We start from the raw sequence: 223,932 nt of genomic DNA on the forward strand, positions 1-223,932 counted from the left end.
ACATCTGGTCATTTACAATCATTCACTATTATTGGCGTTACAAATCCCACCGTAAAACAGGCGTTAGCTCAACGAGCGGAAAGTACGGCAATTTTGGAATGCGGATATTTATTTATCTTCTGCGTTGATTTTTATCGTATTATGGCAACCATTGATGATAATAAAAAAGAAAAAATGAGAGAAAATGTTAGTTTTACTTACTTCTTTCAAACCGGCATTACGAGTACCGCGATTGCTGTGCAAAATGCGAATTTAGCAGCTGAGTCTATTGGGCTAGGGACTGTAATTCTAGGAGGAGTTGGTGCGGTTCCAGAGCTGGATGAGTGGCTGGACCTACCGGGAAACGTAATCCCCTTAGTTGGATTAGCTGTTGGTGTTCCAGATGAAATGCCGGAACAAAAACCACGTTTACCTCAGTCCGCCATATTCTTTGAGAATAAATACAATCGCGATCTAAAGGATATGGTGGAAAAATACGATAAATGTATAGAAGAGTATTATGCACATCGTACGAGTAATCAACGGATAACGAATTGGTCGCAGAGAAATATGAATATGCTAACTCAGGATATACCGTTTGAGTTTTATAGCGAATATGTTAAGCGCAAAGGATTTGCTTTAAAGTAGACTGTTATTCCCGCGTCCCCGGTCTCAGGATAAGGCCTCGACGCTCCTTGTCCGCTCTCCGGTGCTCTTCGGGATGGGTCAGTTCGGTGCCGTGCTTTCCCTCTTTGCAGCGAGCTTCTGGCGCATGGGTCTACCGCCTTGCCGGCACCACCACAGGGGCCGTACAAGACCAGGTTTCATTTCCTTCAAACTCGGCATGAGTTTATCAATAAATTTGGAAGTGGGGAATAGCGGGGGCGGACAAAAGGACGAGAGTGAGGCAATGCCACTGCGAACAACTTGGAATAGTACTGTTCTACCCAACATCCAATAGCTTCTCGTTGTTCCCATTCCAGGTATTCTGCTTTCCATAAGTTACGGCAGGCGGCCTCTTTGGGGAGGTAACATTGAGCACTCTGCTTCGTACAACGAATACGATGGTGTGGTTTCTGATGTTGGCGTTCCGGTTCCAGAGTTGAAGTATCCGGGATTGATTGTCCATGGCATTAGCGTCGATTGGTATGCAGGAGATCATATGGTGATTGATGCAGATGGATTGCTTCGCGTTACTCCAAACGCCTATCCAAGCGAGATATCTCTAACGATATACAAAAATTTGGATCAGACTATTTATTTAAACGGACAATCGTTAACTGGCCCAGACAGCAAGATCATAAGCATCGATGGACATGAGGCGAAGATACTGACCTTTGAGTACAGAGACGCAAATTCAGGCGTTCAAAATGCATATTACTTAAGTTGGGTACAGGGGCCATGGACTTGTGTTCTTAGCGCGGTTGGAGATGATATTTTTCAGTCGGATGTAACTAAAATTGCACATGCAATCATGGATACAGACCATGCACGACTTTCAAACTAAGCAGTACACACCTGCATCAGTTGCCACTAACATACGCCCAAATTCAGCGTTAAGTCCATCCCTGCTTCCGGTGGTAAACGGGTATGTAACATCGCATCAGGGATGTTCTGTCCGGATTTTTTTGCAAGTTAGTCTATATCATTAAAGAAGGGATCGGTATCTCTTAAGCCCCGAAATTGGATTGGACAATCTCCCCGCATGCCACTCCCAGTACTCCCTTCATAGTTAGGCATTGATGTCTTTTTATCCATTGGTATCAGGGAAGGTCCCAACGAATGCGACACTGACGTACAATTCGGGAAGATGCGAATGACGGCGCTCTCGGCGCCGAATCTCCGCGTTGAGCCGCTCGACGCTGTTGGCTGTTCATGAGCCGCGCGTGATAGCGTCCGGGCCACAAGCACGGTCGCCGCGTCTTCAACCCCCTCTTCTAGAAGACTTATTGATTTTAGTGTCTTTGCGGAGTAATCCGTGTGACGGTTCGTTCAACAGCCATTGATGGGGGATCGTAGACGTGTAAATTGGTAAGATGGATTGAAGGAGCCGTATGCCTTAATTAGGCACGCACGGACCTGTGAGGGGGGCAATTTCGAAGACTGAGGGAAAGAAAGAGTCTTGTCTCTACTCGACCATTTTCGAAGACTTATATAAAGGATTTGCAGGGAGCCGAGTTGCTGCATCCAGCTCATATGCGAAGTCCCAGTTAAGTCCCGGTTCTTAGGCGTGGAATCTGTGCGGGAATCTCACTGTGACCGAATAGCCGTGCGACCAGCATCGGTTTCAGGTTGAGGTTTTAGGTCCCTGCTTGGGAAGGAGTCAGCCATTGAAGCGCTTTCTTTGGGCAGCTTACGGTATGTATTTCCTGGGCGGAATGACGACTGTGTTTTTTGGTGCCATCATGCCGGAATTGCTTTCCCACTACCACACCACGTACACGTCGGGCGGGTTCTTGGTACTGCTGCAATCCATCGGATTTATCATCGGCGTTCCAATCACCGCGGGCTACATGAAACGATGCCATTATCGATTTATCCTGTCTGGATCGGCGTTGGCGGTCGCGGTGGCGCAGATGGGCATTCTCTGCTTGCCTCACTTTTATTGGGTGGAACTGCTCGTGGTCTTGAATGGCATTGGCACCTCGGCGCTGGAGACGGCTGTGGCTTCCTACGTGATGGAACTGTTCGCTGGAAGACGCGCGATATTCATGAGTCGCTTGGAAGTGGCGTTTGGAGTTGGGGCACTCACTATGCCGGCCGTTGCCAGCGCACTGGTGGCTATGCACGGGTGGAGGTTGACCGCTTTGCTGGTGGGCGGATTTGCCGTTGTGCTTGCCGTGGTTTGGGCCTCCACCTCAGTTTTCTTGCAACCAGCAACCGTGGCGGTGGAGGGGCAAATGGACGCCCACACGGCCGCACCTCCGATCTTCAAGGGGAGGGCTGCCAAGTTGTCTGTCCTCATGTTGTTTCTGCTCATGGTCTTTGTCTACGTGGGGGTCGAGGGCAGTCTGAACAGTTTTCTGCCGAGCATCTTCACGGTGTATCTCAAGACTCGTCCGTATTTCGCGTCCCTCAGTTCCTCGGCGTTTTGGATGGCCATGGTGTCCGGGCGGATGGCCATTGGTTGGATAGTCCGCCGTGTCAGCTACGAACGTTATTTGTTCGGAAGCCTTGTTCTCGGACTTGTGTTTATTTTCCTCTTGACGCAGTCCAGAGCCCTATGGGTGTCTTACCTCACGGTTTGCGGGCTGGGTTTGTCGATGTCCGCCGTGTATTCCATCACGATGGTGTATGCGAACCACACGTTTCCAGGAATGGAGCGCATGGTTACGAGTGCAGTCACGGCCTTCGCGGGAGTGGGTGGAGCGGTGTTCCCGGCTGTGATTGGATACGCCATGGATCACTTCCTGCCCAGTCAAGTCTTATGGATGATGTTGGGCTTTGTCGCGGTACTGTTGATTCTATTCCTTACTATATATGGATGTCTGCGCGTGATGCGTCAACGCACTGCGGTGAAAGGGAGCAAGCACCCGGATTCGACGTGATCCCGTTCTGCATGCGGCCGGGTGCCCAGCTTCGCGCCCTCACTTCGCATCTTGCAGTGTATGCCTGATGTTGGGGCGCGGCCTGCGCCCGACCATCCACTCGATGCCGAGCATCACCACGATGAGGATGATGAGCAACACGAAGGCAGGTGCGTAGCTGTGCGCCGCATCGTGGATGGACCCGATAACGATGGGGCCCAGGGCACCGATGACGTATCCCACAGACTGCACCATCGCCGACCATGAGCTGGCCTCCGATGCGGTCTCGGTGGCATCGATGGGCAAGAGCAGGGTGAGCGTGAACAGGCCGCCTGCGCCGACGCCTAGGAAGAGGGCGGCGACAATGGGGTTCACCGGCGTGAAGACGAACAAGAGCAGGCCCACCAGTTCGGAGAGGCTGCACAGCATCAACCACGGACGGCGGTCTGGATGGCGGCGCGTCAGCATTGAGATGATAGAGGACATGGGAATTTGCACCAAGGTGAACACGGTGCTCACAACGCCTGCAAACGCCGCGTTGTAGCCCATGGTCTGTACAACGGGCGGAAGCCACGCCGTGAAGACGAAAAACAAAAATCCCATCAGGCCAAACAGCGCAGTGATGAGCCAAGCATGGCCGGACGTCCATGGCAACGGTGCATTCTGGACGGCCGATTCGTGATGGTGCGTGGCACTCGGATGGAGGACGGCCGCGAACCAAAAGGGGATGGCCACGATGGCGAAGATGGCCCAAAAGGACAGTGCGAGTTGCCATGAGCCGAACTCGGATTGGATAGGAACGGTCAGGCCAGAAGCGGCGGCCGCTCCAATGACCAATGCGGCCGAATAGAGTCCAATCATGCTCGACATGTGGCGCGGGAAATGGTGCCTTACAAACCCGGCGAGCAAGGGCCCCACCGCTGAAATTCCAAGGCCAATCAAGACTGTGGTCAGCAACAAGTATCCGGTCGAGTGCGTGAACCACCGCAACAGGGTCGCGATGGCAAGGAGAACCATGGAGGCCGCAATCACTCGCTCCATGCCAAAGCGGCTGGCGTAGCGTACGATGATCGGAGAAAAAATGCCCATGCAAAAGACGGGTATTGAGGTCAACAGGCTGGCCACCACAGAGTTCATGTGCAGTTGATGGCTCAACGTATCGAGGATGGGAGAGACGGAAGTGATGCCAGGCCGCAGATTTAACGAAGCCATGAATAAGGCTGCAACCAAGACACTCGTGCGTGTTTTCATTGCTCAGAGCCTCCTGGAACGGGGAGCCCGTTCTTGTTCTCGGTGTCACGGCGTACCTGTGAAGCATCTTTAACAATGCGATGAAATCAATCGTAGAGCATGAACTGCACTCCGGGTGTTCTTTCCTGTGCATAGAAGGTGCAGGGCCGGCGTCAAGCCTCCCTCTTCTAAATTGTATACGATACGCTTGGGTATGGCCTGTCCACCCAATCTGCTGCCTCCGACCGGTGGGTCCCGTCTTCATGGATGTCCGTATCCTGTCGTGGGGCGGGTGCTATTGGCGGCGCTTACACGGTGTGCTACGATGGCCGTGACGGGTTGCATGAGGCTTGGCGCCGCCATGGGCTTGAGCGTTGCTTGCCCCGAGGAGGCGTTGGTTCTGGCCCAACCGGTTCGGATTGGCATGGGTGCCGGACAACATCGGAAAGGCACCCGCCCAGGATGACGGAGAGTGCGCTCGGTATCCCGCCACTTCGTGGAGTGGGCAAGCCGGCCGCGAGGTGGTAATCGATTGGTCGCTGTGAAGCCTACATGAATGGTGAGGGGGTAAGCTGGTGCAGAAGGGATTGACTCGTGCCGGAGTGGGTGCGGTTGGCTCTTTGGAAGCGTTTATTGAGCTTGCGGCGGCGTACGGTTTTACCAGCGTGGACGCTGCAGGCGAAGAATTGGTTGGCTTGGTGGAGCGCCATGGTCAGGAAGGCGCCCTGGCCCTGCTTCGGGAGCACGGGGTCAGCATCGGCAGCATGGGTCTGGTCGTGGAGTGGCGTCGGACGGAGGCTGAGTTTCGCGCCGGCCTGTCGCTTTTGGCGCAGCACGCGGCGGTGGCCAGTGCGCTCGGGTGCACGCGCAGCTGCACGTACATCCTACCATCGACCGACGAGAATCCCGCTCACTTCCTGGCGATTGCCACCCGCCGGTTGCGCGCCTGCGCTGAGATCCTGGGGGCCTTCGGCATGCGTCTGGGATTGGAATTTGTCGGCCCGCACCACCTGCGTGAGGCCGGGCGCCATCCGTTCATCTGGGATTTGCACAGCACGCTGGATTGGATTACGGCTATAGGCAAGGACAACGTCGGGCTGTTGTTGGACGCGTTTCACTGGTACACGACGGGCGCGACGGTGGACGATATCCGCGCCTTGCACAGCCGGCAAATCGTGCACGTGCACATCAACGACGCGAAGGATGTTCCCGTCTCCGAGGTTCGGGACAATGATCGGCTGTTCCCCGGGGAAGGAGTCATCAATCTGGTCGGCTTTCTGCGGGCCCTGGCCGACATCGGCTACGACGGTCCGGTTGCGCAAGAAGTCTTGACGCCCGCACCCCTTACGGAAGACAGCCGCGTCTTAGCCGCACGGTCGCAGGCGGCCTTTGCCCGTCTCTTTTCAGCGGCCGGCGTTTGATGCGTTTCAACCCGTTCCGGGCCGTCCGCAGGCGGACGGGATAGGTGTCCGGCGCCGGTGCTCAATTCATCGCGTTAGGCTTCATCTTTCTGGATGATCCCTCTCCGCAGCAGAGAACTCGCCCGCATGCCAGACCTCTTTATGTTACATGATATAACACAAATGGTTGCGCAAACAGAGGGTTCACGCGTAAATTCAACATGTGGCCAGGATTTCTATGTAAGGTCCAGTAACTTCAGAGGGAATTTGGTCATAAAAAATAACATATAAACGCGGTCCATCGACTGGAGTCCAGGGGGTGCTTCGGTGGAGAGCAAGTTCGAATACCTAACGTTGTCTCGTTCGGATCTCACCAGGTGGCCGACTGTGTTAAGCGAAGTCCGCGAATTGGTCGAACAGGGATACATCAAAGTCGTGGATATCCGCCGTCATCAAGACCACTTGCTGATTGTGTTTCGTCGCTTGACAGTAGACCTTCCTCACGTCCCCAGCCGTCCGTCCACAAAATCCCGGCCCTAAAAGTCGATGCTGGAAGATGCCTGCGGCAAATCGCGCTTATCCCGCCCCTTGACTGGGGGTGTAGCGGTCGATGGCGGGGTAGCAGGCCGGCCGCGTCGAGAGTCAGCGGCGGGTGCGTCGGCGGCGGGCGGGCTGAGCCCGCCGATGCGCGCTTCGCCGCCGCTTGTGCGCGGTTGGGCGCGCAGGCGGCGCGACGGTTGCCTCTGTTCCCAACACGGAGGCCAACAACCGCTGCAGGTGTTCCACCTCTTGCCGGATGTCTCCGTCCGTCGCGGACAGGATGCGCTGTCGCAAGCGCGGATAAAGCCGGTTGATGGCTTGGCGCAGCAGGGTCCGCTCCAGTCCGCCCGCGTGATCCATGGCCCGCGCCAACAGCTGGTCGATGGCGACCAGGGCGCGTTCTTGCACCGTCACACCCCGCACCTCAGCTTCCATCATGCCTTGACCCCCTTGCTGTCGCCCTACAGTATGTCGAAAGTCGCCGGGCGGCCAGGGCTTTTCGCCGGGCGCCTGCGGGCGTGCTACAATCAGGTCATGATACGGCCAAGCACAACTTCACCCGACGCTCGGTCTGGACTCTTGGGCGTCTATCCTGCAAAATGGGAGAAAAATCCGGCCGGCGTGTGGGTGCGTCAACCGTTTCCGGGTGTCCATCACACCGTGATCGATCCGTTCGTGCTCCTGGACGAGTTTGTGCTGACGCAAGCCGGGTTCGCCTGGCATCCGCACCTGGGATTCGAGAAGGTGACGTATCTGCTGGAAGGGGCTCTCGTGCAGCGGGACTCGCTGGGCCGGGAGGTCCAGCTGACGGCCGGCGGGGCGCACCACCTGTTGGCCGGCTGTGGGGTGGAGCACGCGGAGGAACGGGTGCCTGGACGGATTGCCCATGGCGTGCAGGTGTGGGTCAACCTGCCCCGGGATGACAAAGAGGCTCCGGCGGCGTCCCGTGCGGTCGCAGCCGTGCCCAGCCGGACGGTGGCGGGGGCCTGCGTGCGCAGCCTGGTGGGTCCGGGCGGCGCCTTCCGGTTTCACGCGCGGGTGGCGGTGTACGATGTGTGCTGCCCTGGAGCCGGGGTGTTCCGCTGGCCGAACGAGGTGTCACCGGACGGGGTGGTCGTCCTGTACCCCCTGTTCGGCCGCGGCTGCACCCCGGCCGGTGCCGCCCTGGCTTCTGGCGCCGCGTACGTGTTGTCCCCGGGCATCCTGCCCATCGGCATCACGCACCCTGGCTCGTGGCGGTTTCTGCTGCTTGTGGGTTGTCCGCTCGGACAACCCGTTTCGTTGTGGGGCGGCTACGTCGATTGACACAATAGGGAACCATAAGGAGGAAGACAAATGGGCTTTGTTGCTGTAGGGGCTATTTTCGGATTGCTTTCGGTCGCTTTGGGCGCGTTCGCCACGCATGTCCTGCAGGGCCAGTTATCGTCCGACATGCTGGACGTGTTTCATACGGGCACTGAGTACCAGATGTATCACGCGCTCGCGCTGCTGGCCGTCGGCATTCTCGCGTACTTGAACATTGGCGGCAGGATGGTGCGTGCCGCGGGGTGGCTGTTTGCCATCGGCATTGTGCTGTTTTCCGGCAGCTTGTACGTTTTGGCCACCAGCGGCGTCACCGTCTTGGGCGTGGTGACGCCGATCGGCGGTGTGTGTTTGCTGCTCGGCTGGGTGTTCCTCATTGCCGCCGCAGTCAAGGCAGTCAGGCGTTGAGGCACCGCCGCTTGGCCAACCGTTGACGCGGCCCCTAGGCACAAGGGTTCGATCCGTTCGAGCGGATCGAACCGTTTTTGTGTGCGGCGACGCGCCTACGCACCGACGATTTGGTCGATGGCGACCAATTCTTGCGGGTCGAACACCAGGTTGTCCAGCGCCTTGACGTTCTCCTCAATCTGGCTGACGCGGCTGGCGCCAATCAGAGCGGAGGTGACGCGGCCCTCGCGCAACACCCAGGCCAGAGCCATCTGCGCCAAGGTCTGACCGCGGCGCGACGCGATGTCGTTCAGGCGCCGGATTTTGTCCAGTGTCTCCTCGGTGATTTGCTCCGACTTGAGGAAGCCGGTCGGTTTCGCGGCCCGCGAATCTTCAGGAATGCCCTTGAGGTAGCGGCTGCTCAAGAGCCCCTGGGCCATCGGCGAAAACGCGATGCTGCCCACACCCTCCCGCTCCAGCACCGCCTGCAGGCCATGTTCAATCCAGCGGTTGAGCATGGAATAGGACGGCTGATGGATCAACAGCGGGGTGCCCAAGCTGCGCAGGATGGAGATGGCTTGTTCCGTCTGCTCCGGGCTGTAGTTGGAAATTCCGACGTACAGCGCCTTGCCCTGGCGGACCACCAGGTCCAGCGCCGCCATCGTTTCTTCCAGCGGTGTCTCCGGGTCCGGGCGGTGGGAGTAAAAAATGTCCACATAATCAAGCCCCATCCGTTTCAGGCTCTGGTCCAGGCTGGCCACCAGGTACTTTTTCGATCCCCACTCCCCATACGGCCCGGGCCACATATAGTAGCCCGCCTTGGTCGAGATGACGAGTTCGTCTCGGTACGGGGCGAGGTCCTGCTTGAGCAGGCGGCCAAACGTCTCTTCGGCCGATCCGGCCGGAGGCCCGTAGTTGTTGGCCAGGTCAAAGTGCGTGATGCCCAGATCGAATGCACGCCTGACCATGGCGCGGGCGTTTTCGAACGAATCGACGCCGCCAAAGTTATGCCACAGGCCCAGCGAGATGGCGGGCAGTTTCAGTCCGGAGCGGCCGCACCGGTTGTATATCATGTTCTCGTAGCGGCTTGCGTCGGGCAAATAGGTCACGGACGAGGCCTCCTTGGCGGGTGCGCTGCGCCCCGCTCATGATATCGTTTGCACTTCCATTATACCGATTTATCCTGCATGAAACCTTCTTGGCGCCGGACATACTGGGATTGATTCCTGTGAGCGCCAGGATGTGGAGGGCCGCAGGCGAAACGGACGACGCCGGGTGCGTGGCCGGCGGTCGCCGGGGAGGGTGCAGGATATGACAACGAAAACCGTGCCGGGCCAGCCAGCGCAGATTGGGTCAGGCCGCGCCGGGCCGCGGGAGACGGAGCGCAGCCTGGCGTCCGTCAGTCCGTTTGAGTTGAACCGTGAGCTGATACGCCTGGCCGCAGACCACCAAAAGGAGAGCACGCGCGTGCTGCTGGATGCAGGCCGCGGCAATCCCAACTGGATTCACGCCGGCGCGCGCGACGCCTTCTTTCTGCTCGGCCAATTCGCCCTCGAGGAGTCGCGGCGGGTCTGGCGACAGGGAAACCTGGCGGGCAAGCCCAGGCAGCCGGGCATCCGCGTGCGGATGGACGAGTTTTTGCACATCCACCGCGGTCTGCCCGGGGCCGACTTGCTGGCCCGCGTGATCCGGTATGGGTGCGATGTCCTCAAACTGGACCCGGACGGCTACGTCCACGAATTGGTGGACGGAATTATCGGTGACAATTACCCAACGCCGGACCGTATGCTGGTGCACGTGGAACGGGTGGTGCATGCGTATCTGACGCGTGAATTGTGCGCAGGGCGCGACGTGGGCCGTTTTCACCTGTTCGCGGTGGAGGGTGCGACGGCAGCCATGTGCTACATTTTCGATTCCCTTTTGGCCAATCACCTGCTCGAGCCGGGGGCACGTGTGGCGGTGATGGTTCCTATTTTTCCACCTTATCTGGAAATACCCAGACTGCCCCGGTACCGTTTCGACGTGGTCGAGGTTGTCGCCAGCGGCCGGGCCGAAGATGGCAGCCACACGTGGCAGTACCCGGACAGTGAGCTGCAAAAACTGAAAGACAACTCCATCCAAGCGCTGTTCCTGGTCAATCCGAGCAACCCTCCCTCGGTGGCCATGGATGCGGATACATTGCGCAGTCTGGTGGAGATTGTGCGCGGTCACCATCCGGATCTGATGATTGTGTCGGATGACGTGTACAGCACATTCGTCGACGGTTACCGCTCGCTGATGGCCGAGCTCTCGTACAACACAATCGGAGTCTACTCGTTTTCCAAGTACTTTGGTTGCACGGGCTGGCGTCTGGGGGTGATTGCGGTGCACGAAGACAATGTGTTTGACGCGCGGCTGCGCCGGTTGCCGGAAAAGCAGCAGCAGGAGCTGGCGCAGCGCTACCAGTCGTTGACCCCAGACGTGTCCCGGCTGCGTTTCATCGACCGGCTGGTTGCGGACAGCCGCCAGGTGGCGCTCAATCATACGGCCGGTCTGTCGACGCCGCAGCAGGTCCAGATGGCCCTGTTCGCTGCGGCCGCGCTGGTGGATGCGGACGACGATTACAAGTCCCTCACCAAGTCCATCTGCCGGCACCGCCTGCACCTGCTCTATGAAGGGCTGGGTCTCCCGGCGCCCAATGTCCCTCACATGGCGGATTATTACACGGAGTTTGACCTGGCGGAATGGGCCGCCCGCCACTACGGTCAGGAGTTCGCCCAGTTTCTTCGCGAGACGTGCGAACCCACGGATATTCTGTTCCGGTTGGCCGAAGAATCGTCGGTGGTGCTGTTGAATGGCGGCGGTTTCCATGCTCCGAGGTGGTCGGTGCGCATTTCTCTGGCCAACCTGGACGATGCGGATTATGCGCAAATTGGCCGAGACCTGCACAAAGTTCTCGAGGAATACGTGGCAAAGTGGCAGGAGAGGGTGAGGCGTAAGTAGCACCCGGGGATGCGGTTCAGTACAATGGATGTGCTGCAGCGGATGTGTTGCATCTGCAGCCTGTTTGACGTTTGGAAATTCCGCTAGGGCCGAGTGCGTGTGTGCGCTGGCCGTCTGCTTGTCGGGGAGAGGATAGCCAGATGTCCATTGTGCGTTCGTCGTACGTCGGGGAAGCGGCCATCACCGCTATCGGTGAGCAACTGGCCATAACGGTTGCCCCCAGTCTGGGGGGCAAGTTGGTCTCGCTTGTGCACCGTCCCAGCGGCGTCGAGTTGTTGCGCCAGCCGTCCAGCCGCGAGGAGTATGAGGCGCGGCCTATTCTGTTCGGCGCGCCCATTTTGTTTCCGCCCAACCGCATCGCGGATGGGCGCTTTCAGTTCGCTGGACAGACCTACCAGTTTGATTTGACCGAGTCGGCCAAGCACAATCACATCCACGGCTTTGTCGCCCACCGTCCGTGGCAGGCGGAAACGGTGGAAGGGGCGCGGCGGACGGCGATTGTCGTCACCTTTGATTCGGCTCACCATCCGGAGGTGCTGCGCCAATTACCGCAGCGTTTCACAATTGCTGTGGAGTATGTGCTCGACGGCCCACGGTTGATCAAGCGCGCGACGGTCGAGAACCACGGCGGACGGCCGCTGCCGTTTGGGTTCGGTTACCATACGACGTTTCGCTTCCCGTTTGCGGACGGGGGCCAGCTGAAGGATTGCCGGTTCAGCCTGCCGGTCAACAAACAGTGGCAGCTGGACGCGCGTAACCTGCCGACGGGCCGGCAGGAGCCGGTGGCGGCGTCGGTGGCGGAAAACCTGCCGCTGGCGGGGGTGGCGCGGGATGATGTATTCTCCGCCGCAGCCGGTCTGCCCAACCGGGCGGTGCTGCGAGACGACGCGGCGGGGCTTGAGGTCCACTACGACTGCGCGGAGCCTTTCCGGTTTTGGGTCGTGTACAACGCGGATGGTACACAGGGTTTCTTATGCCCAGAGCCGTACACCTGGGTGACCAATGCGCCCAATCTGCCGCTACCGGCAGACGAGACGGGCATGTCCGCCTTGGAACCGGGCGAGCGCCGTGTCTTGGAGACGTCGATAACCGTGTTGCCCCTCTAGCGGATTGAAAGAGAAGGCTGGGTGTTCCTTGATTTTACATATTCTGTAACAGATCATGCTAGACGAGCTTATGCGCTTGTGAGACAATACGCTCGTGCTCGGCTCTGGGCATGGTCTTGGGCTGTGATACTCAGGCTGTGAAATGAGAACCGAACAGAAGATATTCGGACATGGCGCGCATCGGCCGGGCTTTAGTAGGACCGGCCGATGCGGCGTGCAAATGGATGCCGCAGGAGGAACAAGCGTGAACCGACGAGCGCGGTTTGCCGGTCAGGACAAGCAGGAGTGGAAACTGATTGATCTGGAGATGACAAAGTCTGGATGGCGTTTGCGGTTGGCTTCAACCGTCGATAACGGGGCCGATTGCGAGTTGCTGCTCCAGGAGCGGCATGCGTCCCGTACGCTGTCGCTGCCGTTGACGCGCAGCGACGGTGAACGCCTGGGCTCGGGAGCCTTGTACGTGGCCCATGTTCCCTTCATGCCGTCCGGCGGGTATGGCGAAGCCCTGTTTGACGTGGACACGTGGGACGCGTACGTCCGCCCAGGGGGAGTGGTGGAAGCGGGGGGCGAGGCGCCTCGCTGGCGGGTGCGCAGCCACTTTCGCGAGCGGGAGTCGCTGTACGCGTTCCACCGTTCGCGCCGCCTGGCCGCCATTCCCTACAGCACCGTGCAGGGCAACCTGTCCATCCGCATTCGCCGCGTCAACGGATCGGCTAAATTGGTGTCGGCGGCTTGGCATGGGGACGGTGTGCTGGTTTTGAACGGATACGTATTCGGTCCCCTGGTGGATCCCGATAAGCCCGAGCGGGCCCGCCTGTCGCTGGTGGTGCGCAACGAGGCGGCGACTGCGGAATACGCCTTTCCCGCGCAACCTGTCCCTTGGACCGAGGAAGCGGAGGCGCCGCCGGCCGTAGCGGCGGGTCCGGGGGCTGGACGCGAACCCATAGCCCGGGTGAGCGACTACGCCGCGCCGTCCGCGGCGTCGTCCGTGGCGTTCACGGCCCGGATTCCGATGGGGGCCGTGGACCTGGCCGCTCTGATGGACCAGCGTTTGGAGTTTTTTGTCTCTGTCGGGCAGAGCGACAACCAGAGGCTGTTGCCGTTGCGCCAGAATGAGGATCATCCGGCGGATCTTGACCGGCGCAACCCAGTCGTACATACTCACAGCGGCGCGGTGCGGTGCGATCTGCTGCTGGACGGGATGCGCCCGCTCGTCCGCCTGGTGCCCCACGACCTGGAGGCCGAAGTGGAGGCCGTCTATGCCCGCGATGGGACGATTCAAATCCTCGGGCGGGTGCTTCGTCCGGGCGGCTATAGCGGGTCCACCCAATTGCGCTTACGCCGGCGCGATTCGCAGGCGGAGATGGCTATGCCCGTTGTGGCGGAGGATGGCCGCTTCGACGTCCGACTCACGCCGACTGGCCTCTTGCGGGACGGCCTGCGCCCGGGGCTTTGGGACCTGTCCCTGTCGGCGCAGGGGCGTACGTGCCGATTGCGTTCCTGGCAGGACGGCATCGCCCACAAGAACCAGTTGGTGCGTTTTCCACGCCAGCGCTTCACGGTGGACGGACAAGCCTACGCCGTATACCCGCTCTATACGCGCGGCGACTACCTGGCTATCCGGGTTCGTCCCGACGTGCGGGTCAAGTCGGTCCTGTACATCGAGGCGAGGAAAACGGGGTTGACTCTGCGGGTGCGCCTGGAGGTGCTGCCCCCCGTGGAAGGCGTCGACCAGGTCACGGGTGTGTTGACCGTGCGCTGCGAGTACGGCAAGGTGCACAGGATTCCCGTGGCATGCAGTTTGCAGAGGGTGGGACAGACGAGCGATTTTCACGCTGTCCTGACGACCACGCTGCCGGCCGGGGAATTTGCCAGTATCCGCGAGGATGTGGTGCGAAACCTGCACTTTGATTCGGTGGAGTGCGTGTTCGAGTTTCCCAGCCACCAATCGCGGTTCCCCATCACCTTGAGCCCGGACGCGGTGGTCTCCTCCTTTGACGACCGACTGGATCGGCGGCCGCGGCTGCGCCGAGTGTTCGACAGGCTGCGGGTGCTCTTTTACCGCGCCGCCAACCGTGTGCTGCCGGTGCGCAGCGACCTGATTGTGTTCCAGAGCTACTACGGCAACAGCTACGCCTGCAATCCGCGTGCCATCTACGAACAGATGCTCGGACAAGGCCGCCGCTTTCGAGCCGTCTGGGTGATGAAAGACCTGAACAAACGGCTGCCCGGGTCCCCTCGCCTGGTGAAGCCCAGATCGACCGCCTATTTCTATTATATGGCACGTGCAAAGTATTTTATCAACAACGGAAACTTTCCGGATTTTTACCGCAAACGCCGCGGCACGGTGCATGTGGAAACCTGGCACGGCACGCCGCTGAAGCGGTTGGGGTACGATGTCGATCCCGGTTCGGCCGCGTACAAGGAGAACACGGCTCCGGAACTGCTCAACCGAGTTCGCAGGTGGGACTACCTGGTTGCCCCCAATCCCTACACGGCCGAGATCCTGTGTCGCGCCTATCGCTATGACAAAGCCGTGTTGGAGGTGGGGTATCCCCGCAACGACGTCTTTTACCGCTCCGATGCCGCTCGGCGCGCGCAGGAGATCCGCCGCCGCTTGGACATCCCGGAGGAAAAGCGGGTCATCCTCTATGCGCCTACCTGGCGGGACTCGGAACATCAAGGCCAGCAGCGAAATGCGCCGTACGAGTTTCGTTTCGACCTGGAGGATTTTAAGCGCGAGTTTGGCGACGACTACGTTCTCCTCCTGCGCCTGCATTATTTCGATGCCCAGCGCATGCAATGGATAGACGACAGCGGCATCATCCGCAACCTCACCTTCTATGACGACATCGCGGACCTGTACCTGATTTCCGACCTGCTCATCACCGATTATTCCTCGGTGATGTTTGACTTTGCCAACTCGGGCCGGCCAATGATTTTCTTCACCTATGACCTGTTGGCCTATCGATCTGTGATGCGCGGGTTTTACTTTGATTTGGAAGAGCAAGCGCCAGGCCCGTTGGTGCGCACCGAAGCGGAGCTGTTTGCGGCAATCCGTCAAGTGGACGAATGGCCTGTGCGATACCGGGACAAGTACGAGGCGTTCCGCCGTCGCTTCTGTTCACTGGAAGACGGCGGCGCGGCGCGGCGCGTGATTGAGGCTGTGTTCGACGACGTAGGAAAGGGTGGGCGCCGATGAGAATCACCTTTTTGATCTTTGACATCTATGGCATGGGCGGCACCGTCCGCACAGTTCTCAACACGGCAAACTATTTGGCCGCGCACGGCCAGGATGTGGAGATTGTCAGCGTTTTTCGCAAGAACAAAGATCCGTTCTTTCCCATTGATCCGCGCATTCGAATCCGGGTTCTCCGCAACTCGGTCGCCGCAGGCCAAGCCGGCGGACGGCCGGGCATCAAACAGCGGACGCTGCAGTACCTGCGTGTGCCCAAGCTGAGAAGCCGGCTGATCCACCGCGACGATGAGGCGTACGATGCGTTCTCGCTCATGAGCGACGTGAAGATATACCGCTTTCTCAAGTCGCTCCACGACGGCGTCCTCATCACCACGAGGCCGAGCTTCAACCTGATGGCGGCCAGGTACGTCGATCCGCGTGTCTGCCGGGTGGCACAGGAGCACCTCAACTTCGACATCCACCCGCCGGGGCTGCAGCGCGCCATCCGTCGGCTCTATCCGCGGCTCGACCATCTGATCACGCTGACGGATGATGACACCGCCACCTATCGCCGCCTGTTTGACGGTACCGGGCTGGATGTCCGCAAGATCACGAATTCGGCGCCACAGGTGTCCTGTCCGCAGTCTTCCTTGGATCAAAAGGCTGTCATCGCCGCTGGCCGGCTGGTGCCGCAAAAAGGGTTTGACCTGTTGATTGAGGCGTTTGCCCGCGTGATTGAGCGCTTTCCCGATTGGCGCCTGAAGATCTACGGCTACGGGCGAGACAAGAACGCCCTGCAGAAGTTGATTCTGGATAAGCACCTGTACAACCATGTGTTTCTGATGGGTCCCTCGCGCGACATGCAGCAGGAACTGGCCCAGGCTTCCATCTATGCGTTGAGTTCCCGCTTCGAGGGATTCGGCATGGTCCTGGTCGAGGCGATGCAGTGTGGCGTGCCGATAGTCTCGTTCGACTGCCCCAAGGGCCCGGCGGAGATTGTGACGCATGGGGAAGACGGGTGGCTGGTCGAAAACGGCAATGTGGAACGGTTTGCCGAAGCCCTCATGGACCTGATGGGGGACGATGAGAAGCGGCGGCGCTTTGGCCAGAACGCCATGCGCAATGTGCAGCGCTTTGACATTCAGCAGATTGGCCGCCAGTGGCTGGACCTGTTGGAGGACATAAGCCGCAAGCGCGCCTGAGAAGGAACATGCGGCCTACAGGGCCGAAGCGCCCGCGCTGCCTGCCCGTTCCAGCGTCGGTTTCTCCGATTGCGGGTTCTCGGTGTAGACAATCGGACCGTGTCCCAGCGTGTGGACGATGTCCCTGTACAGGAGCCGGCCAGCCAAACGGTGGCCGGCGCTGTTGGGGTGCCAGGAGTTTCCGTAGTACATCCAGTACGTCTGGCCGTGTGCGGCCATGTACCGGCGCATTTGCGACAGGATGTCGAAGACGTGCACGTTCGGGTTGTGAAATTCGTGCGCGACCTCCACTTCCGCCGCCAGGTAGCGTTCGGTACCGGCACGGTAGAACGAGGACGACGCCTCGGTCACCGGCGGCGTCACCAGCATGACCACCGCATGCTGAGCCAAGGCGCCGTCGATTTCGGCGTGGATGGCGTATTTAAACCTCGCCATGGGGGTGTGCTTGTGGCAGTCGTTGAGCAGTCCCCAGGCGATGGCGACCACTTGGGGTTTTATGCTCGAGAGCCAGTGTGGGTAGCGATGCATCACATCGACCGCTCGTGCCCCTGGGCGGCTTCGGTCGACATACTGCCAGTGTACGGACGTGGTGCTGCTGAGTTCAGCAAAGGCACGCCGCAGATAACTGTCGCGCCGTGCGTCCAGCCACCCTTGCGCCATCGATCCGCCCACGACCAGCACCGTTTCCTGTTGGCTGTGTTCTTGCCGCTTACCCTCCGCGGTGTAGGTGGATCCGCACAGGGCTGCGGCAGTGACCAGGGCTGCAGCCAGTCCCACCCAGCGTCGTTTCATTTCTGTTCACCTGCATGATGCATGTCACGCCCTCCAGTATACTACAGGTTAACGTTCGCTTGCTGGCCGGCGCCGGCACGGCCCGCCGGTGTTCCGAGCCGGCCAGCGAGATCACGGCACGGATTGGGCGGTGGTCGGACGCCGTCGTATTCACGACCTGAACAGACTGGACCTGCAGCCCGTGACTGACAAGCACGTAGTCAATCAAGCGCGTGGGGGCATCGGCAGGGAAGGTGGCGCACCCGCCCTGGCACCGGTTCATTGTCTGGCCGAACACGTTCCACAGCGGACGCAGTTCGGGGGCGGAAGGGACTGCGTTGAGATCGCCCATCAGCACCTTGGGGCCGGTGTTCTCGGAGACGATGCGCATCATGTCGGCCACCTGCCGCGCGCGCAGATGCGCATCACGCCGATAATCCAGGTGCGTGAGGTAAACGCGCAGGTCTTGCCCATGGACGTGAATCATCGCCTCCGCAAACCCAGGCTTCACCGCCACCGATTCCCGGCGGCCCTGCGTCAACCGACGGGCAATCTGGTGGTTTACCATGCCCTGGATGGGATAGCGGCTCAGGAGCAGGACGCCGTATTGTCGGCGGGGCCCGCCTGGGGTGATGGCGTCCAGATTGAAGATGGGGGCGAAAAATCCGTACATATGGAGACGTCGGATGTAGAACTGCGCTTCGTCCTCGTGCCGGGCGTGCTTGTGCCAGTAGGCGCCCACTTCCTGCAGTCCGACCACGTCGGCGTGCGTCTGGGCGATGACGTCGGCAATCCGCGCCAGGCTATAGCGGCCGTCGATGCCGATGCCGCCGTGCGTGTTGTAAGAGACGACGGTCAACGTCCCTTTTTCCGCAGTCGGCTGCGGCGGCAGTTCCGCGGCCCGTGCCGGGGACGGCGCCATGGCCACGGCTAGGCACAGACCGGCGGCCGTCAGGATGGAGCGGGACAGCTTGGACCAGTGCATGGAAGCTGTCACCTCGCTTTCCGTTTTTCTCTATTCTCTGCAGTCCGCACGCGAAATACTCCTCAGCCGGGCAGGCACGCTTGTCCAGGAAGTCTGATCTATACTTAGAATCATACGTTGATTCATGAACATGCAATGCAGGGGTGCGCAGACGCCGGTTGGGCGGCTGGTGCAGGTTCACCGACGAGGGGGATGACAATGTCCAAACGCACCATCCAAGCGGAGGATCTCTATCGGTTTCAATGGCTGTCCAATCCGGTGCTCCATCCGGACGGGCAATGGGTCGTGTTCGAATGCATGAGCGTGGACGGGAAACAGGACGATTACGAGACGCAACTGTGGCTGGCGAGCACGGATGGGGCGGAGTTCCGCCCGCTGACGACAAGCGGAACCAGCAACCATGGGGCCGTGTGGTCGCCGGATGGCGCCAGGTTGGCTTTTCTGTCCAACCGCGCCTATGGGACGCAGGTTTGGCTATTGCCGATGCAAGGGGGCGAGGCACGGCGGCTTACCCGCTTCCGCTACGCTCCAGGCGCTTTGGCGTTCGCGCCGGATGGACGCAGCTTGTACGCGCTGGTGCCGGTGCCGCGGGAGCCGTCAGTGGGCGACGTCGCGTTCTGGGATGAGGGCCTCACGGACAAAGAGGTCCAGGAGAAAAGGGACGAGGAGAACAAGGAGTGGGCGGACAATCCCAAACGATACGACCGGCTCTATTACAAGGGGGATGGCGTGGGATTGTCGCGCAAGCGCGTGCGACAGTTGGTGGCCATCGACGTGGAGACAGGGGCCTGTCGCCAGCTGACGTGGGAGCCTGAAGGGGTCTCTGCGTTCAGCGTGGCCCCCGACGGGAAGTCTGTGGCCTATACCACGAATCGGCGGGATAACCCGGATGTGAACTGGTGGTATGAGGACATCTACCAGGTGTCGGCGGGCGGCGGGGAGGCCAGGCTGCTCTGTGCGGACGTGGTGGCGCGCGACCTGGCGCATTCCCCGGACGGCCGTTACCTGGCCGTGCTCGGGCACGGACAGGAGTTGTACCAGTACTGGTCGGCAGCGCATACGCATCTGTTTCTGGTCGCCACGGCGGATGGCGGCGTGACCCGGTTGACAGGGCAGTTTCCCGACGAACTCGGGGACGCGACCGGATCAGACATGCACGGTCAGGTGAAGAGCCAGCCTCCGGTCTGGTCGCGCGACAACCGCTTCATCTATGTGCTGTCGGCGCGCGAGGGGCGTTGCGAGGTGGTCCGTTTTGCCGCCGACGGGAGCACGCCGGAGGGCGAGGTGGTCGTCGGCGGCGACCGGGACGACTACGGGTTTGCCAGCGACGGGGGGACACGGTTTGTCGTGACCTACGGCACTCCTACGCACCCAGGAAAGGTGGTGTCGACGGACATTGCTGGCGTTACGCCCAGATGGCGCAAACCGCGCGCCGTGACCGAGGCGATGGACGGCCCGGTGCCCTTCTTTCCAGAGCGGGAGGTGCGGCTGGACCGGTGCAACACGTGGCTGGACGAGGTGGCGCTGGTGGAGCCAGAACCCTTTTATTACAAATCGGGGGGAGACTGGACGCTCCAGGGATGGGTGATGAAACCGGCCCGGTACGAGGCGGGCAAGCGCTACCCGGTCATTCTGGAGATTCACGGCGGGCCGCAGACCCACTACGGGTACGCCATGTTTCACGAGATGCAGTGGCTAGCGGCGCAAGGGTATGCGGTGGTCTACACCAATCCGCGCGGGGGCACCAGCTACGGCCAGGAGTTTGTCAACGCCGTGCGCCATCACTATGGAGAAGACGACGCGGCCGATGTGCTGAACGGCCTGGAAGCGGCCTTGTCGCAATTCGATTTTCTCGACGGGAAGCGTGTCGCCGTCACCGGCGGCAGCTACGGAGGTTTCATGACGAATTGGTTGATTGGACACACGCAGCGGTTTTTCGCCGCGGTCACACAACGCTCCATCTCCAACTGGATTTCCTTCTACGGGTGCAGTGACATCGGACCGCTGTTCGTCGAGAGCCAACTCGGTGTGTCGGACGTGATTGCGGAGCGGGAACGATTGTGGCAAATGTCGCCCCTGGCCCATGCGGCCAACATCCGGACGCCGCTGTTGATTTTGCATTCGGAAAATGACCTGCGGTGCCCGATGGAACAGGCTGAGCAACTGTACACGGCGCTGAAGCAGCGCGGCGCGGAGGTGGAGCTGTTGCGCATACCCAACGCCAGCCACGGGCTGTCGCGCGGGGGCAAGCCGAAGCTGCGGGTGGCCCGGCTCCAGGCCATCTTCGGCTTCATCGACGCACACCTGCCGGATGCGGGTGCACTCGCCTGAGCGACAAGCCGTGGGAAAGGAGAATTGCCGATGGACTTTCTCCTGCCGCAGGAGCTGGTGGAGATCAAGCGGACGGTGCGTGAATTTGTCGATCACGAAGTCGAACCGCTGGCGACGCAGATTGAGCAGCAGGACCGGGTGCCCGACGACGTGTTGGAAAAATCGAGGAAGTTGGGGCTGTTCGGCCTCAGCATTCCCGAGGAGTACGGCGGCCTTGGCCTGTCCATGCTTGGCAAATGCGCCGTGTTTGAAGAACTGGGGCGCACCATCAACGGGTACACCACAGTCATCGGCGCACACAACGGGATTGGCAGCGTGGGCATAGTGGAGTTGGGAAACGAGGAGCAAAAGCGTCGCTACCTGCCGAAAATGGCTTCCGGGGAGTGGATAGGCGCCTTCGCTCTGACGGAGCCACAGGCCGGTTCCAACGCCGCCAATCTGCGCACGGTGGCGGTAAAGAAAGGGGATCGCTACATCCTCAACGGCCAGAAGATCTACATCACGAACGCTCCCATGGCCCATGTGTTCACGGTGATGGCCGCGACGGACCCGGAGAAGGGGGTGAGGGGCATCACGTCATTCATCGTTGAGCGCAGCTTTCCGGGTTTTCACATGGGCCGGGTGGAGAGAAAAATGGGGCTGCATGGCTCGCAGACGGCCCAGCTCTATTTTGAAGACCTGGAGGTGCCGGAGGAGAACGTGCTCGGGGAGGTCGGCCGCGGCTACATCAACGCGCTCAGCATCCTGGCCAACGGACGGGCGGGCCTGGCCGCGCGGTCTTTAGGATCGAGTGAGTACCTGCTGGAGAAGTCGCTCGCCCACGCCCTGACCCGCGAGCAATTTGGCAAGCCCATCTTCGAGCAACAGATCATCCAGCACTACCTGGCGGAGATGGCGCTCGAAATTGAAACCCTGCGGGCGTTCCTCTACAAGGTCGGCTGGCAGGCTGACCAGGGCGAGAAGATCGTCAAGGAAGCGGCGATGTTGAAACTGTACGGCTCTGAGGTGTATAACCGAGTGGCGGACAAAGCGGTGCAGATTCACGGAGGCATCGGCTATATCGCCGACTATCCGATTGAACGGTTTTACCGCGATGCCCGCATCACGAGAATCTATGAAGGCACGTCGGAAATTCAGAAGAATATCATCGCGGCCCGGTTGAAACGGGAGTTTGAACGGCGGGCGGCGCATGGATTCGACGTGCGTGCCGAAGGGGAGTGCTAATGCGCGCGCAGGTCGTGGAGAACGAAGAGCAGTTGGCGGAGTGCCTCGCCATCCGTCGCGAGGTGTTTGTCCTTGAGCAAGGCGTGCCCGAGGACCTGGAGTGGGACGAATGGGACCGTATCGGCGCCTGTGTCCACCTCTTGGTTCGGGATGGGCAGGGGATAGCCCAAGCGACCGCGCGGGTGAAGCGGTACGATGAAACAACGGCCAAGGTCCAGCGCGTGGCCGTGCGCCGGTCGGTCCGCGGTGGCGGATGGGGGCGGGCGGTGATGGCGGCCGCGGAAGCGGCGGCGCGCCAGCTTGGCCTGCGGCGCGTCGTATTGGACGCCCAGTGCCAGGCACAGGCGTTTTACGAGAAGCTGGGCTATCGCGTGGTCAGCAGTGAACCGTTTCTGGACGCGGGGATTCTGCACGTGCGCATGGCAAAGGAACTCGCCGACTGAGTGACTGACGCCCCGGCGAAGGCGCAGTGTGGGCGGTCCGGCCGGATCGCCCACAGGGGATGGGCCGCACCCGCGACGGGCCTGCGCGACTTCGCGCGCGTTCTACGCGTGGCCGCCGGCGCTGCGCAGCGCTTCCCGCCGTGGTTTCCACACCCGCACATATTGCGCGCCAAAGTAGGACCCGAGCACGAACAGAGCGGCGATGAACTGCGCGGCGAGGCTTTGAATGTTGTTGAACACGCAAAACCAAAGCCCCATCCAGTCCGGGAACTGCACCGGCAACTGGGTGACTCCAAGCCAGCCAGCCTGCTGCATCTCCTGGACTTGTTCCCCGACCATCACCAACAAGACGGCACCCAGCATGACGCCTGTGAACACGAGCATTTTTTTGTAGGGAAGCTTTTGGTGGGCGAAGAAGGTCAGGACCGCGACCATCAGCGTAAGCGCCAGACCCACCGCGGTGCCGATGAGGACGACCATGGAGCCCAGCTGCATGCGCGTGTTCTGCAGGAACAGCACGACTTCGAAGCCTTCCCGATAGACGGACGTGAAGCCGAGAATGATCAGACCTTTGTAGGCCACCGCCTTGGCGGTATCGGCGACCCCGGTTGACGCTGTCGCGTCCGACTCCAGCGCACCAATCATTTCGTTCTTCTTTCGGTTGTGCATGGAAATCCAGCCGGTCCAATAAATGCGGTGGAAGAACCAGTTCATCACCAACAGCAGCACCAGGATGGCCAGCAGCCCGGTGGCCGCCTGGATGTCGAGTTCCGGGGCGGTCTGGCCGACCAGGGAGATGATGCCGACCACCACAAACCAGGTGACTATGGTGGCCAGAAAGGCGAGCCCGGCGCCGTTTGAAATCGGCCGCCAATACGCTCGCCGGGTACGGACCAGGCTGGCCGTGATGGCTGAGAGGACGAGGATAGTCTCCAATCCCTCGCGAAACACCAGGATGCCTGTGTCCACGATGGCCGCACCCCGTCCAATGTTCCGTGCCGTCGGGTCCGGATTGCCGCCGGCGGTGACGCCCTGCCACACGAGCGCCGCCACCACGGCAGCCGCCAGCACCGTCAGAATCGTTCGCTTGACACTCCAGCGGAAAGACAACCGATACTCCCCCTCGTCTCGGTGCGTCGACAAACATGACTTCCCGAATCAACTTTGTCTCTGGGTATTGTACGATTAGCAGATGCTAACCGCAAGAGGTTTGATACATGAATTAGCCATCGTTCGCAGATTGGACGAGAGTTTGCTAACCTATGAGGTAGCGACCGGCTTTGTGGACCAGGCTTGATGGATGGAGGTTGTGTCATGGGACCCATCAATAAAGAGGCGGTGCAGGCCGCCCTCAACGAGTTTGAAAACCAGGATTTGTATCTGCACCTGGAGACGACCAACGGGGCGTACGCGGCGCACAGGCAGGAGTCGCAGATGGCTGTGTGTGCGTACATTCGCAACGGGCGCATCCGGTATCACCGCGGGGTGGTGAGTGGAGACGGCCCGTTTCGGGTGGGGCTGAAGATGGACCAAGGCTGGGTTTACGCCGAGGGACTGACCGATTACGAGGTGGACTCTGAGGGACGGCTGCTGATGGCCGGCCATGACCGCGAGGGCCGCCTGGCGGTCGCCTTGGAACTCAGCCGCACTCCGTTCCGCGTCTAGGCGCAGCTTTGCTTTGCGGTCTGTATCCTACGCTGATGCGTGCAGCGGGAAAGGGAGTTGAACACAATGGAAAGGCACGTTTTGGTAGTCTTCCCACACCCGGACGACGAAACGTTCAGCAGCGGAGGCACCATCGCCATGCACACACAGGCTGGCACACCGGTCACCTATGTTTGCGGCACGCTGGGGGAGATGGGGCGCAACATGGGCAAGCCGTTTTTCGCCACGCGCGAGTCGTTGCCCCAGGTGCGGGAACAGGAACTGCGCGAAGCCTGCCAGGTTCTCGGCATTCGGGATTTGCGGTTGTTGGGGCTGCGCGACAAGACGGTGGAGTTTGAGGACCGGGAAGCGCTGGCCGAACGCATTCGGGACATCATCCTGGAGCTCAAACCCTCCCTCGTCATCACGCACTACCCGGGATTCGCGGTGCACCCAGACCACAACGCGCTCGGCGCGGCAACCGTGCGCGCGGTCGAGATGTTGCCCAAGGACCAGCGGCCGACCGTGCACTGCAGCGCTTTTTCCCGCGACGCCCGGGAAAAGTTGGGATATCCGGACGTAATCAACGACGTCAGCTCGGTTCTGGACGTCAAGATGGCGGCCATCCGCGCGCACCGCTCGCAGTCGGAGGCGATGCTCAAAAATCTGGAGGAACAGCTCGCGAAAAACCCTGATGCGGCCCGGAGGATGGAGGCGGAGCGGAGCAAGGAATCGTATTACACCTACCGCTTTGCCGATTGAGGCGCCGGGCTTTCCGGGCCATGTCCCGGATAACGCACATCCACACATTCAGGAAATGTGAAATATGGCCGTGGACGCGGGAGTCTGGCCACAACCGGGGCAAAAATCGATACAATAAGGGCATACACCGTTATCAGCCAGGCCATAGCGGCTGAGAGAGGAGAGTCCTGATGACAGAACAAACGGTCACCATTCACAACCCGAGCGGGCTGCACGCACGGCCGGCTGCGCTGTTGGTCCAGGAGTGCGGCCGCCACAGCTGCCAGATATGGATCCGCAAAGAGGACAAAGAGGTGGATGCCAAGAGCATCCTCGGTGTCATGTCGCTGGCGGTTCAATCCGGTCAGACGGTGACGATTCGCGCCGAAGGCGAGGGCGAGGAGGCGGCCATACAATCGGTCGTCGCTCTTATTGAAAGCGGTCTAGGGGAATAATTCACACGGTGCGCTCGCGCGTCGGCCCGGCCGCGGTGGCGGTCGGGGCGGGCTTGCTGATCATTTAGAGAGGATGGACGAAGTGCAATCGGTGGAACGAGTGTATCGTGGAATCGCCGCATCGGAAGGGCTGGCGGTGGGGCCAGCGTTCCTGTGGCAGACCCAAGCGGCGGCCGTGCCTGTGCGCCAATTGGCGCCAGAGCAGGTCGTCGTGGAACAAGAGCGGTTTGAGGCGGCGGTTGCGACAGCGAAGCAGCAAATCACGCGCATCCGGGAAAAGACAGCTGCCCAGGTGGGAGAGGCGGAGGCCAGGGTGTTCGACGCCCACCTCGCTTTCTTGGACGATCCGGCGTATGTCGGCGAGATCGGCAAACGAATCGCGGCCGATCGACTCAACGCCGAAGCGGTGTGTCAGCAGGTCACCGAGGCGACGGCGGATATGCTGGCCGCGATTCCCGACGAGTACCTGCGGGCGCGGGCGGCCGACATCCGGGATGTCGGGAAGCGCTTGCTGCAGGTGTTGAGCGGTGCTGAGACGGTCGGGCGGGACGTACCGGACGGCGCCATCATCGTGGCGGACGAATTGGCACCTTCCGATACCGCCCAATTGCCTGCGGGGGTGGCTGGGTTTGTGCTGGCGCATGGCAGCAAGACCGCCCATACCGCCATTTTGGCGCGGACGATGGGGATTCCGAGTGTGGTCGGCTTGGGCGCAGAAGCCATCGCCCAGGTGCACGACGGAGACATCCTGGTGGTGGACGGACGGACCGGGGAGGTCACGGTAAATCCGGACGAAGCATCGGCCCAGCGCGCCCGCCAAGAGGCGGAAGAACAGCGCGCCCGGCGGGAGGCTCTGCGTGCTGCTGCGCAGGCGTCGGCCAGGACGAAGGATGGTGTGCGCATCGAGGTGTTCGCCAACATCGGCAGCCTCAAAGACGTGGAGCCGGCGCTCGCCAACGGAGCGGAGGGGGTCGGCCTATTCCGAACCGAATTCTTGTATCAGAATTCTGACCATTGGCCCACAGAGGAGGAGCAGTACGCAGCGTACCGGTCCGTCCTGGAGGCGTTCGCCCCGCGGCCGGTGGTGATTCGCACGCTTGACATCGGCGGGGACAAGCCCCTGCCGTTTGCCCAGTTGCCCAAGGAGGAAAACCCGTTCCTCGGCCACCGGGCGATTCGCTTCTGTTTGGACCAACCGTCGGTTTTTCGGACGCAGCTGCGCGCCTTGTTGCGGGCGAGCCGACACGGGCAACTGTGGATCATGTTCCCGATGATCCAGTCGCTGGCCGAACTCAGGCAGGCCAAGAGCGTGCTCGGCGAATGCCGCGAAGAATTGGCGGCCGCCGGCGTGCCGGTGGCCGAACAGATCAAGGTCGGCATGATGGTGGAGATTCCCGCGGCGGCCGTGCTGGCCGACGCGTTCGCCTGCGAAGTGGACTTTATGAGCATCGGCACCAACGACTTGACCCAGTACACGCTGGCGGTCGACAGGGGCAACGAGCAGGTGGCTGATTTGTATCAGCCGTTGCACCCGGCCGTGCTGCGGCTGGTGCAGATGACGTGCGACGCGGCCCATAAGGCGGGCATCCCGGTGGGCATGTGCGGTGAGCTGGCGGGCGACGTGGACGCCACGGAGTGTCTGGTTGGGCTTGGGCTGACCGAATTATCCATGAGCGCCGGCTCCATCCCCGCCGTCAAGCTGCGGTTGTCGGAGGTCGACAGTTCCACGGCTCGTATCCACGCCTCCAAGATGCTGGAGAAGTGACGGGCCGATCTTATCGCTTGGCTGGAGGTGGCGCATCGCATGGGGAGCGATGACTGGGTCGTCGGCGGGATTCGTATCGTCACTTCAACCGGCATCTGTGAAGACGGGTACGTGTGGGTGCACAACGGCGTCATCCGTGAGTTGGGCTCCGGACCGGCGCCTCTGGCGGCGCCGTCGCCTTTTGCGGATCCGCGCGCGGCCTGGCTGGTGCCTGGGTTTGTCGACATGCACGTGCACGGGGGGGACGGAGCCGATGTCATGGATGGCAAGCCGGAGAGCGTGGAGCGTATAGGCCGCTTTCATGCGTCTCATGGCACCACCGCTTGGCTCCCGACAACCCTGACCGCGTCCGCCGACCGGCTGCTCCAGGCGCTGGACGCCGTGCATGAGGTCCGTCAGCGACGGTGGCAAGGCCCCACCATTCTCGGCGTCCATCTCGAGGGGCCTTTCATCGCTCCCAGCCGGCGTGGGGCACAGAATCCGGAGCACATTGTCGATCCGTCCGTGCCCCTGGCCGAGTCGCTGCTGGCGCGGGTGCCTGGACTGGTCCGCAGCATGACCCTTGCCCCCGAGCGTCCCGGAGCGCGTGAGTTGATAGAGTGGGTCTGCCGGCAGGGGGTGCTGGCTTCGATGGGGCACACAGATTGCGACTCCGATACGGCCCGCGCGGCCATCCAGCAAGGGGTGCGCCAGGCCACACACCTATTTAACGGCATGCGCGGCCTGCACCATCGGCAGGGGGGGCCGGTGGCGCAGGCCCTCTTGGACGAGCGCGTGGTCTGCGAGTTGATTGCGGACGGGCAGCATGTCGATTGGGACGTCCTGCGGTTGGTGGTGAAGGTGAAGGGAGCCGACGGCGTGGCTTTGATTACAGACGCCATGGCGGCCGCCGGGCGCCCGGATGGAGAATATGAGCTGGGCGGCTTGCCTGTGTCGGTGCACGACGGGCGCGCCTGCTTGGCAGGCAGCGACCAGCTCGCCGGCAGCACGTTGACCATGGACCAGGCTGTACGCAACATGGCCGTCAAGGTGGGGGTCGGCTTGCTCGACGCCGTGCGCATGGCCAGCACAACGCCAGCCCGCCAGCTCGGACTCTCGCATCGCAAGGGCGACATTCGTCCCGGTATGGATGCTGATTTGGTACTCCTCGACGAATCCTTATCTGTCCTCGCGACTTGGGTTGGAGGAGAGCGTATCTTTCAACGCTAACGCGTATGTGCAGAGAGCGGCGAGACTAGCGCTGCCAGGTCTCGCCTTTCAGTGCGGAACTGACGGTGGCGACTTCGTCCTGCTTGGGGTTGGTGCCCATGACCATGTCGAGGCTGGGGTTGGTGACGCCGAACCAATAGTTTTCGTTCTTGTAGTGATGCAGCAGGTGGTACTTTTTCATCCACCGCCCCCAGGCGCTTCGCGGCACGATGGGCCGGTGTGAGACAAAGTGGGTCCATTCGTAGTACAGTTGCGCGAGCGACGTGCCGACAATCAGCCCGGCGGTGAGCAGGGCGCTCCGGGTGCCGAGGTACCCAATCACCCAGTACACGATATACCCAGGCACGTTGTACACGTTGGGCGTCAACATGTATTTCAGCTCGGTGGGCAGTTGATGATGAACCACATGGCCCTCGTAGGCCTTTGGTAGAATGAGCCGGAGAATCCCATGCAGCACGAAGCGGTGCGTGATGTATTCAATGAAATAGAACAGGACGATGCCCGCGAGGATGGCCAGCCAGAGCATCGGCCGATAGGGCTGAATCAGTGCGACCACGATGTCAGCAGCCAACACCAAGAAGAGAAACAGCACTCGGTGGTCCCGCAAAAATTCCTTTCCGTACGGCATTATCATCGCCTCTATCAACAAGGATTTACGGAAGTATTTTAGTACAGTTGCGAGGGGATGTCACTCCGCCGGCCGATTTTGCGGGTCCAGCAGCGGGCAGCCGAGTTCCTCCAGGTAACGCCCTAGTAGGTGGAGCGGCAGACCCACCACGGTGAAATAGTCGCCCTCGATGCGGTGGATGAGAATAGATCCGTAACCTTGAATTCCATAGGCCCCTGCCTTGTCGAGAGGCTCCCCGGTGGCGATGTAGGCGTGGATTTGTTGGGGATTCAGACTCGACATGTGCACTCGGGTCCGTGAAAACCCCTGGCGCTGTTGGATGGCGCCGTGGGTGTCCCGGGCCAGCACGCACAGCCCTGTGTACACATCGTGCGTCCTGCCCTGTAGCCGCGAGAGCATCACGAAAGCCTGCTCATGGCCGCGCGGTTTGCCCAAGATCTCGCCATCGAGCGAGACCACCGTGTCGGCGCCGATGACGATAACCGGATCGCCCAGGGTGTCGCGGCCACCGAGCCTTTGCAACACCGCGCCCGCCTTTCGCGCGGCCAGTGTCTGCACCAGCTCGGCCGGATGAGGACGGCCGGGCACCGATTCGTCGGTCTCACTGGTTTGCACCTCAAACGGGCGTTGAAACATAGCCAAAAGCTGGCGTCGGCGCGGCGACGAAGAAGCCAACACCAGGCGCGCCTGGTTCATAACCGCCATTCGTGTTCCCCCTTGCCTGCGTCAGCAGACGGCCTTCCTCGGCTATTGTACAACAAACGGTCGCCACGCCGGGCAAGTGGGCAGGGATGTGGGCGCCGCGGGCCGTCCCAGACCGTCGGCCTTTGGCGCCCACGGTAGAATGTTCACAGTTGATGAGCGTCTTCCACCTCATCCTGGATTTCATCCCGGAACCCCTCGATGGCGCGCTCCCGCCGCTCGTTCTTTGCCTCCAGGGCGGCCTTGTCCCGCTCATTCATCTGTTCTCCGTGCGCCTTGAGAAAGTCGTTGGCTTCCCGCAGGTTGGCCATCGTGTTTTGAATCGACCGCTGAAGTTTTTCCACATTGTCGCTGCGGTCATCCAGTTTCGCCATGGATTTACATTCCTCCTCGAAAAAGTTAGTGGAAAACTGGGCATAGGGTGCGTTGTCGGGGACCCTTTTATGCTATGGTTATACAGGCTGCGTGCGGACAACCTGACATGGCAGGATTGTGGAGGAGTGGATGTGATGAGGTCATTTTGGAGGGCGGTGCCGCTCTCGATTCAACATGTGTTCGCAATGTTTGGCTCCACCGTGCTGGTCCCTTACATGACCGGATTGGATGCCGGCAGCGCCTTGATCGCCAGCGGTGTGGGCACGCTCGTATTTCATGCCATCACGCGCGGCAAGGTGCCTACGTACCTTGGGTCTTCGTTTGCGTTCATTGCGCCCCTGGCCCTTTACGTGGGGAAGTACCACTCACCCGCGGAGGCGGCCGCTGGTTTGGTCAGCGTGGCGGTGGTCTACGCCCTGGTGGCCTTGCTCGTGACCAGGTTGGGATTCGCGCGCGTGCGGCGCTTCATTCCTCCGGTCGTGGTGGGGCCGGTGGTCTCGGTCATCGGATTGTCGCTGGCCGGCACCGCGGTCACCAACATGGCAGCGGTGCACTGGGACGCGGCGATTGTCAGCCTAGCCGCGGCGATTGCCGCCTCGCTGGTGGGGCCGCGGCAGCTGCGCGTTGTCCCCTTATTGGTTGGGATTCTGGTCGGATACATATACGCGTACGCGCGCGGTCTTGTGGACCTGCACCCTGTTGCCAGCGCACCCATACTGTCGTTGCCCCACTTTGTTCTGCCGCATTTCACGGGCTCCGTCGTGTTGGCCATGGCCCCCATCGCGTTGGTCACCATGGTTGAGGACCTCGGTCACATGTTCGTCCTCAACGAAATCACCGGTCGCGATGTGACCAAAGACCCTGGATTTTCCTCCGTGCTCTGGGGCAATGGCGCCGCGACCTTCCTGTCCGCTCTCGTGGGCGGCCCTGCTCAGACCACGTACGCGGAGAATCTGGGCGTCTTGGCCATCACGCGTCAGTATTCCGCCCGCATCATTCAAGGAGCGGCCGTCGTCGCCATCATATTGGGGCTGTTTGGCAAGGTGGGGGCTTTGATTCACACCATTCCGGTTCCGGTTATGGGCGGTATCAGCATCCTTTTGTTCGGAATGATTGCGGCCATGGGCATTCGCCACGTGATTGAAGAACGGGTCGATTTGACGAACATGAAGAACCTGATTGTGGCCGGGGTCATCTTCATCGTCGGCGTCGGCTACCCGAACAACGGCGTCGCGTTGGCCACGCTGGCGGGGCTTGTCATATATTGGGTGCTGCCGGACGTGAGTCGTAAACCGGTTTGATGCCACCTCATACTTGACGACCGGAGTGGGCACGTTATCAAGTGTCGGACACCGCGTTGGGAGGGCTGTGTGATGACATCGAGACGCAAGTCCATTGGACGCGGCGATGAGGCCTCTGGACCCATTGCGAATGCTCTCGCCAGTCAGAGCATGGCGCGCGGGGAACCCGAGGAAGAGCTGATACGACGCCGTGCTCACAAGGCGTCGTCAAACCTCCAGACTTGACCGGCGGCTCTTTTTGACTGGTCGCACGGAACGAAGAGGCATTCACAAAAGTGCCCAGTGTCCGACAGGGACCCGGCGATTGCGCCGGGTCTTTCCTTGTCCATGGTTACGGCATCGATGGGACACCGTGCCAGCGCAGCGGGCGTTGTCCGTTTTCTGCCATAGCCATGGAAACCATGGCTCCTGTATACTAGGAGTCTGACGGATTGCGCGATTTCCCCTGCTGTTGTGAAAGCGGACGGGGACAGAAGGAGAGTAGACATGCTGGTTGTCGGTCTGGTTGCAGGCGTTTTGGCCGTCATCCTTTTGTTGTGGGGCCTATTGCGGCTTGTGCGGCGCTATCTCAGCCGCTGGCACTTTGTCGGCTTCATCGTCTTGGCGGCGGTGTCTCTGGTGAGCCTGTATCTTGGGCGCCCGTACTACGCCGTCAAGTCGGTGGCGGAGGCGGGGAATCCCCATGCCTACGTCGTCCGTGTGGAGACGGTCAACAGTGAGAAGTCGCATTTGGAAGCGTACGCGCGGGACATCATCCAACAGGTTCGCCAGGCACACCCTGACGCGGTGGCCGTTGAGGTGGAATTCTTCGCGCCGCACAGTTCGACTTGGCAATCGCGGGCTGTATGGGGGGCTTACTCTGACGCCAGAGAGGGCGAACAGGGCGTGACCACTGACGCCGCCAATCAGACCGTGTTTGACTATGTGCTGCCTTGAGAGGAAAGCGCCCTCAAAGCAATCTGTAAAGCGGCGTCCTAGACGGTCGACAGAAAAGACCAGGGGGCTCCCGTGGGAGCAGCCCCTGGTTTTTTTGTCACGCCATGGATGGCAGGTTCATTGGGCGGTGCCGCGCAGGAAATTGCGCAGCACGGTCTGGAGAATGCCGCCGTTGCGGAAGTATTCGATGTCCACCTGGTTATCCAGGCGAGCGGTCGTGGTAAAGGTGAAGCTCGTTCCGTCTTCCCGCGTCGCCCTGACCGTGATGTCCTGTCCCGGCTGCAGGTCGCCATCCAGGCCCAGGATGTCAAACCGTTCCCGACCGGTGATGCCGAGCGATTTCCAGCTGTCACCCGCCTTGAACTGCAGCGGCAACACGCCGAGACCCACCAGGTTGCTGCGGTGGATGCGTTCGAAGCTCTCCGCGATGACCGCCCGCACGCCGAGCAGGATGGTCCCTTTCGCCGCCCAGTCGCGCGAACTGCCGGTGCCGTACTCCTTGCCCGCGATGACCACAAGCGGCTGACCGTTTTCCTTGTACTTCATGGCCGCGTCGTAAATCGGCATGACCTCGCCGGTCGGCAGGTAGGTGGTGAACCCACCCTCGGTTCCCGGCGCCATCTGGTTGCGGATGCGGATGTTGGCGAACGTTCCGCGCATCATCACTTCGTGATTGCCGCGGCGCGATCCGTACGAGTTAAAGTCGGCCGGCTTGACGCCGTGGTCACGCAGGTACTTGCCGGCCGGGCTGTCGTACGCGATGTTGCCGGCGGGGGAGATGTGGTCCGTGGTCACCGAATCGCCCAGCAGCGCCAGCACGGCCGCTCCCTCGATGCTCTGGGCCTTGGGCACGTCCGCGGTCAGGCCGACAAAGAACGGCGGTTCCTGAATGTAGGTCGATGCTTCGTCCCACTGGTACAATTCGCCTTCCGGACTGGACAGGGCGTTCCAGCGCTCGTTGCTGTTGAACACGTTGGCGTATTTCTTCTGGAACAGGTCTGGCGTGATGACCGAACGAATGACCTCGGCCACTTCGTTCGGAGACGGCCAAATGTCCTTCAGGTAGACCGGGTTTCCGTCTTCATCGTGCCCGATGGGATCTTTCGTCAAATCGATATCGACCGTTCCGGCCAAGGCGTAGGCGACGACCAACGGCGGCGACGCCAGGTAGTTGGCGCGTACCAGGGAATGAATGCGACCTTCAAAGTTCCGGTTGCCCGAGAGCACCGCCGACACCAGCAGGTCGTTGTCCTTGATGGCGTCGGAGATAGCGTCCGGCAGCGGGCCGCTGTTGCCGATGCAGGTGGTGCACCCGTAGCCGACCACGTCGAACCCGAGCTGCTCCAGGTAGCGCAGGAGACCGGACTGTTCCAGGTAATCGGTCACGACGCGCGATCCGGGCGCCAGGCTGGTCTTCACGTAGGCCGGGGTCTTCAGCCCCTTCTCCACCGCCTTTTTAGCCAGCAAGCCGGCGCCGACCATGACCGTCGGGTTGGAGGTGTTGGTGCAGCTGGTAATCGCCGCGATGACCACCGCGCCCGGCTTCATGGTGGATTGCACGCCCTCCGGGTATTGCACCTGAACCTCCTTCCGGACGTCTTCGTCGCTGAGGCCAAACCCGCCTTGGTCGAGCGGCTTTTGCAGGGTCTCCTCGAAGGTGGACTTCATTTTCGTCAGTTCAATCTTGTCCTGTGGCCGGCGCGGACCCGCCAAGGTCGCCTGGACATCACCCAGGTCGAGTTCCAGGGTATCGGTGAATACCGGATCGGGCGTGGCGTCGGTGCGGAACAAGCCCTGCTCTTTGCAATACGCTTCGACGAGCCGAACCTGGCTTTCGTCGCGGCCGGTGCTGCGCAGGTAGTTGAGCGTCTCCTCGTCGACCGGGAAAAAGCCCATCGTCGCGCCATACTCGGGGGCCATGTTGGCGACTGTGGCGCGGTCGGCGACGCTGATGTTGCTCAACCCCGGTCCATAGAACTCGACGAACTTGCCGACGACACCCTTCTTGCGCAGCATCTGTGTGACCGTCAGCGCCAGGTCCGTGGCTGTCGCCCCTTCGGGCAGGTGGCCGGTCAGCTTGAAGCCGACGACCTGGGGCATCAGCTGATACAGGGGTTGTCCCAGCATGCAGGCTTCGGCCTCGATGCCGCCGACGCCCCAGCCGAGGACGCCGATGCCGTTGATCATAGTGGTGTGCGAGTCGGTGCCGACCAGAGAGTCCGGGAAGACCACCGTCTCGCCGCCGATCTCGCGGCGCCCGACGACGGAAGCCAGATACTCCAGGTTCACCTGGTGGACGATGCCGGTTCCCGGCGGAACCACGCGGAAGTTGTCGAACGTCTTCTGCGCCCAGTGCAGGAATTTGTAGCGCTCCTCGTTGCGCTCGAACTCCCGCTTGATATTAAACTCCAGCGCTTCTTTCGATCCGAACGCGTCCACCTGCACGGAGTGGTCGATGACCAGATCAACAGGGATGAGCGGGTTGATGCGCTTTGGATTGCCCCCAATCCGCTGCATGGCGGCGCGCATCGCAGCCAGGTCGACGACGGCCGGCACGCCGGTGAAGTCCTGCAGCAAAATGCGGGCCGGTTTGAACGGCACGTCCGTGCGCTGTGGCGAAGCCGCGCGCCAATTCGCCAATTCTTTGACGTGGTTTTCGTCAATCACACGGCCGTCGTATTGGCGCACCACCGCCTCCAGCAGAATCTTGATCGAGAACGGGAGCTTTTTGACGTCCGCGACGCCTTTTCGTTCCAGTTCCCCGAGGTGGTAGTAGGTGAACTGGCTGTTATCGATGGTTAACTTCTTTTTGATGCCAAACGGGTCTTGCAATTGGTTCGCCATTACGTTCCCCCCACTCTGGCTGTCATTTCCTCGACACCCATTGTCGCAGATGCGCTGTCCGCTTGTCGAAGGCAGATAAGAAAAGCCGATGAGGCGATTTCAAATCCCAATAACCGATCTCATCCACCTTGACACAGACTCGACACATAAAGTTCGCACCGTTGACACTCTACTCCCTTTCTGTGACCGTTTGCAAGTGGGGGATAGGCTTTGCGGCCGGCTCACGTGCCGCCTGAAGGGATGCGCTTTCACCAATGCGCATCCTGATTGACGACGCGGGTGCCGCCGCTGGCGAGGTTGATAGTCAGCTGCAGCCGTCCCGTCGAGTCATCGTAATGGGCCGAACCGATGGGTAGGTCGTCGCCCGTCGCGGAGCGGTAGACCACAGACAGCAACTCTCCCTTGTCATATTCGTAGTACTTCTTCATCAGGCGGGCGAGGAACGCCTCACGGTCGCGGACGGGGACCGGGCGGCGCACGGTCAGCACATAGGAAACCGGGTCCAGCCCGGTGCCGGAATCAATCACGGTAAGGGTCCCGAGGTGGTGAACCGTGACGTATTCCATAAACGTGTGCTGGTGAGCGGCTTCACGCGCGGCCGCGATGTGGTGCATCACAGGAATCAGTGTCAGGACCAATCCGGTGATGATGCCGGCCATCGCCAAGACCCAAGCCCGCGTGCGCCACTGATGCCGTTTGCTTGAGTCGGTGCGCGCTGGCAGTGAGTTCACTTTGTGTCACCCCCGGCAGGCGTGTCTTCATACCATTCCTACTATTAGTGATTATACTGCAAAACACGGCTCCGACCGGCGGCTCGGAATGTCAATGGCTGGACACATTCTTTAGTGGCCAAAAGGTGTTGAACGACGGCCGTTGGTGCTATCCTGAGAATGGCGAATAGAGGAGGCATGTAGCGGTGCTCAGACGGCTTGCAGTGATTCTGTCCATGATTGTGACGGTTTTTGTCGGCTTTGGGCTGGTTATACCGGTGCTGCCGATGATGGTTGCCCATGTCGGCGCCCAGCCGTACCACCTGGGCCTGATGCTCGCCGTGTATTCGGCCGTGGCCTTTTTCATTTCCCCCTGGTGGGGGCGATTGTCCGACCGAATTGGGCGCAAGCCGGTCCTGATAGTCGGGTTGGTTGGGTTTGCCTTCAGCTTCTTCTTGTTCGGGTTGGCCAAGGACATGCTGTGGTTGATGTACTTGGCGCGCATTGTCGGCGGTGGTTTCTCAGGCGCGGTGACGGCCACGGCCATGGCTTACATCGCGGATGTGACAGGTGTGGAGGACCGCACGCGCGGCATGGCGTTTGCCGGCATGAGCATCGGGCTGGGGTTCATCATTGGTCCTGGCGTGGGCGGCATCCTCGCCAAGTTTGGCGTAGCCATTCCGTTTTTTGTGGCGGCCGCGTTGGCCTTGCTGAACGCCCTATGGGCGCTTGTGTCGCTGCGGGAACCGGATAGGGAGCAGCGTGTCCACGTGACCACCAGCACCCGGTCCAGGTGGGCGGCGTTTGCCGGTTCATTGAAGTACATGTACCTGGTGGATTTCATCGCCCAGTTTACGATTGCCGCGTTGGAAGGTTGTTTTCAGTACTACGAGATGTGGAAGATAGGCGCCACACCGACGCAGATTGGATATATGTTCTTCATTTCAGGAGTCGTCGGCGCCCTTATCCAAGGCGGCATCGTGCAGCGGTACGTCAAACACGGCCGGGAGGTCCCAACCCTCTATCTGGGACTCGCCGTATCGGCTGTCGGCCTGTTTTTGGTCCTGCTCTCGCACAGTTTCTGGACGGCGGCCTTGTTCATGACCATCTTCGGGGCCGGCAACACGGTGCTCAAGCCGACTGTGACCTCCTTGGTGAGCAAGCGGACAACGGTGGGCCAGGGTCTGGCCTCCGGGTTGCTGTCATCGATGGATTCCCTCGCCCGCATCGTGGGCCCCTTGCTGGCCACGGTGCTGTATCAGTGGGACAAAGGCCTGCCGTTTGTCGTGACGGCATTGGTGTGCGTGGCTGGACTTGGTCTGGTGGCGGCGTTTCAGCGCGGAGAATTGCAGGCCAAGCGGGCGGCCGCAGAGACTCTCTGAGCGAACTTGGCCGAAGTGTTCAGCAGCATGCAGAAGCCGCCGCGTTGCTTGACTCGCGGCGGCCTTTCTATGGTAAACTGTACCCGTATCTTGAATTGAGTGTTTGTTCCTTGTTGCTAATTCTATCGGAATCTTAAAGGGATTTGGGAGACTGGCTGTGCGAAGGGCATGCAACGTGTGGCAAGGGGAATTATTCATCCCTGGCTGGCAGGACGCCCGGGAGCCGTGAATCTACGATGCCGAGGCTCCAGGGGCCCAGCCATGGCTTTGACGGCAAACCGGTAAAGGAGGGGGCATCGTGTTCTCATCGTGGTTGCCGGTGGAGCTGACTCAGATGGCGCACAACGTGGATTCGTTTTTCTACATCATGCTGGGCGTAGTGGCCTTCTTTTTCGTCTTGGTCGAAGCCTTGTTGATCACGTTCCTGATTCGCTACCGGCGGACCCGGCGCAATCCGACGGGGGCTGCGGTGCACGGCAACACCAAGCTCGAGGTGGTGTGGATGCTTGTGCCGGCCGCCATTTTGATCGGCTTGGGCGCGTTTTGCGTCCCGTACGTGTATGCGCTTCAAAAGCCGCCGGCGCAGGATGTGACCATTCGCGTCACCGGCCACGAGTGGTATTGGGACTTTGAGTACCCAAACGGGGCGCACGCTCGGACGCTGGAGGTGCCGGCAGGGACGCCGGTGCTGTTTGACATCACATCGGCGGACGTTATACACGGCTTTTACATACCAGATGTGCGGCTACAGCAGGACGCTCTGCCTGGGCGCATCACACAGTTTTGGATCAATATCAAACCGGACATGGTGGGACACGTGTTCGATGTGCCCTGCGACCAGTTCTGCGGCGCCGGCCATTCGCAGATGCACGCGACCGGCAGGGTCGTGACACAAGCCGAGTTTCAGCAGTGGGTATCCTCGTTGAAGAAATAGGTCCGTAGAGGAGAACCGCGGCCGTTTGGGCGACGACCGCGAACAGTTCCACCTGCGAGGTGAGGATTCATGGAGGCTGTCCTGAGCCATCCGCGCCCACGCCGGCAGTCGTTTGTGCGCGAGTGGGTGTTGACCGTCGACCACAAGAAAATCGGCGTTATGTACGGGGTTACCGCTATCTTCTTCTTCCTCCTGGGAGGTCTGTTTGCGCTCCTGGTGCGCACCGACTTGCTTGTCCCGCAAGGGGTGTTTGACGCACAGTCCTACAACGAATTCTTTACCATGCACGCCACCATCATGATCTTTCTGGTTATCATCCCACTTCTGACCGGGGCGTTTGGAAACTATCTCATACCCCTGCACATCGGCGCCCGCGACATGGCGTTCCCCCGTATGAACGCCCTGAGCTACTGGCTGTACCTGGCTTCGGGCGTCATCATGCTGTGCAGTATGGCCGGAGGCATGCCCGACGCCGGGTGGACCGCCTATCCGCCATACAGCGTGTCCGCCAAGGGCAGCGGCATCGACTTTTGGATTTTCTCGGTGCACTTGGCCGGCCTGTCGTCCATTCTCGGGGCCATCAATTTTTTGGTCACCATTCACAAGATGCGCGCTCCCGGCATGTCGTTCAACCGCATGACGCTGTTCACCTGGAGCATCTGGGTCACCGCGTGGATGCAATTGTTCGGTACCCCTGCTTTGGCCGGAGCCATCACCACGCTTTTGTCCGACCGCCACTGGTCGACCGTGTTTTACAACGCCAGCGCCGGCGGCGATCCGATGCTGTACCAGCACCTGTTCTGGTTCTATTCGCACCCTGCGGTCTACATCATGATTCTGCCTGCGTTCGGGATCATCTCGGAAGTTTTGCCGGTGTTTTCCCGCAAGCCAATCTTTGGCTATCACGCGATTGCCTACTCCAGCGTCGCGATTGGCTTTCTCGGCTTTTTTGTGTGGGCTCACCACATGTTTGTCGCTGGGATGCAGATGTCCGAGGGCATTCCTTTCATGATCTCGTCGCTGGTCATCGCTGTACCGACATCGGTGAAGATTTTCAACTGGTTGGCGACGATGTGGCGCGGTTCAGTCGAGTACTCAGTGCCGATGATGTACGCGTCGCTCGGGTTCATCGGATCGTTCATCATCGGTGGGTTCAGCGGTGTCTTGGTGGCCGCGGTGCCGCTGGATATGGACCTGCACGACACGTATTTCGTCGTCGCCCACATTCACTACGTCCTGTTCGGCGGCAGCGTCATGACCATCATGGCCGGGCTGCACTTTTGGTTTCCCAAAGTCACGGGCCGAATGTACAACAAGACGCTGGGGCATGTCTCTTTTTGGTTCTACTTCGTCGGTACGCAGCTGACTTTCTTTCCGATGCACTTTCTCGGTTTGGCCGGCATGCCACGGCGATACGCGACCTATCCGCCGCAGTACATGTTTTGGAACGATGTAGCCACAATCGGCTCTTACGTCTTGGGGCTGGGCACCCTGTTGATTGTCGCAAACCTCTTCTGGGCGGCCAAGTACGGGGTGAAGGTTGGTCCCAATCCGTGGGGCGCTCAGACTCTGGAGTGGCAGGTTTCGTCCCCGCCTCCGGAGCACAATTTCGACGAAATTCCGACCGTCACCGACAACCCGTACCGGCCGTATGACCCGCCGCAACCGGAACCGGAGGCGAATCCAACATGGGCTTGACGGTGCAGGACACAGGCGATTGAAGGCATATACGGAGAGAGGGGAGATGCGGCTATGGCTGTGCGGATGGAGAAGGGGCATGGCGGACAGGTAGTGCACGATGAACGCATAGACCCGCAGGCCAATGCAAACCTGGCGGTGTGGCTTGGCCTGGCCGCCTTGACGTTCATGGCGGCCGTGTTTGTCGCCTCGAACGTCTACCTGCGTGGTTGGAATCCGAGCAAGTTTACCCTGAACAATCAGCTGCTGACCGACCTGCCCTATTGGGATACCTTGATCCTGATTGTGTCCGGGGTGTTGGTGCTGGTGGCCGCCACCTTCTTCGCCAGGGACCGGTGGCAGGCGTTCAATGCGGTGTTGGCGCTGGCGGTATTGTCTTGGGTGGCCACGACGTTGATTCAGTTCCGGCTCATGCTGTGGTTCGCCGGCTACAACCAGCAGATCAAGACGATAGACTGGCCGACCTCGATGATTGTGTTTGCCTTAACGTTCATTTCCACGGTATTGATTGCCATCGCCGGTTGGTACGCCAGCTTTGCGAACAAGGCCAAGGTGAATGCGTTCTTTCCGGTGGCGATGAACGTGTGGCTGTACACGGTCATGTTTGGCATTGTCGTGCTGTTGATGGAACGGGTGCTGACTGTCGGTCAGTTCGCTGCCTGGTGCGGCCTGCACGCCTGAGGGGATGATTCGATGCGACTGATTGCGTTTGCCTTGGGATTGTTTGCGTTCGTCGCGGTGTTCCTGCTAGTTTTGCGTTACACGACGTATCTGTCGAACGTCAAGAAGGGGCGCGGAAACCACCCGGCCGCGCCGACCGTTCCCGTGTCTCACGACAGCTCCATGACCGGGGAGGATGTCTGACCCCTTGCTCGCCTCATGATGGGTGCGGCCCTATGAGAAAAAAGCGGGACGCCACCCCGCTCAGTCTTTCGTGTTATGCGCCTTCATGCGCACCCATTTGCGGTTGTGGTTGCTGGTTGCGGGAAAGGTGTCGCCCCGTTTCAGGTGAACTTTCCGCGGGTCGCGAATGGAGGCGCTGTCTGGGTGCTCCCCGACTTCGATGTAAAAGCCGTCGTTGGGGACTTCCCAACCGGGTTCAAACTGTTTGTGCTGTCCCACCGTCGTCCCTCCTGTCCTGGCCTTTGTAGGAACAGCCGTCCGGCAGGGGACGGCTGCGTCCATAGTATGTCAGGACAGAACGGGGACTATGATGCCGGGTTCAGGCGATGGTCACATCGTTGCACAGATAGACGTCTTGAATCAGGTTGAGCAGCTTCACGCCTTCGTCCATCGGCCGCTGGAACGCCTTTCGGCCCGAAATCAAACCCATGCCACCGGCCCGTTTGTTGATGACCGCGGTGCGCACCGCTTCCGCGAAGTCGTTGGCACCGGAAGCGCCTCCGGAATTGATGAGGCCAATTTTGCCCATGTAGCAGTTCGCCACTTGGTAGCGGGCCAAATCGATGGGGTGGTCGGTCGTCAATTCCGTATAAATCCGCTCGTCCGTCTTCCCGTAGCTGCTGCCTTCCATGTTCAACGCCTTGAATCCTCCGTTGGTCTCCGGAAGCTTCTGCTTGATAATATCCGCTTCGATGGTTACGCCCAGGTGGTTGGCCTGGCCGGTCAGGTCCGCGGCGACATGGTAGTCGACACCGTCCTTTTTGAACTGCGGATTGCGCAGGTAGCACCACAAAATGGTGAACATGCCGAGCCGGTGCGCCTCCTCGAAGGCCGCGCTGATCTCCTGCAGCTGGCGCGTCGACTCGTTCGACCCGAAGTAGATGGTGGCGCCGATGCCCGCCGCTCCCAATTCCCAGGCCTGGCGTACGCTGGCAAACAAGACCTGGTCGAATTTGTTCGGGTAGGTCAGCAGCTCGTTGTGGTTGATCTTGACGATGTACGGAATTTTATGAGCGTATTTGCGCGAAGTCAGGGCCAGCACGCCCAGCGTCGAGGCGACGCCGTTGCAGCCGCCTTCAATCGCGAGCTTGACAATGTTCTCCGGATCGAAATAGGCCGGGTTTTTAGCGAACGAAGCGCCTGCCGAGTGTTCGATGCCCTGGTCGACAGGCAGGATGGAGACGTATCCGGTGCCGCTCAAACGGCCGGTGTTCAACAGCTGCTGCAGGTTGCGCAGAACCTGGTTGTTGCGGTTGGACGCGGCAAACACTTTGTCCACACTGTCTGGCCCGGGCAAGGTCAAGCTCTCTTTGGGGATGGTGCCGCAGGTATGAGAGAGGAGGTCATCAGCCTCGCTCCCCAGGTAGGTGACAATTTGGTCAATCATCGTCTGGGAACACGCTCCATTCTCGCCGGCGCAGACGCGGCCGGATCGACAAGTCTGGGACAGGCTCACCCTGTCTGCACGTTTCACACCATACTGTATCAAATCCCGTCGCTTGTAGGGAAGTCGTGCGAATGTTTACCGCCCGCTTTGCGCCGCGGGCTCCGAACGGCGAACTGGCCAGCCGAATACATAGGGATTATGTATAATTGCAGTAGAGTCTATGTACTGGAGGCGACCCTATGTACCTGCGTCAGCAAACACGGACGGTCCGAGTGGGCGATGTCTCCATCGGCGGCCGTGATCAAGTGGTCATCCAGAGTATGACGACGACCAAGACGGCGGATGTGGAAGCGACCGTGCGTGAGATCCTGCGCCTGGAGGAAGCGGGGTGTCAGGTGGTCCGCGTCACCGTGAACAACCGTGAGGCGGCAGCAGCGATTCCCGAGATCAAGCGGCGCATCCACATTCCCTTGGTCGCCGATATTCATTTTGATTATCGTTTGGCCCTGGAAGCGATTCGCGGCGGTGTGGACAAGGTCCGCATCAACCCGGGGAACATCGGTGGCCGCGAACGCGTGGAGGCGGTGGTCAAGGCCTGCAAAGAACGGGGGATTCCCATCCGCATCGGTGTCAACGCCGGTTCCTTGGAGCACCACATCCTGGACAAGTACGGCTACCCGACAGCCCAGGGAATGCTGGAGAGCGCTTTGCACCATATCCGCATCTTGGAAGAACTTGATTTTCACGACATTGTCGTGTCCATGAAGGCGTCGGATGTCCAATTAGCGATTGAGGCGTATCGGCTGGCGGCCGAGACGTTCGATTATCCGCTACACCTGGGCATCACCGAGTCCGGCACGCTGTACAGCGGCACCATCAAGAGCGCTGCCGGGTTGGGCACGCTCTTGTCGATGGGGATTGGCAACACCATCCGGGTCTCGCTCAGCGCCGATCCGGTCGAAGAGGTGAAGGTGGCCCGTGAACTGTTGAAGACGTTCCACCTGATCTCCAATGCGCCGACCTTGGTCTCCTGTCCGACGTGCGGCCGCATAGACATCGACCTGATTTCCGTGGCCAACGAGGTCGAGGATTACCTGCAGCACATCCAGGCTCCGATAAAGGTATCGGTGCTCGGCTGCGCGGTCAACGGTCCCGGCGAGGCCCGGGAGGCGGATATCGGCATCGCTGGCGGCCGCGGGGAAGGCCTGTTGTTCCGCAAGGGCAAGGTGGTGCGCAAGGTGCCGGAAACGGAGTTGGTGGCCGAGTTGAAGCGGGAGATCGACGCGATGGCGAAGCGCTACCAGGAGACTGGAAAGCTGCATGAAGAAGAGGTGGGGGTCTGAACCGGGCGGGACGCTCGCAAGCCGCCCGAGGGGCGCGGCGGCCCACGGGGGGCGGCGCTGCTGTACCGAAAGACGCGCCCGGTCAAGAAGCGGAGTTGGCGGGTGGGCAGGCGGAGGTCGCCCCACCGCCCGGGGTATCAATATGATGCTTGGCGACCGCTTGTTCAACCAGGCTCGATACCAGGCTGGGCAGGTCGCCGATGACCTCCCTACCCAGCGCGGCCAGCGGCCCGGCTTGGCTGATCACGGCAGACACCGCATCCTGCTTGACGCTCTGCGCCAGTGCCGGGGTGAACACGCCGGCCTTCTTGGCGTCGGCCACTACCTTCTGGTTGAATTCCTGAACCACCGCTTGGGCGATGGCGGCCAACCCGTCGATCACGTGTGCGGCCAGCTGCGCCTGCTTGCTGTCGGCGTGCGCGCTGACAATCCGTTTCAGGTGCGGCGCCAGGGCGCTGATACCGATGCCTATCAGCAGGGTCATCAGACTCAACAGGGATTCGAGAATTTGTAACTCCAGTGCGCCGTTCACTCAGCTCACTCCTTGCAGCATTTTTTCCGCTTTTTGCAATAACTCCAATGCTTCACGCAGCTTCGGCACTGTGTCGGGGTTGGGCAGTTGATACAGCGCTTTGCCCAGCGTGGTCAAGGTCATCACTCCCGCGACACCGTCCACCGTCAGGTGATGCTGTTGTTGAAAACTTTTCACGGCCGCCTCCGTTTTGGGGCCGTACACGCCATCAACCGCCAGGTGCGCATGGAGCACCAGGTTGAGCTCCTCCTGGAGCAGCTTCACCGCTTGGCCTTGACTGCCTCGCTCAAGCATGCTCGTGCCTCCTTTCTGGGTCGGGGCCGGGCCGCCGGAGATCACCGACCACATCGCCGGTGTCGCTGATTGATAGTCCCAAAACGAGTAGCCCGGCTGGTTCTTGCACGCGTCCATGAACGATTGGAGTTGACCTGGGGTCACGCTGCCGTACGCCTGTCCAACCGGCGCGACGGGAATCTGGTAGGCACGGTAATAAGCCAAACTCTGCGCCACGGCCGTTCTGGGCGGCAGGCGAAAGTCTCCCCAATACACCTGCGGCATGGTGAAGTCTGCGTGACGGTTGAAGGAGGAAAACGGGAAATCCGGGTGATATTTGGGGAGTCCGAACGTCGAATAGCCAATCGGTTTGCCGCCGGCCCGCTGCCGGATGGCCGCCATCAGCCGGGTGGCCGCGTCAGCCATACCGGATCGCTCGAATTCCGCCTCCACATCCGCCACATAAAAGTCGGCACCCAGGGACAGGGCCCTGTGCGCATTGGCAGCCTCCTCGTCGGGGTGGGCGCCGTAACAGTAGCCCCACGCGCCCACCGCCAGGCCGGCTCCGTGCAGCTGGTGGACCAGGCTGGAAGAAAACTGCGACCAAAAGTCGCGGCCGTCGTGCGCCTTGACGATGAGCCCGGCGAGTCGCGCGCTCTGCGCCCGCGCAATGATGGCCTGAATGTTGCCGCCGCTGGATTCGCTCACTTCCCATACCCAAACCATCTTGCCTTGCCAAGCCTCCAAACCGGTCACCCCCTTTTTTGCGGCCTCGGATGCCTACAGCAACATATGGCGCCTCGGCTCGCCGTGTTTTCGGCAGACAATCGGCCGGGTTTCTCCAGCCGATTGGGAAAATGCAGCGGTGCGCCGGTTTGGGGGCGTCCATACGATTCGTTGACGAATCGGGAGACAGGGTATACAATACGACACATACTTTACTTTGGTAGAGAACTAAAGCAAGGCGAAGCGGGTGACGCCTTGCTTTCGGGATAGCATGGACCTTGTCGGCTGGAAAGGGTTGATGTGCTTGGCGCTGGATGCCATGCGGTGGGCCGAGCGGCCTCCGGGGATGCGGGACTTGTTTCCGGCTCAGGCGCGGTTGCGCCGGAACCTGGAGGATTGGCTCATCCGTTTTTTTGAAGACCGCGGTTTTTCCCTTGTCTCCAGCGGGGCGTTTGAATATGCGGACACCCTGCAGCGGGGACGTGTGCCTGCGGCTTCGGAGCAATGGGTGCAGGTGTTTGACCGTTCGGGCCGTCCGATGGCCCTTCGGCCTGATATGACGCCGAGTGTGGCGCGGATGGCGGCCCCCTTGGTGGCCGCAGGGCAGGTTCCCATCCGCTGGTGTTATGCCGAGCGTGTCTACCACCGCTCCGACGCGCCGGCCACCTTGTCCTGGATGAGCGGGCGCGCCGCGGAATCCACTCAGGTGGGCGTGGAATGCATTGGCGAGACCGGAGTGGCGGCGGACAGCCAGTTGTTGGGCCTGTGTCTGGACGCGTTAGCGGGGCTGAGGCGTGCCGGTGTGCGCATGGTCATCAGCCACGCTCTGTTTGTCCCCGCTCTGCTCGAGCTTTTGGGTGTGCCTGCAGATGACCTGGAGCCCTTGCTTGCGCTGTTGACCGCCGGGGATTATGTGGCGTTTCGGACGGAGAGCCGGCGCTTTGTCGGCGAGGTGGACGTGCTGGAGCTGCTGTCCGCGCTGAACCCGTTCCAGCCGCACACGCTCCCGGACAACCTGGTGCGGCCGGAATCGGCCGCGTCACAGCGGCTGCAGGCGGCTTGGCGGGCGCTGTGCCAACTGGCGGACGCCATCCGGACCAGTGATCACGCTTGTGCCATGGTATTCGACCTCTCCTTGCATCGCGATCCGTCTTATTACACGGGCATGGTTTTCGAGGTCTTCGCTCCCGGCGCCGGCGCGCCGATTGCCCAGGGTGGGCGTTACGACCACCTGCTGCGGGAGTTTGGCGCCCCCGCGCCGGCTCTCGGGTTTACGTTTGAAGTCGAGCGGCTGATGACGCTGTTTGCGGACGAGGAGCTAATCGTGCAGCGGGGGGTGGTCCCGTGCTGACCATCGCGCTAGCCAAAGGCCGGACCACGGACGGAGTGTGGCCATTGCTCGTGGCGGCGGGACTTCCTCTGCCCACGGCTCTGGATGAGACGCGGGCGTTGGTCTTTGACGTGGACGCCGACGCGGCCACGCTCCAGGTGGATCGAATGCGCTACCTGCTGGCCAAGCCGGCGGATGTCCCCACGTATGTTCAGTACGGTGTGGCGGATCTCGGGATTGTCGGAAAAGACATCTTGATGGAGGAGCCGAGAGACGTCAGCGAGCTGGTGGACCTGGAGTGCGCCTGCTGCCGCCTGTGCGTGGCCGGCCGACCTGAGGATGAGCTGCGCCCGCCGCGGCGCGTGGCCACCAAGTACCCGCGCCTGACGGACCAATACTTCCGCAGCCAGGGCACGGCGGTGGAGATTGTTCCGCTCAGCGGCTCCATCGAGCTGGCGGCGGTCATCGGCCTGACCGACAGGATCTTCGACCTGGTGCAGACAGGCGCCACCCTGAGGGCCAACGGACTGAAGGTGTTTGACACGGTGTCTGACGTGTCGGCCCGGCTGATTGCCAATCGTTCCAGCTACCACCTGCAGCGCGAGGCGATTCGGCAGGTGGCCGATGCGTTGGCGGCGGCCGTCACAAGGAGGAGGAGAGGATGATCCCGAAATTTCGGGCCCACGAATGGGCGTGGCGCAGAGAGCTGACGACGCGCGACGACGGCCGCAGTGTGGAACAGGTGTTGGCCGCGGTGCGTGAGCAGGGGGACGCGGCATTGCGCCAGTGCACTGTCCGCTTCGACCGGCGGCCGGAGGCAGCATCGGAGGCGTGGGCGCTGCGCGTACCCGAGGACGTGTTGGCAGAAGCCTTGGCCAATCTGAGCCCTTCTCTGCGCGAGGCTCTGACCGCCGCCGCGTCCCGTATCCGCTCTTTCCATGAGGCGCAGAGGCCGACGGAGGTCTGGTGGTCGGGCGGGGAGGGCGAGCGGCTTGGATTGCACTGGCGGCCGCTGCGTCGCGTCGGTGTCTACGCGCCCGGCGGTCGCGCGGCGTACCCCTCGACCGTGTTGATGGATGTCATCCCCGCCCAGGTGGCGGGGGTATCGGAGATTGCCTTGGCTTCACCCCCTCATGGCGAGGCGGGGTGGCCCCACCCGTTGGTCCTGGCCGCCGCCGCCCTGCTCGGTGTCCATGAGGTGTACCGGCTTGGCGGGGCGCAGGCGGTCGCCGCCTTTGCCTACGGAACCGAGACCATCCGGCGCGTCGACAAAATCGTGGGACCGGGCAACCGCTATGTGGCCATGGCCAAGCGGGCCGTGGTGGGCGGTGTCGGCATCGATACCGTCGCCGGTCCGAGTGAAGTGTTTGTGGTGGCGGACCATACGGCCAATCCGGAGTTCATTGCCGCTGATCTGCTGGCCCAGGCCGAGCACGATCCGGACGCCGGCGCGGTCTGTATCGTCACGGACGCCGCCTTGGCAGACGCCGTCCAGGCAGCGACGGAGCGACAGCTGGCCGACCTTCCGCGGCACGCGGAGGCGGCCTTGGCGCTGGAGCGATGGGGGGCGATTGTGCTGGCGGCCGATGTGCAGGAGGCCATCGAGTTGGTCAATCGAGCTGCGCCGGAACACCTGGAGCTGCTGGTGGCTCACCCGGAGGCCTGGCTGCCGCGCGTGACGACGGCGGGGGCGGTGTTTCTCGGCCCTTGGTCGCCGGAGCCGGTGGGTGATTACTACGCCGGCAGTAATCATGTGCTCCCGACGCACGGGAGCGCCCGTTTCGCGTCGGGCCTTGGCGTGCACGACTTCCTGCGGCGCATGACCAGCGTGCAGTATACCGAACAGACCCTGCACCGGCACCAGGACCATATTGTGGCGCTGGCCCGCGCGGAGGGACTGGAGGCGCACGCGCGCGCGGTATTGGCGCGCAGCCCTGGGCGCTGATTCATCGCCGCCCAGGGACAGGCAGATGGGATGATGGAGGCGGACAGCGTGGCGGATTTGGAGCAACCGACATTCAGAGCGGAGGTTGCGCGCAAGACTGGCGAGACCGAGATTGAGCTGCGGCTCAATCTGCGCGGCAATGGACAGGCCGACTTGGACTTTCCGGTGCCGTTCTTGCGCCACATGCTGCACCTGTTTGCGGTGCACGGCCGATTCGATTTGACCATCCACGCCACCGGCGACGTGGACGTGGATGATCATCACCTTGTGGAAGACATCGGCCTTTGCCTGGGCAAGGCGGTGCACGCCGCGTTGGGCAACAAGCGAGGGATACGGCGTTATGGGGAACGCCACACACCGATGGACGAGGCCTTGGCCCGCGCTGTCCTTGACCTCTCGGGGCGGCCTGCCTTTGTCCTGCGGGCGGACATTCCCGCCGAGCGAATCGGCACTTTCCCCACCGAACTGGTGGCAGAGTTCTTCAAATCGTTGGCCAACGAGGCGCGCATGGCCCTGCACTTGGCCGTGTTGTACGGAGAGAACAGCCACCATATGGTGGAGGCCCTGTTTAAGGCGACGGCGGCGGCCCTGCGCATGGCGGTCGCCGCCGACGGGGACTGTGTGCCCAGCAGCAAGGGGGTGCTGGAATGATTGCCGTGTTTGACTTGGGGATTGGCAATCTGTCGAGCGTGCAAAGCGGCTTTGCCCGCACTGGCGCGAGGACGCTCCTGGTGGCCAACGCTGACGAGTGGCGGGCGGCGGTCGCGGACCAGTCGGTCAGCGGAGTGGTCATGCCAGGTGTAGGCGCGTTTTCCGACGCCATGTTTCAACTGCGAGCGCGCGGGTTGCTGCCAGTGGTACGGGAGGTTGTCCGCGCCGAGATACCGTTGTTGGGCATCTGCCTGGGTATGCAGATGCTGCTCTCGCTGAGCGAGGAACACGGCCGGCATGTCGGGCTCGGACTGATTGCGGGCGCGGTGGTCCGCTTCGGCCCAGGGCTCAAGGTGCCCCACATGGGCTGGAACGACCTCGTGCGGGTGGCGGATCATCCCTTGGTGGCGGGTGTCGAGGTGGGAAATCACGTCTATTTTGTCCACTCCTATTACGCGCGCCTGGCGCATCCGGAGGACGCCGTCGCGGTCAGCCGATACGGAGAGGTCGAGGTGCCGGCTGTGATTGCGCGCGGGCATGTGTATGGGACGCAATTTCACCCAGAGAAAAGCGGACCGGTGGGGGAGCGCATCCTGGCCAACTTCGTCCACCTGTGTCAGCTGGCCACGGTGGGAGGAAATCGGCATGGACAGTGAAACGGCGCGGGAGTTCACGTTATATCCGGCCATTGATGTGCACGACGGGCAGTGCGTGCGCCTGCTGCAGGGAGATTACGGAGCCAGCACGGTCTACGGGCGCTCCCCGCGCGCCATGGCCGAGCGTTGGCTCACCGCCGGCGCCCGGTTCCTGCACGTTGTGGACCTGGACGCCGCGAAATCGGGCACCGCGGTCAACCGGCGGGCTATCCTCGAGGTTCTCGCAGCGGCCGCCGAGTCCGGGGCGCGCGTTCAGGTGGGCGGCGGCATCCGTGACGAGCGGTCGCTCGCCGGTTGGCTGGAGGCCGGGGCCGCCCGCTGCGTCATCGGCACGGCAGCGCTGGACAGCCAGTGGGTGGAGCAGATGGTGAAGACATACGGATCGGACGCGCTGGTCGTGGGATTGGACGGTCGTGACGGGCGGTTGGCCGTCAAAGGGTGGCTGGAGCAGACCGACGTGCCACTCATCGAAGTGGCCAACCGGTTGGCTGCGGTCGGGGTGCGCCACGCGTTGGTCACCGACGTCCAGCGCGACGGGACGCTGACCGGCGCCAACCTCGAGTTGGCCTCCTCCATACAAGAGGCTAGCGGCCTCGCCTGCATCGCGTCGGGCGGCATCCGGTCTCTGACGGACGTGCTGGCCGCTCGGGACGCCGGGTTGGCGGGCGTGATTGCCGGCCGCTCCTTGTACGATGGTACGCTCGATTTGGCACAAACCCTGAGCGCCCTGCGGCTGGGGAGGAAGGAGGCGGAGCGCCCATGCTGACCAAGCGCATCATCCCTTGTTTTGACGTCCTGGACGGGCGGGTGGTCAAGCATGTCGGGTTCTTGCAGAACCGCCGCGATGCTGGAAGTCCGGTGGAACTGGCGGAGCTGTACTGCCGCGAGGGCGCTGATGAACTGGTGCTGCTCGACATCTCCGCATCGCAAGAAGGACGTCTGGCGATGCGCCAGGTGGTGACAGAGGTGGCGCGCCGAGTCAACATTCCCCTGACGGTGGGCGGTGGCGTGTCGACGGTGGAGGACGTGCGGGCGCTCCTGCTCGCAGGAGCGGACAAGGTTTCGATGAACACGGGCGCGGTGCGCAACCCAAAGCTGATTCGCGAGGCGTCTCGCCGGTTTGGCGAGCAGTGTGTCGTGGTCGCCATCGACGCCAACCTGCGCCCGGGCGGAGGGGGCTACGAGGTGATGGTCGCAGGCGGCCGCAAAGGCACCGGTATTGACGCGGTGGAGTGGGCGAAGCGGGCAGCCGGCCTTGGCGCGGGCGAGATCCTGTTGACCAGTTTTCGCCAGGACGGCACGCGCGAGGGTTACGACCTGGAATTGACGCGCATGGTTGCGCAAGCGGTGTCGGTGCCGGTCATCGCCAGCGGCGGAGCCGGTGCCCTTGAGCACTTCCACTCCGTTCTCACAGCGGGCAAAGCGGACGCCGCGCTGGCGGCCAGCGTGTTTCATTTTGCCGAGACGTCGATTGCCCAGGTCAAGGCCTACCTGTGCGAGAGGGGGGTGCCGGTGCGGTGGACGCAGCCAAACGCTTCCTGAGCGGCGAGGTGGCGTTGGAGGCGGTCCGCTACGACAGCCGGACCGGGCTGGTGCCTGTGGTGGTGCAGTCGGTGGCGGATGACTCCGTGTTGATGGTCGCTTACGCCAACCGCGAGGCGCTGAAGCGGACGCTGGATACCGGGTACGCCTGGTTTTGGAGCCGTTCCCGGGGTGAGTTTTGGCAGAAGGGCGCAACCTCGGGCAACGTTCAGCGGGTGCGCGAGGTGTGGCTGGATTGCGACAACGATACCGTGCTGTACCGGGTTGATGCGGCCGGGCCGGCCTGCCACACGGGGGCGGCGAGCTGCTTTTACCGGCGCCTGGTGCGCCGTCTGTCAGAGGCCGAGCGTGGAGAAGGCACCCCGGCCGGCGCGGACAGGGTCGCCCAGGATGGGCGGGACGGCGGCCGGGCCGGAGAGGGAGACGGAGGGGATGCGGCGGGCGTGGACAAAAAAGGAACGGGGCCCCGCACTTCCTCAGGGCCAGAACACCTCGAAGAGGGGCCCGTCTCGTCTGCCGCGCCGGTTGCCGACTGGGCGGTGTTGGAGCGGTTGTGGTCGACCCTGGAGGCGCGTTGGCAGCAGCGCCCGGACGGATCGTACACGTCGTATCTGTTCAACCAGGGCATCGACAAGGTGGCCAAAAAGTTGGGGGAGGAGAGTGTCGAGGTGGTGATTGCCGCGAAGAATGCGGGGGCTTCGACCGATTTTGCGGCCCGGGGGAGTGAGCTGGTGGCTGAGAGCGCGGACCTGCTGTACCACTTGCTGGCGCTTTGGAAGGCGTGTGGCGTGACGCCAGCACGGGTTCTGCGCGAACTGGCCCAGCGGGCGCGCTGAGGCGTGCACGATTGGGTGGCCCGGGCCGGGTTGCGCCAGGCGGCTTGCTGCAGTGTCCGCGACGGTGCGTGGCAAGCGGAACCGCCATGCGTCCAGGCCGCAGCTCACGAATGGGGCGACTTATCTCATGTGGCGGTGGACTCGTTCTTAATCATGAGGGCCATCGCGATGCCTAAGGCGCTTATACCCGCGACCAGCCAGATCACATCGTGAAACCCAGATGTCGCCGCGTCCGCCAGGTGATGCTGCGCGGAAACAGGGAACCTCGGCGCGGCGACTGGAGCGCCTTGGTTTACCAGGTCGCCCGCGATGCTGAGATTTTCGGCCGCTTGCTGTATGCGCACGTGCTCTCGCACCTGAAAGAGCGTCACCAACAGGGCTATCCCGAGCGTGCCACTGATGCGCTCTACAACGTTGAACAAAGTATTGCCGTCCGGAACCTTGGACTCGGGGAGTGACTCGATGAGTCGATTGAGGAGGGGTTGGATTACCATCCCGATGGCAAACCCGCGACCGCAAAGAATCATCGCCATGAGCGAGGCGGGAGAGGTCGCCGTCACCGCCAAAAGGCCCACGGTGCTCATCGTCAGGAGGGCCATCCCCGCCATCACGGTTCGACGTACCCCCCACTTTGACGGCAATTGATTGCCCAACACGGCGCCAATGCCGGTGATGAGTCCTTGCGGCAGCAGCGTCACTCCCGCCGCCACCCCGGATCTGCCTTGGACTTCCTGCATGAACGTGGGTACCAGCAGGACAACCGCAAAAGTCACGACCGAGACGAGTGCTGCCAACGTCAGCGCGAGAATCTGTTGGGGGGCGCAGAGGAGTGCCATGTCCACAATTGGATCCTCGCGGCGAAGGGCCCACGCTGCGTAAGCAGCCAACAGCACGACCCCAACGGTCCAATAAGGCCATACAGACCAAGAGAACCATCCCGATTGAGGCCCCTTGGAGGCGCCGTAGGAAAGTGCCGCCAACCCGCCAGAGAGTAACACAAACCCGAATACATCAAAGTGTGCCACGCCGCCCTCCCGAGGAGGCGCCAGGGTAGAAGGCAAACGCCGCGCCCCAATGACGGCCAGGATGCCGACGGGAACATTGATGAAAAAAACCGCGGACCAGCCCGCCCAGCGGATGAGAACGCCGCCGAGGGAGGGCCCCACCGCAGGCGCCAGGAAGAGGATCATGCCAGCAACGGCGGATATCTGTTTTCCCGCCTTTCCCTTGCCTAAGAGCATGTTCATCGCCAGGGGCACAAGCGGCGCGCCAAAGACTCCCTGCATGACGCGCGCAGCAATCAGAGTCCCTGCGCTGGGCGCGAGTGCACAGAGTACAGAAGATAACGTAAATCCAATCAAACTCACAAGATACACTTGCTTCGTGCCAAACCGTTTGGCCAAGTATACCGTACCCGTGAGCGACATACCCAGTGCCAGTAGGTAGGCGCTTGCGACCCACTGGACTTTCGTCAGGGAACTGTGCAGGGCCATGGCCATGTCTGGCAGAGCGACGTTTACGACACTGCTGTCCACCATGGACATAAAGGGACCTGCTAACAGCCCTGTCTGGACCAGAACGCCCAGGCGTTCGTTGGCGGCGTGAGGGTCAGCGGTTTGGGATGAGTTCATTCATCCATCTCCTTTCCATTCTTGGCCTCAATTTATCGACTGACTATACGGTCAAAAATTGAACGAAAAAGACATCGACTAGTCACCGGATTCGGGTGGCGTGGAGCGCGTAAACAATCGTATAAGGCTGTCGGCGGCAGACAGAGACGGCATGGGTGTGGACATCGCCTTTGCGACGGCCAATCCTTGAATGCATGAACCCAACAGGAACGCCAGGTGTTCCGGATCTCCCTGAACAATCTCTCCGTTTTGCTGTCCCTCGGTGATGAATTGGGCGACGATGGACCTGGTCTTGGCGGCCAACGTCGAGACAAGCTCACGCGCCTCTTGTGGTACAGCGTCACTCACAAACGCCTGAAGAACCACCATGAACATGTGGGGCTGCTCGACCAGGCCGGTGGCCACCTGTTCCATCAACCATCGCAGCCGTTCGGCGGCGCCGCCCGGCAGCCCGAAGGCTTGCTGGTAGAGCCGAATCGTGCCGTGTGTGGCGCTCTCAATCAGCGTGTTGAATATCTCTTCTTTACTCCCAAAGTAGTGGTAAATTAGCCCTTTGCTAATTCCGGCCGCAGCGGCGATGCCATCGATTCGTGTCCCGACATATCCGTTCCTGGCGAACACTTGTGCAGCCGCCGCGAGAATTTGTTCCCTTCTCTCGTCGCGGATCTGTTGATTGACTTTCTCGGTGCGCGGGATAAGAACCACCTCTTTGACTGAACGATAAGTCAACAATAGCCCAACGGCAGTTGGAAATCAACCCACGGCTCGTCGCCACACGGTCTGACCCAAATCCGTTTTGTTGGCTGGTGCTCGTCCGTATATCCTGACGTCGTGCATGGTTCGCCTCGTCACGCTATCCTATACCTGGAGGGGGACGAGTCATGGCGCGGATTTTGGTGGTTGATGACGATCCGCACATTCGCGAGCTGGTCTGCCATTACCTGGAGCGGGACGGCTTCACGGTGTGCGAAGCCGGCGACGGGGAACAGGCGCTCCGCGTGCTGGAGTCGACCAGGGTGGATCTGGTGGTCTTGGATGTGATGATGCCGCGCTTGGACGGATTCGCGTTTTGCCGGCAGGTGCGCGCGGTCAGCCAGGTGCCGTTGCTGATGTTGACGGCCAAAGGCCAGACGGTGGACAAGGTGAAGGGACTGCAGCTGGGGGCGGACGATTACGTGGTCAAGCCGTTCGAGCCGCTGGAGCTGGTGGCCCGCGTCAGGGCGTTGCTGCGTCGCTACCAGGTTGCCACCGAGCACATCGTCCAGGTGGGGAATCTGCTGCTCGACGAACGCACTCGACAAGCGTCCCTCGGCGGTGAGGAGATTTCTCTGCCTCCGAAGGAGTTCGAACTGCTGTTCAAGCTGGCCAGCCACGCGGGCAGGACCCTGTCACGGGACCAACTGATTGAAGACATCTGGGGGTACGACTTTGCCGGCGACGAACGGACGGTGGATGTCCACATCAAACGCCTGCGCGACAAGTTTCCGGACGAGGCCAGCGGCTTTTGCATCAAGACCGTCCGTGGCCTGGGCTACCGGCTGGAGGTGGGGACATGAGCCGTGAAGGGCATAGGCCGTATGTGCGGTTGCGTCGGCTACTCAGCAGGGGCCGTGCAACACGTGAAGGCGCGCGGCCGCGGAATTCGCCCACTGCCCTGATCGTCGTGTTGTACATCGCATTGGTGTTGGCGTGGGCGTTTGTCGCGTTCTCGCTCGCCTTCTTTGTCACCCAGTACGGCTATCGCTGGCTTCATTATCGTGCAAGCGGGTACGTGGTGCACATGACCATGGTGGGGGTGGGGATTGCCTTGTTCGTGGGGGGCGGCCTGGTCATGGGCCGTCGTCAGGCGTCGAAGCAGCGCCTGTTCTTTCAATCGCTGCTTGATGCGATGCGCCGGATGGCGAAAGGGGATTTCAACGTGCGCGTGGACGTCGGGCTGGTCACAGAGCCGGGCGGGCGCAACCACCCGTTTCGGCAGCTCGTCCACAGCGTCAACACGATGGCGGAGGAACTCGCCCAATTGGAGGAGGTGCGCCAGGAGTTCATCTCGAATGTGTCGCACGAAATCCAGTCGCCCCTGACCTCCATAACCGGGTTTGTGCAGGCGCTCAAGGACGACCGCCTGACGCTGTCGCAGCGCCGCCACTACCTGGATATCATCGAAGCGGAAAGCCGGCGGTTGTCGCGGCTGTCGGACAATCTCCTGAAACTGACGATGCTGGAGTCGGGGCAGCACTCGTTCCACCCGCAGCGGTACCGCCTGGACAAGCAAATCCGCAGTGTGGTGCTGACGTGCGAGCCGCTGTGGCTAAAGAAGCAGATTGCGGTGGATGTGTCGCTGCCGCCCACCTATATTACGGCGGATGAGGACCTGCTCAGCCAGGTGTGGATGAACCTGCTGGCCAACGCCATCAAATTCACGGGAGAGAACGGACGGATTGACATTTCCCTGCAAAGGGACGGCGATTGGGCGGAAATGCGCATCACTGACACCGGCATCGGCATCGCCGAGGAGGACCTGCCACGCATCTTTGAACGGTTTTTCAAGGCGGACAAGTCGCGCAGCGCCCAGAAGTCCGGCGGCGGCCTGGGGCTGGCGATTGTGAACAAGATTCTGTCCATCCACAAAGGGCAAATCGCGGTTCAGTCGCAACTGGGAAAGGGAACCACCTTCACCGTCCGCTTGCCGCGGGCGGAGCCGGTGCAGTCTGGGGCCGGAGGTTGAACGTTTGTTCATCTTTTGTTCATACACCCACCGTATGCTGGTCGCGTGCCCACCCAGCGGCTGCGGGTGGAATCAGTGACACAGAAGCCAAGCGAGTCCGCCAAAACATCGGCATCATTTTTCAAAATCCGAGTCTCGATCTCACCCTGTCGGCCGAGGAAAACATCCGCTTGCACGCATGCCTCTACGGGCTCTATCCATATCGTCCATGGTACCGCCTGATGCCGGCGGAGTATCGTCGGCGTGTCAGCGAGTTGGCGGAGATGGTCGGACTGGGCGATCACCTGTTCAAGCGTCTGAAAACCTTTTCTGGCGGCATGAAGCGGAAGCTCGAGATTATACGCAGCCTCATGCACAGGCCGCGGGTGCTGTTTCTGGACGAGCCCACCGCGGGTTTGGACGCGGTCAGCCGCCATTCGCTCTGGCAGTACCTGCGCGAGATTCGTGATCGCGAGGAGATGACCGTGTTCCTCACCACGCACTACCTGGACGAAGCCGAAACAGCCGATACCGTATGCATTGTCAACCATGGACGCATCGAGATGATGGGGACGCCGGTGGAATTGAAACACAGGTTGCTTGACCGGAGCATGGTCGTGGATGCTGCCGACCGGGCAGCGCTGAAGCGGGAGCTGTCGTCGCTCGGGTTGAGCTTTGTTGAAGAGTCAGAGGGGCTTCAGGTCCGCTACAGCGAGGAGACGCCGCAGTCCATCCTCTGCTGTCTGCAGACGCGCCTGACGAAGCTGAAGGTGGTCGATGCGACGTTGGAGGAGGCCTACATTCGCTTGGTCACGGGCGGTACAGCCGGAGGTGATGGGGTATGACGGCGGTGTCAAGGGAGGTCAACGCGGCCGTGGCGATTGCCGCCCGGGATGTGGTCAAGTCGCTCAAAAGCGTGGGGTCCTTAGTGTCCAGCCTCGCCTTTCCGCTCATATTTGTCGGTCTCATGGGCGAGACCATCGCCCAGAACATGGGCGCCGGACTCGGCTACAACTACCTGCAGTTTATGCTGATTGGGATGGCGGTCAACACCTTGTTTCAGGTTACAATTGCGGGAATCATGAATCTGGTGGAAGACCGCCAGAACGACTTTACCCAGGAGATGTACGTGACGCCCATCTCCAGGTACGCCATCATTTTTGGCAAGATTTTGGGTTCCAGCTGCACAAGCCTGTTTCAGCTGGCGGGGCTCATCCTCATCGCGCTCAGCGGCGTCCTGGCGTGGTTGGCCCACATCATGCCGATGACGTACGTGGTGGACCTGACACGCGCCGTGTACTACTGGGGTGAGCCGCAGTACCACAACGTTGTTCTCTATTCGCCGGCCTTGGACATGGCCGTGGTTATCGCGTACTTCTGCGTCTTTGCGGTCTTGGGGGTATGGCTGTTTGTACGCGCGGAGACAAATCGCTGAGTGCTTGATTTACAAGCCGGCAGGCGCGTGGTAGAGTTAAAAGCATAATCGAATAGATGGCGCTAGGGGTGCCGATTCGGCTGAGAAACGGGAGACCGTTAACCCTGGGGACTCGATCTGGGTAATGCCAGCGTGAGGAAGTGCCGTGCAATTCACGATGACGACCACCTCTGGGTCACGCTGTGCGTGCGCCGAGGTGGTTTTTCGTTGTCGCACGTGTGTGGTCAGCACCCTACAGGCGGTCGCAGCCCTGCGCCGAGCATGATGGATAGCGTGAAGGAGTGGGTGTGGCATGTGGAAGCTCAGAGACATCATTGTGGCGGTGGTCTTGTCTGCGGTCTGCGGCGCCATTTACATGGGCTGGGATTGGCTGTACGGCGTCGCGGCCACCGGGTTGAACCCGGTTCTGCAAGCGGCGTTCAACGGTTTGTGGTGGCTGGCGGCTGGACTCGTCCCATATATCATTCGTCGCCCTGGGGCGGCGCTCTTGTCGGAGATCGCGAGCGCCCTGTTCGAGTTTGTGTTCGGCAGTCCGTACAGCTTGGGCGCCGTTCTGTCCGGGGTCCTGCAGGGCCTGGGCGCCGAGGTTGGCTTCGCGTTGTTTTGCTGGCGCCGCTATCATCTCGGTGCGATGGTGCTCAGCGGTGCCCTGGCGGGGCTTGGGTATTCGGTGCAGGCCTACTTCCAGTACGGCGCGAACTCCTACGCACCGGGCGTCCTGGCCGGATTTGTCATTGTGACCATGCTGAGCGGCGCCGTCCTGGGCGGGGCTTTGCCGAAATGGATAGGGGACGCGCTGTACCGGACGGGATCGCTGCAGAACTTTGAGATCGCCCGGCAGGTGCGCCGCCAGCCATGAGCGCGCAAGCGACCGCGCCGAAGTCCATGGGCGCAGTGCCACAGGGCGCCGGGAAGGGCCGACGCCCCGGAGTAGTGGTTTCGTTGCGGGGGGTGCAGGTGCGCTATCCCGGAACCGACACCCCCGTCCTGTCCAACGTTCACTTTGAGCTGTACGAGGGCGAATCGGTCCTGTTCCTGGGGCCGAGCGGCAGCGGCAAGAGCACTCTGGCGCTGCTGATCGCCGGATTGGTGCCGGGCGCGGTGGAGGCGGAGGTCTCCGGCCAGGTCTGGCGCCACCCGCGGCTGTCGGAGCCCGGAGGCATTGGCATGGTATTCCAAGATCCGGAGACGCAGTTGTGCATGCTCGAAGTGGGCGACGAGCTGGCCTTTGGCTTGGAAAATCTGCGTGTGCCCCGAGACCAAATGCGAGAGCGTGTGCGCGCGGCACTCCGGGAACGCGGGCTCCCGCTGTCCCTGTCCCAACCCCATCAGCACTTTTCCGGGGGCATGAAGCAGAAGCTGGCCATGGCCTGCACCCGCGTGATGCGACCGCTGGTCATGATCTGTGATGAACCCACGGCGAATCTCGATCCGCTCGCCAGTCGCCAGGTGTTCATCGAACTGGCGCGGGTGCGCCAGCAGGGACAGACGCTGTTGGTCATTGAGCACCGGTTTGATCCGCTGCTGCCTTTTATGGACAGGGTTGTCCTGTTGGACCATACCGGCCGCATTCATCGCAGCGGTCCCACGCGGCAGGTGGTGGCCGAGGAGTGGGAGTGGATGAAGCAGGTGGGGATTGTCCCGCCTTGGAAATCGCCTCCGGACGCGGACGCCCGCGCTGCCTCCGGGCCGGCTGCCCCTTTCCGCGCCCATGCGGTTAGGGATGCGTCCGGGGTTTCTCCGCTTGCGGCCCGGTCCATCGACCAGCCGCCCCTGGATGGGCAGGCTTCTGACGAGCGGCCTCGGGCGCAGGAGCCGGCTGCCGTCTCCATCTCCGGAGGCCGTTTGGCGTATGCACGCCATGTGGTCTGGGATGACGTCAATTTCACCATCCCAAGCGGGAGCTTCACAGCGATTGTAGGTCCCAACGGGGCAGGCAAGTCGTCTCTGCTGCAGGCCATGATGGGGATGGTCAGGCTGGACGCAGGTGAGCTGAGCCTGCTAGGTCGCCCATTGCCGGCCTGGTCGCGGCGGGAGCTGGTGGAGGCGGCGGCCTACTGTTTTCAAAACCCGGAGTTTCAGTTCATCTTCGAACGCGTCGCGGACGAACTGGCCAACCGCGCGGTCGGGGAGGATATCCCGGAGGCCGTGCGGGCGCTGCTGGCCGAGTTCGGGCTGGCGGGAACGGAAAGGAAAAGCCCGTTTTCGCTCAGCCAGGGGCAGAAGCGGCGGCTCAGTGTGGCGACGATGCTGCGCCAGCCTCACCGCCTGTACCTGCTCGATGAACCCACCTTTGGCCAGGACGCGGCCACCCAGGCTGCCCTGCTGCGCCGGCTCAGGGAACTCAATCAGCAGGGCGCGACCATCGTCATCACCACCCATGACATGGACCTCGTGCGGACGTGGGCCACGCAGGTGGTTGTGCTGGCTGAAGGCGGCGTGCTGTTCTGCGGCCCGCCGAAGGGCCTGTTCGCGCGCCCGGACATCATGGCGCGCGCCCACCTGGTGGACGACCTCAGGCCGTTGGCCGAAATTTCTCCGCAGGAGGAGGACACAGGGCCGTCCGCCAGCGGCGATCCGTCCACCCACGACACGGTTGCCCAGGGCGCTCGCACTCCGAGCTTGCTGGGTGGCGGCCGCGCCGACAAGCTCGTCCGCGACGCAGCCGGCTGTCCGGCTCAGGAGCCGGATGCGCGGTCGGGGAGGCGTAAGCCGCTCGCCGCCCGCATCAATCCAGCCGTGCAGTTGTTGACCTGCGTCGTATCGGTCTGCATCGCGATGGCGGTGCGTTCCATCCCGCAGGGGCTGGGCCTGTTCGCTTTCGTATTGGCGCTGATGATGGGCCTGGCCTGGTTGTCGCCCAGCCAAATTGTGAAGCGCATGTCGCCTTTCCTGGCCTTCTATATCGTGTACGTATGGACCCAGACCGCTTACGCCCGGGTGGCGCCAGGCACGCCCACCTTTCAAATCCTGTGGTACCACCTGAGTTGGCCGGGTTTTTTGTCCGGTTTGGTGCTGGCGCTGCGCATGCTGTCCGCCGTGGGGCTCGGGGTGTACGTGCTCTCCTCGGTCGATGTGACCGAGACCATGGCGGCGTTTTGCCAGAACCTGCGCGTACCGCCCAAGTTTGCATACGGGCTGTTGGCGGGGATTCGCTACCTGCCGCTGTTCCAGGACGAATGGACGCGGCTGCGCAAGGCTCGCCAGCTGCGGGGGCGGGACGCCAAGGTCGGGTTTTTGCGCCCGGCCGTCTATGCACTGCCCCTGTTGAGTCAGGCGGTGCGCATGGCGGAGCGGGCCGCACTGGCCATGGAGGCGCGCGGCTTTCAAGGCGACGCCGCGGCTACGGCCGGCGGGCGGACGTATTTCCGCCAAGTTTCACTCACCTGGAGGGACGGAGCTTACGCCGTCGGTTTGAATCTGGCCATCGTGGCTTTGCTCTGGCTGTTGCGCCCGTAGACCGGGATCGCGCCGTTTGCACCCTCCTTGTGGCCGATCCGCTTGCCGGACGGCCCCGCACGTGTTTCCCGGCCGCTCGCTCCGGTCTGCTTCTTTGTTGGTCGACCTAGCCGGTTTTGGACCTGGGTTCCTGTTTGTCACAGGGCCGGTGTCTTCTCCAGCCTCGCTGTCTCAGCCGGCGCCCGGCCTGATACAGCGCCCATCCGGCCGGAACTGCGCCAATGATAGCGGTTTGCACGGCGTCGAACAGGGAATCGGTCAGGCGAAAGCCAGGGTCGAACGAATTGTCCACCGTCAGATAGGGGTAGATCAAGTACGGCAGGTGGGTGACAGCATAGGCGGCCACCACCAACAGGTATTGAACCACAGCGCTGATTTGGGCAAGCCGGGGGCGGCGGTGGTGGAGCAGCCCTACGGTGACGGGAAACAACAGACTGGCCGCGGCTAGGGCGGGCCACGCCGAGAGCAGCCGGGCGAAGTGCAACGGGGCCGAGAAGCGCAGCAGGACCAGCGTGAGCGCCGCCGCCAACCAAGTGGGGAGGACGGCGCAGGCGGCCCGCGCCGTGAACCGGCGTTCCATTCGTGGGGCTTGAACGGCGCCCGCCCGCACTGCCAGGTGGACGGCGGACAAGTACAGCACACTCCCTATGGACAGGGCTGCAAAACTCCAGAACAGCGGCGTGCGGAGAAACGGCAGGGAACTGACATAGAGCAGCCCGTTGACCACATGGACCCAGCCGCCTTCGGACAAGGGTAGGATGGAAACCAGAAGCAGCGGCACCAAGAGTCCGCTGACCGCGTGCAGGACGGCCGAGGCTGCGCCCGGCCGGGCGGCGCCGGCCTGCAGCACCAGCACGAGGCTGCGCAGCATCATCAAGGCCAGCGCTGCGGCCGCAGGCCACATCAGATTGGTCGCCACGAGCATGGCCGTGGCGGGAAAGAACTCCACTACACACACCACGATGAGGATTAGGAACACGTGGATTATCGTCCACCTGAATGATGCCAGTTGGGAGCGCAGAATGAACAGCGCCTCCCTGCGCTGGCGGAAATAGGCCCAGGCATACCAAATGCTGGAACCAAAATCAATGGCGGCAAACATGCCGTAAGCGAATACGCCCGCCCATATGAGAAGGATAATGAGAAAGGGTGAAGTCATCGTCCTGCTGCTCCTTCCACACATATAAGCCTACTCTCCCAAGCGCGCCAGAACCAGCCCCTGCCGGCGCAAGTGCTGACGCTTTCGTGACCAGCCTGCGGCATGATTGTGAATGGATGTGCCGAACGCGGGCGCGTGGTATCATATAAATGAAGGGCGTCACACGCAAGTTGAACAAAGGAGTGGATGTAGAAGTGGCATTTTCAGAGATAGACGAGCTTTCGGTCAAGACAATCCGCACCCTCTCCATTGATGCCATCGAAGCCGCGAATTCTGGGCACCCCGGACTGCCGATGGGCGCGGCGCCGATGGCCTATGTGTTGTGGAGCCGCTACCTGCGCCACAATCCAAACAATCCTGCGTGGTTTAACCGGGACCGGTTTGTGTTGTCGGCCGGCCACGGATCGATGTTGTTGTACAGCCTGCTGCACCTGAGCGGTTACGATGTGAGCATTGAGGACCTGAAGCAGTTCCGCCAGTGGGGATCAAAAACGCCGGGCCATCCGGAGTATGGACATACGCCGGGTGTGGAGGCGACGACGGGCCCGCTTGGCCAGGGAATCGCGATGGCGGTGGGCATGGCAATGGCTGAACGCTTCTTGGCTGCTCGCTTCAATCGCCCGGGACGGGAAGTGGTTGACCACTATACATACGTGCTGTGCGGCGACGGCGACCTGATGGAAGGCGTGGCGACGGAGGCCGTCTCGCTCGCTGGCCATCTCGGGCTGAACAAGCTGATTGTCCTTTACGATTCCAACGACATCTCGCTGGATGGTCCGACCGATTGGTCGTTCACCGAGGACGTCAAGGGACGGTTTCAGGCGTGCGGCTGGAACGTCCTGCGGGTGGACGACGGCAATGACCTGGAGGAGATTTCCCGGGCGATTGCCAAGGCGAAGACCTCGACGGACAAGCCCACCCTGATTGAGGTCAAGACCGTGATTGGCTACGGCGCCCCCAACAAGCAGGGAACCTCGAAGGTGCACGGTTCCCCGCTCGGGAAGGAGGAAGCCCAGGCGGCCAAGCGGACCTACGGTTGGGAGTACGAAGACTTCCACGTGCCCGCCGAGGTGCGCGCACACTTCGCCCAGTTGGCGGAGACGGGCGCCCGTCTGGAGGCGGAGTGGAACGAGGCTTTTGAAGCGTATGGGCGCGAATTTCCTGATCTGGCGCAGCAGTTTGTCGACGCGCTGCACGGGCGGGTGAACGTCGATTGGGACAGCGTCCTGCCCGAATTTTCGGGGGCCGTGGCCACCCGCGACGCGTTCGGCAAGGTGGTCAACGCGGTGGCGCCGCACGTGCCGACGCTGTTGGGCGGATCGGCCGATTTGTCCGGCTCCAACAAGACCTTGATTGAGGGCGAGGCGCACTTCGGCCGCGCCGACTACGCCGGCAAGAACGTGTTTTACGGTGTGCGCGAGCACGCCATGGGCGCGGCGCTCAACGGCATCGCGCTGCACGGCGGGGTCATCCCGTACGCGGGCACGTTCCTGGTCTTCTGCGATTACCTGCGCCCGTCCATTCGCCTGGCGGCGTTGATGAAGCAGCCGGTTCTGCACGTGTTTACGCACGACAGCATCGCCGTCGGCGAAGACGGCCCGACGCATGAACCGATTGAACAGCTGGCTTCGTTGCGGGCCATTCCGGGCTATACCGTGTTCCGTCCGGCGGACGCTACGGAGACCGCGCTGGCCTTCCGGTACGCGCTGGAACACCGTGACGGTCCGGTTGCCTTGGCACTGACGCGGCAGAAATTGCCGGTGTTGCCGGAGGTGAAGGAACACGCGAACGACTTTGCCCGCGGCGGCTACGTCCTGTATGAGCATGGCAGCAGCCCGCAGTTGATCCTGTTGGCCAGCGGCTCCGAAACGCACTTGGTCCTGGAAGCCGCGAAGAAATTGGCGACTGAGGGCGTGGCGGTGCGTGTCGTGAACATCCCCTCCATGGAACTGTTTGACCGCCAGGATGCGGCATACCGCGAGCAGGTTCTGCCCAGTGGCGTCAAGCGGCGCTTGGCCGTCGAGATGGCGCACCCGATGCCTTGGTACAAGTATGTTGGCAGCGAAGGCATCGTCTTTGGCATCGACCGGTTTGGTGCTTCGGCTCCTGGAGACGTGGTGGTTGAGAAGTACGGATTTACGTTGGACCATGTGGTGAGCTTGGCCAAAGAGTTGCTGTGACAAACCAGGCCCGCAGGGGGCTGAGATGGGCGTCCGATACGCCTGCTCAGCCCCTTTGTCGTGCCATCACAGCTTGTCCATGGGGACGTAGGGGGCAAGGTGGCTGCGGATACCCGCCAGGACAAATTCGCACAAACGCTGTTCAAAGGCCGGCCTGTCTGCGGGCGCGACCTCGGTCGTGGCATAAAACGCCATGTCGCCGACGAGGGCAATCAGCATCTTGACCGTCCAATCCAGGTGCGGCACGACGATCCCGTGGTGGCGGCGCTCCAGCGCCTCCACCAAGCGGGACCCGAAACGGTCGTACATGGCGCGCTGCTTCGTCTCCACAAACGCCCTTCCGCCGCCGCAGTAGAAGACGGCGCCGAGGGAGGGATCATCCCCAAACAACCGGAACACCGCGTCCACCACGGCCAGGGTGCGCGCTTCGACCGACAGCTGCGCATCGGCCAGGATGGGGGCAATGCGCTCCCAGGCGGCGTTCACCGTCTCTTCAAACAGATCGGAAAGCAGGTGTTCGAGGGAGGAAAAGTGGAGGTAAAAGGTGCCACGGGCCACGTTGCTGGCTTCAATGACATCGGCGATGGTGACGTTTTCGTACCCTTTCTCTTGAAACAACCGCTTGGCGGTGTTCAGGATGTGCCGATGACGTTCCTCTTTGGTCATGGGCTGGCGCATCGTGTTCGAGTCCTTTCTAGGCGTTCGCGCGTCCTTCGCTGTAGTAGGCGGAAACCACGTCGACAAAGCGGCGAATCAGCGGCTGCTCCGCCAGGTTGCGTGGGTACGCCAGATAGGTGGGGCGGACAAAGGCCGCGTCGCCGATGGAAATGACGGCGCAGCGCTTGGTCGCGGCGTCGTAGAGGGTGCGCCGCGGCAGCAGCGACACGCCCAATCCGTGTCCCACCATCGCCTTGACGCCGTCAAAACTGTCCAGTTCCATACGTACGTTCGGATAGACCTGCTGCTTGGCGAGCAGGCTCATCACCCGTTGCCGGAACGGGGACGACGAGCGCCCGAAGGCGATGAACGGCTCTCCGGCCAGCATCCGCACACCGCGAAACCCGTGCACCAGGTAGTGATCCATTGGCGTTACCAAGTCAATCGGGTCGGGGGTAAACTCTTTCAGCACCACATTCGGATGGTAGATAGGTTCCCCGAGAAAGCAAAAGTCCACCTGATTCGCCAGCAGGGCGTCTTTCATTTCGTCGTACAATCCCATGCGCACCTTCAGGTGCACGCGCGTCTGCCGCAGCATGCGGGTCAGGCACTCCGGCACGTCGGTGGAAACGAAGGCGCGTCCAGACATGATGCGTAACACCGGGATTCGGGAACTGTCCGGGTTCATCATCTGCTGCTCCAGCGCCTGCATGCGTTCGGCCAGGGGCAGGAATCGCTCGCCGGCCGGAGTGAGTTTGACACCTCCCGCCTGGCGCTCGAACAGTTCGTAGCCAAGGGCTCGTTCGAGCCGCTGCAGCCGGGTGGTCACCGTGGATTGGGACATGAACAGCTGTTCGGCGGTGCGCGAAATGGATCCGATGCGCGCAATCGCCAGAAACAGGGAGACGTCTTTGGTGTCCACGGGCATCCCTCCAGGTGGCTCGTCGGGTCTGGACGGTTCCAGATTTGAGGCTGCACATGTATTGTATACCACAATCCGCGCCCATCCACAGCCGCCGAGCAAGCTCGCTGTGCGCGGCGGACACCAGGAGGCTTATCGGTCCCTGTGCCGGGCGGCGGATTCGGCATGACACGGCGTCTGATTCTTGATACATTGAAAACAGCCGCTCGTATGGCGACGGTCAGCCCAAGCAAGGGAGCGAGTTACATGGAGAATTCATGGAATCCGACATGGGATTTGGATGTCATTTTTCCTGGTGGGAGCAATTCGGTTCTGTTCAACCAGTTTCTCGACGCCCTGGTCGCCGATTTGCGGGACTTGTTGTCCCGGGCCAGGCAGTTGACACCACAGACGGACGCAGAGGGCTGGCTGGCTTTTCTGGATCCGTTCACAGACGCGTCGAAGCGACTCAGCGAGGCCGAGGCGTATGTCTCCTGTCTGACTGCCCAGGACGTCCACGATGAGCAGGCCAAGTTGCTGGAGGCGCGGGTAAACCAGGCGGCCGCTGTGCACGAATCCGTCTCGACGGTGTATGAACAGGTGCTAGGCCGCATCCCGGAGGACACATGGCAGCGTTTGCTGCGCCACGAGCGCTTGGCCGGCGTGGCGTTCCCGTTGTCCGAGGCGCGTGCACGGGCCGCCCGCAAACTGCCGGCCGAGCAGGAGGTGCTGATCTCGGACCTGGCCGTGGACGGGTACCATGCCTGGGGGAACTTCTACTATTCCTTGATTGGACAAACGCTGATTCCCTATGAGGAAGATGGGAGGACGGTCCACCTGTCGGTCGGCCAAGCGAACAACAAGCTCCGCGACGGACAGCGCCGGGTGCGGGAGCAGGTGTTCACAAACTTCGAGCGGGCGTTTCAGGAAAAAGAGGAGCTGTACGCGCAGACGCTCAATCACTTGGCCGGATACCGCCTGGCAGTGTACAGAGCGCGCGGTTGGGATTCGGTGCTGGCGGAACCGCTGGACTACAACCGGATGCGGCCGGAGACCTTGGACGCGATGTGGGCGGCCATTGTCGACAACAAGGACGTGTTCGTCCAGGCGCTGTCCGCCAAGGCGAAGCTGCTGGGCTTAAGCCAGTTGTCCTGGCACGATGTCGATGCGCCGGTCGGATCAGAGGACAAGGTGTTCAGCCCGGACGAGGCGCGCGATTTTGTCGTCGATCACTTTGCCCGCTTCAGCCCGGATATGGCCGCATTCGCCAGGTCCTGCTTCGACAAGCGCTGGATAGAAGCGGAAGACCGGCCGGGCAAGCGCCCTGGCGGCTTTTGCACCAGTTTTCCGGTGAGCGAACAGACGCGCATCTTCATGACCTTTTCCGGCACCGCGGACAACGTGTCCACATTGGCGCACGAACTGGGTCACGCGTATCATCAGCACGTGATGCGCGGCGTGCCGTACCTGGCCAGCCGTTATGCGATGAACGTGGCGGAGACGGCCTCCACCTTCGCGGAGGCGATTGTGGTGGATGCGGCGTTGGCGGCGGCCACCGATGCACAGGCCAAACTGGCCATGCTGGATGCGAAAGTCACCCAGAGTGTCGCGATGTTCATGAACATCCACGCCCGGTTCCTGTTTGAGACTCGGTTTTATGAGCGACGGCGGCAGGGGATGGTCAGCGCTGCAGAACTGAACGAGTTGATGGAAGCGGCCCAGCGCGAAGCCTACTGTGGGACGCTCGGGCAGTACCATCCGCGATTCTGGGCGGCGAAGTTGCATTTTTACATCACCGAAGTGCCGTTCTACAACTTCCCCTACACGTTCGGCTACCTGTTCAGCACCGGGATCTACGCCCGCGCGCAGCAGGAGGGCCCCGGGTTTGCGGCCAAGTACGTGGACCTTCTGCGCGACACCGGCCGCTTGAGCACGGAAGACCTCGCCGCCAAACACCTTGGGGTGGATTTGACGAAACCCGATTTTTGGCAACAGGCGCTGCAGCAACTCAAGGCGGACGCGCTCGCCTTCATTGCGGCGGCTGACGCGGCGTCCTGAACGACGCTTGTGGGGTGAACGATGCATGGGCAAGGCGCGGATCTGATGCCTGGGCCAGGGGCGCTGTCGTGGCGTCCCTGGCCTACGGCCTACTGTCCCTCGCAGGCTTCACTTGAAGAACCGGGGTCAAGGCGCCGCGGCCTGGCCGATGAGCCCGCTCGTCGGGCTGCTCGGCGAGGCCGTATCCGATTTTGGGATTCTTCCGGCCAACCGGCCCATGCGCCCAGATTCCACCGCCATGGCCATCGCACGCGCCATGGCCACCGGATTGCCCGCTTTGGCGATGGCCGTGTTGACGAGCACCGCATCCGCGCCGAGTTCCATCGCCAGCGCTGCGTCCGACGGGGCGCCGATGCCCGCGTCGACGACCACCGGCACGCGTCCCGCGACGGCTTCGATGATGCGCTCGATACGCTCTGGGCTCGGCAGTCCCTGTCCTGTGCCGATGGCCGATCCGAACGGCATCACAGCGGCGCATCCAATCTCGACGAGGCGCCTGGCCACCGTGTGGTCATCGGTCGTGTAGGGCAGCACGACAAACCCTTCATTCACCAATTGCTGGGCGGCCTCCACGGTAGCGACCGGGTCCGGCAGGAGTGTACCGTCGTCAGGGATGACCTCGAGTTTCACCCAGTTCGACAATCCAGCCGCCCGCGCCAGCCGTGCGGTTCGCACCGCCTCGTCAACCGTATGGCAGCCAGCCGTGTTGGGCAGCAGAAAGTGGTTATCCAGGTCGATGTAGTCCAACAGCGATTCTTCACGCCGGTCTAGGTTGACGCGGCGCACCGCGACGGTGACAATCTCGGCGCCGGAGGCCGACAGCGCCGCGCGCATTTCCTCCAACGTGCGGTATTTTCCGGTCCCAATCATCAGGCGCGAGCGGAAGCTGCGCCCGGCAATCGTCAGTGGCTGGTCCATGTTGTAGCCTCCTTGTCAGGTGTCGCCTCGGTTTGCCGCGGGCTCGCCGCCGCGGACCGTTGCCTGTCGGGTGTGGCTCAACCGCCGCCGACAAAGCGTACGATTTCCAGCGTGTCGCCTTCGGTCAAGGCGTGGCTGGCGAATTGATCCCGGTCGAGGATGCGACCGTTGCACTCGACGGCAATCCGCTCGCCGGCAAGGTCGAGGTGGGCAATCAGGTCGGCGATTGTCAGCGGCTCCGGGAGTTCGCGTGTCTGTCCGTTGATGGTCAGTCGCATTCGCTCACCTCCTGCTCTGAGGCTCCTGGGGTAATACCGATTCCGGTGCAAACGCCCGCCACAGCTCCGGCAGCGGCTGGTGTGTCGCCAGCGCCGCGACGATGCGGGCGGTGATGGGCGAGAGCAGCACTCCATTGCGAAAGTGGCCGACGGCGACAATCACCTGCGGTAGGTGGGGCAGGCGCCCAATCATGGGTTCTCCTGTCGGCGATCCCGGCCGCAGCCCAGTCCAGGCGCGCTCGAACACGGCGTCGCTCAATCCGGGGGCCACTTCCGCCAATCCGTTCAGCAGAATGGCCAGGCCGCCCGCTGTCAGCTCGCGGTCGAAGCCGGCCCCGTGTTCCTCGGTCGCCCCGACGACGATGGTGCCGTCGCGCTTGGGAACCAGGTAGACCGATTCCGTATGCACCGTGTGCGTCAGCCGGCCCCGGCGCGGACGGACTGCCAGAAGCTGCCCTTTGACCGGCCGGATGGGAAAGGGGACGTGCAGGCTGCTCAACAACGCGTGCGCCCAAGCCCCGGATGCGATTACCACCTGTTGCGCCCGAAAGGTCTCCTCCTGCGTGGTCACGCGTACCCCAGATCCGTCCGGGTCTATCCTCAGCACCTGCGCGCCTTCGCGCACCTGCGCCCGGCGCCTGGCCGCCTCCCCGACCGCCCGGGCCAACCGCGGCGCAGAGAGATTGCCATCTTCCGGCAGGTACAAGGCGCCCGCGGCCGGGGCCAGCAGGGGCTCCTGCGCGGCGAGTTGTTCCCGCGGCCACCACTCGCCGCTGCCCCCGTGTTCCTGCTGCCAGGTCAACTGCGCCTGCAGGCGGTCCGCGGCCTGCTCGTCCGCGGCCACCTGGAGGATGCCACTTTGCACCAGCTCGATGTCGATCCCGGTCTCGGCCAGCAGCGCCTCCGCCCATTTGGGATAGAGCCTGCGGCTTTCCAGGCAAAGTTGAAAGAACGACCCTGGGGCTTTGACTTCCAGCTGTGCGCCCAGCATGCCGGCCGCGGCGCTCGACGCTTCGCCTCCGAGACGGCCCCGTTCCAACAGCAGCACCGATTGACCATTCTGTCCAATCAGCCACGCGCAGCTGGACCCGATAGCGCCGCCGCCAATCACAATCGTGTCGTACGTGTTCATCCCCGTGCGCCTCCCAAGTTGCCGCCGCCGACCGGGACGTCCGGTCGCGGCAGTGGAAATGGGTGTTTGGGCTCCGTCTGTGAGCGAGCCATCGCGCGTTTGAGTTCGGCCGCCGCCTCCGCCGGATGAGGATGGTCGAGGACAGCGCCAATGACAGCCACGCCGCTGCAGCCTGTGGCCAGGACCAGGTCGACGTTGCTTTTGTCGATGCCGCCGATGGCAATCACCGGGATCGACACGCTCTCCACAATGCGCCGCAGCTCCGCCAGGCCGCGGGGTGGGACACCAGGATGGGACTCGCTGGCGAACACGTGGCCAAAGGTGATGTAATCCGCCCCCTGTTCGGCGGCCGCTATGGCCGCCGCATAGCTGTGCACTGAGCAGCCAATCAGGCCGGGCCAACCGCTCTCCTTGACAACGCGGCGGACAGCCGCGACCGGCAGCGATTTTGCGGCCAGGTGGACTCCGTCGGCACCGAGGGCCATGGCCACGTCGAGGCGGTCATTGACGAGCAGAGCGGCCGACAACCGGGCTGCGGCGAGATCCCTCAACAGGGATTGGCAGTCCGCGTACGAGGGTCCGGCCGGCGCTTTTTTCTCCCGCCATTGAATGACGTCGGCGCCGCCGCGCACGCTCTCCACCAGGCTCTCGGCCAAGGGCAGGCGGGAGCGCTGCCGGTCGCTGACCACGTGCAGTACAGCCTTCATCTCATCCCGCCTTTCTGCGTATCTGGATTCGGTCGCACACGGTCAGTGGGACAAACGAAAAAAGCCGCACCCAAAGAACGGGGCGGCGGGTCTCCACTCTGTACCCAACAAACGCAACCGGGCGTTTATGTATTTGGCGCTGTCAAGCCTCTTGGCTCTATCAGACTATCATGGGCATGCGACAGACGTCAAGACAATGGAGCGGGCAGCAAACGGGGACGGATTTGTGTACAATAGCGTCAATCAATGACTGTGAGGGTGGCGACAGATGGATTCGCGCTATTCGAGGCAGGTGTTGTTTCGTCCCATCGGCCCACAAGGCCAGGAGAGGTTGCGTGCCGCCAGAGTGGCGGTGGTCGGGCTCGGTGCACTCGGAACCCAGCTGGCTTCGCAGCTGACGCGCGCCGGCGTCGGGTATCTGCGGTTGATTGACCGCGACGTGGTGGAAGCCTCCAATTTGCAGCGCCAATCCCTCTATGACGAGGAGGACGCCGAGCTGGGCGCCGCGAAGGCGCTGGCGGCGCGGGAGAAACTGGCGCGGGCCAACAGCGAGGTGGACATCGAGCCGGTGGTCACCGACCTCACGTGGCGCAACGCGGAGCGGCTGCTGTGCGACGTTGATCTCATCCTCGATGGCACTGATAACTTCGAGGTGCGGTACCTGATAAACGACGTCTCGGTCAAGCACGGCATTCCCTGGGTGTACGGGGGTGCCGTGGCTTCCTATGGGACGACGGCCATGTTCCGTCCCGGCCACACTCCGTGCCTGGTCTGCCTGTTCGGGCCGGAGGGCGGGGGCGGACACGACACCTGCGACACGGTGGGGGTGATTGCCCCGGTCGTGAACATGATCGCGTCCCTGCAGGTGGCAGAAGCGCTCAAGTACCTGACCGGAAACATCCAGGCGCTGACCGACAGCTTGACGCATGTGGATGTCTGGGCGGGGGAGTTTCGCGCTATCGCCTTTCCCGCCGCCAGAGCTGATTGTCCCTGCTGCGGACGGCGCGAGTTTCACTCCCTGGCCGCCCGCGAGGAGTCGCTGGCGGTGTCTCTGTGCGGCAGGCGGACGGTGCAGGTGAAACCGAGCCCGGGCGGCGCCGGCCAGAACCTGAATCTGTCCCGTCTGGCGGATAGGCTGTCCCCCCACGGCCATGTCCACCACAACGCTCACCTGCTGCGCTGCGACCTGGGAAGTGTGCAGCTGAGCGTGTTCGCCGACGGCCGGGCGCTCATCCACGGTGTCGAGGACGTGTCCGTTGCCCGCCGCCTGTACGCCCAGTACATCGGCATGTAGCGGGCGGGACTCCAGCCGGGTGCGCTCAGGGCGCGGGCGCGTTCGCGGGGACCGTGTTCGGGCGGGCCAGCACCCGCACCCACGGGCGGTCGTTTTCCCACGTAACCGCTACGGGGAGCCCGAACGCGTCGCTGAGCAAGCCTGCAGACAGAACATCGCGGCTCGGCCCCTGGGCGAGGACACGGCCCTGCTGAAGCAGGAGGGTATGGGAGAAGCAGGGCAAGATCTCTTCCGTGTGGTGGGTCACGTACACCAGCGTCGGGCCGTCGGGCTGCTCGCCGAGCCAGGCGATGGCGGCCAGCAGCTCCTCGCGCGTCGGCAAATCCAGTCCGGTGCACGGCTCATCCAGAATCAACAGCCTGGGCTTGGCCATCCAGGCTCGCGCCAAGAGAACGCGCTGCTTCTCGCCCTGGCTGAGCACCTGGAACGGCTTGTCAGCCAGCGACTCGCAGCGAAACTGGCGCAGCAGCCCCATCGCCGTCTCCGCATCCGCCGCGTCGAATTTCTGCCACAGCCCGACCGACGCGTACTTGCCGCTGATGACAATCTGCACAGCCGCGTCGCCGGCCGAGGCCGATTGGGCGATTTGCTCGGCCATGGACTGGCTGACCCAACCGATTTGCCGGCGCAGTTCCTGCACGGGGACGCGTCCCAAGCGCTGTCCCAATACCTCCACTTCGCCGCGCGAAGGCCAGATGTATCCGTTTATCATGCTGAGCAGGCTGGTCTTGCCTGATCCGTTGCGCCCCACGACGGCCCAGTGTTCTCCGGCGCGGATGTTCCAGTCGACGTCCTGTATGATGGTATGCCCTTGCCGGCGCCAACTCACGCCGCGCATTTCCAGGATGTTCATATTCTCCACTCCGATGCTGGTTGGTCTGTCCCGAAAAACGATGGACATAAGAATGGGATTTATTTTAGCAATTTTCGAGAGCGTGACAAGTCGTGGCCAATCCGACGGCCGCAGTCGGGCCGGCCGCGACGGGGAGAAACCTCAGCCGCTGATGGACACGCGCAGGTAGCGGGGGAACCGCCACAGCGCCACAACCAGTCCGGCGGCGCCAAAGGCCAGCAGCACAGCCAAGGATTGAACAACGTCGGCGGTGTGCCCGCCGTGCGCCATCACCTGTTGGAACCCTTGCTGCGCCCAGTATTGAGGCGTGAAGTGACTGAGCACGCGGGCGAAGTGGGGCAGCATGGACTCGGGCACCCACAGGCCACCGAGGGCCGCACCGCCCAGGGTGATGAGCATGGTGATGCCGCGCCCGTGGTTCTCACCACGCGCCAGCAGGGACACGGCCAATCCGATGCCCGTCCCGCAGATGGCCAAGCACAGCACGATGACCGCCATGGCCAACAGGTTCCCCAGATGGACGTGGTAGACGAGATGGCCAAAGGCGAGCAGGACCGTGCACTGGATCAAGACGGTGATGATGGCCGGCACCCACATGCCAACCAGATAGGTCAGCGGCTGCAGCGGCGTGCTCATCAGCCGCGCCAGGATCCCCGATTCTTTTTCGCTCATGAACCGCCGCATCATGCTGAGGATGATGAAAAAGACAAACATCACGGTATAACCGGGAACCACTTGGTCCAGCATGGCCGATTGAGCGCCGGCAGGCGCGGACCCGGAGAACACGGACCCGAATAACGCGATGAAGAGCATGGGCAGAATGACCAGGAAGAACAGGTTGCCACGGCTCCTAAACAGCAGCTTGAGTTCTTTGCGGATGATGCTTCGCATATCCGTTTGCCTCCTTTTGGTTGGGTGGGACAGCTAGTCGCGCAGCCGTGTCCCGGTCAATTTGAGGAACACCGATTCCAATGAGGGTCGCGCCATTTCCAAGGCGTGAATGGTCAGCCCCCGTTCTTCGGCCTGCTGCAACAGGAAGGCCATCACTTGTTGCCGATGCTCCGTTTCTATCCACCACCCGTGCTCTCGCCGCGACACCTGGCAGGGGTGAGGGAACGGCGGCAGCTGTTCAAACCCGTCCATCTGCACATAGACCGCCTTGGCGCCATATTGATTCCACAGCTGGACGAGCGGACCGGAGGTGACGACGCGTCCGTGGTCGAGGATGGCCACTTCGTCGCACAACGTCTCCGCCTCCTCCATGTAGTGGGTCGAATAAATGACAGTTGCCCCTTGTTGCACGAGCTCGCGCACCAATTCAAAGATGTGGTTGCGAGAGTGCGGGTCCACCCCCACGGTGGGCTCATCCAAGATGAGCAATTGGGGTTCGTGCAGGAGCGCCGCGGCGATGTTGATGCGGCGCTTCATGCCGCCGGACAGATTCTCCACCAGGTCTTTCCTGCGTTCGCTGAGACCGGTCTTGGCCAGCACCGCGTCGATCCGCTCGTACAGTCGCGCCCCGCGCAGCCCGTACACTTCGCCAAAAAACATCAGGTTGTCGTGCACCGACAGCATTGGATACAGGGCAATGTCCTGCGGCACGTATCCCACGTGACGACGGACGGATCGCCCGTTTTGGGTCGCGTCCAGGCCCAGCACGTTCACAGAGCCAACATCCGGCTCCAGCAGACCGGCGACGATTTTCATGGTCGTGGACTTGCCAGCCCCGTTGGGGCCGAGCAGTCCAAAACAGCAGCCGCGCGGCACGGCAAAGCTGACATCGGCCAGCGCCGTGGCCGGGCCGAACGACTTGCCCAGGTGGTCCACCTTCAACGCGCAATCCGTGTTTAAACCGGCAGGTGCAGTCATCATACAGTTTTCCTCCATTCCTGCGTTTCTACATCGCCAGCTGCTCATCGAGCAGGTAGGCGGCGAGGCGTATCAGGCCGTACGCCAGCACCCAGCTGCAGGCGATGGAGATGCACAGTGTAGGCGACAGCGACACATGCGGTACCCCATCCGAGTGAACCTGCAGGTAACGGTCATCCTGGCTGAAAATCAACCACCACAGGCCCGAGAACAAAATCCACGTCAGCGGCATCGCCGGACGGGCCCGCGACTCGGCGAGTGCGCCGTAGACAACCCCAAACGCAGCCACGAATGGGCACACCGTAAGGGAAAGCCCCATCACTTTGAGCCCTGTAAGCAGGTAGCCGGCAGTGTAGCCAAGGTCCAGATGTCCGCTGACGAGCGCGGTGTACAGGCCAAAGAATGCCATCGCCATGTACGTCAAGGCATAGATGAAGACGCTGCGCACGACGGCCGCCACAAATTTGGCCGCGCTCAGGTGCAGCCGGGGGTAGGGCAGGGTCAGCCACCAGCCGACGGTGCCGTTTTTCCATTCAGTCACCATCGTGTTCACGGCGAGGCCAAAGCTAGTGAATGGCAGTCCGAACGCGACCCACCACACCGGTCCCAGGCGGTAATGACCGCCACGTCCATCATAGGTGGCCACGGCTAACAGGACCAGCGCAACGGCGGCCACGTAGGCAAGCCGCCACGCTCGCGGGATGGGCGTCCGGCGGCGCCTGCGGTGTTTGAAATCGTGTCGGACGAGCGCCCAGAATGTCGATTGTGCAGGCATGGTTAACCTCCTATCGATACAGGGTCTGCATGGCAGAGTGCATAGACCCGTATTGGCGGCGCAGTTCGTCCGTGTCTCCGGAACGAATCACGCGCCCGGACTCAAGAAATACGGCGAGATCAAACAGCGCCTCCACCTCGTACAGCTCGTGCGTGCTGATGAGCACTGTGCGTTCGCCGTCGCTGACCCGGTCTATCAGCGCGTCGATGATTTTCTCCCGCGATACGGTGTCGATGCCGGTGAACGGCTCATCCAGGATGATCAGCGGCACGCGGCGAGCGATGCAGAGGATGAGCATCACGCGCGCCTCCTGCCCGCGCGACATGTCGCGCACCCGGCCATCCAGCGGCAGCTTCATGAACTCGGCCAGCCGAAGCGCCTCCTCCCGGGAAAATCCGGGCAAGAAGGTCTCCGCCCAGCGGAACGCCTGCTGCACCGTATGGTCCGAGTACCAACGGGCCCGGTCGGGCAGGTACGCGATGTCGCGGTTGGTCCGCCAACCCGGTGCCTTACCGAACACCCGTACCCGCCCCGCGTCCGGCCGCACCAACCCGGTGATCATGCGAAACAGCGTCGATTTGCCGGATCCGTTCGGACCGAGCACTCCGACCACACGCCCGGCCGGGATGGTCAGGTCGAGTCCGTCCAGCGCCCGATTGGCTCCATACCGTTTTTCGACCTGTTCACAGAGCACCGCCGTTTCGCCCATGGACAGTCGCCTCCTTCTTCTTGGTGTGCAAACAGCGTTCAATCTCGTCCCAGGTGTAGCCGAGGCTTTGCATCTGGGCGACGAAGTCAGCCAGGAGCCGCTCTGCCAGTTCCCTGCGAAACTGCTGAACGCGCTCACGCGAGGTGGTGATGAAAGTGCCCTGGCCGCGCCGCGTTTCGGTCAACCCGTCGCGTTCCAACTCTTGGTAGGCGTGGCTGACGGTGTTCGGATTGACTTTCAGCGCATGCGCCATCTCTCGTACAGAAGGAATCTTTTCTCCCAAAGCGATCTCTCCCTTGGCAATCGCGCTTCTCATTTGCTTTAGGATCTGCTCGTACAAAGGCTGGCTGAGGTCCAGGCGAAACGTCAATGAGCCAACCTGCCGTTCATCCACTCTTGTCCCTCCGATCCGTTTCGCTCCAGGTGCACCGCGTGGATGGAGTGTATTATATCACTTAATACACTTGGGTCAATAGGGGATGAGTGTATACTCTCGCGCAGGATGAAGAAAGGCGCCGCATCTGCGGCGCCTGGCGGGGAGAGGGACAGGAAGCATCGGTCAGGATGGAAGGCCGGCTGTGGCTTCGGCGCGTGCGGCGAGACTGGGGTGGCGCAGCGCCTCGTCGATGATGCCGCCGCCCAGGCAAACATCCCCGTCATAAAAGACTACCGATTGCCCGGGGGTGATGGCGCGCTGGGGAGAGGCAAACATCACCCGCCAGGTGGACCCATTCACCTGTTCCACCTGGACGGGCTGGTCATCTTGCCGGTAGCGAAACTTGGCGGTACAGGAAAAGCGCGCGGCCGGCGGATATCCCGCCACCCAGTGCAGGTCACTGGCCAACAGGCCCTCGCTGAACAAGGCGGGGTGGTCATGGCCCTGCTCGACGTACAGGACATTGTTTTTTACGTCTTTGCCCACGACAAACCACGGCTCTCCGCTGCCGCGGCCGCCAATGCCGAGCCCCTTGCGCTGGCCGATGGTGTAGTACATCAATCCCTGATGCGTGCCAATACGCTGACCGGAGAGGGTGCGCATCTCACCGGGCTGGGCCGGAAGATAATGGCTGAGAAACGTTCGGAAGTTCCGCTCCCCGATGAAACAGATGCCTGTGCTGTCCTTCTTGCGGGCGGTCACCAACCCAGCCTCCTCGGCAATCCGGCGCACCCGCGGCTTTTCCAGGCCGCCAATCGGGAACAGGGTCTTGTCCAAGGCCTGGTGATTGACCATGTACAGAAAATACGTCTGGTCTTTGTTTTTATCCGCGGAGCGTACGAGCCGGCTGCCGTCCGGGGTGCGCCGAATCTGGGCATAATGCCCAGTGGCCAAGTAGTCGGCGCCCAGCTGCATGGCCGTGGACAGCAACTCCTTGAACTTGATTTCGCGGTTGCACAGGACATCCGGGTTGGGTGTGCGCCCTTTCCGGTGTTCCTCCAGGAAGTAGGTGAACACCCTGTCCATGTATTCCCGTTCAAAATTGACGCTGTAATACGGAATGCCGATGTGATGGCAGACCCGCCGCACGTCCTCGAAGTCCTCGGCGGCAGTGCAGGCACCGATATCGTCTGCATCATCCCAGTTTTTCATAAAGACGCCAATCACATCGTAGCCTTGTTGCTTCAGCAGCCAGGCGGCTACAGACGAGTCCACGCCGCCCGACATGCCGACAACGACGCGAGTTCGGCGTGTTGGCTTCATGGCGCATCCTTCCTTCTGTTTGCACGAGTGTTGGCACACAATCCTTCACATGCGGACGGGCCCTGACGGTTGTGCCGTATCCGGCGCGAAATTACGGAAACAGGTCCAGCAGTTCGGGCAGTGCGTGAATGATGTGCGTGGCCCCTTTGAGGTCGGCCGCGGACAGATGGAACGCGCAGCCCACCGATGGCAGTTTGTGTGCCGCTGCGGCGCGGATGTCCGACGGCCTGTCGCCAATCATGACCAGGTCGCGGCCAAAACGGGCGATGTGGGCGGCCAAGGTGTCGGCCTTGCTGCGGCCCTGAACCGTTTCCAGACACAGTGGATATGCAAACAAGGGACGCAGCCCTTCTTGGTCGAGCAGCTCATCCAGATACGCCTGGCTGCAGTTGCTGGCAACGGTCAGCGTGTAGCCACGCCGCTTGAGCGTCATGAGCACATCGCGGGCTTCTGGAAAAAGGCGGCTGGCGTCCTTGGCGCCGCCCTGTCCAGAGCCTGCGTGCTGTCTGGGCCAACGTGTAGAATCCACCAACGTGCCTTCCAGGTCGAACACCAGAGTCTTCATAGGCCTCACTCTACCGCACGCGGGACGGATCGTCAAAGTGGACCGGTCTCTGCCTGGCTCTTTGCTGGCGCCAGCGCTGGGCAGCCTGCGCTAATTCCCGGTAGATGGCTGTCTGTTCGGAAAGGCGCATGCGGACCAGACCGCTGGTTGATGGAGCGACAAAGTCGCATACTCCGGGTATCAGCGAATCCGCTTGAAAGCCCCAGGGAACGGCCACTCCGCGGCGTCTCGGGAATTGGCGGAGAAACTGTTGATAGACCCCTTTGCCGACATAGCAGGCGAAGACGGGGCGGTACTGGCGCAGTTTTGCCGCCAGTATGCGGCCGCCTTCCGCAAATTCCTGCGCGCTGATGTCCGCCGCACATTTGCTGGGACGAGCCACAATATTGGTAAAGCCATACTGGTAGTCGTCCAGCAGCGACGGGCTCTCCTCCGGCCGATACTGGCGCGCGGTCAGGCCAGAGAGGTATAGCACCCGGTAAAACCGGTTGTTGCGTCCCGCATAGTTGAATCCCCGCGCGGCGGAGGTCAGCGAAGGATTGAAGCCGATGAAGAGGACGACCATACCTGGCGCCAGCCGGTCGGTGATGGGCACAGGCGTCCCTCCTTCCATTTCTTCACTTGTTCATTGTCGGCCATCCCGATGCGGCCGTCAATGGAGCGGCATGGAGGGTTTGGCGCCCGGACGGGGAGTGGTACAATAGATTCCAGCCGGAGTGGAGAAAGGAGACATTCACCTATGAAAGTGGGGCTGTTGGGCCTCGGCAAGATGGGGTATAACTTAGGCTTGAACCTGATGGACCATGGTCACCAGGTGGTGGCGTACGACGTTTCGCCGGAAGCCAGGCAGCGGATGAGAGAGGCCGGCGGTGACACGGTCGCGTCGCTGCAGGAAGTGGTGGCGAAACTGCCGGTCCCGCGCATCATTTGGATTATGGTGCCGCACCAGTTTGTCGACGACGTCCTGGACGAACTGAAGTCTCAACTCGCATCCGGCGATATCGTCATTGAGGCGGGAAACTCCCATTACAAGGATTCTCTGCGCCGGGCTGAAGAGTTTTCACGGGCAGGCATGCACTTCTTCGACGTCGGCACATCCGGCGGCATGGAGGGGGCGCGCCATGGGGCCTGCTACATGATTGGCGGGGATCCCGACGTGTTTGCCACGATAGAACCGTTGTTTCGCGATACCGCGGTGCCAGGGGGGTACCTGTACACTGGCCGGGCGGGCAGCGGGCATTACGCGAAGATGGTGCACAACGGCATTGAGTACGGGATGATGGCCGCGATTGGGGAAGGCTTTGAGGTGCTGGAAAAAGGCCCGTTTGAATACAACTACGCGGAACTGGCGCGCGTCTGGTCGCACGGCTCCGTGATTCGCGGCTGGCTGATGGAGCTGACGCAGAGCGCCTTCGAGAAGGACCCGAAGCTGGCGTCCATCCGGGGCGTGATGCACTCTTCCGGGGAGGGCAAATGGACGGTGGAGGAAGCGCTGGACCTGCAGGTGGCGGCGCCGGTCATCGCGCTGTCGCTGTTGATGCGCTACCGTTCACTCTCTGATGACACCTTCACCGGCAAGGTGGTCGCCGCGCTGCGCAACGAGTTTGGCGGCCACGCTGTGGAAAAGGCGAACTGATGGGACGCGTCGGTCGGGCGCTGCGGAAGGGATGAATCCGGGATGATTATCGGCTTTGGTTTCGGACCTCCCTTGGTCAGTCTGCTTATGCTGATAGTGACTGCCGGCTTGAGCTATGGCCTGTATCGACTGTTCAGCCGCCGCGCTTGGGCCAGGGACCCCGAGCGGCGCCGCGAGCAGCTGCGCCGCTATTATCACGAACAGCGGCAGCTGGCGCGGCGCCTGTCCCGTGAATTCGACCTGACGGACGAAGAGATTGAAAAAAGAATCGAAGACGAAATCAACCGACGGTCGTGACCGCCGGTTGATTTTGTGTCCACGTGCTTCAAATGCCCTCCGGGCATGAGAGTCATCGAACCAGGTTTGGGTCAAGGTTGGCCAGGTTCTTCTTCCAACAACAAGGCTCGTGCTGGCGCCGCGTCGATTCCGGTGAGCCGCAGCGGCGCGGCAACCAAAAGATAAGCTCCAGGTTTCACGTCGGCCAGGCGCAGACCTTCCAGGATGTGAATGCCTTTCTTTAGCAAAATTTTGTGCGTCTCGTGGCCTGGTTGGGCCCGCTCGATGCCGAGCGCGTCGATGCCGACGCCGGCCACACCCTTGTCGGCCAAAAACCGCGCCGCTTCCTCCGTGACATAGACAAACTCAAAGTTGAACTCGTTGTCAAACGAGTTTTGCGTCTTGAACAGGAGAAACTCTCCCGGCTGGATGTCACACTCGGCCAGATCATCGGCGCGCACGGCTTGCTTGACGTGAGTCAGGTCGAGGACGCGGCACGGGCGGATGAGATCGGCAATGGGCACGGTCTCAATCGTCGCCCCGCCCTCCACCATGTGCAGGGGGGCGTCCAGGTGGGTGCCGGTGTGCGCGTCGATGTGCAAGCGAGTTTCGTGGGTGGAACCGGTTTGAAAGTCAGACGTCGTTTCAAATTCAGGCTGCTTTTCAGGCTTGTTTTTGTACACGGGCATGCCGCGCTGGATGGGCATGCTGATGTCGTGAATTCGGAACCGAGTTTCGAGCAGAGACAAGGTCTCTCATCCTTTCACGGGGCATGGTCTGCATGCGCGTGCAAACGCGAGAATCGGAGCTGGACCCGGGGCGATGCTTATCGCCCCAGGGCCCAGCCGCCCGTTACAGATAGGTAGTGGCCTGGACGGTCTCCACGACCGTTGCCGGCTGGGGGCCGCCTTCCACCTGCTTGGGCGACGGCGTTGCCCGGTCTTCACCGGACACAGGCCACCAGGCAAATCCGTCCTCCTGCAGCAGCGCGTCAGCGGCCACCGGACCTGGGCTGCCGGCCGCATACGGGTGCAGCGGCAGTTCGCTGTCTGTGGCGAACGCGTGGGCAATCGGATCAACCCATTTCCAAGCGAGGGACACCTCGTCCCAGCGCGTGAAGAACGTCGAGTCGCCCCACATCGCGTCCAACAACAGGCGTTCATACGCCTCCGGGGATGCGTTGGTCTCCTGGCTGAACTCCATCTCAATCGGCAGCACCGTTTCGTCGGTGTCCGGGCGTTTGGCGTTCAGGTGCAGGGACATGCCCTCGGCCGGATTGACTCGGATAACCAGCCGGTTGGGACCGAGGTTCCCCGATTTGTTGAAGTACAGGTTCTTCGGCATCGAGCGGAACTGGATGACGATTTCGGTCGCCTTCGCGCTCAGGCGTTTGCCGGTGCGAATGTAGAATGGGACCCCTGCCCAGCGGAAGTTGTCGATGAACAACCGGGCCGCGACAAACGTCTCCGTTTGGGAGTCGCGGGCCACGCCGTGCTCCTCGCGGTAGGCAGGCACAGCTTGGCCTTTCATCCAGCCGCCCTGGTACTGGCCGCGGACGACGTTCTGACGCACCTCTTCCTCGTCGTAGCGGCGCAGGGAGCGCAAGACCTTGACCTTTTCGTCGCGAATGGCCTCGGTCTTCAGCCGGCTGGGCGGTTCCATGGCGATCATCATGACCATCTGTAGCATGTGGTTTTGCACCATGTCGCGCAGGGCGCCTGCGTTTTCGTAGTAGGACGCCCGGTCTTCGACGCCCACAGTCTCGCTCGACGTGATCTGCACGCTGGCGATGGAGCGGTTGTTCCACACCGGCTCAAAAATCGAATTCGCAAACCGGATGACCTCGATGTTTTGCACCATCTCTTTGCCTAGATAATGGTCGATGCGGTAGATCTCGTCCTCCTCGAAGGCCTGTCGGAGTTGTTCGTTGAGCGCCTGCGCCGAGGCGAGGTCATGGCCAAACGGCTTTTCGATGATCAGCCGCTTCCAGCCTGGAGCACGGGTCAGCCCGGAGGCTTCAAGGTTGGTGGCTATCGGGGCGAAGAACTCGGGCGCCATGGCCAGGTAGTACATGCGGTTCTTGGCGCCGAGCCCGAACCGCGCCTCGATTGCCTCCACGTGCTCTTTCAGGCGCACAAACTCCTCCGGCTTGCTCACGTCGACAGAGCAGTAGGAAAAGCGGTCGGCGAACGACTCGAACTGGTCATCGTCCTCCATCTTGTAGCGGGCATACTGGGAAAGCGAGTCCAACAGCAGTTGCCGCAGTCCCGCGTCATCCTTGCGCGAACGAGCCACGCCGACGACAGCGTATTTCTCCGGGAGTTGCTGATTGCGATACAGTGCATAAAGGGCGGGCAACAGCTTGCGCTTTGCCAGGTCACCCGTGACGCCAAACAGGATAAACACGTGTTCCGGCGGCCGGGCCGTTGTTTCGAATGAGTACGAAGGATTGTTCATCATAGCTCTCCATTTCCTTGCAGGATAGGGTGTGGATCTCTGTCTGTCATCATTATATTGTAACCATCTGTCAGGCCCGACACCAGCTTTGCTCGCCACGGGGGCTGTGTTCAGTCGTCAGGTTGTGACGTCGTCTACAAAGTGCATCACCCAGATCCCGCGCGGCCCTTGCCGCACCGGCTGGTACAGGGTGACGACATAACGGCAGGGGCCATGTTGGACGCGGACGATGGCGTGCTGCAAACCAGATCCTGGATCCCGATATCGCTCGACAAACGTGTAGACGTCGTTGGGCCGAAAGCCGAGACTCTGGCTGCCGACCACCTGAGCCGTTCGAATCGGGTCGAGCCGCCACAGGTTGCGCCCCGCGTCCGCGCTGTGCTGGATGCGAGTGTAGTCTTCCCCAGGGATTTCAACGTGACCGGTCTTGACCTCCGGGCAGGGCATGGACAAATCACTCCTTAGCAAGGGCCGGCTCAACCGACCGTTTCAGAGCAGTGTATGACCGAGGCGACGCGGTGGTTTGCCGGCAGTCTGACGTTGATTTTGAAAATTGGTATGATGGAAGCGGAGGAGGCGGTGGAAATGGCGTTGCAAGGGAATCAACGTGTTGCTGTCATCACTGGAGCCAGCTCCGGGATAGGTGCGGCGAGCGCGCGGGCTCTGGCTCAAGCTGGGTTTCGCGTGGCCATGGGCGCTCGGCGTGTGGACCGGTTGCACGCGCTGGCTGCGGAGTTGGCGGAGGCGACCGGGGAACAACCGTTTGTCGGCGAGTTGGACGTCACCTCCGTCGCCTCCGCTGAACGGTTTGCGGAGGCGGTGTTGAGTCATTACGGGCATGTCAACGTCCTGCTCAACAACGCCGGTCTGGCGCGCGGCCGCACACCGGTCGCAGAGGCGCAGGACGACGCTGAGTGGGAGGAGATGGTCAACACCAACGTCCTCGGGCTGCTGCGCATGACGCGGCTGTTTCTGCCCACTCTCATCGACAGCGGCGACGGACACGTGATAAACATCGGCTCTATCGCCGGAAGGGTGCCGTACGCGGGCGGATCGGCCTATTGCGGCAGCAAGTTCGCCGTCCGGGCCATCACCGAGGCGTTGCGCGAAGAGCTGTTAGGCAAGCCGGTGCGCGTGACCACGATAGACCCGGGTATGGTAAAAACCGAGTTCAGCATCGTTCGTTTTCACGGCGACAAGGAGAAGGCGGACGCCGTGTACGCCGGCATGACCCCGCTGGTGGCCGAGGATGTGGCGGAGTGTGTGTTGTTTGCGGCCACCCGGCCGGCGCACGTGAACATTGATGCGATAGTCGTGACCGCGCGGGACCAGTGCGGTCCGGTGAAAGTGGCACGCCGGGGAGACAGTGAATAAACCGCTCTGGGGCTGGTGGGGCACCGCCGGCTTCGTTTGGATAAACACGAAAAGCAAATCCCGTTTTGTTATAATGGAAGAAAAATCCTGGTGCTGTCCGCGACAGAATGGAGTGGGGCGTATGAGTCAGGAAATCGAACACACCGTACAAGAGTTCCGACAATACGTACGGGAGATGGAACATTACCAAGAGGCGCTGGCCCTGATGTACTGGGACCTGCGCACAGGGGCGCCGAAGAAGGGAGCAGCGTTGCGTTCCGAGGCGATAGGCACGCTCTCGTCCGCTGTGTTTCGCATGAGCACGTCCGACCGGATGGAGGAGTTCCTGAATCGCCTCGAGGACCAGCGGGATGCGCTTGACCCGGTGACGCGGGCGATGCTGCGCGAATGTCGCAAGACGTTCGACCGGGCGCGCAAGATCCCGCCTGAACGCTATCACGAGTACGTTGTCTTGGTCTCCAGGGCGGAATCGGTCTGGGAAGAAGCCAAGGACAAGGCCGACTTCGCCATGTTCCGTCCGTACCTGGAGCAGATTGTCGCCATGACGAATGAGTTTGTCGAGTACTGGGGCTATCGGGAGAACAAATACGACACCCTGCTTGACCAGTATGAGCCCGGTGTCACGGTGGCTCAGCTGGATCCGCTGTTCGACACGCTGCGCCAGGAGACGGTCCAGCTGCTAAACCAGATTGTCGCCAGCGGCCGTCGTTTTGACGATGCGCGCTTTTACCGAGGCTACGATGCGGCGCTGCAGCGCAAGCTCTCCCATTACCTGCTGGAGCAGATGGGGTACGATTTTGCCGCCGGACGCCTGGATGAAACCGTGCATCCGTTCCAGATCAGCATCAATCGTTTCGATGCCCGCGTCACCACCAAGTTCCTGTCGCAGGACATGCGCAGCAATCTGTTCAGCACCATCCATGAAGGCGGCCACGCCTTGTACGAGCAAGGGGTGGCGGAGGAGCTGATTGGCACCGGACTGTGCTCCGGCGCCTCCATGGGGATTCACGAATCGCAGTCGCGCTTCTGGGAGAACATCATCGGCCGATCCCGCCCGTTTTGGGAAGCCAACTACCGCTACATCCTCGAGCTGTTCCCGTCTCAATTCGCCGACATCTCGCTGGACGATTTCTACCGTTCGGTCAACGATGTGCGGCCGTCGCTGATTCGCATCGAGGCGGACGAGTTGACGTACAACCTGCACATCATGATTCGCTACGAAATTGAGAAAGGGCTTATCAATGGGCAGATCCAGGTCGCCGACCTGCCCGCCGTCTGGCGCGACAAGATGCAGGAGTACCTGGGCGTGGTGCCCGAGAACGACGGGGAAGGGGTGCTCCAGGACGTACACTGGTCCGGTGGCAGCTTTGGCTACTTCCCCACGTATTCGCTCGGCAACATCTACGCGGCCCAGTTTGCCCACGCCCTGGCGCGGGACATCCCCGATTATTGGGAGCAGGTGCGCAACCGCAACCTGTTGCCCATCAAGCAGTGGCTCAACGAGCATATTCACCGCAGCGGGAAGATGCTTGAGCCCAGCGAGATTGTGCGGAAGGTGACGGGCGAGGCGATTGACGCCAAGTATTTGATTCAGTACCTGAAGGACAAGTTCACGGCCTTGTACAACCTGTGAGCAGCGGTCGGCGGGCGCCACGTCGCGCGTCCAGCGAACGGCCACTGTTTTGACTTTGCCGGTCCCCTGTACTAGAGTCATTGATGTTGACTGATCATCAAGGTGAGGCATCTGAGAACATGGACAGAACGACAGTCGGGTCGGCGTGGGCGTCGCGGAGGCGCTGGTTGGTATTGACAAGCATCGCCGTTTCGTATCTGCTTGTATTTACGCAGCGCACAGGGCCGGGCGTGATTTCCGACCAGTTGCAGTCTGAGTTTCACGTCTCGGCCGCCGTGCTCGGCACCATCACGAGCATCCAGTACCTGTTGTACATGCTGCTGCAGATCCCGGTGGGGCTGTACGGGGACAAGTCGGGTCCGGAGCGGATGCTGGTCTGCGGGGTGCTGTGCGACGGCGCCGGCACGCTGTTGTTTGCTTCGGCCCACAGCTTTGGCTGGCTGCTGGCCGGACGGGCGATTGTCGGCTTGGGAGACGCGCTGATTTGGGTAAACATTGTCCTCATTCTTGGCAAGTGGTTTGCCAAAGGCCGGTTTGCTGCCGTGTTGGGCGTCGTCAATACGGCCGGAAACCTGGGCGCGTTGGTCACGAGCATCCCGTTGGCGGCGTGGATTGGGGTTGCGGGTTGGCACATCCCGTTCACCGTCATCGGTGCCCTCCTCCTGGCCGCCGGGGTGCTCAACGGGCTGGTGTTGATGGGTAAGGGTCCCGCACGGGCGGCGTCTGCCGCGTCATCCGCAAGCGTGCGTATGCAAAAGCTGCCCATCCGGCGCCTTTTGGCCGGAGTGGTGCGGGATCGGCTCGCTTGGTCGACGTTTTGTTGCCACTTTGGGGCGATGGGCACGTATCTGGCCATGGTCAGCCTGTGGGTGGTGCCGTTCTTCATGAACGTCTACCGGTTGTCCCGGGCGGAAGCGGCCTGGTTTACATTGATTGCCTTCATCGGCGCCCTGGTCGCCAGTCCGGTCATGGGTTGGGTGAGCGACCGGCTCCAGGATCGGCAGCGGCCGTATTTGGCCACGCAGACCTTGGCCGCCGCCTCGTGGCTTTCAGTCGTGCTTTGGCGGGGCGAACCGCCGCTCACGGTCAGTGGCGCGGTGATGTTCATCGTGGGCTTTGGCTGCGGCAGCAGCCTGTTGACGTTTGCGGCCATCCGCGACCACGTGCACCCGGAGCGTGCCGGGGTCACGTCCGGTTTTGCCAACACGGGCGGCTTTCTCAGCGCGGTACTGTTGCCGGTGTTGTTTGGGGCCGTGATGGACGCGGTCGGCGGCGCCGGGGAGGCCGGCACATCCGCCGCCCGGCACGCGTATGCGGCCGCCTTTGTCTTGCCGACCGCGTTCTCCTTGGTCGGGGTATTCGGCAGCTTGCTGCTGCCGCGCGCTTCCCGGGTGCAATCCGAGGTGTCAAAGGCCGTGTGAGGTGCGCCATGAAGGAGGGCCGCCTGCGTCAGGCTGCCGGTTTCGGCCTGGCGGCCAGCACAAGCGGGAATTTCTATGAGAGTGGGGCGAGGAAAGATGCAGGCAATCGAGAGTATGGGGCAGTTTTTCACGCTCGTGCGCGAGAAAGATCCGACCGTCATGGTGTTTTCGGCCGATTGGTGTCCGGATTGTCGCTACATGGACACCTACATCGATGAGGTGGTGCGTGAGTACCAAGGCAAGTTCCGCTTTTACCATGTGGACCGCGACAAGTTTCTCGATCTGTGCGAGACGCTGGACGTGCTCGGCATCCCGAGCTTCATCGCCTATCGCGACGGCCAGGTCATAAGCCGCTTTGTCAACGGCAAACGCAAGACCAAGCAGGAGGTCACCGACTTCTTGGACGACGCCTGGGCGAAGCTGCAGGCGTGAGCGGCGAGGGGGAGCAGAGTTGACAAGCGGCAACTGGTTCATCGAGACGCCGGAGCAGGCGCGGCGCCACGAGGTCATCCGCGCCCTGTCCGAGCAGTTCGCACAACGGGCCGCCCAGCATGATGCGGAGGCCAGCTTCCCGCATGAGAACATCGAGGCGCTGCGCGACGCCGGCTACGTGGCGTGGACGACGCCGAAGGAGTTTGGAGGGCTGGAGATCTCCCTGTACGAGATGCTGTTGCATCAGGAACAGGTGGCGCGGGGGGACGGATCGACCGCTCTGGCGATTGGCTGGCACGTGGGCATGATGCTCAGCCTGCGCACCACACGGGCTTTTCCCGAGCCCTTGTTCGCGGAAGTCTGCCGCTCCGTCGTCGAGCGTGGGGCGCTCATCAACAGCTGCGCCAGCGAGCCGGCCACCGGCAGCCCGAGCCGGGGCGGACGCCCGCAGACGACGGCGACGCCGGTAGCCGGCGGCTATCGCATCACCGGGCGCAAGACGTTCAGCACCTTGTCCCCGGCGCTGGATTGGGTGCTGATTACGGCAGGCATCGCAGGCAGCGAGGACGTGGGCGAGTTTTTGGTCACTGGCAAGGACATCCAGATTATCGAGACGTGGAACACCATGGGCATGCGGGCCACGGGCAGCCACGACATTGTCCTGAAGGACGTGTTTGTGCCCGAGGAGCGGCTTATCAGCCGCCATCGGCCGGGCGAGACGTCCCGCCGTAACAGTGACGGCGGCGGCTGGACGCTGCACATCCCGGCTTGCTATCTCGGTATCGCGCTGGCGGCGCGGGATTTCGCGGTACGCTACGCAGCGACCTATCAACCCAACAGCCTTCCGCATCCGATTGCAAAGGTGGCGCACATTCAGGAGAAACTGGGGCAGATGGAGCTCAAACTGGTGGCCGCCCGCACCCTGATGTACGACATCGCCCGGCGCTGGGATGTGAGCGACGCGGCGACACGGCTGGCTTTGCGTCCGCAGTTGGGCGCGGTCAAGACGTTGGCGACCAACGCGGCGATTGAGGTGGTGGATCTGGCCATGCGCGTGGTCGGCGGCCGCAGCATTTGGCGTGATCTGCCGCTCGAACGGATGTACCGGGATGTGCGGGCCGGGCTGCACAATCCGCCGGCGGATGACATCACCTATCAGATGTTGGCCAACCAGGCGCTGGCCGAAGTGCAGCAGCTATAAATTCTGGATTGCGAGGTCAGGCGGATGAGTGAAGCCGTAGAAACCCTGGACGGTTGGTATACCCTGCACGATTTTCGCAGCATCGACTGGGCTCTGTGGAAGACGGCGGACCCGACGGAGCGCGAGCTGGCCGTCGCCGAACTACTTCGGCTTTGCGCCGACTACGCGGCGGTAATCCCGGAAAAGAAGGGCGCTTACGGGCAGTACCAAGTCGTTGGGCAGAAGGCCGACCTGTTGTTCATCCACATGCGGCCGACGGTGGAGGAGCTGGCGGAAGTGGAGGCGCGGTTCAACAGGACCCGCTTCGCCGATTTTACGTCGCCCGCTTACAGTTACCTCTCTGTCGTCGAGTTGAGCGCCTACCTGGCCAAGCCGGGGGTGGACGTGGAGCACGATCCGTATCTGCAGAGCCGGCTCAAGCCGGAATTGCCGGCCACGCGCAACGTGTGCTTCTATCCCATGAGCAAGCGCCGCCAGGGCGCGGATAATTGGTACATGTTGTCCATGGAGGAACGGCGCGAACTGATGAAAAGCCACGGCCGCATCGGCCGAGAATATGCCGGCAAGGTGAAGCAGATCATCACCGGATCGACCGGATTGGACGATTGGGAGTGGGGGGTCACGCTGTTTGCGGACGATCCGCTCCAGTTCAAGAAACTGGTCTACGAGATGCGATTTGACGAGGCCAGTGCGCGCTTCGGCGAATTTGGGCCGTTTTTCGTCGGCACGCGCTTGGACAACCCCGGTTTGGCGCGGTTATTGCAAGTGTGAGCCGCCGTGCCCCGTGTAGGCCCGGCGGGCACAAGTTGTCACGTGGGCGGTTGTGACGAGGACTTGCGCGCGTGGATGGAGGCCAGCCTGGCGAACAGGCTGGCCTCCATCACGTCTACGCGTTGCTTCCATGAATTTGCGGCCAGAAACGATTCCCGCGCCGATCCTGTGCACCGTCTCTCTCCAGCCAGGATGCGCCGCAGCGCAGCCGCCGCTTCGTCCGGGGTCCGCGCCAACCACAAAAGGCGCGCGAGAGCGCCCGTTTCCCGATTGGGCGTGGCGATGACCTCGCGCCCGGCGGCGATATACTCGTAGACTTTCACTGGGTTGACGCCCTCGGTCAGCTCCGAGGCCCGGAAGCAAAACAATGTGGCGGCGAATCCCGCCAAAAATCGGGGCAGATCCGGATACGGCTGAGGCCCGAGCAGGTGCACGTTGGGCCGTCGGTGCAGCCGCTTGACGTCGGTCAAAGCGGGCCCGATGAGTACCAGCTGGCAGTCCGGGCAGAGAGCGGCCAGGGCTTCGATGTATGCCAGGTCCACCCAGGGCCCGATGCCGCCAATGAACCCCAGGCGAGGATGCGGGATGTCTCGCAGCAGAGGGTGGGGCTCCGCGGTTTCGGCGCGGCGAAAGTGTTCCACCTCGGCCGCGTTGGGTAGAATCTGGACGTCCGCGCGCCATTGGCTGAGCCTGTCGGCCAGGTTGCGGGCGGTGGCGAACACGCTGTGGCTCCGCCGGGTTAGTTCTGCCTCAAGCTGCCGCACCAGAGTGGGATTGTGGGTGCCGGGAAAGGCGGCGTGGTCATCGGCGCAGTCGTAGATCACCGCCTGTGGCTGCAGAATCGGCACCAAGTCGGCGGCCGCCGGCAGGTAGCTGATGAGCGCGTCGGGGCGGCGCTGGACCTTCGCGATAGCGGCCGCCAAACGGCGCTGGTTGTACCGGTTCAATCCGCGCTGGCGCAGGCCCAGCGGCAGGATGGTCGGCGGCGCGAGGACACGCAGGGTGTGGCGCGCATCCACCGCAATCTGCCGCAATTGCGGGGTGACGCGCAGGTGTTTGCGGTCACTTGACCGGCGCAACGGGGCCAGCCACGTCACCGGCGGCTCCACGTACAGCACGTCCCACCCGCGCAGCGCCAACCCGCGGGCCATCTGCTGGTTGCGGGCGAACACCTCGTCCCAGCGCACCGCCGCGATGATGGTGACAAGGGGTGCCGACGCCGTGGCCAGGGGGATGTCGGGGCGGGATTGGTTCATATCGGACCATCCCCCTCGTCCGCACGCGCGGCGGCCGCGGTGTCCTCAGTCGATGGGGCGCAAGATGCGTTGGTCGTGGGCGCAGCGGCTGCGGCGCGGTGAAATTTGACAGCCGCGACCAGCGGCCGGTAGACGCACATAGCCAGGCCGAGGGTGGCCGAGAAGCAGAGAAACGCGTGCACGGCCCCGAAAGCGCCGAACACCAACAGGGCAAAGTATTGCTCCCCGATGTTGTAGGCACAAAAGGGAACGAAACGCCGCCAGCGGACGAGTCGTTGCCAGTCGATGCGCCCGGGCTTGGTCGCGCTGGCGCCGTGCCTCTGCATAGCGGGTGCCGGCGTGAGCGAACCCGGTGCGGGCAGCGGATCTTTAGATCCGGGCTGGCGGAACATCGCTATTTGACCCAGGTATTCGAGCAGATACAGGCTGAACAGGGCAGCCATGGCGAACGCCCAGGCGTCGGATTGGGGATGCTGGCGCATCCAACCGTCTGCCAGCCCCAGGTATATCGCAAACTCCTTCATCCTGTCCGCCACCTGGTCGAGCCAGCCGCCGATGGGGGAAAATTGACGGCGCAGGCGCGCCAGCTGTCCGTCCGCACAATCCATCACGTAGGAAGCTTGGACGAGTGCCAGGCCGGCGAAAAACCGGTCCGGGCGTCCTGCGGCCAGACCGGCACACCCGGCCAGGCAGATGGCCAGCGAAGCCAGCGTCAGCGTGTTGGGGGTGATGCGGGGCCAGCGCGCGACCACCCAGACCAGGCGTTGCGAGAGTGGGTAGTAGAGGGAGAGGGTCCAGACGTCCACCGGGCGTTTGGCGCACCGGTCAATCTCAGCCAAGGTTGGCACGCAATCCGCCTCCAGACGAGCAAGGCAAGGTGATTGACACTCCATCTGTCTAGTGGTATATTGAGCCAAACGAAAAAGTTTATACGGATGTTCAGCAACTCTTATCCAGAGTGGCGGAGGGACTGGCCCAATGAAGCCCGGCAACCACCGGAACGCAGCTGCAGTTTCGGAGAGGTGCCAATTCCTGCAGAGCACGTTTGTGTTCTGAGAGATGAGAGGAGCGCTGTGGATACATACATGTACCCGGGCGACCGCTCCTCTCGGAGCGGTCGCTTCTTTGTTCTAGTCAGGTGGTCGGATACCGCGAGTTTCGCCGCATCCAGGAGCATCCATACGAGGTGGGGAGAGATGGGCGTGAGCGAGAAACAACGAGGGCTCGTGACGGAGGCTGAGGAAGGCGATTGCCGCCGGCAGGATATCGAGCAGACGAGGAAGGACGGCATGGCCACCAACGGCCTTCGCCACCAAGCCGGGGTGGTGACCCTGCCTGAGTTCACATTCGAGTGCGGCCGCACGCTGGAACAGGTACGCATCGCTTTCGAAACCTGGGGGCAGTTGAGTCCACAGGGTGACAATGTGGTGGTGGTCTGCCACGCCTTGACGGGGGATGCGCACGCCGCGGCAGGATCGGAGGGAGCGGCCGGCTGGTGGGATGGTCTCATTGGGCCCGGCCGGCTGCTTGACACCCGGCGTTGCTTTGTCGTCTGCAGCAATGTCTTGGGCGGCTGCAGCGGTTCCAGCGGCCCGGCCAGCGCGGGCCCCGATGGACGTCCGTACGCGCTCACTTTTCCTCTGGTGACGGTGCGCGACATGGTGCGGGCCCAGATGCGGCTGCTGGATGAGCTGGGCGTGCGGAAGGTCCGGCTCGTCATCGGCGGATCCCTCGGCGGGATGCAGGCCTGGGAGTGGCCCCTGCTCGACCCTGAGCGGGTTGAGCGCGCGGTCGTCATCGCCGCCGATGCCCACTTCTCCGCTCTGGCCATCGGTTACAACGAGGTGATGCGGCAGGCGATTGTGGGCGATCCCGCCTGGTGCCGAGGCAACTATTACGGTACCGGTGTTCGGCCCTCGCACGGGCTGGGGCTGGCCCGCGCGCTGGCGATGTTGACCTATCGCAGCGATGTCCTGTTTGAATCGCGGTTTCACCGGCGCCGGGTACTCGAGCGGGAATCCGAGTGTGTCCCTGCGCCGTTTCCGGAACCCAGCTGGACGCCCCAGGCGCAGGCGCTGGCCGCCTTCACGGAGCCGCAGTTCCAGGTGGAGTCTTATTTGCGCCACCACGCGCAAAAATTGGACGCCCGTTTTGATGCCAACAGCTACCTGTACCTTACGCGGGCGATGGACTCCCACGACATCGGCCGCGGCCGCGGCGGATTGACCGCCGCCCTGGCCCAGCTGCGGGCGCGGGTGACGGTGATTGGCATCGACACCGATTACCTTTATCCGGTTTCGGCCCTGGAGAGCACCGCCCAAGCGGCCACCGCAGCGGGAGCGTGGGTGGACCTGAAGGTGTTCCGGTCCGATTTTGGGCACGACGCGTTCTTGGCCGAAACGCAGCGGCTGGCAGAGGTTTTGAAAGGGGTGTGGCCAGGATGAACAGATTCGAGCGGGCAGGCATCGGGCTTCTCGGCTGCGGCGTGGTCGGCGGCGGGGTTGTCGAGGCGCTGGACCGCAATCAGGATAAAATCTACGAACGCGCCGGTCGTCGAGCCGCAATTGAACGCATCGCCGTGCGTGACGTGACGAAACCCCGATCCGTCCGCTTGGCGCCAGAACTGCTTTGCGACGATTGGCGCTCCGTGGTGGCGCATCCGGGGACCGATGTGGTGGTGGAAGCGATGGGGGGCGTGGAACCGGCTCGGGTGGCCCTCTTGACCGCACTGGCGGCGGGCAAGCCGGTGGTCACCGCCAACAAACAGCTGCTGGCGCTGCATGGGCCGGAATTGCTGGCCACAGCGCGGGCAAACGGGGCGACGCTCCACTATGAGGCCAGCGTGCTGGCCGGCATCCCGGCCATCCATACGCTGCAAACTTACTTCCAGGCCAACCGGGTCCGCCGTCTGCGCGGGATTGTGAACGGGACGTCCAACTTCATTCTGACGCGCATGGACACAGGAGCGAGTTTTTCCGCGGCTCTGGCGGAGGCGCAGGCGCTGGGGTACGCGGAGGCCGATCCGTCCCAGGACGTGGACGGCGACGACGCCTTGTACAAACTGCAGATTTTGATCTGGACGCTTTGCGGGGCGACGTTGCCGGAAACGGCCATCGTGAAACGGGGCATACGCGGGCTTACGGAGCGGGATGTCCAGCGCGCGGCGGCGCAGGGCAAACGCTGGAAGTTGGTGGCCGAGGCCGTGTTCGACGCGGCGGGGACGCCTGTATCGGCGGCGGTCGAACCACTGGCCGTCCCGCCTGAAGATCCGTTGTTCCACGTGGGCGGCGTGACGAACGCGCTGACCGTGGAGGGGGACCTGGTAGGAGAGGTCACCTTGATGGGGCCGGGGGCCGGCGCCCTGGCCACGGCCAGCGCCATCGTCGAGGATTTGGTCAAGTGCCTGCGGACGACAGCTTTGCCCGCGCATTCGCGTGGCGAGTCTGTTTGCGACCACCCGCTGGGGACTACGACGGTATCTGTTTGAAGACAATGTAGCCTTTCCGGCCATCCGCATCTACGTGCAGCTGTTGGGCTTGATAGGGACGGCCGGACAGGTGAATCTGCCCACTGGCTTTGTAATCGACGCCGTCCTTGTTCCGGGTGATTACGGATCCCGCTGGAAACTCTCTGATGACATTTCCGCTCTTGAGCACCACCGCGTAGTGGCTCCCTGATTGGCGCGCGAGGCCCGCGTATTGGACGGCCTGCGGATTGACGTGGCTGGTCACGGGAATAGTCACGGTGCCGCCCTGGACCCGTGCGCTCTTGGGCAGGGGAACGTCAGGCGGCGTATGCAGACGGAAGGCGACAATGGCGGCGATGATGAGAAGGGCAAACAGGATTTGTTTTTTCACGTCAACCATGTCCCCCTTGGCGCAGGCTCTGCGCTCCGCCCGCACCGGTCCCAGCAGGTGTCACTACGACCACCTCGGGCCCGATAGGGGCGGCCCCAGCGCATCAATCCCCAATGAGTTGAAGAAACTCGCGGCGGAGCTGCTCGTCTTTCGCGTAGACCCCGCGCGTGGCCAGCGTGCGGGTGCGTGACCCCGGCTTGCGCACGCCGCGGGCGCACATGCACAGGTGCTCCGCCTCCATCACCGCAATGACCCCGCGTGGTCGCAACACCTCGTCCATAGTCGCGACGATTTGGTCGGTGAGTCGTTCCTGCACTTGCAGCCGCCGGCTGAGCACGTCGACCAAGCGGGCGATCTTGCTCAGGCCGACAATCCTGTCCGACGGCAGGTACGCCACGTGAGCGGTGCCGAAAAACGGCAGCATGTGGTGTTCGCACAGGCTGTAGAAGACGATGTCCGAAACGACGACCGGGCCTTCGCTGCGCTCCTCAAAGGTGGTGTTGAGAACGGCGGCCGGATTGATCCTCATGCCGGACAGCAGTTCTTCGTACATTTTGGCGACGCGAACCGGCGTGTCAAGCAATCCGTCCCGCCCCGGGTCCTCGCCAATCAGGCGGAGGATTTCCCGCACGTGATGGGCGACAGCGGCTCGCCGCCGCTCCACTGGGGATTCTGCGCCTGCGGCGGGCCCGGCAGGGGATTCGGTATATGTGAAGGTGTTGAGTCCGGAATCGGTCAAGGTCGCTGTCTCTCCTTTTGACGGTACACCCGCTCGCGCCGTGCTCGGCCGGCGCGGTCACGGTGGCGACGTGTAATAGGCTGTCCGAACGTGACACTGATTACTGATTACAGAGTAGATTTCATTATACCATCAATCATACCATCAATCGCGTACAGCTGCCGGGGGAGGCGGCGGGCGTGGCCACGGGGCGCGGCAGACGGGAGACAGGGCCGGGCTGGATTGCGGCGGGCCGCGAAAATGGCTACCATTGAGAACGTCTTGTCTTTGGGTACAGCGACAAGCGGCGGCCACCAGGTTGTATCCGACAAGGGTCGTGCCTCGCAAGGGATGAACGCTGGAATCCTACAAATTTCTTGGCTGCACGCGGAAGACGCCGAGTGGGAGGGAATCTGGCATCATGAGTGGTCATACACCTGCGTCTGCCGTTGTTTGCGGGGACGGGCCGTCACCGGCCGTATCCGACACAAGCCCGCTGCTCAAGGGCTTGAACAAGGAACAGCGCTTGGCCGTGACGACGACGGAAGGTCCCGTCCTGGTTGTGGCTGGTGCGGGCAGCGGCAAGACCAGTGTGCTCACCCGCCGCATCGCCTACCTGATGGAGGTGCGGCAGGTCCCGGTTCACCATATTCTGGCTATCACGTTCACCAACAAAGCTGCCAAGGAGATGAAGGAGCGTGTCCGCGCGCTCGTGGGCGCGGGTGCGGACGACTTGTGGATGGGCACGTTTCACAGCATGTGTGTGCGCATCTTGCGGCGCGAGGCGGAGCGCATCGGCTATCCCACCACCTTCACCATCCTGGACGGCGATGATCAGCAGGCTTTGGTACAACAGTCGATGCTGGACGCCAACTACGACTTGAAAAAATTTGACGCTCGCGCTGTGCAGGCGGTCCTCTCTCGATGGAAGAACGCCCTCCTTAGGCCGGGCCAGACCCCGTCTAAAAAGAAGGCCCAGACACAGGCGGAGGCGGTGGCCGCCGATGTGTTCGAAATCTACCAACAGCGCCTGTTTTCCGCCGGCGCCATGGATTTTGACGACCTGATTGGAAACACGGTGGAACTCTTGCGCCAGCACCAGGATGTGCGGGAAAAGTACCAGGATAAGTTCCGCTACATTCACGTGGACGAGTACCAGGACACCAATCACGCCCAATACCAGTTAGTGCGGCTGTTCGCCGAGAAGCACCGGAACATTTGTGTCGTCGGGGATTCGGATCAGGCCATTTACGCGTGGCGCGGCGCGGATATTCGCAACATCCTGGAGTTTGAACGCGACTATCCGGAGGCCGCAGTCATCACCCTCGAGACCAATTATCGATCCACATCCATGATCCTGGACACCGCCAACGCACTGATTCGTCACAATCGCCGGCGTAAGGAGAAAACCCTCAGATCTGTCCATGGCCAGGGCGATCCGGTCGTCCTCTGTGCGCTCACCGACGGCGAGGACGAAGCCAAGTATGTCGCCGATCAAGTCTTGGCGCACGTCCGCGACGGCGGCAGCTACGGGGAGTGTGCGGTGTTGTACCGAGCCAACGCCCAATCGCGCGCGATTGAAGAAGCGTTCATGGCGCACGCCATCCCGTACACCATCGTCGGCGGCCTGACCTTTTACGACCGGCGGGAAATCAAGGACATTCTCGCTTATTTGCGGGTGTTGACCAACCCGCGTGATGAGATTTCGCTGCTGCGCGTGATCAACAAACCCCGGCGGGGGCTGGGCGAGCAGACAATCGGCAAATTGCTCGAGTACGCGCATGGAGAAGGCCTGACGCTGCTTGAGGCCCTGGCCCACGGGCGTGAGGCTGGCTTGTCGGAGGCGGCAGCGGAGGCGGCCAAGCAGCTCTATGAGACCCTGCAGGAATTGATGCTCTGGATGGAAGGGATGCCGGTCAGCGAGTACCTGGCGGAGGTGCTGCACGCCACAGGTTACCGGCAGATGTACGCGGAGAGTGGTAAGGCCGAGGACCAACAGCGCCTGGAGAACATCGACGAATTGTTCACGGTCACCCGCTCCTTTGACCGCCGCCGGCAGGGCACCCTCCTGGAGTTTTTGGCCGAGGTGTCCCTGCTGAGCGATGTGGACAAGGAAAAGGGCAAACCGGACAACAGCGTGCGGTTGATGACGCTGCACGCCAGCAAGGGCCTGGAGTTTCCGGTGGTATTCATGATTGGCCTGGAGGAAGGGGTGTTTCCTCACGCCCGTTCGCTGGACGACGAGGAAGGGATTGAACAGGAGCGCAACCTGTGCTACGTCGGCATCACCCGCGCTATGCGCAAGCTCCACATCACGTACTGCACGGAGCGCACCTTATTCGGCCAGGCGAGCCTCAGGGAACCCTCCCGGTTTGTGGCCGAATTGCCAGACTCGACCGTTCGGCGCGTGAACCTGACGAATGCGGACTTATACGATTGGAAGATTGGAGATCACGTCCGCCACCCGCAGTACGGGGAAGGCGTCGTGCTCGCGGTCAAGGAAGCCGGCGGAGAGCGGGCCGAGGCGGAACTGGAAGTGATGTTCCACCCGTCGGTCGGAATGAAGACATTCCCCAAGCGGTACGCGCGGCCTGTGCGTCAAGCGGCGCCCTCCCGCTAACCCGTGCCGCCGGCGGGCCGCGCGTAGTCTCCTCCCCTTTTGTCTCCTTCCATTCCCATGCTACAATGAAAAATGATTTGTCAATCGGGCAGGGAGGGCCGCCGGCCCTTCAGGCGGGTAGCAGGGGGAAATGAAGTTGGTCTCTTGGTACGTGATTGGTGGCCTGTTGGTCGTGTTGATTGGATTGTACGCATGGTTGTTTTGGTGGACACGCAAACGGCAGAAGAAGTTTGAGTCCCAATACAATGCCGCCAAAGAGCGGCGTGAGGTTTTCGTCCTGCACAAACGGGTGGTTCGGGAAAGGCCGAAGACGGGCTGGTTTCGCTATATTCCGGTCAAGACCTATCAGATCGTCGGAAGGGTCAATCTGTCTCAAGCGGTCCGCGGCATCCACATGTCGAAGATGCAGACCATCACGTTCCACACGACCAAAGATCAATACGATAAAGTTCAGCCAAACCACCGGTACAAAATGGACGTGGCCGGGAATTACATCGGCTATGTGGTGGCGCCGCCGGTCCTGCGGACGCGCGAACCGGGCGCCTGGAAGAAGTGGTTTCGCCGTGGCGGCAGGGGGCAAGGGGGCCAGTCCAAGCGGGCCGGAGTGGGCGCCAGCGGGCGGCCCACCCCGGCCGCCACGGCGAAGGGCAACTCGAGCGGATCGAAGGGTAAGGATAGGACGAAGCGATAAGACTTGCTTTGCGGCGATGGCATACGCCCGGTTGCTCGCATAAGCTGCACGGAACACGCAATCGACAAGGAGGCGTGGACTGTGCAGGTACAGGGAATGCGGACAATGCGGGCGCAAGGGCCCAGGCGTCGCAGGCGCGGCAAGGGGCACGCGAAGGACGCCCCGAGCGCCCGCGCGCGGGCCCGACAGACTGGGGGACAAGGGGCGCGGCGTACGCCCAAGCTGGCGGAGACGGCCGCTCCCGCCCTGACCTTTCGGCCGCGCACGGAAGCGGACGATGAATACATTGTCCAACTGACGGAGGAACAGTTGGGAGAGGTCCATCAACAGGCGTTTGCAGAACCGTTCCCACGCGAGCAGTTTCGCCAGTACATCCAGTCAGGTGCCCCGACGACCGTGGTCGAGCACCGCGGCAAGCGCATCGGCTACTATTCTTACCTGATTGGTCCAGAGGGGAAAATGCACATCAGCGCGTTGGTCATTGACCGGTCCGAGCAATCGGATGGAGTCGGCACGGCGGTGATGGAGAAGCTGGAACAGGAAGCGGCGGCGCGGGGCGTCCACACGCTGGAGGTGTTCGTGCAGGCGAACAACGCGCGCAGCGTCGAGTTCACCCGCAAGCTGGGTTTCAACGAGGTGTTTCGTCTGCCGCCAAATACTATATGTTTCCAGAAGCGGATTGGTTCCGCAGCAGCTCCGCCGCGGCCGGGAGGGCTGGTGGGCGCTACCCCCAGCCCGCCGCCGATGTAGGCAGCCGTTAAGCCCACCCTGGGTCCGTGAGCCGAGGGTTCGGATAATAGCGGTGGCAGGGAGGGTTTAGGATGCACCCAAATTCGCCGTCCACTAATCGCAGCACACGCCCGCGCTGCGCGTGGGCGACGACTGACTTGCTGGCTGAATACCACGACGAGGAGTGGGGGCGCCCCCCGACCACCGATGCGGGCTGGTTGGAAATGATTATTTTGGAGACGTTTCAAGCGGGGCTCAGCTGGCGCGTTGTGTTAGAGAAGCGGCAGGCCATGCGGGAAGCGTTCGGCCAGTTTCATCCCCATCGGGTGGCGGAGTTGACGGATGAGGATGTTGAGCACCTGCTCGCCAACCCGCGTCTCATTCGCAATCGCCGCAAGATCAAAGCGGCGATTGCGAATGCGCGTATCGCGCAGCGCCTCGTTCGCGAGGCTGGATCCCTGTCTCATTTCTTCGCCGAACTCAAGCAGCTATCCGAAGAGACTGTGTATGACCAGCTGCAGACAACCTTCGTCGGTGTCGGACCGGTCACTGCCCGCAGCATCGCTTACGCCACCGGACTGGTGACTCCTCCGCACGAGGAGGGGTGTTGGTTGGCGTCAACGGTCACGGACGCGCTGCGTGTCGAACAGCAGGGTGATGGTGTACAATCCAGCCAGCCCGACGATGACGTAGACGATGCGGCTCAGTAAAGAATCAACGCCGCCGAATACGGCCGCCACCACGTCGAATTGAAACAGGCCCACCAGCAGCCAATTGATTGCACCGATGATGACCAGTACCCACGCCACCTTGCTCAACTTTCCAGCACCTCCTCGAGCCCAGTATGTTCATCTCAGTCCGGCTTCATCCGAGCTATAGTCGGGGCGCGTTGGGACTTGTCAAGGGAACGGGTGTGGGGTATGCTGAGGGGTGAAACGGAGGGATGGGTCATGGGTGATGTCGAACAGCGTGTGCGCGACGCACTGGACTCCATCCGCGAAGCCATCCAGCAGGATGGCGGCGATGTGGAGTTTGTTTCGTATGACGATCTGACAAAGACGGTGTTTGTCGCCCTGACGGGCCAATGCGTTGGCTGTCCGGCCAGTGTCATGACCTTGAAACTGGGCGTGGAGCGGGCGATTAAGCAAGTGGCACCAGAGGTCGAAAACGTGGAAGCTTATTGAGGCCCCGTCTGGGGGGCTTTTGTTTTGGCCATGCTGGATACGGGAGAGAGAGCGGTGCTTGCGCACCGCTTTTTTCCGGTCATCTCGACCGCTGCGGTGGAGAGGGGGATTGCGGTTGGATGTCCAGGTGCAGGGCGATATGCTCGTCATTCAACCAGATAGGCGTGTCGTCGGCAGCCAAGTGGCCAGCCTTCTGACCACAGCCCTGGCCCTGCCCGATAGATTTGTCCGCACCTTGTTCCATCAGCAGCGGGTGCTTCTAGGCGCTGTCCCGGCGACGCCGGTTGACCTTGTCGGCAAGAGTAAATTGCGCCTCAAGGGCGGCGTGGTAGAGCCGTACGGGGTCGACGGCTGGCAGGCGTCGCCGATAGCCGAGGTGCTGCACGCGGATGACCACCTGTTTGTCGTCAACAAGCCGCCGGCAATCCTGGTCCACCCGGGCGGCCCGGAGGATGCAGACACGTTGGCGCACCGGGTGGCGCACTGGTTGCATGCGCAAGGCTTGGAACGCAAAGTGCGGCACGTGCACCGATTGGACGAAGGCACCAGCGGTTGCATCCTGTACGCGGCGCATGCGTACGCGGCGCGCGCTCTTGATCACGCATTGGCAAACAAGCGGGTTGAGCGTACGTATCTGGCGCTGGTGCACGGGCGCCTCCCGCAGGGTCGAGGCCGGATTGAACTGCCCATTGGGCGGGACCGGCACGTGGCGGGGAGGCATCGCGTCACGCAGAACGGCCTACCGGCTGCGACGGAGTACCAGGTATTGCGTGAACACGCGCAGCGCGGGCATACGTTTTCCTTGGTCGCGTGCCGGTTGCAGACCGGCCGCACGCACCAGATCCGCGTCCACCTGAGTCATCTCGGCTGTCCCATCGTCGGCGACACGCTGTACGGCGGCCGGCGGATGCTGGGATGGAGACAGGAGACGAGCGGGATCGCACTGCACGCGGCGCAGCTGTCGTTGTCCCACCCGTACACAGGTGAGCGAGTGGCCGTCCGTGCGGACCTGCCGGTATCCTGGCGGAGCGTCCTGCCGTGGTTTGCGCGAGCGATGGCAGAGACAGCGGGTGCCGAGAGGGGGGATGGCGGGTGGCCCTCCATCCCACGCGCCACCGCAAGGGAAATCGAATCGTGATGTTCTGGCGCTTTGGCGAGGAGACAGCCAGTTCTCCGGGGTCGCCGGCGTTTCACAAGGTTGTGGGCCGCTTTCTGTGGCGCCTGGTGCTGTCCGTGGCCCAGCATGATATCGCGTCGCTCGCGGCGGTGATTGCGTTTTACGCCTTCTTTTCCCTGTTTCCGCTCCTGTTGTTGGTCATCTACGGGGCGAGCTTGCTGCTGCCGCACGTGCAGGTAGAGAAAGTGATTGAGTTGTTTGTCACGCCGTACTTCCCGGCCTGGCCGCGCGATTACATCACCAGCAATCTGCCGCACCTGACGCGGGTGGGGGTCAACGTCGGCATCGTCAGCGCCATCATCCTCACCTGGTCTGCCACCAGTGGATTCATCGCTGTGCAGCAGGCGTTGGACGTGGTCTGGAATTCGCAGCAGCGCTCGTTTGTCAAGCGCCGTTTGATTGCCTTCGCCATGTTGCTGATTCTGCTGTTGCTCACCCTGGGCTCGGAGGTTGTGATGGCGCTGACGCCGCTCGTCAAGTATGCGCTGGTCAAGCACGCCGCATTCTTGGACTGGGTCAAGTTGGTGCACGGCGTCTCGCGGGTTCTGTTTCCGCTCTCGTTGTTCGTGGGTTGTCTGATCGTCTACCGTTACCTGCCGTCCCGACAAAGGCACTTTGTCTACCTGGTGCCCGGGGCCTTGGTGACGACCGTGGCGGTGGACGCGGGCCGCGCCGTGTTCACGTGGTATGCCTCCCACCTGGTCATGTACCAGCTGATTTACGGTACGCTGACGGTGGTCATGCTCGTCATTCTGTGGATGTATTTGGCCAGCTTGGCGATGCTATTCGGGGCCGAGGTGTCGGCCACCCTGCAGGCTATAGACGACGAACTGCAGACGGACGAAGATGAACACCGTTAACGGCTGGCGGCACCGCACACCACCCGCGGGCGGACGCCCACCCGCACATTGCCGCGCAGGGCGGAGGACACCATGCAGGTTAATTCTGCGTGTTCCGCAAGCCGCAGGATGCGCCGCTCGTCCTGCAAATCGGGCACGTAGACTGTCGCCAGGTGAACGATGCGGTCGTACCTTAGCCCGCCCTCATTCTCCACATACCCTGTGCTCTCTACCTCAATCCGATGATAGGCGATCTGGCGGTTTTGCAGCAGGATGGCGAGGGTCAGCAGATAGCAGCTGGCCGCCGCGGACAAGAGCAGTTCTTCGGGATTGGTGCCGACTCCGCAGCCGCTCAGGTTTCCCGGCATGCTGAATTGTATCGTCGTCTCGTCGCCGAGTTGCAGCGCGCCGACCCCGTCTCTATCGCCGGCCCACTGTCCTGATACTGTGTAGGTGAGTCGTTCGGTCACTGCGCATTTCTCCCCTTGGCTTTCGGCCGAAATATATAGAATGTTCTATATACATTCTACCGCGCTTCACGAGCAATTTCCATGCCTGGATACGAGGAGCCCGTAGGATCGTGTATGATGGGCAGAGAATGGCGTCGATTGGACGAAACTCGCGCCCATCCTGTCGGAAAGTTGGGATGTCCTTTGATCAGTGTCGTGATTGCCACACGCAATCGGCTGCCCCATCTGCGGGCCTGCCTGCGCGCGATTGCCCGGCAAGCCGTGGTGACACCCGTGCAGGTGTGCGTGGTCAATGACGGTGGCGCCAGCGTCGCTCCGGTGGTCGAACAGGTCCAGCGTGAGCATCCGCACATTCAGTTCTGGTTTCACGACCTTGCCGAGCATCGCGGGCAGGTTCACGCACGCCGCCTGGCCATCACGGCCGCACGGGGTGAGTTCATCGCCTTTTGCGATGACGACGATCGCTGGCTGCCCAACCACCTCTCCTCCCTGTGGTCTCTGCTTCAGTCCAGTGACGCCGTATGGGCGCATACCGATGCAGAGCTGGTCGAGGTGCGCCGCCGCGGCGGCCGGATTGAAGTCGGCGATCGTTTTGCATTTGCCTGGAAGCGTGCGGATCTTCTCTTGCGCCGGTACAATCCGTTGCTTCCTTCGACCGTTTTGTACAAGAAGGCCGCCCACCTGCGGCTGGGAGGGCTGGACGAATCGATGGGGGATTATTGGGACTGGGATTTTTGGTTGCGCCTGAACAAGCTATCAAGACCCCTGCGGGTCCCGGTGGCCACAGTGTTGTACGGGCTGGACGCCGACGGCGGCCAGGCATCCTTTAGCCCGGACAGCATGCGCCCGTACCTGACGGCGCTGACCGACAAACACGGCTTGGGCGAGCTGCCGACGATGAACTTTCGCATGATGCTGGATCAGCCGGACCTGGCGCCGTACCGGGCCCAGACGCGCATCCTCTGGGATGGAGATCCAGGGCTTTGGGACACGGGCGAAGCGCAGACGGGAGAGGGATGCAATGGATGAAATCCGCTTGACGGGCATGCACTTCTACGGTTATCACGGCGCGCTGGCGGAAGAGCGCAAACTGGGGCAGCGGTTTACGGTGAATCTGGTGCTCTCGCTCGACCTCGAAGCGGCCGGCAGGTCCGACATGATAGCGGAGACGGTGGATTATGCGGCTGTCTACGGCGACGTCAAACAGGTGGTGGAAGGGCCACCGGCACGCCTGATTGAAAGCGTGGCTGAGCGTATTGCCAAGTGCATTCTGGAGCGGTACCGACGCGTGCGCGCGGTGCGTGTGGAGGTGGAAAAACCGGGAGCGCCCATCCCGGGCGTCTTCGACGCCGTAACGGTGTGCATCGTGCGCACCCGCGCCCAGTCTTAACGGATGCGGCGATACAACTGGCAGGCGCCGTAGAACATCCAGGTGCGCGGACCGGACAGCAGGACCAGGCGCCGCAGCGGGCGCACGACGGGATTCTGGCGGGCCTTGGCGTCGGATAAGTACATCGCCAAAAGCCCACAGACGATGTGCTGGTGCAGACGTCCGCCGATGCGCCGCGCCGACTCATGGCTCTCTCGAACGAAGCGTCGCAGCCTGGCGTAAGCCTCCTGCCAGGACGGGTAGCAGGCGATAAAGTTGAAATCGCCGTGTTCGTCGTCTTCCGCTAGGTCAATCCAGTAATCGAGCAGAATGTGCAGCCCGCATACCCATGGGAAATAGCTGTCCAACAAGGATTGAGCCGCGGTCTCCGTGATGGGGCGCTGCGAGGCCGCAAACAGCGCGAAGACCCCAAGGGTCGATCCGGCCGCTGCGCCGAATTCCCACCAATGGACTTCGGGATAGTGTCTCTGATGCTGGCTGAACCAGTCCATCAGGCGCTGTCGGCGCAGATTGGGAGTTATGTGTTTGTATTGCTGCAGTTCGCAGTACCTATCCACCAGCCACATGACGTGGTCCTGGGCCACACGGTAGCCAGGCAAGCGCTCAATCTCCCGCTGGCAGGTGCGGACGAGCGCCTGGAGGTACCCGCCGTCGTCTTCTGCCTGGTCGTAATATGCTCGCACCGGCGCGCCGGGCACAACGGCGTCACGCATGGCTTGGTGAAGGGCGGTAAAACGGTCTTCATTCCACTCCCCGGTGCGGTCGCACAGGTTGTCCAGGTAGTCGCTGATGGTCTGCAGGGCCACGATGAGCCGGACCAGGTCGGCCGGTCCGCTGGGGGCCAGCGCCGCGTACACGCAGCCGCCGTCGGCATGAAACCGTTTATCGCGCAGGCTGGCCAGCGCTTGCCTGCGCAACTCTACGTCCGGGATCGCGAGCGCGCTGCCGGTCCAGTGCAGGATTTCCTGCCGGGCTCGCGGCAGGACGCGCGAGAACAACTGGTACAGGAAGCGGGGACTCGCTTCAGCCAGGATTTGCAGCATGGGCACCCCCCGATTGTCGTGCGGCGCCCATCTCGAAGCGCCGCCCTTCAGGCGCTCAGCTTAGGATGCCCCAAGATCCCGGTGTCGAGCCGATGCCTGTATGCGCTGCCTGCCCAGCCGCTCGTTCCTCCGCTTATTGCATCAGCATGCGGCCGATGCGGATGGCTGCATCTGCGGCCCGGCGCGCGGTCTGGCGATTGAGCCAGTGCGACGTGTTGACGGCGGGCCACGCTGGTCCCCAATCAGGCTGGGCGTTTACGGGCGCACCCTGATGGGGTGTGGCGTGGCCGGATGCCACAGGATGGTGTTCACTCGGTGTCGACGTTTTGGATGCAGGCGGCCGTCCCCCCGGCAGACCGGTTGCTGGCGCCATCAGGCCGCGCCGCTTGGCGCCGTTGTACACCATGGTCAGCATTTCCCGCACTCGTTCGTCCTTTGCCACCTCGAACGCCAAAGACCCGACCTTGACCAGTGTGTCCAAGCGCATGGGAACGCACCCCCTCCCGGCATCACCGCGTGGCTGGCTGCACCAACGCATCTGCAACAGGGTATGCGCGGGCGGCGGGGGATGGCAGGACGGTTGTCTGTGGGCGCGGATTGCACAGCAGACGGGTGTTTCCATGGCACGCCGGGGCGACCTGTGATACCTTGAAGGAGTTGAAGTGGAGGAGAAGCCGATGACCAGAGGAATGCAAAGGCTGCGTGCCCGCGTGGAAGCGGCCGGGGACGTCGCCACGGCAGAGAAATTGGTCCAGTTGGCGGCCCGGGCGGAGGTGCCGGAGCAGGTGGTGATAGCCTTTGTGGGATTGTTTTCCGCCGGCAAGTCCAGCCTCATCAATCACCTGTGCGGAAGTCCCGCCATGGCCACGGGCGCGGTGCCCACGACCGCCCAGGTGACTGGGGTGGAACTGCCGGGTACGGAGGGACGTGTGCGGCTGTTGGACACGCCAGGAATTGATTCGACTGACGACGCACATCAACAAGCCACGCAAGCGGCGCTGTATCAGGCCGACGTGGTGTGCCTGGTGATGGACTACCAACACGTCGAGAGCGACGCCAACCTGGAATGGGCGTATCAATTGTCCGGCAGCGGCAAGCGCCTGGCGCTGATTGTCAATCAAATCGACAAGCACCTGGAGTGGGAGATCCCGTTTGCAACGTTTGTGGAGCGGATACAAACCACCTTGACGGATTGGGAGATCGAGTATGAGCGATTGTTTTTTGTCAGTTCCCGCAACCATCCGTCCAACCAGGTGGAGGATTTGCGACGCTGGCTGGCGGAACTGGCCGACGGCGCGAGCCAGTCGCAACTGGAGCACCGGGCGCTCGAACTCATCGAGGAGCACTTGAATTGGAGGTACAGCGCCATCCAGCAACAACACGCAATGGCTGTCCGCAAAGTGTTGGCGTTGCCGCCCGAGGTGGATGTCTCGCGTGAGGTGGACGTCTCGGTCCGGCTGGGACAGCTGCACTTGCAACTCTCCCAGGTCCAGCAGAAAATTCAAGAGGGACAAGATGCGTTGGCGGATACGTCTGAGCAGTTCCTGTCGCGATTGTTGCGAGAGATTGAACTGGCGCAGGTGGCTCCCTACGAGACCACGGAAAAAGGGCGCTTGTTTGTCGAGAGCCTGCGGCCCGGTTTTCGTGTCGGCTGGCTGCGCAGCGCGGAGCGCACAGCAGCGGAGCGCCAACGGCGGTTGGCCGCTTTTCGCGCCGATTTGACCGAGCGGTCCGAGAAGTACCTGTTGTGGCCGGTGCAGACTCACCTGCGCGAGTTTGCCGCCGCGGCCCGGTGGGCGGACGATGAGACCAAGGCCGCGGTGGACAACCTGCGCGTGTCCATTGAGGACGAATGGTTGCGCCAGTTGGTCCGCCAAGGCGCGCTCGTCTCCGAGCAGTACCCGTACCAGTATGTGAAAGACGTGGTGGGGGCGCTCCGGGCGGACGTCCGCGCCCAGGTCAAGGCGCTCGTGGAGCGCTGGCAGCAACAGGCTGTCGCGAAACTCAACGAGGAGGTCCGGGATTTGCGGCGGGAAGGGGAGACCCTGACGGAGAAGATAGCCGTCCTGGAGGCATGGCAGGCGCTGTGCGCGGAGCGCGCCGAAGCGGCGCGCGAGCTGCGCGGCCTGTTGGACGATCCGCCCGCAGCTCTGACCCACAGCGAGTCCGCGGATGGCGCTCTGTCGTCCGCTTCCGATACGGTCTCACACCCTGATGCGGAGGTGCGAATTCGCGTATGAGGGAGATCCACAACTCAACCCGGTCTGCACCGGACACGACGGTGGACGGGTTGCGACGCATGGTCGCCTCGCTTGCCGAACGCCTGTCCCGCCTCCCCTACACCGAGGGGTGGCGCCGCGAGCTGGCTGATCTCGAGGGGCGTCTGCTGCGGGAGGAGCAGCTGGTGGCTGTGTTTGGCGCTTTTTCCACCGGCAAATCGAGCTTGATCAATGCGGTGCTGGGAGAGCCCGTGCTGGTCGTTTCGCCCAACCCAACCACGGCGGCGATCACGGAACTGCGTTTTGCCCCGGCGTCTGGGCAAGACGCTCGCCCGCAAGGCGGCGGCCTGGTCGCCGGGGAGCCGGGCGCGCCATCGCCGGCGGTCCCTGCCCCAGCGGACGCGGAGGGAGGAACGGTGGCGCGGGTTGAGGCCAAAACGGAGGCGCAGATGTGGGATGACGTATCGCTGGCCTTGGCCGCCCTCCAGCGCCAGGCGGATGGGTTGGCGGGGGCGGCCGAGCTGGCGAAGTCGCTCAAGCCGAAGGACGTGCCGAGCGGCCGCCGCAAGACGTTGTCATTCCTCAAGGCATTTGCCGCCGGTTATGAGGAACTGGCTGACCGGTTGGGCCGCACATGGACCCTGCCGGCAGCCGATGCGAGCCGCCTGTGCGCGGAAGAACGGTACGCCTGTTTTGTTCAGCGGGTGCAGTTGTGGCATCCATCGGCATCGCTCGCCGGTCGGCTGCCGCGTGGGCTCGTGTGGGTAGACACCCCGGGGGTGGACTCGGTGCACCGGCGCCACACCGATGTCGCATTCCAATACATGCGGCTGGCGGACGCCATCGTGTTCGTCTTGTATTATACGCACGCGCTGTCCCGAGCCGAAAAAGACTTTCTCCTGCAACTGGCTGAGGTCCAGGACTTGGTTGGCGCGGACAAGCTGTTCGTGGTCATCAACGCCGTGGACTTGGCTCAGTCCGAGGAAGAACGACAAGCGGTGCGCGAGCGGGTGCTGGAGGAGCTGCGTCAATTGGGCATCCGTCAGCCTCGCATCTACGAGGTGTCCAGCCAACTCGCCTATGCGGCTCGCCAACTGCAGCGGCAACCGGACAATCCGGCCATCGTCGAACTCTTGCGCACCCGCCTCGGAGAGTCTGCGCCGCCGGATGCACCCGCGCTGCTTGAGCAGTCCGGGGTGCCCACGTTGGAGCGGGACCTGAGCGGCTTTTTGACCACCCAGGCGCGAGAGATGGCCGTGGACGCCGTCGTCCGCACTCTGCGCAGTCTAGAGTCTCGGGTGGCGGCCCGCATCGAGCAGGTGAGAGCGGCGGAGGCGGCGTCGGAACACGACCGTCAGGAGCTCGCGGCGCGGCGGCGGGCCATTTGGGAAGAGATGGAGCGTATGGGCGAGGCGCTGGATGCAGGCCAGGACGAGCCGTCCCGCAGGCTGCGCCAAGAAGCGCAGGAACTGGTTTTCCATGCAGGCGAACGGATTCGCTTCCGCTTCACTCAGTTGTTCCGCGAGGCGTTCTATCCCGGTCGCTTTCAAGGCCTCACCCGAGCCTCAGATGCCCTGCAGGCCGCCTTGCAGGAGCTGGTGGAATCGCTACGGCGGCAGGTGGAGATGGAGTGCCGCACCCTGGCCCTGCGCCTGGGGACCTATGCAGAACAATTATACACACGGGAGCGGGCGGCGCTGGCCAGGGATTTGGAGGCCGTTGGCCGCGCTGATGTGGCTGACGGGCTGCCGGACGCGGCGCTTGTGTCCCTGGCTGACCAGGCGTACCGGTCTCGGCTCGATGCCGAGCCGCTGATTCCTTATCTGAAGGGGTTTCAATCGGCCAAATCGTTTTTCGAGGGCGGCGGGCAGGACGCGATGCGCCAAGGGATGGCCGAGGCGGCAGCCGATGCGGTGCGGGAGGACCTGGCCAATTTGACCGGCCCGATGACTGACGCCGCTGTGCTCGCTCTCCAGCGCCAGTATCGGGCCCTGGTGGCTGCCGTGCTCAACTCTCCCTGCACAGCCGACGACTCGCGGGCGGAGCGCGAGCCGTTGGAGGCGTGGGAAGGCCTGGCGGACGATTTGCGGCGCGCGCTCGCGGCTCAACTGGCGGCGCACGCGTGAGCGGTTCTGGCTGATCGCGAATCATTTTCCGATCCCGGCCGTTTACGGTATGATGAGCGCAGGAGGGATACACGTGTCGGGATCATGGGATGGGTTTGACGATTGGGAATCGCCTCGCCCTCGCCGGCGCTGGGGCTGGTTTTTCTCCAGCCTGTTGGCCGCCTATGTCGTGGGAGTTGCCACGGCGGGATTTTGGATTGCGGGCAACCGTGTTGGCGACGGCGGCGGGGCCGCGCCATCCACACAAATGGGAAATCAGGCGGGCGGATCGAACGGGGGGGCACAGTACCTGCCACCTGAAGTGGGAGAAGCGAATGTGGTGACCCGCATCTATAACAACGCCCGCGACAGTGTCGTGACCATCACCTCCATACAGTCGAAATCAAGCAAATCCCAGCCACAGGCGGATGTGGGCACGGGGTTTCTCATCGATGACCAAGGGGATTTCGCGACCAACAACCACGTGGTGAACGGCCAGAAAATGGTTGCTGTCACGATAGGCAAAAGGACGTACAAAGGCGTCGTGATAGGAACAGATGCCTTGGACGACCTGGCGGTGGTCCGTGTCAGCGGTATCTCCGGCCTGCGGCCGCTGCCGCTGGGCTCGGCCCAGAATCTGCAGCCGGGCCAACTGGTGGTGGCGATTGGCAATCCGTTCCAACTGACCAGCAGCGTTACGGCCGGGATTGTCAGCGGGCTGGACCGGTCCATGCCGACCGAGGATGGACACGTGTTGAGCGGCTTGGTGCAGACAGACGCCGCGCTCAACCCGGGCAACTCGGGCGGGCCGTTGCTTAACGCCGAGGGGGATGTTATCGGCATCAACACGGCTATTGAGAGTCCGGTCGAGGGCTCGGTCGGGGTGGGGTTTGCAATCCCGATTGACCGCCTGCGGCAGGTGCTGCCGCGCTTATTGTCCGGCCAACCGGTGCAGCATCCCTGGCTGGGTATCAGCGCCCTGGACATTGATCCGACTGTACAGGCTGAGTTCCACCTTCCTGTCTCCACCGGCGTGCTGGTGATGCAGGTGACCAAGGGGGGGCCGGCGGCGAAGGCCGGCATCCATGGGGACACAAGCGCCAACCCGAGCAAGAAACCGAAAGGGGACGGCGACATCATTGTGTCTGTGAACGGCAAATCCGTTGGCTCGGTGGCGGACCTGACAACCGCTATCTCCCAGTACAAAGTCGGGACGAAAGTGAACCTGGGCGTCATCCGCGGTCACCGTTCCCTGACCGTCCCGGTCACGCTTGGCACATGGCCGAGCAGTCAACAGTGAACCCCCGAGAGCCGACGGTCTTCCTGGCTCTCAGATGGTCCAGAGCATAAGCCTGGTGCCACGCCTGCTCGTCGCAAGGCCCCTGCCAACGGCAGGGGCCAAGCTGTCAGGGCCGTTTTCGCGCGCTCGCCACCCCGATGGACAAACCGGAAATGAGCAGGCCGGCTGCCGCTGACGCCAGGCTTGGCCGCCACATGAGCGGGCGGTAGGTGAGGACGATGCGGTGGCGGCCCGGTCCGACCTTGACCGCCGTGAGCACACCGTCCACACGCTTGATGGAAGCCGACCGTCCATCCACCGTCGCATGCCAGTTCGGATCGAACATTTGCGAGAGGACAAACCAGCCGGACGATGGGGCGTCGACCTGCCACACTTGCCGGTTGAGACCCCACTTTACGCGGTGTGCCGTTTCCGCCTGCCATCCCGGGTACCACTCTGGTCGTCGGGCAAACCATGCCGGCGCCACCGGATCTGGGTTTTTCCAGATGGTCTGGCCGTGCGCACTGAACACCGGTGTCCATGGTTGTGGAGACAACGTGACACCGACGTTCTCCCGGACGGGCGCTCGTCCGCTCCCCAGGACGACAAGCGAACCGAGGGGCACATTGGCGTTCCACGATTGGTTGACAACAGACACCTTCGTTTGCACGGTGCGCGGCCAATCGCGGGGAAGGTCTATCAGGTATTCCGATGCGGGCAAGCCGCGAATCCAGTACGTTTTGGACCGACCTGCAGCGGTCACGGTCACCGACAACCAGGTCTGTTCTATCCAGGCGTAGCTTGGCGCATAGGGCGGGCGGCGCAACTGTATGGCCAGAGATTTGGTCCCTGGAGGCAGGGCGGGTAGAACGCCGGACCACTGCGTCGGATGCCCTGGTTTTTCCGTTTGGAACGGGGTGTAGCCGGACGCAGCGACGATGTAGCGCACGCCCAGGCTGTCTGCCAAGGCTCTGGGTTGGTTCAAGAAGACGGTGTCCGTCCAAGTCAGGCCGACATGGTTGGAGTACCATGCGGGCTCCAGGGAGTCGTAACCGTTCACCATCGGCAATCGGCGGGACAATCCCTCGTCCAGTTCCACATCGGTCTCCCCCAGGGACACGATGCGCGGAAATCCAACGGAACTTGAGGTGTGGTGCGCCAACCAGGTGACGATAGGGCTCGGGGAGGTGTACGGGGCCGCCTTGGCATTGACAATTGTGGCTGTGAGAGAGGCGTGCAGGACTGCGCTTGCGGCCGCCGCCAGAGACGCGGTACGCGCCAACGGGGCTGTCAGGCTCGCAACTCCGGCGATGGCGAGGACCGTCGCCAGCGGCGTCAGCACGGATAAAACCGGCGCCTGGCTCAATGGGCCTGCCAGTCGGCTCGCGATCAGGGCGCTGGCGCAGACGAGGCACACATAGCGCACAGCGCGTCCAAACCAGGGGCGGTGCGCAGGTGATTGCCACAAACGAAGACCCACGGCGCACAAAAGACTGAGGTAAAAATCGGTGAGGCCGATATACCGGGCCGGGACGCGGAACAAATCGAACCCAGGCAGGTGGGTGAGCGCCCAGAAGAAAGGTCCGTTTCCGCCCAAAGCGAGCAGGCTGGTAACAACAGCTCCCACTGTCCATTCGGGCACGTCCATGCCCTGGCGCCAACCGGCGCAGGCGGCGGCCAGGGCGAATAGGAAGCCAACCAGCCCGATGGTGCACCAACTCTCCCAAAACTGCAGACCGAACATTCGCTCGAACGCCATGGCCGAAAAGTGGGACCCGCTCCAGCCTCCGCCCGCCGTATCCGGCGCTATCCATTGCAAGAAGGCCCACGGCGACAATGAGCCTTGAAGCAGGAAGGACGCCCCGGCGTGGGCACGGTCTGAGTACAGCATAAGGTCCAAGGTGTTGGCCCATTGGGGGGCCGAGAGCAGGGCCGCGAGTGTCAAAGCGCCTAGCCACGCCAGCCAGACCTGGCGGCGATAGGGGCGAAGGTGAAACGCGGCGTCGATGAGCAGCACGATGGCGGTGTAGAACACCATCTGCGGATGGCCTGCATACACCTCCAGGGCGAGAACTGTCGCCAAAGCGACGACGTGGACGGCGGTTGGCCGATTCCAGAGCCTCCGCTGCGAGAGCGTCACCAATGGAAGAAAGGCCAAGGTGTCGAACATTTGTGTATGCACCTGATGTCCGACAAAGAAGCCGCAGGCGGCAAAGCACAACGCGCCGGCGACCGACGGCAGGCGCCGCCGGGTCAGGTCATAGGCGAGCGCGTACATGCCGACAGCGCACAGCGCCGCATGCATCACGGTGGATATTGTCAACGCCTTGGCCACGGGCAGCAGCAGATAGATCACGTTGGGGAGGTAGAGCGGCCCCGACTGGCCAGCGGCCAAGAACGGTTGACCGGCGAAGCTGAAGGGGTTCCACAGCGGAACCTGAAGGTGTTGGTACGCCCAGGCCAAGAACATGCGCTGCGGCGCGTTCAGGTGGCTGAGGTCGTCCAGCGCCGGTTGTCCCGGTGTGGCCCAGTTTGGAAACGCCAGCAGCACACCCGCGAGCACGAGCAGGATAGAAGGACCATGCCGACGTGTGCGCGCAAGCGTCGTGTTCATGGTTGCCCCCCTTTGCTGTGCACTCTGGAACCTATCTTACCAAGAAACCGAGGTTCATTGTCCAGTCCCTGCCAATCGTCTCACCGTTTTCCTTTCCGCTTATCCCCTTTTGAATTCCTGTTGAGATTGGCGTCGTAGGCTGGTTCTGGCTGTACTGCACGGTGGTGCAGAAAACCGGGACGGATCCGTCCAAGTGAGGGAGTCTGTCGTGAGCCAGACAAAGACCTATCGGGTGTTCATGCTGATGCATGGAGTCCGCGTCGAAACCGGCGGCATGACGCGAGTGATGCTGAATCGTTCCAAAATGTTGAGCGAAATGGGCCACCACGTGGATTTGGTTACCCTGGATGAGGGGGACTACATCGGCATCCGCCAGCGGTTGCGCGAGCTGGGACGACTTGGGCCGCGGGTGGGCATCATCAATCTTTATGAGGACTATCGAACACGCATGAGTCGCCCCGGTTGGAGGTTGACACGCTGGCGGTATCGGCGGGCAAAACGCTTAGCGGAACGCGGCTTTCGCGTACGCCGAGAGGAAACTGGGCAAGGCGTCACAGCTCACTATTATCGCGATGGGCGCATGGTCAAGAGCAAACAGTGGAATAAGTCTGGGCGCTTGACAACCATGGTTTATTACGATGCAAAGGAGCGTCCCGTCCTGCGTCTCCTGTACAATCGGCAAGGGTTTGCAGCCGTCCGCCAACATCTCCATCCAGAGCTTGGCCAGCCCAGCAAGGTGGAGTATTGTACGGCTGATGGGTTTGTGTTCTTGACCCGCTGGTACATGCCCGAGAACGGGCAAATGGCTGCAATCACGCTGTATGACCGATTCACGGGGGAGGAACGGCTGTTTCGGGATGAATTTTCGTTTCATGTCGCCTGGCTAAACGACCTGTGCCGGCGCCAGGCCACACGTCCGTTCCTGATCTGCGATGGCATCGGGTCCGCTCCTAAGGTTCTGGCGATGGACGGAGATGCCTGCTACCGCATCTATCCCACCCATTCGACGCACCTGAATGCGCCGTACACATTCGGCAGTCCGGTGAAGAAGAGCTATCAACCGATCCTCGATCACCTGCACGAACTGGATGCGCTAGTTGTTCCCACCAGGTCGCAGTACGACGATGTCGTTCGTCAGTACGGCCAACGTGACAACGTGTTTGTGATTCCACACTCGGTCACGCCCATGCAGGACATGCTGTTGGAGCGGGACACCAAGACCGTGGTCATGGTGTCCCGCTTGAATCCCGAGAAGGCGATTGAGGAGGCCATTCAGGTCTTTGCGCGCGTCATTCAGGCCGTCCCAGAGGCCCGTCTGGAGATCTACGGAGAGGGACCATGCCGAGCGGACCTGCAAAAATGGATTGACGACCTGGGCTTGCGCGACAAGGTGCGTTTGATGCACTACGTGACGCAGGTGGAAAAGGTTTTTCGCAAAGCTTCGGTAATGCTGTTGACGTCCAAGTTTGAGGGTTTCTCCCTGGTCATCCTCGAGTCGATGTGGAACAAGACGCCGGTCGTCAGCTACGACATCAACTACGGACCGCGAGACATCATTCGCGACGGCGAAACCGGGTATTTAGTCCCGCCGGGGGACAGAGAGCAGTTGGCCCAACGTCTGTCGGAGCTGCTCCTGCATCCTGAGCGCGCTCAGGCGATGGGGGAGCGAGCCCGCATGGAAATCCAAACCCGCTATGCGGAACAGGTCATCGGACCGCTCTGGGAACGATTGTTTGCGGCTTTGGAGCGGTCCCGCACCTTCGAGACGAGTCCGGCCTGGGAACCCGTGGTCGCGCCGCTGCGGCAGAAGGAAACCTGACCGAAATGGGGGAAGCCGTATGTCGTCAACCATCATGGTGGTCCGCGAGCACTGCCGCAACCTTTACCTGATTCGCCGCCTGTCGATGTTTGAGTTCAAAACCGAGTATACCAACGCGTATCTGGGGGTGTTGTGGGAGGTCATCAATCCGCTGATTCAAATCGCCATTTACTGGTTTGTATTCGGCATCGGCATCCGGCGCGGCCACAGCGTCGACGGCGTGCCTTACTTTATTTGGATGCTGTCGGGCATGGTGGTATGGTTTTTCTTCAACGCGGCAGCCATGCAGGGGACACGGGCACTGCACACACGTTTGCAGACGGTGGCGCGTATGAGTTTCCCGATAAGTGTGGTGCCCACGTTCGTCATTGTCAGGCACTTGTATCAACACTGGATCTTGTTGGCTATTGTTCTTGTCATCTTTACCTGGACTGGACATGGGCCGACGCTGTATCTGGTACAGTTGGGCTACTTCATGTTTGCTCTGTTGGCGCTCTTGGTGTCCATATCGCTGTTGACCTCGACCCTGGCGACCATAGTTCGGGATGTACAGCAGATTGTCCAGTCGATTCTGCGTGTGCTTCTGTACCTGACCCCGCTTTTGTGGCCATCCGACCACCTACCGGGGGTGCTGCGTGACGCGATGCTGCTCAACCCGCTGGTCTATGTCGTGGAGGGCTACCGGGCGGCGCTGCTCGGGACCTCCTGGTACTGTCTGGTGCACCTGAAATACACACTGTATTTCTGGCTGTTCATCGCGTTCGCCTGGGTCATTGGGGCGCGCGTACATATGAAGCTTCGCCAGCGGTTGATGGATTACGTCTAATACCGGTCTTTTGCCGGTCTGTGCCGTGACCTCCCCGACATAGCCCAGGCGGCGGGAGGAGGTTGACTCCGGCGCCTGGGCCGATGCAAACGGCGGCAAGTGCGACGAGAGATGTTAGGGGTGTCGTGTACCGTCGGACGGTGGCCGATAGACAAACGGCCGCCGCTTGCGTTGCCCGGTGAACGATTGGTGGAACATCTTCAGGAGTGCCCGTTTTTCTAGCCGCGACACGTACGAGCGGGAAATGCCCAGTTCTTCCGCCACCTCATTTTGCGTCCATTCGCGGCCGTCAGCCAAGGCAAACCGCAGTTCAATCACCTTCCGCTCGCGCTCATCGAGGATATCCATCAGCTTCATCATGTTGCGAATCTCTATCCGTTTGTTGACCTCTTCCTCGGTCTCATCCGCCTCCGAGCCGAGAACATCCGAGATTGTGATTTCGTTGCCCTCTTTATCCGTTCCGATGGGGCTGTAAAGGGATACATCCTTGCGCGTCTTCTTGAGCGCCCGCAGCTGCATGAGGATTTCGTTTTGAATACAGCGCGCTGCATACGTTGCAAACTTCGTGCCTTTCGCCGGTTGATACGTTTCGACAGCCTTGATCAGGCCGACAGTGCCGATGGAGATCAGGTCGTCGTGGTCGATGCCGGAGGAGTCAAATTTCTTGGCGACATGGGCCACCAGGCGCAGGTTGTGCTCAATCAGGACCTGGTACGCCTCGCGGTCCCCCTGTCGCCACCGTTCGAAATAGGCTTGTTCTTCTTCTTTGGACAATGGTTGTGGGAACGACTGGCTGACGTAGCCGGTCGCCAGTGTGAGGTCACGCATGCAGGAAAGGGCGCCATAGGCTAAAGACAGCAATCGCACGACACCTCCGCGCGTGGGGCTCAGGATGGATCAGTGTATGCCGCAAGTGCGGGGGAGGTTTGGGCGATTGTTCAAGGTTCGATATCCGGTTTCACAATCAGCGTCATCTACGCTCCGCTTGAACATTCTCACTTACTTTATATCAGTTAGTATCACACGTGTAATAAGATTAAAATAAACTCACTACTTCATCAATAGACTGTCTCAATCTAGAATAAAAACGCCGCTTGCATGAAATGCCTGGCGGTAATATAACCAATTCCATTTGAAGGTAGGGAGTTTCCGTATGGAATACCGTTTGTTGGGCAGAACAGGATTAAAAGTAAGCGAATTGTGTCTCGGAGCCATGACGTTTGGTCGTGAGGCCAGCGAAACGGAAAGCCATCGTATGCTGGATCGCTTTGTTGAAGCCGGTGGTAACTTCATCGACACGGCCAATGTATACAGTCGGGGCATTTCTGAAGAGATTGTCGGGCGTTGGCTCAAGGGAAAAGACAGAAGTGATTTCGTGATTGCCACGAAAGTGCGGTTTGCCATGGGTGACGGCCCTAACGACATTGGCCTGACACGCAAGCATATCATGGATGCAGTTGAGGCCAGTCTGCAACGCTTGGGGACCGACTACATTGATTTATATCAGGTTCATGCTTGGGATCCCCTGACTCCCATCGAGGAAACGCTGAGCGCGCTTAACGACCTGGTGCACAGGGGGTACGTCCGTTACATTGGAGCCAGCAACTTCCGCGCCTGGCAGCTGCAGAAGGCAATTTACACCAGTCGCATGCATGGCTGGGCCAGCTTTGTTTCGCTCCAGCCTCAGTATAACCTGTTGTGTCGAGCCACAGAGTTTGAACTCCTGCCGTTGGCCGAAGCCGAAGGACTAGGGGTGATTCCTTGGAGTCCTCTGCGGGGTGGTTGGTTGAGCGGCAAGTTCCGCCGAGGGATGACCGAACCTCCCGCTAATACCCGCATTGAACAGGCGGACAAGCACGGTTGGGGTGAAGCCTGGAGCAAGTACAACAACGAGACTACCTGGAAGGTAATAGACACCCTTCTCTCGGTCGCACGGGAGGCTGAAAAATCTCCGGCTCAAGTGGCTCTCAACTGGCTGCTCAGTCGTAAGGCTGTAACGGCTCCGATCATCGGGGCCCGTACGATGGAGCAATTGGAAGACAATTTGGGTGCAAGTGGTTGGCGTCTCACCCCCCAACAGATAGAAAAATTGGACGAAGCCAGCCACCTCCCCGTCTCGTACCCTTATGACGAAGGAGCCGAGCAGCAGCAGCGGTCGGGCCGGATGTAAGCGAATCCAGCGGAGTCCATCAGGGGGCTAACCACGCTTTCCATCGCGCATCGACGAAGGGGAACGCCACATTGAAGTTCGTGCCCTAAAGCGCGGCGAAAGCTTTGTCCTCAACGGATCCAAACTGCACGAACTGTGCTTCGAACAATTGGGCGGCAAGGGCGGTACTCCGTCCGAGGCTGGGCCATTCTGGCCCATGACCTGGTCCGAAACGAACTCTTCATTTACATCACGGATGACCAACAGGATGGGCACGTGATTCAGTCCACACCCATTCTGCCGATGGATGTATATGAGCACGCATACTACATCAATTATGGCACCAATCGAAGCGAGTATATCACAGCGTCTTTTGAAAAACTTGGACTGGTCCGTCGTGGACACACAGTTCCCATGTCCGTGACGGACCAGTCCACGTCTTCACACCCGTTTCTCTCCGCAGCGGCAGATCATTGCCCGTGACCGATAAACTCTTGTACCCACACCCCGTGGTCGTATGCGACACCGATGGTGTCGAAGTGGGCATTCAAGATGTTCGCGCGATGCCCAGGGCTGTTCATCCAATCCTGCATGACCTGTTGCGGGCTGGTTTGACCCTCCGCGATGTTTTCGCCTGCGTATGTGAAGGAGAATCCTTCCTTCTGCATCATGTCAAATGGCGATCCGTACGTCGGTGAAATATGGCTGAAGTAGTGGTTCTGGTACATGTCGGAGGCTTTCTGCATGGCCAGCGCGGACAGCTTGGCGCTGACCGTCAACGGTTTCAGCCCTGCTTTGGCTCGCGCCTGATTCACGAGGTTGGCAACCTCAGTTGCATACTGCTGTTGTATCGAAGGGCTGGAAGACGTCTGGCCGGAAGCAGGCAGCTGAATCTTTTCTCCCACCCATATCGAGTTTGGATTCTGGATCTGCGGATTGGCCTGAATCAGGCTGCTCAGACTGACTCCGTGGCTGTGCGCGATTTGCCACAGGGTATCGTTGGGGCGAACCACATATGTGGCGGACGTCGAGGCGTAGGCCGATGTTCCAAACATCACCAGGGCGGCGATGGACGCGGCAGTAGCAAGCAATGGCTTTTTCATCCGGCATACTCCTCTCAGGTGGATTCGACATGTTACGTTCATGGTAACCGCCGTCTCTCCAAATTCCTACCAGCAATATCAGGAAGAACAAACATTCTCAATAGGTCCCCCGATTTCGACATGTGCTTGGAAGGATCTGTGTATGCCGCAACTGCGGCGAAGCAGTTGCGGCGAAAGTGCGCGCTTGCTTACGGCACGTTGGGCCGCGCCGCGTTCACGGCTGGCCGTAGCCGGTAACACATGGGGATGGGCACACTTATCTGGGTCTTCTTCTGTCGATCTTGTAAGAGAAACGGGGACACTGTGAAATTCCCGACGCCAGCGGCAGGAATTCCGCGATACACGTCGAAATAAGACACCCGTGGCTTCATTCGTGGGATGTTCAGTATGCGTCCGCACGTGCGAGGAGGCATAGGAACGGTCAGAAAAAACTCTTGGGTGAAGGGGTTGGCGTCTTGCGGTTGCGCAAACAGCTGATGGTTTCCCTGAGTGGCGCTTTGGTGGCCGTGTCCGTGTTGGTTCCGCAGGTGAAGGCAGACAATCTGAGCGATAAGCAGCAGCGGCTCAACCAATTGCGGTCTCAGGCGGACCAGGTATCCAGCGAAATCGCCCGCCAGCGGGCCAAGGCGAATGCGATTCAAAGCAAGATCGACGATTATCAGGCACATATCGATTCGATGAACCAACAGATTGAAGCGAGCCAGCGCCAGGTCGATGAAATCCGCGGCAAGTTGGATCGACTCATGAATCAGATGGCGCAGAACCAGAAACAGTTGACGGAAGATAGGCAAAAGTTGAGAGAGATGCTTCGAGCCGCTTATGAGTATGGTCAAGTCCCCTATTTGCAGGTCCTCTTCAAGGCCACTTCGTGGGATGATCTCTTGACGCGGTTGCAGGCGCTTTCTCAAGTCTCTCGCACCGAGAAGCAGTTGGCCGACCAAGTGGCGGCATTGCAGGCGCAGTTGCAGGAGCAGCAGCGTGCTCAGGAAGCTTCCTTCCAGCAGTTGAAGTCCAAGGTACAGCGGTTGCAGGAATTGCGCGATCAAAATCTCGCCTTGCAAAATGAGCAAAAGCAATCCCTGTCCATAGTCAGCCGCGGTCTGGACCTGCAAGAGCTGCGCCGCGCCCAGTTGCAGGATCAAATCGGCATGACGCAGAGTGAAATCCAGGAATTGAAGCAGGAGGCGCAGCGGTCAGCAGCCGAGGCGTCCGCTTCGTCCGCACCAGCGACCGGCGGGAATTCTGCAGGGGGCGGTGGGGCGTCCCAGACACCGGCGCCGACGACCAGTACTGAATTGCCGTCGGGGAATGGGAGCGAGATCGCCGTCTATGCCGAGTCGTTCATCGGTCACCGTTATGTTTGGGGAGCTGCGGGTCCAAATTCCTTCGATTGCTCCGGACTGGTCATGTACGTGTACAACCGATTCGGTATCAGCCTGCCACACTCGTCGTACGCCCAATTTGGCATGGGGACGCCGGTCGCCAAGTCCGACTTGCGGGCAGGCGATTTAGTGTTCTTCAGCACCGACGGTGGCGGGGCGTCCCATGTGGGCATCTACATTGGCAACGGTGAGATGGTGAGCGCGCAATCGCCGAGCAGCGGTGTCAGGGAGGCTAATATTACCTCTGGATATTGGGCCAATGCGTACATAGGCGCCCGGCGCATCGTACACTGACAGGTGCGGGTGACCGTTGCGCTGGATGGAAACAGCTCAGCGGGAAGGCAACCCAAACCGTGTGGTGATGCCTCTTTTCATCAGGAGACAGGGACGCGTCTTGGCATCCGTTGATGGAGGCCGAGGCGCGTTGTCTTCTAGCTCATGGCGAGGGCATGGGCCAGGTGTTCCGCAATCATCCGGTGGCCGGCATCGTTGGGATGAATCGGCAGCACCGGACTGGCCAAGGCGTCTTCAATCCTTCCAGACCTGTAGCCTGCGATGAATGCCTGTTGCCGGCCGGAAAACCATGCGTGCACAGGCATCAACTCGGCACCGGCGGTTGCGGCGACTTGTTTTGTGGTGTGATTCAGTTTGCCGATAGCGTCCCTGGCCAGCGGGGAGTTCGGAAATGGGTTGTACTGCGTGCAGACCAGAATCCGGGCGTTGCTGACCTTGCGAATGAGACGGCAGAGAAATGCCAGGTCTTTCGCGTAGGCTGTGAGTGCTTTGGCCACGATGGTTGACGGGGCTCCCCGCAGCATGCGCAGACCGGCGTACGCCAGGTCATCTCCACCTATCCAAACCACTACCGCGTCCGATTGTCGCAGCGGCAGGATAGGGTTCTCCAGTACGGCAGCAGTCAGGGCGGCGCTCGTCCAACCGGGTTCCGCCAACACGTGGGCGACGACGGGGCGGCCTGTCTTACCAAGCAAGCTTGCGGTCAGTCCAGGATAGGCCCTGCCTGGCGACGTGGCGTCTCGCCCAGCTGTGATGGAGTCTCCGAGTGCGGTGAATCCGTGCATCACATCACCTCCCCCTTGTATTGCATGTCAAAATCCGTCCAGCGACACCGATAGATGGACCCTGTCCCCCATAACTGCACGGGAGACACACAAGAGTGATATGGTATAGTGGGGACGAGCGATGATGGGGTGGCGGGATTCGTGCGGTCCGGCTGATGTTCTGCGGCCAGGCAAGGGCGGATGAGGCTGTGGCGTCCTCGATGCAGAGAGAGGAGGCATGCGTGCATGGAAGAAAATCAGCAGCGGCTACCCCCAGGTCAGTTCTTGACGGAAAAGTGGCCTGTCTTACATGCCGGCAGCGTGCCCAGTGTGGACCTAGAGACGTGGGATTTTCGCATCTTCGGCTTGGTCCGGGAACCCAAGCGGCTGACGTGGAACGAGTTCCGGAATCTGCCCGTGACCACGAGCACGTCGGATATCCATTGTGTCACCCAATGGTCGCGGTATGACAACCACTGGGAAGGGGTCTCCTTTCGCGACGTGATGGACCTCGTACAGGTGGATGCGGCCGCGAAATACGTGCTGGTGCACGGAGAGCAGGGCTATACCGCCAATCTGCCTCTGGAAGATTTGTTGCGGGAGGGGGTCCTCTTCGCCTACCGGCACGATGGCAGGGACTTGACGCCTGAACACGGCTGGCCGCTGCGCCTGGTAGTGCCTCACCTCTACTTTTGGAAGAGTGTCAAGTGGGTGCGCGGCATCGAGTTTCTGCGCGAGGACGTGCCTGGATTTTGGGAGCAATACGGCTATCACCTGTACGGAGACCCATGGCAGGAACAGCGGTTTCGGGATGACCCGGAGTGGATGGGTACGGGCCCGACGACCGACGAATACTACCGGACTATTCGTTCACGGGTCCGTCGTGGCTTGGCGCCGCCGACGAGGGAACGCTGAACTCGCTGAAGTCGCAGGCCAATTCAGTGCGAGGGAAGACCGAGCGGGCTTCCTCCAGCAGTTCTTGCTCCCGGTCAGGTTCGTAGCGAGAGCTCAGGTGCGTGAGTATGAGTCGCTGCACACGCGCCCGGCGCGCCTGTTCCGCCGCCTGGATGCCGGTGCTGTGGTGATGTGTCAAGGCCAGCGCTGCCTCCGCCTGCGCGTAAGTGGCTTCATGCACAAGCAAGTCTGCATCGGCCGCCAATTCCACCGTCTGCGGGCAGGGAAGGGTGTCGCCCATGATGGCAACGGTGCGGCCAGGCGCGGGCGGATCGACAAAATCAGGCCCATGCAGGATACGCCCGTCTGCCAACCGCACCGTTTTCCCTTGTTTGATATCCTGGTACACAGGGCCTGGGCGCACTCCGAGCGCCTCCAGGGATTCACGACGCAGGCGGCCGGGCTTTGGCGGCTCGACGATCCGATAGCCATAGCAGGTCACGCCGTGGTTCAGCGCGCGCACGTGAACCGAAAAGCCGTCTGCCGCAAGCCGCTGGCCATCGCGAAGTTCATGAACATTCAGCGGATAGGTCAGGTGCACCCCGCTCGCGGCCAGCGTGGCTTCTAGATAGTCGCCGAGGCCGGGAGGACCATACACGTGGAGCGGCCGCTCCGCGCTCTGGAAGGAACGGCTGGCCAGCAGCCCCGGCAAACCGTAAATGTGATCTCCATGCAGGTGGGTCACGAAGATGCGCGTCAGCTTGCTCAAGCGGATGGGGCTGGCCAAGACGCGATGCTGCGTACCCTCGCCGCAGTCAAACATCCAGACCTGACCAATTTCCGCTTCCAGGCGCAGGCACAGGGAGCTGACGTTGCGCCGCTTGCTGGGCACCCCTGCGCCGGTGCCGAGAAAATACAGCCGCATGATGGCACCTCCGGTCTCCGGCGGCAACCGGAACGAAATCAATCCAACGCGATTGGATAAGGGGTGAAAGTATGCCGACTGTCTACGTCACTCGCCGCTTGCCCGACGAGGTAATGAAACGCCTGCAGTCGTCTGTCCACGTCTCATTTTACCCGAATGACGCCGAGCCGGTTCCACGTGCTCGGCTGTTGGCCGACGTGGCGGGCGCCGACGGCATCATCAGCATGCTGACCGACCGGGTGGACGCCGAGGTGATGGATGCGGCGGGACCTCAGTTACGGGTAATCGCCAACTTGGCGGTCGGATATGACAACATCGACGTGGCGGAGGCTGAACGGCGTGGTGTCGTGGTCACCAACACGCCCGATGTCCTGACGGAGACCACCGCCGACTTGACTTTCGCCTTGATGATGGCCGCCGCCCGCCAGCTGCCGAGCGCCGAGCGGAGCCTGCGCGCTGGGCAGTGGCGAGCGTGGAGCCTGCTTTCTTACACCGGAGTCGATGTGTACGGCAAGTGCCTGGGGATTGTCGGCATGGGACGCATTGGGGAAGCGCTGGCCCGGCGCGCCGCCGGGTTTGGCATGCACATCCTGTACTTCAACCGCCATCGCCGCCCACAGGCGGAACAGGCGTCAGGGGCGGCCTTTTGTCCATTTGACGAGCTTTTGGCCACGGCTGATTTTGTGGTCGCTCTGGCGCCGTTGACAGCCGAAACACGTGGCATGTTTGACCGGCGCGCCTTTGGCTTGATGAAGCGAACAGCCGTGTTTGTCAACACCGCCCGCGGCCCCATCGTCGATGAAGAGGCGCTCGTGGAGGCGTTGAGGCGGCGGCAGATCTTCGCAGCCGGACTCGATGTCTATGCCGAGGAGCCATTGCCGCCCGAGCACCCTCTGCTGGAGTTGGACAACGTGGTGCTGCTGCCGCATATCGGGTCCGCCAGCGTCGAAACGAGGCTGGCTATGGCCCACCTGGCGGTGGACAACATCCTGGCGGTGCTGGGCGGGCACGCGCCGCCGACGCCGGTCGTGACTCCGACCAACAGGCTCCCCCGCGCCTGAGGCCCATCAGCAGCAGTACTGCCGTCGCCGGCTGAGGCGCTGGCGCTCGTGCGGATCCGGGAAGTCGTCCGGATCGTCCTCGTCGGGGCTGACCATGTGGCGCCCTCGCTGTTTATCCTCCTTCCCGGCAGCCGGTTTGCTGCCGGGAGCCCCGGGGACGGCGGAGGCGTTTTCGAACGTCCCGAATACAACGGGCTTTCCATTCTCCACCACTTGTTGGCCCTTGGCGAACACGTGTTGGATTTGAAACTTCTCGTCGGTGAGAATGAGGTCGGCGTCCAGCCCGGCGCGGATCATTCCCTTGTGGCCCAGCTTCAGCACCCGCGCGACGTGCCGGGTGACGATGGAGACGGCTGTCTCTACCGGTATCTCCTCTTCCACCACCATGTCGCGCGTCTCCTCCCACAGGGTCGCAATCGATCCGATGCCCATCGCGACGATTTTCCCCTGCTCATCAAAGATGGGGGAGCTGCCGTTGCTGTCTGAGCTCATGGTGATGAGCTGCGGTCGCACTCCGGCGTCGAGCAGTTGACGAACGGCGCGCGCCGGCTTGACGGAGATGTGGTCGTGCTCATCCGGACGAATTCCCGACGTGACGTCGACAAATCCGCCCTGCCGGCCGTAACGGATGGCCTCCCGCAGCAGATCGGGGTTGCGGTTGAGGTGGGTGGGGACAAACACCGAGCGAGGGAGCTCCGTTTGGGCCAGGACCTCAAACAGGATGTCCAGTTTGGAGTCGTCATCACCCACGTGCAGATGCAAAACCCCAGCCTTGCCCGCCAATAGCCCCCCGACGCGCGCCTCACTCGCCAACTCGGCGATGTCGTGCCGGGTTGGATGACTGGAGCGGGAATCGGAAATCGCGATTTCTCCAACACCTATCACCTTGTCGATGAGCACGAGGTCGGACCGCGGTGTGCCCGTGATGGTGCGTGTGGGGACCTGGTAGGCGCCGCTGTAAATGTAGGTGGTGATGCCCTCAAACTCAAGGCCGTTGGCCTTGGCAAGGAGCTCGCGGGTACTGCGCGTGACGCCGTCGGTTCCCAGCACGCCCACGGCGGTTGTCACACCGGCGGTTGTCAGATGGCTGAGGGCGATCTCCGGCGTGCGGTAGTGAAACCCGCCTTCCCCGCCGCCGCCGGCCATGTGCACGTGTTGATCTATCAAGCCCGGGAACGCATACAGGCCCCGTCCGTCCAGCTGCTGGATGTCCGGCAACACGCCATGCAGCGACAGGTTGTCGGCGATGGCGATGAATTGTCTCCCCGCCATCAGGATGTCCTTATTGCCCATAGGGGTCGGGGCGTAGACGGTGGCCCCTTTGATGAGGGTGAGCATGGACGAGCGAATACCTCCTGTCAACCGTGGGGGTGATACCGGGTAGTCTACCCGGGGACGCCAGGATGGAATCGCTCGCAAAGTGGATTGGCAACCCCGCCGGGAAAGTCGCCGTGTGAGCCTCTGGTCCGGTTGTCGGGATCGGCTTCGTCCGATAAAGTAGACGATGGCAAGATTCTCGTGGGTGTCTGTGGATTACCGTTTCTCGGAACGGGGGAGTTGCGTGCAAAGCGTGTTCTTCGCGTTGCTGCATCGATTGCGTTCCACCATCCGCTGGGGCGGCATGATGGCTCTGCAGCCGGAGGATGTGGCGCAGCACAGTTTTGGCGTGGCGCTGATAGCCCATGCGTTGTGCGTGATTGACGAATCGGTGTACGGACAAAAGCCGGATGTGGCCAAGGTGTTGGCTGCGGCGTTGTTGCATGACGCATCGGAAGCCATCCTGACCGATGTGGTGGCGCCTGTAAAAAAGTACAACGAAGAAGTGGCGGAGGCGTTTGGCCGCTTGGAGCGGTTGGCTGAACGGCAATTGGTCGCTTCTCTGCCCCAGGAACTGCGTCCCGCCTATGCGCAGGCATTGGCGAGAGAGGACGAGCGTGTGGCCGCCTATGTCCATGCCGCGGACAAACTGGACGCCCTCTGCAAGTGTCGATTGGAAGTGCGGCGCGGCAACCAAGAGTTTGCACTGGCCGCTGAGCAGCTCTCCAAGCAGGTGGCCGCCATCGCGGAGACTATGCCGGCCGTGAGATACTTCGTGGAACGGTTTTTGCCCGCCTTTGATCATACCGTCGACGAGTACAGGTATCTGCAGGAAAAATAACGGGGGACGACGCTTGTCGTCCCCCGCGGGCAGCCCTTGGTTTCGGCGCTTGCAAGCGGATTACTTGGCCGCCTCGTAGCGCCGGTTGACCTCGGCCCAGTTGACAATGTTCCAGAAGGCAGCGATGTAATCAGGCCGCTTGTTCTGGTACTTCAGGTAGTAGGCGTGCTCCCATACGTCGAGACCGAGAATCGGCGTCTTCCCTTCCATCAGCGGGCTGTCCTGGTTCGGCGTGCTGATGATTTCCAGCTTGCCGTTATTGACGACCAGCCAAGCCCAGCCGCTGCCAAACCGTCCGGCAGCCGCCTTCGAAAACTCGTCCTTGAACTTCTCGAAGCTGCCAAACGTCTGGTTGATGGCATCAGCCACCGCACCAGTTGGCTGACCGCCGCCGTTAGGGCTGAGAATCTGCCAGAACAGGCTGTGGTTGGCGTGACCGCCGCCGTTGTTGCGGACCGCCGTACGGATGGACTCCGGAACGGAGTTGATATCGGCGAGCAGGTCCTCAATGCTTTTGGCCTGCAGGTCCGAATGCCCCTCCAGGGCCGCGTTGAGGTTATTCACATATGTCCCGTGGTGACGGTCATGATGGATTTCCATCGTCAGCGCGTCAATATGGGGTTCCAAAGCATTGAATGCATATGGCAGAGGCGGCAGTTGGTGAGCCATGACAATCCCTCCAATGCAGTGTAATGGGTGCAACCATCACCACTCATCTTACCGCAACGGACAGACTATTTCCACTCACGGCTTCAGCTTCACGCGATGCCCTCGAATTGCTCACGGCGAGCATTGATGGTATACATAGAAGGAAGTGGACAAGGCGGCACCTCGTGAGTTATTGGAGGATGTTAGCAAATTGTACAGGCGGGTGAACAGTTTGACACTGTTGCAAGGAAAAAATATCCTGGTGATGGGTGTGGCGAACAAGCGCAGCATCGCCTGGGGAGTGGCCAAGTCGGCTTACCGGATGGGGGCCAGACTGGCGTTCACGTGTTTGAGCGAGCGTGAGCGGGGGAAGATCCAGGAATTGTTGGATGAAGCCATGCCGAACGAGGACTTTCCTATCGTTCAGTGCGATGTCAGTGATGATGCGCAGATGGACAGGGCGTTTGCGGAAATCGGCGAGAAGGTGCCGGTCCTGCATGGACTGGCCCATTGCGTGGCATTTGCCAAAGGCGAAGAGTTGCAGGGCGAATACGTGAACACCTCGCGTGACGGGTATTGGTTAGCCCAGAACATCAGCGCCTACTCGTTGGTCGCGGCTGCCCGGCGGGCGCGTCCCCTGATGCGGGAGGGCGGTTCTATTGTCACCCTGACGTACCTCGGCGGCGAGCGGGTGGTTGAAAGCTACAACGTGATGGGTGTCGCCAAGGCGGCCCTTGACGCCAGCATGCGTTACCTCGCCAAGGACTTGGGCAAGGACAATATTCGTGTGAACGCTATTAGTTCCGGCCCTGTGCGCACCGTGTCGGCCAAAGGGGTGCACGGATTCGATAAGATGCTGCACGTCTTGGCTGAACGCGCCCCGCTGGGCCGCGCCACGGATCCCGAAGAGGTCGGCGATGTGGCCTCTTTCCTGTTCTCCGACCTCTCCCGCAATGTCACAGGGGAGATCATCCATGTGGACGGCGGGTACCACATCCTCGGCATATAGACATTCATGACCGCCAGACGGCTTGGCCGGACCGGAAGTATGGGCCGGCCGCGCGCCCAGCCGAGCAGTGTGCTGGGCGCCTGTCTCCTCACCTTTCCCATTCCAATTATAATTGTGTGGTTTCACAGTTGAGCCAGCGTCTGCGCGCGGCTGCCAACCGCTTCCCGGATGTGCGAGAACCCGTCTTTCGCCAACAGGGATGGCAGTTCATGTACCAGGCTGCGAATAAGGGCGGGACCGTGGTAGATGAAGGCGGTGTAGATCTGCACCAGGCTTGCGCCCGCGCAAATCTTCTCATAGGCGTCTTGTGCGGACGAGACACCGCCGCAGCCGATGATAGGCGTTTGGTCCCCGATGGCCAGGTGCAGGCGGGCAATGACCTGGGTGGAGCGTGCGCGCAAGGGTTTGCCGCTGAGTCCGCCTTGTTCATTGCTGCGCCGCGAAGTGAGTCCCTCGCGCCGGGTGGTGGTGTTCGTTGCGATGAGGCCGTCCACCCCGGCTTCGCACAGCCGCCGGGCGACGCGGACGAGCGTGTCGTCCGGGAGGTCGGGTGACAGTTTGACGAGCACCGGCGGTCTATGGGCGACCATCGCCGTGCTCGCCTGGTACAGCTCGTCGCGCTTCGCCAGGATGCGGGCGACAAGCGGCAGCAGGGATTCTTCCGCTTGCAAATCGCGCAGTCCAGGCGTGTTGGGAGAACTCACGTTGATGACAATGTAGTCGGCGAGCGGATAGACGGTTTCCACGACCAAAAGGTAGTCCTCGGCTGCCCATTCGTTGCGGGTGGTCTTGTTGCGGCCGCAGTTCACACCGACGATTCCGCGGCGCCGGCGCCGCAACAGGTGTTTGCGCAGGGTGGCGGCGCCAAGATTATTGAAACCCATGCGGTTGATGAGCGCCTCATCCTCGAGAAGACGGAACAGGCGCGGCTTGGGATTGCCCGGCTGGGGCTTCGGTGTGACGGTACCGACTTCGAGAAAAGAAAAGCCGCACGCGAGCAAACCGTCGATGGCGATGCCGTCCTTGTCCAGTCCCGCGGCCAAACCAACGGGATGGGGAAAGGACAGCCCCCATAGAGTCTGGGACAACTGCGGCGATGCCGGCTCACTGCGTCCGAACATGCGCGCGACACCTGGAAACAGGGAGAGGGTGCGCAGGGTTATTCGGTGAGCTCGTTCTGGGTCCATATGAAAAAGAACGCTGCGAATCAGGGGGTACATGCAGTTCCTCCTGGGCTGAAATAGTGGCGCCTGAGCGGCTGGGTAAACAGTCGGGTGCCTTTGGATTCCAATATACGTTTTGGCACATGAATTGACAAATCTCGCTCTGTCTCTGGGGCATGGATTTGATTTATCCGAATATCATGCCTATAATGGTGGCACCAAGCACTCACCCAATCAGTCATCTTATTTCTTTCATTATTTATCTTTTTTAGTCGAAAGGAGAGAACTTATGGCTGGGCCGGCTTCATTCAAAAAAAAGCTGAACCTGCTCGACCTCACGTTCTTAGGGGTGGGGTCCATCGTCGGTTCGGGCTGGCTGTTTGCAGCCCAGGGGGCGGCTGCGTATGCAGGCCCGAGTGCATGGTTGGCGTGGGTCATCGCTGCAGTGGCATTCATTCTGATTGGTTTAACGTACGCGGAACTCGGGGGCATGCTCCCGCGCGCCGGAGGTTTCGTCCGCTATCCCAATTATACGCACGGCAGCCTGACTGGGTATCTCACGGGATTTGCGGCGATGCTGGCGTATTCCAGTGTCGCCGGCGTCGAGGTGGAAGCGGTGCGCGGGTACGCATCGCGCTGGCTTCCCGGCTTGGCCAGCGGCAATGGGCCGTCCGCGTGGGGTTACATCTTGGAAATCGCGCTGTTGGTTGTCTTCTTCTTGTTGAACTATTGGAGTGTCAACGTGTTCGGGAAGGTCAACTCGATTGTAACGGCCATCAAGTTCATCGTTCCCCTGTTGACTCTCATCGTGCTGTTGTTCAGCTTTCATGGCGCCAACTATTCGGTGGGCGGCGCCAGTCCCGGTGGCTTCAAGGGCGTCATGCAGGCGGTGGCGGTGGCAGGCATCGCGTTTGCGTTTCTCGGTTGGCGCCAAGCGGTAGACTTCGGCTCTGAGGCAAGAAACCCGCAGCGGCACATCCCGCTCGCCATCATTCTTGGGATTTCGGTCAGTGCGTTGCTCTATATCGCGTTGCAGCTGGTGTTTATCGGCGCGGTGCCACCGGACGTTCTGGCCAAGGCTGGCGGCTGGGCCCACCTGCAGTTCCAAGAGGCGCCTTACGCTGAATTGGCGACCTCGCTCGGCATGGTGTGGTTGGCCAATGTGCTGTTTGTCGATGCCGTCATTTCCCCGTCAGGCACAGGCAACATCTATGTTTCCGGAACTACTCGTGTCCTGTTCGCGTGGGCCAAGACGGGGTTGTTCTATTCGCTCTTTGGCAAGGTGGACCGCCGCACCGGTATTCCGCGTGGCGCCCTGTGGTTGTCGTTAATTTTGGCCATCGTATGGGTGCTGCCGCAAAACTACAGTGTCTGGAGTGGCTTGGTGGGAGCTGTCACTGGGGCCACAGTGTTGACCTACGTCTGCGGACCGATTTCGGTAACTTCTCTGCGCAAAACGTCTCCTGATCTCCATCGTCCGTTCAAACTGGCCGGATTGTCGGTGATTGCACCGCTGGCCTTCATCGCCGGCTCGTTCATCATCTACTGGGGCGGTTGGAACAACAATAGGTTCCTGATTGGCTTGACGCTGGCGTCGCTGGTCCTGTATTTTGCCTTCATGGACCGGGATGAGCATTGGCACCAAAAGCTGAAGTCAGAGTGGCGGTCGGGTATCTGGTTGGTCGTCTATTACGTATTTATGATGGTGATGTCCTACATTGGATCGTTTGGTCCCATGAAGAACCCCATCATCCCATATGGATGGGATTTGCTGGTGGTTGCTGCGGGTGCCATTATCATCTATTATTGGGCGGTTGCCAGCGCCCTGGCGCAGCCGATCATAGATACCGATGATGAAGAGGACGCCACAGTCAAAGCAGCCAACGTTTGATGAACGAATCCTGTGTGCGGTCCCGGGCTCGGCGCCCGTGGGCCGCATCTTTGATTTTGGCCGGTGCGGTTGCGCGGTCGGTTCTGTCACGCGGGTGCTGAGATCGACGTCTAAAAGAGTGACACGGGGGGTGGCGTCCTTTGTTCGAGGTATCCAATACCCCACCCGTCGATCCGATGGCCCTTCTCGACGAATGGATGCGCCTGTATGGTCAGGACGTCCTAAATCTGGCTTATTCTTATGTCCGCAACTATCATCAGGCGGAAGATATCGCCCAAGATGTGTTCTTGCGCGCGTTTGCCAAGATGGACTCATTTCGCGGGGATAGCAGCGTGAAAACCTGGTTGTTAACCATTACCGCCAACCGTTGTAAAGACTATCTGCGCTCGTGGGTGGTTCAGCGTGTCGTCGTGGATGATGAGCATCTCAACCAGGTCGTGGATGACGCTTCGCCGGAACTGAAGGTCGCACGGAAGTTGGAGGAGGATGGACTGTGGGCGGCTGTGCATTCGTTGCCGGCCAAGTATAGCGAGGTATTGATTCTCTACTATCGCCATGACCTCAGCAGCCGGGAGATCGCCGAGGTGCTGAACACGACAGACCAGAACGTCCGTACGAGACTGCATCGAGGCCGACTGATGTTGAAACGGCTTCTGGAGGGGGAAGGGAATCTGTGAACAAGCATCCGCATGATGTGGAGAGACTCAGGGCGCTTCCGAAGATCCCGTTTTCCCAGGCACTGCATCAGAGGATATTGGCGGCCGCCCAGTCTGCCCGTGAGTCCGAATCGGCGGGCCGCCGGCCGCGCGAACGGCGTTGGAACCAGTTATTGGGTGTGTCCGGCATGCTGGCGGCGGCTGCCATGGTGGCTGCGGTTCTCTCTTCGGACGTGGTCTCCGCTCGTCATGGCCAGCGCTTGCAGGCTGTCCAGCAGTCAGATTTCAAGGCCGGGCAGAGCGAGGCTGGGGGCCGGACGGGGTTGCCCATCCCGGCATCGGTTTCCCCTCAGCACGTCCAGGCGGCGCCGCTGGAAGTCGAATCAATCTGGATTGGGTCTGATGCCGAGCACCCTGGAAACGTGGTTTACGCGCGTTTACGGAATAACGGCTCCCGCTCCTTGGGACGCTACGATGTTATAGGGGTGTTGGGCTTTGGTCCTGGTGCGGATAAGCAGGATATACTGGGCTATGAGCACCTGATTCTCACGAATGGGCCGGATCGGCCGATTCGTCCCGGAGCGGAGGGGACGTGGTCCTTTCGTCCCCTCGGCGTGAGCGAGAACGAATGGGACAGCACCGTTTTACCGCATCTGTGGTTTTTACAGGGCGCGTCCGCGTCGGCACAGCCGTCGCCACCCTGGCAGTCGGTGCCGGGACTGCAAGTGCAGGACTTGCACGTTCAACCAGGGGTTCATCCCGGCCAAGTGGAGGTAGGTGGCTTCTTGCTCAATGACCGCCGCACTCGGGTCTCGTTGGACGAAGTGTGGGCGATTGTCTGGTTGGCGCCTCCTGGAGTATCCGATTGGACGAATTCGCATTCTATCCGCTTCATCAGCAGCCTGCGGGGGGCGGCGGGCGTTCGTTCGCTTGCCGCCGGCCAATCGCACGCAGTATACTTTCCGCTGCTGGGGCCCGATATCGATTACCGTCAACTGGTGCCGCACCTGATGCTGGTGCAGCCGTCGTAGGAGGAAGGCGGGGTGGTTGTGTGACGACGCGGTTCAGTTTGAGCGAACTCGCACAGATGCTGCAGGCGCCCGTGGAAGTGGTCCGGCAGGCGGTGGATGATCTGGCTGATCATGGGGAATTGACCGCGGAGTCGTTCGTGTTCGGAGATCGAAACTGGCGTGTCGCCCCGAGCGATGTGAAGCGGGTTCAGGACTGGATAGCGGAACACGGTGCAAAAGGTGAGACGGGCAATCGAAAACCTGTACGCAGAGTGCGGCGGAAGGTGGTCCGACAAGCGGACACTGCGTGCGATTGAGGGCCGCCCGGTGTCGTTGGTTGCAGTCCCCGGTGGCCTGATCTACACTGGGGGCAGTTTCAGAGCGGTCTGTACAGGATTAGGTCGCCTGCGCGGGTGCAGGATGTGACGTCGCCCGGCGGATGTGAACGTGAAGGAGTAAAAACAGCATGAAGATCGGCGTGCCGAAAGAGATCAAAAACAACGAAAATCGGGTGGCCATGACTCCGGCTGGCGTGCATACTCTGGTTGGAGCGGGTCACGAGGTTTACATTGAGAGCGGAGCGGGGGAGGGCAGTGGATTTTCCGACGAGGACTTTGTCCAGGCGGGAGCGCAGATCCTGGCTGCTGCCGAGGATGTCTGGGACCAGGCCGACATGGTCATGAAGGTCAAAGAGCCGCTCCCGGACGAGTATCGGTACTTCCGGTCCGGGCTTGTCCTGTTCACCTACCTGCATTTGGCTCCGCTTCCCGAACTGACCAAGGTGCTGATGCACAGTGGAGTGACCGCCATCGCCTATGAGACGGTGCAACTGCCGGACGGGACATTGCCACTGTTGACGCCGATGAGCGAGGTCGCTGGTCGGATGTCCATTCAAGTTGGGGCCCACCATTTGGAGCGCCCTCATCGAGGCCTGGGCGTACTGCTCGGCGGCGTTCCCGGCGTACCGGCCGCCAAGGTGGTCGTTGTCGGCGGCGGCACGGTGGGGCTGAACGCGGCCCGCATCGCGCTGGGCATGGGTGCCCACGTGTCCATATTGGACATCAACCCGGCGCGGCTGGCGTACATCGACGAAGTCTATCAGGGCCGGATTCAGACCATCATGTCCAACGATTACAATCTTTACCATGAGCTGCAAGATTGCGACCTGCTGATTGGCGCTGTGCTGGTCCCTGGGGCTCGCACGCCGAAAATCATCAAGACCGATATGGTGCGGTCCATGAAGCAGGGCAGTGTGATTGTCGATGTGGCCATTGACCAAGGCGGATCGGTGGAGACGATTGATCGCATCACCACCCACGATGACCCGACATACGAAAAGTTTGGCGTGGTCCACTACGCGGTCTCCAACATGCCGGGAGCCGTACCGCGCACTTCCACGTTTGCCTTGACCAATGTGACCATTCCGTACGCCTTGCAGATAGCCAATAAGGGGATCCAGCAGGCCATCCGCGACAATGCCGCGCTGGCGCGCGGGGTGAACGTGATGGACGGCAGACTGACGTATGAGGCGGTGGCCCAGTCGTTAAACTTGCCGTACACGCCGCTCGCCGATGTGGTTGGATAGCGTGCGGCGGGGACTCGGGGTGTCGAACCGGGGCCAGGTTGGTGCCCCATTCCATGTTGATGGTTTGGGATAGAAGCAGGGTGGAAGTACGCTGTGCGTTTTGGGGTGGCGCGCCCGCTTGGAGGGGTTCCAAGCGGGCGTGAATTTTATGCCCACAGGGCATGTTTGGTGTATGATAGAAGTGTACCGGGAATGACACCGCTCGGGCTGGGGGGACTGCGAATGAAGAGAGGCTGGGCTGCGCTGGCGGCGGCGACGGTCGTGCTGACGGCGGGCGGCTGTGGGCAGGCCCATCAGTCCACGCCCAAGGTCCCGGCCGACGCCGTGAAGGTGAAAGTGGTGGCGTCCGATTTTAAATGGTCGCTGAGCCAAACCGACTTCGCGGTAGGGAAGCCGATAGATTTTGTCGTCAGTTCGAAACAGGGGACACATGGATTTTCCATTGATGGCACAGACATCAGTCAAACTGTGTCGCAAGGGGATGCCCCGGTGAATGTGGTGTTCACCCCGAAGAAGGAGGGCACCTATACGATTCGCTGCGATGTGTATTGCGGTTCTGGACACCAGGACATGATTGCCAAGTTTCATGTGCATTGAGCGGGTTTGGATGATGAAAGGGTGAGGTGAATGGTAACTGAGGAACAGGTGCGCAGCGCCCTGACGGAAGTGGTGGATCCTGAGATTCAAATTGACATCGTCAATCTCGGCATGGTGTACGGGATCGACATATCGGAGGACGGAAAAAAGGTCAAAATCACTATGACCTTGACGACCATGGGTTGCCCGGCGTATGACATGCTGCGCGACGACATCATTGAACGGGTTGGCAGCTTTGAGGGTGTGGAGGACGTCGAAGTGGAATTGACGTTCGATCCGCCCTGGGATAAGGAAATGATGTCCGAAGAAGCGAAACTGGTTTTTAAGTATTTGTTCTGACGGTCGGCGGCCCATAAAATTCGGGTATACGCCTTGCAATTGACAGCGTATATGGTACGCTGTGGATGAAAACATGACCCCATAAGTCAACTTTTAGGTATGCGCCAGAGATCTTGCTGGGAAAGAGGTTGGTCACATGTCATCGCCGGTATTGACAATTGAAGATTTGCGTGTGTCTGTTGAAGACAAGGAGATTGTGAAGGGCTTGAGCCTGCAGATAAAAGGCGGTGAAATCCACGCCGTCATGGGTCCCAATGGAACCGGGAAAAGCACCCTGGCATCCGCGCTCATGGGTCACCCTGCTTATTCGGTCACGAGTGGTCGGGTGACGTTGGACGGTGAAGATGTCCTGACCATGTCGGTGGATGAACGCGCTCGTGCCGGTCTGTTTTTGGCGATGCAGTATCCTGCGGAGGTATCGGGTGTATCAAATGCCAATTTTCTCCGCACCGCTTTGAATGCACGGCGAGGAGAAGGCAACGAACTGCCGGTCATCAAATTCCACAGGCTGCTGCAGCAGAAGATGAAGGATCTCAACATCGACCCATCGTTTGCTGAGCGTTATTTGAACGAAGGCTTTTCCGGCGGTGAGAAAAAGCGCAATGAGATTTTGCAGATGAGCCTGCTGGAGCCGAAGATTGCCATTCTGGACGAGATTGATTCGGGCCTGGACATTGATGCGTTGAAGCTGGTGGCCGATGCGGTCAATCAACTGCGTTCTCCGCAGACCGGGTTCCTGATTATCACGCACTATCAGCGGTTGCTGCAGTACATCGTTCCGGATTATGTACACGTGATGATGCAGGGCCGAATCGTGAAGTCTGGCGACAAAACGCTGGCAGAGTACCTGGAGGCCAACGGATACGACACACTGAAACGGGAACTCGGCATCGTCGACGAGACGGTCGGCGCCGAAGCGTGAGGAGGTAGGACGATGAGCATCGAAACATCAGCCCACTCCCCGCTGGTAGCTGACCTGGCGCGGCGTTTCCAGGAACCGCCATGGCTTGTTCAGCGGCGTGAGCGCGCCTTTGTGTTGTATGCATCCATGCCTTCTCCGAAACTGGAGGAAACGGATCTGCGGAATCGACCCTGGGTTGTGGAATCAATTCCCAGCGCCACTACGGGCGGCGCCGGCGCGGCGGCGCAAGCGTTGCTAGAGGGGGCCAAGGCGGCCGGCGGGGCTTACGTGTACGTGCGCGACGGCGTGACCATCGAGACATCGTTGCCCCGCACGCTGGCGGAGCAAGGGGTCGTGCTGCTGGATTTGCACACGGCCATCGACCAACACCCGGAACGGGTGAGGCGCTACCTGTACTCCGTGGTGCCGGCGGAGGAGAGCAAATGGGCGGCCCTTAACGCCGCGCTGTGGCACGGCGGCATCTTTGTCCATGTGCCGAGCGGGGTGCGGGTGAATTCGCCAATCCACTTTATTTACGAGGAGACGATGGCGGGCAAGGGCGGTTTGCCGCGGTCGCTGGTTGTGGTGGAGGACAGGGCTTCTCTGTCGTTCGCAGAGGCGTACCTGTGTCATGGAGAACGGCAGGAAGGGGTCGTGCACAGCGCCGTCACGGAGTTGGTGGTGGGGGCGGATGCGAACGTGACCGCCGCTTGCCTGAGCCGGTACGGCAAGGGACCTACGAACTTTTTCACACGGCGCGCCAAATTGGCAGACAACGCGTCGGTGGATTGGGTGATTGGGGATGTGAGCGACGGCTTTACCGTCGGTTTGGTGGAGTCCCGTCTCGAGGGACCCGGCTCGAAATCGACCACGCGCGGGTTCGGGTTAGGGTATGGACGACAGCGCTTGGATTTTACGGCCAGCATGGACCATTTCGGTCACCATTCGGCAAGTGATATCACCCTGCTGGGCGTCCTCCGCGGGCGTGCGAACAGCACCTACCGCAGTTCGACGCACATCGAGCGCGGGGCCGACGAAGCCAGCAGCGAACAGCATGACCGCATGTTGATGTTGGGCTCCAGGGCGCGGGCTGACGCCATTCCGATGCTGCTGATAGATGAAAATGATGTGCAGCGCTGCGGCCACGCGGCAAGCGTTGGGCGGATCGACGAAAATCAGGTGTATTATCTGATGGCCCGAGGGATTCCGCGCGCCGAGGCGGAGCGCATGATCATCTGGGGATACCTGCAACCGTTGGTCGATGTCCTGCCGGTCGAGCCGTGGAGGAACGAAGTGGCATCCTGGATTGACGGGGAGCTGAATTGATGCGATGAGTATGGAGGATGTTCGCAAGGACTTTCCGATTTTCGAACAGGTCATCAACGGACACCCGTTGGTGTATTTGGACAGTGCGGCCACTTCACAGAAGCCGCGACCGGTCATCGAGGCGATAGACCGCTACTATCGTGAATCCAATTCAAATGTGCACCGGGGGGTGCACACGCTCGGATCTCGCGCGACGGAGGCGTATGAACTGGCCCGGGAAAAGGTGGCGCGATTCATCAACGCCCCGTCTTCGGATCTGGTGGTCTTTACGCGCGGAACGACGGAATCCTTGAACATGATTGGGTACGGGTATGCCCGCACGAAATTGCGTGAGGGAGACGAGATTGTCCTCACCCCGGCGGAGCACCACAGCAACCTGATCCCCTGGCAGCAGGCGGCGCGGGCCACGGGCGCTCGCCTGAAGTACATTCCGCTGCAGGCGGATGGGACTATCACCCTGGAGGATGTCCGCGGCACCATCACCGACAAGACGCGATTGGTCGCGATAGCGCAGGTATCCAATGTGCTGGGAACGATTTACCCTATCCGTGAAATCGTCGACCTGGCCCACGCGGTTGGGGCTGTGGTGGTCGTCGACGGGGCGCAGAGTGTACCGCACATGCCGGTCGATGTGCAGGCGCTCGATTGCGATTTTCTGGCGTTCTCTGGACACAAGATGTGCGGGCCGACAGGTGTCGGGGTGCTCTACGGAAAGCGGGAGCGGCTGGAGGAGATGGAGCCGACTTACTTCGGCGGCGAAATGATTGATGTGGTGGAGCTGTACGAAGCTTCGTGGAAGGAAATTCCCTGGAAGTTCGAGGGTGGTACGCCCATCATTGCCGGGGCCATCGGGCTGGGGGCGGCGGTCGATTACCTGACCGGGATTGGCATGGAGGAAATCCGCCGCCATGACCGGGAGTTGACGGAGTACGCCCTGGAACGGCTGCGCTCATTGCCTGGCGTGACCGTCTACGGCCCGGAGGCGGCCGGCGAGAGGGGGGGGCTGGTGACCTTCAATGTAGACGGGGTGCATCCGCACGACGTGTCCACAGTACTCGACTCCGAGGGGATTGCCATCCGCGCCGGCCACCACTGCGCGCAGCCGTTGATGCGCTGGCTTGAGGTGCCGGCCACCGCCAGGGCCAGTTTTTACCTGTACAACACAAAGGCGGACGTGGACGCATTGGTGCACGGCCTGAATACGGTGAAGGAGTTCTTCCAACATGCAATTGGATGAGTTGTATCGCCAGGTGATCATGGACCATTATCAGCACCCGCGCAACCAGGGTGAACTGACCGAGAAAACGGTCAGCGTGGACCTGCGCAACCCCAGCTGTGGCGACGAGATCACGCTGCAGTTGGAGGTGGCGGACGGGCGGGTGCAGGATGTTCGCTTCCGCGGATCCGGCTGTTCCATCTCCATGGCGTCTGCGTCCATGATGACCGAGGCCATTAAGGGGCAGGATGTGCCTGAGGCGCTGTCGCTGGCCAAGGTGTTTCGGTCGATGATTCGCGGCGAGGCGGTAGACACGGAAGTGCTGGGGGATCTGGAATCGCTGCAGGGCGTATCCAGGTTTCCGGCGCGCGTAAAATGCGCACTGCTGGCTTGGCAAGCGTTGGAGAAGGCGGTGTCTGGGCACACAGACCATCAGCCGGAATAGCCCTTCCGGTAATATCATGGACGGGCAAAAAGGAGGAGACGGAAAATGGCCAAGTCGCTTCCCGAAATAGAGGAGTACCAGTATGGCTTTCGGGATCGGGACGTGTCAGTCGTCAAGTTCCAAAAGGGATTGAACCGCAAGGTCGTCGAGGAGATCTCCATGATGAAGAACGAACCGGGTTGGATGACCGATTTCCGGCTGCGTTCGCTTGAGATCTTCCAGTCCAAACCGATGCCGACGTGGGGTGGAGATCTGTCGGAGCTGGACTTTGACGATATCACCTATTACGTGAAGCCAACGGAGCGGCAGGGCAAGACCTGGGATGAGGTGCCGGACGAAATCAAACAGACCTTCGACCGTCTCGGCATCCCGGAGGCGGAGCAGAAGTTTTTGGCCGGTGTTTCGGCCCAGTACGAGTCCGAAGTGGTGTACCATTCGATGAAGAAGGACCTCGAAGAGCAGGGCATCCTATTCATGGACACCGACTCCGCGCTGCGGGAGCATCCGGAAATCTTCAAGGAGTACTTTGGGACGGTCGTGCCGCCGGAGGACAATAAGTTTGCTGCACTGAACAGTGCGGTCTGGAGCGGCGGCAGTTTTATCTATGTCCCCAAGGGTGTGAAGGCGGAGGTGCCGCTGCAAGCCTACTTCCGCATCAACTCCGAGAACATGGGTCAGTTTGAACGCACGCTCATCATCTGCGACGATGACAGCTTTGTGCATTATGTCGAGGGCTGCACGGCGCCTATCTACAGCACCAATTCGCTGCACAGTGCGGTGGTCGAAATCATTGTCAAGGATAGGGCGCGCTGCCGCTATACGACCATCCAAAACTGGGCGCCCAACATCTATAACTTGGTGACGAAGCGGGCCGTGGCCTATAAGGACGCGACCATGGAATGGGTTGACGGGAATATCGGATCGAAGTTGACCATGAAATACCCGAGCGTGTACATGATGGACGAGGGCGCCAAGGCGATGGTGCTGTCGATTGCGGTCGCCGGAAGGGGCCAGCATCAGGACGCCGGTGCGAAGGTGATTCATAACGCACCCAACACCACGTCGACCATCGTCTCGAAATCCATCAGCAAGCACGGGGGCAAGACGACGTATCGGGGGTTGGCCAGCTTTGGCCCGAATGCGCGCGGTGCCAAGGCGAACATCAAGTGTGATACGCTCATCTTTGACGAAGATTCGACGTCCGATACGATTCCGCACAATGATATCCGGAACGACACCGTGACGCTGGAACATGAAGCGTCGGTTTCAAAGGTCAGCGAGGAACAGCTGTTCTACCTGATGAGCCGCGGGATCTCGGAAGAGGACGCGACGCGGATGATTGTGATGGGGTTCATTGAACCGTTCACGCGCGAGCTGCCGATGGAATATGCGGTGGAGATGAACCGTTTGATCAAGTTTGAGATGGAAGGGTCTGTTGGCTGACATATGAGTTGGATAAAGGTTGCGGGCGCTGCCCAGATTCCAACCGGGCACATGATGCGTGTGCAGGTGGAGGATGAGGACATCGCTCTGTACCATCTGGATGACGGATGGTACGCGACGTCTGCCATTTGTACCCATGCGTACGCCGACTTGACGACCGGCCGCCTGCAAGACGCGGTGGTCACCTGCCCAAAACACGGCGGACAGTTCAACGTGAAGACTGGCGCGGCGGTCAAATTCCCGTGCGTCGTTGCGCTCGCAACCTATCCGGTCGAAGTGCGCGGAGAGGACGTGTTCATCGACTTTGAATGACTGTGTCCGACCGCGGTGATGAACCGGCGGTGGCCGCAGACGGGGGCATGGGGCCAGTCCTTATCCGCAGCAACGGAGGGATTCTGGTGCGAGTTTCGAGCAAAACGGAGTATGGATTGCGCGCGATGGTGGCGCTGGCGCAGTTGGCCAGCAATCAACGGCCGGTGCCGTTGCCGCGGGTTGCGGACCAAGAAGGGATTCCCGAACAGTATCTCGATCAGATCATCGCGCGGTTGCGACGAGCCGGTTTTGTCAAGAGCGTGCGTGGGGTCAATGGCGGTTACCTGCTCACCCGCTCGCCTGAGGACATCCGGATTGGCGAACTGGTGCGGGTTCTGGAAGGCAGTCTGTCGCCCATCGGTTGTGTCAGTGAGGAAAATGAGTCGCCCGCCGATTTCTGCGGGCTGTATAAACAATGCCACACTCGCAGTGTCTGGCTCCGTGTGATGGGCGCCGTGACACAAGCGCTGGACAGCATTTCTCTGGCAGACGTGATGCATGATGAAGTTCCGCTGATCGTGAAAGTCAAGTAGCGGGATGGCGTAAAGAGGAAAAGGCGGTCCCGGACGCGGGAACCGCCTTTTGCTTTATCCGCTTGACGGAGTCGTCCACCATGACATCGCGCCATAATGCCGCCCGAGACACACTATTCGTTGCTGAAGCCCAGGTCAATCTTGGGAAGCTGTTGCACCTCTTTCAGGGATTTATCCCGCCGCGCGCAGGCATCAAGGTACTCACGGTAAAGCGCATCCAAATCGGGGTGTTGTTGCAGCAGTTTGGTGTCCAGGACCAAGTGGTTGCCCGACCGGTCATACGATATATGGTTGCTCGGGTTGTATCCGTGGTCTCGGAGCGTCGACAGCAGCTTGGACAAGAGTTCTGTCACTTGGAGATGAGCAGCACTCCAGGTTTCCGAAATCGGTCCGCTCATGGCGACCCACCCTTTCTTGATTTGAAGCGCTGATACTGGGTATAGTATAATCCAGTTGAAATGCTTTCGCCAACTTTTGGTTGTCCAATTCCGAATAGAGGAGGTCATGGTCATGCCGTTGGTAGGTAGCCCGGCTCCCGATTTCGACATGTTGTCGACAAAGAACCTGAAGACCCTGAATGAACGGGTCAAGTTGTCGGATTACAAAGGCAAATGGCTGGTTCTGTTCTTTTACCCGCAGGACTTTACGTTTGTCTGTCCGACCGAGATTTTGGCCATGAACGAGCGGCTGCAGGAGTTTAAGGACCTGGATGCGGAAGTCCTAGGTGTGAGCACGGATAGCGTACACAGCCACAAGGCGTGGATTCAGACCCCGCGGGACAAAAATGGCCTAGGCGGCATTGATTACCCACTGGCGGCCGATTTCACGAAGGAGGTCGCCCGCAAATACGACGTCCTGGTGGAGTCGGAAGGTGTGGCTCTGCGCGGGCTGTTCATTATCGATCCGGAGGGTATTCTGCGCTATCAGGTGGTCCATGATTTGAATATCGGGCGCAGTGTGGACGAGACGCTGCGTGTGCTGGAGGCGTTGCAGGCGGGCGGCCTATGCCCGGCCAACTGGAAGCCTGGCGACAAGCTGTTGGAAGTGTGAACGCGTAATCGGCGCCCAGAAGCTGTCCGCCAAGAGAAGGGGTTCGGATTTGACCGAACCCTTTTGTGTTGGCCTTGTGCGGATGGTGCGCGAGCGCGATTGACACGCTTGGGTCCAACCGCTACAATGAGTCACATCAACTGAATGAGCATTCATTCATTGGGAGGGGAGGCGCATCGGAAACCGTCGGGACGAATCCAAGTATGACGCGATTCTTCGCGCTGCGGTGCAGGTCATGGCGGAGTCGGGGTACCATCACGCCCAGATTTCCCGCATCGCGCGGGCGGCCGGGGTTGCGGACGGAACCGTCTACTTGTACTTCAAGAACAAAGAGGACATCCTGGTGTCGCTTCTGCGCCGCTCCATTCAGAAGATTGTATCGACCCTGCAAGACGCCTTGGGCTCCATCGACGGCGCGGCGGAAAAGTTGCAGTTTTTGGTCCACCTGTATCTGCGTGAACTCGGTGCGGATCCAGAACTCGCCATGGTGACGCAGGTGCACATGCGCCAGGTGGATGCCGGGATTCGCAGGGCTATAGGGGAGTTTATGAAACCGTTTTATTCGGTGCTGGACGAGATTGTGGAGGCTGGTGTCACGCAGGGTGTCTTCCACGAACCGATGGACCGGCGCATCGCCAGGCGCATGATTTTTGGCACGATGGATGAAACCGTGACCGCCTGGGTGCTCAGTGGCAGCAAGTATGACCTGTACGCGCAGGCGGATGCTGTGGTGGACGTCTTGCTCCACGGTTTGTGTGGCAAGCCCGTCGATTGCCAGCCTGTCAATTCTGGGAAGCAAGAGAGGTGTCCCGGGTGAACATCATCGTGTGTTTGAAGCAGACGTTTGACACAGAGGAACGGATTGTCCTGGAAAATGGGGGCATCAAGGAAGAGGGCGTCCGCTACGTGATCAATCCGTACGACGAATATGCGGTTGAGGAAGGAATCCGCTTGAAGGAAGAGCATGGCGGCGAGGTGGTGGTGATCTCGGTCGGGCCCTCCCGGACCGAAGAGGCGTTGCGGACCGCCTTGGCGATGGGGGCCGATGAGGCCATCCTGGCGGATGACCCCGAGTTGTTCGGGGACGAGTACACCATTGCGCGGGTGCTGGCGGCTATTATTCGGCAGCGTGAATACGACATCATCCTCGCCGGGAATCAGGCGGTGGACGACGGCTCTGGGCAGGTGGCCGTGCGTCTGGCGGAGGAATTAAGCATTCCCCATATCTCCACATTGACCAAACTGGTGGTGGAAGGGGATCGGGTAATCGGCTACCGGGACGCCGAGGGGAATGAAGAGCATGTGGAAGGGAAGCTGCCTATCCTGGTCACGGCGCAGCAGGGCCTGAACGACCCGCGCTACCCGTCCTTGATAGGCATCCGCAGAGCGAGCAAGAAGCCATTGAGTCACGTGACCAGGGCGGACCTGGGATTGTCCCGGGACGATATCCGTCCCCGCACGGAAGTCGTCGAGACGTTCCTACCCGCAGCCAAGCAGGGTGGACGCATCTTGAGCGGGGATCTGGACGCCCAGGTGAATGAGTTGATCACGGCCCTGCGTACCGTAGAGAAGGTCATAGATTGACAGAATGGGAGGGGACCGGCATGGCCAAAAAGGTGCTGGTGGCGGCCGACGTGCGCGGCGGGAGACTGCGCAAGGTCACATATGAAATGCTGGCAGCGGCGGGACGCGTGGCTGACGGGGGGACAATTGCAGTCGCCATCCTCGGACACCAGGTGGAGAACCTGGCAACTGGACTCGGCGATTTTGGCGCTGATATGGTATACGTCGCGGATGCCCCTCAGCTGCAGGAGTATACGCCTGCGGCTTATCGCAAGGTATTTCTGGAAGTGGTGCGAGGTTTTGCGCCGGACGTGATATTGTTCGCCCACTCGGCGGTCGGGCGGGATTTGGCGCCGATGGTCGCTATGCGGCTTGGCGCCGGCCAGGTGTCGGACGCCGTGGACGTGGCGATGGAGAACGGACAAATCGTGTTCACGCGGCCCATCTATGCCGGCAAGGCGTTCACGAAAGTGGTGGTGCGTGAAGGTGTGACCGTGGCGACCCTTCGCCCGAACAACCTGGAAGCGGCTTCCGGAGGGCAGGGTAAATCTGGAACGATACAAAAGGTCGACGTCCAGTTGGAGCCGGTGGACCTGAGTACGACGGTGCGGGAAATCGTCCAGAAAGCCACCGGCGGGGTAGACCTGGCCGAAGCCCGAATCATCGTCTCCGGCGGCCGCGGCGTCAAGAGCGCGGACGGATTCAAGCCCCTGTATGAATTGGCCGAGGCTTTGGGCGGGGCGGTTGGCGCATCCCGCGGCGCCTGCGACGCCGGCTATTGCGATTACGCCTTGCAGATTGGTCAAACGGGCAAGGTGGTGACCCCGGATTTGTACATCGCTTGCGGCATTTCCGGGGCGATTCAGCACTTGGCGGGCATGTCGAATTCCAAGGTGATTGTGGCCATCAACAAGGACCCGGAAGCGCCCATTTTTCAGGTGGCGGATTATGGCATTGTCGGCGATTTGTTTGAAGTGGTGCCGAAGATCACGGAGGCCGTGCGCCAGCTAAAAGCGCAAGGCGTATGACTCCTGTTTGTCGCACAGCCCGAGACGGGGATGGACGTGACTGGCCGTTCTGCCCCCGTCAGGGCTTGTGCGGTTTCCGTCTCCTCGTTGCCGGAGACGCAAAAGAGATGGGAACGAATGCCCATCTCTGTTCGCTGAGGCACTATGTATAGACGGACAGACGCTTAAGCTGTCCTTGGCCCATCACTTTCCGGGGAAGACCTGCAGTAAGGATACCACAGCGTCCGTGCCAGCGACGTCTGGAAACGGTGGCTGCGGCCGGAAGGTGAAAAAGGCGACGATGATGAGGATGACCACAAACAGAATCTCGAAGACCCTCCGCATGATGCGCACCCCCTTGACACGAGTATACTTCCGGATGGCCGTCCCTAGCGGTCTTACGGGATTATTGTAGCAGACTGGACGGTAGGCTGCACTCGCTTGCAGGACCATGGTGTGAATCGATACACTGAGTGAGATGACGACAGTCACACTGCGGCATAGGGGGCGCGGGGGTTGGACCCGTTGGATTGGACGCATCAATGGGATGACTACGAGATGATGATGTATGTATGCGACGATCCGGATGAGGAAGGCATTCGCATGCAGGTGAGCCGCCGCCGGCAGCGGGATGGTGCGGAGGAGTGGGAGCTTCTTTATGACCGCAAACTCGCCGATCTTCCTTCGCGTCCGCCGCAGACGGAACATCCCAAGGAGCGGGAGGACTGGGAGGAGTCGCTGTTGCGCACCCACCTGCGCGAGCACCCGCACCTGGTCGACGAGGAAAAACAGTATCTGGCGGATTGGCGGCGTAAACGGTCGGACGAGGAACGGACGGACGGCGGCGAAAGGTAAAGACATAAATAATATCCAGGCGCTTGCAGGGAGAGGATGCGAGATGGGGAAGCGGCGCAAAAAACCGGCGCCCCAAAACGCCGATGTCGTGGATAAGCCGGATGAAGCATGGGACAGGATGGAGGACGCCAAATCCTTCAGCCGACAGCGGGGCCCGCACCGTGCCGCCACTGCTCGGACGGCGGACGCGGGCAGCGCCAGTGTGCGCGATACCCTGTCTCCACAGGTCGTGGAAAAGCTGGAGCGCCTGCGCCGCGAAGCGGAGCAACAGGCGGCTGCAACTCAGTCCAAGCTGCAACGCAGACGTCCGTCTGCAACCGCAGGCGGAGCAGGCCGCAAGCCCGGAGAGGCGGGCGCAGACGAGGCATTAGCCGAGGCCGAGCCGACCTTTGCCGAGTTGTTCGATCCGCAACCTGAGTCTGAAGAACCTTCCTTCGCCGAGCTGTTACGCGAGTCCCGGCTGGATTGGAGAAAATTCAAGTGACCGGTTCCGGGTGTGAGGCATACAGGACAGTGTGAGATATCGAGGGGTATCGGGCGGAGGCTGCAGGGCGATGTGTGAGTTTGACCCACTGTATGGAAAATTATGTATAATTATGGCGAAGCTGAGACCCGCTGTTGCGGGTCATTTTTTATGGAGTTAAAGCGCTGCTGCGATGCGTGAGGATTGAGGTATGGGGATTGAGGCAAACCCATGGGCAGACACTGACACGGAGGAGGACATCGAAATGGCGCATCCGGTAGTTGTGCTGGACGGCGAGGGCTTGACGCCTGAACAGGTGATGGACGTGGTAGCGGGTGCCACCGTAGAGGTGAGCGAGCAGGCTTGGGACAAGGTGCAAAAGAGCCGCCAGCGGATAGAGGAGCAGGTTAAGGCGGGGCGCGTGGTGTACGGGGTCACGACCGGGTTTGGCAAGTTAGCCGACGTGCGGATCGACAGCCAGGATGTCGGTCGATTGCAGGTGAACCTGGTGCGCTCTCACGCGATCGGGGTCGGGAAGCCGTTTGCGACCGATGTTGTGCGGGCGATGTTGACCCTGCGTGTCAATGCCTTAGCCAAAGGATTTTCCGGCGTGCGTCCGGAAACGCTGTGCCTGTTGGTGGAAATGATCAACCGGCGGGTGCACCCGATTGTCCCGGCTCAGGGATCCCTGGGCGCCAGTGGGGACCTGGCTCCCCTCGCGCACGTTGCGCTGGTGATGATTGGCGAAGGCCAGGCCGAGTTTGGCGGGCAGGTACTGCCAGGCCACCAGGCGCTGGCCGCCGCCGGGTTGACGCCCGTGCGTCTATCAGCGAAGGAAGGGCTGGCGCTGATCAACGGGACCCAGGCGATGACCGCCGTCGCTGTCCTGGCGATGATGGAGGCGACGCGAGTCGGGCTGGCGGCCGACGCGGCGCTCGCTTTGACCATGGAGGCGTTGCAGGGGATTGTCGACGTCTTCGATGAAGAACTGCTGGGGGTGCGACCGCACCGGGAGTTTGTCGAGGTGGCCCAGCGGATGAAGGCCTGGCTCCAGGGCAGTTCGCGGGTCTCTCGACAGGGGGAGCTGCGGGTTCAGGATGCCTATTCCATTCGCTGCGCTCCCCAAGTTCACGGGGCGTCCTGGCAAGCCGTTGGATACACGCGGGAACGCGTGACGGTGGAGATGAATTCGGCCACCGACAACCCGATAGTCCTGGGGGACGGACGCATCCTTTCCGGCGGGCACTTTCACGGCCAACCGATTGCGTTGGCGATGGACCTGTTGAAAATTGGGGCGGCCGAATGGGGCAGCATTTCAGAGCGGCGCGTGGAACGTCTGGTCAATCCATCACTGAGCGGGCTTCCGGCATTCCTGGCGGCTGACCCCGGGCTTCAGTCGGGCCTGATGATTTCCCAGTACGTGGCAGCGGCGCTCGTCTCTGAGAACAAGGTGTTGGCCCACCCGGCCAGTGTCGATTCGATACCTTCCTCCGCCAATCAAGAGGATCACGTCAGCATGGGGACGATTGCCGCCCGCCAGTGCCGGGAAATCGTGCACAATGTGGCGCGTGTGGTGGCGATTGAGATGGCCTGCGCGGCTCAGGCGGTGCACCTGCAGCAGTGCGCGGACCGTTTGGCCCCGGCCACCAGGCGTCTGCTGGCACAGGTGCGGCGTTTTGTCCCACCTCTCACGGAAGACGCGTCGCTCTCTGAACCCATCGAGAAGCTCGCCGAGGCGATCTTGTCCGGCGAGGTTCCCGGGTTCTTACCCGCGGGCGCGTGAGAGAAACCGCGTGTTGGCGGGTGGGGCCGGGCGGAAGGAGGAGAGTGCGCCCGATGGCCTGTGATTCAATCGCCGCCGTCCGGATTGGACAATGAGGGAAAGCGCGGCGGTGTGTCGAGGGGCATGGCGCTACCCTGGGTCACGGTTCTGGGTACCACCTGGGACAGGCGGTCGATGTCCAACGCCCGATCGATGACGCTGGGTTGTATCCCCACCTGGATGGCCGCTTCGCGCAAGCTCAAGTTGTGGGCAAGGGCGTGTTTGACAATGCGTGCGGCGGTGTCGTACCCCAATTCCACGTTGAGCGCGGTGGCCAGGGACAGGGAGCGCTCTGCGTACGCCCGGCAACGGTCGGCGTCGGCCACAATCCCGCGCACACATTTTGTGGTAAAGGCCTCCGTTGCAGTCGCCAGGATGTGAATCTCGTGTAGGAAATTGGCGGCCATGACCGGCATCATGACGTTTAACTCAAGCTGTCCGGCACCGCCAGCTTGAGCGATTGCCGCGTCGCAGCCCTGCACCTGGAACGCCACCATGTTCAGCATCTCGGCCATGACGGGATTGACCTTGCCTGGCATGATGGAAGAACCTGGTTGGACAGCGGGCAGCTCAATCTCGGCCAGGCCCGTTCTCGGTCCGGAGGCCAAAAGGCGCAAGTCGTTGGCGATGCGCTGCAAAGCCAGGGCCAAGTTGCGCAGCGCGGCGCTCACCCAAACCACCTCGTCTGGATTCTGGTTGAATGTGAACGGGTTCTCCGCCAGGCGAAAGCCAAGACCGGTGAACTCGGCGACGTTGCGGGTTGCCACCTCCGCAAACCCAGCGGGCGTATTGATGCCCGTGCCCACCGCGTTGCCGCCCAACCCGATTTCCAGCAGGTTGGCCGCGGCTTGTTCCAGCCAGCGCCGGTGCCGTTCCACATTGTGGGCATAGGCGAAGAATTCGTCGCCCAAACGCATGGGCACCGCATCCTGCAAGTGTGTCCGTCCGGATTTGACTACGCCAGCGAACTCCTGCCCCTTTTGTCTCAGCGCTTGCGCCAGCTGCGCGAGGGCGGGGTCCAGCCTGTGCGCCAAAAGCTCCACGCCGGCAATCTGCATCGCCGCGTGGATGGTGTCGTTGGTCGATTGCGAGCGGTTTACATCGTCGTTTGGATGTATCAGGCTGTAGTCCCCGCGCGCGCCACCCAACAGTTCGGCCGCGCGGGACGCAATCACTTCATTGGCGTTCATGTTCTGGGATGTGCCGGCTCCCGCCTGGTACACGTCGACCAGGAACTGATCATCCAGCTTGCCTTCGATAACTTCAAATGCCGCCTGGCAGATGGCGTTGGCCTTGGGTCCGTCCATGACGCCCAGTTGGGCGTGGGCCTTGGCGGCAGCCCATTTGATGATCCCTTGCGCACGAATGAAGGCGCGCGGCAGGCGCAGGCCGCTGATAGGGAAGTTTTCTATGGCGCGGGCGGTCTGCGCGCCGTAGTAGGCGCTTTGCGGGATGCGCAGTTCACCGAGCGAATCGCGGGCAATGCGTGTGGTTTCCGTCAACGGATATCCCTCCTGGCAAGGATCGTCTCCTCCAAGCATGGGCAAAAATGGTTTCCTTTACAATCTTCCCAATCCGCTGCGGTTCGCAATCTCCTTACATCATTACGCGGAGCATGGCGATTTTGCACAAAGTATGTTAAAGATCTAGGAAGCAGTGGTCGCTGGTTGACGGTTTTCATCCGATATTGCCACCTGCCAAGGGCGTTTGCCAGCCACGGGGTAGGGCGACGAGCTGTATACCGTAAAATGACGAGAGGTTGTTGACATTGGCGCACTCTGCAGAGCAAGCCAGGTTAGCTGTGGCTGTGGCAGCAGCACTAGAGGCGGGGCGTTACTTTTCCTCCCGCCTATATACCGACAAACAGGTCAAGAGCAAGTCTTCGCCCAGCGATCTAGTCACGGATGTGGATCCGAAATGTGAGGACATCATTCGCCGTCATATCCGTTCGTCGTTTGCCGAGGATGCGATTTTGGGGGAGGAGACAACACAGCCCGGTTCCGCCGCCGCCCGGGCCGCGGCGAGTCAGGCGGTCGACCAGGATCGGGTTTGGGTGGTTGATCCGCTCGACGGCACGACCAACTTTGTCCAGCAGATTCCCCTCTCGGCGGTTTCCATCGCTTATGCCGAGCGGGGATTGCCGGTTGTCGGTGTGGTGTTTGATCCTTACCGGTCCGAGGTGTTTCTCGGCTTGCGCGGCCAAGGCGCGTATCTGTGCAGCGCCGAGGCGGCGGAGGCCTGGATGGGCAGACCGGACGGACCGCTGCCCGGATCGCGCCTCACTACATCCGCGCAGGAGACGGTGGGACGCAGTGTGGTCGCCACCGGCTTTCCGTCGCGCCAGCCGGTGCGTGAGAGTCGAGCTGCGGCACTGGCGATAGCTTCCCAGGTCAAGAGCCTGCGCGTGTTGGGCACAGCCGCCCTTGAAATGGCGTACGTCGCCGCGGGCCGTCTGGACGCGTATTGGGAATACGACCTGAACGCCTGGGACCTAGCGGCCGGTGCCCTGTTGGTAACCGAGGCCGGCGGGAGTGTCCTCGATGTCGAAGAAAACCCATATGATCTCACGCTGCGCAACGTGGTGGCGGCCGGACGGGAGAGTCTGGCGCGCGCGTTATGCGCACGCATTCAGCATGCAGCGCGAACAGGGGATGAGCGAGCATGACCAGCGAGGTGCGGCAGCCCCTGCGATGTGAGGTGCCCAAGCCGGAGAGGACCGTCGTGGAGCGGGCGCGGCAGCGGGTGGAGGAGATATCGGGCAACGCGGTGTACCGCGACCGCCGCCTGTCGCTGCTGACGGACCTGTACCAGTTGACGATGATGTACGGTCAATACCGCCATGGGCGGGATGGCCAAAGGGTTGTCTTTGACCTGTTTTACCGCAACAATCCCTGCGGTAACGGCTACGTGATTGCGGCCGGATTGGAGCAGGTTGTGTGGTACCTGCACAACCTGCGGTTTACCGATGAGGACATCGCGTATTTGCGCAGCCTGCAGTTGTTCGATGAGGATTTTCTCGACCGTTTGCGGCGTTTGCGTTTTACGGGCGACCTGTACGCAGTGCCTGAGGGCACAATCGTATTTCCCAATGAACCTTTGCTGCGCGTGGAAGGCCCGGTATTCGAGCTGCAGTTTGTGGAGTCGGCAGTGCTCTCTTTTATCAATCACCAGAGCCTCATCGCCACCAAGGCGCAGCGCATGGTGGACGCCGCCCGGACGGACAGGCGCCATCCGGGCGCCAAGGTGCTGGAAATGGGGCTGCGCCGGGCCCAGAACGCCGATGCCGCGGTTTTTGGCGCGCGGGCCGCGTTTATCGGCGGGTGTGCGGCGACGAGCAACCTGCTGGCGGCGCAGGCATACAACATCCCCGCGGTGGGCACCATGGCGCACAGCTGGGTTCAGAGTTTCCCGAGTGAACTTGAGGCGTTCCGCGCTTACGTCGATACGTTCCCTGACCATGCGGTCTTGCTGGTGGACACGTATGACGTGCTGCACAGCGGCGTTCCCAACGCAATTCAGATTGCCCACGAATTGGCGGCCAAAGGCAAGCGGCTGCTCGGAATCCGCATCGACAGCGGAGATCTCGCCTATTTGTCCAAGCGGGCTCGGGCGATGCTCGATGAGGCCGGGTTGTATGACGTGGGCATCATTGCCTCGTCCGATCTTGATGAACGGACCATCCGCGAGCTGGTTATTCAGGAGGCTGAGATCACCGATTGGGGCGTCGGCACCAACCTCATCACCAGCAGCGGCTGCCCGGCGTTGGGGGCCGTGTACAAGCTGGTGGCGCAGGAAGCGGGAGGCTATATGGTGCCTAAGATTAAGGTCTCCGAAAACCCGGCGAAAATCACCAATCCAGGGCGCAAGCAGTTGCTGCGCCTGTATGTGCACGGATACGCATCCGCCGACTTGATTGCGCTGGCTGACGAGACCTACACAACCAGTCAGCCTCTGGAACTGTTTGATCCAGTGCACACGTACAAGCGCAAGGTACTGAGAGAATATGAGATGGAGCCGCTGTTGACCCCGATTTACCTAGGTGGGGAATTGGTCTATGAGCTTCCTGACCTGCGCGCCATTCGCCGGCGCGTGGAGGACAACATCAGCCGCTTTTCGTCGGAGGTGCTGCGACCGGTCAACCCGCACATCTATCATGTCGACTTGTCGCAGCCGTTGTGGGAGTTGAAGCAACGGCTCCTGCATGAATGGCGGCCTCAGCAGACGGCTGGCGAGTAGCCGCAGGCGCGCAGCGGGGCTGGTTTCTACGAAAGGAGGAGCAGCCATGAAGGTCATTCGCATTGCTCCCAGGGGCTATTGCCACGGTGTGGTGGACGCGATGGTGCTCGCGCGGCAAGCCGTCGAGGACCCCTCTCTGCCTCGACCCATCTATATCTTGGGCATGATTGTTCATAATCAGCACGTGGTGGAGGCGTTCGAAAAGGTGGGCATCATCACCCTGGACGGGGCCAATCGCCTGGAATTGTTGGAGCAGGTGAAAGAGGGCACGGTGATTTTCACCGCGCACGGGGTCTCTCCGGAGGTAAGGCGGCGGGCCGCGGAGCGGGGGTTGCGCGTCATTGACGCGACATGCCCGGACGTGACGCGCACGCACGATTTGATTCGCGACAAGGCCGAGCAAGGGTATGACATTGTTTACATTGGCCGCAGAGGCCATCCAGAGCCGGAAGGGGCTTGCGGTGTCGCGCCTGAGCGCGTGCACTTGGTAGAAAATGAACAGGATATTGAGCGACTCAACCTCAGCAATCCGAAGATTGCCGTGACCAACCAGACCACCATGAGCCAGTGGGATACCGCTCACTTGATGGCGGCGGTTAAGGCAAAGTATCCGCAGGCTGAGGTGCATAACGAGTTATGCATGGCCACGCAGACCCGGCAACAGGCGGTGGCCGAGCAGGCCAAGGAGGCCGACCTGTGCATTGTCGTCGGCGATCCGCGCAGCAACAACTCCAATCGCTTGGCGCAGGTGTCCGAGGAAATTGCCGGCACAAAGGCCTATCGGGTCGCGGATGTCACGGAAATCCAGCGCGACTGGCTAAAAGGTGTGAAAACGGTCGCCGTGACGGCCGGCGCTTCCACGCCGACCGCTGTCACCAGCGAGGTCATCGCCTACTTGGAACAGTTTGATGAAAATGACCAGGCGACCTGGGTGCCAGTGCGGACGGCCAGCGTGGACAAGATTTTGCCCACGCCGCGTCGGCACGCTTAACGTCGAAATGGTTGGGAGAGGTGTGCGTGTTCCTCACGGTGACCTTGGTCGTGATGTTCCTGCTGGCGGTGGTCTGTTGGCTTGTGCGCAAGAAAACCCTGCGCGGACTGTTTGCCACCCTGGCGGTTCTCTTCTTTCTGGCTTTTATGGGGCTGCTGGGATACGACATCGGCTATCAGGCGGGGGTGCGCGGCGTGCACATTTTGGGTTTCCTGGTATAGTGAACAACCGGCGGAGGCGCCAGTCCGCTCCGTGTGTCAGGTTCAGGCAAGCGTGAGGGGTTAAGAACAAGCCTATCCGTCCGATACTGACGACGTAGGAGACAGTGGCTACGACGGCTGAGCGGCGGCCGGCGGCGATGGGTCATGGATAGGTGTTGGTGATGAACGTGTGGGAGGATGCAGATGGCGAAGCAGGATAAAGAGTTTGTGAAGGAAATCACGCCCCAGAGTGAGGACTTTTCACGGTGGTACATTGACGTGATTCAGAAAGCCGACTTGATGGACTACGCGCCGGTGCGCGGCTGCATCGTGTTCAAGCCGGACGGGTATGAATTGTGGGAGGCTTGCCAACGCGAGCTGGATGTTCGCTTCAAGCGGACAGGCCACCGCAACGCCTATTTTCCGCTGTTTATTCCGGAGAGCTTCCTTGAAAAGGAAAAGGAGCACGTGGAAGGGTTCAACCCCGAGCTGCCCTGGGTGACCGAGGCGGGCGGAGAAAAACTGGAGGAGCGGCTGGCCATCCGCCCCACATCGGAGACGGTCATCGGCTACATGTATGCGCGCTGGATTCATTCCTACCGCGACCTGCCTGTGCTCATCAACCAATGGGCAAACGTCGTGCGCTGGGAGAAGCGGACCCTGCCGTTTTTGCGCACCAGTGAATTCCTCTGGCAGGAGGGACACACGGCCCACGCGACGGCCGAGGAGGCGGAGCAGGAGACGCGCCAGATGCTTGATGTGTACACCGACTTTGTCGAAAACGTGCTGGCGGTTCCGGTTTTCCGCGGGCAGAAGACGCCTTCCGAGAAGTTCGCCGGTGCGGTGGCCACGTACTCGCTGGAGGCGATGATGAAAGACGGCAAGGCCCTGCAGGCGGCCACGTCCCACTACCTGGGGCAAAATTTCGCCAAAGGGTTTGAGATCAAGTATTTGGACAGGGACAACCAGCTGAAATATGTGTACACCACCTCCTGGGGCATCAGCACCCGCATCCTGGGGGCCATCATCATGGTGCACGGCGACGACAAAGGCTTGGTGCTGCCGCCGAAAATTGCGCCCACGCAGGTGATCATCGTGCCCATCGGCCCGCAGAAGGAGCGGGCGCGAGTTGTCGAGCACGCCACTACGCTGCGCGATCAACTCCTGTCGGCCGGGTGGCGGGTGCGCATGGATGACCGCGAAGATTTCAGCCCCGGTTGGAAGTTTAACGAATACGAAATGCGGGGCGTCCCGATTCGCCTGGAGCTGGGACCGCGCGACATGGCCAGTGGTCAGGTCACCTTGGCGCGCCGCGACACCGGGGAGAAGCTGGCCGTGCCGGAGAGCGAATTGGCGGCCAGGCTGCCGCAGTTGATGGACGATATCCAGGCGACGATGTATCAAAAGGCCAAAAAATTTGCCGACGACCATTCGCATATCGCGCACAGCCTCGGCGAGATCACCGAGATCATCCAGAGCCAGCGAGGTTTCGTGTTGGCCGGATGGTGCGGCGATGACGGGTGTGAGCGGCGGATTAAGGAAGAAGCGGGGGCGACCAGCCGCAACATCCCGTTCCAGCCGCCGCAGACGCTGCCGACTTGCGCGGTTTGCGGCCGGCCGGCCGCGCATTCTGTGTGGTACGCAAAAGCATACTGAGTGGATAGGGGGGACGCACACATGGAAGCCATGCTGAGGTCGTTTTTTCAGGCGTTGGCGGCCAACTCGTTGGCGAATCGCTGGGCCAAGCGGTACGGCTTGCGACTGGGCGCCCAGCGGTTTGTCGCGGGCGAGAGCATCACGGATGCCATCGACACGATTCGCGCCCTCAACCGCTCCGGCATGAAGGTGACGCTCGACCATTTGGGGGAGTTTGTCCGCGACGAGGTGGAGGCCCGGGATGCCGCCAAGGTGTGTGTGCGGACACTGACTGCTATCCACGAGTCTGGCGTCGATGCCACACTTTCGTTGAAGATGACGCAGTTGGGGCTGGACATCCGGCGCGAGCTGTGCATGGAAAACATGCGTTGGATTCTGGATACGGCCGGCCAGTATGGGATCTTGGTCACCATCGATATGGAAGACTACCAACACTGTCAGGTGACCCTCGACATCTTGGACGAGTTGCGCCGCGACTACAGCAACGTGGGAACGGTGATTCAGGCTTACCTCTTCCGCAGTCTGGAGGACGTCAAGCGTCTGGGAGCAGAGGGAGTGCACCTGCGCATCGTCAAAGGCGCGTACAAAGAGCCGGCGTCGGTCGCCTTTCAGGACAAATCGCAGGTGGATGCCAACTACCTGCGCCTGCTGGAGACACAGCTGCAAAGCCGCGGCTTCACCGCCATCGCCACGCACGATCCGGCCATCATTGCGCACGCCAAGCGGTTCATCGCTGAACACCGCATCCCGCAGGACAAATACGAGTTTCAGATGCTGTACGGCATTGCCACGCAGCTGCAGAGCCAACTGGTTGCAGAAGGGTATCCGTTGCGCATCTACGTGCCGTACGGAAACGACTGGTTTGGCTACTTCATGCGCAGGCTGGCGGAACGGCCGGCGAACGTGGCGTTTGTGCTGCGGGGGCTGTTTCGCTGAGCTTTCGCATACGGATCCGCACGTACAAGCACGGCGCTATGAGAGGACGGGGGCCAAGCGCCCCCTGCTTGCGATTCCATCCCTTAGAACGTGGTCATCTCCACCTTGATTAGGGACGCGTGTCTCCACCGCGCAGCGCGCGCCACAACCACTTCGGGTCGAGGGCCCGGCTCATGTGGAAGCAAAATCCGCCCAAGCTTGCCGCCAGCAACGTCGAGAATAGCACCAGTCCCCATGTCCAACCGACGGCGGCGGAAATGCAAAAGCCGATGAAACCTGGTCCATACAGCGCGTGATTCGCTCGACGCGCCCCTGTTTTTCTCCTATTTTTTAGAGATCATGCTTTCCGGCCAATCTTAACCTGGAACGTCTCCGGGCCCTGTTCAATGTAATCCCAGCTGAACTGTCCAGGGCGTTCAAACTGGAACTGGTAGCGGAGCGGGACGGGATCGTGATCGTTAATCAAAAGCATCGCTTCACCCGGCTTCAACCGGTCGAATGTCTCGAAAATCACCTTGTGCTTCAATTGCGGTGGATACTCGGTGGCGCGAACCGTTGCCGCGAACTGTTCACTCATTCCAAACGGCCTCCTCAGAACAGTGTGCTTGCTCCCTCGACTTTACTCATCCAAATTGGCAGCGTGGTGATCTGGGTCACACACAGCGCGCAAAGCCCGTTCGCGTGAGCGAGCGCATGCCGTAAGCAACCTGGCGTGATGTACCTCACACTGTGACAAAACAGAAAGGGATAAGATAAAACGGGGTCAGTGAATGAGGGCATAGGTCATACGGAATGTGATGTGGGAAGAAGGGACCCGTTGATGTCCGATAACGGACTGGAAGTTCTGCGCGAGTTCGAGCTGTTCAAGGACTTGACCCTTGAGGAATTGCAACACGTGCACAAGCTTGTCTTCGAACGGAGTTATGAGCGTGGCGAGTACGTGTTTTTGGAAGGGCAAGAACGCGAATCGGTGTACTTCATTCGCCGCGGAATGATCAAAATCTTGAAGACGGACAAAGACGGCCGTGAACATATTGTCAACATTCTGGGGAAGGGGCAAATGTTCCCCCACGTGGGTTTCTTTCAAGATTCACCGTATCCCGGCACGGCCCAGGTGATGGAGTCTGCCGCGTTGCTTGGCATCCGCTGCCTTCCATTTGATGCATTGCTTATGGAACGTCCAGGCATCATGCGCAAGTTGATGCGGGTGATGGGGGAGAAGCTCGTCCAGTTACAAGAGAAGTTGCAGCAATTGGCGGTGTTTGATGCGCATGATCGCGTCATTGCCTTACTCCGGCACTTTGCGGAGGAATACGGACGACCGGAGCCTGATGGCATCCATGTCAAGCTACCGGTTACACACGGGGAAATGGCGCACATGATTGGCATCACGCGCGAATCGGTGAACCGCGTGTGTAACCAGCTGCGGAGGGATGGAGTCCTCAGTGGAGATCGGAATGAATGGGTCTCCCATATTGATCGGCTTGGCGGATACGGTGTAGGGGGACATGAATGATGCATTCGACGACCTTTGTGAGCAGACTACCCCGGGCATTCATCTATCTCGCGTTTTTCAATTTTCTGATCGGTTCCTCCCTGGGCGGTTGGATGGCTGAGGCGCCCGCTATGTGGTCGACGGTTGGGCCGATTCACGGCGAGATCAATCCATTCGGGTGGTTGACCATGCTCATCTACGGTATGACGTACGCGGTCCTGTCGCTGTTCGCCGGGATCCGGCCAGCGCGTGCATGGGTGGGTTGGCTGCACGTATGCCTGGCAGAAGCTGCTGTCATATGGATTGTCGTCGCGTATATCTTGCAGTCGCGACCCGTGTTGTCCGTGGGATTGACGTTTCAAGCTATCGCCCCCGTCCTTTTTTTCGCCAACATCTGGTCAGCAGTGGTTTCCTCCAGACGCGATTCTCGCGGGGGAAAAGCCCTGCCAAACGCCAGCGTGGATGCGAAGAGCAGCCACGGTTTGGGCACAGGCGCCTCGGAGCGGTCGTTTCGTTCGCGGGATGCCCAGTATCTAGCCACGGATAGACTGGCGCGCCGCGGAACGGACATCGCGCTGATCATCTTTGTCGTCGGTGCTTGGTGGGCGGCGCTCACAACGCTTTTTGGACGGACCTATCCACAAACCCTTAAACCGCAGGGGGCCATTTTACTTGAATATTACGGATGGATCGCCGCGACTGTCCTCGCAGTGTCCCTGCATATGCTTCCACGCCTCACACAGTTCAAGGGAATAAGAGCCCAAGCGATACGCGTCGGACAGGCCCTGTGGGGGATTGGGTTGCTGTTGGCTGTTGTGGGCACTGTGGCTCCCGTTGTCGCTTCGGCCGGGTCACGCCTGCTCGGGGCCTCCTTTATTTGGAATGCATCTATTTACTTATGGACGATGGCCGCTTCACGCCCTTCTGCAGATGGTGGCGTGCCGATAAGTCTACCAACCCGCCTCGCCTGGTTGGTCAGTTTTGCGTTCGCCTGGCTGCTGGGGGGATGTCTGCTATTCGGGATCCCTCCGCTCTCACTGTTCTCCCTACACCTTTTGTTTCTCGGTTGGATCACGACGCTTGTCTATGGAATTGGATACAGGCTGTTCCCATTGATCTTGAACAGGCCGTCGCCGCGTCGCTTCATTGCATTGGCCCAACTCCTATGTTCTGTCGTGGGTGCGACGTTGATGGCCATCGCGTTCAGTCCCATGTCACATGGGATAGGGGCACAAACTATGCGAACGACGCTCGCCACTGGGGGAATACTGGCGGCGCTTGGCGCGGTCACATTTTTGCTCCAGTGGCTCCTGCCCTATGGTACACTGGGACAGAAGGGATGGGCCGGGACGCCTGCGACAGCTTTCGGTCCTCGCCGGTCTTGAGGGGGGAAGCCGCCGTGGAGACGACGATTCTATGCATCTTGCTGGTTGTTGTCATCGTACCGCCGATTGCGTTTGTTGGGTACATGTACGCGCTCTCCAAGAAACCGCAGCATTCGGTGATTCGCGCTCACCCTTATCTGGGGTGGCTGCGCTATTTGCTGGAGAAGCTGGGCCCCGAGTTCCGCCAGTACTGGTTTGACCACGATACCGCCGGCAAGCCGTTTTCGCGGGCGGATTACCTGGGGGTCGTGTTTGCCAGCAAATACCGAACGGATCTCATCAGTTTTGGCGCCAAGCGCGATTACGAACAGCCCGGTTTCTATCTCTCCAACGCGTTGTTTCCGAAGTTGGCCGAGGAACTGCGAGTGGACAACGGCGCTGTGGTGCCGGCACGCAAGTATGAAATCGTCAAGGAAACCTTGTTCACCCGGCACGAGCGAATGGTCGCCGACAAGGCGCGGAAGTGGTTGTATACGGATGAGGATGCGATAGTGGTCGGCCCGCAGCGGCGTCACCCGTGGCGATTGCAAGGCATGTTTGGCGCGTCGGCCACATCCTATGGGGCAGTGGGCGAGCATTACATCCGAAGCACCGGAAACGGCGTGCGGATGGCGGGCGGATCGTGGATTAACACGGGCGAAGGGGGCGTGGCCCCGGAGCACCTGGAAACGGGGGCCGATGTGATTGCCCAGATTGGCCCGGGCCTGTTTGGGTATCGGGACGATGCGGGGAACTTCTCGCTGGCAGAGTTTGTCAAGAAGGCGAACGAGCCCAACATCAAGGCGTTTGAACTGAAGTTTGGGCAAGGGGCGAAGATTCGCGGCGGACACCTGGAGGGCACCAAGGTCAACGCCAAAATTGCCGCCATCCGCAAGGTGTCGCTCGGCCAGACGGTGAACTCCCCCAATCGCTTTCCGTTTTTACAGAACGAGGAGCAGGCGTTGCGTTTTGTGCGCACCCTGCAGGTGGAAGGCGGGAAACCGGTTGGCATCAAGATTGTCGTAGGCGATGCCAAGCGCCTTGTGGCTCTGTTTGAGGCGATGCGGCGGCTGGACATTTATCCAGACTTTATCACCGTTGACGGCGGCGAAGGGGGCTCAGGCGCCACCTTCAAGGCGATGGCGGACAGCATGGGTCTGCCGCTGTACGCCGCCTTGCTGACGCTGGACGATGTGGCCCGCGAGATGGGCGTGCGCGATAAGTTTGTCGTGTTCGCTTCGGGCAAGTTGATTACGCCGGACAAAGTCGCTATCGCGCTGGCGTTGGGGGCGGACTGTGTCAATTCGGCCCGCGGCTTCATGATGGCCAACGGCTGCATCATGGCGTTGCAGTGTCATACGGGCAAGTGTCCGACCGGCGTGACCACGACGGATCCGAAGTACCAGGCGGCGCTGGTGCCGGAGGAAAAACAGTGGCGGGTGATGAACTACATTCTGCAGATGCGTGAGAGCCTGTTCGCGCTGGCGGCCGCTGCCGGTCTGGAAAGCCCGCGCCAGTTGGGCCGCGAGCATGTGGTGTACAAGAATGAGTATGGGCGCAGCGTGCGGATCAGCGAATTGTTTCCCTATCCGGCTCCCGGGCAGAAAGCGAAGCCGGTGCCAGACGCGCGGGGAGCGGTGTGACGGGAAGGGCAGGAGGATGAGAAGATGGAAAATCGATTCGCGGACCGGCGTCAGCGCCTGTATCGATTGATGCAGGAACAGGGCGTCGAAACGGCGGTCGTGGCCTCGGTGCCGAGCATCTATTATCTGACCGGGGTGTGGGTGGTACCGGGCGAACGGGTGCATGCCCTCATTCTGCGGGCGGATGCAGACCCCGTTTGGGTGGCGGCGGAAATGTTCAAGCAGGAGACAGAGGGCAGCGGGGTGGACATGCACTATTTCCGGGATGGGGACAACCCGTACGACCGGTTGGCCGAGGTCATCGGCAGCGGCAAGAGCCTCGTTGTGGACGGAGAGTGGCCGGCCCGCCACCTGCTCGGCCTGGCGTCCGCCCTGCGCCTGGAACGGTTGCCGGGGAATGCGGATGGGCTCCTGCAGCGCTTGCGCGTCATCAAGGATGACCAAGAGATCCAGGCTCTGGAACAGGCCTCCCAGATGGCGGACCTGGTGGTCGGGAGACTGGCCGAGCAGTTGCGTCCCGGCATGAGCGAACGGGCGGCGGCCGAGCTGCTGGCTGGTCTGTGGCGGGAAGCGGGCGCCCTGCAGATGTCCTTTCCGCCCATAATCGCGTCCGGGAAGCAAGGGGCCGCCCCTCATCACGAACCGGACGACACCCCGCTGGCCCGAAACAGCACGGTGATTGTCGACACCGGAGGCGTTTACGACCACTATTGCAGCGACATCACGCGCACCTTTGTCTTGGGGTGCCCGAGCGAGGAGATGGAGCGGGTTTACAAGGTGGTGTGGGCCGCTCAGCAGGCGGGCGTGCGGGCCGCCAGGCCTGGACGCACGCTTCACGATGTGGATGCGGCCGTGCGGGAAGTGATCACGGAGGCTGGATACGGAGAATACTTCACTCACCGCACTGGACATGGGGTGGGGCTGGACATCCACGAGGCACCGTACGTGATGGCGGGCAACACGCAGGTGTTGGAACCGGGCATGGTGATGAGCGTGGAACCCGGGGTGTACTTGCCGGGGAAGTTTGGGGTGCGCATTGAGGATCTGGTGGTGGTGGAAGAAGGAGGCGCCCGTTCATTGAACCGGGCGGCCAAGGCCTGGGAGTCGATACGCCTGGACGTATGAGCGCGGGGATGGACTTCGGCGCCGTAATTGCGCCGTAATGGACACGAAACAGGGAATGATGAGTGGCAGAACAGACAAGCCGAACCGGTGCCGCGAAAATCGCCGCCGGTTTATTCTGTGTCCTTTTCCAACATGGCGATGGGGACCGCGATTTCGGCGCCATCGGACATGCGGGTGCCCCATGCCATGACGCCTTTCACTTTTGACACAGTCAGTTGGTCGTACTCCTCGGCCAGTCGGTAGGTTTCTCCGATGGCAATGCGGGTGTCTTGCTGAATGAGGTACGATTTGGCCAAGTACCACTTTTTCATCAGGACCTCGTATTCGCTCCAGTTTTCTGTGTCGTAAGCGCGCTGCCCCTTTTGTTGCAACTCCTTCATCTCACGCTGCAGCTGTTCCGGCGTCATGTCGCTGTACAGCACGCCGTTTCCCTCCTCTTCTTGTACCCTGATTATACCGTATGCAGGGATGGCGTAGACGGGGCTCTGGGAGACCTGGAACCTGGCGGGGAATGTGGGGGTGTCTCATTCAGCTGCGGTCAGTGTCACCTGCAGGTAGGGGACCTCTCCTATGACCAGCGTCTTGACGTGGAATCGGTATGCCTTGTCGTCGATGGTGATGGTCCGCCCGTCAATGATGGACGGGATGAAAGCCGGCGTTTCAACGAGCGGATCCAGCGGCAGGCCGACCAAAAACGCCAGTCGTTGTTTCACGTATTCTGCCGCCCTGATTTTTTGCAGTTCAGTCACGTCGCTGGGCGCCTGCACGATTTCGACGCTGAACTTTTGAATCGTCGGTTTTTGCACGGGCCTTTCCGCTTGGTCTTTGAGGTGCTGGATCTGCGCGTTGAGTTCTTCGATGGTTGTCTCCGATTTCTGCAGCTCGGTGGAGAGGGTGTCGATGCGTGACCCCAGCACGCACAGCATGGCCACAGCTCCCACCAGTGCCCCCAGGGTGAGGAGCGTGGCGGCAAATCGCAGCTTCATTTGGGGAACTCGCTCCCGTGCGCGCCGTAGAGGGTCTGAATCAGCCAATAGCCGACCTGGCAGCCGAAAAAGGCGGCGGACAGGTAGGTGAATTGTTTGCCCAGCACATGGAGATTGGCGTTCAGGACACCCGTCTCGATGGCGCGCAGCGTGTCCATTGTGCCGCCCAAGGTGCTGACCATCGCCCAAATTTTGAGCCGGTCTGCGAGCTGCAGCATGTACCCCATAGGAGCGGGCCAGTGAATGAGGACCGCTGCCACACCGCCAAGCAGGGAGCCGCCGAGAACCATGCCCATCGCGATAAAGAAGTAGGCGAACAGGTTGCCGAGAAAGCCGATCAATCGTCTCGCCTCCAAAAACGGGTTTGCCGCTGCTGCCAATCGAGACAGGTCCGTCGCTTGTATTCAAACATACGGGACAAGGAAGGCGAATATGCGGTCGGTACCATCCTTGCCCGAGTGATATAATGACGGAATAGGGTTTGACTGCATGGAGGCGGACAACACGGTGGAGGACAGCCACATCAACGGGACATCTGAGCTTGTGGGAGTGGGGAATATCCGTCGCTGGCAGGATGGACAGGGCGATGTGCCGGTTAACGGGGTGTTTCTCGCGCAGGATCCATGGACACAGATGGGCACCGGGTTCCTCTGGCTGGATGGGGGTTCTGCCGCGCAATTGGAGGAACTGGCCTTGCTGTTGGGTGTGGCGAGCCGACCGCAACCTGGGCCGTTTCAGGCTGCTCCTGCACTGGCCCTGCCCGGACGGGAGTTTGCACGGCTGCTGAGCGACGAGGAAATGTGGCGGCAGGCCGTTGTCGGCCCGGAGTTGGCCGTGCATTTGCGCCTGGCGCGATTGGCCCGGATCTTGGTACAGCGCGCGGATGTACTGCCGTTTGCCGCTTTATGCGATTGGGGCTGGAGGCAGGTGCTGCGGATGCCTGCACGGCTGGCGCAGGAAGACGGCGTTTTTGTCCGCCACGACGAAGGCCCCGCCGGCTGGTACGCGGGCATGCTGATCCCGGCCTGGCGTGTGGGAGCTGGATCTGCGCTATACCGGGCATACCTCGGCCAGGCCGCCGATTTGCCGAGGCTGGCCGGAAACGAGCACGCGCTGGGGGCATGGCTGTGGGTGTGCACGGACTGGTTGGGACGCCGCTCGCTTGTCGACTCGCCCCGGGTGAACGAGGTGTCCGCTCGCCAGCCGTTTCAAATCCGGTACCGCGGTGAAGAAGAGCTGTTGGCCAATTGGCGCCGCAGTTTAACCGATACAAGCCTGCAGGGCCCGTTGCCCGGGTTTGTGGCTGATCACTGGCTGATGATGCGGATGTTGGCATTGGAGCTGCGCGACTCTGGGTGGGGGGACGCGCTGTTCGACACTACGGGGGAGGCGGATTGGCAGGTCGGTTTTGAACTCATCCCTCCCATACAGGACGAGAGCGGGACGTGGACACTGCGCGCTCTGCTCGTGCATCGATGGTTTGCTTGGCGCGCGCCGCTCGCAGAGTGGTGGCAGCAACCAGAGCGGGGACGATGGCGGATTGGCCATGCGGTGCTCCGCGAGCCGGACCGTTGGTTTCTGCCGGAGCTGGCCAGGGCGGCTGAGGTGTGTCCGGCTGTGGCGCGCCTGCTCGTTCAGCCTGCGCCTGCACAGACCGCGGTGGACGCGGGAGAGGTCATGGAGTTGGTGAATCAGCATGTTCCCCGTTTGCTGGAGGCCGGATTCGCCGTGTTCACCCCGAGGTGGGAACACGTCGACCTGCGGGATGTCCGCATCCGCGTCTGGGTGCAAAGGGTAAACCGCCGGCGGCCGGCGGGCAGGAGAAGCGCCGCGATGGATTCGTGGTTTGATGTGGACAGGTTGATTGAGTTCGACTGGTCTGTGGCGGTTGGCGACGAGGAACTGTCCAGCGAACAGTTTGAGGCGCTCGTGCGTGAACAGCAGCCGTATGTACAATCGGGGGGGACATGGAAACGAGTCCCCGTGGAGGCCATTCTAGAAAGAATCCAGGATTTCACGAAAGGGGTGCGTGCGGGAACCTCAGTCTGGGATTTGGCCAGATCGGTGTTGCAGGCGGACGACACCGACGTGCCTGTGGAGGTTTCCTTTTCCGCCGAAGCGGCTCCCGCGCAGCAGTTCCTCAGGTCCTTGGCAGAAGCGAAAGCCCCACCGCCGCGCCCGTTGCCGAACGGGTTTCGGGGCGAGTTGCGGGATTATCAGAAGCACGGGGTGTTCTGGCTCTTGCAACTGCGCGATTTGGGCATCGGCGGGTGCCTGGCGGATGACATGGGGCTTGGCAAAACCATTCAGGTACTGTCGTTTCTGCTCAGCCTCAAGGAGCAGGGACAGGCGCGGGGACCGCACCTTTTAATCTGCCCGACCTCCCTTTTGTCCAATTGGCGAGCCGAAATGCAGCGGTTCACGCCGGACCTGAAGCTTTACATTCACCATGGGGCTGCCCGCCACGGGTTGGACGAAGCGGGACGCACAACCCTGTCCAGAGCGGTGGCCACGGTCGACGTGGTGCTGACGACGTTTGCCACGCTTGTCCGCGACGCCGAAGAATTGGCACAGGTGGCGTGGGATACGGTGGTCGCCGACGAAGCTCAGAACATTAAGAATGTGGACACAAAACAGGCAGCCGCCGTGCGCAAGCTCAAGGCGCGGCAACGGATTGCCTTGACGGGGACGCCGGTGGAGAACCGGCTCGTCGAACTGTGGGCCATCATGGACTTCGTGAACCCGGGGTATCTGGGGGGAGAGTCCTGGTTTCGGCGGCATTTTTCCGGCCCTGTCACCGCTCATCCCCAGGGGCCACAGGCTCGCCGCCTTAAGCGCTTGCTGACGCCGGTTCTGTTGCGGCGCCGCAAAACCGATCCGTCCATACAAGCGGAACTCCCGGAGAAATGGGAGGTGCGCGACACGGCCGGGCTGAAGTCGGAGCAGGCGGCGTTGTACCAGTCGATTGTCGACGATTTGTGGCAGCGCCTGCCCCATTCGAGATCGGACATGTCGCGCAGGGGGCGGATTCTGGCCGCTTTGACGCGCTTGAAGCAGGTGTGCGACCACCCTTGCCTGGTTGCCGGCGGCCGCGGGGATGTGGACAGGTCCGGGAAGCTGTCGCTGCTTCTGGACTTGGTGGCAGAGGTGGTTGAACAAGGGGAGGCGGGGCTCATCTTCACACAGTTTCGTGAGATGGGCGAAATCATTTGCGATGTCCTTGCTGAGAGGTTTGGCTGGAGACCGGGATATCTGCACGGCGGGCTGCGCCCCGGTGAGCGCGGTGAATTGGTGGCCCGTTTCCAGGCGGGATCCCCAGCGCCGCCTATCCTCGTCCTGTCGTTGAAGGCCGGAGGGGTTGGGCTCAACCTGACACGGGCCAACCACGTGTTCCACTTCGACCGCTGGTGGAATCCGGCTGTCGAAGACCAGGCGACGGACAGGGCGTTTCGCATCGGGCAGACGCGGGATGTGCAGGTGCACAAGCTGGTTTGCTCGGGCACGCTGGAGGAGCGTATCGACGAACTGATTGCGGCCAAGCGGCATTTGTCAGCCGCTGTGGTCGGGGAGTCCGAGGGGTGGATTACGGAACTGGCCGACGCGGATTTGCAGGCCCTGTTCCGCTTGGACGTGGAGTCGGCGTTGGAGGAGGATGGTTGATGGTGAACAGAAGCAGTCCGCCGGAGAAAGAGCCCCAGCCGGCAGGCGCCGCTGTGCGCTTTGATGAGACGTGTTGGCAGCCTGTGTGGGCCGTTGCGGACAAAGCGGTGTTGCGCAGGGCCAAGGCTTTGGCGGTGGACGGGGTGCTGGATTGGCGCTACGAGCCTGGGATGGTGGCGGCCAGAGTACGTGGATACGGGCCAATCCCCGAATACGAGGTCCGCTTTCCGCTGGTCGATAATTGGCAGCCTCATGCCGAGCGGGTGGCGGACTGGTTTTCCCGCCATCCGGACTGGCTCGCGGGACTGATGGCTGGCAATCTGCCGTTTGTGTTCTTGCAGCGCCTGCACAGCGCAGGCATGGCGTTATGGCCGGATGATGCATACGTGGCGCGGTTTCGCGCTGGCGCCAGCTGCACCTGCCGGGGCTCCTCTTCGTGCGCACACGTCTTGGCGGCTGCACTGGCCTGGGTCCGGGAATTGGCGGAGGAGCCGGTGGAATTGTTGGCCTCGGTCGGATTGGATGTTGGACGCACGCTGGATGAGGTGCACCGGCTGACCTACGAGCGACTCTCCGGGTCCGGGGCAGTGGACGCAGGAATCCAAGACTCCGCGCAGGCCGTGGCCCGGCCATGGCAGCCGTGGCCCGAGGAGGAACGCGTACAGGTGAGCGGCGACGAATCGGGATGCAGACGGACTGAGGACTCTGTCATGCTGTCGCGCAACTTGTCCCTGTATCTGCGTACACCCTGGGGCCCGGTGTGATGCCGTGGCCGGTTTCACATCGCGTGCGGGGGATGGGTTGCATCGTCCGAGTCGGAAGTGTCCGTGCTGTGTTCGGCGGATTCAGCGGTGAGTGTTTGTCGGGCAAACAAGCCGAGCAGACCGCCGAGAAAGACGACCGTGACAATCAGGCCAACGCCCACAAGTGACACCCCTTTGCAGCGGTTCAGCCGGGCGCAGTGGAGAACGGATCGCCGAGCTGGCTGGTGGAGTTTTATTCCTCATATGTATAGACGGGAGACGAGGCTGGTTTGTTGCAGGCAATAGCCAAATCGAGATGAATTTGTTGGGCCGACTGAGGACTTATGGCTTCAGACGGGGAGCGGAGAGCGGAAATGGAGGGTGGTGCATGCGTGAAGCGGTGATTGTCGACGCGATTCGTACGCCGATTGGTCGCAGGCGGGGGGGCTTATCGAGTGTGCACCCGGTGGACCTGATGGCGGACTTGTTGAAGCAGCTGCTGCAGCGCAACCCGGTGCAGCCGGAGTTGGTGGAGGACGTCATCCTGGGGTGTGTCGATATGGTCGGGGAACAGGCGGCCAATGTCGCCCGCAACGCGTGGCTCAGCGCGGGGCTCCCGGAGTCGGTGCCCGGCGTCACCCTGGACCGACAGTGCGGATCGAGCCTGCAGGCGTTGCAGTTTGCCGCCCAGGGGGTGATGTCCGGCGGGTATGATCTGGTCGTCGCCGGCGGGGTGGAGTCGATGTCTCGGGTGCCGATGTTCAGCAATTTCGGCCAGGGCGTGGGATCGCCGCTGGTGCCGCGCCTGGCGGCCAGGTATGGGGTGACGGGCGCGTGGTTCAGCCAGGCCGCGGGGGCTGAACGGATCGCCAAGGAGTGGGGCTTCGACCGTGAGGAATTGGATGCGTTCAGCCTCCGCAGCCATCAACGGGCGGCGCGGGCCCGGGACGACGGGCGGTTTGCGGAAGAAATTGTGCCGGTCAAGGTGAGTGTAGATGGGCAGTCGGTGTATATCCATGAGGATGAGGGGATTCGCGCGGACACGTCGATGGAAAAGCTGTCCGGGCTCCAGCCGGCCTTTCCGGACCTTAACCTGATAACAGCAGGCAATGCCAGCCAGATCTCCGACGGGGCGAGCGCGGTGCTGGTGGCTTCCCGGGAGGTGGCGGAGCGGCTGGGGCTGAGGGTGCGCGCCCGGCTGGTCTCCTTTGCGGTGGTGGGGGTCAATCCGGTGACCATGCTGACGGGGCCGATTCCGGCGACCGAGAAGGTATTGCGGCGGGCGGGCCTGTCGCTTGAGGATATCGACTTGTTTGAGGTCAACGAAGCGTTTGCTTCCGTCGTGTTGGCTTGGCAGCGCGAGACGGGGGTGGATTGGGAGCGCGTCAACGTCAATGGCGGCGCGATTGCGCTGGGGCATCCGCTGGGGGCTACTGGCACCCGCCTTGTGGCCACGCTGTTGTGTGAATTGGAACGGCGGCAGGGGCGTTATGGCCTCATCGCCGTCTGTGAGGGGGGAGGCATGGCCAACGCGGTGGTTTTGCAGCGCCTATGAACCCGGGCGGTCGGGTGGCCGCACCGGTCGCGCCAGACGAAGGCGGCTTATTCGCCCGCGATGAATCGGTTGCGCCCGGCGGCGATGGCGGCTGCGCTCATCAGCACCGAGACGGCCGCCAGCAGGAAGAGCGGCAGCCGCCAGGTGTGGCTGTGGTCGTAGAGGAAGCCCAGGAGGACTGGGCCGGCGGCAGCCATCAGGTATCCTATGGATTGGGCCATGCCGGAGAGTATGGCTGCCTGACGCGCGTTACGGGTGCGCAGTCCCATGTACGCCAAGGCCAAGCTGATGCTCGCTCCCTGCCCGATACCGATGCCGATGATGGCCAACACGGCCAGCACGGGTGTGGAGAAGCACAGGGCGACAAACCCGCCTGTGTAAATCAGGCCAAGGATGAGCGCGAGCGAGCGTTGGTCCGCCAGGCGGGCGGCGAGAATGGGGGTGACAAACGTCGCCGGCAGGCCGATGAACTGTGTGACGGAGAGCAGCCAGCCAGCCGTGCTCACGCTGTACCCGTCCGCATGGAGGATGTCTGTGAGCCAAGCTACAGCCGAGTAGAACAGAAATGATTGCAGGCCCATGAACAAGGTGACCATCCAGGCCAACGGTGCCCGCCAGACGCCGCCTGCGCGGCGGCTGGGCAGCGCCTGCGCCGGCTCCGCTGGCCGTTTTGCGCGCAGTTGCGGCGACCAGACGAGGATGGCGCACAGACCAAGCGCGCCCCAGCACAGCAGGGTGTTGCGCCAGCTCCAGCCGGCGCCGTGGGCAAGCGGGATGCTGATACCGGAAGCCAACGCCGCACACACGTTCATCGCTGTCGAGTAACTGCTGGTGAGAAGGCCGACTTGGTTGGGAAAACGGTGCTTGACGACGGCCGGTAAAAGGACGTTGGCCACAGCGATGCCCAGGCCGACAAGCGCCGTGCCGATAAACAGGGCCAGGGTCTGTCCGCCGGAGCGGACGAGGATGCCTGCGACCAATGCGGCGAGTCCCAGAATAAGGGTCCGCTCATTGCCGATGCGTTGTCCGAGGCGAGGCACCCAGGGCGAAAAGATGGCGAAGGCGAGCAGTGGCAGGGTAGTCAGGAGGCCGACCAGAGTGTTGCTCAAGGCAAGGGACGAGCGAATGTCGTCGACCAGCGGGCCGACAGAGGTCAGGGCCGGCCGCAGATTGAAAGCAATCAGAATGATTCCTGCAACCAACAGCACCTTGCGCCCCGTGTCGGCGGCGTGATGCATCCCGAGATCCGGGTTCCCTTCGGCAGGGGGAGAATTTGGCTTCACGGCGGGTTCTCCTATCTTAAATGAATCACCTATACAGGAGCATAATGGTCTTGTCGGGCTCACGCAAGGAATAAAGGGCTATGGCAGCCAATGGGTCGGCGAGGATTGGTGTGAAGGCCCGGCGTCACGCGCTCCCGGCCGAGATACGATTGGATCGCGGCTTTAACTGCGTACCCCAGAACAGGTGCAATTTGGACGGGAACATGTGTTTTTTTTCGCTGCAGGCGGGGGTATAATAACCTCACAGACAGAACATATGTTCCCATCAGGAGGTACCTGGATGCGATACACACTGTTTGGCCTGGGGGAAGGGGTTCGCATCGATGACGGTCCTCACTTGTGGGCCTCCGTCGAGCGGGGGAGAGTCAGCGACGCATCGGCTGCGGTCCGTAAACAAGGGCTTCGACCGGGAACGCCGGCGTCCACCGCCAAGGCACTGGTTCCTGGACTGGCGCTGTACGAAGAACCTGCTTCCCCTTCGCGGATGATGGAGCAGGTTTGGAGTACCCTGTGGACTCATACCCCATGGTTGGAGACTGTGGGAAAAGACTCGTTTTTTATCCAAGTCTCAGGCTCCGCCCCTCCTTTTCAGGAAATCCGAGAGATCGTGCAACAACTGGACACGAATTTGCCCGCAGGGGCTCGCTTTTGTATGGGCCTGGCGGAGACGCCCAAATTGGCTCGTGCGTTGGTGCAGTGGGCGGCGAGTAGCGGGCGAACGGTGCCGGGGATCAGCCGCAAGATGGGCCGGCATCGGTTATGGATTTCCCCTGGACTTGCGGGGCGGCGGAGCATCTCTTTGAAGCAGGACGGGATTTGGCGCGCAGACAGTGGAGATAAGTCCGCAGCGGTTTCTCCTCCCGCTGTGACGCCGAGGTGGATTCTCGCCCTGCCGGTCGATGCTGTGTGGTTTCTTTCCAACGATGTGCGGGTACAACTGAAGGAGTTCGGCGTGTTTCGCTTGGCAGATCTGGTGGCTCTTCCCGATGCGGATATCGCGCGTTGGTTTGGGCGAGAGTCGCTGCTGTGGAAACAGGCGTTTGCCGAGGTGCCTCCTGGACAGATTCGGGTCAATTATCCGCCTGTATATTATTCGGAAATATGGAAATCTTACGACTGTGAAACTATGCCAGCGGAGTACATTCCCAAGCTTGTGGAGTCGCTGATTGCAGCGGTTGTAAATCACCTGCAGAAGTCAGGGTGCGCTGCGCTGCGGGCAGGGATGGTTTGGAACTCCACATCTGGCGAGGGGCGGTTTACACAGGCGGCTGGGCGGCCGCTGTATCGCTTGTCCTCGTGGTTGGCGCACCTGCAGGAAGGCGTTCGGCGGTGCCAGGAAGAGGCGGCGCGGGCCGGGGGGATTGCGTGCGTGGAGGTCCGCGCGGCCGATTTGCAACCGATTCGCGCCCGCCAGTCGAGGTTTGCTGTCAAAAACGGCTTGCTGGTTCCAGATGGATGGGGAACGAGGCGGAAGATAGAGCACATCATGACGCAGATCAACGACCGGTATCCAGACAAGCTGCGCCTCGGGACACGCGGAAGCCTCCGGGAATGGCGCTGGCGGATGGTGGCGGAGGCGTGACGCGGATTGTCCGGCGTCCCATTCAGGTTGAATCATGGTGTGCGCGTATGCCTCAGCAGTTTCGCGATCAAGGGACCCTGTACCGGGTGGCCGATTGGATCGATATATGGAGAGAAATGGGGAACTGGTGGGAGGGGGAGGGAGAGCGGTGGATGATTCGGGTGATGACCGTGGACGGTCAAATCTTTGATCTGGAGTCGTCGGATGGACGATGGTGGCTGTATAAGGTATGGGATTAGGGGGATGCCAGGTGTTCGTGCACCTTCACTGCCATTCTTCTTTTTCCTTTCAGGACGGCGCCTCCACGATTGAATCCTTGGTGGCGCAGGCGGCTGCTGAAAACATGCCGGCAATGGCATTGACAGATCACAATACGATTGCCGGCCTGCCCGAGTTTCATCACTGGGCGTCCGTGTATGGGATTCAGCCGATTTCGGGAGCGGAGTTGACGCTGGAGGACGGGACGCACCTGACCGTGCTCGCGGAAACCCCTTTGGGTTACGAAAACCTCTGCCGATTGTTGACCATCGCTCACGAGGGCCGTCGGCGGCAGCCGGCTTTGCCGGAGCCGGAGCTGTTTCGCCACGCTCAGGGGCTGATTGTGCTGTCCGGATGCCGCCGCGGCCGCATTCCTCAACTGGTTCTACAGCACCGGGCATCCGAGGCTAAAGAGACCGCCAGGCGCTATCATGAGCGATTTCCAGGGGCGTTTTATTTGGAACTGCAGGGAGACGAATATCCCCGGACCCACTGGCTGAATCGGCAATTGGCAGAGCTCGGGGGAGAACTCGGGATTCCCTTGGTGGCCAGCAGCAATGTCCATCACGCAACGCCTGAACAATTTCCTGTTTACGACATCCTGTCCTGCATTCGTACAGGCATTACCATCTATGATCCGTCTGGCGAGCGGCCGCTCAATCCCAACCGTTGGCTGCATGGCGCGGCGGAAGCAAGGCGGCGATTCTCGGCGTATCCGCAAGCGTTGGAGAATACAATGCGGATTGCAGAACGCTGCCAAGTGGTTGTGCGGCTGAACCAGTCCTTGTTTCCAGCCTATCGGCTGCCTCGTGGCGAGACCAGTGCTGCCGCCTATCTGCGCAGGTTGGTTTGGCGCGGGGCGCGTGAGCGGTATCCACATGTGGACGGGGAGCTGCGGGCTCGGCTGGATCATGAATTGGGCATCATTGAACGTTTGGGCTATGTGGATTATTTCCTCGTGGTATGGGATATTGCCAACTTCGCGAGAAGCCGCCGCATCCGCTACGCTGGGCGGGGGTCCGCGGCAGATTCGGCCGTCGCATATTGCCTGCACATTACCGATGTCGATGCGGCGGGGCGCGGATTGTTGTTTGAACGGTTTTTGAGTCTGGAGCGGGCCGAAAAACCGGACATTGATATCGACTTCGACAGCCGGCGTCGGGACGAGGTGATGGAGTATGTGTATCGGACGTATGGGGATCAGAATGTGGCGAGGGTTGCGACGTACCAAACGTTTCGGGGCAAATCGGCCATTCGCGCGGTAGGAGCTGCGCTCGCCCTGCCCGAGGGTCTGGTGGACCAGCTGGCCAAGCGGATTCCTTGGGGGACACGGGCAGATCGGCTGGAGGAAATGCTGCAACAGGTGCCAGAACTTAGGCCATATCGGGCGCACCAGCGGCAATTCGCCTGGCTGTGGCGATTGGCCGCCGGAATTGCCGGCTTTCCCCGCCACTTTGGTTTACACCTGGGGGGTGTGGTCATCAGCAGTCGCCCCTTGTTTGCGGTGACTTCATTGCAGCCGTCCGCCAAAGGAGAGCGGATGATCCCGTTTGACAAAGAGGCGGCAGAGATGGTGGGCCTGGTCAAGCTGGACTTATTGTCGCTGCGTACAATGTCCGCGATTGACAATGCCATCGGATTGCGGGAGAGTCAAAAGATGACCTTGGATTACGAAGCCATACCGCTGGATGATCAGGCGACGTTCCGCAGACTGGGGCGGGGAGAGACGGTCGGGGTGTTCCAGTTGGAGAGCCCCGCACAGCGCGCACTGCAAACCCGCCTGCAACCGGATCGCTTGGAAGACATTGTGGCCAGTGTCGCCCTGATTCGGCCTGGCCCCATCAAAGGCAATATGGTCGATCCGTTTTTGCGCCGCCGCAAAGGGCTTGAACCGGTTTCTTATTTGCACCCAAAATTGGAGCCTATTCTTGGAAAAACCTATGGAGTGGTCTTGTTTCAAGAACAGGTGATAGAGATTGCCACAACGATTGCCAAATTCACGCCCGGCGAGGCTGACCAGCTGCGGAGGGTGATGAGCCATGCCCGCTCCGCCGCAAAGATGGAGAGGATAGGCGAGCAATTCCTCGCCAAGGCGGCGCAAGCGGGGGTGGGGGAGGAGGTGGCGAAAACCATCTTCTCGTACATCCAAGGATATGCCAGTTATGGATTTTGCGAGGCGCACGCTGCAGCTTTTGCCACCACCGCGTATAAGACGGCGTATTTGCTGGAGCATTATCCGGTCGAATTTTATGCGGCCGTCTTGAATCAGTACCCGATGGGGTATTACCCGATTCACGTGATTGTGGCAGAGGCCAGGCGGAGAGGGATCTCTGTGCTGGGTGTGGACATCAATGCCAGCGAGTGGTCCTGCCGTGTCACCGATGGGCAAATTCGATTGGGGTTTCGTTTGCTGAAGGGAAGCCAAGAGACGCTGATTCGCACTCTAGTGGACGAGCGCCAGGCTCACGGGCCCTATCGTTCGGTCTTCGACGCGCTTTGCCGTGTTCCGCAACTGGACGCCCTCTCAGCTCAGCACCTGATTCGGGTGGGGGCGTTCGATGCTTTGGACCCCCGACGGCGGCACCTGCTGTGGCGGCTGCCGGAATGGCTGCGTCTGCGCCACGCTCGGCACGCGAGGCTGCCCCTGTTGCCGGATGCTTCGATGGACGGCGAGGGCGGGCGGACGCGTCGAGACGGTGGGCACGGGGATTTACCGTTCGTTGTGAAGTTGGCGGATGAGTACAGCTTGGTGGGGGTGGGCCTTTCCGGACACTGGCTGGAACTGTATCGCCCTTTTTTGACCCAGAACGGTTACGTTCCCATCCGAAATTTAGATTGTGCTGAGGACGGGGACGAGGTGTTGGTAGCCGGTTTGGTGGTTTGTCCCCATCGCCCCCCTACCCAGAGCGGGCGTACGGTCGTCTTTTTCTCATTGGAGGATGAAAGTGGCATCGTCGATGCGACGATGTTTGAATCGGTGTATCGGCGAAGCGGTGCTGTCGTGTTTACTCCCCAAGGCCGCATTGTCGGTGTGCGCGGGCGGATTCAGCGCCGGGGCGGTGACCGTCCCAATCTGTTGACGTGGGAGGTTCTGCCGCTTCACACCGGTCTATGACTTCCCCTTCCGGTTGGCCTAGCCTTGTTTCATCGGGTAAGATGGATTTTGTTGTCGCGTGCATCCGGGTAGGTGGATGCCAAGTCACTATCCGATAGAACACTAAAATACTTTTTTGTGAATGATCGGATTGAAAATAGGAGATTACCAATCAGTTGCGGAATACATGGGCGTGCCAGACCAATCTGAACGAGGGAGGATGACGGATGCATCTGTCCACTGTAACCAGGTTTTCCTGGCTGCGCTCCACTGTACTGGCCGCCGCCCTCACTATGGCGACAGGGCTCGTGCCGGCTTGCGGGAAGACCACGTTGGCTGCAGACAACAGTCGTTTTCCTGCGCCGGTCGAGGAAGGCGGGGCGACGCTCGACTGGGGGCCGTATGTCAAGGCGCAGGCCCTGCGGATGATTCGCCACAGCCACCGTTATTGCTATCTTGACGTTTATGAGTTGTCGGACCCGGATATCCTCAAGGCCCTTGTCGCGGCGAAACGACGCCAGGTGGATGTGCGGGTGGTCGTCGATGCGACAGAAAGCCATTCGCAGCAAGTTGCTGTCCCCATGCTGGAGCATGCTGGGGTTCCCGTACAATCCCTGCACATTCATCAAGGGATTTCGCACATCAAGATGTTGCTGACGGATGGCCGCGACTCCGGGGTGTTGCTGGGCGGGATGAACTTTGGAGACAGCAGTTGGGAAAACAATGACGCGTCCGTTTACATCCGGCACCCCAATCCGTCGTTTCTTGCGTTGTTTCATTGGGACTGGAAACGCGCCCAGGGCCTGCCCGCCGCAGCACCCAAGACTCAATTACCTCTCATCACCGATGGTCAGATTGAGGCACAGGTCATCCAGGCGATTCAATCAGCCCACCAGCTGGTGTGCCTAGAGGCGTTTGATCTGACGGATCGTGGCGTCCTCGACGCTCTCACCGCGGCCGTCAACCGTGGGGTCATCGTGGAGGTGCTGCTGGATCCCAATCAATCCTACAACCGCCAAGCCGCCGAGGAGCTGCGCGACGCGGGGGCGACCGTTCGCTTCTACCGCTCCTATGGCCAAGAGTGGATGCACGCCAAGATACTCGATGTGGACCATGGAGATACCTTCATCATCGGGAGTGCCAATTTCAGTCATCAAGCGTATGCCTACAACCATGAAGGCGATTTGGAATTTCATCATATGAAGCGGTTCGACGCCTCTTTCCAGGCCGATTTCTCAATCCAGATTTCACGCGGCACCGACTATCCGGTGGCCAGCGCCCGGTCCGATGAGGGTGAAGACTGAATCGATGACGTTCGAACGTGTGCAGCCGTACGATGAGCGATGGGTGATGTATGTATGCGGTCTGTGGAGGCGATGGCCTGCACTCAATGCCTATATGGTAGTCATTGCGCTCTGGACACCGATTGTCATGGTCTGCGTCATCGCTGCGGGCGCCTTATTCCTGGCGCCGCCTGCGGCACATCCTCGCCTCGCCGGGTTTTCGGCGATAGCGGCCGCCGTCTTGGCGCGTGTCATGAACGAATGGGTGACCCGAGTGTTCTGGCGTCCGCGCCCGTTTGAGCGACTGCCGTTTTTGCCGTTGCTTGCGCATGAGCGCGGCGGCTCCTTTCCCAGCAACCATGCGACTGGCGCCTTCGCTTTGGCGGTCAGCATGGCGGGAGTGCCTGGAGTGGGGCTCATCCTGTTTGTACTGGCCGTGCTCTTGGCCATATCGCGCGTGTACGTAGGCCTGCACTATCCCACAGATGTTCTGGCCGGCGCTTTGCACGGGACCTTTGTGGCGGTCGTGGTTTCCACTGCTGTGAGCGTGTGGGTAGCGTAATGCATAGTTCCCCATGCGCCTGTGCACGGTAGAGGCCAGGAGGCTGATCAGCATGCGCTGCCGCTCGTTCGTTTGGCGTGCGCCGAGGTTTTGGCGTCGCTGCCGCTGGTCTGCGGCGGTATCCATCATTTTCATTGGAATCGTCTCGGTCGGACCGCTTCCGTTTGGCCTTTTCCTGAAGGTTCCCCAGGTGTTCGCGCAGACCGCCGTGCGAGTGGTGCTCCGCGATGGATCTATTTCTCCTGGGCGGATTGCAGCGCGTGCGGGCCAAACCGTCAATCTGACGGTGGTCAATCAAGGCCGCCAGGTGCATAACTTGGTCATCCCGGACTTTTACGTGTTCTTGCCCAATCTACCTGCCGGGGGACAGACCACCGCCTCCTTCACACCCGACAGACCCGGACGGTTTCCGTTCTATTCGGATCGACTGATGCAGGGAAAACGTATGCCCGAACCCGGAATGCAGGGGACCCTTGATGTACACTGAGGGGGAACCTGGATGCCGTGATTTCGTGCTATACTTTGGTGTGGCATGATGGCTGGCTATCAGTGGTCTAACCGCAGGGCAGGAAGGTTCAGTCCGGTAGATAGGGGGCCGACACGATGGCAAGCACGATGCGGGTCACGGCAAACTGGTTGGGGCGGCGCCACTTTGCTGCAGTGGGTCCCTCCGGCTGCCAAGTTGAAATGGATGCGGCGGCCGAGGTTGGTGGCGAGGGCCATGGAGCACGCCCCATGGAGTTATTGCTGATGGGACTCATCGGATGCACCGGCATTGACGTCACCATGATTCTCGAACGTATGCGCCAGCCCTTAAGTTCCTTGGCGATTGAGGCGGACGGGACGCGGCGCGAGGAGCATCCGCAGAAGTTTACGGAAATCCACCTCTACTACCGGATGGCAGGGGATGTGGATGCGGATAAGGCGTGGCGCGCGATTCACCTGAGTGAGGAAAAGTACTGCAGCGCTTCGGCCTCGCTGCAAGCGCAGATTGTGCCCCATTTGATTCTCAACGGGCGGGAAATCGCAGACGTCAGGACGTCCGGGTGAGGTTCAGCGTGCGGGCGGTGGGCTGCCGCCCACCCAGCTGTCTCGCTCATGGGTGCGGCGGCGCCGTTGTGCGACGGATTCAGCCGGGCGGCCACTGCAGTTGCCGGCCGCCGATGACGTGGTAGTGCAGGTGTGGGATGGTCTGCTGCCCGTGGCGCCCTATGTTGGTCACGATGCGGTATCCGTCCTCAGCAATGCCCAGCTTTTGTGCGACCCTCTGGGCCGCCAGGTGCAGCCGCCCAATCAAGGCGCAGTCCTCCTCCTGAATGTGGTGTGCGGAGGGAATGTGCTTTTTCGGGATGACCAGGACATGCACGGGAGCCTGCGGCTGAATGTCTTCAAACGCCAGCAGGTCCTCGCTTTCGTAGACCTTTTTGGCTGGCACCGCGCCCGCGACGATCTTGCAAAACAGGCACTCTTCCACTTTTCCACCTCGTTTTTCGGCAACGTTGACTTCAGCAAAATTGTAGGCCAATCGGGCGTCTGCTTCAAACGCTGAGTTCCAAGCCCGTCTGTGAGCGCGGCATTGGATTGATTCCTGTCTTGTTTCTCTCGTACTGTATGGGCAAGCAACAGTATGTCCTGGATGCGGAGGTATGCAGTATGTCCACCCTTTATTATTATGACGGTCACTTTTACGACGAAGACCCGGCGAAGGTGTCTCTGGAAGACAGGGGTCATGAATTTGGCGACGGCGTGTATGAGGTTGTGCGGGTGTACGGTGGTAGGCCTTTTCTTCTGGAATGGCACCTGGAGCGGTTTGAACGCAGCTGTTCCGCCATCGGTTTGCACAACCCGTTGTCGCGCGAGGATTGGATCCGGCTGATCCACGAGGCCGTCCGCCGCAGCCATGAATCGGAGGCCCAGGTGTACTGGCAGCTGACACGAGGGGCGGCGCCGCGTGTTCACTGGTTTCCCGGGAGCGATTCGAAGGTCACATTGATTGTTCGAGCGCAGACCGCCGCTGCGCCGACAGGCGGCGCCACGCTGCTGGCGTACCCGGATGAGCGGTGGGCCCATGTCTTCGTCAAGACCATCAACCTTTTACCCAATGTCTTGGCGAAGGAATCGGCTCACCGCGCCGGCGCTGACGAAGCCCTGTTGGTGCGCGGCGGCGTGATCACTGAAGGAGCGGGCAGCAACGCCTGGTTTGTCTCGGATGGAAAGTTGTACACGCATCCAGCGGATCGCCACATCCTTCCCGGGATCACGCGCCGCCTGGTGCTGCAGTTGGCCCAATCCCTCGGCATCCCGACGCTGGAACGAGCCGTGACGCTGTCCGAGCTGAGGAATGTCGAGGAGGTCTTTATGACGGGCACAACCACGGAAATCTTGCCCGTACAAAAAATTATCGCCGAGTCATCACGGCTCACCCAATTGTCCGAACTGGAGGACGCCCCGCCGGAATCTTTGCTGTACGAGTGTGTCAATCCGGTGGAACTCTGGGCGCAGACGGGCGAGGCGCCGCTGACGGAGCGGCTGCGCGCCGCCTTCGCGGACGCGGTTGCCCACTGCCGTAACCAGTCGCCTATGAATCCCTGAAGGGATGGGAAGCCATGGACCACGCGTCCATGGCCCGCACGTTTGGCGCCGGTTGCGGATTTATCCGTCCAGCCGCCATCCGGCGCCCCAGCTCAGATGCGGATTGTTTCCAGGTGGTCTGTTCAATCCGGCAGCGGTTTGCTATGATAATAAAGAAATCTACCGACTGGTCGGTTTGGATTGAGTCGGTGCGAGGGGGATGAGACGGTGAATCGACGAATTCGCAAGGCGGCCGTGCTCGGTGCAGGTGTTATGGGCGCAGCCATTGCGGCTCACCTGGCCAACGCTGGCCTCTCCGTCCTGCTTTTGGATATACCTCCAGACCACTTGACCGATGCGGAGCGGGCACGCGGCCTCTCACTCCATGACCGCAAGGTGCGCAATCGTCTAGCCGAAAACGGGCTGGCTGCGGCTTTGCGGGCAAAACCAGCCGCGCTGTACGACGCGGCCGACGCCGAGCGGATTGAAACCGGCAATCTGGATGATGACCTCGGCCGCTTGCGTGATTGCGATTGGGTTGTGGAGGCGGTGGTCGAAAACCTGGACATTAAAAGGAACCTCTTCCTCAGGGTGGCCGAAGCGACGGGCGAGCACACCATCGTCAGCTCCAACACCTCTGGCATCTCCATCGCCGCCATGGCGACCGATTGCCCTGTCTCCTTCCGGCGGCGTTTTCTCGGGACGCACTTTTTCAACCCCCCCCGCTACATGAAGCTGCTCGAAATCATCCCGGGTCCGGAAACCGATTCCGAGGTCGTCACCGCGATGGTCGAGTTTTGCCAACGCACATTGGGCAAAGGGGTTGTGGTGGCCAAGGACACGCCCAACTTTATCGCCAACCGCATCGGGACGTACGGATTGATGGTCACGTTGCAGGCGATGGAGAAATACGGCTTGGGCGTCGACGAAGTGGACGCCATCACAGGCCCGGCCATGGGGCGGCCCAAGAGCGCGACTTTTCGCACCCTCGACTTGGTGGGATTGGACACCATGGTGCACGTCGCCCGCAACGTGCAGCAGGCTGTGACGGACGACCAAGAAAGGAAAGCGTTTGCCATCCCTCCTTATATCGAACAGATGGTGTCTCGGGGGTGGTTGGGCGAGAAAACCGGCCAAGGGTTTTTCCGCCGTGTGGAAACCGACAAGGGCCGCGAGATCCTTGCCCTCGACCTGCAGACGATGGAATATCGGCCGCGCAAAAAATTCGCCTCCGCGTCGCTCACGGCGGCCAAGCGCGCTCAGGACGCCCCGTCCAGATTGCGGGCGTTGGTGTATGGGGAGGATGCGGCAAGCCGATTCGCGTGGGACGTGCTCAAGTCGGTCTTGCTCTATACGGCTCGCAAGCAGGGTGAAATCGCCGATGACATCCTGTCGGTGGATCGGGCGATGAAATGGGGGTTCAATTGGGACCTGGGGCCGTATGAGACCTGGGATGCATTGGGGGTTCGCCGTTCGGTTGAACGGATGCGGCAGGAAGGTGAAGAGATTCCAGACTTTGTCTCGGAAATGTTGGCCTCTGGACAGGAAGCGTTTTACCAGCGCAGTGTCGCCTCCAAACCCCGGTTTTACGTCGGTCGCGGCCAATACCGGGACGTTGACGAGCCCAAGCAGATCATTTCGCTCGCCCGCCTGAAGGAGCAGGGAAAGGTCATCCGCAAGAACTCGGGGGCGAGCCTGCTGGATATCGGCGATGGGGTGGCTTGTCTCGAGTTTCACTCGTTCAAACAGGCGATTGGAACCGATGTGATACAGATGATTCAGCAGAGCGCCGACGAGGTGGAAAAGAATTGGCGGGCCCTGGTCATCGCTAACGAGGCTCCGAATTTCTGTGTCGGCGCCAACCTGATGATGATGTTGATGGAGGCCCAGGACGAGAACTGGGACGAGATCCAACTCGCTGTGCACCAGTTTCAACAGGCGATGATGCGCTTGAAATACCTGTCCAAGCCGGTCGTGGCTGCTCCCCATCAGATGGCGCTGGGGGGAGGTGCTGAGGTCTGCCTGGCCGCTCATCAGGTGCAAGCGGCGGCCGAGACGTACATCGGCTTGGTGGAGGTCGGTGTCGGTTTGATCCCTGGCGGCGGCGGCAACAAGGAGATGTTGATCCGGGCGCTGGAGGGAGTCCCGGATGGTGTCCATGAGCGCCTGGACAGTTTTGTGCAAAAGACTTTTGAGACGATTGCTCTGGCCAAGGTTTCCACCAGCGCCAAAGAGGCTAAGCGGCTTGGCATCCTGCGCCACCATGACGGCATCACCTTGCAGCGGGATTTCTTGCTGCACGACGCAAAACAGGTGGCTATCGGTCTGGCTGACAGCGATTTCCGCCCGATGCAACCGCGGCTCGTCCCGGTCGTCGGCGAGGCGGGCGCGGCCCGATTGAAGGCGGGCGTCTACGGCATGCGCGTGAGCGGGCACATCTCGGAGCATGACGAGAAAATCGCGCACCACCTCATCCGTGTGCTGACCGGCGGCAGTGTGGCGAGGGGGACAAAGGTGTCGGAACAGTATCTGCTGGACCTCGAGCGAGAGGCGTTCTTGAGCTTGATTGGTGAGCCCAAAACGCAGCAGCGGATGCAGTACATGCTCAGCCATGGCAAACCGCTGCGCAATTGACGGGGGGAGATTGTGTGAGAGAAGCGGTGATTGTCGCCGGCGCCCGGACTGCCATCGGCAAAGCGCCGAAAGGCAGCCTGCGCACCACTCGGCCGGACGATTTGGCGGCGCTGGTCGTCACGGATTTGTTCCGCCGCGTTCCACAGGTCGCAAAAGAAGAAGTGGACGATGTCATCATGGGCTGCGCCATCCCCGAAGCGGAGCAGGGCATGAACGTCGGCCGCATCGTGGCCCTGCGCTCCGGATTACCGACCACAGTACCGGGCATGACGGTCAACCGGTTCTGTTCATCCGGTTTACAGGCCATCGCGATCGGAGCCCAGCAGATCATGCTGGGAGCGGCCGAGGTGGTGGTCGCCGGCGGCCTGGAGACGATGAGCCTCGTGCCCATGGGGGGATACAACCTCTCGCCCAATCCTTACTTGGTTGAGCACCTGCCGGCCGCCTATATGTCGATGGGCAACACGGCCGAACAGGTGGCGGCCCGGTTCGGCATCACGCGCGAGGATCAGGACGCCTTTGCCCTGCGCAGCCATCAACGCGCGGCCCGAGCCATCGACGACGGGAAGTTCAAAGACGAAATCGTGCCGGTGCCGGTGAAATTCACGGAAACCGATGCGGACGGGCGGCCGCACACGGTCGAAAGCGTGTTCGACACCGATGAAGGGGTGCGGCGGGACACCTCAATGGAGGCACTTTCCAAGTTGCGCCCGGTTTTTCACGCACAGGGCACGGTCACGCCTGGCAACTCGTCGCAGACCAGCGACGGTGCGGCCGCTGTGCTGCTCATGTCGGGCGAGCGGGCGGCCCAGCTCGGGGTCCGGCCCATCGGCGTTTTTCGCTCCTTTGCGGTCGCCGGGGTCGATCCGGACGTCATGGGCGTGGGACCGGTGGAGGCGGTTCCCAAGGCGCTTCGGATGGCCGGTCTGAAGCTGGCCGACATCGACTTGATTGAGCTCAACGAGGCGTTTGCCTCGCAGGCCGTGCATGTGGCGCGCACCCTGGAGTTTCCGGACGACCGGCTGAACGTCAACGGCGGCGCGATTGCGCTTGGCCACCCGATGGGTTGCACGGGCGCTCGGCTCACCGTCTCCATACTCAACGAGCTGGCGCGCCGGGGCGGCCGTTACGGACTCGTCACCATGTGCGTTGGCGGTGGCATGGGAGCGGCCGGCGTTTTCGAACGCGTGGGCTAGAACGCGTAGTTTGAGAGGAAGCAAACAGCAGGCGTGTTTCTGACCGATGCGCAGCCCGATGCGCCGGCGGGATGTGCTTAGGGGTCAAAATGGCCAGAGGGGGAATCTGCCATGACGGCAACTGGACACGAATTGACCAAAGGAGCGGCGTTCTTGATCTCCGAGACGGATTCGGGACGGGTGTTCACGCCGGAGGATTTCAACCAGGAACACCAGATGATCATCGAAACGACTCGCTCCTTCGTGGAACGTGAAATCCTTCCAAACGCGGAGGAACTGGAGCACCAGAACTGGGATTTGACTGTGTCGCTGCTCAAGAAGGCAGGGGAACTGGGGCTTTTGGCGGCCGATGTCCCGGAGGCGTTCGATGGACTGGGCGCAGACAAGGTGACGTCGGCTTTGATTATGGAGTACATGACGCGGGGCGGATCATTCGCGGTCGGGCTCGGTGGGCATGTCGGCATCGGTACGCTGCCCATCGTGTATTTCGGAAACGAGGAACAGAAGAGAAAATACCTGCCGCTGTTGGCCAGCGGCGAGAAACTCGCGGCCTACGCCCTGACCGAGCCGGGGTCGGGTTCGGACGCGCTGGGCGCCAAGACGACAGCCCGCCTGTCGGAGGACGGAAAGCACTACATCCTGAACGGAACCAAGCAGTTCATCACGAACGCGGGCTTCGCCGACCTGTTCATCGTGTACGCCAAGATCGACGGGGAAAAGTTCTCGGCGTTTATCGTCGAGCGCGATTTCCCCGGCGTGTCCACCGGGCCTGAGGAGCGGAAGATGGGCATCAAGGCATCGTCCACCCGCCCGCTCATCCTTGAGGATGCCAAGGTGCCAGTGGAAAATCTGTTGGGAGAGCCCGGGCGCGGGCACGTGATAGCCTTCAACATCTTGAACATTGGCCGCTACAAACTCGCTGTCGGCGCGGTCGGCGGCATGAAAGCGGCGATTGAGACGTCGGTGAAATACGCGAAAGAACGCAGACAGTTCCAAACAGCCATCGCCAACTTCCCGCTCATTCAGCAAAAGCTGGCGGATATGAACATCCGCTGCTATGTGACGGAAAGCATGTCCTACCGCTCCACCGGCGATATCGACGCCCGTCTGGCGGCCCTGCCGGATACGGCTGACGGGCGCGAGGCGGCGCGCGCCATTGAAGAATACGCGTTGGAATGTTCTGTGAATAAGGTCTACGCCTCGGAAGCCCTGGATTTCGTGGTCGATGAAGCGGTTCAGATTCACGGCGGGTACGGGTTCATTCAAGACTACCCCGTCGAGCGGATGTACCGCGATTCCCGCATCAACCGCATCTTCGAGGGGACCAACGAGATCAACCGGATGCTCATACCGGATATGCTGATGCGGCGCGCGATGAAGGGGGACCTTCCGTTGCTGCAGGCCGCCGAGGGCCTGCAGGAAGAACTGATGGGCATGTTGCCGCTGCCAGACGAGAGTGTGCCGCTGGGGGTGGAGATGCATCTGCTGCGAATGGCCAAGAAGGTGCTGTTGTTCGTGGGAGGTAGCGCAGTGCAGAAGTACATGCAGGCGCTGAAGGAGGAGCAGGAAATCCTGGCGGGTTTGGCCAACATCATCATCGAAATCTACGCTCTGGAGAGCGCCTTGCTGCGGGCGGAGAAGGAACTGGCTCGCAGCGGTGAGACGGCTGCCGCCAACAAGATCGACATGGTGCGGGTGTATGCCCGCGAGGCCATGGCCCGCGTCGATCAACAGGCGAAATTTGTCTTGGCGGCGATGGAGGAAGGTGACGTGTTGCGTACGCAACTGGCCGTACTGCGCAAGCTGACCCGCTTTGAGCCGGTCAACAGCAAGCAGATAAAACGGCAGATTGCCGCCCGCGTCATTGAGGCTGAGGGTTACCTGGCCTGATACGCCTTTTTGGCCTTGGCCCTGCGTCTGGAAGTATGCGCGGAATTCCGGTATAACGGGATACAAGGAATATTCCATCAGGCAGAGGTGACGACGGACGTGTTCAGCTCCATGGGTCTTGTGGCGGGATGGTTCCCGTGCCTGGCGTTTTGCCTGGGCTTTGCCTTCTACTTTCGCAAGCGTATGGTCTGGACTCCGACCCTGTTGGTCGCCGCCGGAAGCGCCTGGTTTTTGTGGGCGTACTCGGTTGCCTACCAAGCCTATGTGATGCTTTACTTTTTCCTCTGTTGGTTCGGATGCTGGGCCGCGTCCGCCGCGCGACGCTGGGCGGACGGGCGTCGGGACGGCCGGCGTTCCGACATGCCCTGACCCTGTCCCCCACGCCTTGGAAAGGGATTGGACCGACCCTTGACTGCCGCGCGTCAGGGCGTCGGGAACCAATCTGGCAGGACGTACACGTCGCCGTACCGGACACCGAACTGAATGGCTTCGCTGAGGCTCTGCATATAGATGTCGATATGGTGTCCTTGAATCGCTCCTCCCGTGTCCTGGGCGATACGGAAGCCGATGCCAGGGATGTAGAGCTTGCTGCCGTACGGAATGACGGACGGATCGACGGCGACGGTGACGCCCGCCTGCACCGGTACTCCTGTGGACGTAATCCCGTATGACGGGTCACCGGGGCGCTTGCCGGTGGATTCGTAGCCGGCCGTGTATGCCGTCAGCTCGCAACGCATCGGCGAAGCGACGCGGGTGGCCAAAGAGGCTAAAAGGGACGCGCTGATATCGCCATCGCGGCTGACCAGCTGCCGGATGCTGGCGGAATCCTTGGCTGATGCCGACCCGCTCGCACTCTTGGTCAACTGGCTCATTTCCGGAGAGGGCTGCCAGACTTGATAGGACAGCTTTTCCCCGATCTGCAGGCTACGTGGATTGGTAATATGGTTCTCGGCGATTAAATCCTTGAGCGGGACACCTAACTGTTGCGAGATCCCCCACAGCGTGTCTCCAGCCTTCACCGTGTACGTTCCCTCCAGGGTGGCTCCCGGCCAAACCTGTTGTCCGCCGTTGACAATGCTGGCCCATCCCACCAGCGGCATCGCCGCCAGTGCCACCAATCCTGCCGAGATGCACAAACTCTTTCGGAACAACGGATTTCTCCCCCTCCCAGGGGCGGATTGTGTCCGCTTTCCTGGCGTTTTGTACTAGCAGGATGGACAAGGAATCAAAGTCTTAAACCTCTCTGCAAAAGGGCGCCTAAAATTCGTAGAGTTTGGCGGGAGTGGTAGGGTACACTGGAGAGAGGCGGGCGCTTGGCCCCGCATACGGAAATGGAGGCCGACTATGGAACAGAAGACGATTTCGTTGCCACGTCTGGGAGGACTGACCCCCACCTTGGAATCGACCATGCTCAAGATCACCGAAGAGGTGGGCGAACTGGCACAGGCGATTGGCAAGTTTCGTGGTTTGTCGGGCGAGCGGGACGTGCTGGCGGAGGGGGATGTGGTGCGCGCCATTGTCTCTGAACTCCTCGACGTCGCTCAGACCGCCGTATCGATGATGTTTGTCATCGAGGATCTGTACGGCATCGACATCGCGGCCGAGGTGGACAAGCATGTCGAGAAGCTGCGTCAAAAGGGGTATTTGGAGGGCCCCGGCACGGGGTGAACCGGGGCTCCGATTCACCCCGTGCGGTAGCCGGGGTCATTTGGGTTGGCGGTCTAGCAGCAGGTCTATCTCTTCCCGGTAGCGGCCGTTGGGAGTCTCCAGAATCTGGGGAATCCCACGCAGCACCTCGTGGTGGACGATGCGCTTGAGCGCCTCCAAGCCCAAAGACCCTTCGCCGATGTTGGCATGGCGGTCCTTGCGCGACTGGAACGGGTTTTTTGAATCATTGATGTGGGCTACCTTCAGGCGTTCAAGTCCGATGACGTCGTCGAAGCGTTGCAGGAACCCGTCAAAGTCATGGACGATGTCATAGCCGTAGCTGTAATTGTGGCACGTGTCGATGCACACAGCCAATCGTTCATGGTGCTTAACCAAGGACAGGATCTCTGCGATTTCTTCCAGCGAATTGCCTACCTTCGATCCGTCCCCAGCCATGGTCTCAAGGCAGATATAGAGCGACTCTTCGCCTGTCAAAATGGAGTTGAGCGCCTCCGCGATGCGGCGGATGGCGTACTCGACGCCTTCGCCGACGTGGCTGCCTGGGTGCATCACAATGTAGCGGAATCCGAGGTATTCGACCCGCTGGATTTCCTCGCTCAACACGGAGATGCCGTATTCCCACGTGTCTTCCTTCGGACTCGCCAGGTTGACCAAATAGGACAGGTGTACGACCGGATCGACAATGCCGTGTTCTTTCATGAGGGCCAACCCCTCATCGCGATGGAAATCGGTAATAGGCCGGGCCTTGCCGCCCCGATTGCTGCGTGTGTAGATCATGAAGGTGTTGGCGTCGTAGCTAATCGTCTCCTCCACGGCCGCCAACAGCCCTGTCTTTGCAATGGAGACATTGGCTCCGAGCAGGATGCCAGTTTGCGTTTGCGATGACTTGTCCACCGCCGCTCCCTCCCCTGTACGGTTTGCATGCGCGTGCCGCGCACCCCTATCAGAATGCAGGAAACCAGTCGGATTGTCCAATGTCACGGCGGATTATGCCTGCACGATGTGGGACCAGCGACATAAGGAATTGGGGAAACCGGGGGCTGGCAGCGGTCGGCTGAGCAAGCCTGGCGTCATGTCTGAAGCGGGTTCGGGCAGACTAGGCTGCGGGGGGATGATTGTGCGCACACACAGCCGGCAGCCCTCGCCGCCGCAAGTCCGGTGGCTGCTTGCCATCAGCGCCGTTTTTGCCTTGTCGGTGGGTTTGTCCAATACCTTTGTCAACGTCTACCTGTGGAAAGTGGACCACAGTTACCTTCCCATTGGGTGGTACAACTTCGCTATGTACACCTGTATCCCGTTGATGTTTGTGGCTGCCGGTTGGCTGAGCGGTCGGTTGAGCGCCGCGTGGACCCTGCGCATGGGCATCGCCCTGCATGCCGGCTTCTACCTACTGACGTTGGTCGGGGGAACGGCGCTGGCGGCCCATCCTCGTCCCATGGGGGCCCTGATGGGTTGCGCGGCCGGCTTTTATTGGCTGTCGTTCAATTACTTGAGCTTGCGATTGACCAAGGCGGGCGGGCGCGACCGATTTTACGGCAGCAACGGGGCGTTGGGGGCTGTGGCTGGCATGGCGGCACCTTTGACCGCCGGATTCATCATCTCGCATGAGGACCGATTTGGCGGACTAAGCGGCTACCACGTCATATTCAGCGCCTCGCTGTCCCTGTTCTTGCTGGCCATCCTGTTCACCCTAAAGATGCGCGTGGACGGCGGAGGACGACTACAGATTCGGCGGATTGCCGGCGGCCTGGAAAACCGCTGGTGGCGAAACGTGCTGGCTGGGTGTTTTGTGTACGGTTGGCGCGAAGGCGTGTTTCTGTTCTTAATTGGCCTGTTGATGTATATTGCCACCGGCAGTGAAATGAAGCTGGGAGAATTCTTGTTGCTGCAAAGCGGGCTCTCGTTTTTATCGTTCTCATGGGTGAGCCGCTGGCTAAAACCCGAGCGCCGGCCTTGGGTCATGGGCATTGGGGCCTGTGGGATGGCGGGAGCGGCGCTCTTGTTCTTGCTCCCGCTGAGCGCCCGACTTGTGGTCTGGTACGGGTGTCTGGTGGCGGTTGCCCTACCCATGTTTCTTGTGCCCCTGCAGGGTACTGTGTTTGACGCCATCGGACGTTTGGATAGGACCGGGGAGGACGACGTGGAACACATCATTGCCCGCGAAGTGGTTGAGAACGCGGGGCGAGTGGCTGGTATCGGGGCGTTTTTGGTCATCGTGGCGAAACACCCGACTGTCGGCGCTATTTCCAAGTTTGCCGTGGGGCTGGGTTTCGTGCAGTTGGTTACCTGGGCGCTGGTCAGCACAGGAGGGGCACAAAAACGAATCCAGACGCGCGCTCACACTCGGATGCCCAGGTCTGCAGCCGAATGGGAGAACGTATATTCCAATCGACAAGCCTTTTGGAATCGGCGCGCGCGCCACTGAAGGAGTCAGGAACCCACGTACTGTCGCCTATCGCCGGGCACATAGCCAATCAACTGGGGCGACAGTACTGTGGATGATGGCTCGATACATTTAACGGTTCTGGAAGAAGGCGCGGTTTTTCTCAATAAATGATTTCTCTTCTTCGGGGACAAAGTCTTCCTGGTAAATGGCGGAAACCGGGCAGACCGCCTCACATGCGCCGCAGTCAATGCAGGTATCCGGGTCGATGTAGTACTGATCTTCTCCTTCAACAATACAATCCACTGGGCACGTTTCGACGCAGTCAGCGGCCTTTTCTCCGATGCAAGGCGATGTGATGACGAATGCCACGTGGACTCCTCCTCACTTGTAGGCTGCATTCATGATATACCAGCGTTGCCCTATTTTCAATGGGTTTGCACATCGGATTATGCTAATTCTGAGACCGAGTCGCCGGTTTGCAGGGACCTCTGCGACGGGGCTTGCGCCGTCCGAGCCATAGCGCTTTCCCGCAATCGCTGCCATTTCGTGACCAGGAGCGGGGATAGTTGAGTCGTGGCCACGGCCAAAGCCGCTCCAGCGATGACATCAATCCCGTAGTGAATACGCAAGTAAAGTGTGGAAAAGATGATGAGGCAGGCCAACGGAATGTACAGCCAGGCCCAATTCCGCCGGTAGCGCCAGATATGGATGCACATGACAATGGACAGACCCGTGTGCAGACTTGGGAAGCAGTCTCTGGCGAGGACGACCTGCCCCAGTGTCAACAGGTGGGTGATGCCGCCGACCGGTTGTGCGTAATGGATTGTGAACCCGGGACCAATGGCCGGGACAAACGTGTACGTCAGGTAGCCGATGTAGAAGGTGAACACCGCCGTGAACACGTACTCGCGCAGCGCCTGTGCGTCTTTTGACAACATGAGAAAAATCGTCAGGTAGAGCAGCCCAAACCATGACATGTAGCAACAGCTCAACAGCCAGGTCAATGGCTTCCAGATGATGGGCTGCAGCCATTGGGACGGCTGCCGGCCGAAAAACAACACTTTGTCTATGTGTTTGAGTACGAGGTCATGATCTATTGGGTTCACAATGGAGATATAGAAGATGACACTTTTATACACGGCCATGACGACAAAAAACGCGATGGTCGCGCGCACGCCGACGGCAAACTGGCGCGCCTTGTGGTGCTCGGAGCGCTGCAAGCGGCTGTACAGGGCGGTCAAAAGCAGAAACGCAGCCGTGAGCAGCCACGTGGTGAGATTTTGGGCGATGCCGACTATATTGTCTAGTATTTGCCAGTGATAGCCCGTCACTCCGAAGATCAGGTCAATCCGGCGCGAAAAGAAAAGGAACAACAGGGCTACCGCGGATATAGCGAGAATGCCGAACACTTCGTACAATTCCAGTGTCAACACACCCCGCTTGACACGGAGCCACAAGCCCGACATAAACACCCTCCCAGCTCCTGTGAAGCACATCGCTTCTCGTTCCATGGAACCTAATGGATACTATACCACAGTTATGGACGAGCCTTCATTCCGGTGTTGTTCCATCACTTTTCGTATACCTTTCCGGAGCCGACGGTTCACAAGTGGAGGGAGGCAGGGAGAGTCCGCTTTGGGGGAGGCAGGAATCTGTGGACTTTTGGAGAAAGATGATTGAAGATAGAAAGAAGGTGCTGAATCTTCGGTGGTATACCTCGGTTGTCCTTCCCATATGCATTGAAATATAGCGAAAGGAAGGGATCCCATGTACCAGTGTCCGGTGTGTGGAGAACTTTTGGAAGCCCTCACCAACATCCATTGCCTGTCAAAGCACCAGTGCACGCGCGACGATTTCATCGCCCGCCACGGGGCGCCGAAATTTGTCGCGCCCAAGCTCAGCCGAGAGATTCAGCGCTGGATTCGAGAGTCTCAAGTCATCACGCGCCTTGACTATGAAATCGCGCAGGCGTCGGCTCGCAATCAACTGGGCCGGCGCTATTAGCTTTTTCGCGGGCTCGTTTGATAACCGCCCGCGTTTTCGTCCATACTGGAATCGTGCAAGGGGCGGTGTTCACCTCACCGCCTCTTGCTACACGTTCTTCAGACTGGGGTGTCGCCCATGACTAGCTTTGCGAGCTTCGACGACGGACGCTGCAGCGTACATATCCTTCGCACCGCACAGTTTCATACTCGTCACATCCATGTGAAGATGACCAGGCCCATGCGGCGTGAGCAGGTGACGGCGACAGCGCTGCTTCCGTATCTATGGATGGAAGGAACCGGGGAGCACCCTTCCGCGTTGGAGCTTACCCGCCGCAGCGAAGCCTTGTTCGGCACCGTTTTGCAGACCGCCATTGGCAAACGCGCGGATCGGCATGTGGTCGAGGTGTACGCCGGCATGCCGGAGTCCGCGGCTGAACCGGACACTCTCTACAAGGAAGTCTTGGAACTCGTATGGCAGGTCATTCTCAATCCGGCCACAGAGGGCGGCGTTTTTCCGGCGGGGCACGTGGAGCGGCAGCGGTCTCTCCACCAGAAGCGCATTGCCAGCGTATTGGACGACAAGATCCAGTACGCTTACGAGCGCTGCTTGGAAGAAGTTTCTCGGGATGGGCCCGAGGCTTTGCCCCGTTTCGGCTTTGTGGACGACCTTGAGACCTGCACTCCAACGCGCCTGTGGCAGGTATACGAGGACTTCCTGCGGGAGGCCCGGGTCCATGTGTATCTTGTGGGTCCGTTTGCCGATGCCAAAGCCGAAGCGGAGCGTGTCTTACGGCTCCTGCACAAGGCATTCCCAGGTGCCCCTGATACATTCTCCCCTGTGCATCCGCTGTCTCCGCAGGGCGCCGACGAGCGGCGGGTGGTGGAGGAGCAGGCGGTGATGCAGGGAAAGCTGAATCTGGGTTTGCGCACCGGTATGGCGTACGCAGACGCCAGTTACCCTGCGCTGCTTGTCGCCAACGGGATCTTGGGTGGGTTTCCGCATTCCAAGTTGTTTCGTAACGTGCGGGAGAAGAACAGCTTGGCCTACTACGCGTCCAGCCGGTTGGATGCGCTCACTGGCGTGGTGTCAATCCAGACCGGCATTGAGGTGTCCCGTTATGAGCAGGCCCTTGCCATCATCCGCGAACAGATTGAAGACTTGCGAAACGGCCGTGTCGATGAACAAGAATTGGAGTACACGAAGCTCGGTTTGCGAAACCAATACCGAGTCATGCTGGACCAACCCATGACGATGGCAGACCTGCATTTTACCGGCGTGCTCGCTGGTCATCCACGACCCATTGAGCAGTTGTTGCACGAGATTGAACAGGTCTCGCGGGAGCAAGTCATCCAGGCGGCGGAAAGTTGGCAAGTGGACACGGTTTACTTTTTGAAAGGGCGGGTGCAGGCGAGTGCGTGAGACCTTGATAGAATCTCTGGGCGTCACACTTTATGAAGAAACCCTCGACAATGGACTTCATGTGGCCCTGTTGCCCCGGCCAGGGTTCCAACAGGTGTTCGTGACCCTGACCACCCGCTTTGGCTCCACCGACCAGACTGTGGATGTCCCGGGCCGTGGCGAAGCATGGGTGGTGCCTGACGGCGTTGCTCACTTTCTCGAACACAAGATGTTCGACATGCCTACGGGGGATGTGTTTGCGGACTTCGCCAAGCACGGGGCCGCCGCCAACGCTTTTACCAGCTTTGAGCAAACCACCTATCTCTTTTCCTGCACCGAGGACCTCACCGAGAACACCCGCATCTTGCTCGATTACGTACAGACTCCATACTTCACAGACGCAAGCGTCGAAAAGGAAAAAGGCATCATTGGCCAGGAGATCCGCATGTATGACGACAATCCAGATTGGCGGTGTTTTTTCGGCTTGCTCCAGTGTCTTTATCAGCGTCACCCGCTCCGGATTCCGATTGCTGGAACGATTGAAAGCATCGCTCAGATTGACACGGACCTGCTGTACCGCTGCTACGAAACCTTTTATCACCCGGGAAACATGTTGTTCTTTGCCGCCGGTGGGTTCGATCCGGCCGCGCTGTTGGAGGTTGTGCGTGAAAACCAGGCGGGCAAGGCGTTTCCAGATTGCCCCCGAGTTGAGCGCAATCTGCCAACGGAGCCGGTGGGCATTCGGCAAGGGCGGAATGTGGCTCAACTGGGGGTGAGCCAGGCTCGCTGCCTCATAGGTTGGAAGGACGGGCAGACAGGCTTGGCCGGTGCCGAGCTGTTGCGCCAGGAGCTGTTGACCGGTGTCATCCTGGACACCCTGTTCGGGCGGGGAAGCGATTTTTATCACCTCCTGCTCGATGAAGGATTGATTGATCAACATTTTTCCTGGGAATATGAGGCATCCAACAGCTACGGGTACACCTTGCTCGGGGGCAACACGACGGATGTGGACACGCTGGTGGGAAGAGTCGATGAGACGATTGAATCCGTCATCCGCAAGGGGTTATCCGCGGAAGCGTTTGAACGCAACGTGCGCAAAGCGATGGGCCGGTTTGTGCTTGGATTCGATTCCCCCAGCGGAATAGCCCGCAACTATACCGCGTATTGGGTGAAAGGAGTCGATTGGCTCGACTCCTTGGCGGTGTTGAACAGCCTGACACTGGAGGAGGCCCAGCAGCGGCTCGCCGAACACCTGGTGCCCGAGCTGCGCGCCGTGTCGGTGATTGAGCCCGTCTCTATTGCCACAGGCGCCTAAACGCCCCGCTGATTCGGGTCCCAAATCAATTTGTGCAGCTGCAGGCTCAGTTTCACGTCCGTAAGCTGGTGCGTCCGCATCCATTCCACCAGGCGGGAAGGCGGCATGGCGCCGAAGACAGGGCTGAACAGGACTTGACCCAACTCCACCCACTCGTTCAGGACGCGCAGTGCCGCCTGGAAATCCGCCTCGTCGGCGATGACAAACTTGATTTCATCCTGGGGCAGGAGCAGCTTGTAGTTGCCGCGTATCATGCGGGATTCTTCGCCGCTGGACGGCAGCTTGTAATCGAGAATGAAGCGTACTTTGTCCGCAGCCTCGGCGTGTCGTTCACGCAGGGCAGCAAACGGAGCGAGGTCCACGGCGCCGCCGGTCTCGATATGGATGTCCCGCACCATCGGGATTTCCGCCAACGCCTGCAGCAAGGCAAGCACCTTGTCGGTATACAACAGCGGTTCTCCGCCGGTGAGGCAGACGTAGTGGTTCCCGAGTTCTTCCACCTTCGTTACAATCTCGGCCACGGATGCGGTGAAAGCTGGCGCGTGGGGCGCATAGCTGTATGTGGTGTCGCACCAGCGGCAGCGCAGGTTGCAGTTGTATAAGCGCACGAAGGTGGTGGGGAATCCTGCCTTTGTCCCCTCTCCTTCGATGGTGGGAAAGATTTCGACCAAGGGCAGCTTGACCGAGTGCCATGTCTTGGCTTCCTGTTTGGACTCGTATGCCGCCTCACTGCCCATGGCTTTCCATCCACTCCCGCTTCAGGATGGCGCTGCTGGTCGGGGTTTCGTGCAGGCACAACTCTTCCAGGCGAATCCCACGTTTTTTCCACTCGCCTGCCTGCAAGTGGGCGTCCAATTGCTCCCACATCCATACAATCATGTTTTCCGCAGTGGTATTCATAGGCGGAAGGACCTCGTTCAGGTAGCGATGGTCCAATCGCCGGGCAATCGCACTCTCGTAGATGGCCTTCAGCTCCGCGAAGTCCATGCACAAACCCCGCTCATCCGGAACACCGCTGATTGTGACGGCCAGCCTGTAGGTGTGTCCGTGCAGGCTCTGACACTTGCCGTCATACAGGTGCAGATGGTGAGCTGCATCGAAGGTAAACTCTTTGCGCACGGCCACGCGCCTTTGGTGATATCGAAGCTGTTCGGGGTGAATATCTTCGTATAGTCGCTGTATCTTGCTCGGGATTTCGTAGTCCCCCATGGAAGCCACCTCTCTTGACAGCATCATGCCGCGAATCGGCAGCGGAGTCAAACCTGGATGGCCCTGAGCCCGGATTGCAGGTGCGAGGCGAATTTTCTATCATAGATTTAAGGGCTCATCGTCTTGTTCGCTGCCGCGGTGTCGGCAGGGCGCGTTTCTGTCGTGGGAGGCAGAAACGAGGAAAGAGCTCCATGGGAGGGTTGTGTGAACATTACATACGGTTTGGAAGAAACCCCGAGCGGGGCCGTTTTCATTTTGGCCAGCCTGCAGTGGTTGATGTTTATGGTGGCCAATGTCATCACGGTACCCATCGTTCTGGGCCACGCGTTTTCTCTGAGCGAAGCGCAGATTGCCCTGTTCACCACGCGCACCCTGTTCTTGTGCGGCCTTGTGAGTCTCGTGCAGGGCCTGTGGGGGCATCGCTATGCCATTCTTGAGGGGCCGGCCGGCATGTGGTGGGGCGTATTCTTGGTATTGATTCAGATGACCCACGAGATACACGGGTCCATCGCCGGGCTTCAAATGGACCTGGAGTTGGGTCTGATGGTCGCTGGCGTCCTGTACGTCGTGTTGGCCGCCACCGGTTGGCTGCAAAGGATTCAGGGCTGGTTCACACCGGCGGTGACCGGATGCTTCCTGGTCCTGCTGGCGATGCAGGTATCGCGTGACATCCTGGATGGCCTGCTGGGCATCGGGTTTCGCGGAAGCGCGGCCGTCCAACCGTTGGTGGCCGGGGTGTCTCTGTTGCTCATCGTCTTTACGCTTCTGCTGATGGTGAAGGGGAGAGGGCTGTGGAAGAACATGGCCGTCCTCATTGCGCTGGCGTCGGGCTGGCTGCTATACGGGGTTATCGGCTGGTTGGACATCCCCAGTCGCGCCGGCCAGGCTGCGTTCGCCTTACCCAGTGTGTTTCCCTGGGGTCGACCGGTGTTTCAAGCCAGCATCGTCATCACATGCGGACTCACAGCCCTGATTTTGCTGTCCAACCTCATCGCCAGCATTCAGGCGTTTGCCGGGGTGGCCGGAGAGCAGCCCGCCCCAGGGCGGTATCGGCGGGGGACGCTGGTCAGCGGCCTGGGCACCGCGCTCGCTGGCGTGCTTGGCACCGTCGGTGCGGTGCCGTTGACGGCAGCGGCCGGGCTGGTTTCGCTGACCGGGATTGCTTCACGGCTTCCGTTTTTGGTGGCCGCCGGGGCATTGACGCTCATGGGCTTGTTTCCCATCGTGGGCGAATATGCCGCCACTTTGCCGCCGCCGGTCGGTTACGCGGTCTTGTTCACGGTCTTTGTACAGCTTCTGGGCTACGGGCTGCGCGACATCAAACGATTGGCATTGGACGGGCGTGATCTATGGGTCGTCGGGTTGCCGCTGATGACCGGCGTGGGATTGTTGTTTGTTCCGGGAAGCGCGTGGGAGATGCTGCCGCCGGTCTTTGGCTATCTGCTTGGTAACGGCCTGATTGTCGGGGTTATCCTGGTTTTGTTGCTGGAGCACTGCGTGTTTCGGAGGGGCGGGAAAACAGCTCCCGCTTCCACAGTTGCCGGGCGGGATCGTCCGACAATCGATAGATAGGCAATCGGCGGGGCGAAGGAGGAAACGGCGTTGCAATTGAAGGCTACGCACATGATGGAGACCCTGGGCATCGAGGTCCAGGAATTGAACAAGGACCGGGTGGTCATGACCATGCCGGTGGACGACCGAACGCGTCAACCGTACGGGATGCTGCATGGCGGCGCATCGGTGGCGCTGGCCGAATCAGCGGCCAGTTTCGGGACCGCGCTGAATATCGACTTGGACCGGCAGATGGGCGTCGGCTTGGAGATCAACGCCAATCATCTCCGCCCCAAGCGGGATGGTGTTGTGACCGCAACGGCCGTGCCGGTTCATCGTGGCCGGACGACGATGATTTGGGACATTCGCATCACCGATGAACAGGGAAGACTGGTCTGCATCTCTCGCTGTACGGTGGCGATTGTCTCCCGAGATCGGTCGGTGAGCCAGGTGGGGGAGGGGCAATGAGGCACGTGAGCACCTTGCGTGTGCGGTTTTCCGATACGGACATGTTCGGGCATGTGAACAACGCCCGCTATTTCACATACATGGAGGAGGCGCGCGTGCGTTTCCTCGAGGAGGTTCTGGGGACCCCGGAATTGCCCGTCATTTTAGCCTCCGCCAAGGCAGATTTCCGCGGGCAGACCTTCTTTCGGGACCGCGTTCGGATTGAAACGTGGATCAGCCGGATCGGCGAGAAGAGCTTGGAGTTCTCCTACCGTATGACCCGGGATGCGACGGATGATCTCCTGTTTGAAGGGTCCACCGTTTTGGTCTGCTACGACTATGAGCGCATGCAGTCCATCCCCGTGCCGCAGGAGTGGCGAGACAAACTGACAGCCTTCCTGGAGCCAGCGGACGCGCAGACGGCGTAACAACTCAGGCAGAGGGAGGGGATTGTTCTGTTTCAACAAACAATTGTGGTGCGCTTTGGCGAGTGTGACGGATTGGGCCACGTGAACAATACGACGTATTTTACGTACATGGAGCATGCCCGGATGGACGTGTTCCGCCTGTTCAATCCAACCTTGTCCGTGGCGCAGTGGAACCTGATTGCCGCGTCTACCCGCTGCGATTTTCTTCAACAGGCCACCTATGCCCAGCCGCTCACCGTGTACACCTGGATTGGCCGGATTGGCAACCGCAGCTTCGATGTGGAACACGCCATTCAGGCCGAAGACGGGACATGGGTGGCGCGTGGACAGGCCACCCTGGTCACGTTTGACTACCAGCACAACCAGTCCCGGCCCTTGACCGAAGCAGAGAGGCAGGTGCTGCAACAGCACCTTGTCGGGCCGCAGGAGGCACCTGCCTTCCACACCCGCTGAGGCTTGCCCAATGGTTTGCCGCCTTGGGAGCGGGGGTGCATAGCCACGCCGGAACGCGCCCTGTTGGCGCCGGCGGCAGCTATGTCCGCGGCAACTCCAGGCGGCGTTCCAGAAACGCGTCGTGGGCCGCCTGCTCCCACTCGTCTTCCAGTGGTTGCAGCGCAATGGGCATGCCGGCGTAGTCCATCGCCAGCCGCAGGATGTGGTCGGCCAGTCGCGGATTCTTGGGCAGCAGGGGACCGTGGATATACGTGCCGATGACGTTTTGCCACCGCACGCCCTCCAGGCCGTCGCGGCCGTTGTTCCCATGCCCTTTTAGCACCTTGCCCAGGGGCTCATGCGCATGCTCCGTGCGGCCGCCGTGGTTCTCAAAGCCGACGATGGTGCCCAGTGTTTCCCCCGCGTCGATGGCGATGTTGCCGGTCAGTCGCGGGTGACCGGCGTGGGTGACGAGGTCCAGCAGTTCGAGCCCTTCCACCTTGCGGCCGTTCGGCAATTGGTAGTAATGTCCGAGCAGCTGGTAGCCGCCGCACACGGCCAGTACCGGCAAGCCGGCGGCTGCTGCGTGCCGCCAGTCCGACCGGTGCTTGACCAGGGTTTGTGCCACCAGTTCCTGTTCTCTGTCCGATCCGCCCCCAAGCAGGACCAAATGGTATTCCTCGAAGCGCGGCCGCTCGCCGGACAGCACGGGGATGACTTCAACGTCCACGCCGCGCCAGCGGCAGCGTTGCGTCAAGACACGGATATTGCCCTTGTCTGCGTACAGGTTGAGCAGGTCAGGATACAGATGTGCGATACGCAGTTTCATGGGAGTATCGGTTCACCCTTCGTTGCAAGCGTTCTGCCATCGGATACAGGGCCGTGTAGGTGCACAGCACATAGACGGGCGCATCCCCAAGCTGGCGGGCCAGCGACAGGCTCGTTTCCACCGCCTCGTCCAGGTCCGGTTTCACCTGCATCCGCTCCACAGGGTAGCCTGCGTATTTCAGCCGCAGGGCCATATCCTCGCCACGCAGCCCGGTGGTCACTACACCCAGGACGCGCCCGGCCTCGGCCAGCAGCTCGAAGTCTGCGTCCCACAACCAAGAAACGTCCCTTCCGTCGGCCGCGAGGTCGTTGATGGCAATCAACACCACCTTGGGCTCCGATTCGTGGCAAATGGCCTGAAGGACACTGTCGCATCCGGTCGGATTCTTGATCAAATTGAGGATAGACTCCGGATCCGTACAGAACACCTGCATGCGGCCCAGAGGGGGACGAAAAGCGTCCAGCCCCTGCTGAATCGGTCCGCGCCCGAGTCCACAGACCCGGGCCGCGGCGATGGCGCACAGGGCGTTGTATATATTGAACAATCCGCGCACAGGCAGGCGAAACCCGACGTCCGGCTGACCGGGTTCTTGGAGATGCAGCGTAGCCCCCTCGATGGTGGCGCGAAAGTCTGGATGCGGCCGGAAGAAATCACCCCGGGGACAGCGATACACGCCCAGTTGTCCGTAGAAGAAACCTTCATACTGCAAGCGCGCTCCGCACTCCAGGCAAAACGCGCCGTCGCGCATCTGCTCGCGCGGTTGCGCGTTCAAGTGACGCTCGTCCAAACCAAAGTACAGTACACGGCCGGGATGGCCCAACCCGATGCGGCGCGCGAGCGGATCGTCCCCATTGAGAATGAGGACCGCTTCCGTGGCCGCCAGGCCTTCCATGATTTTTTGCATCGTGCTGTCCAGCTCTCCGTAGCGATCGAGTTGATCCCGGAACACATTGGTCACCGCCGCGACGCGAATCGGGAAGCAGGACGCGACCAGCGGCAGAGTGGCTTCGTCAATCTCCAGCACTGCGGTCTTGGCCCGCAGGCGGCCCCGCCAATCTGTGTGTTTGATGAGCGCCGCCGCCAAACCCTGCCGCATGTTGGCTCCTTCCGCATTTGTGACAATGGGGCCTTCTTGCCTCATCATGCTGGCCAAAAGCGATGTGGTCGTGGTTTTGCCATTGGTGCCTGTGACGACGATGCAGCGCTCCAGCTGTCGCCCCAATTTCGCGAGCAGTTCCGGGGATACGCGAAGCGCCCACTTTCCCGGCAGGCTGGTTGCCCGGCGGCCGGCCAAGCGCAGGACGAGTTCTATCAGTTTTCCCACCCAGATTCCGAGCACGCTGCCCAACTCCTTGCACATCGACTCCAGGTTCGGACCGAAAGGGGGTGTCTTAGCCCGCCTGGCCGCTTTCTGGATTATACTATACCATGTGCCGGGAACGCGTCGACGACCTGTACGCGGGCGCCGGTGGAGCAAGAACGGAGGCGTGGCCATGTTCCAAGAAGTGAAAGTGGATGGCACTTCGAAACAAGCGTTCTACCAGGATGTGGTCCAGCAAGCCAAGCACCTATTGGCTGGGGAGAGCAATTGGATTGCCAACCTGAGCAATCTGTCGGCGCTGCTGAATCTGCACCTGCAAGATATCAACTGGGTTGGATTCTACCTGTGGAGCGAGCGCGACGGGGAGTTGGTGTTGGGGCCGTTTCAAGGCAAGCCCGCCTGCGTGCGCATCCCGCACGGGAAGGGGGTCTGCGGAACGGCGGCGGCGCAGCGGGAACCGGTGGTGGTGGAGGATGTCCACGCCTTTCCAGGACATATCGCCTGCGACGCCGCGTCTCGTTCGGAAGTGGTGGTGCCTATCATCCATCGGGGGCAGCTGCTGGGCGTCCTGGATGTCGACAGTCCCCTGGTTGGGCGCTTTGATGACCAGGATGCGGCGGGACTGGCACGGGTGGTGGAGGTGCTGCTGGAGACCGTGTCATGAGCGGGAGGCGTTGGCCGCGAATTTTGCGAGGAAGAAGGAGGAGTTGGCATGGAATTTTATGGGTATCGCCGTTGCTCCACGTGCCGGAACGCACATAAATACCTGAAGGAACACGGCATCGACGTGGAGTTTCGGGATCTGGTGGACAAGCCCCCGACGGCAGATCAGGTGCGCCGCTGGGTGAAGGAACTCGGTCAAGGGGTGGAGCCGTTTCTCAACCGACGCGGCACACGTTTTCGCGAGCTGGGCTTGAAGGACGCCCAGTTGACGGAGCAGGAGTGGGTGGACCGACTGACCAGCGATGGGAAGCTGTTCAAACGCCCCATCGTCATCGCGGACGGCGAGGTCGTCATCGGCTTTGACAAGGCGGCGTATGACCAGTTGATCGCCCGAAAGGCGACCGGGTGATAAGCGGTGGCGCGCCTGTTCATCGGCGTGGAGTTGGACGCGCCGGCGAAGGATGCGTTGCGCCGTTGGCAGGATAGGCTGCGGGCATGCGGAGTGACGGCGCGTTGGGCGCCCGCGCCCTTGCTGCACATGACGGTGTTGTTTCTCGGTGAGGTGCCAGAGGCCGACGTGGACACCATCGCGGCTGCATCCGCCCGGCTGCTGGCGGAGGAGGACGAGGCGGTGCTGACGGTCGATCGATTGGGCATGTTCTGGCACAATCGCATTTTATGGGCAGGCACGCCGGCCGCTTGCGAAGCCGAGTTCGCCCGGGTGCATCAACGCTTGGCGTCGCGGATGCGGGAGGACCTGGGTCTTGCCATCGCCGACCGGCCGTTTCAAGCCCACATCACTCTGGCGCGTGACCTTCACCGGCCGCTTCCGACAGACTGGCTCAGCCGCCCGGGTTTCCCCGATGCGGGCTTTCGCATGCCCGTGGCGGCGCTCGCCCTGTTTGCCTCCGAGCGTCTGCACGGACAGCTGGCGTATCGGGTGCGGGCACGGCTTCCCTTCGGCCGGCCTGCCGGCGGCCACTGATGAACGGGCCGCTATGCTCCGCCGCCGGTCGGCGGGAGGCCGTTATTTGCTCTCGCGTCCGCGGCGGCGTTTCTCCGCATACACCAACAGCCCCATCGCGTCCAAGATGATATCGATGTCGAGGACCCGGACGTCGCCGACGTTGTACCCCCGCTCGGCCAAGCCGTCTTGGACCCAGGCGCGCAGCGCCTCCATCACCGGCTCAAGCGTGATGCCTGGATAATACAACCTGTCTATCAAGTCGGCCATGGCCTGCGCCCCGCGCAGGGTTCCGGCTATCGCTTCTTCCTTGGGCGAGCGCCCGAAATGGGTGTGGTAAACCCATTGAAAAGGCACGTCGCGCAGCATTTTCATCGTGTTGTGAACGGCCTCGGGGTCAAAATCCACAGGGGAAGTGGAGGGCATCACCCACTCAAAGTCCCAGCCAGTGAACGACCTGCGGTAGCGTATGCCCACCGCGTCGCCGGCAAACAGCGCGTCTGACACCGGATCCAAAATGGTAAAGTGGTGTTTGGCGTGCCCGGGCGAGTCGAAGAAGGTGAGGGTGCGCCGGCCGATGTTCAACGTGTCGCCGTGCTCGCGGATGATGATGCGCTCCTCCGGGACGGCTTCAGGGCGACCAAACAGGCGTTCCACGTTCGATCCGTAGACCTCGCTCGCCCCCCGCCAGAGACGGGACGGCTCAGCCATGTGCCTGGCGCCGCGCGGATGGACGACAAGCTTGGCATTTACCGCTTTGGCCATCATTTGGCCAGCCCCGCCGGCGTGATCCAGGTGCACGTGGGTGACAATCACGTACGCCACCTGTTCCGGCTTCACGCCCAGTTCCTGCAATCCCTGCCACAGCCGCTCTTGGCAGTTGGCGGCTCCTGTCTCCACCACGGTAACCTGCTCGTCAAGGATGACGTAGGCCCCGGTTCGAGCGCGCAACCCTTGTTCCAACAGGTCAATCTGCCAGACGTCATGGCCCATGTCGACGAGATAAGCAGGACTTTCCATGCCGATTAGTCACGGTCCTTTCTGTTCGGCCTCCGACCCTTGCGCGGCTTGGACGAGTCCGATTGACTGCGGGTGCGCTCCCGCCAAGAAACAATCACTGGGTCGCGACGGCCCCGTTCCCGCTCTCTGTGACTGATGCTCGCGGCCATTTCCTGGCGGGAACGCCAGCTTTCGCGGTGCGGGGTCTCTCCCCGCAGACGCTTGGGGCGCAGCGGGGTCACGCTGGCGCCTCGGCTGCGGGTCCGAGGCGTGCCTGTGTACCCAGACGAAAAGGCTGGTGTCGTGCGCTCGCGGCGTTTCGACTGGGCGAGTTCGGCACGCGCTTCCTCGACCCAGATGACATCGGCGAGTTGGTCGGCGTCAGGCTCTTCGTCCAAGGTGTAGCGGGAAATGTTCAAGAGGATGCCCATCGCCGTCAAGTTGACCACCAAGGACGTGCCGCCGTAGCTGATGAACGGCAAGGGAACGCCAGTAACCGGCAGGATGCCGGTCACCGCGCCCAAATTGATAAACGCTTTAATCACGATCATGCTGGTCAGACCGACCGCCGTCAGAGCGGAAAAACGATTGGGGGCCTTGCGGGCGATGGAGAATCCCCGCCACGCCAACACCCCAAAGGCGACCAGCAGGGTGACGCCGCCGACAAATCCCCATTCCTCGACCAAGACAGGGAAAATGAAGTCCGCCTGCGGCACCGGGAGGTACCCGGTCTGGGCGATACCCATGCTGTAACCGCGGCCGAACCACCCGCCGCTGGCCATCGCTGTCCAGCCTTGCAGCACTTGGTAACCCGTGATGCCCGGGTCCGCGAACGGGTGTAACCACGCACTCATACGGTCGGATCGATAGGAGGACAGGTAGGCCGCGGCAAGCATCACCGGAATCGTGATCAGTCCCAGCACGAGCAACCGCCGCAGACGGACGCCCGACGCGAAGACGACCGACAGGCTGGTGGCCAACAGGGTGAGCGCGGTGCCCATGTCCGGTTCCGCCAACACCAGCAGGACTTCCAGCGCGATGACCATCAATGCGGGCCGTAAACCCAATCGAAAGTCGTCAAGGAGCACGACTTTCCGAGTAAAAAAGTATGCGAGGTAGATGACGCTGAGAACGATGGCGATCTCGGACGGTTGGATGTGAAAGGAGCCGCTGCCGAACCAACGACGGCTGCCGCCGGAGACGTGACCGATGCCGGGCACCAGCACCATCGCTAACAGCGCTAAGTTGAGCAGGAGCAGAAGCACCGCCTTGCGGTACCAGTGTTCGTAGTGCACCCAGTGCATGAGAACGCTGAGGATGATGAGGCCGATACCCGCCGCCGCCAGTTGGCGTATGGCCATGTTGGCGGCGGAGATGGGTGTCTTCGGGTGCGTCGCGCTATAGTGCAGAGCGGCCGGCATGCTGGCTGAAAAGATGGTGACCACGCCCACAGCGCAGAGCAGGACGATAGTGAAAAACAGGACGTAGTCCGGTTGATGGCGCTGGCTTTCCATGCGATCACCTTCTTCAGCCAGGAGTCGACAACGAGATTCCGACTTTGCTTGTTCGACACTGGCTGAAGAATTCCCTGCCGGCACAGGGAAGTGCTGATGTCCGAGATTGTGCCACATTGTCCCAGCCTCGGGGCTATCCGTTTCACCACCAGTGCAGGCCAATCGCTGTGATGCCAAGAATGGCGGCCAGCGGGATGGCGAGGTTCCAGCCCCCGCCCGGCATGCCGGGTCCACCACCCCAGGGGCCCGCAGGATACGGCCGATAGGTGGGTTTGTGCGCGGGCGGCGGGTGTTTGACCGCCCCCAGGATGATATGGTGTTTGCTGCAATGGATGACCACGCCGTGGAAGGTGCCGAAAATGGTCCGGCATTGCACCTGTTGCCCAAGCAACTTTCGTACCTGTCGATGCGTCACCATAAGCAACTACCCCTTTCCGCATTCGCCTGCAGTTTATGGGGCATTTGTCACTTCGGGCGCGGCGCATGCACAGATTGTTCACTGCAGGTCTCGACACGCTTCGCTATAATTGGGGGAGTGGTACTCCGGCAGGGTGAAGACGGAAACCCGCACAGAGGTCATGGATTTCGAATCGGGACAAAGGAGACCAACCATCTGCCATGCAAAAGTCGCTACGTCGAATGGACTGGATTTTAGTGGGGGTACTGGTGGCGCTGGCCGCTTGCAGCTGTGCGTCGCTGTATTCCTATGCGCTGGCAAGAAACTATCCGATTCATGGTCTGCGGGCCGAGTGGCTCAAGCAAGCCATTTTCGAGGCGCTGGGGCTCGTGATCATGGTGGTCACGGCCGTCTTTCTCGACTATCGGACGTTGCGCAAAGTGCGCTGGCCTTTGTATGCGTTGACTACCTTGTTGCTGCTGGTGGTGTTGAAAATGCCAGCGGTGAACGGCGCCCGGGCCTGGATTCCCCTGGGGGGCGGTTTTCAGCTGCAGCCCTCGGAGCTGGCCAAGGTAAGCATGATTGTTCTCGTGGCTAATTACATGTCCAAGGTGGAGGAGTCCGAGCATCCGCAGTACGGCCTGCGCCACGTGCCAGCGCTGGCCTTGATGCTGCTCGTCCCGTTTGCGTTGACGATCATAGAGCCGGCTTTGGGTCAGGCGCTCGTCATGTTTGCTATTTTCATGACTATGTACATAATTTTTACCAATCGTACGTACCTGACGTTGCTCACGCTGGCCTTGTTGGGCTTGGTGGTCGTCTGTGGCATTGGGCTTGAGCACCCCACGCAATCTGCGCATTTTGTCAACAACGTCTTGGTCAAGCATCATCTGCTGCAAAGCTACCAGGCAGACAGGATTCTCACCTGGTTAGATCCGAACTACGACTTGCAGCATACCGGCTACAACGTGCACTGGGCGCAAATCGCCATTGGCAGCGGCCAGGTGTTTGGCGAAGGTTGGCTGAATGGCACCATGACCGGCAATGTCCCGAATCAGGATACGGACTATATCTTTTCCCTGATTGGTGACGAGTTCGGCTTTGTCGGCGGCAGCGTACTGGTGTTTTTGTTCCTTATTCTTGTATATCGGTTGGTGAAGGTGGCGGCCAGCGCACAGGACCCGTTCGGCGTGTATGTGGCCATCGGGTTTGTGGGCATGTTCGCCTTCCAGGTGTTCGAGAACATCGGCATGGACGTATACCTCAGCCCGTCCACCGGCATCACGCTGCCGTTCATCAGCTATGGTGGTACTTCCGTGCTGGTCAACTATCTGTGCGTGGGCATAGTCTTAAGCATCTCCCTGCGACAAAAGCGGCTGCGGTTTGCCTGACAGGCGTCGGTCGGACATGAGACCAGGCACTGCCGGACATACTACCTTCACCTTCCCTTGGCTGGGAAGCGGACGCAGGTTGCAGCGGGAGGGAGAGGGAGTGTTGCAGGTCCGCGGCGTGCCGATGCGGGAAATCCATGGGCTTCCTTACACGGTGCATCAGATTGGCGAAGGGCAGTGGCAGATTGTCATCGAGAACTGCCCGCGCTATCCCAGCGGCTACAGGTTCCACCGGGTCTATCATTCGCAGCGGGAGGCGCTGCAATCGCTGGCAAACTGGCCGGATCACCGTGACAATCCGCGTGTGGCCGGCGATGACACCGGCGTTATAGCCTGGCTGGCGGATGAAACCGCCCATACCGAGGCCAGCCACGCGGGTGATGGACCATCCTGATTGGACGCGTTGGACGCGGCGAGGCTTCCCGGGCCGCGTCCACACCCTTCATCTAGCGATTTGGGTCTTGCCAGCCTTCCCCCAGTTGGGAGTTCCTGCGGAATCTATCCACCAACTCAATCAGCCAGAGATGGTGATACGGCTCCTGGTACAGGACCGGTTCAATCCGTCGGTCTTCCGGTCCAATCTTGTACATCCACACCGTGGCCTGCGAATCCAGCCCTTCGTGCGTGCGAATGCCCATGTGAATGGAATCGCGGTACCCGTTCTTATAGGCGATAACCGTCAGTTGACCGTGCAGTTCCGCCACCAGCGGCCGAAAGCGCGGATTGCGTATGACGGGCGCATCAAACCACGGGGTATATCCGTTTGCGCCTGTGCGCAGCCTTTGCTCCGTTTCTACCAGGACCACCTCAGCGCCGGGCAGCGGCTGCAGGGTCCGGCCGTCGATGACGCGTACACGCAGGCGTGCAGTCGGCCATGGGGCGTACGGATCCAATCGCTCTCCCGATGACGCGCCTGGTTGTTGCACGGGGAGACTGTGTGGACCTGGATCAGCCTGTGCCGTGGCCTGAGCGGTGATGTGTGGTGTCAATACGGCGGAGATCACGCATGCAGCCGTAATGCTGCGGGCAACAGCTAGAAACAAACGTCGCTGCGGCTTCATCAGGGTCATCCTCCTTCCCTATGTCTGGACTTGCCGTAACGCGCGTTGTTCGTAATAGAACTGCAGAATCTGGATGTAATTGCGGCCGCGTTGGGCCCAGTATTGGCTACCCCATTGGGCCATCTTCTGGGCGTTGCGGTATTGCCAGTTGGGATCGTTCGGGATACCGGCGCGATAGTTGAGCTCGATAATCTCACCGTTCGGCTTGACGTAGGCATAGCGGCGGATGGATGCGACCGCGCGGTCGGTGACCGGCTGCCGCGATAAATAGCGGAAGGTCTGAAAGTTCGTGGTATTGTCCACATCAAACGTGAAGCCGTCAATAGTAATCGGGTGCAGATGATGGTACCAGGCAAACATTTTTATGGCTATCGCGCCCGCTTTCAACGACTCGGCGTGCCAGGACGGCATCCATTCGTTGGGCAGGACGTCTTGACAGTATTCGTAAAACGGCACGCTTTGCACCCAAACAATGCGTCCCCGCGGGTCCGGTTCTCCATTCGGGTTGTTCTCACGAATGGCCACCCGGATTGTGGCTGGTTCCTGGGTGTTGTCCACAGTCGGAGCGGCGTACGCGGCTGTGGGACTGATGATGCCGAGAGCCACGGCGGCGGAGACAAAGACCCTGAACTTGCTCATCCAACCATCCCCTGCTTTCCTCTTGGCTGTTCTTTACAGTTCCCCGAAGTCCGGTGAACATACATGAAGTCACAGGTATCCAGAAGGTGTGGCGCAACGGCCGGAGCAGGGGTACAATGCATGGGGAATCCCATAGTTGGACCGTGATTGTGGAGGTGGCACAGATGGAACTGCTGCGGTTGACAAGTCGTCCGAAGCCGAGCGCGGACAACCAGATGCGCGGGATGTCAGCCGTGATTGTCGATGGGGATAGGGTCTTCGTGGACAACGGTGCCATCCACGCCAAGAGCGGAATCGAGCGGGGCATTCGCTTTGTCAATAACCGGGACGAGGTCCCCAATCCACGACGGGCCTGGATTTGCTGGGTGACTTTGCACCGTTTCGACGCTCCCGATGGCCAGGGAAAGGTCCAAGGGTATTACGGCTTGCAGGCATTTCCGATAGACATTGACGGGGAAGCGAAGGTTGGGTACAAATCATTGGCGGAATCCGTGAACAAGATGGACTACGCGGTCAAAGGCCGGGTTGACATTCGCAACATGCCAGAGAAGGATCGCATCCGCCTGCGGGATTTTCTGAAAGGTCTGCGCCCGGATTTATGGCAGGCAGCCAGCCCGGAGTTTCTGTCCGCCTTTGCGGGCGGCGAGACGGAGGGTGAATCGGGCGCAGGCAGCGCGAGCAACTCGTGATTATCCATCAGCAACGTGTTGGGGGGGAAATCGATTGACGGACATCGGCGCAGCGGTGGCCTCTGTCAAGGACACACCCGAGTCGCGGGCAGGGCGTCTCGACCAAGACCAGACACCACTGTTTGATGCGTTGTTGGAGCATATCCAGAGGCACCCAGTTCAGTTTCATATTCCAGGTCACAAGCAAGGACGCGGCATGGAATCGCGGTTTCAGCAGTTTCTTGGAGAACGCGCCTTGTCCTTGGACCTGATCAATATCGCGCCGTTGGACGACCTCCATCACCCGACAGGCGCAATTCGCCAAGCGCAGGAGCTGGCCGCCGAGGCGTTTGGGGCCGACGCGACATTCTTTTCGGTACAAGGCACGAGTACGGCCATCATGACCATGGTTTTATCCGTGGTTGGCCCAGGAGACGTGATCTTGGTGCCGCGCAACGTGCACAAGTCCGTCCTGACCGCCATCATGCTGGCCGACGCGCGGCCGGTGTTCTTGGCTCCCGAGGTCGACGCCGACTTGGGTATCGCGCACGGGGTGTCGGTGGAAACTGTGGAGCAGGCGCTGGTCAATCATCCGGAGGCCAAGGCGCTCCTGGTCATCAATCCGACTTATTTTGGCGTGGCGGCAGACCTCGTGCGGATTGTGGAGCTGGCGCATGAACGGGGCATTCCTGTGCTGGTCGACGAGGCGCACGGTGTGCACGTACACTTTCACGAGAGCCTTCCTCCCTCGGCCATGCAGGCGGGGGCGGACATGGCCGCCACCAGCGTGCACAAGCTGGGTGGATCGATGACCCAGTCGAGTGTGCTCAATGTCCGCGAGGGCCTGGTAGACCCCAGGCACGTGCAGGTGATCTTCAGCATGTTGACAACAACTTCCACTTCCTACTTGCTGCTGGCCTCCTTGGATGCGGCACGCAAACAGCTGGCCCTGCACGGACGCGAACGGGTGGAGCGCGCTCTACAGCTTGCTCGTTACGCGCGGCGGCGGTTGGCCGGAATCCCTGGGGTCTACTGTGTCGGCGGAGAGATCTTGCGCGGCAGCGCGACCTATGCGATGGATCCCACAAAATTGACCATCTGCGTCAAGGACCTGGGCCTGCGCGGCTATGATGTGGAGCGCATGCTGCGCGAACAGTTCAATATTGAAGTGGAACTGAGCGACCTGTATAACATCCTGTGTATCATATCCTGGGGTGACACGGAGGAGGACATCGACAAGTTGGTGGATGCCCTGTCACAGATTGCCCAAGGGTGCAGCCAGAAGCCGCATTCAGCTCTCAAGGTTCAGGTGCCTTCGCTGCCGCAATTGAAAATGTCTCCGCGGGCCGCGTTTTACGCGCCGACCGAGGTGGTTCCACTGGCTGAGGCGGTCGGACGGACGATTGCCGAGATGATCATGGTGTATCCGCCGGGGATCCCGGTGTTGTTGCCCGGTGAGGTGATCACGCAGGACAACATCGACTATATTGAAGAAAACCTGAGGGCGGGGCTGCCGGTCCAAGGCCCGGATGACCCGGAGATCCGGTTCATCAAAGTCGTGCGGGAGGTGTAAGCTCGATGGCCGATGTACAGGTCGGGGATGTGGCTCCCGATTTTACCCTTCCTTCCCATACCGGGGAGTCGGTCACGCTGTCGAATCTGAGAGGGAAAAAGGTTGTCTTGTTTTTCTATCCGAAGGATCAGACACCTGGTTGCACGCAGGAGGCGTGTTCGTTCCGCGACCTGGCCACGGAGTTTGCGGCCGCTGGCGCCGCCGTGTACGGCATCTCCCGGGATTCGCTGCGTTCCCATGAGCGCTTCGCGGAAAAGCATGCGCTGCCGATGCCGCTCTTGTCGGACGCAGATGGCGCGGTGTGCGCAGCCTATGGCGTGCTGAAGGAAAAGCACATGTTTGGCAAGAAGGTGTTTGGCATCGAGCGCACCACCTTCGTCATCGACAGCGACGGGCGCATCGCCAAGGTGTACCCGAAGGTGAAGGTGGACGGGCATGCGGACGAGGTTCTCGCTTTCGTCCGCGAATTGGGGGTATAATGGGGGCGACAGGGAGGTATGCAGTCATGGTGACCTTGACGGATGCCGCTGTGGGCAAGCTGCGTGAGTTGATGGCGGACACGGGGCCGGACGAGCACACCCTGCGCATTTTCGTGAAGCCCGGCGGGTGCACAGGATTCAGCTATGGGATGGCGCTGGATCAACCTCAGCCGAACGACTTGGTGTATGAGATTCAGGGCATTCAGGTGGCCGTCGACAAAGACAGTGCACGCCTCATTGACGGCTCCCAGGTGGATTTCGTTGATGACTTTAGCGGACAAGGATTTCGGATTGAAAACCCGAATGCGACTTCGATTTGCGGTTGTGGCTCCAGCTTCCGGACTGCCACAGAGGCGGGGCAGCCTGGCAGTTGTGCCTGACGACCGCATTCAGGGCCCGGTTTACGGGCCTTTTTTTCATCGGGGGGTGGACGCGCCTGTCTCGGTTTGTGAAGGTGTTGAAAGATCCGGTCCACGACGAAATCCTCGTCGAAGACCCGTGGATTTGGCGGCTCATCAATACCGCGGCGGTGCAGCGGCTGCGCCGCATCCGGCAGCTCGGCACATCCTATTTGACGTTTCACGGTGCCGAACACAGCCGCTTCACCCACTCGCTGGGCGCGTACGAAACCATGCGCCGGGTCCTGCGGTACCTGCAGGAGGAATGCGGTTGGCCGGGCGAGGAGCGTGACCGGAAACTCGCCTTGGCCGCCGCTTTGCTCCATGACATCGGGCATGGCCCGTTCTCGCACACTTTTGAAACCATTTTTCCGGTGCATCATGAGCATTGGACGCGCCGCATTCTGCTGGAGGACCCGGAGCTGCAGTCGGTGCTGTCCAGCGTCGATACCCAGTTTGCGAATGACCTTGTGGGCATCCTGCAAAAATCGGGGCAGCACGCGTATATCCAGCAGCTTATTAGCAGCCAGTTGGACGTGGACAGGATGGATTATCTGTTGCGGGACGCACTTATGACGGGGGTTTCCTACGGGCGTTTTGAGCTGGCTCGATTGATTCGTTCCTTGACGCTGCGGGACGGGCAGGTGTTGTTGAAGGCGAGTGGGCTGCACACTGCCGAGCAATACATTTTTGCCCGCTATTTTATGTACACCCAGGTCTATCTGCACCCGGTGACTGTGGGTAGTGATGTGCTGGTGGGGCAAATTTTACGCCGGGCTTCGGAGCTGTGGCAGGAGGGCCGGTTGGCGGACATCCCGCGGGAGTTTATCGTTCTGCTCGGGGAAGGGGAACAGGAGGTTTCGGTCGCCGATTACATGGCCATGGACGAATCGACGCTGCTGTACGCCTTTCGTCTGTGGTCCCATGCGGACGACGTCATCCTGGCGGACTTGTCCAGCCGGTTTTTGAACCGTCAGTTGTTCGCGGCGGTGGTACGCAGCGAGCCGACGCCCGAACAGTGGGCGGCGCTGCGGACGGCGGCGCGCGCTTTGGGATTTCACCCCGACTATTATATTTGCGGCAGACAATCGGCCGTCGCTGGATACCTCTATCCTGGCGAGGGCATTGCCCTCCTGGAACCGACCGGGGCGGTGACCGAGCTGAGCCGGCAGTCGCGCATCGTCCGTTCCCTGGTTCCAGATATGGAATATCGATTGTTTTTACCGAAAGAGATGATAGGGGGACAGGACCCGATGTGCATGCGGGTGCGGTCCATCCTGGGTCTGGACATGCCGACCTGAGACGTTCTGCCTGGGTGTGGAGCAAATCCGACCATCACGGTCGATGTCCCGTCTGGCGAGCGGAGTGTCGACGGGCAGTCCTACTGCGGCCGAACCAGTACCAGAGCACGCAAGCGATGAGCACCACGGCACCGAGGACGGTCAACGGCTTGAGGTAGGTGTCCACGAGTTCCCAATGTTTGCCGAGCTGGTATCCGAACACGGTGAGCGCTGTGTTCCAGATGCAAGACCCGATGGCGGAAAATACGAAGAACCGTGCCAACGGCATGCGTCCGATGCCAGCCGGCAGCGAGATGAAGGTGCGCACGCCGGGGAGTACCCGCCCGACAAAGACGGACAGGTTTCCGTGCCGGGCAAACCACCTTTCTGCCCGCTGGAGATGACTCTCACTGAGCAGAATGTAGCGGCCCCACCTGAGGATCAACGCTCGGCCTCCATGGGCGCCGATGATGTAAGCCAGCCAACTGCCGATTAGGTTGGCGAGGGTCGCGATGGCGATGACGCCCATGAGCGGCAGGTGGCCTCTGTAGACAAGGTACCCGGCGAAGGACATGACGACTTCGCTGGAAATGGGAATGCACAGACTTTCCAGGGTCATGAGGACGAAAATGGCGGACAAGCCGTAGTGGGTTACGAAACCGTCAAGTTGTGAGATCATCCGGCGCCTCCTCTAAATCGTGCTCGTGCGTGGTAACGTTGTCCAAGGCCCTCTGTCCTTAAGCATACCGGGAACGGGAGTCGAGCGTTTCGGCACCATCATACATGAATGAAACAAAACTGTGAAAGATGAGGACGGGGCGGGGGCAGGGTGTGGCCCGCGTTCGTTGACAGCGAGGCCGAATCCCCGCAAAATGAGGTAGCGTGGGTCATCCTACAGGAAAGCTGAGGGATAAGACCGTGTCCCTGGTGCACATTCTATTGAATACTTTGTACTTATTGATGCAGCTGTTCACGGGCGTTATTGGCGTATATCAAATCCTGACTTCATTGTTTGGTGTGTGGCATCGCAAGCGGCCCATTACGTTTCATCCGCAGAAGCGCTTTGCGGTTATCATTCCGGCCCACAATGAAGAGCGTGTGATAGGCCCACTCGTCGATAGCTTAATGGATCAAGACTACCCTCGGCGGTTGGTTGACATACATGTGATAGCGGATCATTGTACGGATCACACCCGTGAGGTCGCGGAGCGGCATGGAGCCCTGGTGCATGTCCGGCACCACGAAGAGAATCGAGGCAAGGGATACGCGATTGAATGGATGTTGGAACGGTTGTGGGAAGGGCCTGTTCAATATGATGCGGTTGTGATGGTCGATGCCGATAATCTGGTGGCCCGCGACTTTTTGCGCCGCATGAACCAGCGGTTGTGTGAGGGCCATAAGGTGATTCAGGGTTATTTAGGGGTGAAGAATCCGTTTGACACATGGGTCAGCGTGTCCATGGCCATCTCCTACTGGTTCAGCAACCGGATGTGGCAGAATGCCCGCCAAAACCTGGGACTTTCCTGTTCGCTGGGGGGGACGGGGCTGTGTATCGACGTAGGTCTGCTACGCGAGATGGGTTGGGGAGCCACCGGCTTGACCGAGGATTTGGAATTCGGCGTACGCTGCGTGGAGCGTGGCATTCTGCCCATATGGGATCACGATGCCAAGGTGTACGACGAAAAGCCCACAACGATTCTTGCTTCCGCAAGGCAGCGGCTGCGGTGGATGCAGGGCCACTTTCATTGCGCACGCCAGCACATGTGGCCGTTGATTAAGGCGGGTATTCGTGAGCGCAACTTTGCGAAGATTGACGCGGGTATCTATTTGTTCCAGCCCATGCGGTTTCTCATCCTGTTTTTGACATCACTGATGATGTTGTTGCAGATCACGCCGCATACCACGCCGTTGTCCCATGTGACGTCTTTGCTGCCCACTCAGTTTTGGGTCGGCGTGAACGTGTTTCTGTACCTGCAGATGCCTTTGGCCCTGCTGCTGGAACGGGTCAATTGGCGGGCTTATTTTGGTCTCATCATCCTGCCGTTCTTTCTGTGGACGTGGGGTCCCGTGGTTCTACAAGCCTATTTCACCAAAGGCAACCGAAAATGGGCACATACGATTCACAAACGGGCTATTCGCCTGGATCAACTGCGCAGCCGCTGATGCGTCACGCGCTTGAGGGTACCGCCGGACGAAACTACAGTGCTGCTCTGTGCATGCGCAAAAGAGCTTCCCGTATCGGCATCCCGGCCGTGATGCCGAGCGATTCGGCCGCCTGCGTGCACGATTCCACCTGCCCATGCAGCAGTTCATCCAGCGTGCGTACGCCGATGGCTCTCGCTGCCACGATGTTCCGGGACGCGAGTCGCTCGCGCAGCAAACGTATGTCCAAGGCCCCACACATCACGTATCCTTGTTCGCATTGGATAACCAGCAGGTTGGTCTTTGGCAGTTGGACCTCAATCTGTATAAAGGCGCAGTCGTCTAGGAACAGCGGGGCCACGTGTATCAAGTCGCTCTACCTCCTGCCTGGCGGACTTCGTCAATCGGTGAGGCATTGTTATGATATGGGGAAATCGTCTCCGTGGTGCATGGGTCATCACTTCACGGCGGTCGTAGCGGGCGACGCGGTGTGGTAGGATGATGGTAGGTGTCCGTCCGGGCGCCGGTGTGGGGAGGACGAATCAGATGACGATTCAGATTGAGTAAAACGGCGCGCATCGACATGGTTCGAGCCGTGTGCGGCGAGCATGGGGTATCCGGCTTTGAACAAAACGTGCGCATCCAGACCCGCAAGGGCGAGCGCCGGGGTCTATGGGCTCCAAGCCTCCGCACGCCTTGGTAGAACTGGTGAAACGCCTGGACAAAGCGACAGAGGGATTGATTCAAAACGATTGAGTTGAGGCTATGAGCGAGAATATACAAAACTTCCTAATTGGATTATGGCAGAATGCTCCGTTGATGGCGGCCATCAGCGCAATCGTGTTGGCCCAGGCGCTGAAGGTTCCGATAGAGTATCTGCAGCACCGGCAGTGGAACTTGCACAAGGCTGTGGACGCGGGAGGCATGCCCAGTGCCCACGCTGCCGGCGTGGCAGCCTTGACCACCACGTTGGCCTATGTGGTGGGGCCGTCCTCACCTGTGTTCGCAACGGCGGTCGTGTTCACCGCAATTGTCATGTACGATGCCGGTGGCATCCGCCGCCACGCGGGTGAACACGCGGTGCTGTTGAATCGCCTGGCGATGGAGATTGCCCGCTCGGGGATCAACCTGGAACCTTCTGCGACGTCCGAAGGTGAGCGGCTGAAGGAAATCCTGGGTCATGAACCCCGTGAGGTTCTGGTGGGTGCAGCCATCGGCGTGGTCATAGGGATTGTGTTTGGCAAGTGGTGGTAAGGCCGTTTTGGCGTTCTTTCGTTGCGCGCCCGTCTAGGCCTGTCGGTGGATTTTGTCGAGTAATTCCTGCAATGCTTCATGGGCCGACGGCAGCACGCGGCTTCCATACACCACCAGACGCCCGCCCTCGCGTGGCATTCCGATGGCGTAGTAGGTTCCGTCTTGGTTGGCGAACAATTCAATGTCGTAGATGTTGTCCGCTGTCGTGTATTCGTACGATTCCTTGCGCCGCAGGAATGTGTTATCGGGTACAGCGACGGAGCGGAATGCCTCATCCGGGATGGGTGTCATGACTGTTCTCCTCCTCGGTGAGAGTGTGGATGAAGCGCTGCGTCCAGCGGCGACAACCTCTGGCAGCGCCGCCTCCTCGTGATCACGAAAGGAAGCGATGGCCGTGCCGCACACAGATCCAACCTGGCGCCAGGCCGCCGGGCTCCGACTGGACAGCCCCTCTGTGAGAAGTCCACATTCGGTGTTGGTCTTCCCAGTGTACCAGGGCTCCATAGTCTGGGTTCAGCACCCGCAGCGGGGCTGGGAGGTGCCGGGCGGCAAGTGTGAACCGGGCGAGTCTGCCGATGCGGCGGCTCGGCGCGAGACGTGGGAAGAATCTGGAGCGGTCATCGAGAAATTGACTTGGTTGGCCGAGTACCAAATCCCACAACCGACCGGAGGTCCGTGGTACAAATGGGTCTATTGGGCTGAGGTCCGCCAGTGGCGAGCCAGACCGGATACCAGCGAGACGATGGCGGTGCGGCTGGGCAAGCTGCCCGAGCCTCAGCGGCTCCGGCGAGACCGAGCCGTCAGTCCCGTCTTGAAGGACTGTGTGTATACACAGTTATTTCCGCTTCTCAGAGCCCGTCTCATCACTTATGAGTCCGATTTGACAGACCCTCGCGGGGCCTCGCACCCTGGCTTATCGGAGAAAACAGGGCGGGCGGATGAATAGACGCCCACCCTGCCTGCCGCATCACGGTCACGCGAACTGCTTCAACGCATTCTGGAAAATCTCTTCGCTCAGGGCGAGCTCCTCCTCGACCAACGCCTGCTCAGGGTAGCCCGGGATCTGATCCTCGTAAGGCACCCGCGAGTCATCCCGGTAAATCAATCCCGTGGCCAATCCTCCCGTCTTCACGACCATCTGCATGGCTGCCGCGCGGTCGGTCGGATCGTAATCCGGCACCTGGTCGAGGTTGTACACATGCTCGCGGAACCAGTCGTAGGTGTTGATCTTGTTGTACGTGACGCAGGGGCTGAATACGTTGACCAAGGCAAATCCCCGGTATTGAATCGCCTGTTCAATCAGTTGAACCAATTGATTCACGTCGCTGGAAAAGCCCTGCGCCAAAAATCCGATACCGGCGCCCAGCGCCACCTGCGTGGGGATGATGGCGTTCTCGATGTTGCCCTGCGGGGTCGTCTTCGCCTCAAAGCCGTGCGCACTGGTGGGGGAGTGCTGCCCCTTGGTCAACCCGTAGATCTGGTTGTCCATGACAATGTAGGTGATGTCCATGTTGCGGCGGACGGCATGCATGAAGTGGTTGAGGCCGATGCCAAACCCGTCGCCGTCGCCGCCGGCGGCGATGACCGTCAGATGGCGGTTGGCGAGCTTGAGTCCTTGCGCCGCGGGCAGGGCCCGCCCATGCACGCCGTGGAATCCGTAGGTGTTGATGTATCCGGAGATACGCCCCGAGCAGCCGATGCCGGATACAATCGCCACCTCATGCGGCTCCTTGCCCAGGCCCGCCAGGGCGCGCTGTATGGATGCTTGCACAGAAAAATCGCCGCATCCCGGGCACCAGTTGGGCCGGACGTTGTTACGGAAGTCTTTTACCGTTGCCACTTCAGTTCATCTCCTTGCAGAATTCGTAGATCTCCACCGGTAGAATGGCCTGTCCGTTGTACTTGAGAAAGCTTTGCGCATGCGGGCAGTCCACTCCGAAGAAGGACATGAGGTGGCGAAGCTGCGCTGTCGCGTTGTTCTCAACCACCACGACCTGCTTGGCGCCGGATAAGGCTTCCTGAAGCTGGCGCTTCGGGAACGGGAGGATGGCGTGGATGTGCACATGTGCCACCTTAAGTCCGTCCCGCTGCAGCCACTCCTTGGCCTCGGCAATCGCCCCGATGTTCGATCCGATGCCCACAATGGCGATGTCCGGGGATTCGTCACCGGTCCTCACGACACTGTCTTCGATTTCTACACCCTGCAACTTGCGCATGCGCTTCTCCATCATCTGTTTGCGGTTGCCGGCCGTCTCGTTCGGGCGTCCTGTCTCCATGTGTTCCACGCCTGTAACATGGTGCAGGCCGCCTTTGGTGCCTGGGAACACACGCTTGGACACACCGCTGTCGGTCAATCGATAGCGGGGAAACTCGCCACCCGCGGCGGCTGCCAGGTCTGCTTCATCGGCCACCGCGCCGCGGTCGATGACCACGTCCTCCAGGCGCAGCGGCTCGGTCGTCTGTTTGCTCAGGGACAGCTGCAGGTCCGTCATGATGATGACGGGGCATTGATACCGTTCCGCGAGGTTGAACGCCTTGCCGACGACGGTGAAACACTCTTCGGTGGTCGCGGGATTGAGGACAATTTTCGGGATTTCCCCGTGTGTGCCAAACAACGCGGCCAACATATCGGATTGCTCCTGCTTGGTCGGCAGGCCCGTGGACGGTCCACCGCGCTGCGTGTCAATGATGACGACCGGGGTTTCCGTCATCCCGGCCAGGCCTATCGCCTCCATCATCAAGGACAGACCGGGGCCGGCCGTGCAGGTCAAAGCCCGAGCCCCGCCATAGGCGGCTCCAATGGTCATGTTGATGGCCGCAATCTCATCCTCTGTTTGAACGACCACACCGCCCACCTTCGGGAACTGTTTAATCAGATACTCCATGACATCGGAAGCCGGTGTGATGGGATAGGCCGGCATCACGCGCGCTCCCGCCGCCAAGGCGCCAAGCCCGAGCGCCTCGTTGCCCATCATGAACAGTCGCCTCGTACCATCCGCCGGACGCAGGGCAAACTCGGGGTCAGCACCACCCAATTCCTTCATATGATTAAATCCGCGGGAGATGGCCTCCATGTTTTGATCGACGATCCGCTGGCCTTTGCGCAGGAACCGCTCTTCCACCACTTCCCGAAAGATCTCGATGGGCAGACCGAGCAGACAGGCGGAAGCCCCAAGAGAGACCATGTTCTTCATGATCGCCGATCCGCATTCTTCAGCTATCTTGGTTAACGGGATGGAGAACAACCGCACGTGATCCGGGGCAGTGGGATTGAATTTGCTGTCGGCGATCACGACGCCGCCTTGTCGCACCTCGTGGGCGTTCACGTCAATGCTCTCCTGGTCGAATGCCAACAAAACGTCGGTATAATCGGCTATCGCCCGATATTGTTTGAGGCTGACGCGGACCTTGTCGTTGGAATGACCGCCTTTGATGCGAGACGAAAAATGACGGAATGAATACACATAATACCCCTGGCGGTTTAGCGCAATGGCGAACGTCTCGCCGGTACTCTCCACGCCTTCTCCTTGTTGACCGCCAACTTTCCACGAAAGTTGCTCCAACATTTTGTCTTTCACTCCTCCAGACTGACTCTGCCTTCCACCTTCATGGTGCATCCCGACGGCGTGGCAAAAACCCATGACCTCACGCGCACACTCTACAACCGACTGCGTCCACGCTTTGAGGCAGCCGATCCGCTTGCGCGGCTCCCGAGATCATGGGTACGATACAGAATGGGTCTTGCGACCATCATCAGTCACGACCTCTATGGACTCCCGGCAGAGGTGGCACAATCCTGGTATTCGTTCGCCCACTATCGCTATTATACTGTAACGGCAGTCCTGAGAAAACTGATATGGATGGAACTTCTGGAGGATCGGCATAGACTGGATGATGCCGTGGCGTCCACCGCCGCGGGATACAGGAGCGGAGGGATACGCAGTGTTTCTTACGGATGCATCGCTGGCTCGGATTGAGCAGTGTCTGCAAGCGGTGGCAGAACGCGCCCAATGGCTCGAGCAGTTGTCCGAACGGCCGGCGGGCTGGAGTGAACAGCCGGAGACGCGGTGGGCCGCGGAGCGGGCCCTGCATGTGGGGATAGAATGCGTGACCGACGCCGCCAATGAGTTGATTGACGCGTTGGTCATGCGGGAACCGGGCGGATATGCGGACATCCTGCGTGTATTGATAGAAGAGGGGGTGCTCAAGCGGGAATGGTTTGAGCGCTTCACCGGTGCCTTGGACCTGCGGCAAGAGCTGGTCCGCCATTATCTTGTCCTGGAGCCGCAGCGAGTGGAGCAGGCAGCGCGGGAGTACAGCCCGATGCTGCTTGAGTACGTCGAGCAGATGCGAGCCTATATAACACGCGAACGAGGCCTGTGAGGGAATATGCCTTATCCCGATTTGATGTTTGTAGGCGGCAGTATGTACACGCGCACATGGCGGCGCACCCCAAAACGGACCGCTTCTTGGGTGGATGGCAGCAGGACGTCGATGTGTCGGCCGCGTATGGCTCCTCCCGTATCTTCGGCGACGCGCCAGCCAATCCCCTCGATGTACACATAACTCCCTATCGGGATCACGGACGGATCGACGGCAATCGTCCGGAATGCCGCCGCCCGGGTGCCGCTGGCGGTGATGCCAAAGCCGCGTGTTCCCGGACGCTTCCCGGTCGACGCCGGGTCCAGAGCGTAGGCGGTCAAAATGAAATTGTCCAGTGTCTGATGTGGGGTGGAATCGACGTCAGTGTCCCGGATGGACGCAAACGCCGCCACGGCCGCCTCGACGTTGCGGCGTTCCGCGTATGGATGGGCCTGCGCCTCTGTCGCCCGGCCCCAGCCCACCATGCCTGCAACCACCGTTGCCACGAGCATCATAGCACGCAGTCTCGGTCGTATCATGGCCGGTAGCATAGCCGCCCGCGATGGCATTTATGCATCGACGTCCTGGGCACGCGAGTGGGCGGTGAGTCATAATCTATCACCGCGTTTAATAGAGTAGCCATGAGACCCTAAGTCGGGAGGGCGTGCCATGAAACGGGCAGCGAAAGGATGGTGGGTGACCAGCTCCGTCGTGGCTGCGGCCGTGGTGGCTGTCGTCGGTTACGCGCGGCATCAGGTACCAAGCGGTGCCGCCAAAACAGACAGGCAATCCACCGTGGTTGTGAAGGCGTCCGCCTCGTCGACACGGCCGCGGGCGGGTGGGTCCATCTCACTCGATGTGCTGGCAAACAAGGTCGATTTGGATCCAGCCAGTGCCTTCGATCCGGTATCGCAGCCGTTGGTGCACCAGCTCTATGACCAATTGGTCACCTATGATGCCGATTCGCGCAAGGTGATTCCTATGGCCGCGCAGTCCTGGACCGTCTCGAAGGACGGGCGGACCTACACATTTCACCTGCGCAAAGGAATGCGATTCTGGAACGGCGACGCGGTCACGGCGCAGTCATTCGTCGACGAATTGAAACGCGTCCTCAACCGGAAGTTGAAGCCCTACCCTTGTCCAGCTCCTAGTTTTTTCTTCTCCATTGACGGGGCGCCCGCGTTTTACAACGGCAAAGCCAAGTCCATTGCCGGGGTGAAAGTGCCATCTCCCTACACTTTGGTGTTTCGCCTATCCAAGCCGCAGGCTGACTTTCTCAAGGTCTTGGCCTTACCGTTTTTGTCCGCTGTGGATGACGCGGGCAGGCCCAGCTTGGGCCACGCGATGGGGCTGCAGATGGGGAGCGGGCCGTTTCAGCCGGTTCGTATGAGCGCAAAGCGCTGGGTGTTTTACCGCAACCCCCATTATTGGCGCACGGACCAGTGGGGGGGTCACCTGCCCTATTTGCAGGAGGTGGTTCTGCACCCAGTGCAGAATCCGGACCTGGCTGCCATCGATTGTGAACAAGGGTTGGTCGCGTGGATTTCCCCAAGCCTGTTGGCAGACAACCGCATCTCCCCCGCTTCTTGGCGGAGGTTGACATCCCAGCCGACTTTGCGGTCCGGTGCTGCGGTCAAGCCTGGGGACACGATCTGGTACCTGGGAATGAATGTGAAGAAGAAGCCGTTCACGGACGTGGATGTTCGCCGGGCGATAGCTTACTCCGTGGACAGGACCGCCCTCGCCCGGGCTAGCGGGTCTTTGACAGCCGCGACCGGTCTCCTGCCGCCGGAGACGGCAGGCCAAGAGGGGGTCATCGCCAAGCTTCTGCCGTTTGACCTCAAGAAGGCCAAGGCGCTCGTACAACGGTCTGGGCACGGGCACCGTGTCCAGGTGAGCCTGTGGTCGTCCAGCGGGGACGGACAGTCCATGGTTGTCAAGAAAATCGGGCAAATGCTCACTGAGGCAGGCTTTGCGGTCAAGCAGCGCCGTGTTTCCTTCCCGGAGTTCCTGCGCGCTCAGGAGACAGGCCAAGCGGGGGTCTTTTTTGAGGGATGGCGCGAAGACCTGCCAGGCGCGGACGACTTTCTGGGATTGTTCCAATCGGACAATCCGCCGGTACTAAACCCGACACAGTACCATCGGGCACAAATCGATCATTGGCTGGCCGCGGCAGAGTCGTCGGCCAGTCGACAACGGCGGGCGGAACTGTACCAAAAGGTCAGCACAAAAATCATACAGGACGCGGTGATTGTGCCGATTGGCTATCCGTTGCTTCAGTATGTGGTGCAACCGGGGATCCATGGTTTCACGGCTGTACCCGGGATCCCCACGTCATGGGCGCAGGTGTGGGTGGAACGAAAAAGCGGCTCCCCGGCGAGAACCGGGAAGCCGCGTCACGACTAGGATTCTTGGCGGAGAGGGTGGGATTCGAACCCACGGTGCCCTTGCGGACACGGCGGTTTTCAAGACCGCTGCCTTAAACCACGCCCCAAAACCCGCGCCATTACTGGGTTTTTCCCGTATGACCGTCTTCAGCAGCAACGGTCTCATCTAATTTCTATACCATGAAACAGAGCCATAATCAATGGTATAATAGCATCAGACAAGAACGCA

General features: G+C 61.0%; 226 protein-coding genes and 2 riboswitches. Of the genes, 145 read left to right on the plus strand and 81 right to left on the minus strand.

Annotation, left to right across the window (positions count from 1 at the left end; genetic code table 11):
* From AK2_RS04050 to AK2_RS04055, 3 genes are all read left to right on the plus strand, one after another.
* On the plus strand, positions 1-627 hold a 627-nt coding region (locus AK2_RS04050; protein ID WP_067931685.1), incomplete at its 5' end, for a nitroreductase family protein.
* 517 nt (positions 628-1,144) lie between these two features.
* Positions 1,145-1,486, plus strand: a complete 342-nt coding sequence (locus tag AK2_RS16800; protein WP_157076219.1) for a hypothetical protein — start codon at positions 1,145-1,147, stop codon at positions 1,484-1,486.
* Between the two features lie 823 nt (positions 1,487-2,309).
* Positions 2,310-3,527: an MFS transporter gene (locus tag AK2_RS04055; RefSeq protein WP_067931687.1), complete on the plus strand. Its 1,218-nt coding sequence runs from the start codon at positions 2,310-2,312 to the stop codon at positions 3,525-3,527.
* Between the two features lie 39 nt (positions 3,528-3,566).
* Here the strand turns inward: AK2_RS04055 and AK2_RS04060 are convergent, their stop codons facing one another.
* Complete coding sequence (locus AK2_RS04060; RefSeq protein WP_067931689.1) at positions 3,567-4,757, minus strand: MFS transporter; 1,191 nt, start codon at positions 4,755-4,757, stop codon at positions 3,567-3,569.
* A gap of 554 nt (positions 4,758-5,311) precedes the next feature.
* On the opposite strand from AK2_RS04060, the gene AK2_RS04065 reads away from it, so the two are divergent.
* The gene (locus AK2_RS04065) at positions 5,312-6,157 is read left to right on the plus strand and encodes a sugar phosphate isomerase/epimerase family protein (RefSeq protein WP_067931691.1); all 846 of its coding nucleotides are present in this window, start codon (positions 5,312-5,314) and stop codon (positions 6,155-6,157) included.
* Between the two features lie 306 nt (positions 6,158-6,463).
* Entirely contained in the window at positions 6,464-6,676 is a 213-nt protein-coding gene (locus AK2_RS04070; protein ID WP_067931693.1) for a hypothetical protein, read from the plus strand.
* 102 nt (positions 6,677-6,778) lie between these two features.
* On the opposite strand, the gene AK2_RS17070 is transcribed toward AK2_RS04070, so the two are convergent.
* A complete protein-coding gene (locus AK2_RS17070) occupies positions 6,779-7,114 on the minus strand; it encodes a hypothetical protein (RefSeq protein WP_067931695.1) in 336 nt (111 codons plus the stop codon).
* Positions 7,115-7,297: 183 nt separating this feature from the next.
* On the opposite strand from AK2_RS17070, the gene AK2_RS17075 reads away from it, so the two are divergent.
* Positions 7,298-7,981: a pirin family protein gene (locus AK2_RS17075; protein WP_067931697.1), complete on the plus strand. Its 684-nt coding sequence runs from the start codon at positions 7,298-7,300 to the stop codon at positions 7,979-7,981.
* 30 nt (positions 7,982-8,011) lie between these two features.
* Positions 8,012-8,386 (plus strand): DUF423 domain-containing protein, encoded by a 375-nt coding sequence (locus AK2_RS04085; RefSeq protein ID WP_067931699.1) that lies wholly within the window; start codon positions 8,012-8,014, stop codon positions 8,384-8,386.
* Positions 8,387-8,481: 95 nt separating this feature from the next.
* Here AK2_RS04085 and mgrA read toward each other — a convergent pair whose 3' ends face one another.
* Entirely contained in the window at positions 8,482-9,474 is a 993-nt protein-coding gene (gene mgrA, locus AK2_RS04090) for an L-glyceraldehyde 3-phosphate reductase (protein WP_067931701.1), read from the minus strand.
* Positions 9,475-9,676: 202 nt separating this feature from the next.
* Here mgrA and aspD point away from each other — a divergent pair, with 202 nt between their 5' ends.
* The 4 genes from aspD to AK2_RS04110 all read left to right on the plus strand — a co-directional run bounded on the left by aspD (position 9,677) and on the right by AK2_RS04110 (position 16,833).
* Positions 9,677-11,347, plus strand: coding sequence for an aspartate 4-decarboxylase (gene aspD, locus AK2_RS04095; RefSeq protein ID WP_083520834.1), 1,671 nt, complete (start codon positions 9,677-9,679; stop codon positions 11,345-11,347).
* A 140-nt stretch (positions 11,348-11,487) separates the two neighbouring features.
* Entirely contained in the window at positions 11,488-12,453 is a 966-nt protein-coding gene (locus AK2_RS04100) for an aldose 1-epimerase (protein WP_067931703.1), read from the plus strand.
* 244 nt (positions 12,454-12,697) lie between these two features.
* A complete protein-coding gene (locus AK2_RS04105) occupies positions 12,698-15,655 on the plus strand; it encodes a CDP-glycerol glycerophosphotransferase family protein (RefSeq protein WP_067931705.1) in 2,958 nt (985 codons plus the stop codon).
* Positions 15,652-16,833, plus strand: a complete 1,182-nt coding sequence (locus AK2_RS04110) for a glycosyltransferase family 4 protein (RefSeq protein ID WP_067931707.1) — start codon at positions 15,652-15,654, stop codon at positions 16,831-16,833. The genes AK2_RS04105 and AK2_RS04110 overlap by 4 nt, the downstream gene beginning before the upstream one ends.
* Before the next feature lie 15 nt (positions 16,834-16,848).
* Here AK2_RS04110 and AK2_RS04115 read toward each other — a convergent pair whose 3' ends face one another.
* Both AK2_RS04115 and AK2_RS04120 read right to left on the minus strand, forming a co-directional pair.
* On the minus strand, positions 16,849-17,625 hold the full coding sequence (locus AK2_RS04115) for an SGNH/GDSL hydrolase family protein (protein WP_067931709.1): 777 nt from the start codon (positions 17,623-17,625) through the stop codon (positions 16,849-16,851).
* Positions 17,543-18,589, minus strand: coding sequence for an endonuclease/exonuclease/phosphatase family protein (locus tag AK2_RS04120; RefSeq protein WP_067931711.1), 1,047 nt, complete (start codon positions 18,587-18,589; stop codon positions 17,543-17,545). The genes AK2_RS04115 and AK2_RS04120 overlap by 83 nt, the downstream gene beginning before the upstream one ends.
* 198 nt (positions 18,590-18,787) lie before the next feature.
* Between AK2_RS04120 and AK2_RS04125 the strand changes: the two genes are divergently transcribed.
* Genes AK2_RS04125 through AK2_RS04135 form a run of 3 tightly spaced genes read left to right on the plus strand, consistent with a single transcriptional unit; the run spans position 18,788 to position 22,587 of the window.
* Positions 18,788-20,920, plus strand: a complete 2,133-nt coding sequence (locus AK2_RS04125; protein WP_067931713.1) for a S9 family peptidase — start codon at positions 18,788-18,790, stop codon at positions 20,918-20,920.
* Between the two features lie 30 nt (positions 20,921-20,950).
* Positions 20,951-22,144, plus strand: a complete 1,194-nt coding sequence (locus AK2_RS04130; protein WP_067931715.1) for an acyl-CoA dehydrogenase family protein — start codon at positions 20,951-20,953, stop codon at positions 22,142-22,144.
* Positions 22,144-22,587 carry a GNAT family N-acetyltransferase gene (locus tag AK2_RS04135; protein WP_067931717.1) on the plus strand — a complete coding sequence of 148 codons (444 nt, stop codon included), beginning with the start codon at positions 22,144-22,146 and terminating at the stop codon, positions 22,585-22,587. Before AK2_RS04130 ends, AK2_RS04135 begins: the two co-directional genes overlap by 1 nt.
* A 102-nt stretch (positions 22,588-22,689) precedes the next feature.
* On the opposite strand, the gene AK2_RS04140 is transcribed toward AK2_RS04135, so the two are convergent.
* Positions 22,690-23,730, minus strand: coding sequence for an FTR1 family iron permease (locus AK2_RS04140; protein ID WP_245632762.1), 1,041 nt, complete (start codon positions 23,728-23,730; stop codon positions 22,690-22,692).
* A 171-nt stretch (positions 23,731-23,901) separates the two neighbouring features.
* Here AK2_RS04140 and AK2_RS04145 point away from each other — a divergent pair, with 171 nt between their 5' ends.
* From AK2_RS04145 to nagA, 5 genes are all read left to right on the plus strand, one after another.
* Entirely contained in the window at positions 23,902-24,252 is a 351-nt protein-coding gene (locus tag AK2_RS04145; protein WP_067931721.1) for a YojF family protein, read from the plus strand.
* Between the two features lie 66 nt (positions 24,253-24,318).
* Positions 24,319-24,993, plus strand: coding sequence for a bacillithiol biosynthesis deacetylase BshB2 (bshB2, locus tag AK2_RS04150; protein ID WP_067931723.1), 675 nt, complete (start codon positions 24,319-24,321; stop codon positions 24,991-24,993).
* Positions 24,994-25,163: 170 nt separating this feature from the next.
* Positions 25,164-25,427: an HPr family phosphocarrier protein gene (locus AK2_RS04155; protein ID WP_067927746.1), complete on the plus strand. Its 264-nt coding sequence runs from the start codon at positions 25,164-25,166 to the stop codon at positions 25,425-25,427.
* 73 nt (positions 25,428-25,500) lie between these two features.
* Positions 25,501-27,192: a phosphoenolpyruvate--protein phosphotransferase gene (gene ptsP, locus AK2_RS04160; RefSeq protein WP_174521139.1), complete on the plus strand. Its 1,692-nt coding sequence runs from the start codon at positions 25,501-25,503 to the stop codon at positions 27,190-27,192.
* A gap of 39 nt (positions 27,193-27,231) precedes the next feature.
* Positions 27,232-28,401 (plus strand): N-acetylglucosamine-6-phosphate deacetylase, encoded by a 1,170-nt coding sequence (gene nagA / locus AK2_RS04165; RefSeq protein ID WP_067931725.1) that lies wholly within the window; start codon positions 27,232-27,234, stop codon positions 28,399-28,401.
* Between the two features lie 25 nt (positions 28,402-28,426).
* Here nagA and AK2_RS04170 read toward each other — a convergent pair whose 3' ends face one another.
* The 3 genes from AK2_RS04170 to tlp form a co-directional block, all read right to left on the minus strand.
* Positions 28,427-29,029: a sterol desaturase family protein gene (locus tag AK2_RS04170; RefSeq protein WP_067931727.1), complete on the minus strand. Its 603-nt coding sequence runs from the start codon at positions 29,027-29,029 to the stop codon at positions 28,427-28,429.
* A 60-nt stretch (positions 29,030-29,089) separates the two neighbouring features.
* A complete protein-coding gene (locus AK2_RS04175) occupies positions 29,090-29,734 on the minus strand; it encodes a Maf family protein (RefSeq protein WP_067931729.1) in 645 nt (214 codons plus the stop codon).
* Positions 29,735-29,877: 143 nt separating this feature from the next.
* Positions 29,878-30,105, minus strand: coding sequence for a small acid-soluble spore protein Tlp (tlp, locus tag AK2_RS04180; protein ID WP_067931731.1), 228 nt, complete (start codon positions 30,103-30,105; stop codon positions 29,878-29,880).
* A gap of 135 nt (positions 30,106-30,240) precedes the next feature.
* On the opposite strand from tlp, the gene AK2_RS04185 reads away from it, so the two are divergent.
* Together AK2_RS04185 and AK2_RS04190 are read left to right on the plus strand one after the other, a co-directional pair.
* Positions 30,241-31,407 (plus strand): uracil-xanthine permease family protein, encoded by a 1,167-nt coding sequence (locus AK2_RS04185; protein WP_067931733.1) that lies wholly within the window; start codon positions 30,241-30,243, stop codon positions 31,405-31,407.
* 486 nt (positions 31,408-31,893) lie between these two features.
* Positions 31,894-32,343 (plus strand): hypothetical protein, encoded by a 450-nt coding sequence (locus tag AK2_RS04190; RefSeq protein WP_067931735.1) that lies wholly within the window; start codon positions 31,894-31,896, stop codon positions 32,341-32,343.
* Positions 32,344-32,460: 117 nt separating this feature from the next.
* Here the strand turns inward: AK2_RS04190 and acnA are convergent, their stop codons facing one another.
* Together acnA and AK2_RS04200 are read right to left on the minus strand one after the other, a co-directional pair.
* A complete protein-coding gene (gene acnA / locus AK2_RS04195) occupies positions 32,461-35,187 on the minus strand; it encodes an aconitate hydratase AcnA (RefSeq protein ID WP_067931737.1) in 2,727 nt (908 codons plus the stop codon).
* 248 nt (positions 35,188-35,435) lie between these two features.
* Positions 35,436-35,918, minus strand: a complete 483-nt coding sequence (locus AK2_RS04200; RefSeq protein ID WP_067931739.1) for a hypothetical protein — start codon at positions 35,916-35,918, stop codon at positions 35,436-35,438.
* A 185-nt stretch (positions 35,919-36,103) separates the two neighbouring features.
* On the opposite strand from AK2_RS04200, the gene AK2_RS04205 reads away from it, so the two are divergent.
* The 5 genes from AK2_RS04205 to AK2_RS16805 all read left to right on the plus strand — a co-directional run bounded on the left by AK2_RS04205 (position 36,104) and on the right by AK2_RS16805 (position 40,775).
* A complete protein-coding gene (locus AK2_RS04205) occupies positions 36,104-37,279 on the plus strand; it encodes an MFS transporter (protein WP_067931741.1) in 1,176 nt (391 codons plus the stop codon).
* A 298-nt stretch (positions 37,280-37,577) separates the two neighbouring features.
* Positions 37,578-38,213, plus strand: coding sequence for a cytochrome c oxidase subunit II (gene coxB, locus AK2_RS04210; RefSeq protein ID WP_067931742.1), 636 nt, complete (start codon positions 37,578-37,580; stop codon positions 38,211-38,213).
* Positions 38,214-38,282: 69 nt separating this feature from the next.
* Entirely contained in the window at positions 38,283-39,911 is a 1,629-nt protein-coding gene (ctaD, locus tag AK2_RS04215) for a cytochrome c oxidase subunit I (RefSeq protein ID WP_067931744.1), read from the plus strand.
* A gap of 54 nt (positions 39,912-39,965) precedes the next feature.
* Positions 39,966-40,592 (plus strand): hypothetical protein, encoded by a 627-nt coding sequence (locus AK2_RS04220; RefSeq protein WP_067931746.1) that lies wholly within the window; start codon positions 39,966-39,968, stop codon positions 40,590-40,592.
* A gap of 12 nt (positions 40,593-40,604) precedes the next feature.
* Positions 40,605-40,775 (plus strand): hypothetical protein, encoded by a 171-nt coding sequence (locus tag AK2_RS16805; protein WP_157076220.1) that lies wholly within the window; start codon positions 40,605-40,607, stop codon positions 40,773-40,775.
* Between the two features lie 60 nt (positions 40,776-40,835).
* On the opposite strand, the gene AK2_RS04225 is transcribed toward AK2_RS16805, so the two are convergent.
* Both AK2_RS04225 and AK2_RS04230 read right to left on the minus strand, forming a co-directional pair.
* The gene (locus tag AK2_RS04225; protein WP_067931748.1) at positions 40,836-41,033 is read right to left on the minus strand and encodes a YjzC family protein; all 198 of its coding nucleotides are present in this window, start codon (positions 41,031-41,033) and stop codon (positions 40,836-40,838) included.
* Positions 41,034-41,133: 100 nt separating this feature from the next.
* Positions 41,134-42,288, minus strand: a complete 1,155-nt coding sequence (locus tag AK2_RS04230) for a class I fructose-bisphosphate aldolase (protein ID WP_245632763.1) — start codon at positions 42,286-42,288, stop codon at positions 41,134-41,136.
* A gap of 152 nt (positions 42,289-42,440) precedes the next feature.
* Between AK2_RS04230 and ispG the strand changes: the two genes are divergently transcribed.
* Positions 42,441-43,544, plus strand: coding sequence for a flavodoxin-dependent (E)-4-hydroxy-3-methylbut-2-enyl-diphosphate synthase (gene ispG, locus AK2_RS04235; protein ID WP_067931752.1), 1,104 nt, complete (start codon positions 42,441-42,443; stop codon positions 43,542-43,544).
* An 82-nt stretch (positions 43,545-43,626) separates the two neighbouring features.
* Here the strand turns inward: ispG and AK2_RS04240 are convergent, their stop codons facing one another.
* Positions 43,627-44,076 (minus strand): hypothetical protein, encoded by a 450-nt coding sequence (locus AK2_RS04240; RefSeq protein ID WP_067931754.1) that lies wholly within the window; start codon positions 44,074-44,076, stop codon positions 43,627-43,629.
* Entirely contained in the window at positions 44,077-45,096 is a 1,020-nt protein-coding gene (locus AK2_RS04245) for a peptidoglycan-binding protein (RefSeq protein ID WP_067931755.1), read from the minus strand. It abuts the gene before it with no gap.
* Between the two features lie 226 nt (positions 45,097-45,322).
* Here AK2_RS04245 and AK2_RS04250 point away from each other — a divergent pair, with 226 nt between their 5' ends.
* From AK2_RS04250 to hisI, 8 genes are read left to right on the plus strand one after another with little or no spacing between them, the layout of a single operon-like run.
* Complete coding sequence (locus AK2_RS04250; RefSeq protein ID WP_245632764.1) at positions 45,323-46,426, plus strand: ATP phosphoribosyltransferase regulatory subunit; 1,104 nt, start codon at positions 45,323-45,325, stop codon at positions 46,424-46,426.
* Positions 46,420-47,070 (plus strand): ATP phosphoribosyltransferase, encoded by a 651-nt coding sequence (hisG, locus tag AK2_RS04255; protein WP_067931757.1) that lies wholly within the window; start codon positions 46,420-46,422, stop codon positions 47,068-47,070. The genes AK2_RS04250 and hisG overlap by 7 nt, the downstream gene beginning before the upstream one ends.
* Positions 47,067-48,350: a histidinol dehydrogenase gene (gene hisD, locus AK2_RS04260; protein WP_067931759.1), complete on the plus strand. Its 1,284-nt coding sequence runs from the start codon at positions 47,067-47,069 to the stop codon at positions 48,348-48,350. The genes hisG and hisD overlap by 4 nt, the downstream gene beginning before the upstream one ends.
* Before the next feature lie 48 nt (positions 48,351-48,398).
* Positions 48,399-49,001, plus strand: a complete 603-nt coding sequence (hisB, locus tag AK2_RS04265) for an imidazoleglycerol-phosphate dehydratase HisB (protein WP_245632765.1) — start codon at positions 48,399-48,401, stop codon at positions 48,999-49,001.
* Positions 48,998-49,657, plus strand: coding sequence for an imidazole glycerol phosphate synthase subunit HisH (hisH, locus tag AK2_RS04270; protein ID WP_067931762.1), 660 nt, complete (start codon positions 48,998-49,000; stop codon positions 49,655-49,657). Before hisB ends, hisH begins: the two co-directional genes overlap by 4 nt.
* Positions 49,647-50,423, plus strand: a complete 777-nt coding sequence (gene hisA / locus AK2_RS04275) for a 1-(5-phosphoribosyl)-5-[(5-phosphoribosylamino)methylideneamino]imidazole-4-carboxamide isomerase (RefSeq protein WP_067931764.1) — start codon at positions 49,647-49,649, stop codon at positions 50,421-50,423. Before hisH ends, hisA begins: the two co-directional genes overlap by 11 nt.
* Complete coding sequence (gene hisF / locus AK2_RS04280) at positions 50,417-51,199, plus strand: imidazole glycerol phosphate synthase subunit HisF (RefSeq protein ID WP_067931766.1); 783 nt, start codon at positions 50,417-50,419, stop codon at positions 51,197-51,199. Before hisA ends, hisF begins: the two co-directional genes overlap by 7 nt.
* Entirely contained in the window at positions 51,175-52,035 is an 861-nt protein-coding gene (hisI, locus tag AK2_RS17610) for a phosphoribosyl-AMP cyclohydrolase (protein ID WP_281180616.1), read from the plus strand. The genes hisF and hisI overlap by 25 nt, the downstream gene beginning before the upstream one ends.
* Positions 52,036-52,160: 125 nt before the next feature.
* On the opposite strand, the gene AK2_RS04290 is transcribed toward hisI, so the two are convergent.
* Positions 52,161-53,666: a DHA2 family efflux MFS transporter permease subunit gene (locus tag AK2_RS04290; protein WP_067931768.1), complete on the minus strand. Its 1,506-nt coding sequence runs from the start codon at positions 53,664-53,666 to the stop codon at positions 52,161-52,163.
* A gap of 78 nt (positions 53,667-53,744) precedes the next feature.
* Entirely contained in the window at positions 53,745-54,398 is a 654-nt protein-coding gene (locus AK2_RS04295) for a TetR/AcrR family transcriptional regulator (RefSeq protein WP_067931770.1), read from the minus strand.
* Positions 54,399-54,547: 149 nt separating this feature from the next.
* Here AK2_RS04295 and AK2_RS04300 point away from each other — a divergent pair, with 149 nt between their 5' ends.
* The 6 genes from AK2_RS04300 (at position 54,548) to AK2_RS04325 (ending at position 61,264) form a co-directional block, all read left to right on the plus strand.
* Positions 54,548-55,222: a response regulator transcription factor gene (locus AK2_RS04300; RefSeq protein ID WP_067931772.1), complete on the plus strand. Its 675-nt coding sequence runs from the start codon at positions 54,548-54,550 to the stop codon at positions 55,220-55,222.
* Positions 55,219-56,391: a sensor histidine kinase gene (locus AK2_RS04305; protein WP_083520838.1), complete on the plus strand. Its 1,173-nt coding sequence runs from the start codon at positions 55,219-55,221 to the stop codon at positions 56,389-56,391. The genes AK2_RS04300 and AK2_RS04305 overlap by 4 nt, the downstream gene beginning before the upstream one ends.
* The gene (locus AK2_RS04310) at positions 56,388-57,215 is read left to right on the plus strand and encodes an ABC transporter ATP-binding protein (RefSeq protein ID WP_067931774.1); all 828 of its coding nucleotides are present in this window, start codon (positions 56,388-56,390) and stop codon (positions 57,213-57,215) included. The genes AK2_RS04305 and AK2_RS04310 overlap by 4 nt, the downstream gene beginning before the upstream one ends.
* Entirely contained in the window at positions 57,212-57,805 is a 594-nt protein-coding gene (locus AK2_RS04315; protein WP_067931776.1) for an ABC transporter permease, read from the plus strand. The genes AK2_RS04310 and AK2_RS04315 overlap by 4 nt, the downstream gene beginning before the upstream one ends.
* A 54-nt stretch (positions 57,806-57,859) precedes the next feature.
* A riboswitch (TPP riboswitch) is annotated at positions 57,860-57,961 on the plus strand.
* 136 nt (positions 57,962-58,097) lie between these two features.
* On the plus strand, positions 58,098-58,664 hold the full coding sequence (locus AK2_RS04320) for an ECF transporter S component (RefSeq protein ID WP_067931778.1): 567 nt from the start codon (positions 58,098-58,100) through the stop codon (positions 58,662-58,664).
* On the plus strand, positions 58,661-61,264 hold the full coding sequence (locus tag AK2_RS04325; RefSeq protein WP_067931780.1) for an ATP-binding cassette domain-containing protein: 2,604 nt from the start codon (positions 58,661-58,663) through the stop codon (positions 61,262-61,264). The genes AK2_RS04320 and AK2_RS04325 overlap by 4 nt, the downstream gene beginning before the upstream one ends.
* 106 nt (positions 61,265-61,370) lie before the next feature.
* Here AK2_RS04325 and AK2_RS04330 read toward each other — a convergent pair whose 3' ends face one another.
* Entirely contained in the window at positions 61,371-62,423 is a 1,053-nt protein-coding gene (locus AK2_RS04330) for a cytochrome d ubiquinol oxidase subunit II (RefSeq protein ID WP_067931781.1), read from the minus strand.
* 194 nt (positions 62,424-62,617) lie between these two features.
* On the opposite strand from AK2_RS04330, the gene tkt reads away from it, so the two are divergent.
* A complete protein-coding gene (gene tkt, locus AK2_RS04335; RefSeq protein WP_245632766.1) occupies positions 62,618-64,603 on the plus strand; it encodes a transketolase in 1,986 nt (661 codons plus the stop codon).
* A 66-nt stretch (positions 64,604-64,669) separates the two neighbouring features.
* Here tkt and AK2_RS04340 read toward each other — a convergent pair whose 3' ends face one another.
* Both AK2_RS04340 and AK2_RS04345 read right to left on the minus strand, forming a co-directional pair.
* The gene (locus AK2_RS04340) at positions 64,670-65,269 is read right to left on the minus strand and encodes a TetR/AcrR family transcriptional regulator (RefSeq protein WP_169794726.1); all 600 of its coding nucleotides are present in this window, start codon (positions 65,267-65,269) and stop codon (positions 64,670-64,672) included.
* Positions 65,270-65,297: 28 nt separating this feature from the next.
* Positions 65,298-66,182 (minus strand): LysR family transcriptional regulator, encoded by an 885-nt coding sequence (locus tag AK2_RS04345; RefSeq protein WP_067931787.1) that lies wholly within the window; start codon positions 66,180-66,182, stop codon positions 65,298-65,300.
* Positions 66,183-66,428: 246 nt separating this feature from the next.
* Here AK2_RS04345 and AK2_RS04350 point away from each other — a divergent pair, with 246 nt between their 5' ends.
* Positions 66,429-68,219 carry a M3 family oligoendopeptidase gene (locus AK2_RS04350; protein WP_067932082.1) on the plus strand — a complete coding sequence of 597 codons (1,791 nt, stop codon included), beginning with the start codon at positions 66,429-66,431 and terminating at the stop codon, positions 68,217-68,219.
* Positions 68,220-68,345: 126 nt separating this feature from the next.
* Here AK2_RS04350 and AK2_RS04355 read toward each other — a convergent pair whose 3' ends face one another.
* The 4 genes from AK2_RS04355 to AK2_RS04370 all read right to left on the minus strand — a co-directional run bounded on the left by AK2_RS04355 (position 68,346) and on the right by AK2_RS04370 (position 71,254).
* Complete coding sequence (locus tag AK2_RS04355) at positions 68,346-69,137, minus strand: thiazole synthase (protein ID WP_067931789.1); 792 nt, start codon at positions 69,135-69,137, stop codon at positions 68,346-68,348.
* 77 nt (positions 69,138-69,214) lie between these two features.
* On the minus strand, positions 69,215-69,415 hold the full coding sequence (gene thiS, locus AK2_RS04360; RefSeq protein WP_067931791.1) for a sulfur carrier protein ThiS: 201 nt from the start codon (positions 69,413-69,415) through the stop codon (positions 69,215-69,217).
* Positions 69,416-69,419: 4 nt separating this feature from the next.
* Entirely contained in the window at positions 69,420-70,547 is a 1,128-nt protein-coding gene (thiO, locus tag AK2_RS04365; protein ID WP_067931793.1) for a glycine oxidase ThiO, read from the minus strand.
* Positions 70,544-71,254: a thiamine phosphate synthase gene (locus tag AK2_RS04370; protein WP_067931795.1), complete on the minus strand. Its 711-nt coding sequence runs from the start codon at positions 71,252-71,254 to the stop codon at positions 70,544-70,546. The genes thiO and AK2_RS04370 overlap by 4 nt, the downstream gene beginning before the upstream one ends.
* A gap of 268 nt (positions 71,255-71,522) precedes the next feature.
* On the opposite strand from AK2_RS04370, the gene AK2_RS04375 reads away from it, so the two are divergent.
* Positions 71,523-72,548, plus strand: coding sequence for a ThiF family adenylyltransferase (locus AK2_RS04375; protein WP_067931797.1), 1,026 nt, complete (start codon positions 71,523-71,525; stop codon positions 72,546-72,548).
* Positions 72,549-72,573: 25 nt separating this feature from the next.
* Here AK2_RS04375 and AK2_RS04380 read toward each other — a convergent pair whose 3' ends face one another.
* From AK2_RS04380 to AK2_RS04420, 9 genes are all read right to left on the minus strand, one after another.
* Positions 72,574-73,401, minus strand: coding sequence for an ABC transporter ATP-binding protein (locus AK2_RS04380; RefSeq protein ID WP_067931799.1), 828 nt, complete (start codon positions 73,399-73,401; stop codon positions 72,574-72,576).
* 141 nt (positions 73,402-73,542) lie between these two features.
* On the minus strand, positions 73,543-74,292 hold the full coding sequence (locus tag AK2_RS04385) for an ABC transporter permease (protein WP_067931801.1): 750 nt from the start codon (positions 74,290-74,292) through the stop codon (positions 73,543-73,545).
* A gap of 33 nt (positions 74,293-74,325) precedes the next feature.
* Positions 74,326-75,273 (minus strand): ABC transporter ATP-binding protein, encoded by a 948-nt coding sequence (locus AK2_RS04390; RefSeq protein ID WP_245632767.1) that lies wholly within the window; start codon positions 75,271-75,273, stop codon positions 74,326-74,328.
* A gap of 25 nt (positions 75,274-75,298) precedes the next feature.
* Positions 75,299-76,045: an ABC transporter permease gene (locus tag AK2_RS04395; protein ID WP_067931803.1), complete on the minus strand. Its 747-nt coding sequence runs from the start codon at positions 76,043-76,045 to the stop codon at positions 75,299-75,301.
* 10 nt (positions 76,046-76,055) lie between these two features.
* Positions 76,056-76,754: an ABC transporter ATP-binding protein gene (locus AK2_RS04400; protein WP_067931805.1), complete on the minus strand. Its 699-nt coding sequence runs from the start codon at positions 76,752-76,754 to the stop codon at positions 76,056-76,058.
* Positions 76,729-77,148, minus strand: coding sequence for a GntR family transcriptional regulator (locus AK2_RS04405; RefSeq protein ID WP_067931807.1), 420 nt, complete (start codon positions 77,146-77,148; stop codon positions 76,729-76,731). The genes AK2_RS04400 and AK2_RS04405 overlap by 26 nt, the downstream gene beginning before the upstream one ends.
* Positions 77,149-77,313: 165 nt before the next feature.
* Positions 77,314-78,453, minus strand: a complete 1,140-nt coding sequence (gene mnmA / locus AK2_RS04410; RefSeq protein ID WP_067931809.1) for a tRNA 2-thiouridine(34) synthase MnmA — start codon at positions 78,451-78,453, stop codon at positions 77,314-77,316.
* 91 nt (positions 78,454-78,544) lie between these two features.
* Positions 78,545-79,018, minus strand: a complete 474-nt coding sequence (locus AK2_RS04415; protein WP_067931810.1) for an HAD family hydrolase — start codon at positions 79,016-79,018, stop codon at positions 78,545-78,547.
* Between the two features lie 10 nt (positions 79,019-79,028).
* A complete protein-coding gene (locus AK2_RS04420; RefSeq protein WP_245632768.1) occupies positions 79,029-79,613 on the minus strand; it encodes a mismatch-specific DNA-glycosylase in 585 nt (194 codons plus the stop codon).
* 144 nt (positions 79,614-79,757) lie between these two features.
* On the opposite strand from AK2_RS04420, the gene gnd reads away from it, so the two are divergent.
* Both gnd and AK2_RS04430 read left to right on the plus strand, forming a co-directional pair.
* Positions 79,758-80,654: a phosphogluconate dehydrogenase (NAD(+)-dependent, decarboxylating) gene (gnd, locus tag AK2_RS04425; protein ID WP_067931812.1), complete on the plus strand. Its 897-nt coding sequence runs from the start codon at positions 79,758-79,760 to the stop codon at positions 80,652-80,654.
* Between the two features lie 42 nt (positions 80,655-80,696).
* On the plus strand, positions 80,697-80,951 hold the full coding sequence (locus AK2_RS04430; RefSeq protein ID WP_067931813.1) for a hypothetical protein: 255 nt from the start codon (positions 80,697-80,699) through the stop codon (positions 80,949-80,951).
* A gap of 71 nt (positions 80,952-81,022) precedes the next feature.
* Here AK2_RS04430 and AK2_RS04435 read toward each other — a convergent pair whose 3' ends face one another.
* From AK2_RS04435 to AK2_RS04445, 3 genes are all read right to left on the minus strand, one after another.
* Complete coding sequence (locus tag AK2_RS04435; protein WP_067932086.1) at positions 81,023-81,637, minus strand: cyclase family protein; 615 nt, start codon at positions 81,635-81,637, stop codon at positions 81,023-81,025.
* A gap of 145 nt (positions 81,638-81,782) precedes the next feature.
* Positions 81,783-83,387, minus strand: a complete 1,605-nt coding sequence (gene zwf, locus AK2_RS04440; protein ID WP_067931815.1) for a glucose-6-phosphate dehydrogenase — start codon at positions 83,385-83,387, stop codon at positions 81,783-81,785.
* Positions 83,388-83,504: 117 nt separating this feature from the next.
* Positions 83,505-83,834 carry a hypothetical protein gene (locus tag AK2_RS04445; RefSeq protein ID WP_067931817.1) on the minus strand — a complete coding sequence of 110 codons (330 nt, stop codon included), beginning with the start codon at positions 83,832-83,834 and terminating at the stop codon, positions 83,505-83,507.
* A 54-nt stretch (positions 83,835-83,888) separates the two neighbouring features.
* Here AK2_RS04445 and AK2_RS04450 point away from each other — a divergent pair, with 54 nt between their 5' ends.
* From AK2_RS04450 to hemQ, 6 genes are all read left to right on the plus strand, one after another.
* Positions 83,889-84,761: an SDR family NAD(P)-dependent oxidoreductase gene (locus tag AK2_RS04450; protein ID WP_245632769.1), complete on the plus strand. Its 873-nt coding sequence runs from the start codon at positions 83,889-83,891 to the stop codon at positions 84,759-84,761.
* A 121-nt stretch (positions 84,762-84,882) separates the two neighbouring features.
* Complete coding sequence (locus tag AK2_RS04455; RefSeq protein ID WP_067931819.1) at positions 84,883-86,394, plus strand: carboxypeptidase M32; 1,512 nt, start codon at positions 84,883-84,885, stop codon at positions 86,392-86,394.
* Between the two features lie 119 nt (positions 86,395-86,513).
* A complete protein-coding gene (locus AK2_RS04460; protein WP_169794727.1) occupies positions 86,514-87,815 on the plus strand; it encodes an MFS transporter in 1,302 nt (433 codons plus the stop codon).
* Between the two features lie 96 nt (positions 87,816-87,911).
* On the plus strand, positions 87,912-88,247 hold the full coding sequence (locus AK2_RS04465) for a thioredoxin family protein (protein ID WP_067931824.1): 336 nt from the start codon (positions 87,912-87,914) through the stop codon (positions 88,245-88,247).
* A gap of 19 nt (positions 88,248-88,266) precedes the next feature.
* On the plus strand, positions 88,267-89,448 hold the full coding sequence (locus tag AK2_RS04470; protein WP_067931826.1) for an acyl-CoA dehydrogenase family protein: 1,182 nt from the start codon (positions 88,267-88,269) through the stop codon (positions 89,446-89,448).
* A 24-nt stretch (positions 89,449-89,472) separates the two neighbouring features.
* Entirely contained in the window at positions 89,473-90,219 is a 747-nt protein-coding gene (gene hemQ, locus AK2_RS04475; protein WP_067931828.1) for a hydrogen peroxide-dependent heme synthase, read from the plus strand.
* Between the two features lie 38 nt (positions 90,220-90,257).
* Here the strand turns inward: hemQ and AK2_RS04480 are convergent, their stop codons facing one another.
* Both AK2_RS04480 and AK2_RS04485 read right to left on the minus strand, forming a co-directional pair.
* A complete protein-coding gene (locus AK2_RS04480; RefSeq protein ID WP_067931830.1) occupies positions 90,258-91,475 on the minus strand; it encodes a glycosyltransferase in 1,218 nt (405 codons plus the stop codon).
* Positions 91,472-92,323, minus strand: coding sequence for a CDP-alcohol phosphatidyltransferase family protein (locus AK2_RS04485; RefSeq protein ID WP_245632770.1), 852 nt, complete (start codon positions 92,321-92,323; stop codon positions 91,472-91,474). The genes AK2_RS04480 and AK2_RS04485 overlap by 4 nt, the downstream gene beginning before the upstream one ends.
* Before the next feature lie 98 nt (positions 92,324-92,421).
* A riboswitch (SAM riboswitch) is annotated at positions 92,422-92,541 on the plus strand.
* A gap of 136 nt (positions 92,542-92,677) precedes the next feature.
* Here AK2_RS04485 and metX point away from each other — a divergent pair.
* Together metX and AK2_RS04495 are read left to right on the plus strand one after the other, a co-directional pair.
* The gene (gene metX, locus AK2_RS04490; protein ID WP_245632771.1) at positions 92,678-93,919 is read left to right on the plus strand and encodes a homoserine O-acetyltransferase MetX; all 1,242 of its coding nucleotides are present in this window, start codon (positions 92,678-92,680) and stop codon (positions 93,917-93,919) included.
* Entirely contained in the window at positions 93,916-94,962 is a 1,047-nt protein-coding gene (locus AK2_RS04495; RefSeq protein WP_067931832.1) for a homoserine dehydrogenase, read from the plus strand. The genes metX and AK2_RS04495 overlap by 4 nt, the downstream gene beginning before the upstream one ends.
* Here AK2_RS04495 and AK2_RS04500 read toward each other — a convergent pair.
* Both AK2_RS04500 and folE read right to left on the minus strand, forming a co-directional pair.
* Positions 94,943-95,332, minus strand: a complete 390-nt coding sequence (locus tag AK2_RS04500; RefSeq protein WP_157076221.1) for a hypothetical protein — start codon at positions 95,330-95,332, stop codon at positions 94,943-94,945. The two genes, AK2_RS04495 and AK2_RS04500, sit on opposite strands and share 20 nt — an antisense overlap.
* A 103-nt stretch (positions 95,333-95,435) precedes the next feature.
* Positions 95,436-96,071 carry a GTP cyclohydrolase I FolE gene (gene folE / locus AK2_RS04505; protein ID WP_439645081.1) on the minus strand — a complete coding sequence of 212 codons (636 nt, stop codon included), beginning with the start codon at positions 96,069-96,071 and terminating at the stop codon, positions 95,436-95,438.
* Positions 96,072-96,471: 400 nt separating this feature from the next.
* Here folE and AK2_RS04510 point away from each other — a divergent pair, with 400 nt between their 5' ends.
* The 4 genes from AK2_RS04510 (at position 96,472) to AK2_RS04525 (ending at position 100,800) form a co-directional block, all read left to right on the plus strand.
* Positions 96,472-98,670 (plus strand): ATP-dependent helicase, encoded by a 2,199-nt coding sequence (locus AK2_RS04510; protein WP_067931838.1) that lies wholly within the window; start codon positions 96,472-96,474, stop codon positions 98,668-98,670.
* A gap of 136 nt (positions 98,671-98,806) precedes the next feature.
* Positions 98,807-99,361, plus strand: a complete 555-nt coding sequence (locus AK2_RS04515) for a hypothetical protein (RefSeq protein WP_157076222.1) — start codon at positions 98,807-98,809, stop codon at positions 99,359-99,361.
* An 81-nt stretch (positions 99,362-99,442) separates the two neighbouring features.
* Positions 99,443-100,111 carry a GNAT family N-acetyltransferase gene (locus tag AK2_RS04520; RefSeq protein WP_067931842.1) on the plus strand — a complete coding sequence of 223 codons (669 nt, stop codon included), beginning with the start codon at positions 99,443-99,445 and terminating at the stop codon, positions 100,109-100,111.
* A 71-nt stretch (positions 100,112-100,182) separates the two neighbouring features.
* Positions 100,183-100,800, plus strand: a complete 618-nt coding sequence (locus AK2_RS04525; RefSeq protein ID WP_067931843.1) for a DNA-3-methyladenine glycosylase I — start codon at positions 100,183-100,185, stop codon at positions 100,798-100,800.
* Here AK2_RS04525 and AK2_RS16385 read toward each other — a convergent pair.
* Positions 100,708-100,908 carry a DUF378 domain-containing protein gene (locus AK2_RS16385; protein WP_083520845.1) on the minus strand — a complete coding sequence of 67 codons (201 nt, stop codon included), beginning with the start codon at positions 100,906-100,908 and terminating at the stop codon, positions 100,708-100,710. The genes AK2_RS04525 and AK2_RS16385 overlap by 93 nt on opposite strands.
* Before the next feature lie 132 nt (positions 100,909-101,040).
* Here AK2_RS16385 and AK2_RS04530 point away from each other — a divergent pair, with 132 nt between their 5' ends.
* The 3 genes from AK2_RS04530 (at position 101,041) to AK2_RS04540 (ending at position 103,311) form a co-directional block, all read left to right on the plus strand.
* Positions 101,041-101,274, plus strand: coding sequence for a NifU family protein (locus AK2_RS04530; RefSeq protein WP_067931844.1), 234 nt, complete (start codon positions 101,041-101,043; stop codon positions 101,272-101,274).
* Positions 101,275-101,389: 115 nt separating this feature from the next.
* Positions 101,390-102,412: an RluA family pseudouridine synthase gene (locus AK2_RS04535; RefSeq protein ID WP_067931846.1), complete on the plus strand. Its 1,023-nt coding sequence runs from the start codon at positions 101,390-101,392 to the stop codon at positions 102,410-102,412.
* Positions 102,367-103,311: a YihY/virulence factor BrkB family protein gene (locus AK2_RS04540; RefSeq protein ID WP_067931847.1), complete on the plus strand. Its 945-nt coding sequence runs from the start codon at positions 102,367-102,369 to the stop codon at positions 103,309-103,311. The genes AK2_RS04535 and AK2_RS04540 overlap by 46 nt, the downstream gene beginning before the upstream one ends.
* Here AK2_RS04540 and AK2_RS04545 read toward each other — a convergent pair.
* Positions 103,308-103,760: an OsmC family protein gene (locus AK2_RS04545; RefSeq protein WP_067931848.1), complete on the minus strand. Its 453-nt coding sequence runs from the start codon at positions 103,758-103,760 to the stop codon at positions 103,308-103,310. The two genes, AK2_RS04540 and AK2_RS04545, sit on opposite strands and share 4 nt — an antisense overlap.
* 117 nt (positions 103,761-103,877) lie before the next feature.
* On the opposite strand from AK2_RS04545, the gene AK2_RS04550 reads away from it, so the two are divergent.
* A complete protein-coding gene (locus AK2_RS04550) occupies positions 103,878-104,789 on the plus strand; it encodes a glycosyltransferase family 2 protein (protein WP_169794728.1) in 912 nt (303 codons plus the stop codon).
* Positions 104,782-105,150 carry a dihydroneopterin aldolase gene (gene folB, locus AK2_RS04555; RefSeq protein WP_067931851.1) on the plus strand — a complete coding sequence of 123 codons (369 nt, stop codon included), beginning with the start codon at positions 104,782-104,784 and terminating at the stop codon, positions 105,148-105,150. Before AK2_RS04550 ends, folB begins: the two co-directional genes overlap by 8 nt.
* On the opposite strand, the gene AK2_RS04560 is transcribed toward folB, so the two are convergent.
* Positions 105,147-106,193 (minus strand): tetraprenyl-beta-curcumene synthase family protein, encoded by a 1,047-nt coding sequence (locus tag AK2_RS04560; RefSeq protein ID WP_067931853.1) that lies wholly within the window; start codon positions 106,191-106,193, stop codon positions 105,147-105,149. The two genes, folB and AK2_RS04560, sit on opposite strands and share 4 nt — an antisense overlap.
* A 133-nt stretch (positions 106,194-106,326) precedes the next feature.
* Positions 106,327-106,680 (minus strand): hypothetical protein, encoded by a 354-nt coding sequence (locus AK2_RS04565; protein ID WP_067931855.1) that lies wholly within the window; start codon positions 106,678-106,680, stop codon positions 106,327-106,329.
* 190 nt (positions 106,681-106,870) lie between these two features.
* On the opposite strand from AK2_RS04565, the gene AK2_RS04570 reads away from it, so the two are divergent.
* The 3 genes from AK2_RS04570 to AK2_RS04580 all read left to right on the plus strand — a co-directional run bounded on the left by AK2_RS04570 (position 106,871) and on the right by AK2_RS04580 (position 111,817).
* A complete protein-coding gene (locus tag AK2_RS04570; protein ID WP_067931857.1) occupies positions 106,871-108,433 on the plus strand; it encodes a dynamin family protein in 1,563 nt (520 codons plus the stop codon).
* A complete protein-coding gene (locus AK2_RS04575) occupies positions 108,430-110,538 on the plus strand; it encodes a dynamin family protein (RefSeq protein WP_067931859.1) in 2,109 nt (702 codons plus the stop codon). The genes AK2_RS04570 and AK2_RS04575 overlap by 4 nt, the downstream gene beginning before the upstream one ends.
* A 73-nt stretch (positions 110,539-110,611) precedes the next feature.
* Positions 110,612-111,817, plus strand: coding sequence for a S1C family serine protease (locus tag AK2_RS04580; protein ID WP_245632772.1), 1,206 nt, complete (start codon positions 110,612-110,614; stop codon positions 111,815-111,817).
* A 106-nt stretch (positions 111,818-111,923) separates the two neighbouring features.
* Here AK2_RS04580 and AK2_RS04585 read toward each other — a convergent pair whose 3' ends face one another.
* The gene (locus tag AK2_RS04585) at positions 111,924-114,410 is read right to left on the minus strand and encodes a YfhO family protein (RefSeq protein ID WP_067931861.1); all 2,487 of its coding nucleotides are present in this window, start codon (positions 114,408-114,410) and stop codon (positions 111,924-111,926) included.
* Positions 114,411-114,618: 208 nt separating this feature from the next.
* On the opposite strand from AK2_RS04585, the gene AK2_RS04590 reads away from it, so the two are divergent.
* A complete protein-coding gene (locus AK2_RS04590) occupies positions 114,619-116,229 on the plus strand; it encodes a glycosyltransferase (RefSeq protein ID WP_067931862.1) in 1,611 nt (536 codons plus the stop codon).
* Positions 116,230-116,248: 19 nt separating this feature from the next.
* Positions 116,249-117,055, plus strand: coding sequence for an ABC transporter permease (locus AK2_RS04595; protein WP_067931864.1), 807 nt, complete (start codon positions 116,249-116,251; stop codon positions 117,053-117,055).
* 114 nt (positions 117,056-117,169) lie between these two features.
* Here the strand turns inward: AK2_RS04595 and sigK are convergent, their stop codons facing one another.
* The gene (sigK, locus tag AK2_RS04600) at positions 117,170-117,916 is read right to left on the minus strand and encodes an RNA polymerase sporulation sigma factor SigK (RefSeq protein WP_439645082.1); all 747 of its coding nucleotides are present in this window, start codon (positions 117,914-117,916) and stop codon (positions 117,170-117,172) included.
* Positions 117,917-118,208: 292 nt separating this feature from the next.
* On the opposite strand from sigK, the gene AK2_RS04605 reads away from it, so the two are divergent.
* Both AK2_RS04605 and AK2_RS17725 read left to right on the plus strand, forming a co-directional pair.
* On the plus strand, positions 118,209-119,225 hold the full coding sequence (locus tag AK2_RS04605; protein WP_067931867.1) for an aldo/keto reductase: 1,017 nt from the start codon (positions 118,209-118,211) through the stop codon (positions 119,223-119,225).
* Between the two features lie 135 nt (positions 119,226-119,360).
* On the plus strand, positions 119,361-119,687 hold the full coding sequence (locus AK2_RS17725) for a Fe-Mn family superoxide dismutase (protein ID WP_067931869.1): 327 nt from the start codon (positions 119,361-119,363) through the stop codon (positions 119,685-119,687).
* Here AK2_RS17725 and AK2_RS04615 read toward each other — a convergent pair.
* Positions 119,675-120,307 carry a CAP domain-containing protein gene (locus tag AK2_RS04615; RefSeq protein ID WP_067931871.1) on the minus strand — a complete coding sequence of 211 codons (633 nt, stop codon included), beginning with the start codon at positions 120,305-120,307 and terminating at the stop codon, positions 119,675-119,677. The genes AK2_RS17725 and AK2_RS04615 overlap by 13 nt on opposite strands.
* Positions 120,308-120,762: 455 nt before the next feature.
* On the opposite strand from AK2_RS04615, the gene AK2_RS04620 reads away from it, so the two are divergent.
* Positions 120,763-121,983 (plus strand): C40 family peptidase, encoded by a 1,221-nt coding sequence (locus tag AK2_RS04620; RefSeq protein WP_157076223.1) that lies wholly within the window; start codon positions 120,763-120,765, stop codon positions 121,981-121,983.
* A 137-nt stretch (positions 121,984-122,120) separates the two neighbouring features.
* Here AK2_RS04620 and AK2_RS04625 read toward each other — a convergent pair whose 3' ends face one another.
* The gene (locus tag AK2_RS04625) at positions 122,121-122,768 is read right to left on the minus strand and encodes an SGNH/GDSL hydrolase family protein (RefSeq protein WP_067931875.1); all 648 of its coding nucleotides are present in this window, start codon (positions 122,766-122,768) and stop codon (positions 122,121-122,123) included.
* Between the two features lie 225 nt (positions 122,769-122,993).
* Here AK2_RS04625 and AK2_RS04630 point away from each other — a divergent pair, with 225 nt between their 5' ends.
* A complete protein-coding gene (locus AK2_RS04630) occupies positions 122,994-123,662 on the plus strand; it encodes a sulfite oxidase-like oxidoreductase (protein WP_067931877.1) in 669 nt (222 codons plus the stop codon).
* Here AK2_RS04630 and rnz read toward each other — a convergent pair.
* Complete coding sequence (gene rnz / locus AK2_RS04635) at positions 123,610-124,566, minus strand: ribonuclease Z (RefSeq protein ID WP_067931879.1); 957 nt, start codon at positions 124,564-124,566, stop codon at positions 123,610-123,612. The two genes, AK2_RS04630 and rnz, sit on opposite strands and share 53 nt — an antisense overlap.
* A 71-nt stretch (positions 124,567-124,637) precedes the next feature.
* Between rnz and AK2_RS04640 the strand changes: the two genes are divergently transcribed.
* The gene (locus tag AK2_RS04640) at positions 124,638-125,627 is read left to right on the plus strand and encodes a 2-hydroxyacid dehydrogenase (protein WP_067931881.1); all 990 of its coding nucleotides are present in this window, start codon (positions 124,638-124,640) and stop codon (positions 125,625-125,627) included.
* Between the two features lie 6 nt (positions 125,628-125,633).
* Here AK2_RS04640 and iadA read toward each other — a convergent pair whose 3' ends face one another.
* The gene (gene iadA, locus AK2_RS04645) at positions 125,634-126,965 is read right to left on the minus strand and encodes a beta-aspartyl-peptidase (protein WP_067931884.1); all 1,332 of its coding nucleotides are present in this window, start codon (positions 126,963-126,965) and stop codon (positions 125,634-125,636) included.
* 223 nt (positions 126,966-127,188) lie between these two features.
* Between iadA and yfbR the strand changes: the two genes are divergently transcribed.
* Positions 127,189-127,785 carry a 5'-deoxynucleotidase gene (yfbR, locus tag AK2_RS04650; RefSeq protein WP_067931886.1) on the plus strand — a complete coding sequence of 199 codons (597 nt, stop codon included), beginning with the start codon at positions 127,189-127,191 and terminating at the stop codon, positions 127,783-127,785.
* A gap of 60 nt (positions 127,786-127,845) precedes the next feature.
* On the opposite strand, the gene AK2_RS04655 is transcribed toward yfbR, so the two are convergent.
* Complete coding sequence (locus AK2_RS04655; RefSeq protein WP_067931888.1) at positions 127,846-128,454, minus strand: superoxide dismutase; 609 nt, start codon at positions 128,452-128,454, stop codon at positions 127,846-127,848.
* 190 nt (positions 128,455-128,644) lie between these two features.
* Here AK2_RS04655 and fabI point away from each other — a divergent pair, with 190 nt between their 5' ends.
* The gene (gene fabI, locus AK2_RS04660) at positions 128,645-129,442 is read left to right on the plus strand and encodes an enoyl-ACP reductase FabI (RefSeq protein WP_439645083.1); all 798 of its coding nucleotides are present in this window, start codon (positions 128,645-128,647) and stop codon (positions 129,440-129,442) included.
* Between the two features lie 122 nt (positions 129,443-129,564).
* Here the strand turns inward: fabI and pyrD are convergent, their stop codons facing one another.
* A complete protein-coding gene (gene pyrD, locus AK2_RS04665) occupies positions 129,565-130,662 on the minus strand; it encodes a dihydroorotate dehydrogenase (quinone) (RefSeq protein WP_067931890.1) in 1,098 nt (365 codons plus the stop codon).
* 232 nt (positions 130,663-130,894) lie between these two features.
* Here pyrD and AK2_RS04670 point away from each other — a divergent pair, with 232 nt between their 5' ends.
* The 14 genes from AK2_RS04670 (at position 130,895) to AK2_RS04735 (ending at position 142,859) form a co-directional block, all read left to right on the plus strand.
* Positions 130,895-132,496 carry an APC family permease gene (locus AK2_RS04670; protein ID WP_067931892.1) on the plus strand — a complete coding sequence of 534 codons (1,602 nt, stop codon included), beginning with the start codon at positions 130,895-130,897 and terminating at the stop codon, positions 132,494-132,496.
* 140 nt (positions 132,497-132,636) lie between these two features.
* Entirely contained in the window at positions 132,637-133,173 is a 537-nt protein-coding gene (locus AK2_RS04675) for a sigma-70 family RNA polymerase sigma factor (protein WP_245632773.1), read from the plus strand.
* Positions 133,170-134,183 (plus strand): hypothetical protein, encoded by a 1,014-nt coding sequence (locus tag AK2_RS04680; RefSeq protein ID WP_067931894.1) that lies wholly within the window; start codon positions 133,170-133,172, stop codon positions 134,181-134,183. Before AK2_RS04675 ends, AK2_RS04680 begins: the two co-directional genes overlap by 4 nt.
* 20 nt (positions 134,184-134,203) lie before the next feature.
* Positions 134,204-134,479 (plus strand): hypothetical protein, encoded by a 276-nt coding sequence (locus tag AK2_RS04685; RefSeq protein WP_067931896.1) that lies wholly within the window; start codon positions 134,204-134,206, stop codon positions 134,477-134,479.
* A 149-nt stretch (positions 134,480-134,628) separates the two neighbouring features.
* The gene (gene ald, locus AK2_RS04690; protein WP_067931898.1) at positions 134,629-135,747 is read left to right on the plus strand and encodes an alanine dehydrogenase; all 1,119 of its coding nucleotides are present in this window, start codon (positions 134,629-134,631) and stop codon (positions 135,745-135,747) included.
* Positions 135,748-135,969: 222 nt separating this feature from the next.
* Positions 135,970-136,344: a cupredoxin domain-containing protein gene (locus AK2_RS04695; RefSeq protein ID WP_067931900.1), complete on the plus strand. Its 375-nt coding sequence runs from the start codon at positions 135,970-135,972 to the stop codon at positions 136,342-136,344.
* A gap of 30 nt (positions 136,345-136,374) precedes the next feature.
* Complete coding sequence (locus AK2_RS04700; protein WP_067931902.1) at positions 136,375-136,683, plus strand: metal-sulfur cluster assembly factor; 309 nt, start codon at positions 136,375-136,377, stop codon at positions 136,681-136,683.
* A 136-nt stretch (positions 136,684-136,819) separates the two neighbouring features.
* On the plus strand, positions 136,820-137,605 hold the full coding sequence (gene sufC / locus AK2_RS04705) for a Fe-S cluster assembly ATPase SufC (protein ID WP_067931903.1): 786 nt from the start codon (positions 136,820-136,822) through the stop codon (positions 137,603-137,605).
* Between the two features lie 12 nt (positions 137,606-137,617).
* The gene (locus tag AK2_RS04710) at positions 137,618-138,910 is read left to right on the plus strand and encodes a SufB/SufD family protein (RefSeq protein ID WP_067931905.1); all 1,293 of its coding nucleotides are present in this window, start codon (positions 137,618-137,620) and stop codon (positions 138,908-138,910) included.
* A 4-nt stretch (positions 138,911-138,914) separates the two neighbouring features.
* Positions 138,915-140,147 (plus strand): cysteine desulfurase, encoded by a 1,233-nt coding sequence (locus tag AK2_RS04715; RefSeq protein WP_067931908.1) that lies wholly within the window; start codon positions 138,915-138,917, stop codon positions 140,145-140,147.
* Entirely contained in the window at positions 140,134-140,571 is a 438-nt protein-coding gene (sufU, locus tag AK2_RS04720; RefSeq protein ID WP_067931910.1) for a Fe-S cluster assembly sulfur transfer protein SufU, read from the plus strand. The genes AK2_RS04715 and sufU overlap by 14 nt, the downstream gene beginning before the upstream one ends.
* Positions 140,572-140,616: 45 nt before the next feature.
* Entirely contained in the window at positions 140,617-142,014 is a 1,398-nt protein-coding gene (gene sufB / locus AK2_RS04725) for a Fe-S cluster assembly protein SufB (RefSeq protein ID WP_067931912.1), read from the plus strand.
* A 3-nt stretch (positions 142,015-142,017) separates the two neighbouring features.
* On the plus strand, positions 142,018-142,326 hold the full coding sequence (locus AK2_RS04730; protein ID WP_067931913.1) for a Rieske (2Fe-2S) protein: 309 nt from the start codon (positions 142,018-142,020) through the stop codon (positions 142,324-142,326).
* 86 nt (positions 142,327-142,412) lie between these two features.
* Positions 142,413-142,859: an RrF2 family transcriptional regulator gene (locus AK2_RS04735; protein WP_067932099.1), complete on the plus strand. Its 447-nt coding sequence runs from the start codon at positions 142,413-142,415 to the stop codon at positions 142,857-142,859.
* 113 nt (positions 142,860-142,972) lie between these two features.
* On the opposite strand, the gene AK2_RS04740 is transcribed toward AK2_RS04735, so the two are convergent.
* The gene (locus AK2_RS04740; RefSeq protein ID WP_067931915.1) at positions 142,973-143,257 is read right to left on the minus strand and encodes a hypothetical protein; all 285 of its coding nucleotides are present in this window, start codon (positions 143,255-143,257) and stop codon (positions 142,973-142,975) included.
* 112 nt (positions 143,258-143,369) lie between these two features.
* On the opposite strand from AK2_RS04740, the gene AK2_RS04745 reads away from it, so the two are divergent.
* The 4 genes from AK2_RS04745 to AK2_RS04760 all read left to right on the plus strand — a co-directional run bounded on the left by AK2_RS04745 (position 143,370) and on the right by AK2_RS04760 (position 146,500).
* Positions 143,370-143,909, plus strand: coding sequence for a peroxiredoxin (locus AK2_RS04745; RefSeq protein ID WP_067931917.1), 540 nt, complete (start codon positions 143,370-143,372; stop codon positions 143,907-143,909).
* 175 nt (positions 143,910-144,084) lie between these two features.
* Positions 144,085-144,726 carry a fatty acid metabolism transcriptional regulator FadR gene (gene fadR, locus AK2_RS04750; RefSeq protein WP_500778350.1) on the plus strand — a complete coding sequence of 214 codons (642 nt, stop codon included), beginning with the start codon at positions 144,085-144,087 and terminating at the stop codon, positions 144,724-144,726.
* Complete coding sequence (locus AK2_RS04755) at positions 144,723-145,493, plus strand: electron transfer flavoprotein subunit beta/FixA family protein (protein WP_067931919.1); 771 nt, start codon at positions 144,723-144,725, stop codon at positions 145,491-145,493. The genes fadR and AK2_RS04755 overlap by 4 nt, the downstream gene beginning before the upstream one ends.
* 20 nt (positions 145,494-145,513) lie before the next feature.
* Complete coding sequence (locus AK2_RS04760; protein ID WP_067931921.1) at positions 145,514-146,500, plus strand: electron transfer flavoprotein subunit alpha/FixB family protein; 987 nt, start codon at positions 145,514-145,516, stop codon at positions 146,498-146,500.
* 183 nt (positions 146,501-146,683) lie between these two features.
* On the opposite strand, the gene AK2_RS16810 is transcribed toward AK2_RS04760, so the two are convergent.
* Positions 146,684-146,824, minus strand: a complete 141-nt coding sequence (locus AK2_RS16810) for a hypothetical protein (protein WP_157076224.1) — start codon at positions 146,822-146,824, stop codon at positions 146,684-146,686.
* Between the two features lie 171 nt (positions 146,825-146,995).
* Between AK2_RS16810 and AK2_RS04765 the strand changes: the two genes are divergently transcribed.
* From AK2_RS04765 to hutH, 3 genes are all read left to right on the plus strand, one after another.
* Positions 146,996-147,334, plus strand: coding sequence for a hypothetical protein (locus AK2_RS04765; protein ID WP_067931923.1), 339 nt, complete (start codon positions 146,996-146,998; stop codon positions 147,332-147,334).
* Positions 147,335-147,377: 43 nt separating this feature from the next.
* Positions 147,378-147,818, plus strand: a complete 441-nt coding sequence (locus AK2_RS04770) for a hypothetical protein (protein WP_067931925.1) — start codon at positions 147,378-147,380, stop codon at positions 147,816-147,818.
* Positions 147,819-148,062: 244 nt separating this feature from the next.
* Entirely contained in the window at positions 148,063-149,580 is a 1,518-nt protein-coding gene (gene hutH / locus AK2_RS04775) for a histidine ammonia-lyase (RefSeq protein WP_067932101.1), read from the plus strand.
* 65 nt (positions 149,581-149,645) lie between these two features.
* Here hutH and AK2_RS04780 read toward each other — a convergent pair whose 3' ends face one another.
* On the minus strand, positions 149,646-151,121 hold the full coding sequence (locus tag AK2_RS04780) for a class II fumarate hydratase (protein ID WP_245632774.1): 1,476 nt from the start codon (positions 151,119-151,121) through the stop codon (positions 149,646-149,648).
* Positions 151,122-151,420: 299 nt separating this feature from the next.
* Between AK2_RS04780 and AK2_RS04785 the strand changes: the two genes are divergently transcribed.
* From AK2_RS04785 to AK2_RS04810, 6 genes are all read left to right on the plus strand, one after another.
* On the plus strand, positions 151,421-152,284 hold the full coding sequence (locus tag AK2_RS04785; protein WP_369406117.1) for an inositol monophosphatase family protein: 864 nt from the start codon (positions 151,421-151,423) through the stop codon (positions 152,282-152,284).
* Positions 152,281-153,855: a nicotinate phosphoribosyltransferase gene (locus AK2_RS04790; protein WP_083520851.1), complete on the plus strand. Its 1,575-nt coding sequence runs from the start codon at positions 152,281-152,283 to the stop codon at positions 153,853-153,855. The genes AK2_RS04785 and AK2_RS04790 overlap by 4 nt, the downstream gene beginning before the upstream one ends.
* A 46-nt stretch (positions 153,856-153,901) precedes the next feature.
* Positions 153,902-154,846 carry a 4-hydroxy-3-methylbut-2-enyl diphosphate reductase gene (locus tag AK2_RS04795; RefSeq protein ID WP_067931930.1) on the plus strand — a complete coding sequence of 315 codons (945 nt, stop codon included), beginning with the start codon at positions 153,902-153,904 and terminating at the stop codon, positions 154,844-154,846.
* 26 nt (positions 154,847-154,872) lie between these two features.
* Positions 154,873-155,067, plus strand: coding sequence for a hypothetical protein (locus tag AK2_RS04800; RefSeq protein WP_067931932.1), 195 nt, complete (start codon positions 154,873-154,875; stop codon positions 155,065-155,067).
* A gap of 183 nt (positions 155,068-155,250) precedes the next feature.
* Positions 155,251-156,702, plus strand: a complete 1,452-nt coding sequence (gene proS, locus AK2_RS04805; RefSeq protein ID WP_067931934.1) for a proline--tRNA ligase — start codon at positions 155,251-155,253, stop codon at positions 156,700-156,702.
* Positions 156,703-156,723: 21 nt separating this feature from the next.
* A complete protein-coding gene (locus AK2_RS04810; RefSeq protein WP_067931936.1) occupies positions 156,724-157,638 on the plus strand; it encodes a proline dehydrogenase family protein in 915 nt (304 codons plus the stop codon).
* Between the two features lie 337 nt (positions 157,639-157,975).
* On the opposite strand, the gene AK2_RS04815 is transcribed toward AK2_RS04810, so the two are convergent.
* Positions 157,976-158,215 (minus strand): DUF2249 domain-containing protein, encoded by a 240-nt coding sequence (locus AK2_RS04815; RefSeq protein ID WP_067931938.1) that lies wholly within the window; start codon positions 158,213-158,215, stop codon positions 157,976-157,978.
* A gap of 243 nt (positions 158,216-158,458) precedes the next feature.
* Here AK2_RS04815 and AK2_RS04820 point away from each other — a divergent pair, with 243 nt between their 5' ends.
* The 4 genes from AK2_RS04820 to AK2_RS04835 are packed head-to-tail and all read left to right on the plus strand — an operon-like array spanning position 158,459 to position 163,265.
* The gene (locus tag AK2_RS04820; RefSeq protein WP_067931940.1) at positions 158,459-159,154 is read left to right on the plus strand and encodes a Crp/Fnr family transcriptional regulator; all 696 of its coding nucleotides are present in this window, start codon (positions 158,459-158,461) and stop codon (positions 159,152-159,154) included.
* Complete coding sequence (locus AK2_RS04825; RefSeq protein ID WP_157076226.1) at positions 159,154-160,518, plus strand: hypothetical protein; 1,365 nt, start codon at positions 159,154-159,156, stop codon at positions 160,516-160,518. Before AK2_RS04820 ends, AK2_RS04825 begins: the two co-directional genes overlap by 1 nt.
* 14 nt (positions 160,519-160,532) lie before the next feature.
* Positions 160,533-162,140: an FMN-binding glutamate synthase family protein gene (locus AK2_RS04830; protein WP_067931944.1), complete on the plus strand. Its 1,608-nt coding sequence runs from the start codon at positions 160,533-160,535 to the stop codon at positions 162,138-162,140.
* Between the two features lie 24 nt (positions 162,141-162,164).
* Positions 162,165-163,265: a M24 family metallopeptidase gene (locus AK2_RS04835; RefSeq protein ID WP_083520852.1), complete on the plus strand. Its 1,101-nt coding sequence runs from the start codon at positions 162,165-162,167 to the stop codon at positions 163,263-163,265.
* Between the two features lie 110 nt (positions 163,266-163,375).
* Here the strand turns inward: AK2_RS04835 and AK2_RS04840 are convergent, their stop codons facing one another.
* The 3 genes from AK2_RS04840 to AK2_RS04850 all read right to left on the minus strand — a co-directional run bounded on the left by AK2_RS04840 (position 163,376) and on the right by AK2_RS04850 (position 164,592).
* Positions 163,376-163,687: a DUF1811 family protein gene (locus AK2_RS04840; protein ID WP_067931946.1), complete on the minus strand. Its 312-nt coding sequence runs from the start codon at positions 163,685-163,687 to the stop codon at positions 163,376-163,378.
* A gap of 102 nt (positions 163,688-163,789) precedes the next feature.
* The gene (locus tag AK2_RS04845) at positions 163,790-164,251 is read right to left on the minus strand and encodes a sporulation membrane protein YtrI (protein WP_067931948.1); all 462 of its coding nucleotides are present in this window, start codon (positions 164,249-164,251) and stop codon (positions 163,790-163,792) included.
* Entirely contained in the window at positions 164,248-164,592 is a 345-nt protein-coding gene (locus AK2_RS04850; protein WP_245632775.1) for a YtrH family sporulation protein, read from the minus strand. Before AK2_RS04850 ends, AK2_RS04845 begins: the two co-directional genes overlap by 4 nt.
* 148 nt (positions 164,593-164,740) lie before the next feature.
* Here AK2_RS04850 and AK2_RS04855 point away from each other — a divergent pair, with 148 nt between their 5' ends.
* Positions 164,741-167,911, plus strand: a complete 3,171-nt coding sequence (locus AK2_RS04855) for a DEAD/DEAH box helicase (protein ID WP_067931950.1) — start codon at positions 164,741-164,743, stop codon at positions 167,909-167,911.
* Positions 167,911-168,675 (plus strand): hypothetical protein, encoded by a 765-nt coding sequence (locus AK2_RS04860; protein ID WP_067931952.1) that lies wholly within the window; start codon positions 167,911-167,913, stop codon positions 168,673-168,675. Before AK2_RS04855 ends, AK2_RS04860 begins: the two co-directional genes overlap by 1 nt.
* Before the next feature lie 14 nt (positions 168,676-168,689).
* On the opposite strand, the gene AK2_RS16815 is transcribed toward AK2_RS04860, so the two are convergent.
* Positions 168,690-168,836 (minus strand): hypothetical protein, encoded by a 147-nt coding sequence (locus tag AK2_RS16815; RefSeq protein ID WP_157076227.1) that lies wholly within the window; start codon positions 168,834-168,836, stop codon positions 168,690-168,692.
* Positions 168,837-169,042: 206 nt separating this feature from the next.
* Here AK2_RS16815 and AK2_RS04865 point away from each other — a divergent pair, with 206 nt between their 5' ends.
* A complete protein-coding gene (locus tag AK2_RS04865; RefSeq protein ID WP_067931954.1) occupies positions 169,043-170,209 on the plus strand; it encodes a thiolase family protein in 1,167 nt (388 codons plus the stop codon).
* Positions 170,210-170,256: 47 nt separating this feature from the next.
* On the opposite strand, the gene AK2_RS04870 is transcribed toward AK2_RS04865, so the two are convergent.
* A complete protein-coding gene (locus AK2_RS04870; RefSeq protein ID WP_067932106.1) occupies positions 170,257-171,447 on the minus strand; it encodes a CynX/NimT family MFS transporter in 1,191 nt (396 codons plus the stop codon).
* 325 nt (positions 171,448-171,772) lie between these two features.
* On the opposite strand from AK2_RS04870, the gene AK2_RS04875 reads away from it, so the two are divergent.
* The 7 genes from AK2_RS04875 to AK2_RS04905 all read left to right on the plus strand — a co-directional run bounded on the left by AK2_RS04875 (position 171,773) and on the right by AK2_RS04905 (position 179,321).
* Entirely contained in the window at positions 171,773-173,074 is a 1,302-nt protein-coding gene (locus tag AK2_RS04875; protein ID WP_067931962.1) for a Y-family DNA polymerase, read from the plus strand.
* A complete protein-coding gene (locus AK2_RS04880) occupies positions 173,071-173,313 on the plus strand; it encodes a DUF6504 family protein (RefSeq protein ID WP_157076228.1) in 243 nt (80 codons plus the stop codon). The genes AK2_RS04875 and AK2_RS04880 overlap by 4 nt, the downstream gene beginning before the upstream one ends.
* 11 nt (positions 173,314-173,324) lie before the next feature.
* Positions 173,325-176,447, plus strand: a complete 3,123-nt coding sequence (locus AK2_RS04885) for a DNA polymerase III subunit alpha (RefSeq protein WP_067931964.1) — start codon at positions 173,325-173,327, stop codon at positions 176,445-176,447.
* Between the two features lie 206 nt (positions 176,448-176,653).
* The gene (locus tag AK2_RS04890; protein WP_157076229.1) at positions 176,654-177,730 is read left to right on the plus strand and encodes a phospholipase D-like domain-containing protein; all 1,077 of its coding nucleotides are present in this window, start codon (positions 176,654-176,656) and stop codon (positions 177,728-177,730) included.
* Between the two features lie 4 nt (positions 177,731-177,734).
* Positions 177,735-178,271 (plus strand): phosphatase PAP2 family protein, encoded by a 537-nt coding sequence (locus AK2_RS04895; RefSeq protein ID WP_217994666.1) that lies wholly within the window; start codon positions 177,735-177,737, stop codon positions 178,269-178,271.
* A gap of 52 nt (positions 178,272-178,323) precedes the next feature.
* Positions 178,324-178,758: a cupredoxin domain-containing protein gene (locus tag AK2_RS04900; RefSeq protein WP_067931968.1), complete on the plus strand. Its 435-nt coding sequence runs from the start codon at positions 178,324-178,326 to the stop codon at positions 178,756-178,758.
* Between the two features lie 116 nt (positions 178,759-178,874).
* Entirely contained in the window at positions 178,875-179,321 is a 447-nt protein-coding gene (locus AK2_RS04905) for an OsmC family protein (RefSeq protein WP_245632777.1), read from the plus strand.
* A gap of 79 nt (positions 179,322-179,400) precedes the next feature.
* On the opposite strand, the gene AK2_RS04910 is transcribed toward AK2_RS04905, so the two are convergent.
* Entirely contained in the window at positions 179,401-179,745 is a 345-nt protein-coding gene (locus tag AK2_RS04910) for a histidine triad nucleotide-binding protein (RefSeq protein WP_067931970.1), read from the minus strand.
* A gap of 179 nt (positions 179,746-179,924) precedes the next feature.
* On the opposite strand from AK2_RS04910, the gene AK2_RS04915 reads away from it, so the two are divergent.
* The 5 genes from AK2_RS04915 (at position 179,925) to AK2_RS04935 (ending at position 186,931) form a co-directional block, all read left to right on the plus strand.
* Positions 179,925-180,863 (plus strand): aminotransferase class IV, encoded by a 939-nt coding sequence (locus tag AK2_RS04915; protein ID WP_067931978.1) that lies wholly within the window; start codon positions 179,925-179,927, stop codon positions 180,861-180,863.
* A gap of 207 nt (positions 180,864-181,070) precedes the next feature.
* The gene (locus tag AK2_RS04920) at positions 181,071-183,476 is read left to right on the plus strand and encodes a 3-hydroxyacyl-CoA dehydrogenase/enoyl-CoA hydratase family protein (RefSeq protein ID WP_067931979.1); all 2,406 of its coding nucleotides are present in this window, start codon (positions 181,071-181,073) and stop codon (positions 183,474-183,476) included.
* Positions 183,477-183,490: 14 nt separating this feature from the next.
* Positions 183,491-184,672, plus strand: coding sequence for an acetyl-CoA C-acyltransferase (locus tag AK2_RS04925; RefSeq protein ID WP_067931981.1), 1,182 nt, complete (start codon positions 183,491-183,493; stop codon positions 184,670-184,672).
* 111 nt (positions 184,673-184,783) lie between these two features.
* A complete protein-coding gene (locus AK2_RS04930; protein WP_067931989.1) occupies positions 184,784-186,562 on the plus strand; it encodes an acyl-CoA dehydrogenase FadE in 1,779 nt (592 codons plus the stop codon).
* Between the two features lie 99 nt (positions 186,563-186,661).
* On the plus strand, positions 186,662-186,931 hold the full coding sequence (locus AK2_RS04935) for a hypothetical protein (RefSeq protein WP_157076231.1): 270 nt from the start codon (positions 186,662-186,664) through the stop codon (positions 186,929-186,931).
* Positions 186,932-186,984: 53 nt separating this feature from the next.
* Here the strand turns inward: AK2_RS04935 and AK2_RS04940 are convergent, their stop codons facing one another.
* Positions 186,985-187,713: a 3D domain-containing protein gene (locus tag AK2_RS04940; protein WP_067931992.1), complete on the minus strand. Its 729-nt coding sequence runs from the start codon at positions 187,711-187,713 to the stop codon at positions 186,985-186,987.
* 193 nt (positions 187,714-187,906) lie between these two features.
* Between AK2_RS04940 and AK2_RS04945 the strand changes: the two genes are divergently transcribed.
* Positions 187,907-188,230, plus strand: a complete 324-nt coding sequence (locus tag AK2_RS04945; protein ID WP_067931993.1) for a MazG-like family protein — start codon at positions 187,907-187,909, stop codon at positions 188,228-188,230.
* A gap of 36 nt (positions 188,231-188,266) precedes the next feature.
* Here the strand turns inward: AK2_RS04945 and AK2_RS04950 are convergent, their stop codons facing one another.
* Positions 188,267-189,124 carry a deoxyribonuclease IV gene (locus tag AK2_RS04950; RefSeq protein WP_245632778.1) on the minus strand — a complete coding sequence of 286 codons (858 nt, stop codon included), beginning with the start codon at positions 189,122-189,124 and terminating at the stop codon, positions 188,267-188,269.
* A 217-nt stretch (positions 189,125-189,341) separates the two neighbouring features.
* Between AK2_RS04950 and AK2_RS04955 the strand changes: the two genes are divergently transcribed.
* On the plus strand, positions 189,342-190,655 hold the full coding sequence (locus AK2_RS04955) for an MFS transporter (protein ID WP_067931997.1): 1,314 nt from the start codon (positions 189,342-189,344) through the stop codon (positions 190,653-190,655).
* Between the two features lie 90 nt (positions 190,656-190,745).
* Here AK2_RS04955 and fdxA read toward each other — a convergent pair whose 3' ends face one another.
* The gene (fdxA, locus tag AK2_RS04960; RefSeq protein WP_026962395.1) at positions 190,746-190,985 is read right to left on the minus strand and encodes a 4Fe-4S ferredoxin; all 240 of its coding nucleotides are present in this window, start codon (positions 190,983-190,985) and stop codon (positions 190,746-190,748) included.
* Between the two features lie 77 nt (positions 190,986-191,062).
* A complete protein-coding gene (locus AK2_RS04965) occupies positions 191,063-192,082 on the minus strand; it encodes a phosphatase PAP2 family protein (protein ID WP_067931999.1) in 1,020 nt (339 codons plus the stop codon).
* 301 nt (positions 192,083-192,383) lie between these two features.
* Between AK2_RS04965 and AK2_RS04970 the strand changes: the two genes are divergently transcribed.
* From AK2_RS04970 to yfmH, 3 genes are all read left to right on the plus strand, one after another.
* Positions 192,384-192,620, plus strand: a complete 237-nt coding sequence (locus AK2_RS04970) for a hypothetical protein (protein ID WP_067932001.1) — start codon at positions 192,384-192,386, stop codon at positions 192,618-192,620.
* 117 nt (positions 192,621-192,737) lie between these two features.
* Positions 192,738-194,021, plus strand: coding sequence for an EF-P 5-aminopentanol modification-associated protein YfmF (gene yfmF, locus AK2_RS04975; protein WP_083520858.1), 1,284 nt, complete (start codon positions 192,738-192,740; stop codon positions 194,019-194,021).
* Entirely contained in the window at positions 194,014-195,315 is a 1,302-nt protein-coding gene (gene yfmH / locus AK2_RS04980; protein WP_067932005.1) for an EF-P 5-aminopentanol modification-associated protein YfmH, read from the plus strand. The genes yfmF and yfmH overlap by 8 nt, the downstream gene beginning before the upstream one ends.
* Here yfmH and AK2_RS04985 read toward each other — a convergent pair.
* The gene (locus AK2_RS04985) at positions 195,312-196,052 is read right to left on the minus strand and encodes a radical SAM protein (RefSeq protein WP_067932007.1); all 741 of its coding nucleotides are present in this window, start codon (positions 196,050-196,052) and stop codon (positions 195,312-195,314) included. The genes yfmH and AK2_RS04985 overlap by 4 nt on opposite strands.
* Complete coding sequence (gene queD / locus AK2_RS04990) at positions 196,042-196,524, minus strand: 6-carboxytetrahydropterin synthase QueD (RefSeq protein WP_067932009.1); 483 nt, start codon at positions 196,522-196,524, stop codon at positions 196,042-196,044. Before queD ends, AK2_RS04985 begins: the two co-directional genes overlap by 11 nt.
* A gap of 204 nt (positions 196,525-196,728) precedes the next feature.
* Between queD and AK2_RS04995 the strand changes: the two genes are divergently transcribed.
* Genes AK2_RS04995 through AK2_RS05010 form a run of 4 tightly spaced genes read left to right on the plus strand, consistent with a single transcriptional unit; the run spans position 196,729 to position 199,403 of the window.
* Entirely contained in the window at positions 196,729-198,096 is a 1,368-nt protein-coding gene (locus AK2_RS04995) for a purine/pyrimidine permease (protein ID WP_067932011.1), read from the plus strand.
* Between the two features lie 30 nt (positions 198,097-198,126).
* Positions 198,127-198,543: a hotdog fold thioesterase gene (locus tag AK2_RS05000; protein WP_067932017.1), complete on the plus strand. Its 417-nt coding sequence runs from the start codon at positions 198,127-198,129 to the stop codon at positions 198,541-198,543.
* On the plus strand, positions 198,540-198,950 hold the full coding sequence (locus tag AK2_RS05005; protein WP_067932019.1) for an acyl-CoA thioesterase: 411 nt from the start codon (positions 198,540-198,542) through the stop codon (positions 198,948-198,950). Before AK2_RS05000 ends, AK2_RS05005 begins: the two co-directional genes overlap by 4 nt.
* A gap of 48 nt (positions 198,951-198,998) precedes the next feature.
* Positions 198,999-199,403, plus strand: a complete 405-nt coding sequence (locus AK2_RS05010) for an acyl-CoA thioesterase (protein WP_281180617.1) — start codon at positions 198,999-199,001, stop codon at positions 199,401-199,403.
* A 79-nt stretch (positions 199,404-199,482) separates the two neighbouring features.
* Here the strand turns inward: AK2_RS05010 and AK2_RS05015 are convergent, their stop codons facing one another.
* Positions 199,483-200,211, minus strand: a complete 729-nt coding sequence (locus AK2_RS05015) for a type 1 glutamine amidotransferase (protein WP_067932022.1) — start codon at positions 200,209-200,211, stop codon at positions 199,483-199,485.
* Positions 200,180-201,550, minus strand: coding sequence for a Mur ligase family protein (locus tag AK2_RS05020; protein ID WP_067932024.1), 1,371 nt, complete (start codon positions 201,548-201,550; stop codon positions 200,180-200,182). The genes AK2_RS05015 and AK2_RS05020 overlap by 32 nt, the downstream gene beginning before the upstream one ends.
* A gap of 154 nt (positions 201,551-201,704) precedes the next feature.
* Between AK2_RS05020 and AK2_RS05025 the strand changes: the two genes are divergently transcribed.
* Genes AK2_RS05025 through thpR form a run of 3 tightly spaced genes read left to right on the plus strand, consistent with a single transcriptional unit; the run spans position 201,705 to position 203,180 of the window.
* On the plus strand, positions 201,705-202,196 hold the full coding sequence (locus AK2_RS05025) for a free L-methionine (R)-S-oxide reductase MsrC (protein WP_067932027.1): 492 nt from the start codon (positions 201,705-201,707) through the stop codon (positions 202,194-202,196).
* Between the two features lie 48 nt (positions 202,197-202,244).
* Positions 202,245-202,604, plus strand: a complete 360-nt coding sequence (locus AK2_RS05030; protein ID WP_067932028.1) for an arsenate reductase family protein — start codon at positions 202,245-202,247, stop codon at positions 202,602-202,604.
* Between the two features lie 6 nt (positions 202,605-202,610).
* The gene (thpR, locus tag AK2_RS05035; protein ID WP_067932032.1) at positions 202,611-203,180 is read left to right on the plus strand and encodes an RNA 2',3'-cyclic phosphodiesterase; all 570 of its coding nucleotides are present in this window, start codon (positions 202,611-202,613) and stop codon (positions 203,178-203,180) included.
* 42 nt (positions 203,181-203,222) lie between these two features.
* Here the strand turns inward: thpR and AK2_RS05040 are convergent, their stop codons facing one another.
* The 3 genes from AK2_RS05040 to AK2_RS05050 all read right to left on the minus strand — a co-directional run bounded on the left by AK2_RS05040 (position 203,223) and on the right by AK2_RS05050 (position 206,090).
* A complete protein-coding gene (locus tag AK2_RS05040) occupies positions 203,223-204,179 on the minus strand; it encodes an MBL fold metallo-hydrolase (protein WP_067932034.1) in 957 nt (318 codons plus the stop codon).
* A gap of 5 nt (positions 204,180-204,184) precedes the next feature.
* The gene (locus tag AK2_RS05045) at positions 204,185-205,672 is read right to left on the minus strand and encodes an FtsW/RodA/SpoVE family cell cycle protein (protein WP_067932036.1); all 1,488 of its coding nucleotides are present in this window, start codon (positions 205,670-205,672) and stop codon (positions 204,185-204,187) included.
* A gap of 142 nt (positions 205,673-205,814) precedes the next feature.
* Entirely contained in the window at positions 205,815-206,090 is a 276-nt protein-coding gene (locus AK2_RS05050; protein ID WP_067932040.1) for a hypothetical protein, read from the minus strand.
* 200 nt (positions 206,091-206,290) lie between these two features.
* On the opposite strand from AK2_RS05050, the gene AK2_RS05055 reads away from it, so the two are divergent.
* Together AK2_RS05055 and AK2_RS05060 are read left to right on the plus strand one after the other, a co-directional pair.
* Complete coding sequence (locus AK2_RS05055; protein ID WP_067932042.1) at positions 206,291-207,460, plus strand: FtsW/RodA/SpoVE family cell cycle protein; 1,170 nt, start codon at positions 206,291-206,293, stop codon at positions 207,458-207,460.
* Positions 207,461-207,560: 100 nt separating this feature from the next.
* Complete coding sequence (locus AK2_RS05060) at positions 207,561-207,854, plus strand: hypothetical protein (protein ID WP_067932044.1); 294 nt, start codon at positions 207,561-207,563, stop codon at positions 207,852-207,854.
* Between the two features lie 52 nt (positions 207,855-207,906).
* Here AK2_RS05060 and AK2_RS05065 read toward each other — a convergent pair whose 3' ends face one another.
* On the minus strand, positions 207,907-208,521 hold the full coding sequence (locus AK2_RS05065; protein WP_245632780.1) for a carboxypeptidase-like regulatory domain-containing protein: 615 nt from the start codon (positions 208,519-208,521) through the stop codon (positions 207,907-207,909).
* Between the two features lie 18 nt (positions 208,522-208,539).
* Positions 208,540-209,160 carry a SpoIID/LytB domain-containing protein gene (locus tag AK2_RS05070; protein ID WP_083520860.1) on the minus strand — a complete coding sequence of 207 codons (621 nt, stop codon included), beginning with the start codon at positions 209,158-209,160 and terminating at the stop codon, positions 208,540-208,542.
* Between the two features lie 164 nt (positions 209,161-209,324).
* On the opposite strand from AK2_RS05070, the gene AK2_RS05075 reads away from it, so the two are divergent.
* The 5 genes from AK2_RS05075 (at position 209,325) to AK2_RS05095 (ending at position 213,579) form a co-directional block, all read left to right on the plus strand.
* Positions 209,325-209,849 (plus strand): YwhD family protein, encoded by a 525-nt coding sequence (locus tag AK2_RS05075; RefSeq protein ID WP_067932046.1) that lies wholly within the window; start codon positions 209,325-209,327, stop codon positions 209,847-209,849.
* A 43-nt stretch (positions 209,850-209,892) separates the two neighbouring features.
* Complete coding sequence (locus AK2_RS05080) at positions 209,893-211,401, plus strand: aminotransferase class I/II-fold pyridoxal phosphate-dependent enzyme (RefSeq protein WP_281180621.1); 1,509 nt, start codon at positions 209,893-209,895, stop codon at positions 211,399-211,401.
* Positions 211,402-211,406: 5 nt separating this feature from the next.
* A complete protein-coding gene (gene bcp / locus AK2_RS05085) occupies positions 211,407-211,880 on the plus strand; it encodes a thioredoxin-dependent thiol peroxidase (protein WP_067932050.1) in 474 nt (157 codons plus the stop codon).
* A 26-nt stretch (positions 211,881-211,906) separates the two neighbouring features.
* A complete protein-coding gene (locus tag AK2_RS05090) occupies positions 211,907-212,260 on the plus strand; it encodes a HesB/IscA family protein (protein ID WP_067932052.1) in 354 nt (117 codons plus the stop codon).
* Between the two features lie 74 nt (positions 212,261-212,334).
* Positions 212,335-213,579 (plus strand): HD domain-containing protein, encoded by a 1,245-nt coding sequence (locus tag AK2_RS05095; RefSeq protein WP_245632781.1) that lies wholly within the window; start codon positions 212,335-212,337, stop codon positions 213,577-213,579.
* A 34-nt stretch (positions 213,580-213,613) separates the two neighbouring features.
* Here AK2_RS05095 and AK2_RS05100 read toward each other — a convergent pair whose 3' ends face one another.
* On the minus strand, positions 213,614-214,237 hold the full coding sequence (locus tag AK2_RS05100) for a DedA family protein (protein ID WP_157076233.1): 624 nt from the start codon (positions 214,235-214,237) through the stop codon (positions 213,614-213,616).
* 239 nt (positions 214,238-214,476) lie between these two features.
* Here AK2_RS05100 and AK2_RS05105 point away from each other — a divergent pair, with 239 nt between their 5' ends.
* A complete protein-coding gene (locus AK2_RS05105; protein WP_067932054.1) occupies positions 214,477-215,721 on the plus strand; it encodes a glycosyltransferase family 2 protein in 1,245 nt (414 codons plus the stop codon).
* A 34-nt stretch (positions 215,722-215,755) separates the two neighbouring features.
* Here AK2_RS05105 and AK2_RS05110 read toward each other — a convergent pair whose 3' ends face one another.
* A complete protein-coding gene (locus AK2_RS05110) occupies positions 215,756-216,070 on the minus strand; it encodes a YunC family protein (RefSeq protein WP_067932056.1) in 315 nt (104 codons plus the stop codon).
* Between the two features lie 395 nt (positions 216,071-216,465).
* Between AK2_RS05110 and AK2_RS05115 the strand changes: the two genes are divergently transcribed.
* Positions 216,466-216,954, plus strand: coding sequence for a divergent PAP2 family protein (locus AK2_RS05115; RefSeq protein WP_067932057.1), 489 nt, complete (start codon positions 216,466-216,468; stop codon positions 216,952-216,954).
* 33 nt (positions 216,955-216,987) lie between these two features.
* Here the strand turns inward: AK2_RS05115 and AK2_RS05120 are convergent, their stop codons facing one another.
* Complete coding sequence (locus AK2_RS05120; RefSeq protein WP_067932058.1) at positions 216,988-217,245, minus strand: hypothetical protein; 258 nt, start codon at positions 217,243-217,245, stop codon at positions 216,988-216,990.
* A gap of 103 nt (positions 217,246-217,348) precedes the next feature.
* Here AK2_RS05120 and AK2_RS05125 point away from each other — a divergent pair, with 103 nt between their 5' ends.
* Positions 217,349-217,900 (plus strand): NUDIX domain-containing protein, encoded by a 552-nt coding sequence (locus AK2_RS05125; protein ID WP_067932059.1) that lies wholly within the window; start codon positions 217,349-217,351, stop codon positions 217,898-217,900.
* A 27-nt stretch (positions 217,901-217,927) separates the two neighbouring features.
* Here the strand turns inward: AK2_RS05125 and AK2_RS05130 are convergent, their stop codons facing one another.
* Both AK2_RS05130 and AK2_RS05135 read right to left on the minus strand, forming a co-directional pair.
* A complete protein-coding gene (locus tag AK2_RS05130; RefSeq protein ID WP_067932063.1) occupies positions 217,928-218,794 on the minus strand; it encodes a 2-oxoacid:ferredoxin oxidoreductase subunit beta in 867 nt (288 codons plus the stop codon).
* Position 218,795: 1 nt separating this feature from the next.
* A complete protein-coding gene (locus tag AK2_RS05135) occupies positions 218,796-220,520 on the minus strand; it encodes a 2-oxoacid:acceptor oxidoreductase subunit alpha (protein WP_067932065.1) in 1,725 nt (574 codons plus the stop codon).
* Positions 220,521-220,896: 376 nt separating this feature from the next.
* Between AK2_RS05135 and AK2_RS05140 the strand changes: the two genes are divergently transcribed.
* Entirely contained in the window at positions 220,897-221,337 is a 441-nt protein-coding gene (locus AK2_RS05140; protein ID WP_067932070.1) for a DUF86 domain-containing protein, read from the plus strand.
* An 11-nt stretch (positions 221,338-221,348) separates the two neighbouring features.
* Here the strand turns inward: AK2_RS05140 and AK2_RS17615 are convergent, their stop codons facing one another.
* Complete coding sequence (locus AK2_RS17615) at positions 221,349-221,855, minus strand: 3D domain-containing protein (protein WP_281180619.1); 507 nt, start codon at positions 221,853-221,855, stop codon at positions 221,349-221,351.
* 130 nt (positions 221,856-221,985) lie between these two features.
* Between AK2_RS17615 and AK2_RS05150 the strand changes: the two genes are divergently transcribed.
* Positions 221,986-223,722 (plus strand): ABC transporter substrate-binding protein, encoded by a 1,737-nt coding sequence (locus AK2_RS05150; protein ID WP_067932072.1) that lies wholly within the window; start codon positions 221,986-221,988, stop codon positions 223,720-223,722.
* Positions 223,723-223,932 lie beyond the last annotated feature (210 nt).

The sequence above is a fragment of the Alicyclobacillus kakegawensis NBRC 103104 genome, assembly GCF_001552655.1.
Taxonomy (GTDB): Bacteria; Bacillota; Bacilli; order Alicyclobacillales; family Alicyclobacillaceae; genus Alicyclobacillus_G; species Alicyclobacillus_G kakegawensis.

Bases quoted from the DNA above. Each gene is read 5' to 3' on its own strand.
- AK2_RS04730 (WP_067931913.1), top strand. From the start codon at position 142,018: ATGAGTTGGATAAAGGTTGCGGGCGCTGCCCAGATTCCAACCGGGCAC.
- AK2_RS04315 (WP_067931776.1), top strand. From the start codon at position 57,212: ATGACGGCGGTGTCAAGGGAGGTCAACGCGGCCGTGGCGATTGCCGCC.
- AK2_RS17070 (WP_067931695.1), bottom strand. From the start codon at position 7,114: ATGATGGAAGCTGAGGTGCGGGGTGTGACGGTGCAAGAACGCGCCCTG.
- AK2_RS16805 (WP_157076220.1), top strand. From the start codon at position 40,605: ATGCGACTGATTGCGTTTGCCTTGGGATTGTTTGCGTTCGTCGCGGTG.
- AK2_RS04625 (WP_067931875.1), bottom strand. From the start codon at position 122,768: ATGCACGGATTCACCGCACTCGGAGACTCCATCACAGCTGGGCGAGAC.
- AK2_RS04445 (WP_067931817.1), bottom strand. From the start codon at position 83,834: ATGCCCTGCCCGGAGGTCAAGACCGGTCACGTTGAAATCCCTGGGGAA.
- AK2_RS04175 (WP_067931729.1), bottom strand. From the start codon at position 29,734: ATGGCGGTTATGAACCAGGCGCGCCTGGTGTTGGCTTCTTCGTCGCCG.
- sufC (WP_067931903.1), top strand. From the start codon at position 136,820: ATGTCATCGCCGGTATTGACAATTGAAGATTTGCGTGTGTCTGTTGAA.
- AK2_RS05135 (WP_067932065.1), bottom strand. From the start codon at position 220,520: ATGTTGGAGCAACTTTCGTGGAAAGTTGGCGGTCAACAAGGAGAAGGC.
- AK2_RS04845 (WP_067931948.1), bottom strand. From the start codon at position 164,251: ATGAAGCTGCGATTTGCCGCCACGCTCCTCACCCTGGGGGCACTGGTG.
- AK2_RS04125 (WP_067931713.1), top strand. From the start codon at position 18,788: ATGTCCAAACGCACCATCCAAGCGGAGGATCTCTATCGGTTTCAATGG.
- AK2_RS04350 (WP_067932082.1), top strand. From the start codon at position 66,429: ATGGAGAATTCATGGAATCCGACATGGGATTTGGATGTCATTTTTCCT.
- AK2_RS04945 (WP_067931993.1), top strand. From the start codon at position 187,907: ATGGAACAGAAGACGATTTCGTTGCCACGTCTGGGAGGACTGACCCCC.
- AK2_RS04930 (WP_067931989.1), top strand. From the start codon at position 184,784: ATGACGGCAACTGGACACGAATTGACCAAAGGAGCGGCGTTCTTGATC.
- hisD (WP_067931759.1), top strand. From the start codon at position 47,067: ATGATCCCGAAATTTCGGGCCCACGAATGGGCGTGGCGCAGAGAGCTG.
- AK2_RS05045 (WP_067932036.1), bottom strand. From the start codon at position 205,672: ATGGAAAGCCAGCGCCATCAACCGGACTACGTCCTGTTTTTCACTATC.
- AK2_RS05070 (WP_083520860.1), bottom strand. From the start codon at position 209,160: ATGAGCAAGTTCAGGGTCTTTGTCTCCGCCGCCGTGGCTCTCGGCATC.
- AK2_RS04060 (WP_067931689.1), bottom strand. From the start codon at position 4,757: ATGAAAACACGCACGAGTGTCTTGGTTGCAGCCTTATTCATGGCTTCG.
- AK2_RS05150 (WP_067932072.1), top strand. From the start codon at position 221,986: ATGAAACGGGCAGCGAAAGGATGGTGGGTGACCAGCTCCGTCGTGGCT.
- AK2_RS04815 (WP_067931938.1), bottom strand. From the start codon at position 158,215: ATGAGTGAACAGTTCGCGGCAACGGTTCGCGCCACCGAGTATCCACCG.
- AK2_RS04305 (WP_083520838.1), top strand. From the start codon at position 55,219: ATGAGCCGTGAAGGGCATAGGCCGTATGTGCGGTTGCGTCGGCTACTC.
- AK2_RS04530 (WP_067931844.1), top strand. From the start codon at position 101,041: ATGGGTGATGTCGAACAGCGTGTGCGCGACGCACTGGACTCCATCCGC.
- hisA (WP_067931764.1), top strand. From the start codon at position 49,647: ATGGACAGTGAAACGGCGCGGGAGTTCACGTTATATCCGGCCATTGAT.
- zwf (WP_067931815.1), bottom strand. From the start codon at position 83,387: ATGAACAATCCTTCGTACTCATTCGAAACAACGGCCCGGCCGCCGGAA.
- AK2_RS04955 (WP_067931997.1), top strand. From the start codon at position 189,342: ATGATTGTGCGCACACACAGCCGGCAGCCCTCGCCGCCGCAAGTCCGG.
- AK2_RS04825 (WP_157076226.1), top strand. From the start codon at position 159,154: ATGCATTCGACGACCTTTGTGAGCAGACTACCCCGGGCATTCATCTAT.
- ispG (WP_067931752.1), top strand. From the start codon at position 42,441: ATGTACCTGCGTCAGCAAACACGGACGGTCCGAGTGGGCGATGTCTCC.
- AK2_RS04325 (WP_067931780.1), top strand. From the start codon at position 58,661: ATGAGCGCGCAAGCGACCGCGCCGAAGTCCATGGGCGCAGTGCCACAG.
- AK2_RS04570 (WP_067931857.1), top strand. From the start codon at position 106,871: ATGACCAGAGGAATGCAAAGGCTGCGTGCCCGCGTGGAAGCGGCCGGG.
- AK2_RS04895 (WP_217994666.1), top strand. From the start codon at position 177,735: ATGACGTTCGAACGTGTGCAGCCGTACGATGAGCGATGGGTGATGTAT.
- AK2_RS04760 (WP_067931921.1), top strand. From the start codon at position 145,514: ATGGCCAAAAAGGTGCTGGTGGCGGCCGACGTGCGCGGCGGGAGACTG.
- AK2_RS04790 (WP_083520851.1), top strand. From the start codon at position 152,281: ATGACCAGCGAGGTGCGGCAGCCCCTGCGATGTGAGGTGCCCAAGCCG.
- AK2_RS04875 (WP_067931962.1), top strand. From the start codon at position 171,773: ATGCGATACACACTGTTTGGCCTGGGGGAAGGGGTTCGCATCGATGAC.
- hutH (WP_067932101.1), top strand. From the start codon at position 148,063: ATGGCGCATCCGGTAGTTGTGCTGGACGGCGAGGGCTTGACGCCTGAA.
- proS (WP_067931934.1), top strand. From the start codon at position 155,251: ATGGCGAAGCAGGATAAAGAGTTTGTGAAGGAAATCACGCCCCAGAGT.
- AK2_RS04375 (WP_067931797.1), top strand. From the start codon at position 71,523: ATGGATTCGCGCTATTCGAGGCAGGTGTTGTTTCGTCCCATCGGCCCA.
- AK2_RS04795 (WP_067931930.1), top strand. From the start codon at position 153,902: ATGAAGGTCATTCGCATTGCTCCCAGGGGCTATTGCCACGGTGTGGTG.
- hisF (WP_067931766.1), top strand. From the start codon at position 50,417: ATGCTGACCAAGCGCATCATCCCTTGTTTTGACGTCCTGGACGGGCGG.
- AK2_RS05115 (WP_067932057.1), top strand. From the start codon at position 216,466: ATGAGCGAGAATATACAAAACTTCCTAATTGGATTATGGCAGAATGCT.
- hisH (WP_067931762.1), top strand. From the start codon at position 48,998: ATGATTGCCGTGTTTGACTTGGGGATTGGCAATCTGTCGAGCGTGCAA.
- AK2_RS04700 (WP_067931902.1), top strand. From the start codon at position 136,375: ATGGTAACTGAGGAACAGGTGCGCAGCGCCCTGACGGAAGTGGTGGAT.
- AK2_RS04915 (WP_067931978.1), top strand. From the start codon at position 179,925: ATGTCCACCCTTTATTATTATGACGGTCACTTTTACGACGAAGACCCG.
- aspD (WP_083520834.1), top strand. From the start codon at position 9,677: ATGACAACGAAAACCGTGCCGGGCCAGCCAGCGCAGATTGGGTCAGGC.
- AK2_RS04860 (WP_067931952.1), top strand. From the start codon at position 167,911: ATGGTGAACAGAAGCAGTCCGCCGGAGAAAGAGCCCCAGCCGGCAGGC.
- AK2_RS04890 (WP_157076229.1), top strand. From the start codon at position 176,654: ATGCATCTGTCCACTGTAACCAGGTTTTCCTGGCTGCGCTCCACTGTA.
- AK2_RS16810 (WP_157076224.1), bottom strand. From the start codon at position 146,824: ATGCGGAGGGTCTTCGAGATTCTGTTTGTGGTCATCCTCATCATCGTC.
- AK2_RS04145 (WP_067931721.1), top strand. From the start codon at position 23,902: ATGGGACCCATCAATAAAGAGGCGGTGCAGGCCGCCCTCAACGAGTTT.
- AK2_RS04605 (WP_067931867.1), top strand. From the start codon at position 118,209: ATGGAATACCGTTTGTTGGGCAGAACAGGATTAAAAGTAAGCGAATTG.
- rnz (WP_067931879.1), bottom strand. From the start codon at position 124,566: ATGCGGCTGTATTTTCTCGGCACCGGCGCAGGGGTGCCCAGCAAGCGG.
- queD (WP_067932009.1), bottom strand. From the start codon at position 196,524: ATGGGGGACTACGAAATCCCGAGCAAGATACAGCGACTATACGAAGAT.
- AK2_RS04455 (WP_067931819.1), top strand. From the start codon at position 84,883: ATGAGTCAGGAAATCGAACACACCGTACAAGAGTTCCGACAATACGTA.
- AK2_RS04615 (WP_067931871.1), bottom strand. From the start codon at position 120,307: ATGAAAAAGCCATTGCTTGCTACTGCCGCGTCCATCGCCGCCCTGGTG.
- AK2_RS04855 (WP_067931950.1), top strand. From the start codon at position 164,741: ATGGAGGCGGACAACACGGTGGAGGACAGCCACATCAACGGGACATCT.
- AK2_RS04630 (WP_067931877.1), top strand. From the start codon at position 122,994: ATGGAAGAAAATCAGCAGCGGCTACCCCCAGGTCAGTTCTTGACGGAA.
- AK2_RS05120 (WP_067932058.1), bottom strand. From the start codon at position 217,245: ATGACACCCATCCCGGATGAGGCATTCCGCTCCGTCGCTGTACCCGAT.
- AK2_RS05075 (WP_067932046.1), top strand. From the start codon at position 209,325: ATGGAACTGCTGCGGTTGACAAGTCGTCCGAAGCCGAGCGCGGACAAC.
- bcp (WP_067932050.1), top strand. From the start codon at position 211,407: ATGGCCGATGTACAGGTCGGGGATGTGGCTCCCGATTTTACCCTTCCT.
- AK2_RS04585 (WP_067931861.1), bottom strand. From the start codon at position 114,410: ATGAACACGACGCTTGCGCGCACACGTCGGCATGGTCCTTCTATCCTG.
- AK2_RS04300 (WP_067931772.1), top strand. From the start codon at position 54,548: ATGGCGCGGATTTTGGTGGTTGATGACGATCCGCACATTCGCGAGCTG.
- AK2_RS04770 (WP_067931925.1), top strand. From the start codon at position 147,378: ATGGGGAAGCGGCGCAAAAAACCGGCGCCCCAAAACGCCGATGTCGTG.
- thiS (WP_067931791.1), bottom strand. From the start codon at position 69,415: ATGCGACTGACCATCAACGGACAGACACGCGAACTCCCGGAGCCGCTG.
- ptsP (WP_174521139.1), top strand. From the start codon at position 25,501: ATGGACGAAGTGCAATCGGTGGAACGAGTGTATCGTGGAATCGCCGCA.
- sufB (WP_067931912.1), top strand. From the start codon at position 140,617: ATGGCCAAGTCGCTTCCCGAAATAGAGGAGTACCAGTATGGCTTTCGG.
- AK2_RS04595 (WP_067931864.1), top strand. From the start codon at position 116,249: ATGTCGTCAACCATCATGGTGGTCCGCGAGCACTGCCGCAACCTTTAC.
- AK2_RS04460 (WP_169794727.1), top strand. From the start codon at position 86,514: ATGGACAGAACGACAGTCGGGTCGGCGTGGGCGTCGCGGAGGCGCTGG.
- AK2_RS04480 (WP_067931830.1), bottom strand. From the start codon at position 91,475: ATGAACCAATCCCGCCCCGACATCCCCCTGGCCACGGCGTCGGCACCC.
- AK2_RS04465 (WP_067931824.1), top strand. From the start codon at position 87,912: ATGCAGGCAATCGAGAGTATGGGGCAGTTTTTCACGCTCGTGCGCGAG.
- AK2_RS04870 (WP_067932106.1), bottom strand. From the start codon at position 171,447: ATGCATCACGCCGCCGACACGGGGCGCAAGGTGCTGTTGGTTGCAGGA.
- AK2_RS04715 (WP_067931908.1), top strand. From the start codon at position 138,915: ATGAGTATGGAGGATGTTCGCAAGGACTTTCCGATTTTCGAACAGGTC.
- AK2_RS04525 (WP_067931843.1), top strand. From the start codon at position 100,183: ATGCACCCAAATTCGCCGTCCACTAATCGCAGCACACGCCCGCGCTGC.
- AK2_RS04290 (WP_067931768.1), bottom strand. From the start codon at position 53,666: ATGAACTCATCCCAAACCGCTGACCCTCACGCCGCCAACGAACGCCTG.
- AK2_RS04170 (WP_067931727.1), bottom strand. From the start codon at position 29,029: ATGCCGTACGGAAAGGAATTTTTGCGGGACCACCGAGTGCTGTTTCTC.
- AK2_RS04655 (WP_067931888.1), bottom strand. From the start codon at position 128,454: ATGGCTCACCAACTGCCGCCTCTGCCATATGCATTCAATGCTTTGGAA.
- AK2_RS04560 (WP_067931853.1), bottom strand. From the start codon at position 106,193: ATGCTGCAAATCCTGGCTGAAGCGAGTCCCCGCTTCCTGTACCAGTTG.
- AK2_RS04810 (WP_067931936.1), top strand. From the start codon at position 156,724: ATGGAAGCCATGCTGAGGTCGTTTTTTCAGGCGTTGGCGGCCAACTCG.
- bshB2 (WP_067931723.1), top strand. From the start codon at position 24,319: ATGGAAAGGCACGTTTTGGTAGTCTTCCCACACCCGGACGACGAAACG.
- ald (WP_067931898.1), top strand. From the start codon at position 134,629: ATGAAGATCGGCGTGCCGAAAGAGATCAAAAACAACGAAAATCGGGTG.
- mnmA (WP_067931809.1), bottom strand. From the start codon at position 78,453: ATGAAGCCAACACGCCGAACTCGCGTCGTTGTCGGCATGTCGGGCGGC.
- AK2_RS04740 (WP_067931915.1), bottom strand. From the start codon at position 143,257: ATGAGCGGACCGATTTCGGAAACCTGGAGTGCTGCTCATCTCCAAGTG.
- AK2_RS04185 (WP_067931733.1), top strand. From the start codon at position 30,241: ATGAGGTCATTTTGGAGGGCGGTGCCGCTCTCGATTCAACATGTGTTC.
- AK2_RS04835 (WP_083520852.1), top strand. From the start codon at position 162,165: ATGGAAAATCGATTCGCGGACCGGCGTCAGCGCCTGTATCGATTGATG.
- AK2_RS04320 (WP_067931778.1), top strand. From the start codon at position 58,098: ATGTGGAAGCTCAGAGACATCATTGTGGCGGTGGTCTTGTCTGCGGTC.
- AK2_RS04400 (WP_067931805.1), bottom strand. From the start codon at position 76,754: ATGGGCGAAACGGCGGTGCTCTGTGAACAGGTCGAAAAACGGTATGGA.
- AK2_RS04355 (WP_067931789.1), bottom strand. From the start codon at position 69,137: ATGGACCAGCCACTGACGATTGCCGGGCGCAGCTTCCGCTCGCGCCTG.
- AK2_RS04115 (WP_067931709.1), bottom strand. From the start codon at position 17,625: ATGAAACGACGCTGGGTGGGACTGGCTGCAGCCCTGGTCACTGCCGCA.
- AK2_RS04110 (WP_067931707.1), top strand. From the start codon at position 15,652: ATGAGAATCACCTTTTTGATCTTTGACATCTATGGCATGGGCGGCACC.
- nagA (WP_067931725.1), top strand. From the start codon at position 27,232: ATGGGGAGCGATGACTGGGTCGTCGGCGGGATTCGTATCGTCACTTCA.
- sufU (WP_067931910.1), top strand. From the start codon at position 140,134: ATGCAATTGGATGAGTTGTATCGCCAGGTGATCATGGACCATTATCAG.
- AK2_RS05090 (WP_067932052.1), top strand. From the start codon at position 211,907: ATGGTGACCTTGACGGATGCCGCTGTGGGCAAGCTGCGTGAGTTGATG.
- AK2_RS04135 (WP_067931717.1), top strand. From the start codon at position 22,144: ATGCGCGCGCAGGTCGTGGAGAACGAAGAGCAGTTGGCGGAGTGCCTC.
- AK2_RS04640 (WP_067931881.1), top strand. From the start codon at position 124,638: ATGCCGACTGTCTACGTCACTCGCCGCTTGCCCGACGAGGTAATGAAA.
- AK2_RS04450 (WP_245632769.1), top strand. From the start codon at position 83,889: ATGACCGAGGCGACGCGGTGGTTTGCCGGCAGTCTGACGTTGATTTTG.
- AK2_RS04100 (WP_067931703.1), top strand. From the start codon at position 11,488: ATGTCCATTGTGCGTTCGTCGTACGTCGGGGAAGCGGCCATCACCGCT.
- folB (WP_067931851.1), top strand. From the start codon at position 104,782: ATGGATGAAATCCGCTTGACGGGCATGCACTTCTACGGTTATCACGGC.
- AK2_RS04865 (WP_067931954.1), top strand. From the start codon at position 169,043: ATGCGTGAAGCGGTGATTGTCGACGCGATTCGTACGCCGATTGGTCGC.
- AK2_RS05055 (WP_067932042.1), top strand. From the start codon at position 206,291: ATGCAAAAGTCGCTACGTCGAATGGACTGGATTTTAGTGGGGGTACTG.
- AK2_RS04380 (WP_067931799.1), bottom strand. From the start codon at position 73,401: ATGAACATCCTGGAAATGCGCGGCGTGAGTTGGCGCCGGCAAGGGCAT.
- hemQ (WP_067931828.1), top strand. From the start codon at position 89,473: ATGAGTGAAGCCGTAGAAACCCTGGACGGTTGGTATACCCTGCACGAT.
- AK2_RS04820 (WP_067931940.1), top strand. From the start codon at position 158,459: ATGTCCGATAACGGACTGGAAGTTCTGCGCGAGTTCGAGCTGTTCAAG.
- AK2_RS04745 (WP_067931917.1), top strand. From the start codon at position 143,370: ATGCCGTTGGTAGGTAGCCCGGCTCCCGATTTCGACATGTTGTCGACA.
- gnd (WP_067931812.1), top strand. From the start codon at position 79,758: ATGAAAGTGGGGCTGTTGGGCCTCGGCAAGATGGGGTATAACTTAGGC.
- AK2_RS04385 (WP_067931801.1), bottom strand. From the start codon at position 74,292: ATGCGAAGCATCATCCGCAAAGAACTCAAGCTGCTGTTTAGGAGCCGT.
- AK2_RS04970 (WP_067932001.1), top strand. From the start codon at position 192,384: ATGTACCAGTGTCCGGTGTGTGGAGAACTTTTGGAAGCCCTCACCAAC.
- AK2_RS04395 (WP_067931803.1), bottom strand. From the start codon at position 76,045: ATGCCTGCACAATCGACATTCTGGGCGCTCGTCCGACACGATTTCAAA.
- AK2_RS04695 (WP_067931900.1), top strand. From the start codon at position 135,970: ATGAAGAGAGGCTGGGCTGCGCTGGCGGCGGCGACGGTCGTGCTGACG.
- AK2_RS04550 (WP_169794728.1), top strand. From the start codon at position 103,878: ATGGGCAGAGAATGGCGTCGATTGGACGAAACTCGCGCCCATCCTGTC.
- yfmF (WP_083520858.1), top strand. From the start codon at position 192,738: ATGACTAGCTTTGCGAGCTTCGACGACGGACGCTGCAGCGTACATATC.
- acnA (WP_067931737.1), bottom strand. From the start codon at position 35,187: ATGGCGAACCAATTGCAAGACCCGTTTGGCATCAAAAAGAAGTTAACC.
- AK2_RS05065 (WP_245632780.1), bottom strand. From the start codon at position 208,521: ATGAAGCCGCAGCGACGTTTGTTTCTAGCTGTTGCCCGCAGCATTACG.
- ctaD (WP_067931744.1), top strand. From the start codon at position 38,283: ATGGAGGCTGTCCTGAGCCATCCGCGCCCACGCCGGCAGTCGTTTGTG.
- thiO (WP_067931793.1), bottom strand. From the start codon at position 70,547: ATGAACACGTACGACACGATTGTGATTGGCGGCGGCGCTATCGGGTCC.
- AK2_RS04710 (WP_067931905.1), top strand. From the start codon at position 137,618: ATGAGCATCGAAACATCAGCCCACTCCCCGCTGGTAGCTGACCTGGCG.
- AK2_RS04085 (WP_067931699.1), top strand. From the start codon at position 8,012: ATGGGCTTTGTTGCTGTAGGGGCTATTTTCGGATTGCTTTCGGTCGCT.
- AK2_RS05015 (WP_067932022.1), bottom strand. From the start codon at position 200,211: ATGAAACTGCGTATCGCACATCTGTATCCTGACCTGCTCAACCTGTAC.
- AK2_RS04120 (WP_067931711.1), bottom strand. From the start codon at position 18,589: ATGCACTGGTCCAAGCTGTCCCGCTCCATCCTGACGGCCGCCGGTCTG.
- tlp (WP_067931731.1), bottom strand. From the start codon at position 30,105: ATGGCGAAACTGGATGACCGCAGCGACAATGTGGAAAAACTTCAGCGG.
- AK2_RS04430 (WP_067931813.1), top strand. From the start codon at position 80,697: ATGATTATCGGCTTTGGTTTCGGACCTCCCTTGGTCAGTCTGCTTATG.
- AK2_RS04340 (WP_169794726.1), bottom strand. From the start codon at position 65,269: ATGACCAAAGAGGAACGTCATCGGCACATCCTGAACACCGCCAAGCGG.
- AK2_RS04415 (WP_067931810.1), bottom strand. From the start codon at position 79,018: ATGAAGACTCTGGTGTTCGACCTGGAAGGCACGTTGGTGGATTCTACA.
- AK2_RS04330 (WP_067931781.1), bottom strand. From the start codon at position 62,423: ATGACTTCACCCTTTCTCATTATCCTTCTCATATGGGCGGGCGTATTC.
- AK2_RS04985 (WP_067932007.1), bottom strand. From the start codon at position 196,052: ATGGGCAGTGAGGCGGCATACGAGTCCAAACAGGAAGCCAAGACATGG.
- AK2_RS04565 (WP_067931855.1), bottom strand. From the start codon at position 106,680: ATGCGCTTGGACACACTGGTCAAGGTCGGGTCTTTGGCGTTCGAGGTG.
- AK2_RS04575 (WP_067931859.1), top strand. From the start codon at position 108,430: ATGAGGGAGATCCACAACTCAACCCGGTCTGCACCGGACACGACGGTG.
- AK2_RS04130 (WP_067931715.1), top strand. From the start codon at position 20,951: ATGGACTTTCTCCTGCCGCAGGAGCTGGTGGAGATCAAGCGGACGGTG.
- AK2_RS04155 (WP_067927746.1), top strand. From the start codon at position 25,164: ATGACAGAACAAACGGTCACCATTCACAACCCGAGCGGGCTGCACGCA.
- AK2_RS04670 (WP_067931892.1), top strand. From the start codon at position 130,895: ATGGCTGGGCCGGCTTCATTCAAAAAAAAGCTGAACCTGCTCGACCTC.
- AK2_RS05040 (WP_067932034.1), bottom strand. From the start codon at position 204,179: ATGGAAAGTCCTGCTTATCTCGTCGACATGGGCCATGACGTCTGGCAG.
- AK2_RS05100 (WP_157076233.1), bottom strand. From the start codon at position 214,237: ATGATCTCACAACTTGACGGTTTCGTAACCCACTACGGCTTGTCCGCC.
- AK2_RS05050 (WP_067932040.1), bottom strand. From the start codon at position 206,090: ATGGTGACGCATCGACAGGTACGAAAGTTGCTTGGGCAACAGGTGCAA.
- AK2_RS04900 (WP_067931968.1), top strand. From the start codon at position 178,324: ATGCGCTGCCGCTCGTTCGTTTGGCGTGCGCCGAGGTTTTGGCGTCGC.
- AK2_RS05030 (WP_067932028.1), top strand. From the start codon at position 202,245: ATGGAATTTTATGGGTATCGCCGTTGCTCCACGTGCCGGAACGCACAT.
- AK2_RS04965 (WP_067931999.1), bottom strand. From the start codon at position 192,082: ATGTCGGGCTTGTGGCTCCGTGTCAAGCGGGGTGTGTTGACACTGGAA.
- pyrD (WP_067931890.1), bottom strand. From the start codon at position 130,662: ATGTACCCCCTGATTCGCAGCGTTCTTTTTCATATGGACCCAGAACGA.
- AK2_RS05005 (WP_067932019.1), top strand. From the start codon at position 198,540: ATGAGGCACGTGAGCACCTTGCGTGTGCGGTTTTCCGATACGGACATG.
- AK2_RS04190 (WP_067931735.1), top strand. From the start codon at position 31,894: ATGCTGGTTGTCGGTCTGGTTGCAGGCGTTTTGGCCGTCATCCTTTTG.
- AK2_RS04370 (WP_067931795.1), bottom strand. From the start codon at position 71,254: ATGAAGGCTGTACTGCACGTGGTCAGCGACCGGCAGCGCTCCCGCCTG.
- AK2_RS04435 (WP_067932086.1), bottom strand. From the start codon at position 81,637: ATGCCCATCCAGCGCGGCATGCCCGTGTACAAAAACAAGCCTGAAAAG.
- AK2_RS17615 (WP_281180619.1), bottom strand. From the start codon at position 221,855: ATGATACGACCGAGACTGCGTGCTATGATGCTCGTGGCAACGGTGGTT.
- AK2_RS05025 (WP_067932027.1), top strand. From the start codon at position 201,705: ATGTTCCAAGAAGTGAAAGTGGATGGCACTTCGAAACAAGCGTTCTAC.
- AK2_RS04495 (WP_067931832.1), top strand. From the start codon at position 93,916: ATGAACAGATTCGAGCGGGCAGGCATCGGGCTTCTCGGCTGCGGCGTG.
- iadA (WP_067931884.1), bottom strand. From the start codon at position 126,965: ATGCTCACCCTCATCAAAGGGGCCACCGTCTACGCCCCGACCCCTATG.
- AK2_RS04905 (WP_245632777.1), top strand. From the start codon at position 178,875: ATGGCAAGCACGATGCGGGTCACGGCAAACTGGTTGGGGCGGCGCCAC.
- AK2_RS04390 (WP_245632767.1), bottom strand. From the start codon at position 75,273: ATGATGACTGCACCTGCCGGTTTAAACACGGATTGCGCGTTGAAGGTG.
- AK2_RS04220 (WP_067931746.1), top strand. From the start codon at position 39,966: ATGGCTGTGCGGATGGAGAAGGGGCATGGCGGACAGGTAGTGCACGAT.
- AK2_RS04510 (WP_067931838.1), top strand. From the start codon at position 96,472: ATGAGTGGTCATACACCTGCGTCTGCCGTTGTTTGCGGGGACGGGCCG.